This window comes from Mesorhizobium sp. WSM4308, assembly GCF_002294905.1.
In the GTDB taxonomy this organism is placed as follows: Bacteria; Pseudomonadota; Alphaproteobacteria; order Rhizobiales; family Rhizobiaceae; genus Mesorhizobium.
Genome location: NZ_NSFW01000014.1, coordinates 1 through 210,512, shown reverse-complemented (window position 1 = coordinate 210,512; position 210,512 = coordinate 1). Strand labels below are relative to the sequence as shown.

The window sequence follows — 210,512 nt, the reverse complement described above, 5'->3', positions numbered from 1 at the left end:
CGCCCAGGAGCAGACCATGCTGGACCACTGGGCCAAGGTAGCGCCATCGCCCGCCTTCGACTATGCCTATGCCTGGGGCTCTCAACAGGGCGACACCGCGCTTGGCGACTCGCCGGCGCTGCAGGCCTTATTTCAGCAACATAATCTCAGCAGCGCCGCAAGCGCCCCCACCATCCCTCCCCCGAGCATCTCGGGGACCAGTACCTCTAGTACCTCTAGTACCTCTAGTACTCCAAGTACTCCTAGCATTCCCACCAATACGTCCGGTACCCACGGGAGCCCTGGCACCGCTAGTACACCGAGTACTCCAGTTGTCGCCAATCCCAGCGATGGTAGACATCATGATTCTGACGGTGCCGATTTGATCCACGGAACCGACGGCGTCCATCATGTCGCCAATGCCAGCCACTGGGTGACAGAGTCGGCCGGCGTCGGCAGGGGCAGAGGTCTCGCCTCACTGGCCGATGCCGGCGGCGATGCCTTCGCATTCGATACAGCTGCTCTTGCGGCCCGGAGTGCCGACCGCCCTGTGGACTTCAGCGTCTCCCAACAAAAGTTTCATCTCGACCACGCTTTGGGGCTTCACACCGGCGCTCCGCCGAATGGCGCCCTCGCCGCCGGCATGGGCACGCATGATGGTAGCGACCATATCATCTACAACAGTTCGACCGGCGCGCTCTCTTTCGACAACCACGGCAACGGAGGTGCGCATCACATAGAGTTCACCCATTTTCCCGGTGCCTTTATGACTTGAAAGGGCCTTTAGGATGGCCAACATCGACCCGAATAGAAAGGCCGACATCGACCGAAGCCTCGCAATTCACTCTTTGACCAAGTCTATGACCCTTGAAGAGCGTTCGAGAAGAGATATTGGCCGCCTCGGCATGGAAAGTTCGCTGGCGAACGTGTGGGGGCGATCTGGACGTAGGCGCAGGTTGCCCCTGAAGCATCATCTTGCCGCCACTACCGCCTGGCCCCAATGAATATCGCGAGAAGTGGGGGCTGAAGCCAGAGTGGCCCGAACTATTCGGCCCAAAGATCGGCATTGCCGAAGTCGAACGGGCTCGGGCGCAAAGCGGTCGCCCAACCTTCCAACAAGCGCGGGCGGAGAAATCCGCCTCGGGAGATCTCTTGGCTGCCGCATCGCAAGAGCGAAAATGCAAGAGAAGCAGAATTTTCGTGTGCAATAATGTGCACACGAACTCCGATAACTATTTGATCTTGTTTACCAATACTCCCCATCCATCAAACAAGCGCACCATCGAAGGTTCTATAGGCGCGTTATGTTGGTCGCCCTCACGACAATATCGTTCTGGCGGAATTCCTCGGCGAGCTTCCCCTTCACTGTTTGCCAATATGTGGCTTCCAGAGTCTCGGCCATGACCTCGAACAATACGACCTCATCTTGGTGACTGCTGCCGCGGCCTTCGCGCCACAAGCCATTGGCCGGCGAACGCATGTAAGCGGTCGCACCGCCAAATTTCTCGGCGAGTCGTTCTTGGACTTCACGGTAGAGCGTCGTTGGGAAAGGTGTCCCGGAATTGTCGCTCAAAGGGAGCAGTATTTCCACCAGTACCATATTCAAATCCTTAGCGCGTCAGCCTGATTAATGACATTCCAAAGGGGAAGTTCCGTTGACGCAGCCTCCGCCGTCGGTCCTGTTCGACGCTTGGCCCGGTGCTCTGCCGCCGCCGCGGCCTCCTTGGCCGCTTCAAGGCCCCGGGGGACATGACTTCGTCCTTTTCAGGGAGCTCGCGACCTGGTCTTGCCACGCGCTGGTGATCTCACGAGTGAACACCTCCAATCAATGACAGCGCACTTCATCGCCGCTACAAGGTTGGAGTGTGCCCGGCTGGCGGCGCCTCCTGAATGGACCACCAAATCGCCGAACGGGAGAACGCCAAAGTCAAGGCGCTGGAGGGCCTCCGATATGCTTGTGCTTTTGTCGCCGGGTTGGTGCTCTGGTGCCGGCAATGGCCGAGGATAGGCTGAACAATCAGAGATCGACTTTGACGTCGTCGCCAACGTCTGGCTTCGAGCCCGTGACAGCGGCGAATACCATTTTCGTCGTAGCAACGACCAAGCCGGGGCTATCCCACAACTCGCCTTCGTCAGGTTTGACAGTTATCAGTCGGATTTCGGGATCGTCAGCGTTGTCCCACCAAGCCGCGTCGGTTTTCTCCCAGAGATCGGTAATTTTCTTTCTGTCATTGGTCACCACCGCGGAGCCGGAGATGGTGACGTATTTGTAGTGGCTGCTGTCACTCCAGGCCAATGTCACTTTTGGGTAGGTCGCAAGCTGCTTGTTCTTCTCGCTGTCGTCGTTGACGAGGAAATGGATCGCGTTTTCTTCTCGGGAGGCGCGTGCGGAGAGCGGACGCGCACGATTGTATTGGCCGTCCCACGTGACAAACATACAAACGTCGATTTCCTCGGCGAGTTTCCAGATTCGGTCCGTCGCCTCGGCGGGTGTCAGCTTTGTCCCTTGCTCTCGACGCTTGAGCATAGGATGTCCTCCAGGGTGAATGTGCTCGCTTACAACTTGCGTAGCGCGGCGACGTTCCACCTCGGAAACTAAGCAGGGGCGGCTCGCGATCGCTTGCCGGGGGACCAGCCGTGAGTCTTCGCTTCGAACTGGTTAGGAATAGGATCGCGCCGGGAGGCATGATGCAGAGGTTCACCGTTGAGTTGATATGCGACGGCAAAGCGGTGAAACGTGCCGTAATACTGGCTGAAAACGTTGTTGAGGCTGCCAAGGTATGGGGGCCAGTGACAATCCCGTTCGGCGATGAGCCTGACATGGGCGAATGGATCAGGGTAACTCATCCCGGTGGCAGCACGACAACTTGGTTTGAGCAGGATCGTTAAGACAGCGCGACAGACCGGTTCGGGACCACCGAGTTGCCTCGGTCGCAACATGGCTGCCATTTCGTCGATCGACAGAGCAAGGACCGCAATTTGTTTATCTCGCGACCTCTTTCCGGCGTCTGCGCGTCGCTAAGGGTTGGTCGAGCGAAAAGCGGCGTCCACGTGGCGTGCGTGAACGCGCGATAAGTCCAGGGAACAGAAGCTCAAATCCGAACGTTCTAATGCGATAAGGAGCATAGAAATGTTACGCCAAATCGCAACTGCGGCAGCGCTGGTCATTCAGTTTTCAGGTTCGGCATTTGGAGACACGGCTCAATATTGGCTGGCCAAGGATGCCGTTTCGAAGCACTGCGAGGTGGTCCCGAAGAAGCCTGACGGAACCTTGGTCATAGCCCTTACCAAGGCCACGTATAAAACCGAGGCGGAAGCGAAGGCGGCCTTGAAGAAGCTTCCAGTTTGCAAGTAAAGCCCCCATCCGCGTGATCCCGGCGTACCTCCAGCTCGATTGCAAATGAGGTCGCAGAAAACGGTTTTGAAGAGTTCATGGTCAGAAAACTGCCCCTCCTGGAGTAGCCAGCGGTCTGAGAGCTTGGCATTCATCGAAATGCACAAGGTTTCAATTGGAATTGACCCGTGTCACGGTCACGAACCGCCAAGGCGAAACACAGCCTGTCCAATTACATGTCTGCCCTGAGCTTTAACACGAAATCCCTTAGTTCGTAGCCGCCCGCCATATCCGTAACAGCGATAAATTCATGTTGGAGCCGCTGGAAGATCGTGGCCTGCGGACTGCCATCGAGTTCATCAGCACTTCGACCCAAAACCAGCAAACCGCCATCGGCTACGGTCTTTGCCACGGCCCTGAGCGCCCGTTCGACTTGAAGACGAGGAAAGTTCCTCGCACCAAGGGCGTTCATCACGCGCACGACATCATACCGCCCTGGCGAGGGTGAAAAGAAATCATCCCTGATAGCCATGAAGCGGCCGTCATTTTTCGTCTTTGCGATGACCTCAGGATGGAAAAGTGACACGGACGTGGCCCTCGCAAGGCTCGGCGACAACAACCAGGCCAAAAACTCATTTGCTGGCTTGTTGGTCAGTGCGATCGCACCAAGCGCGACCTGAAGGAGGACGTGGTCGCTGTCATAGAAGACCCAAAAAATCCCTCTGGGGGCCGCACTGATCTCATTGTAATAGTCGCTTGCCGTTAACCTAACAGGCCGCTCACGGCTTAACCTGTTGAAGAGGTCCAGCGACGTAATACCGTCAGACGCCGCCATATCGTGAACGGTGATTTCCTTGTCCATCGGCAGGCGCCGGGCGGCCAATAAGATGGCAGCGTCCAGGTCCAAAAAACGGTCGGGCCGTGTCGTTTTCGACGTGAACGGCCCGCCGGACATGGAGGCAAGTATGCGTTTGCGCTCTTTGGCAGTCGGCGTCGAAAGCAATTTCACAAAAGACGGTGCCAGTATTCGCATAGGAAAGCGCAATGCCTGATTAAGCGTGATGCAGCGACAATGGTGGCGCGTCACTGCCATGGCGCAGCCGCTGGTTTTTTCGCTCATCGGTCTGAACTAACCCTGTCGCCGTTCGTTTAGCAATCGGTAAAGAGAGGGGTTCAGCTTGATCGTTAGCCGATATCGTAGGTTCATTTCAAACCATCAAAACCGGAAGTTGCAAAAAAGGCGCAAAATCTGTGGGGAAAGATTTCAGGCCTGATCGCGCTTCTGCGCGCCAAGGGTCCATGGCGAACCAGTCGGGATTGTAGCGATTGGTAGGAAGCGAGCAAGGCCGCTATGCTCAAACGAGTTAGAGCTAATGCGCTGCAAATGAAGTTTGATGACACCAAAGGTCGGTCGCCGATTGAGGGAACGCGCAACGAGATCCCGGGAATGACATTAATGGGCGCTGCGAAGAGACACCTAGTAGACGGCTTCAAAATCGTCAGCAAGCTAGGACAAGCCCGACTGCAGGGTATGTTCACATCCAGCCGACTGGCTCCTGGAAGCATAATTTCAGAGAGCGCCGGGGCGCCACGCGACCAATTTCATCTTTTGGAACTGCACCGTCGATATGGCAACATCTTCACGACTTGGTCGGGTGGAAAGCTCACGACCTGCATTGTCGGGCATGAACTAGGCTTGAGGTTTCTGACGGAGAACAAGGCCAAGCTGCGCGCCGCAACTATCGATATGACGCCAATCTTTCCTGAGGGCTTCTTAAGAGCAATGGAAGGGGAGACCCACGTTGATTATCGGCGCATGTTTCTAGCTGCTTTTCGAGCCGTCTCCCTTGAAGGTCGCAGCGCAGAGCTTCGGGCTATCCTTCACGGCCGCCTGACCCAACTGACCACCGGCGAAGGCCGGCTGCAGTCAGCTGCAGCAGCCCAAATTCTCAAGCAGGCGTCGACGGCAGCGATGTTGCAGATCGTCTTGGGCGCCAAAGACGGGTCCAGCATCGCTGGTGAACTAACAGACGCGTTCAATGATTACGCCCCAAATGGCATGCATATTGTCATCACCCCCACCGAGCGCGCAAAGTACGCGCGTATCAGAGAGTTGGTGCTTACATTGGCGAATGACCTGAAGGAGGCGGAAGGTCCGCCTTCGAGCCTGCTCGAATATATGGTACGATCGCAGATGCTCGATGACACGGTCGTCGGCAACTTAATACACATGACCGAATTTGCTCGTTATGATTTTCACGGACTGTGGCGTTGGATACTTCTCGAACTGGCGGGCGAGGAAAATTACCTGAATTCGATAGCAGTCGAACCCGACGCTGCGCGACGCGAGGTGATGGCGAAATCAGCCGTTTCCGAAACTCTTCGTATGCAGCAAAGCGAGTTTATCCTTCGAACTGCCACGACGTCGATCGTTTTCGAAGGCTTCCTTGTTCCCAGGCGCAGTCGGGTCAGAATCTGCATATGGGAAGCGCACAGGGACGCGACCCGGTTCGTCGACCCGGATGTCTTCAAGCCTGACCGTTTCGTCGACCAAAAATTCTCAAGTGCGTCCTATGCCCCGCTTGGACTGGATCACCACCGATGTCCGGGCGCCAATTGGACGCATCAGTTGGGCGGCATGCTTGTCGAGGAACTCGCAGAAAACTTCACCGTCAAGCTGTTGAATTATGGAACTGTCACCAGAGGTCATTTTCATTATGAGCCGGGTCCCGACTCGCAGATATCGTTGATGGCAAGGCGATGATCCGCGAACCGCGCGCTAAGGCCACGACCCGCGTTTATATCGGCATCGCCTCACGAGATCGACCGAGGATGGTTTCGGAATTACTCGACTCGATTGGTCGCCTCGAGATCGAGGCCGACCTTGAGTTGGCAATAATCCTTGTCGAGAATGGCAATGGCGAAGTCTTGCGGCAAGCAGTGGAGCGTTTTGCATCAACCTATGCCCACATCAAGATTCACCACCTTGTCGAACCGCGCCTGGGTATTGTTTATGCGCGCAACGCCGCTCTCGACTTTGCGACCGATTCGGATTTCGATGGCCTAGCGTTCGTTGATGATGATGAGCTCGTCACGCCCGGCTGGATTCTCGAACTCTTGGCGGAACAACAACGCGGCCAATACGACATTGTCGGGGGACCGATCAGGGCATTTCCTGACCCGCTCCCATTGACCTTCTGGAATCGGGTCGTTTGGAAGGGTCTGTCATCGCGCGTTCAGCAGGTGGAGCAAACATGCGCCGCTAGGAAAGCCAGCGGCCAAGAGGCACAGATTGTCCTGTCAACGAACAACTGGCTTGCCAGCCTGCCTTTTGTTCGAAAGGAAAACCTCCGATTCAATGAGCGCTATAATTTAACTGGAGGAGAAGATACGCGTTTTTTACGTGATGCATGGAGAGTTGGCGCCAAAACGGGGTGGGCGCCCGAGGCAGTCGTTTGTGAGCAGATTGTTCGCGCGCGGTTGTCCCCATGGTATCAGATAAAACGAGCGCGCGACCACGCCCTTGTTTCCTTATCCGACAAATCCGATCGTCGACGCGGGTCGAAATGGATCCGTGCGCCTATGTCCGCGCTTTTCAAACTACTTTCGGGGTTGGTTCTATTGTTGCTCGCGCCCTTTACCGGGGGAGCGACATTCTTCAATGCGCTAAGAGCCATAGGCGAAGCAGCTGGGCGGGTTCAGGGTCTCTTGGGCATCAAGAGCAAGCATTATAGGTTGACAATGGGCAAATGACAGGGCCGTCGGCGGCGAACGCCGTGGCACGCAATCATGCAAGCTCGTGGATGGCAACGCCGGGCGCGACAGCCCTGGCGATGTCGCACAGGTGTTGGTGATGGGTGAGGTAAATCATGGCCAGCTGACGCCATTTCCCCGAACAGTTTGAAGACCTCCTCGAACGGACATGGTCGAACGTTTCCATGATGTCATCGACAATGAACGGCACCGAGGGTCGAAGCTGAGCGAACTTATAGTAGCCGGCCAACCGCAGTGCCAGGTAGAGCTAGAAACGGGCGCCCTTCGACAACGCGTCGGCGACCTTGGATTTGCCGTCGCGTTGCAATGCGATCAGGACTTCGCCGCCTTTGACGGGCTGGGTTGCAAGCCCCGAATACTGGCCGCGCGTGATGAGCGCGAACGCGTCCGATGCTCTCGCCATCATGCCTGATCCATGGCGGTCACGATAGAGACGCAAAGCGTTTCCGGCCGACATAACCCCGAGCTTGAGCTCGATGAAACGGACCGCCTTCTCCTCGATTTCAAGCAGGACCGTCCGGCGTTGGGCATCTATGCGGGCGACAGTGCTGTCGCTGCCGATGGCGTCGAGCTTGTCGGACGCCCGCGTCTGTCGGACGAGCTGCTGCTTTACCGCCTCGTCCAGATCGCGAAGACGTTGCTCGATTTCGGCCTTTTCAACCAGGAGGCTGTCGTGGTCGACAGCGTCCAACACCGAACAGGCTTGCTCCAGCCGATCCACCGAGAGCTGCATCAATAGTTGCTGCTCAAGCTCGGCCACGGCAGTACGCAGGCGATCCCGGTCGCGCAGCACCTCGTCGCGCTCGACGACTTCTGAAAGTGTCGTTACCCCAAAGGCGTTCAGGACTTCGTTTTTGCGGCGTTCATGCGCCTGAAATTTCAACATTGAGGGTCTCCCGCGCTTCTTGTGGGCGCTTCAGCTTGCCGACCAGGTTCGCCTTCGTTTCGCGGTTTCGTTCGGCGAGTTCCAGCCGCGCGGCGAGCCGGGCCGCCAATTGCTCCGGCTCCTCCTCGTCGTCCGGCTCGCAAGCTGCAGTGGTGGCAGCGGCGACTTCGACCACGAAGTTGACCCTGTCGGTTTCCATTTTCTCGACACGATGCCGCATGGCATCGCGCTCCTGAAGGCTTCTGGCCAGATTAGCCAATTGATCGAGGACGGTGCCCACAACGGAGGCGCAGATTCCGCTTTCGAGCCAAGTGCCCTTTAGCGCGCCATTCTTCCTCGCGCCGTTCCGCGACCCCCACCGCACGCCGCCGTGCAGCCAGATCGCCTTCCCTGGCGGTCGCTGTCTTGATCGTCTGGGCATGTTCAGCATCCACCTGCCATTGGCGGTCAAGGAACAGTTCGGGGACCGCCGCGATGGTCGCCAGGCTTTCGCCAGGGTCTACCTCGATGCCGACGCTTTGCAATGCCCCGTTCAATGCGAGCCGGGCAGCCTTTTCTTCATCCCGCGCCCGGCCAGCCTTCTTGCGGGCGAGCTCGATCTCCCCAGAGGCAGCCAGCGCATCGGCCCGCGTGGCGATACGGTCGTCGATCTCTTCGATCGCACGCTCGAGCGATGGCAGGGGCCGTCTTCGATAAGCCAGTTTGCCGTTGCGCGCATCTGCGCGAATGTGGTCGCCACGGCCGCGTCGGTTTGACCAAGTTGTTCGCCTATGCGCACAATATCGGCCGCGGTTTGAGCCATGGCGCTCGCTATCGTTCGGATCTCGGCGAGCTCGCGCGCGCTGGTCAGCCTGCCGGCGTTCACACCGTCATCGTGCGCCAACATGGCAGCAAACTCATCGGCTGATTGCTCGGTGAGCTCACCGCGGTGCCGGGTCCAGGCCGCATCTCGTTCGCGCCTGATTATGACCTCAGTTTCATCGGCGGCAACGTCGGTTGCGGCCAGCAACGCGTCGAGCCGCCCAGCAAGCGTCGCATGACTGGCCTCACATTCGGCAAGGCGTTCGGGACGCAAGGCGCGGAGCTGGGCAAGGCAAAAGCTGTCCTTACCTTCCACGCGCCGATCTGGGAGGCGCTGGGCAGATAATGGCGAGTGCGCGCGCGTCTCCAGACCAGGGCAGCAGGCGTGCTGCCTCCCAGCGAACAGCGCGCCATCCTGCGCCTCGCCGCGCAAGGCTGCGAACGCGTTCGGAAACCTCAAGGATCGCCTCGTCCACATCGACCGCGGCAGACCTTGCCGTCAAACGCTTGATCTCGTCGATGATGCCCGCCTGGCGGGTTCTCAGACGCGCATCATCATCGATCAGACCGGTGCAGTGCGACGGACATGTTTCCGCCTGGCCGGTGCCTTTCCCCGCCCAACAAGGCGTCAGCCACCTTTCATCTTTGCTCGAAAGTCGTCGAGTCGCGGCTTCGCACCGGCTGCTGGCCTTCCGTAGTCAGGAAAAAGCGGGAAGAACACCGAGCGCTAATCGCGGCGCGCGGCCAGTGCGACCAGACGCTCACGGAGGCTCCGGCCGGTTCAGTTCCGCAAGTAACGTCTCAGTCGCTCTTTTGAGCCGCTGCTCCCTCAGCCGGGAGGTCTTTGCCTCCCTGGCTTGCCGCTCTGCATCAAGTACGAGCCTGCTTTCTCGATCGGCTCTCTCAATCCTTTCGCGATCAACCTTACGACGTTTCATCCGCAGCCTCCTTTGACCTGACGGGCCAAAAAAGGCTGACTTTCAAAATTGTTCCCGACGAAATTTTCGGCGTCTTACATCATTTGTTATTGAGCGCTGCCGCGCCGAGGCTCGAGCCCTGAAGGACCATGTCGACGCAGGCCCACTGAAACCACTTCATCGACTTTGGCATCCATCTCGCCTGCACTACGCTCTGCCTTGCCCCCACCTCCCGGACGGAGCTCTCGAACCTCCCTGCAGCCCCGCATTGGCGAACTTGCGCGAGAACTCCGGCACGGCGCGTTCCATCGTTTCTCTTTCAGTAGATCTGAACGCCCAGGCGCTCGTTCTTCCGCCACCGCACCACGGCCCGATATTAGCGTCATCGGCGGGGATATGCAGGACGAACGGCGCACGTTGCGGTCGATCGTAGCGGCTAGGAGAAACCGCGATGACAGACGCTTTGGCTATCAGGATCGCATCCGCGTGAGGGGCGACGAGGAATACGAGGTCGGCTGTTTGGCGAGCAAATTTGGACGGTCTACCTCTCCGCGACACGCTGGAACGAGGAGCCAAATCTTTAAAGGCCGCTAGCTAAGCAGACCCCGCATACCAAGTCGAAGAGTACTACGCATCTGAATCCGCGAAAGCCTTGCGACCCAATGAAGGCTTCAGAACGGGTTCTGGGCGGTGCGGTTTCGCCAAAGACCTTGTAGGAAACACTGGTTCCGGGTCTGCCAAGCGACTGATGCTACGAATCGCGGCGGACAATACGGCGCTAGCTAGCAATTGCTCGGGCCACGATGCGGGCGGAAAGTCCCTCTAGGAAGTTCCGGTTTGTGGCATCTCTATTTTGCGGTTTCCGCCTTCTAGGCACGATGCGCGATCAACCATAGAAGCAGGATGAGAGCCGCGCCGAAGGCAAACAGCGTATAGCCCGCAAGAAGTAAAAGGATGGGGAAATAGTCACTGCGGTAGGCTGTCAGGATCACGCGGACTACAGGGTTCGAAATTTCGTTGTGCAATAAGTCGTCTTTGTCTCCTGCAACTTCGATAAATGGAGCTTTGTTCGCCTCAGTCGCCTCTGCCGGCCCTGATTTCGTGGCCGCCTGGGAATTCTCAGCCGCCTTCAAAATCCTGTTTGATATATGGGTCGCCACCAAGGGATCATCGGATAGATCCGTTGAGACCGGTTTGGCGAAGATTTCAACGCCGTGTGTGCCCATCGGCTAGGAAGCATTTTTCCTGAATTAAGTTCCTCGTGAGCTTCGACTTCAGGGTCCGTGAGCCAGGATGGGCCTTCGGTCCGATCAGCATGCGACTGAAGTCCCTCGTCAGGAACCATGCCGCCGGCTGCAAGTTCGGAAGCACACCGGTTGGGAGAAATACGGAAATGGCTTTGTGCGATGAATTGAGCGACGTGACGATGGAGTTCCACTGTCCGGCCTGCTCACACCCTATGGCAAGGCCTGGTTCCTGGCTCCGCACAATCGGAAGCTTCAGATGCGATAGCTGCAAAGCTATGGTGCGCATAGGTTATGAAAAGAAGCTGTCGATCTTTGCGGGCTACCTGAAAAACCGGCACCAGCATGGCGCCGGCGTCGCGCCATCACGCCAGGCGGATCGACCAATTCCGTGCTTTCCTCTGCATGGAGCATAAAACCTGGCGGCCCGGCCGTGGATGATTGAGCAAAGGCTGCGTCTTCCCGGCGATCCTATTTGGTTGATAAAGGAATGCACGCGGGATCCACGCCACCTCACAGAACATTGGCCTTCTGCCGGGAAGAACGATCGTGACCCGTTTTCCACACAGAGGAAGAGCGCCTAAAGCCGCATGACCTCATCCAGCCGTAGCCGGATGCGCTGACCTTCCGCAAAGGACAGCGCATATTCTTCCACGTCAAATGATCGGGTAAGTTCTTGGTCGTTTTCGGTGACGCGAACGAGCCATTCGCGAGAGACTTCCGCCACTTCGACACGGGCCGACACTTTGCGGAACGGGACCACGTTATCCATCGCAAGCCTCCCGAGAGAGCAAGGGTAACGTCGCTTTTTATAGGGCTACCGAAATCGTTAGATCAAGTGGGATTTTTCGGGCCTATTGCTGGCTTGTCATCCGGCGCTTCGGTGACCTGGCTAACCGCCACCTCAGAAAGTTTGTGAACCGTAAGCTGTTGAATGAACCATTTGGGCATCATCGCCCCAATCGGCAGGCGAGACGTCATTTTGGTGGACAGATTTCTTGAAGGCCTCGCGCACAGCGTCGAGATCCAGAATGGAAATGCGCTTGCTGTCCTCCTCCTGCATCAACGGAAATATGCGGTCTTATGAGCAAACGCACCAATTTCACGCGCGACCTAAAGGCTGGGTTCCATGCGGGGATGCCAAAAGTGCGCCCATAGTCCGCTCGACCCGATACGAGCATGCAATCAACACGCTTGTCGCCAAGCGTTCCGAGATATCCGGCTTAATCCGCTTCACGAAGCGGAAGGCAGCGCGTCAAACCGGGAAACGGCTACGCGCATTGTGCCAGCTAGGGGATGGGCTGCCGCGCTATAAGCCGCTCATGAACAACATCAAGACGGCGAACGGCTGGCGGCAGCGGCGCTCGCCGCTCATCGAGAACGTGCGTATCGCCAGCCAAAGCGGCATCGATGTTGATGGCCGCGCGGTTCAGTTCCGTTTCGTCAAAATCGTACTCCGCGACCCAAGATCACCAGATCCAGCGCGAAGTGCGGACAATGCGTTGCCGGTCTATTTTCGCAAGTCGTCCGTCATTGACCTGAAAGGCCAGATCACCCGACAGGCAAATCCGATGACGAGCACGTTCGTTGTGGACGTTCTTGTCCAGTCTGTAGCTGGCGAGTTGAAAGGCATCGTCACGGAAGTTCATGACGCCATTCCGGGCGATAGCGGCGGTCAAGATCACAGGCGTCGGCCTGGAAGCGCTGGCTTCAGGTCTTCAATGAAGGTCATGCAAAGCGTCAAGCTAGCATATATTAGCAATCGCTTGCATTCGATCTAATTGAGGAACATGATCACTGCCGCCGGGAGGACTCTCCGGCATGGCCCGGTTGCGCTCCCCCAAACCTATACCCCGCGCAGCCGGGCCGCCCGGTCAAGTTGGTGCGTTTGCTACATAAGACCGGAAATATGCCTCCCCGAACAGCATTTTCAAGATAGCGGATTGCACCCGCGCCTCAAGGACGGCGAGCGGCACTACTACACCCCTAGCGACTATGTCCAAACGGGATGATGGCGCGGAAATCGAGGATGCCGTAATGGCCCGCTGGACCGGCACCGCCCGGGAGCATCGGAAAATGAAACCGGACGAGGCCGACCACTACCCCGACTTGATTGGGGCCGCTCCTGCATCTTGGTGGGAGTAATCTACAACCAGAGATGCACTCGGCGCGATAGAAGGCTTTCTCACTGTGCCGGCCAGCCGAGCAACCCATTTCGATTTGTAAATGGGACGTTCGATCAGACGGTAGCTTGCCACGCCCAAGGCAATCGCTATCGGAATTGATACGAGCCTTAAAGGCAGGCCACCAGCGATCCCCAACTTCACCCACACGGCAGCCATCACTGCGAACAGCATCTGGTGCCATAAGTACAGGGAATAAGAGGCGTCCCCCAGTTTGACCAACGCCTTGGGAAACGTCCACCTCTGCCGGATTTCTAAGGCAATAAGCCCATATGCGATGAAGGCGCTCGGCAGCCCGATGCACAGGGTGCGCCACATGGATGACGCGGCATACCCACCATTTTGGCTCAGAACATACGCACCGAAAAGAAGCCCGCACACCCCAGCGACCACCGATGAAAATGCGTAGCCAGCGATCTTCCGCTCAGCCATCAACGCAACCACGATGCCGAAAAAGAACTCCAAAACGACCGGGATAAAGAAGTAGATCGCCGGTACGACGTAGTACGAATGCCAGCTAATTCCGGCGGCCCATATAGCGAAAACAATCGCGAACCAAGCAGCCAGCACGATCAGAACTCGGCGCGGGAAAAGCAAGATTGCCAGCGCGCAAACGCTGTAGAAAATCATCTCGTATTGAAGCGTCCACGCTGCCAGGATTCGGTTGTTCGGTTGGGCGATGAGCAGGAACAGTTTCCACCAAGGCTTTTGCGCCAAATCCGCCGGGGCAAGCGAAACCGTGGTTGTCAAAAGCACTATCGAGGCGACGGCAAACGCCACCCAATAGACCGGGTAAATCCGGAATACCCGCTTCACCGCGAACTCCCTGAACGCGCGCCACCGTCCAACGACCGCGGCTTTCTTGCCGATTCTGGCGGCGGACAAGAAAACCACGAAGCCAGAGATCACAAAGAAAACGTCGACGCCGCCAGGTCCCACGGCGTTGATAACGGGCTGCACCCACGGCGAATAATAAAAATGGGCGCATACAACCATCAAAGCCGCGACGGCGCGGAGCCCCTGGATATTCTGATAGAGCATCGCGGCTGGATAGCAGCGAATGAGTTAGGCGGCAATGGCGCGCCGCCTAACTCGGATCGATCTCGACGGTGCACTGATGAGTTGCAACCGCGCCTGTCGCGGAGTTCACCACCCGCACGGACAGGCTTGCGCCAGCCGCCACGGCTACCATGTTCAGGGTATCAGCCCCGACAAGGACCGCCCCCCGGTTACGCATGTAAGGATCGTCGCTACGCCGTTCACCATCAGCGTATAGGTGTAGGACTGTCCAGCGCCAGGCACCACGCTAGCCAGACACCGCAGGTTCTTGGCAACGCCAGCGTAGGGGATCGTGATCGCCGACGAGAGCGCGGCCGCCGCAGCGTAGGAGCCGAGGTAGGCTGTCGCAGCCGCCGCCACCGTGCCGCCGACAGAGGTCAGCGCGAGCATGGTCTTGACGCCGCTGGTACGCTTGGGAGACGACAGGCCATATGCGGCCCTTGCGCATGCGTGCGCGATCTTGGTGCGCGCGCTTCGGGTTTCGTGAATGTTGTCCAGAACGTTGAGGTCGACGCGGTTTTGATCCGCGTTCCATGTCAAGTATCGGGCGATTGTCGGCCCAAGTATCTTTCCCGCGTCAACGATCGCCACAGCCTTGCCAGCGTCCCGGTATGTAGCGATCACGCGGCGGATGACCTCACGATAGACCGGCACGGCCGAGCTACCACCCGAGTTTTGCCCCAAGCCGCCGTAGGTCACCGCGTTGGCGCGATCGTAGAACGCCGGGGTAAGAAGGACCGTCACCCTTGCTCCGGCGATAAGCGCCTGATCGAGCATCAGGGCGAAGTTGGTGGCGAAGGTTGAAGACGCCGTGCCGACCTGTGTGTCGTTGGTACCGAGACCAATGAACACGTCCGTATAGCCGGTCATGACTTGCGCCAGGATGGCCGTAAGCTGATCGGCAAGGGTAGCGCCAGCCAGCGCAATATTCTTGCTGCTCTCCCATTGCGTGCCCATCGAGCCCTGCATGACGCGCGCGATGTCACGCGGCCAGCCGATCATTATGTCGTCCATCTTGCTATCGCCGACGAACAGCGCGCGGACAGGACGCGGAGCCAGCCGCGTCGGGTTGCGGGTCTTGATGATGTTCTGAAAGTTGGACACTTGCGCGCCGGCCGCAGGGCGGTAAACGCCGGGACCGATGTACAGCGCAGGCTTAGCCAGTTCGCCACTGGCGATGATCACGCCATTCATACCAATGGCGTACTTGGTCGGTGTCAGCATATCGACGGTCATCGACGCCTTGGTCAGCGTGTACCCGGCTTCCGTCTGCGCCGCGAGGCCATCGCCGAAAGAGAACACAGAGGTTTCCGTGAAGGTAGCGGTGGCGGTAAGCTTCTTGTGGACCATGTCGCCGCCGACAGCCGCATAGACAGCGTGATAGCCGCCCTCATAGGCCAGCACGACATACCCGGTATCCCCGGCATTGTTGCCGCAAACCCATGAGTATTGGCACCCCGGCTCGGGCACGATCCCGGCAAAGATCAGAGTGGTAAGGTCCGCCGTCGACCAGTCGATGTTAATGAGGTTGGTGGCCTTGGAGATGCCGGTTGCCGTCGCCGAGGTGGTGTTGCCGTTCGGCCAGGCAAATTTCAACATCGTGGCGGTGTTCATGTCCACCACGGTCGGTTCGTCATAAGCCACGTCGCCATCGGTGAGGAAGTCGAACTTGTCCACCGGCTCGGCGTGATGCTGGAAGGTGGTCAGAAGCGCTGTGCTGTTGAGCAGTAGTTCGCCTGTCCCGACTACGGTCACGGCGGGGTCGTTGGCAACTTTCTGGGCTTGCGTCCTGTCGTTGTAGACGTTCGGACCAGTGAACGTCGGGTTGGCTGTAGCATCGATCGGGACGCCGGTGAAGTCGCTGGTTGTCGCGAAGTAGAAAACACCAGTGACCTTCTTGACCATGACCAGGCGTTCACCATGGGTGAGCGCGGCCTTTGCCGCGACCCAAGCCGCATCGTTGTTCGTAGCCCCATCATCGACAAACCCGAATTCGGTGGAGAATCTTCCCGTTGCCGCCTTGTCGACAGATGCGGCGACCAGCTCGGCCCTCGTCGCCGCAGCTTCCGCCGCTGCCTGAATCGCCGCGCTGACCTGGTCCGTCAGCAGACGGAACGTCGCACCGGATTTGTATCCAGCGATAACCATGCCAGCGACGAGGCCGCCAGCGACGACGTTGGCGCCGGAGCTGGCCTGGCACCGGATTTGTGTTGAGGACTATAAGACCGCCTGATGGCGTGGCGCCCGGAAACTTCTGCGGCACCCAGGCGCCGGGAACGCCACCGCCGACATTCGATATCCTGTATTGAACGACCGGCGTGACGTCGATCCGGTTCGGATCGATCAACACGACGCGGATGTACACGGTGCCGCCCCCCGAGACAGCCACGGCTGTGTCGATGATCGGGGTCGGGATGCCGGCCGAGACCGGCTTTGGCGGTACAGGCGGCGCCGATCCCTCATCGAGCGCCGGGTCCCAAGCGTCGATATCGTCGGGCATCTTCACAAAGGTCATCTGGAAGCCGCCGCGCGACACCGACAGGACGGACCGCCTGTTGTTGATCAGTTTGCCGTTGAGCGACGGCAACCGCCGCGGCGTGTTCAGCCGGACCCACGGCGCGTAGATGGCATTGATGCCCGTGAACCTGATGTCGAGCGTGCCGCGCTTCTTGGCCCGCGCACGGGCAAATTCCCGCTTGCCCAGCCGGCGCGCCTGGCGCCATTGCTGGCACCAGATGTAATTCCCGTCCTGCGGCAGCACACGTCCAGCCGCGATTTGCGCTGCGGTATCCTCGAAATAGTCGGTATCCGTCGTCGTATAGTCGGTCGCCGGATAGGTGAATTTCGGGATGAACTGATTGACCTCTTCTTCCGGCAGGACGTCATGCTGCACCGTGTGGCCGACGATGTCGGCATCGGTCAGCGTGGCGACATACTTTTCGCGGAACTTGCCGGCGACGACAAGCAAGGCGCCATCGCCGCGCTCGCACATCCAGCCGTCGCATGTCGCCAGGATGGCATTGGTGCCGCTCTTCGGATCGCGCTCGGTGGTGTCGAAGCCGCCGCATTCGTAGCGTTTTTCCGTTCCGCCGGAAGCCCGCGGTACGTCCTCGTCGCAGACATCGGCTTCTTCCTGCCACATGCCTTGCGGAAGTCTCGCTTGGTGCCGAATGGGTTGAAGCACTCGTGCCAGGCGAGATGGAGGATCGGATTGCGGGAGAAGGCCCAGGTCGACGGGTCTTCAGGACTTTGCGACGGGTTGCGGAAATCCCAGACCAGCGCGAGCTGCGCGACAACGGAGAGGACCGGATTGCCATAAGGGAAGAACTGCTGGAAATATTCGACATTCGGGCTCGTGCAGAGCATGCCGACCGAGGCCTGCCCGTCTCCTTTGTGATTGCTGGTCCATATGCCCTGTCCCGACAACGGCGTGACAAATTCTGAAATCGCCGTCTCTGGCGTAAGGCCTAGGCGGCTGTAGATCATCACCCATTCACGGGTGTCATTGCCGTAGCGTTTTCCGTCCGGGCTGACGACGCGGTTGCCGCTAAGAGTGACCTTGTCGTCGTTCAGATAATAACCGGTGTAGGCATTGATGCGATGCCCGACGATCGCCTGCACCGAATACATCTTGTTATCGAGCGCTTCCCACAGCATCATTGCGCCCGCCAGCCGGGCTTCACCCACACCCCAGAACCGGTGTGGAATAGGCTGTGTCAGCGGCGCGCGGCCATCCTCCGGTTTCGGCGGCTTGGGCGTCAGAAGATATTGCACGCCGGCGACGATCGCCGTGGTGACGATCGCCGAGGCGATCGCCGCGTAGGAGATGGTCGCGCCGAAAAGCGTAAAGCCGCCGCTGCCCAGAATTGCGGTGAAGATCGGCGTGAAGATCGGGTCGCGGTGAACCGGCCAGCGATATTCGCCGCTCCATCCGCTGGCGACGATCTCCTGCGTCGTAGCCGTCTCAAAGGCGCCGATGCTGGGATTGTAAGTGCCCTTGCGCGACGCTTTCGCCAGCGCATGGCGCAGCGCATCATCGAACGGATTCACGCTATGCGCCATGCCACGCCAGTCCAATCGAGATGTTTGACCATGACGCCGCGCGCCGACATAACGGCCCAGAGCGGGCCGAAACGGATGGCCGGGATTTGCTTCACCCTGGCGCCGGCGGTGTCGAAGCCGGTCATGGCCAGGACAATGCCAATATCGCCGTCACACCGCGCCTGGATACGATGGAAGCCGAGCGCGGAGAGTTTCGCGCCGACAAGCCGTTCGGCGCCGCCAGAGACGCGCAGGATGGCAGCAGCAGTATCCGCGTCGAAATAGGTGCCCCGCAATTCGGCACCCGGGTCCTTGCCGGTCGCGGCGACAACCCAGTCGGCCGCGAAGAGCGTGCAGTCGGCGTAACCCCACTGCCGGTGCGGAAGCCGGATGTATTCTTCCAGCGTCATGCGTTATACTTTCAGTTGCCAAATAGGAGAAGCGAGATTGTCGACCAGGAAGGTCCAGCGGAATGCCGAAATCCTGTCGATGAAGGCAGCCGGCAATTCTGCCGCAGAGATTGCTAGAAGGATCGGATTGTCGGCCAATCGGGTCCGCATGATCTTGAAGTTTTACGATCGGTATCCAGCGACCAAAGCGTCTGACCTCCATCGCCCGTCAGAGCATCCATCTCAGTAATTCGGCCAGGCCGGTGCGACGCCGCGAGCCAGACGCGCGGTGCCGTCGCAGAATTTGTCTGTCGGATACATCGCCTTCTGGTGTGGCCCCGACCACAGCACCAACGACGCCCGCGACCTGGTGTTGTTGCCCGATACAGTGGCGAGCGTGATGGTGTTGGCCGGGTTTTCAGTGCCGGACACTGCCGGGCTCGATTCCGTCGGATGCGATGCCGTTCCCGTCCATAGCGCGATGATCGGGCTCGTGGGCTGGTAGTATTCGTCAAGCGTTGTGATGCCGATCTTTAGATCCTTGCCGCGAACATCGGGCATGGTGTCGAGGACTTTCGCCGCGGTGTCCGGGTCGATGCCGGAGATGCCGAATTCGACACTGGAGCTCTGCCCGTTGACCAGCACCTCGAGCGTCGGGATGTTGAGCAGCCGCCCGCCGCCGAGATAGACCGTGCCGTCCTCGTCGAGGCTGTCGAAGCCGGCCGGGATGTCGTTGACGCCGGCCCAGATATGCAGGCCGGGATCCGTGTCGAGCCGAAAGAAGATGCCGAGCGTATGGCTCGACGCCATGCGGTCGAGAACGGATTGCGGCACATATTGCAGGCTGTAGGAGCCGACAAGGTCCTGCCAGGCCATGGTTCAGAAGCCCTCGACGAATTGCAGTGTTGGCGACGACGGCCACCAGCCTTCGGCCTGCCATGCCAGCGAGAAACTGGCCGGGAATTTCATGACGCAGCGCGGCCGCGCGAATTCGACCCGGGTTCCCTGGCTCACCGCCTCTCGTAGCGGACGATCGAGCGACAGCGTGTAGCGCTGGCCGGCGCGCGCCACGCCATCGATGGTCTCAAAGGCCGGAACGGGGTCGGTGTGATCCCAATGTCGATAGGCGCGCCAACCCTTGTTTGGATGGGCGATGGTGGCGACACCTTTTCTGTTCCGGGTCCATGCCCGGCCGCACGACTACAACAGGTGGACGCCCGCCGGCCTCAAGCAGCTGATGGTCGAGGGCGGTTTTGCCGAAGCCAACGTCAAGGTCTATGGCTGGGGCAACAAGGCTTGCGCCCGGGCTCACATCGGAGGCCCGGTACGCGCCTACGGTCTTTGGCGGGACCTCAGCAACGACGAGGAATACCCGCTAATGGTCTGGGCCTTCGCAAAGAAGGAGCCAGCGGTGCCTCAATAATTGCCGTTGTAGTAGCGGTCGTCGCAGGGCGCGGTGTAGATGCGGCCGTAGCGGTCCTGGTAGCGGCACATTTCCTCGCCGCGGCGCTGCGGGGTGGTGGCCGAGCCGACGACGGCGCCGAGCAGCGCGCCGCTGGCCGCGCCGATGACCGTGCTCTTGGTGTTGCCACCGATCGCCTGGCCGACGAGAGCGCCGCCGGCGCCGCCGACCAGGGCACCGGTGGTGGCCCGCTGCTGGCCTTCGGTCTGCGACTGGCAGCCGGCAAGTGCCGCGGTCATCAGCACGGCGGCTATGGCTTTCTGAAAGGTCATGTGAAGTCTCCCTTAAACGTCTGAAATCCCTATCGATCGTCCCGTGCGGCCGCATTGCGGCGGAACAGGGGCGCACACGCTCACGAAGTGAGTCAGGGTTTCCCATGAGTTGAAAGCCATGGTTTCCAAAGCGCAAAGCTAGGAGCGAACGCTTCGATTTAATCTTGACTGGAATTGCCATTCGCTGCCCGCTAGAATTGACATTCGTCCGATGGTGCAAGGCGATGGGTAAGGTTGCTGCGGCGCGCGAACCTCCTAAGGAGCGGCGAAGGGTGCGCGCGGCTCAATACGTACGAATGTCCACCGAGCACCAGACTTATTCCCTTGAGAATCAGAAAGATGCTATCCGCGGTTATGCCGAGGTCATGGGGTACGACATCGTCGCCACCTATGAAGACCCCGGCCGTAGCGGGCTGCACATAGAAGGCCGGCCCGGCCTCAAGAAGCTGCTGTTCGACATTGAACACGGACTCGCCGATTACGAGACGGTCGTCGTCTACGACGTGAGCAGATGGGGCCGGTTCCAAAGCATCGATGAAAGCGCTTCCTACGAATATCGATGTCAGATAGCGGGTGTGCGGATCGAGTTTTGCGCCGAGCAATTCGCGAACGATGGCACCGTCGGATCCGATGTGCTGAAGGCCATAAAGCGTAGTATGGCTGCAGAGTACAGCAGGATGTTGTCACAGCGGGTCTTTTTGGGCCAGGTGAGGATGGCCCGCATGGGCTTCCACGTGGGCGGGATCCAGGGACTCGGACTAAGGCGCCTGATGGTGGACCAGTTCGGACAACCCAAACTCATCCTCGCCCGCTATGAACACAAGAACTTCCAGACAGACCGTGTGGTCATCGTACCGGGGCCACCGGAAGAGATTGCCACTGTTCGATTGATCTTTCGCCTATTCGTCAGGTCACGCAAAAACGAACCTCAAATCGCAAAATATCTGAATGACCGGGGGATCCTGAACGACTTCGGAAGGCCTTGGAAGAGCTATAGCGTGCGCCGTGTCCTGACCAATGAGAAATATATCGGCAACAACGTCTGGAATAGACGCTGCACCAAGCTGAAAACCAAAGTTGCGTACAATCCCCCGGACCAATGGGTCAGGGCGGACAACGCCTTTGAGCCTATCATCAGCCGCCAATTATTCGACAAAGCACAGCAAATCTTGAAATCGCTTTATCTTCACATGAGCGATGAAGAGATGCTTGCAGCCCTACGAAACCTCTACAAACAGCATGGGAAACTGTCGTGGGACATCATCAACGCAGAGCCCGGATGCCCTTCGGCCTATCGCTATAGCGCGCATTTCGGAGGTCTGCTCGGAGCATACAAGCTGATCGGTTGCCTGCCGCCCAGAAAGTCTCATTTCATCGAGATTGACAGGCGCCTCACGGCTATCCGCCATCGCGTTATGGAAGACCTGCTCGTCGCGGTCGAAAAGGCAGGCGGCCGCGCTTCCCAGGCCCCTGAAACGGAGATCATCTGCATCAATGGCGAGTTGACCGTAGCGCTCGCAATCGCAAGGTGTCGCGTTACGCATTGTGCCTATCCCCGCTGGTCTTCGAGGGCCGTGCGAGAGGCCATGGCGGATATCTTCGTCTTGATCCGCATGCAGCCGGGCAATCTGATCATACGCGATTACCTGATCGCTCCGATGCATGAAATCGTGGGGTTCAAAGGAGATTTCCATGTCAACAATGGAATGAAGCTGGATGCGTTTGTTTTCCGATCGCTTGATCCGCTCGTTGCGCTGGCCGAGCGAACATTCGTCGGGAATACCACATGACGGTGCGCCACACGGTTTTAGGCTTGGAAGCCGCCGACCGCCTTTTGCAGAATAACCGCACAAGGCACGCTGCGCTTTTGGAAAAGATGCACGAGCCCACCAGGTGGTTCACCGGTCCCTGGCTGTGCAAAACCTATCAAGCTGAATGCCAAAGAACGCGGGACATGATCGCAGAAGCTATTATCTCTCGGCATCTTCTGGAGACGATCACCGAGGTATTTCGATATCCGATCAAACAGGAATCGTTCCGTCGCCTGCTATCGGCCGAAAGCCTGGCCTCTGTGCCGAAGGCCCTGACCGAAGGGCCTACTTTGAACCTGCTCGCGGAGAGTTCCGTGCCAAGGCCCTTGGTCAATGGAGTTTCTCCCGAGGTGACCGAGCTTTTGCAGGATTGGAATGTGCCGCCACAGGTCTTCGCGTCCTTGCGCAAGATGGTTCCGGAAAGGCAGCTCAAAGCGGCAAAGCTCATGATCGCCCTGAAGAGAGTGAGCTTCCACTATGCGCAACTCCTCGCAACGCTTACTCCGGCGTCGCATTTGGTCGATCCTTCTAGGCCGAGGAAGAAGTTTGTCGGGGTGACAGCCGACGAACTGGCTATCATGGAAGCTGAATTTGATTTGCTGAACGATCAATTTCTCTTCTGCGCCAGCCTTCGTGGCACCTGGGCGCTGGAGTTGATCGCGGCGAGGCTCTATCTCGACCGGGTAATGGAAAACGCGAGGGTGGTCAGACACCTTGCGCGGGATTTCCCGGAGCAGCTCGCAAGATTCCAAACGATACTGGACATTCCAACGGGTCAGGAAGCTTTGCCGAGCCAACCAGTCAAAACCGGACCAAGGCGCACGCATTTTGTCTTCTGAGGTGGCGGCTTCGGGTCGCAAGCGCTCGGCCATAACCCTCAGTTTCGCGGTATGCTGTGTATCTCAATCCAAACCGGCGCCGCGGTCGTCCATGTAGCGGACCTCGTCTTCCTTGGTGTCAAAGGTGTCCACGATGGTGCTGCCATCGACGACCAGGCTCGCTGATAGGCGGATCGGACTGTGAGGCGTTCGCTAGCCACGGAACCGTTCCGTGTACCAGATGATCTTGCCGCCAACCTTCATCGGCTTGTGGATCATCAGCTTCTTGGGAAGGTGCTCGGGATGCACCTCGAGCAGCGTGATCCTTATGTCGGGCTTGCAGCGGTTGCAGTCGAACTTCAGCTTCAGCGGATCGACGCCGCCGCCATAGACCATCATCAGATCGGCCGAACGGCAGTAGCGGACGTTGCCGCAACTGCATTCCACCTTCACAAGCATATTGTGCCGGGTCGCCTTCCCCAGAGTGTCGATCGGATCGTGCGCCATAAGAACAGAAAAGGAACAAATTCCTTGCCCGTCAAGCGGTCTTATGGAATCTTTCCGCAGATGAGCGACGAACCAATCAGGCTTCCCGACGGCATGACGCCCGCGCCGCGCGAGCGCGCCAGAGTGCTAGGACACATGTGCGAGCACACGGGTTGCGCGAAGCACGGAGGGTTCGGCTTTGCTCGGCCTCGCCAGGAGCCGCATTGGTTCTGTTTCGGACACCGGGGCGACGGCGAAAGCTTTATCTAGACGTCAAAGAGGTCCGTCGGGCCTCGGCCGATCTCGTCGATGATGTCGGGCGTGTTGGTCCGCGGCGAACCGACCTTGCTGTCGATCGGCCACATCTTCATTAGATCCGACAAAAAGGGCTTCATCAGGTCGCGCGGATCCGGGTCTGGTCCAAGCCAGCGCATGTAGTCGGCCGGCGCCAGGATCACGGGCATGCGGTCGTGGATGGTCGCCATAAGCGAATTCGGTTCGCACGTGGCAATTGCGAAGGTCCGGACAAGTTCCCCGGTGACCTTGTCGGCATACTCTTCCCAGATGCCCGCCATAGCGAAGGGCTCGTCAGACTTCATCGCGATGGCGTAGGGCTGCTTTTTCTTCCCCGACGCGTCCAGCTTCTGCCATTCGAAATAGCCGTCGACGGGCACCAGGCAGCGGCGCCAATTGTAAGCCTTGCGGAACAAGCCATTGCTGGCGATGGTCTCACAGCGGGCGTTGACAGGTGGCGGGCGGCCTCCACCATCCCGGGCCCAACCGGGAACCAGGCCCCAGCGCGCCGAAACAAAGCCGGCCATGCTGGTCGAGAGCCCTTCGCGGATGATGATCGGATAGGTCAGGCTTGGCGCACCGTTCCAGAGAGGAAAGCTGTTGCCCAGCCGTTCGACCTCGCCAGGATGGGCGAATTCGAACCGACGAACCATGTCGGGGATTGTGGTTTTTACGAAAACGCGTCCGCACATGCACCAGAGATAGGGACCCGAAAAGCAAGAGTCTACTTCGGACGGCTATTCGACCGCGCCGCCCTCCTGATTGGCGATTGGATATTTGACAGACCGTGTTGTTGGTTGCCCACCGCTTCCTGATTTTGTAACCAAGTCGAATTCGATAAACTTGGGATACGATGATGGACGACTACGACAATCAGAAAGGGGCCAAGCCCGAAGACGTTCGCCACGCCTTGAAGGGCTGGGCATTCTTCCTCGTCATGATGACTGCCATCTTTGGCGTCGCTTACGCTCTGATCGAGATGTAGTCCGGATAGGCTCCCCTAAAGTAAAGAACCGCCACAAAGCCGATCCGTTGGCCCAGCCGTAGGGGAATGGACAGGCCACGATCTAGTCGCTAGGCCGAACCGCCTCCAAACCAGCGGATGAACTCGACTTCCTTTCCGGTCACCTCCCGGACGGTTTTCAACAGCACCTCATGCAGAACACGCGTGGCGCGGTAATGCTCGCAATGCGGCGAAATGAACGGCCTCACGATGCTTTTGTGCAGCGCTTCCGCTGCTATCAGAAAGCGCTCGATTTCCGCCTGCGATAAGTGCTTGGATGGTTTGGACCTGGCCATTGGCGATCTCCGTTTTGAGTGGGTCGCCGCAACGGTAGGATTATATTCCTCGCCTCCGTCTCGGTGGCAAGGGCTATTCATGCAGGCCGGGGTCGTAATGCACAATCGCGTCGAGGATCATTTGGGAGAGGCTGTCGTCGACCTCTTCGTCGATCTCGCTCCGCTTGATTCCGAGCACCTTGGCGTCGGCGATCATTTTGTGCGTGAGTTCGTCAACGAAGATGACGTCAGCCTTCGTCGTCTCAGGGACGTTGTTGGCCAGCCATTGGTCAAGGAAGTTGATTCCGCGCGTGCTCATAGCGCTACAAGCTCGGCCGACGAATTGAGTTCCGTAACACGGCGACTGATGCGGCAAGGTCGGTTGTTTGATCATGGACACAGTGCTTAAAGTCACCGATGTCGGATTTAACAACACCGCTGATCCGAAAGCTCGAAAGCCTAGGCCGACTTATCCCAGGTGAACGCGAGAGCGTCGAAGCTTTGGCGCTTTCAGGTAAGGAATTGACGCCCGGTCAGCAGGTTGCGGTAGAAGGGGATGAACCAAGCCACTGTTGTCTGGTGGTTGAGGGACTTCTGCGACGTTATAGCATTTTGAGCAATGGCAATCTGCAAACCCTCTCGATTCACGTCGCCGGCGATATACCTGATCTCCAAGCCCTGCATCTTAGAACCATGGATCACACACTCGCGTCGATCGGCAGAAGCAAAATTGCCCTGATTGCACACCGCGACATTCTCGAGGTTCTCCGTAAATCGCCTCGCCTGGCAAACCTATTTTGGCGTGAAAGTTTGGTTGATGCCGCCGTTGCGCGCGCGTGGGTTAAGGCGTTGGGAGGCCAAGATGCGCTACGAAGGTTCGCCCACCTCGCATGCGAGCTATATTCACGCATGGAGGTGATGGGGCTGGTTGATGACAATGGTTATTCCTTGCCTCTAACACAAGCCCAGATCGGCGAGACTATCGGGGCGAGCGTTGTTCACGTAAATCGGATTTTGAAGAAGCTGCGCGCTGACCGCCTCGTAGAGCACAAACACGGGCGGCTAATTGTTATAGACTGGGACGGCTTAAGCGAGTTGGCAGAGTTCGATCCCGGGTACCTAAATTTGCGAGATCCGCGCTATTTGGATCTAACGCCAGCCGGCGGTTAGTCGTCTCGTTCACTCCTCCCGGAAATCCTGCAGCGAAGCGTGCCGCAGATCCTCCTCGCCGCGCAAGTGCTTCACACGGCCAATGATGCCCGGCTTGACCCATTGCGTCGCCGTCCGCTTCATCCCCTTGGGAGGCGGCCCGGCGTGCTCCTGGAAGCTCTTCCATAGCCGCTCGCGAATGGCCAGTTGGAAATGATGAAGGCCGAGCCGGCAATCGCTCGGCCTTGCGTGATATCTCTATTTTAGGCTTTCCAGTTTCTAGGCAATCATCCACAGGAGCAGGATGAGAGCCGCACCGAACGCAAACAGCGTATAGCCCGCAAGGAGTAAAAGGATGGGGAAATAGTCGCTCCGGTAGGCCGTCAGGACGATGCGGACTACAGAGTTCGAAATTTCATCGTGCAATACCTCGCCTTTGTCTCCTACACCCCCGATGGATCGAGTTTTGTTTGCAGTCGCCTCTGCCCGGGCTGACTTCGTGGCCGCCTTGGGGTTGGGATTCTTAGCCGCCTTTAAAATGCTGTTTGATATAGGGGCCGCCACCGACGAAGCATCGGACAGATGGTCCGGTGAGACCGGTTTGGCGAAGATTTCAACGCCATGCTTTCCCATCGGCCAGTAAGCGTTTTTCCTCAAGTAAGTTCCCTCGAAAGCCGCCGCCGAGCAGCTTGAAGATCTTTCCGTTTCAGAATGGGCCTTTCGTCCGTTGAGTATCCGGCTGAAGTCCGTCGTCGGGAACGATGCCGCTGGCGGCAAGTTCGGAACAGGGGCGGGCAGAAGGTTCTGCTGTCGCCAGATTACAAGAGGAGAAAACTATGAGAATGCACCTAACCAGCGCCGCCGCGGCGCTCGTCCTACTTGCCGGCGTTGGCGCAGTGGCCGCCGAGGAGGTTGTTATCACACCTGAGCAGGACACCGTAGTGCGCGAATACGTGAAGAAGCAGCCGCTGGCTTCCGTCAAGATTCCGGGCGTGGAACTCAACATCGGCACGGCTGTGCCGGATACGGTCGAGCTCCACGAGGTTCCGAACGTCAAATACCGCTACGTTGTGATCGACAACCGGACGGTTCTTGTGGATCCGAGCACGCGCAAGATCATCAAGGTCTACAACTGACCTGATGTAAGAGCTCGTCGCCTTCATTTGCGGCGGGCTTTACCAGGCATAGCGATAGGTATCACCATGTCAAATCGTGAGGTTGGGCATTCCGAGGCTTTGGCGTCGCGGTTGAAACGCCTGTTCCCGGGGGCTCATTCTGCAATCCACAGAGGTTGGAGAAATACGGAAATGGCTTTGTGCGATGAATTGAGCGACGTGACGATGGAGTTCCACTGTCCGGCCTGCTCACACCCTATGGCAAGGCCTGGTTCCTGGCTCCGCACAATCGGAAGCTTCAGATGCGACAGCTGCAAAGCTATGGTGCGCATAGGTTATGAAAAGAAGCTGTCGATCTTTGCGGGCTACCTGAAAATCCGGCAACAGCATGGCGCCGGCGTCACGCCATCACACCAGGCGGATCGGTTTCCACACAGAGGTAGAGCGCCTAAAGCCGCATGACCTCATCCAGCCCTAGCCGGATGCGCTGACCTTCCGCAAAGGACAGCGCATATTCTTCCACGTCAAATGATCGGGTAAGTTCTTGGTCGTCTTCGGTGACGCGGACGAGCCATTCGCCAGAGACTTCCGCCACTTCGACACGGGCCGACACTTTGCGGAACGGGACCACGTTATCCATCGCAAGCCTCCCGAGAGAGCAAGGGTAACGTCGCTTTTTATAGGGCTACCGAAATCGTCAGATCAAGTGGGATTTTGCGGCCATATTGCTGGCTTGTCATCCGGCGCTTCTGTGACCTGGCTAACCGCCACCTCCGAAAGTTTGTGAACCGCAAGCTGTTGAACGAACCATTGGGCATGTTCGCCCCATTCGGCAGGCGAGACATTGTTTTCGTGGACAGACTTCTTGAAGGCCTCGCGCACAGCGTCGAGATCCAGAATGGAAATGCGCTTGCCGTGCTCATCCTGCATCAGCGGAAATATGCCGCCCCGAACAGCTGTTTCAAGCTCTAGCGGATTGCAATGGCCCGCGCGGAGCAACGAAATGCCTGGTTGCGGAAGTCTTTTAAGTCGCCGCCTGGTAGCGCCCTAAAAACCCGTCGGTCGCAATTGAGAGCTCTCTAATATTCCATTAGTTTGATAGCACGATTCGCTTGGTGTCATCCCCTGAAGGCTGCTCCATGAAGAGTTATCGTGTTGAAGAGATGGACGGGGAATCCATTGTTTCGACATTCGATGCACAAGCGCGAACGCCCTTTGAGGCAGCAGAGAAGGCGCTGGGGCAAAGGGTTACTCTGCGAGGCACTTGCAGCAAATGGATACGGGTCACCGACCTTGTTGTGACGCTGCCAACCCGCTCTCGCCCTCGCCATTTTGAATTCAGACTTAGGGAACGCTCGACAGATAGGGGCTAGCGTCTACAGCCTCGCTACCTTAAAACAAGGGCTAGCTTTTAATTGAGCTTCTGGATGCGCCCCTTTTCGAGTGGAACACTCCGCTGTTCGCACTTTGGCGCTCGAAATCAGACTGAATTTCGTCCATGCCAAGATCCCCGCAATCGGCGAAGCTGATCGGCGTTGAAGGATCGTGCCGAACCATCCGTACGTTCATATTGGGTCGCGCCCATGCACTAGGCGCGGGCCGACCAACAAAGATCATGGCAACGTTGGCCAGCGGCACACGGGCCGCCGCGACTTCAATTAGCAAGCGCTGAAAAAGGAGACCCGCCACCGGCTTAGGCGACAGGTGGCAAAGAACTGAGCGCAGTCATTCATTTGCACGGCGGAAGCTTCAGTGAGCGCTGATATAAAGCGCGATCCGGTGCCGTGTATCGAGTCCCTGCCCCCGCCGGTCAGGCCCGGCCGTGGACGCCCCACCTTCGCGCCGGGCCGCCGGGCATCAGCGCCGATTCATATCTTCGCCACGGTCAACAAGGCGAGGAGTGCGGTGATTGCTACGCATATCGGCACTGCCGTGAGCAGGCTTGCCTCAAGAACCCGGGTTCTTTTGTCGCGGAACATCACAGCCTCGCCTTGTAGATTGGTCGCAATAGAGGGTTCGCTCGCCACGTCTGCGGCGGAGCGAACCCTATCTGCGCAGGAAGGGACAGGACTGCGCGGATCTGAACGAAATTTATCCAATGATGCACCCCAAGATTAGAAACAGCAGGGCCGTAAAGAACGTTGGTACGAGCAACCACCGCGCTTGGCCGACACTCCTATCCATCTGTTTCGCCTCCATTTTTCGGAGGGACAACTTTGATCAATGGCATCCGTTCCGCGTATTGTTGTATTTGGGACCTTTGCTTTTTAGCGCGGGACTAAAGTCCCAACTTCATACCGACTGAAGCCTGCCTTCGGAACAATCCCACACCGGCTTCAAGTGGGTTGCCGGACGGCCGCTACAACCGGCGTCGTTCTCAAAGTTGAAAGGACCGCGCTTGCCTGATGTAGTTGCCAATAGGCGCTTTATTCCACAATGCATATATTTTTAATATTTCGGATCAGGGACCGGCAACTACATTGCCGAAGAGCACGTATATTAGGAAACCAGAAAGTCTCCTCGCGCGTACTGTATGTACGACCGGCAGGTGCCAGTTGTTCCAGGCAACTACAAGGAGAGTGTCATGGCTAGCATCTTCGAGAGAACCGCCAAAACATTGGCGAGTGGTGCAATTATCGCGGCCCTGTGCATGCCAGCTAACGCCGCCGGAATTGGCGTCGGCGCATCTGTAGGCGGCAGTGTTGGAGTTAACGGGGGGGCAGGCGCTTCCCTCGGCGGCTCGGGTGGGGCCAATGCGGGCCTTGGCGCATCGGTCGGCGGGACCAATGGCATCGATGCAGGTGCTGGCGCGACCGTCGGCGGCTCCAGCGGCGTTACGGCAGGCCTGGGCGCGACGGTTAGGGATACCGGTGGCGTCGGAGCAGATGTTGGGGTCGGCAACGAAATCGGAGCGGGCGTCGGCGTCCTCGGCATCGGTGGTGTTCCGGGCACTCCTGGCACTCCGGGTACTCTCTCAGCACCCCTGGAGTTACTCGCGTCTCGAGTGCTGTCTCCCACATGTCGCGTGCGCAGTTGTCGCGGATGAAGAAGCGTTGTGCCGACGTGGTTGGCAACCAAGACACATAGGATCGCGACCTGCGCCAACTTTGCCTGCTGATTGCGGGTCGCTAGCTCGAATGAGAGAAAGGCTCGTTTTGGCCGCGAGGCTATAGTTGTACAATCCGGAAACCCATGCCGCGTGTGCTCATTCGGCGATAAGTTCGATCGTTGCCTTAAGTTCCCGGCTTGCCGACGGCAGCTTCGTCGAGTTCCGCCTCAAGGTTATTGCTGACGGGGCGCTGCACGCCGGCTCCTTCCAAAAGCTGTCCGTCGAAGCCCTGCAGCCACGCGTCGGCGTGCTCGTGCCAATACTCAGGCACGGCGCGTTCCTTGCCATCCTTGCGAGCTTGCTGGCCATACATCCACGCGTAGGTGACGCGCTCCTGATCCTTTTTAGCCACGGCCATCTACTTCATTCTCCCAAGTCAGCAGGGTCCGAAGCCGTTCGGCCTAGTCAGCTTCGATAATCTTCCGCGACGGCTCTTTGGCGGGCGGCCGGCGCCTTTTAACCGGAGCTGCCGTCGGCTGTGCCGAAAGACGGAGCTCCCGCAACCGTGCCGTCTTTGCATTTCGTGCTTTCGTCTCCGCCTCGACTAATAGCTTAGCTTCTCGATCGGCGCGCTCGATGCGCTCTTTGTCGACCCGTCGTTCGGTCAAGACAGCCTCCCCTGGCTAACTGACCTATGAAATTATCGGTTGCTAAAATTGTTCCTTTCGTTGGTCTTCGGTGACCAATTTCGTGACTGCCGCGACGATGTCGAGCGCTCCAGCAGGCATCATTAGGAACGTACCCGATCGGAAGCCTCGTCGACCTCTGTCGTGCTAAAGTTGAATGCACAACGAAAGGGAACCTCGCGAGCGCGCCAATAAAAAGCCCGTCGCGGCTAGAGAGCGACGGGCTTTCTCATTAGAGCGGTTGCACCCAGGAGGATCGACCACTTGGTTGAAAATTCCCAAACGTGAAATCGTTCCACGATGGCACACGAATTCTCTTCGCATCAAAACCGGTTGTATGAGATAATGGTAATAAGGGTCGCTTTTAAGGCGCCTGCCATGTCGCTGCCGGGTTGCAGTGGTGTCTATTGCCCCGCTGATCTGGACATGCTCGAGCGCGTGTTTGACCGGCTCTGCGAAGAACGTCGCCTGGACAAAAAAGACTGCGAGCAACGCGAATACCTGGCTGCGGTAGTCCTTCAAGTTTTTGATGGCGGGACACAGGAAGAGGCGGGCTTGTGGCGAGCGCTTTCAGAGCGCCGCGCCGCCAAGGGCGAATAGTTCAATCTTTGAACTTCACGCGCACGCCGCCCAAACCACTGAGGCGTTGGGGACCACTTCGGATTTTGCCCAATATCGCGGACGCTGCGCCCACGCTTCCTAGAGGCCAGACGCGCCGCGAGGAACCTGCGCTGATCGATGGCGTTTAGGGCTCGTTCCCCGGCGAGGAGCCCATGACGACAAAGTACCATATCGATGAAATGCAGGGTGACGAAGTTGTAGCCCTGCACATTGCCCACGGCGCCACAGCTTTGGAGGCTGTCAGCAAAGTTACGACCGGACCGTTCGTCGTCAGAACTGTGCAGGCTCATTGGTTCCGGGTGGTGGACCAGGGACGGCGGGATGTTTTCAAGTTCGCGGTCGACAGAGATTAATTTAGCTTCCGCTAATCCTTGACGCTGTTGGATGTCGCACCAGAATCATTGCATGGCAATAAAGGTCGGCGACGAAGTGGCGGTAATGGCGACGGTGCTTAAGCGCGTCACCGAAGACCGCGTAAGCGTCTCGATCCCGAGCTACAATTTTCCCCATTCGATTGTCGATCCGGCCACTAAGGTGGTGAAGGGTCAGCAGATTGAGCTAACCGGTGAGGTTACGCGAATCGACGGTGACAAGGTTACGGTCACGCTGGGAACAATGGTCACTGTTGATCTGGACAAGGTGCGTCTGGTTCACAGCCACGTCCCGCCCAAGAGGAAAAAGGCGCTGATCGATGAGCCGGGTTGACGCATCATGATGCATAGGTGGCGCGCACCGGATCCTTGTTGGCGACCGCCAAGCTAACCCTCCCAAAAATCCCTCAATGTGGCGTGGCGTAGCTTTTCCTCGCCCTTGAGGAACCGAACGCGTCCGACCAACCCAGGCTTCAGCCATTCAGCCTTGGCCCTTTTTAGACCTATCGGTGTAGGGCCGCCAATCTTGCCTTGCACCCGATCCCAGAGGCGTTGCCGCTTGTCTGCTTTGAACGCCACGAACGCGCCGCCGGCATAACAGCCGTTGTCGGCCATCAGCACCATCGCAGGCTTACCGGCCTCCCGTTGCACGCCGATGATGTCCATTTCCTTTTCGGTATAGCACTTGATCTTGCGCCAGTTCATCGTCGGACCACTGCGATAGCTGCTGCCCTTGCGCTTTGAGACCATGCCTTCCAAGCCTGTTTGGTCGACAAGATGATAGACGGCATCGCCCGTTCCCGGCATTGCTTCGCTGAACTGGATGCGGCCACCGGTCGGGATCAACGCCTGGAGGATTTCGCGGCGGTCTTCCACCGGCATGTCGCGCAAATCGTGCCCGTTGAGGTACAGGAGATCGAACGCCACCAGATAAATGTCGCGCGATGGCGTTCGGCTGGTGACGGCCGATTGCAGTGCATGGAAATCGGACAGGCCGGCCTCATTGATGGTGATTGCCTCGCCGTCGATGATGAAGTCTTTCGCTTCGATCCCCTCTGCCTCGCCAGCAAGCTGGATATAGCGGCCTGTCCAGTCGTAGCCGTTTTTCGTGATCAGCCGGATCCCCTCGTCATCCTTGATGATCTGGGTCCTGTACCCGTCGTACTTGATCTCGTGGATCCAGTCCGCGCTTTGCGGCGGGGTATCGACCAGTTCAGGCTCCATCGGCTTGATGAATTTCAGACGCATTCGCAGGACTCGCAAAACACGCGATTCAATTAGCTTTAACTAAAATAGTTCCGGAATTGGAGATGCCCAGCGAAACAAATCGGAGTGACGCACGTTGCCGTCGATCGCATGCTGGGAGAACCACGATGACTGACGACAAGAACAAGCTTGGCTATCAAGATCGCAGCCGCGTTAGCGGCGATGAGGAATACGAGGTCGGCTATTTCGCGAGCAAATTTGGCCTGTCTATCCCGCAGGTACGGGAGTTGATCGCCAAGTACGGCAATGACCGCGACACGCTGGAACGGGAAGCTAAGGCCCTCAAAGGATGACCAAATTATCCGACCTTGGGCCGCCTATCCCCGGCAAACGACACGGAACCGGCGAGTGCGCAAGATCATTTCGACTAATGTCCCTGCTGCGGGTGGTCGATCAGTGCGCCCGGTCCTCTACCATGAAGGGCCTGGGCATGAACCGCTAGACCCCGAAGACGGCGCCACAATTATTATGCTCCCTGGCGTCCCCACATACGACCGTGCCCTGTCTTTGGTTGGTTCCAGCAAGCTGATGAGCAATAGCGGCGCCGCCGGAAGTGGCAAATGGTCTTCGGTTGGGCTATGATCTGGGAAAGCTCGGGGCTAGCCTTGATGTCAAACACCAATGAAAGCCAAATCAAGGCTGCGGTTGAGGCCTACGTCCTCGCTATGTCCGCTGCCGACGAGCAAAAGCTGCGAGCGGCGTTTCACCCATCGGCATCAATCATCGGTAACTACCAAGGCGCAGTCGAATGGCTGAGCGTCGATGCCTATGTGGGCGAGGTTATGGGCGCGAGCTTGGCCCCGAACAGCAGCCCAAACTGGAAAGCCTCCTTGCTCGACATCACGGTCGATGCAGCCACGGTGAAGGTTGAGGACGAGTTCGGGAGCATGAAGTTTACCGACTATCTTTCCCTGCTCAAGATCGCCGGAGAGTGGAAGATCGTCAGCAAGGTCTACCACCTTCATACGTAAGATGGTCGTACCGGCTTCGTTTGCAGGGGACCTGAAGCGGCAATGCTCTTGGCAACTTGGCTGCCGAAGATCAATACATGAAGAACTGACTCATCCTGAGTGGGGTGGAAGCGCCCGCAGCAGGGACAGGGCGCTGCAGACGTATTGGTTCCGAGTTGGGGGGACCAGGGACGGCGCGAAGTTTTCAAGGTCGCGGTCGAAAGGATTAATTTAGGTGTCACCAATCTTTGACGCCGGATGCCGCACCGTCCAACGCCGGTCGGGCCAGTCGTGAGCGCCTCACCTCCGCGCCGGGCCGCCGCATATCAGCCGCCTAAAGTGACAGACCGTCCTTACGTAACGGGGACGTCGGCCTGACTGGCTGCTATTGGGCGAAATCCTGATTTGCTTTTCTCTCTTCAGCGGTGCGACGCTGATAGATTAGCCTTGTCACCAGCACAAAATATCCGACCTGCAACACAATCGCGGCAATGATTGTCCAGATCAAGGCCTTCCAGATTGATCCGGTCGCCATGTAGGGCAAAGACCGCAACGATGCTCGACGTCGTGAACATCCCGAGCAGAAATTGCGGAAAATACATCGTTTCCCCACAGCCGCTGGCGAACTCACACAGTCACTCCCCAATGGGCCTAAGCCAAAATTCCAGTATTTTTGCAACAGAGCAAGTACCGACCCCGGGCTGCCAGCCCGCTCCCTGTATTGCCTGCCTTTGTCTTCGAAGAGGTGATGTCCCATCTGGCGCGTAGATCAGGCCGATAGCCTTTGATAGGGAAGGCCAGTCAGTCCGCCACGCCGGCATCGTGGTGCACTACGGCATCAAGGATCGCCTCGTACACACTACCTGTGTCTTCCTCGATCTCGGTACTGCTGAGTCCGACTGCCTTGGCGTCGGCGAATAGCTTCTGGGCAAGGTCAGCTACCGAGATGATATCGGCACTCAGCGTTTCGGGAACATTCGCTGAAATCCATTTGTACCAAAAATCTGCACCGCGCTTGCTCATCCGAACCATCCGTACGTTCATATCGGCTCGCGCCCATGCAGCAGACGCGGGCCGAACCACCAAGGTCATGGCGACGTTGGCCAGCGGCACGCACCGGGCCGCCGCGACTTCAATTAGCAAACGCTGAAAGGGTTCCAAAAAAGGAGCCCGCCATCGGCTTAGGGCGACATGGCAACGAACTTGAGCGCAGTCATTCATTTGCACGGCGGAAGCTTCAGTGAGCGCTGATATAAAGCGCGATCCGGTGCCGTGTATCGAGTCCGTGCCCCCGCCGGTCAGCCCGGCCGTGGGCGCTACACCTTCGCGCCGGGCCGCCGGGGTATCAGCGCCGATTCATATGTTCGCCACGGTCAGTAGTGCGGTGCTTGCTACGCAAATCGGCACTGTCGCGAGCTAGTTTGCCTCAAGAACCTGTGTTCTTTTGTCGCGGAACATCACAACCTCACACTGTCTCCGATTAGAGGGCTCGCTCGCCACGTCTGCGGCGGAGCGAACTTATCTGCATAGGAAGGACATGACTGCGCGGATATGAACGAAATCTATCCAATGATGCGCCCAAAGGATAGGAACAGCAGGGTGGTCACGAACATTGGTGCCAGCAACCACTGCACTTGGCCAACACTCCTATCCATCTGTCTATTTCACCTCCATTTTTCGGAGAGACAACTTTGACCAATGGCAACCGCTCCGCTTATTGGTCTATTTGCCCGTCGCTTTCCTGGCGACGGGCGTTTAGAGAGCAATGGTAGCGTCGATTTATATACGGCTACCGAAATCGGTAGTGGGCTCTAAAAGCCAGAAGCGCCCCGCCGATATAAGGCCGCGCTTTGCGGGGAGAGGAACCTGCGTTGATCGATGGCGTTTAGGGCTCGTTCCCCGGCGATGAGCCCATGACGACAAAGTACCATATCGATGAAATGAAGGGTGACGAAGTTGTAGCCCTGCACATTGCCCACGGCGCGACAGCTTTGGAGGCTGTCAGCAAAGTTACGACCGGGCCGTTCGTCGTCAGAACTGTGCAGGCTCATTGGTTCCGGGTGGTGGACCAGGGACGGCGGGATGTTTTCAAGTTCGCGGTCGACAGAGAATAATTAAGCTTTGGCTAATACGTGACGATGCCGCGGCCTAGGTGACGAGCCTCTTATCCCATCGTGGACCACTGCGATAGGCCGGCTTGGTCGACAAGATAGACGGCATCGCACCCCGGCATTGCTTCGCTGAGCGTGATGCCGCCGCCGGTCGGGATCAGCGCCTGGAGGATTTCGCGGCGGTCTTCCACCGGCATGTCGCGCAAATCGTGCCCGTTGAGGTACAGGGAGGTCGAGGGCCACCAGATACAGTTCGCTGGATGGCTTGCGGGTGGTGATGGCTGACTGAAGTGCATGGAAATCGGACAGGCTGGCCTCGTTGATGGTGATCGCCTGGCCGTCGATGATGAAGTCTTTCGCATCGATCGCCTCTGCCTCGCCGGCAAGCTGGATATAGCGGCCCGTCCAGTCGTAGCCGTTCTTGGTAATCAGCAGAATCCCGTCGTCCCTTGATCAACTCGGTCTGGTACCCGTCAAATTCGATCTCGTGGATCCACTCCGCGCTTTGCGGCGGGATATCGACCAGTTCGGGCTCCATCGGCTTGATGAATTTCAGACCCATACCCAGGACTCGCAGAACACGCGAGTCAATTAGCTTTAACTAAAATAGTTCCGGAACCTTTATCCCACCAGCGTGTTCGACGAGCATGAAAAACGATCCCGAGGCCCGCGACGCGTTACGGTTGATAAGAGCGACGATAGAGGAGCATTGTCCGCCCGGCGTCCTACCGAGCCAGGAAGCGGTGAACGGCCTCTACGGGCCGGAGTTGATCCATGAGGCGGAAGCGCTGGCGGCTGCCATCGTCGCAACTATTGATAAGATGCAGTTGCGCGTGATGATGAAACCGTCTGCCCCCAGCACCAAATAGTGGGAAAGGAGTCCCGCCCAGCGCGCGTTTGCGGCAGGCCGTCCGCCGCCCACTCTTGCCACACATCCCTCGGCCGCGCAGGTCGCGGCCGGAGCGGGAAAGCAAATGCCGCAAATCACCTATTATTAGCGCCGGCTAAAGTTCGGAAGGAACGAGAAGTCGCCGGCCTAAGCACGCTGTGCGCAAATTCGCTTGGACGCCTCATCTCCCGCCTGCCGACATCGGCCAATGGACCGAATTGTCGAACAGGGAGTTAGGCGCCTTAAAGAGGAGAGACACGATGGATCCCATGGCCACCTCGCAGAGCAACGGCTCCGTCCCGCCGACCACCCCGGCGCCGGAGGGCCTCGCCCCTGCCCTGGCCCGAAATATAGAAGCACTGGTCGAACGGCGAAAACGGGACGCCACGGCTGCATCCCTGGAGCAACGCGCGGCCGCAGCAGCTTTGCCGGCAGCATGATGTTCGTCTACATCCACCTTTTGTTCTTTGGGGCGTGGCTCAACCTCGGCGTCACAACCCTTATCAAGCCGTTTGATCCATCGCTGGTCATCCTCGCAATGTTTGCCTCGGTCGAGGCAATCTTTCTCTCAACCTTCGTGCTGATCAACCAGAATCGCATGGCGGCAGAGGACGATGCCAGGTCAGACCTCGATCTGCAGATGAGCCTGCTGAATGAACATGAGACGACCAAACTCATCAAGCTGGTGGAAGAGATTGCCAAGCGCCTGAACGTAAACACCGGAGCAGACGGCGAACTGAAGGAGCTCAAGCGCGACGTGGCGCCCGAAGCTGTTCTCGATAAGATCGAAGAGGTAAGCGAGCGGACGGCGCCGATTTGACTCCGCGCAGCTATATCGACCAGTTAGGGCTCCATAGGCCTGGCACTTCCCATGCGGCGCACTTACAGATCAGGCTGATCGCGACATCGTACTGACGCGCGCCATCCTTGATGGTCCAGACAAGGCCTTCCAGATTGATCCGGTCGCCATGTAGGCAAAGACCGCAACTATGCTCGACGTCGTTAACATCTCGACCAGAAATTGCGGAAATATATCGTTCCCTACCCCGTCGCAGAACTCTCACAGTCCATTCCCCCAAGCCAAATTCCATTATCTTAGCAGTACCGACCCGGCTGCCAGCCTTCCTCCTATCATCCGCGTACCTTTGTCGTTGCCCGACCGCCTTTTACTGCCGAGCGGCTTCAGATCCCACTCCAATGGCGCGCTTGTCCGGTCCAAAGCGGTCGCGTAGCTTTTCGAGCACCGTGATTGCCGCTCGTTCTGGCAAAACGCAGGGACGCACATTTCGGCGTCTATCAGCGATTGCAAAGTCCTGCGTGGAACGTTCATCACTGAGCGGGCGTGGGGATCGAGCGTAGAGGACATCGCCAAGATATCCGGCCACTCGATTTCAGAGATCACAATCGAAGTTCACGGGCAGCGAATTCGTCTCGACGGCATCGACGCTCCTCTTGTCCTCAACCCTAGGGAACACTGCTACTCCCGATGACACGAATTTTGGAACGGAACTGCGCTCTTTCTCATTTAGAGAAGCAGATTTGAAATGGAGGCATGCACATGCAAATCCAAGCAATTTACGCGGCGCTCGCGACAACCAGCATGAATGGTGCGGAGAAGTTTTATAGCCAGCTTTTTGAGCGGAGGCCTGATGATCGTCCCATGGATGGACTGATTCAATGGCGTGATGTTGCAGGCGCGAACATTCAAATCTTCCATGACAAGGAGAATGCTGGGTCAGGGAGACTGACTATTGTCGTGCCAGAGATGGAAAGAACCCGCAAATCGCTCGAAGAAATCGGCGTGAAGCTCACAGGTGAATCGAAAGGTGACTACGGGAGGATCGCGCAAATCGCAGATCCTGATGGAAATCAGATCACCCTGGCAGAGCCGCCCTCAAGGCCCTTCCATACATAAACCTTGGCTAAGTCTGCCTGACGGCGTCGGCAGGACACCGTTGTGGACGCCCAGAGGCGCGGTCGATCCGAGTCCCGATCTTAGGGAGGCGATGGAGGGCACCGCCAGCCGCCGGGACCAACTTTTAGGCCGAATGTTCCGTGCGCGCTGATTTTCGAGGCAAGTGCGCCCGACGCCCTCGATTTAGGCGACCTCTACAGCAGCTGCGCGCCGGTCCTTGAACTGCCCTCAGGCGCCGCCGCCATCTTGCCGGCCCTGACGGTCCCCCCCGGGTTGATCAGCTGATCGGACCTGTGAGGCGGTCGCTATCCACGAAAACGTTCCGTGTACCAGGTGATCCTGCCGCCTACTTTCATCGGTTGTGGATCATCAGCTTCTTGGGAAGGTGCTCGGGATGCACCTCGAGCAGCGTGATCTTGATATCGGGCTTACAGCGGTTGCAGTCGAACTTCAGCTTCATAGGATCGACGCCCCCGCCATAGACCATCATCAGATCGGCCGAACGGCAGTAGCGGACGTTGCCACAGCTGCATTCCACTTTTACAAAGCTCACAACTGCCGCGTAATGGACAACCGGCGCGGCCCGGCTAGTCATCCTGTGTCAACCTGAAGGCTGGCCCGGCCGCCTCGACAATCCTAGCGACGGAGCGGCCATCGTGAAAGCGAGACGAGTTCAGCCTCGTCTTTGATGCCGGCCATATAATTTGCGATAATTCGCGATGCGATCGTATCGAGGGTGTCCGGTGACCCTTGCTCAAGTTTCAGCTTATCGAAAACCCTGCCGAGGAGCGCCACTTCGGCCGGCATCAGTCGCCTTTCGCCGGATTGGCATGATTTTCCTCCCGAAAGTCCTGGAGGGAAGCATGCCGCAAATTCTCCTCGCCGCGCAAGTGTTTCACGCGGCAGATGATGCCAGGCTTTACCCATTGCGTCGCAGGCCGCTTTTGGGGCAGGCCACGGCAGGTGGGGGGTAGTAGCGTCCAGCCTGCCGCCCAATTGGCTTAACCCCTGTGGTTCGTGCTAAGGGTGCCAGATGGGCAAAAAACCGGCATTCATCGCGTATCCCCCGCCTGGGAAGGGTTTCCCGTTCCTAGCCGTCATGCTCAAGCCAGACGGTACAGCTACTGCCTACCCTTTCAATACCGAAGAAGAGGCCTCACTCTTTAACAAAGAAGCGGCTACGTCGCTTGGGTACGGGCATCAAACATTAGGCGGGACACAGTCTGGAGCTTGATAAGGTCGTGCGGCTCTAGGTCCCTAGGAATGGCTAGGCAGTTCGTCGACTGTTGCTCGTCCCTAGCGAACCGTTCTAAGATCGGCATGGGGGTAGACCGGATTGGCGCCAAAGTTCATAGCTAAGGGGATCGGCGGCTGGCTAGTTCGGGCAGGAATGAATCGCGGCAACGCCCGGCTGAACAGCTACGCTCTCGATCAACTCCAGTTAGTGCCGGAAGATCGAGTCCTGGAAGTCGGATTCGGGGGCGGCGCAGCACTGCCTCGACTTCTCCGTGGCACATCATTGGTCTGCGGTGTTGAACGCTCTCAGGACGTCGTAAAAACCGCCTGTCGTCAGTTTGCCGAGGCTGTGAGCGCCGGACGAGCTGAGTTCCACGTCGGGACAGTAGAAGACCTGCCCTTGCGGGACTCGACATTTGACAAGGCCCTAAGCGTCCACACGGTATACTTCTGGCAAAGCCTTGAAGCTGGATCAGCGGAGCTTGCGCGCGTTTTGGTACAGGCGGGCGCATCGTGTTGGGCTTCCTCCCGAAGGTGCATATGGACCGGCTGAACATGCCGGCGGATATCTTCACTCCGCGCGACCCAAATGACGTGATCGCTGCTCTGCGAGATGCAGGGTTCAAGGAGACCGAGATTCGAAGACCGAACTCGGGAAACGGCAAGGGTCGTTGCGACAGCCATGCGAAGTTGCTTGAGCGGCTGTTCGCTGGCAGCCGCCGGAGTATCGGGCGCGTCCTGGCGATCGGCTGTGGCCAGCGCCATGCACTGCAGAGCCGCCGGTCGGCCGCCCGCCTTGCCTCCCGCATAGAGGTTCCGCCGACATCTAGTTTTGGGTCTGGCGCGTAGATTAGCCCGACCTTTTCCGAGCCGCATCGCTCGCAGTGTAATTTCGGGCTCAAGTCATCCGCCATAGCGGGAGCGTCCGTACCAAGCCTAGCATTTTGCTATGGTTGCAACTGGAGACGTGGCAGAACATTGTCAGCTTCATCTTTCCGTCGATGAAAGTTTGAACCGTCCACCCATTTTATCGGCATAGCAAGGCCAGTCAGTTCGCCACGCCGGCATCGTGGTGCACTACGGCATCAAGGATCGCCTCGTACACACTACCTGTGTCTTCCTCGATCTCGGTACTGCTGAGTCCGACTGCCTTGGCGTCGGCGAACAGCTGCTGGGTAAGCTCAGCCACCGAGATGATATCGGCACCAATCGTTTCGGGCACGTTCGCCGAAATCCATTTGTACAAAAAATCTGCACCGCGCTGGCTCATCCGGACACTCCGTACGTTCACATATTGGCCCGCGCCCATTTGCAGCGGACGCGGGCCGACCAACTAAGGTCATGCCAACGTTGGCCAGCGGCACGCACCGGGCCGCCGCGACTTCAATTAGCAAACGATAAAAGGGTTCCAGAAAAAGGAGACCCGCCACCCGGTTAAAACGACCGGTGGCAGCAAACTGAGCGCAGTCATTCATTTGCACGGCGGAAGCTTTAGTGAGCGCTGATATAAAGCGCGATCCGGTGCCCTGTATCGAGTCCGTGCCCCCGCCGGTCAGGCCCGGCCGTGGGCGCCACACCTTCGCGCCGGGCCGCGCCGTATCAGGGGAGCCACATGTGTAGGTGACGCGCTGCTGATCCTTCTTGGCAACAGCCATCTACGTTGTTCTCGAGGCAGTCCAGCAGCTTTGGCCTTAGTCGACTTCGATAATCTTCGGCGACGGCTTTTTGGCGGGCGGCCGGCGCCTTTTAACCGGAGCTGACTTCTCCGTCGGCTGTGCCGAAAGACGGAGCTCCCGCAACCGTGCCGTCTTTGCCTTTCGCGCCTTCGCCTCTGCTTCGACCAATAGCTTAGCCTCACGATCAGCGCGCTCAAAGCGCTCTTTGTCCATCAGTCGTCGGGTCAAGATAGCCTCCCTTGGCTAACTGACCTATGAAATTATCGCTCGCTAAAATTGTTCCTTCGTCGGTCACCTAGAACAGAACGTCGCGGCTAATCCGTAAGCGATGGGCTTCTGCGATTGGAGCCGCTACACCCACGAGGGATGGACCACTTAGTTGTAAATCCCCAAACGAAAATCGTTCCACAACTGCACACGAATTCTCTTAGAATCAAAACCGGTGTGTGAGATAATAGGTGGCCATCCGGCCAAGGCGGCCCGGATTGGCTCTCCGGTCTAGCAAGCCATACGGCAACTCGATTATGCTGGTTAACAAGGCAACTGCCGCCATAATCGGAGACTGCCCTGATGCATGAACGGAACGAAAATGCGAAGCGCGCCCGCGAAATCCTGAAGGCGTGCGGGATCGATATATGCACAGCCTTCGAGGCGCTGGCCGAGCGGCAGATCGATGCGCTGCTCGCACATCTGGATCAGCATCGGTTCAACAAGTACGGCCCTATGAGCAAACTTCGCCAACCGCCGGGCGGCGTCAATTCGCGAGTGCGATCGTTTCACGGCCTGCTTCAGCACCGCGGTGCACTCCGGCAGCCTCAGGCCTCTGCATCGCGGCAGAGTTGAAGGCCGCGGCATAGGGCTCACCATAGCCATCATATGGCGTCGGCCTGCAGGTGCCTGGTAAGGAAGGACATCGCGCTGGGCACAATGGTTAATGTTGATCTGGACAAGGTGCGTCTGGTTCAGAGCCACGTCTCGCCTAGGGGGAAAAAGGCGCTTGTCGATGAACCGGGTCGGCGCTTTATGACCAAGCTTTCAGACTTGGGGCCGCCTATACCCGGCAAGCGTGCTTCCCAGACAACAGCAGCGGTGCCGGCGACGATAGCGGCAAGCCCCATACCGGATCCCAATCCTGCAAGGCCAGACGAGACGAGAACAGGTCCACGAGGCTGATGCAGCCCCAGCCCAAGTTGGCCGTTCCTCGCCCACGAGGACGGATAACGCGAAAAGCAGAACCGGGATCAGCGAGAGGTCGCAAGCCCGACGGGCCGGAAGGCACGGTCCTGCATTCCCAAGAACAGGAGGCCCTAGGTGCCGGCATTCGTCGAAGCGCCGAAACGATGTGCGGCCGGATCGGCTTCGGCCAAGGCAGATCGCATGTCCCGGAGGACGACGACAAGGATCGAATCGGTTAGGACATAGCACAGCCCAGCCAGCATGATCGGCGGCATATCCGCATCTAGCCCGAACTTGATCGCTGCCTAAGTGAGGCTCCAGATCAACGACATGATGCTGAACAGACGAGATTGCGCATGCCGCTGCTGATCAGCGTAAGTTCTGCTCATCGATCAGGATGTGGTGGACTTCGATGCGCTCGGGCAATTCGATCAGCAGTTCGGCATCACGATCAAGATGATGTACTTTGTCAGGCTTACCTTTAGTGAAGGCGGCCATCGCCTCGATGTTCGGCCAATAGGAGATGGTAGTGAACCAAGTCTCGTCGTCCTGATCCTCGCGGAAAAGTTGCACGCCGTGCGCCACTTTTTGAAGTGGCGGAATGCCTTCTGTCCGTATGTAGGGTTCGTAGATGTCTGCGACGTCACGACGGGTGCGGCCGCGCCAGATGCGCGCAATGGTCGGCTTCGTGGCCATGACGGTCTCCCTTATCGAAGTGTTGTTCATGTCCGCAATCAATTCAGCGTGCGCGAAAGGAAATCGCGAACGAGCGGCAGGGCTTCGTCGAAATGCGTTTCGAGCCTGACCAGTCGAAGGCGATAGTGTGCCAGCGATCTGCCAGCGCCGGGATTAGCCGCCGAAACTGGAAGGACGAGCAAGGATATCCGTGCGGCAGGAGTACCACAGGAGCATCCTCTGGGCCCGCCTTCGCGGATGAAGAGATTTCGATCGCCCACCCGGGCATGGCGATGTCGCGTCACGTCATTCTGCATCTTGGTTCAACTCCCGGCGGAACCACCTAAACACGCTTGGGCAGTTCGGGTTCCGAAGATACTATTGATCAGGCCACATCAGCATCAAATGAGCGACGGTCGTGTGGACCCCGCTCGCTTCAACGCGTTGCGCCAGGACCACGAGCATGCCCAACCGCGCAACCAATGGGTGGTGTTCGACCAATTCGTCGTGGAACAATCAGGCGCTAGCGCACGGCTTGATCTTCGATGCGGCCGTGCGTCGCTCATTTGAGGTATTGATTAAAATTTCCTAATTTAGCCGTAGATGCTGTGTGGATATCCCCGCCGAACCCATTGCCAATCGAACTGGTGCGGGCACCTTGGCCGGCATGGTCGCGGAACATGTTGAAATGGTGCTATTCGAGCAGTCGCTCGGCGACGGCGACGGCATGCATCGGCCATTCGGCGATCGCGTCGCTGACGCCGCGGCGAAAACATCGGGAACTGTCTTGTTCGACGTTCGTATCTATGGTGACAATCACGTCCAACGGATGGCCGCTATCGGGTATGACGACGCTGGCACCGCAATAGTTTTGATGGAGAAGACCGGAGATCTGAGGTGCGCGTCGGTAAACGGCGAGACCGCTGTGTTGGTAGCGGAGCTGGCTGCCTGGGAATCATCTCCTCTCAGCGAGCATGCGCGTGTTGATTTCCGAGGGGCGGCAGCGATGCTATTGGCAAAGCTTCGCAGTTCCGGTCACTTCGGCCGATCCAGTTGATCATCTACACAGCGCTGCGTTCGTGGGGGGACGTTTGGTGTGGGGCCCCCGTCTAGCCGGACCAAGTGTGAGGGATGCTTTGGGCGTCGTGCAGCAGACGTTCGAGCCTGACAGTCGCAATCCTCCAATGATTGGCAGCGATAATCGCCTTCGCAATGCGCAAAATATCGTCCCAGCAGTCGTATCGCTTGTGAGCAGACCTGCGGCCGGCGCCAATGAGAAGAACCGCCCTGATCGTCGCGTGCGTGAGATAGAACTGCCCTGACGCGGAAGGCGAGGCCCGTGCGGCGTCCCGAAGCGCGACCAGAAGAAAAGCCGTTTTCAACGTGTCTGTGTTCGAATGGCCCGTCGGGCTCGTCCCGCCTCCGCTCGCACCGAAATCCGCATGCCCCGAACAAGGCCTATGCGGGATGAGCGGGCGGCATCCGCTTCACCTTCATCGCCGCGCGGTCATCTTGGCGAGATCGGCATAAACTGCGGCACGTTGTCCGTCATGCTTTTCGATCAGAGCTAACATTTCCGCTCGCGTCATTTGCCCAAGCTTCATCAGAAATTCGAACTCGTGCTTTGGTACCGAGGCCGCCAGGCGTTCGAGCTTCATCTTTCTGCTTTCACTTCTGCCAATCATTGTCGCCGACCATCTGGTCGCGGCTGGACAACCCCCACATTAAAACTGGATGGCAAATTCAAGTGCGTGTTCTTGAACGCAGCTGTCTTAATCGCATCCACGGGCAAGACGATCACCATTCGCGCCGTCCGCTCGGGCAAGAGTTGTTTTCCGGAGACGAAGAACATGATTGCCAGAAGACCTAGCAGCAAAACGGTGGCGAACAGATTAGCGATAATCTCTCCAATTTGCACAGTGCTCTCCGGTACGGGTGGCTGGTGCCACCTCATTGGCATGGCGGACATATTACCGGGGCGGGTGTCGCAGTCCGCTGGCTTGTCCGCTCAAGTTGTTGCACGGCAGCGATGAAGGGCGAAGGTTCCTAGTGGATCCGGCCGGTGGGTTCCTCCATGGCGGAAGTCCCCTGTTATCCGAGCTTCGCGTACTCTTGCTTGAAGTTAAGCCTACAAAGCTCCACCGCCATCGATGGCGGTGGAGCGAGGGCAATCCAGGTTAGTCATAGACCTTCACAATTTTTCGGGTGCTCGGATCCACAAGAACCGTCCGGTTGTCGATCACAACGTAGCGGTATTTGACGTTCGGAACCTCGTGGAGCTCGACCGTATCCGGCACAGCCGTGCCGATGTTGAGTTCCACGCCCGGAATCTTGACGGAAGCCAGCGGCTGCTTCTTCACGTATTCGCGCACTACGGTGTCCTGCTCAGGTGTGATAACAACCTCCTCGGCGGCCACTGCGCCAACGCCGGCAAGTAGGACGAGCGCCGCGGCGGCGCTGGTTAGGTGCATTCTCATAGTTTTCTCCTCTTGTAATCTGGCGACAGCAGAACCTTCTGCCCGCCCCTGTTCCGAACTTGCCGCCAGCGGCATGGTTCCCGTGCTCAGACTTCAGTCGCATAATGAATCGGACTAAAGACCCACGGCAAAAGCATATGTCTTGGCCCTTCGAGCTGCGCGGAACTGGAAAGGGGCGGTCAATGTTGGTTCCCGGAAAGCCCGGAACATCAGGTTTATAGAACTGTTAGCCAAGCGCGATGGTTGCTGCGCCAAACTTTGCGGTGGCGCTCACTTTGCTAATGCCGGACTGGTTCTTGGCTGACATAGCGGATCGGCACAGCTACGTCCCTTCCTGTGCTGATGTGACCCGCGTTGCCCCCTCGCGGGCTAGCGGGTTCTACTTTTTACCCACCACGCATTCCTCTTATGCGGCCCACTTTGGCCACCGCCCAGAAGCCGAGGGCCACGAAAACTGGGAAGCCTCGCGGGGCAAGTATTTCGCGCTTTGGCTGTCAAGGCGGTATCCACAAATCCATCCCAGAAGAAGAACAGAGCCGCACGGAACGCAACCATATAGGTCGTAAGGGGTAAAAAGGCGGGAAAAAGTCGCTGTGGTAGGCTGGCTGCGAATTAGAGTGTGGGCAATTTCGTTGTGCAATAGGTCATCTTTGGCTCCTACTCCCCGATGACTGGAGTTTGTTCGCTTCAGTCGCCTCCGCTCGCTCTAAATAGCTGGCCGCCATTGGCAGCCGCTGCCGGGACAGCCGCGGCTGGAGCCGTCGGCCCTGATGTTACTCTCCAATTTCGATTAATAAAAGTCGCGCAACGGTCCACGCATTTGCGCGCCCCTGCAGGGCTAAGGTCCGGGGGCCACCCGACTGAAGTCCCTGCCCCGCAACCGAGGCCTGCCAAGCACGTTACGACCGCACCCGTTGGCGCCGCCCGTGGGCGGACCGCTTTGTTGTCCATTCGACTTGGAGGTGACGTTGTGAGATACCTAGAAGCGAGGCAGGCCGTGACCTTTGTCGAACGGCCAACAGTCCATGACGGTGCAAATCAAGCCGCCGCAAATGACAACAATACCCCTGCTCCTGATACCTCGTCAGCGCTTGACCTCCTCCTTTCTGCGGAGGACGACAATATTGAGGACCTCGTCAGACGAACGGAGAGACTGGGCCTTTTCGCTGTCGTAGTCATGGCAATTGGACTCTTCTTCGTGCCGGCACTGTTGGTTGCGTTGAGCATGGGGAAATAGCGCGGACAAGAACCGGAAGAATTACTTCCTTCATTAGCCTCAATAGGCGGTCACGAGCGAGCCAAGGCGGCAGGGACCATGCGGGTGGCGCCGAGGCCCAGGCCTTACCTCGGCACTCGCTTCTTGACGGTCATTGAGCAGCTTGCTGACCGCACTTCGGTGGGCTCACGCAGCCGATGTCTGCGTAAAGACATCATCGGCATTCTGGACCACATTGGAAAGGCCCGCCACTAAGGAAGCAGTGACGGGCTCTTTTTGATGGCAGCTCGGTTGATGGGACATTACCGAGCGACACCCAACCGAACTGCACGTTAACGCCGCGCGATCAGCGGGCAGAGCTGGTGCAGGTCCCGGTCATAAGCGCCCGCGTTGCTCAGAACGTCGACGCAACGCTTCTTCATTCGCGCCACCTGAGTGTCGGACATCCGGGCCACCTTGCCGGTCAGACTTGGTCCGCTCAGACTCGGATTGCTGGGGTTCGGCGCGTTGACGAGGTTCGAAGGACTGGGATGAATGCGCTGCTAGCCAGAACCCTGGCGAAAGTTGTCACGAATGACTTCATGATACTCTCCTGTTTGCGTTGCCTCACCCCCAATATTGCTGTGCCATTTCGTTGGCGAACTGGCTTCCGATTTGCCAAAACCAGTCAGAAGATTTTCCACAAATAAGGGTGCATGCTCACCGCAGCGGCCGCCTTTGGGCCCCAAGCGAAGGATCTTTCTTATGCGTCTCGGACTTGCCGATTTCGATCGGCTGTAGACAACGCCTCGCCCCGAGGGAAGCCGATCTGCGACTATCGCTTTCTGGCGACCACCAAGAAATTCTGAGCAAAGCGTGCTGGCACACCGGCTCTCCTGCATATCGTTTCAACGGGCCCGACCAACATTTCGCAAAGCCTTGGTAGCAGCCACCCCGGCCGCGGCAAAAACCCATAGCCGATGACCCGTTCGACAACAAAGCCGTTGGCAACGAGCATCTGGCGAAATGCGTGGATGCTCAACGTACTGCGCACGACGCGCCCCCGAATTCGGTTCAGAAAGCGGCAGACCAGCCCCATTGGCGAGGCTGCGTTCATGTGGATGTTCGACACCAGCAACCCGCCGTCGTTCAAATGCTCATGAATGGCCGACAGTGCATCCCGCTTAAGAGTGTCTTCGGCGTTCAGGAAGAATCGAAAAGCCGTAACCACGTCGAATCTTCTGGAAAGGGGGGCCACCGTCAGATCGGCTTTCACCAGCTTGACGTTGCCCGGAACCCGCGCGCAAGCAAGCATGGATTGAGAGACGTCGACGCCAACGACCTCACCAAACAACGGTCCTGCAACAGTTGTAACGCGGCCCGTGCCGCACGCGAAGTCGAGGCAGCTGCGGCCCGGCCCGCCAAGAGGCCTGAGAATGCTTTCGACCAGCGGGCGTTCGATCCGCGACCACAAGGCAGCATAGTAGCCCGAACGGAAGGTTTTGGCGTAATCGGCGCCGTAGCCTGGGGTCTTATGGCTCGATCGGTAATTGCTATAAGCGCTCCCCTCGAATGACCGCTCGGTCATTACATCACCATCAGAATCGCCCATCACAGCAACCTCCAATCTGGGCTTGCCAATAGATTTCACTCGTCCTGATCGATCCTCATGCGTTCACACGACGCAAACCTTACAAATAGTTATAGAAGGGGCCACAATTCCGATTATGCCGAGAGGCGGGGGTCAATTCAGGCCGCCCGCATCTCGCCTCCGCTAATCCTGTTTTTCTGTCTTTGCTGGGCCGGCGTCACAAGTGCGCATAGGAGCTGGCCGCTGTACCACGCCGACCACTTTTATGCCTTTGCGACTTGCGGGCAGAAAGTCGAAAGGTGCGATTTCCGCGGGGTGATGCATGAAGCCTTCCCCTGAGGGGCCGTGAGCCCCCGCTAAGGCAAAAATGCTCGACCCCCGATGGAGCTCGCATCATTGGAACGGCGAGGCGGAAGTAGGCAGCGAGCATCCCGACGCATAGTCGCGTCAAGATGCCAGGCTCCCGACTTAGGATCAAACTAGATATAGCTACCTTGCCGCCGCAATTTCCCGCTCTTGAATCAGGGCATTGTACGGGGCAGCATCAAGGTGGCGACGAGGTGGCAATCATGGCCACCATCATCAAGCGCGTCACCGACGGCATTTGGTCAGCGGCAGCTGCTGAAGAGCCGGCGGCCTTTAGTCATACAAGTGCTAGAGACCGAAGCCCGCCACCTTTCGATAGCGGGCAATTCACACGGAGTAGTCCGAAGTGGGCCCGCCTCAATGCCGAGAAGGGGCCCGGCCAAGGATGCGGGTTCTTGGCCAGCAGCGGAACGCTGCCGTCACAGGAACAAGCCGTTGAATATCGGGTTCCGCTTATACGCGAAAAAGGGCCCGCTGTCCGTTTGTATGCCGCCTCAACCTGCCGTGGATGGCTGCGCGCGCTTAAGGAAGCCGCCGAGGTTGTTGACATCTGCTCGATGAAAGGCGTAGGTGCGCAGCTCGCCCCCCGCGTCCAGGGTGCAGTTTTTTGCCGATAGAGGTACCAAATGGACGACAAATATACTAATGCTCGTGAACACTTCTTCGCCGCGATCCGCGCGCTAGCAGCCTCCTCGGAAAGCATTCAAACGAGAGTGATCGAAGCGAACGTAAACGTTCTGAATGTCACGATCGACGAATTCGACGGCGACCCCGAACTCAAAATCAAATTTGCAAAATTGCTTGACCTTCTGGCTATCGATCAAGACGATTTGGAGACGGTCGCTGTTGAGAACGCGGCGCACATGTCGGACTTCGAGGCCGTGAAAGTCGCTGATCTGATCTGCGATTTCTACTACGAGATCACCTGACCGAGGTGGCTGGTGGCCGCGCAGCACGCGGCCAAATCGCCGACTTCCCCATAGTTGCCAGTAATCGTTCTGCGAAGCCGCTGATCCAGAACGTACTGTGTGGCGGAACCCCGGCTGCGGGCCAGTTTGGCCAGCGCTGCCGGAGCGGGATAGTACGCGGTAAGAAATCTGAACAGGTGTTCCATTCCACGTGGCTTAGCGGGACGTTGAAAATCGACTAAAAAAGCCCGCTGTTCCGTGGCAGAGCAGCGGGCAGTTTCAGGAAGCGTGCTGGGATCAACCAGCAAAGGTCAACGAGCGACGCAAGGGTTGGTTGCTGTGCCCGCGACACAGTTAACAAAGCTCATGCTTCACGGCTTGGATGACATAGATCGTGCGGCAAGACATCGCCGAGGGCTGACAAATGGTGTTCGGGATTGTCGCTGTCATTGTCGTTGTAATGGTACCGGCGGCTATCGCCGCAGCTCTAGACTAGGTCAGCGCCAAAAAGGGTATCGGGGGAAAGGTCGTTGTATTGTGGATCCCGACAAGCCCCCGGTCAGCGCGAACGTTCCAATCCGTCGGCCGAACATATGACATCGCGACCAGCGGAGCGACGGCCAGGATAACCAAGCCAAGATCTACGCCACCCCAGAACCCATGCGGTTGCCATACGATCGCCACGCCCGAACCGCCGCATCTGTGTCGCTGTGCCGCGTCCCTGCGCTGGCTCCAGGGGTTTTGTTGACCGTTGGTCGCCCAGCCGGCCCGACTATTCCGAGCCTTTGACAATAGCCGGCTCTACAGTCGGCCCAGAACGCGGGGTGCGGGTTTCTTCGGCGATAACCAGAAGCGCCTCCAATGTGACGGCGATACCGGACATCAGCGCGGAAATGTCAGTGTTTCCACCGGGCAACGCAAGTTCTTCCGCCCTGGTCTGCATGCTGGCGCTCAGTTCCTTGAGTTTCAGGCGCAGGTCGTCGTCCATGGTCACTCTCCGGTTTCAGGCCCGCAGAGGAACGCGCCCATAGACAACCAGTTCCGCGTTTTCAGCTATTCGAACCCGGGTATCTCCAACGTTGACGCTTGAGCCTGAAAAAGGTCCAACCGGTGAGCAGAAGATGCCCAGAGGCATGCTCCGTAGGCCATCGCGAAGGAGATCAGAAGAGCGGTCGCGATAGGTAGACGGTGCATGGCCGGGCTTGTCCTCTTTGTTGCTGACCCGCCCACAACCTTCTGCAACCTGATCGGTTCGCCATAAAGTGTTTACCGTAATGAGATGGTTAAAGAACTGTTTCGAACGCGGTCGCCGTGGTGCTAGCTCACCCACTCGGCACGCCACGTTCCGTGGGTATCTGCAGGGTTACCTTCGTAGCCATGTGACGCGACTCCTCTTCGCAGCCTCAGAGCCCTATAGGTATCGGGGCGACGACATCATCTCGACAGCGCCTGGCGCCAGACTGTGGCCTCAGCGTTTGACTGAAGCGCTGGATTGAATCGCTGCGAGCTCCTGCTGTGAGCAGCAAACGGTCGGCCGTGTCGGGTCGGAAATGTCGAGTTTGTCCCAAGGAATTCGATAAATGCCCTTGCGGTGCCGCATCCGAACGAGGTCGAGGATGGCCGTGCCGATTGACGAGGCTGACAGGCGCTCGAACGCCGCGAAAATACCGACATGGTATTCGGTGACGACCAATTCGTCGCCATGTTCCTCGGCGACGATCTCTTCCAGATGACCGATACAATGACCCTCCCTTGAAAGTACGCGCCGGCCAGCCAGTTGGTCGAGATTTACGGTATGCATCGTCAAGCTCCCGGAATCTTGCCGATGATGTGGTCGCGAAGCCAGACCTGCCAGTCAAAGATGGCAGTCTTGCGCACATCAATATCGAACTCGATATGGAGGCCGATGTCGCGAGCCTTGCTCCATGCTACCCGATGAGGCTTGGCGTGCCGTTTGCCGCCCAGCTTGGCGGCCAGAATGGCCATCCAGCGTCCGGGAAGCAGTCCCAAGCGGCGCGCCAGCGCAATCGAGCCGATTTCGACGGCAATGACCCTTGGGGGCTTGCCTTGTCTCAGCTGGGCTACCATCCCGTCCACCTTGCCGATCTTGACCTGATTTCCATCGACAATCTGCTTGTCCAAAACATCTCGTATAAGATGCATCAACTGCCTCCCAATATCTGAAGCGGGATGGTGACAACCGCGAGGATGAAGCCAAGCGCAACAACAAACAGCACTGCCGCGTTGGAGATAACGCCGTTGCGATGCTGGCCCATGTAAGACTTGTCATTGAGCAAGAAGAGAAATGGCACGACCGTCAGCGGCAAACTGGCGGCCGTCAGGGCCATTGAAAAGATGGTGAGCTTGAGCGGATCAAGGCCGAGTGCGATCGGAATAGCGGCCGCTAAGATCGTCACGGTATAGACCATGGTGAAGCCTGGATCCTCACGAGGCTTCCGGTCCTCACCCCAATTCCACCCAAACCCCTGCGCGACGAGGTATGCCTGCTGAAGGGCGATTTCGGCGGTGGCGCCGAAGCAGGCGATGCCGAGCGAGGCCACGAACAGCACAAAGCCCCAGAAACCGAACACCGGAGTCAGCATCAACGGCAATTGATGGTAATCATCCACCTGGGTGATGCCGTTCGCTCCAAGCACCAACGCAGCGACGATAAGCACGCCCACGGAAATGGTCCCGCCGAAACTCATGCCGAGCCCGGCTATGGCGCGATTGGTGCCGAGATAGGTCTTGTCCCACTTATCCTCGATCGCTCCCGCGGAATAAAACATAAAGAGATATGGTGAGATCGAAGCACCAAGAATGCTTACCGCCATGAACCAGTAAGTGGCCGTGTCGTGATGCGGCAAGGAGGGCACCGAACTGACGGCGACCCGCGTCCAGTCAGGCTTGAGGATAACCGCCGCTGCCACGAAGCAGAGCGTCACAAGGCCCAAAAGCGAAACGCCTTTCTCAATCAGGCCGAAAGTGCCTTTCCACAGCAAGAGCCACGCAACGAAGGCTACCGGCAGGGCCCACAATTGGAATCCTATCCCGGTGGCGAGTTCGGCAGCAATGCAGACCCCGCCGATCTCAGCAGACAGCACCAGGAAATTGACCAGAAACGTGCTGACCAAAGGCCAAAGGAACGCATTGAAGCCGAAGCGCTCGCGAATGCCGTCCGCTATCGTGTGTTTGCTGACGGCTGCGAAACGGCCGGCCATCTCCACAAGGAAAATGATGCAGATAGTGCCGAGGAGAATGGCCCAGATCAGCTGAAATTGGAACAATGCACCGGCCTGGGCTGCTGTTGCCAACGATCCGACCTCAAGGAAGCCGCCAACGCTGGTGACGACGCCGAGTGAGATTTCCAGCATTTTTTTCATGGATTTGTCGCTTGATCTGCCGGATTTGCCACCACCAACTTAGCAACGGCATTCCGAAAATCCTGACGGGCTTGCTCCACTTGCCCTTGGTTGCCGCTCTTGATGGCGTCTTCGGCCCGCCCGGCAGCGGCCGTAAGCTGCCGGGCCAATTGCTTGGAGGAGTCCGAAACGTCCGTCCTTTGCAGTTGGCGATCGAGATCAGCTAGCGTCTGCGCCAAAGACCGCAACGTGGCTTCCGCATAGTGGGAAGGCACGGCGCCGGCGATCCAATTGTCGATCACCATGATTGCTGAATTCGCGGCGGACTTCGAGGTCTGCGCCTGCTGTCCTGCAGCGTTGGATGAAGAGCAGGCAGCCAGACAGGCGAGCATCACTGCGCCCGGCAGAAGGCACAGTGTGATGTTGACGAACGATGCTGCGATGCGTGCCATTGGACGCGTAAAGCATTGCGCTTGAAAAGGTTCCGCAAAGCGATTTGGCTCTTACTCGCGTGACGGCTACGAGGGTTGCCGGCAAATGCTGCTGCTTAAATTTGCTGTTCTACCGTGATACGTTTGACCTGCGGATCGCATTCCTTAGTCACGCAATGGGATCGTTCCTCCTCGAGATTTCCGGCTTCGTTGACCCATAGGTTTGAAAAGGTCCGACCCAAAACTCTGCACATACCCGATTGGCTTTTCCACCGCTACCACGCGCCCGCGCGCAGCTTCGTCACCGATGAAAGAGCAGCACCATTTAGCCGAGTGGATCTGGATCCCTGGCGTTTTGACCTTTTCGGCGTTAGGGATTTTTCAGCAGCGACGTCTAAGCCTGAAACTGCTAACTCGCCCACTCCCTCCGCCATTTCAGGTCGATGCCCTGGGTCAGGACCTCGGCTTCGTAACCGTGTGAGGCGGCGGCTTTCGCAGCCTTGATGGCGGCCAACACGGCATCGCCGTTGGAATGGTATGGGTATTCCTTCCCGTCGTAACGGATCTTCCAGCGGTCCCCTTCTTTGAAAACATAATACTTCGCAGCCGCCATAGGTACTCCCAGCGAAGAAGCTTGAAACCTTGCTCATGCAGCAAAGCATGACGGTAACCTCTCTACAAGCCGGCAGCCGCCCTGACCGGAGGAGAGCGTCGATGCCCGCGCCAAAAGAAATCAATTCTGGAAAGCGCGCAGCTGTCATGGACGCGGCCGAATATTCATCAATGAGGAAAGGCTCTGGGCTGCTTGCTGCGCATATCTCGAAAAAGTCGACGCCAAACGAAGTTGCACGCCCCGACCATTTCGGACTTTGCATCGTCCTCGACATTGAACGAATAATCTGGGCCGAGTACATCAAGCGCGAACATCATCGCGCGAAACACTCATACTCGCGGACCCATGCTTGCCCGTTGCGGTCGTTCACAGCCATTCAAGACATGTTTTCCCTGGTCCGAGACCTTAGCGCTTCCAACTCGTCATCAGGGAACCCTTGCTTCCGTATAGGGGGTCTTTACGAGGACGGCCAACGGTTGGGATGGTCGCGACCGCATCATCGTGCTGATCCTTGGTGGTACATTCGTCGTAAGCGCCGAACCGGGGATATGCGCCTACCACCAAAAAATCATCGGATGAAGCGAGACATTGGTGCCCGGTCCCTGCCGGGAGAATCGCCACGTCGCCGGCCTTCACCGTCAGCGTCCGCCCCTTCTTACCGCCAAACCGGACCTTGGCCGTCCCGCGCGCAACCCCTAGGACCTCGTGTATTTGCGAATGGTAGTGGACGTAGTCATAGATGCCATTTCGCCAGCTATGGTCCCAACCGTTTGTTTTGAAAATCACCTCCATGACGGCGGCCGGATCAAGCCTCTCCGGCAGCTTCACCGCACCGCGATAGATAACAAGCGGCCAGGACGGATGATTGGGCACCAGCCCGTCGTCAACAAACCGGAACTCGTTCGATTTTCGCTGCCTCACGAAGGCGGCGACTTCGTCTTTGCTCGGTGTCGCGAAACCGGTGATGGACTCGATCGCCTTTTTGGTGGTTTGCAGGATGCTCATCAATGCGGTCTCCACCGGATAGATGCAAAAGCCTTTCAGTTTAACATGCTTCAAGGTCCACCGGTTCCGCCTGCTTGGCAGGCCTGGCTCCAGTTGCCATGCAGGATAAGTGCGAAATCTGGTGGATTTCCCGACAAAAACTTTTTGCGGTCGGCATGTTCAGCTCAGACGTCGCGTGCCGCTTAACGTCCGATGACCTGGCGAATAATCTTGTCGTCGGGATCGAAGTCCCCCAAATCCTCGAACGTGACTTCGGAGCGCTGCCCAATGCACTTCAGGCAGGTTTAGAGCTCGAACCGATGTCCGATGGGTCCGGTAGGGTTCCATTGTACGTTTTTAACCAACGAGTTGCCTGCCATTCGGGGTGTTGTAGATTTCGACGGGCGGCAACCCCTCAAGAAGCCGCGGTGGCCGACGTGGGACTGTGGCAAGCTTCACCGGCATTCCTCTCCCGCGTCGTTCATTCGGGCTCGATTGCGAAGGCAACCTGCGCGGTGGTCTTGCGGTCCTGCCCGTCGTCAGGCGCGCAGGACCGCTTTTTTTTCGACAACGGGTGCGCCATTGCCACGCCCGATCAATGCGTTAAGCCGCCTCTGAGGACACCGCTGAGTTGCCGTCATAATGCCGGCATGGTTACGGACGTTCATGCCGCCCGCCGGTGAATTTCAACCCATGCCTTCCAGCTGCTTCCTCGATCGAAGCGCGCGCATCTGCGACAAAAGATCGAAGTTTAACCCAAACGGCGACCGTCATTGCTGGTTCCTTGAAGCTGGAAATCGAGCATCCAATATCTTGCGGATGGCGCCGCGAGCGAACCCGACCCATTCTGGGTGTTGGCTTTCTCGCCGCTGCCGCGATGGCAAAATTAAGTGGAGGAACGTATGGCAGACATTTTTGAACCGCCGCTGCTGGTCGACGACACATCTTTCGGCAAGAGGTCGATCCGTGATGCGATGGACGCGATCGAGTTCCTCGAAGAGTGGCCTTTTGAAAAGCGGAGCAAGTTGCATGCATGCGCTTGCGAGGCCTGCTGCGCCGCATATGATGGCCGCTGTGAGGCCAAAGCGGCTCGGGAAGCCTTCATTGCGTGGGCACGCTGGGCGGGCATAATCGCCAGTGGAGCGGCGATGTTCGAAGGTAAGGAACGGGCAGGCGTCGTCGAATTGCTCTGAGGAAGCCTTCGCCGTCGAAAAGCAATTCCTATTTTGGCGTCGGCTGGGTATCCGGCTGCTGCACATGGCCTTTAGCGGTGATCTCTTTCGATGCCGATAGGTGAGGCTCTGCTTCAAACATGGCGCCGCGGTCTCAAGCCTGTGGACGGATCTAGCACCGTCGATGCAACGCGCTAGTGCCGGCCCAGAATTTGCAACTCAATCTTCACGGCCTGAAGGGGGGAGTTGTTCAGCGGCGTCTACATGTCTCGCGATCGACTAGCCGCGTTGCGTGCGGGCACGCCTGATCCCATCCGGTGGATCGTCATAGACAATCATGGAATTCCGGACTGGGCGCGCGAGGGAGAAGTTCACACCACCGGAGCTCCGTTCAGGACTCGCCTGCCCCAAGAAGCCAGCGTGTACCGGCGATCCACGCAGGGTTGGCCGTTCAAGTCGCAAACGAGAGTCGCTACGAAGAAGGCTATCGGAAATGAAATCAGCATTGGGTGGATCGGATGGCTGCAATGCTTACCGTGCTACGCGGATTGCTGGTCATGCGACGTCTCCACAGCATGGCACACGCCATGCAAACCGGTTGCATGATCCAAAGTGCGTGCAGCCTAAACCGAACCTGGCGGCGGTGGTGCCCACTGGACTGCTGCTGTCGTTGATCGTGGTGCTCATCCTTCTGTTCACCGGTTGGATGGGTTGGGAAATGGTTACCCGAGCGTCGCGTAGGTGTCGCTGACGACGGCTCAGGTGAGGTGCACTGATCGGCCAGCGCCACCGCGATCTCGAGACACTCAATCGTGGCGGCGCAGAGTAGCGCCGAAGAGCCTTCGCCTTGGCGAAATACCAAGTTCTTCAAAGCCGGGTATCTGTTGCGATGACATGTTGTCGATCTGAATCAGTTCCACTTGATTCGGTGTGACGGATGAACTCGCAAGCATTTGCGCCGTCGATACCAATACGTGCCAAGCAGCAAATGGCACTGGAACGAGAATGGGTGTAAGGCCGGCTGGGTGTGCAACGGTTCTGAGAAGTTCCTTATAGAAGTAGACGCCAGGACCGCCGCATTGATCGCACGCGTTTCCGACTCTGCAACGCTCCTACGGTCGCCTCTGCCACATCGTCCACATAAGCCGGTCGCAATCTTGGGCCGTGACCGAACATCGGATAGCAGTGTGCGCGAAGGCAAGCAGCTTGTTTTCGAGAAGCTTCAGAAGAATGCTGCCGACGACCGCAGCTTTTCTGAACCTGCTCAAAGCTCCAGAAAATCGTGGGCAATTGTGTTCCGCTCCTCGTCACGGAAGCCGGCCCTGAGATGCTGCAGGTTGAATGGGCTCGCGCGCAGCAGGCTCTCGAGGCCGCCAACGTGCTGGAAGATGTCAACGAGAAGCGACGGCGCTTGGCGGCGCGACAGAACCTTCCGTAGGCCACTTGGGGGTCCGCTGCTTTGAGCTTGCGCAAATATCGGCTATTCATTGGACCTTGAAGGTAAATCCGTGTTCCGCCACCAGACAGATCATGGATGTGTTGGGTCATGATGAGATCGATCACGCGGGCGGAAAGCAGTCGACGCGCACATGCCTGATTGGCCTGCCACCGGAGATCGCCTCTGCCGCGCGCGCTATTCCCTGAGCATCGATGCCATAGTGCCGATAAAGATGGGCGATAGTGCCGGTCTGCCCGAAATGCTCAACGCCAAGCGGTCGAACGCGGTGACCCGCGACAGATCCCATCCAAGCAAGTGTCACCGGATGACCGTCAACGACTGTGATCAGCGTGCAGTTCGTAGGCACCTGGTCCAAGAGTCTCTCGACATGGCTTCTTGCGTGAATAACGCCACGTTCTCGCGCAAGTAGGGCCGCGGTCCAGCCGGCGTTGAGCCGGTCGGCCGAGGTGACAGCAAGCAGCCCGACATCTCGCCTGTCCTCGCCCATCAAGCCAACTGCCTCAATGGCTTCGGGAGCAACGGCCCCGGTGTAAATCACCACGACTTCCGAGTTCGGACCAGGCTCGCGCATCCAGTAGCCGCCGTTGACGATATGCCGGGAAAGCTCCGGCCCGATCTCGCGGCTCGGCTGTTCGATCGAGCGCGTAGACAGCCTGCAATAGACAGAGCCGCCAACGGCGTCCCGTAGCCAGGTGGTCTCATCGGGCTCGGCATCTCCCGAGCGCTGAACATAGTCAAACGAGAACCGCATGATCGTCGCCAGCTCGTCGACGAAGGCGGGCTCGAAAGTGGCCAGACCATCCTGCGCCATACCGATGAGCGGCGTTGCTATCGACTGGTGGGCGCCGCCTTCCGGCGCCAGCGTCACGCCTGAGGGTGTCGCGGCCACGATGAAGCGAGCGTCCTGGTAGCAGGCGTAGTTCAACGCATCGAGCCCGCGCTCGATGAATGGGTCATAGAGCGTTCCAACCGGCAACAGACGTTCGCCGAAGACCGAGTGTGAAAGGCCGAGCGCCGAAAGCAGGATGAAGAGATTCATTTCGGCAATGCCGAGTTCGATGTGTTGTCCCTTGGGTGAGAAATCCCAGTTGAAAGTCGATGGAATTCGTTCCTTGCGAAAGAGATCGGCCATCTCGTTGCGCGCAAACAGCCCACGGCGGTTTACCCAGGCGCCAAGATTGGTCGAGACGGTGACGTCCGGCGACGTCGTAACGATGCGCCTCGCGAATTCGTCCTCCCGCTTGCTGATCTCATGCATCAGCAAGCCGAAACCCTGCTGGGTCGACATTTGCGGTTGCAGAGGCACATTTAGGACGGCAGGCACATCGATATGGACCGATGTGTAGCGTCTTCTGCCTTTGGCATTGAAGGGGGCGTTGCGGACAAAATCAGAGATATCCGACACTTGCGAAAGACCTTCGTAAGGTTCCCACTCCCTGCCCGCCCTGACGCCGTGTGCAGCGCGCAACTCGTCAATCTGGGCCTTGGTCATCAGCCCGGCATGATTGTCCTTGTGGCCGGCCAGCGGCAAACCAAAGCCCTTGACGGTGTAGGCGATGAAGCAAACCGGTCGATCATGCGTGCGCGCGTTGGCGAAGGCCTCGACCAGTGTCGGCAAGTCGTGACCACCTAGATTGGTCATCAGCCGAGCCAACTCTTCGTCGCTGCGGCTCTCTATGAGCTTGGATACCGCACCCTGGTCGCCGATATCGTCAAGCAGGCGTTTTCGCCACGCCGCGCCGCCTTGATACGTCAGCGCGGAATAGAGCTGGTTAGGACAATGATCCAGCCATTGTTTGAGCGTCGCGCCGCCCGCCTCTGAGAAAGCCGCTTCCAGCAAGTGGCCGTATTTGACCAGGACCACGTCCCAGCCGAAGTTCCTGAACAGCGACTCGAACCGTTCCCACAGGCCTTCGCGCACGACCGCGTCGAGGCTTTGCCGGTTGTAGTCCACGATCCACCATGTGTTGCGAAGGCCATGCTTCCACCCCTCCAGAAGCGCCTCGAAGATATTGCCCTCGTCCATCTCGGCGTCGCCGATCAGGGCGACCATCTTTCCAACCGGCAGTTGCGCGCCCAATCCCTTGGCGTGAAGATAATCCTGCACAATCGACGCAAACAGCGTCTGGGCAACGCCCAGGCCAACGGAACCGGTCGAGAAGTCGACGTCGTCGGCATCCTTTGTCCGCGAGGGATAGGATTGGGCCCCTTTGTAGCCGCGAAAATTCTCCAGCTTTTCGCGGCTCTGATTGCCGAAAAGATACTGGATGGCGTGAAACACCGGACTGGCGTGCGGCTTGACCGCAACCCTGTCCCGCGGCCGAAGAACCGCGAAGTAGAGAACCGTCATAATCGTCGCCAGCGAAGCGGACGATGACTGGTGGCCGCCGACCTTCAGCCCGTCTTCGTTGGGCCGGATGTGATTGGCGTTGTGGATCATCCAGGTGGAGAGCCACAGCACCTTTTTCTCCAGCGCCGCCAGCAATTTGAGCTGTTGTGTGTCCATCTTCGCCGCCCTCATTTGACGGACCCGACCATAGACCACCACCAAAAGCGATTTTGGCCAATTTGCGCTGTAAAATGCCACACGATTGGCTATATCAGCGAACCTTGCCGGCTCTGGAGACCAAAAATGTCAAGCATGGCTCTCGATGATATTGACCGCAAGATCCTGACAGTCTTGCAATCCAACGCGCATGCGACAAGCGAGCAACTGAGCGAGGCGGTGGGATTGTCACCGTCCCCCTGTGCCCGCAGGGTCCGCAATCTGGAAGCGGCCGGTGTCATTACAAGCTATGTCGCGATCGTCGATCAGTTGAAAGTCGGATTGCCCATCAGCGTATTCGCCTCGATCAAGCTCGAGCGGCAGCGCGAAGAGGAACTCGACCGTTTCGCGAAGGCCGTCCAACGCTGGCCGGAAATCGTCGAGTGCTACCTGATGACAGGACAGCGTGACTATCTGTTGCGCATTGTCGTAAAGGACCTGCAGGCCTATGAGGCCTTTCTGAAGCGCACCCTCACCCGGCTCGAAGGGGTCGCTTCGATAGAATCGAGCTTTGCCTTGGGGCAAGTGAAGCACGCGCAACCGCTGCCTATCGAGTAGACCCTTGACGTGCGCTTTGGCGGCGTCCCTGGATCAGGGCTTCTCTTTCTTGGCTTTCGCAAAGCCGCGATCGGTCGCGATGAACCGCTCAAGCATCGGCGCGATCAGACGCAAAGGATCAGCAGAGGGTTGCCCCACCTCGCGCCCGAGAATCTCTGCATATCTCACCAGGTCGCGATGCAGCGGAGCCGGCAACTCCACCGTGATCTTGACCGGCCTGTCGTCGGTGATCGCAGCCAGTTTCAACTTGGCCATTCTTCAGCCTCCGTAAGGTTCAAGCACAAGGTCGCGGGTGACGAGGACGCGAACCGGGAATCCCGGTCTGATCGCAAGCGTTGGCGCGATGTCGAGCTGGCGCTGGACGATCTGCTGGCCGACCCGACTGACGCTGTCGGAGGCGCCGTCTCGCAGCGCGCGCGCAATTTCGCTTTCCTGGCCGGACGAGCCCGCCTGCGCGCCGACGCTCAGGAGCGTCGACAGCGTCGCTGCCTTGAACAGCTCTCCCCAATGGTAGTCGACACCATCCTCTAGACCGGCATAGCCCTGCGGATCCGTGCCGGGCTGCCGTTCCAGAACGATGGAGTGTCCATCGGGAAAAATCAGCCGGTTCCAGACAAGCAGCACGCGGCTTTGCCCGAACCCAACCCCGTTGTCGTACTGGCCTACAATGCGTGTTCCCTGTGGAATGAGCAGCGCCCGGCCGGTCGGGCTGTCACAGACATTCTCCGTTACCTGGGCGCTGATTTGGCCGGGCAGATCCGAGCGGATGCCTGTGACGAGCGCAGCCGGGATTACAGCGCCGGCCTGGAGCACATAAGGTGACGCCGGGGGCATGACGCGATCGGGAGCCACGGTCTGGCGATCCGCCGCGGTGTTGAGGAAAGCGGATTGGCGGTCCTGCGCATTCGGCTGGCCGGCCTGCCCGGCGAGCTCGCCGAGGTTTGGCATGGCAAGCGATCCAGATGTATCGGCGATCGTTGCGCTTCCTTGTCCTTCCTGGAAGAAGACATGCGACGTTCTGGCCGCCTCCTCTTCTGCCACCCGGCGCTGCTCTGCCTCGTCCACCGCGGGGGTCGCGATCATCGGTGACTGTCCCTTGTTTTGCGCATCGAGGATCGGCCTGCCGAGATCGCCAGGCAGCGGCGGCCCGAGGATCGGGCCGGAATAGTCGCGCGGCAAGCTTGCCAACCCATCGGCGGGCTGACGATTTGACGTCGAAATCAGCTCGTCGCCTTGTTTGCTCGTGTCGCCGTCCCGCAGAGCGTACACCAGCGCAACGCCAATGCTGAGCGAGGTGGCCAAGCCTATACTGGCGAGCACCTTGCGCGACAGGCGGGTCACGCGCGGCGGGTCGGCGCGAAGCCGCATCGGTTCGGCGGCAACATCGCTATCGGTCATGGCTGCTCCCCTCCGCCTGTTTTTGCGCCGGCCGTTCCAACGCGGCCGACGCTCGGCATTTGCCGCAGCCGGCCCTGTGCTCGTCCGTCGAGTCGGACAATCCTTACCGTCTGCTGCCGCTTGCCGCTGCCAAGACGCAGTTCGGCCGCGCCGAAGAGGCGGTCGACGATCAGGATGTTCTGGTAGACGCGGCTGTTGGCGATCTCGGCTTCGCCGTCCGGGCCGATGACGAAGATCGGCGGCATCTCGCCTTGCACGATTCCACGCGGAAACGCGACATAAACCTTGCGGCCATCGTCAAAGACGCTGACGGGCTTCCAGGGTGGCGCATCGCCTGTCAGGCCGTAGCGGTAATTGCGCGCGGCCATGTCGGGTATCACCGGCGTCGTCGGGATGGCTTGTCGCGAACCGGCCCGCGGCGCCGGGTAGGACCATGCGACGGCGGGCATGTAGGTCTTGGCCCCCGCGCGCAGTTCGAGCATATAGCTGCGCCGATCCGTGGCGATGACGAGATTGGTCTTGATGTCGGCCCGCGAGGGTTTCACCAGGACATGCACGCGCCGGGTAATGCCCGATCCGCTTTCGGTGTCACCGATGATCCAACGCGCCGTATCCCCTGCCGCGATCGGACCCTCGCCTGCAAGGCTCTCGCCGGGCTCGAGAGCTATGTCGGTTATCTGACCGGGTGAGGCATAGACCTGATAGAGCGCGCCCTCGCTCCAGGGATAGATCTGGATGGCGTTGTAGTAGCCCTTCCGGCGCGGCTCTACACGCGCTACGGCATTGGCGTTCTCCACCCGCGCGGTCGGTGTGTTGCCGGCGCCACCGCCACGCGCGGGAGCCCAGGCCGGGGGCATGAGCAGCGGCCTTGGTCGTTCTTCGCGTGCGATCTTCGGCAGAGCGGCCAAGGGCGGCACATAGGGATCGTAGCGGATGTTCGGCGGCTTTGTTGGCGTCGCGGCGCACCCTGCGAGGAATGCTGCTGCCGACACCAGCGCGGTCGACAGCAGGTATCCTCTGAGTGAAGGGACAGCGACAACACGCAATCTGAGGCTCATTGGCTCATCTCCCGCGACCAGTTGATGGCGTTGACGTAGATTCCGAGCGGATTGGCGCGAAGCCGTTCCGCGTCGCTCGGCGGCTGCATGACGATTGTCAGGATTCCGGTCCAGCGCTCCGTTCCCGAGAGCTGCCCATGGTCGTAGTGCCGCTCGATCCAGGCGACACGAAACGAATCCGGCGAGGCGCGGATGACCGACGACACCTCTACCGAAACCTGCTGCTTGCCGACCTTGGAGAACGGATCGTTGGCGCGAGCGTAGTTGTTGAGCGCGGCGGCACCCTGGTCGGTGGTCCATTCGTAGGCACGCAGCCAGTCCTGGCGCACGATGATCGCATCAGAAGGGATGGAGCGCACCTGTTCGACGAAACGGGCGAGATGCCACGCAATCTGAGGATCGGTCGGCTTGTAGCCGGCGATCGCGGGCGCGGTCGCCTGCGCCTGTCCCAGCGCATCGACCTGCACCACCCAGGGCACGACAGTGCCACGCGCCGACAGCCAGACAAGGGCGGCGGCGAGGCTGGTCGACAGGATCAGCGACCCGAAAGCCATGGCACGCCAGTTCCTTGCCTGAACGCGCGCGGAACCGATGCGCTCATCCCAGATTTGCGCTGCCTTCTGATAAGGCGTTTCCGGTCGAGGGATCTTGCCGTAGTGAACGGCTGGGCGCCGAAAGACATTCATTGGTTATTCGCCTTCAGAAAGAGAAATCGAAGCGCCGCCGCCGTGGCTGTCGCCGCCCCGCACGGCATGGGCGGCAGTCTGGGCGCCGTGTGACAGACGCTGGGATCGCTGCAGGCGTTTGGCCCATTCGGGCTGGGTGCCGGATGGATTGCCGACCCAGGAAGAAGGAACCGTAGGCGGCGAAGCGGCATTGCCAACCGTACCCATGGTTGAAGATCCACCAGTGATCCCGGCCGCCGAACTGGCGCCGGCGGTGAAGCTCGCCTTGAATGACTGGCCGGCGCGTGCCGCGGCGCGCTTGAGTGGTGAAACGGCAGCGGAGGCGCCGGCGCTTGCGATGCCGCCCGCGCCGGAGGCGAGGCCGGCGGCGCCGGCCTGTCCGGCCGCCGCGAGCATGAAAGCCGCCGAGCCGCCACCGGCGAGCGCGGTCGCGCCGCGCGCTGCCGACGCCGCTCCCGAAAACGCTGACGCCCCGCCCCGCGCCGCCAGACCGGCTGCGCCGAACCCGGCAAGCGTCATGCCACCCGCTGCAAGACCGGTGGCGACGGCCGCGCCGGCGCCGAGCTGCGGTCCGCCTGAGACAATGCCGTTCGCGATCCCGGGGCCGAATATGCCGAGGCCAAGCAACGACAGCGCCGCCAGAACAATCGCCATGGCTTGATCGATGGTCGGGCTCTCGCCGCCAAAGCCTTGGGTAAATTCCCCAAACAGCGTCGAGCCGATACCGATGACGACGGCCAGCACCAGCACCTTGATACCGGACGAGATGACGTTGCCAAGCACCCGCTCGGCCATGAAGGCCGTCTTGCCGAAGAGACCAAACGGGATGAGGACGAAGCCAGCCAGCGTCGACAGCTTGAATTCGATCAGCGTGACGAAAAGCTGCACGGACAGGATGAAGAAGGCGAGCAGCACCAGCGCCCAGGCGAAGAGCAGGCAGGCGATCTGGATGAAATTCTCGAAGAAGGAGACATAGCCCATCAGGCCCGAGATGGCTTCGAGCAACGGCCGCCCGGCATCGAGGCCGGTTTGCGCCACCTTGCCGGGCCGCAGCAGGTCCTCGACCGTGAAGGAGGTGCCGCTGGCTTTCAGGCCAAGACCTGAGAAACTTTCAAAAACGATGCGCGCCAGGCTGTTCCAGTTGGAAATCAGATAGGCGAAGACACCGACGAAAAGCGTCTTCTTGATGAGCCGGGCCAGAATGTCGTCATCGGCGCCCCAGCTCCAGAAAAGCGCGGCAAGCGTCACGTCGATGACGATGAGCGTGGTAGCGACGAAGGCGACTTCGCCGCCGAGCAGGCCGAAGCCGCTGTCGATATAGCGCGTGAACGTAGCGAGGAACTGGTCAATGACGCCGGTGTTGCCCATGTCTATCGTTTCCCTTGGCCACTCGAACCTGGGGCGCCCAATGCCTGGCCCGCCGACGGTGATCTGAAGCCGAGGAAGCGATCACGTTGCGCGGCCCACAGGCGCGAACAATCCTTGTCAAGGAGCGCGGCCTCGCCAAGGCTCTGGCAGTGGCGAAGGCCTTCACGCAGCGCACTTGGCGCCAGCGTGACCGGGGCCGGCGAACCAGAACCGTCCGGCGTTTGCCTGTCGCGGGTCATTTCGAGCGGGGCAGCCGCGATCGCCGCCGCGACGAAGACGACGGCGCCCAGGCGAAGGAGTATCTTGCCATCCACGTCGCGCAACCTCAGCGGTTGAACATCGCGCCATTGCCGGCCTGGTAGCCGGATCCGGCGCGCAAAAAGCGACGACGCTGCTCGCGTCCCTGTTCGGCGGCCGCGGAGCGTTCCGCTTCGCTCAACGCCGCGGCGCGGCCGTTGGCGGCGACAACAGCCGTCAGGTCAGCGAGCTGCTGGGCCTGCAGCGCCAGAAGCTGATTGCCGGCTTGCGTCGCCTGCAGCGCGCCCGTCGCCGATTGGCTGGCTCCGACCAGCGACGACATCTGCACGCGGTTGGTGTCGATGTTTGCGACGGCTCCCGCCTGCACACGCATGGCGTCCTGAAGACCACCGACTGTATTTTGCCATCGCGAGCGCGCGTCCGCGACAAGCTGCTGCTCCGGCGCGGACAGGGAAACCTTCCCGTATTTCTCCTGGAACATCCTGTCGACCTGCTCGACATTGAAGGCGATGTTCTGCGCCTGGTTGAGCAGCTGTTGCGTGCGTTGTACCGATTGCTGCAGCGCCTGCAGTGAAGAGAAGGGCAAGCTCGCGAGATTGCGGCCCTGGTTGATCAGCATCTGCGCCTGGTTCTGCAGCGAGGTGATCTGGTTCGTCACCTGCTGAAGCGACCGCGCGGCCGTCAGAACGTTCTGGGCGTAGTTGGAAGGATCGAAAACGATGAACGCCTGGGCTGGCGTTGTCAGCAGCACCGGTGCGATCGCGAGCGGCGCGCAGAGCATGGCGCCAAGGGCAAGAGAGCGCGCGCGCAAACGATAAGTATTCATGACTGAGACTCCTTTTGCGTTTGTAGGTTCAGGTTAGAAAGCCCGGCAATGAGGTCAGCGGCCCAGCCAACGTCTCGGGCGCGCAGCCAGGCCGGCAGGAAGTCGTCGCGACCATGTTCGGCCACGATGCTGGCGATCAGGGCCTGATCCGCCTTGGAGGATGCAGCGCAAAGCGCGAGGCCGATTTCGGAGAGGCCCAGTTCGAACAGCCGATTGCCGCGCCGCGACTGGCAGTAATAGTCGCGCTTGGGCGTCGCGCGCGCCAGGATTTCTATCTGGCGATCGTTGAGACCGAAGCGGCGATAGATATCCGTGATCTGCGGCTCGATCGCGCGCTCGTTCGGCAGCAACAGCCTGGTCGGACAACTTTCGATGATCGCCGGCGCGATGTTCGAACTGTCGATGTCGGACAGCGACTGGGTGGCGAAGACGACGCTGGCGTTCTTCTTGCGCAACGTCTTCAGCCATTCGCGCAATTGACCGGCGAACCCCGCATCGTCGAGGGCAAGCCAGCCTTCGTCGATGATGAGCAGCGTCGGACGGCCGTCGAGCCGGTCGCCTATGCGATGGAACAGGTAGGAGAGCACGGCTGGTGCGGCTTGCGTGCCGATGAGGCCCTCGATTTCGAACGCCTGCACGGATGCGTGTCCGAGATGTTCGGTCTCGGCGTCAAGCAGCCGGCCGTAAGGGCCGCCAACACAATAGGGGCGCAGCGCCTGCTTCAGCTCATTGGCCTGCAACAGCACGCTAACGCCAGTGAGGGTGCGTTCCTCGACCGGCGCCGACGCAAGCGATGTCAGCGCGGCCCAGATATGCTCCTTGGCATCTGGATTAATCTGGAGGCCCTGGCGTGTGAGCATCGCGACGATCCAGTCGGCGGCCCAGGCGCGCTCATATGTGTCGTGAATGCGGGCCAGCGGCTGCAGCGAAACGGATGCCTCCACGCTCTCGGCAAGCCCGCCACCCAGATCGTGCCAGTCACCGCGCATAGCGAGCGCGGCGGCGCGGATCGAACCGCCGAAGTCGAAGGCGAAAACCTGGGCCTTGTCGTAGCGGCGGAACTGCAGGGCCATCAGCGCGAGCAGCACCGACTTGCCGGCGCCTGTAGGGCCAACGACCAGGGTATGGCCGACATCGCCGACATGCAGGACCAACCGGAATGGGGTCGAGCCTTCTGTCTTGCCGTAAAGCAAGGGAGGACTGACCAGATGCTCGTCCCGTTCCGGCCCCGCCCACACGGCAGAGAGTGGGACCATGTGAGCAAGATTGAGCGTTGAGACGGGAGGCTGGCGGACGTTGGCATAGGCGTGCCCGGGCAAGGAGCCGAGCCAGGCCTCGACGGCGTTGACAGTCTCGATGATTGTCGTGAAGTCGCGACCCTGGATGACTTTCTCGACAAGCCGCAATTTCTCGTCAGCCACGCGCGGGTCGGCATCCCATACAGCGACGGTCGCGGTGACATAGGCCATGCCCGACATGTCGGCGCCGAGTTCCTGCAGCGCCTCGTCGGCGTCCGCCGCCTTGTTGGCGGCGTCGGTGTCGACGAGCACGGACGTCTCGTTGGTCATCACCTCCTTGAGGATCGAGGCAATGCTCTTGCGCTTGGCAAACCACTGGCGCCGGATCCTGGTCAGGAGCCTGGCGGCATCGGTCTTGTCGAGCAGGATCGCCCGCGTCGCCCAGCGGTACGGGAAGGCGAGCCGATTGAGATCGTCAAGCAGGCCGGGCGTTGTCGCGGTCGGGAAGCCGACGATGGTCAGCACGCGAAGATGCTGGTGGCCAAGGCGTGGCTCGAGGCCGCCCGTCAGCACCTCATCGGCCACGAGCGCATCGAGGTAGATCGGCGTCTCGGGAACCCGCAACCGGTGGCGTTTGGTCGAGACCGTCGAATGCAGATAGGTCAGCGTTTGTCCGTCATCGAGCCACTGGCATTCAGGCATGAATCCGTCGAGCAGGGACAGCACGCGCTCTGTCCGGTCGACAAAGGCGCGCAGGATCGCGCGAGGATCCACGCTTGATTGCTCGCGACCTTCGTAAAGCCATCCTTCGGCACGCGCCGCGTCTTCAGGCGGCGGCAGGAAAAGCAAGGTTAGAAAGTAGCTCGAGACGAAATGAACCCCCGCTTCTTCGAAATTGGCTTTGCGCTCGGCGTCGAGCAGGCCGGAGGCGGCGTCGGGAAACTGGGTCTCGGGATACGTCGCGGCTTCATGGCGCTGCGCCTCGACGAAGATGCTCCAGCCCGACCCGAGGCGACGAAAGGCATTGTTGATGCGCGAGGCCACCGCAACCAGTTCGGCTGCAACGGCGGAATCGAGATCGGGGCCACGAAACGTCGCGGTGCGCTGGAAGCTGCCGTCCTTGTTGAGTACGACACCGGGCGCGACAAGGGCGACCCAGGGCAGATAATCGGCCAGGCCGCTGGCGGTCCGACGATATTCGGCAAGGTTCATCATGCCGAGACCCTCAAACCGAAAGATGTGCGGGCAGCCGCAGGTGCCGGCGCCCGACTTCGAAAAACAGCGGATCGCGCCTGGCGGCCCAGACCGCCGTGAAATGGCCGAGCGCCCAGATGATGAGACCGACCAGCCAGAGCCTCAGCCCAAGGCCGACCGCACCGGCAAGCGTGCCGTTCAGGATCGCGATGGCGCGTGGCGCGCCGCCAAGCAGGATGTGCTCGGTCAGCGCGCGGTGAACGGGGACCGTCCAGCCCGGCACGGCATCGAGTTGTTCGAAAGCCGGTGCCATCAGATCAACGCCCCGCCGCCGAAAGAAAAGAACGACAGAAAGAAGCTCGATGCGGCAAAGGCGATCGAGAGGCCAAAGACGATCTGGATCAGCCGCCTAAAACCGCCAGAGGAGTCGCCAAACGCCAGCGTCAGGCCCGTGACGATGATGATGATGACGGCGATGATCTTGGAGACCGGCCCTTCGATCGATTGCAGGATCTTCTCGAGCGGCTGTTCCCACGGCATCGACGAGCCTGACGCATGGGCTACCGGCGCGAGCATGAAGCTGACGGCAAGGGTGATCCCGGCCGTGGTCGCGAGGTTGCGGGATGCGCGCGCAAGTGTGCGGATCATGAGTTCTCTCCTGTGTTGTTCAAGGTGGCTTCAACGGTGCAGTAGTCGCCATCAGGACCGAGCCCCTTGACGCGCGTGAGTTCGGCCAGCCGCCGTGCGGAACCGCGTCCGGCAAGGACCGCAACAAGGTCGATCGTGTCGGCAATCAGCGCGCGTGGGACGGTGACGACGGCTTCCTGGATAAGCTGTTCCAGCCGGCGGAGCGCGCCGATCCCGGAACCGGCATGCAAGGTGCCGATACCGCCGGGGTGCCCGGTGCCCCAGGCCTTGAGCAGGTCGAGCGCCTCGGCGCCGCGCACCTCGCCGATGGGGATGCGGTCGGGCCGCAGGCGCAACGAGGAGCGAACCAGATCGGAGAGCGTGGCGACGCCATCCTTGGTGCGCATGGCGACAAGGTTGGGAGCGGCACATTGCAGTTCGCGCGTGTCCTCGATGATGACGACCCGGTCCGTTCCCTTCGCCACCTCGGCGAGCAGCGCGTTGGTCAGCGTCGTCTTGCCGGTCGAGGTGCCGCCGGCAACGAGGATGTTTGCGCGGCCAGCAACGGCGGCATGCAGGATTGCGGCCTGGGCGCGGGTCATGACGCCTGTCGCGACATAGTCATCGAGCGTGAATACGGCGACCGCGGGTTTGCGGATCGCGAAGGCAGGTGCTGCGACGACCGGCGGCAACAAGCCTTCGAAACGCTCGCCGGTTTCCGGCAACTCCGCCGAGACCCGGGGGGAACGGGGATGCACTTCGGCGCCGACATGATGCGCGACGAGCCGCACGATCCGCTCACCATCGGCAGGAGTCAGCGTTTCCCCCGTATCGGAGAGGCCTTGCGAAAGCCTGTCCACCCAGATGCGGCCATCTGGGTTCAGCATCACTTCCACGATACCGGCGTCGTCAAGGAACCGGGCGATGGCCGGCCCGAGCGCGGTGCGCAGCATGCGCGAACTGCGTGTGTGTCCTTCGGTGTTGTTGTACGAGATGACCATCTTGTTCCCGTCCGAGCCGGGAACACGTCAAAAAGCCCCGGTCGCGGGATGATCAAAAGAGCTGTGGATCAGTCCGATTCAACAGGTTTCGGCCGGCGTCGAGGCGCAGCGTGCAAAGAGAGGCGAACGGCGGCCCCATCGATCCAAGACCGCCAGGCCGGATCGGGCGTCGGAAAAGGTTCCGTCTAATGTGAACATATGCAATAATAAGTTCATATTTATTGACAGATGACAGTTTCCGCGCCTATGAGAGGCTGGCGATGGCCCTGGTCATACAGGATCGTCCCCATCACCAGACGGAGGATTGCCATGTGGCCAGGTTCGGGAGCGTCAGCCTCTGCGCGTGCAGCCATCCTCGTCAGGTGCACCCGAAGAAAGCCGGCATCGCCGGCGCTACCATTACCATATGCCGTGGAGGGTTGAGACGCCTCGTGAGCACGTTCGAGATCTGGTTGGGCATTTTGCAAGGGGTTCGCACCACGGCGACGGTTACGGCCTATGGCCTGGTCTTTGCGGTTCCGTTCGCGCTGGTCTTCGGCATCGCGCAGTTTCTAACCACCGGTTTAACGCGCTTTCTGGTGACCGCGTTGATCGAGTTCTGGCGCAGTTCCGCCGTCGTCGTCCTGCTCTTTGTCTTTTACTATGTGCTGCCAGTGGTCGGGGTCACTTTATCAGCGCTGACCGTCAGTGCGCTGGTGCTCGGTCTCAACGCCGGCGGCTATGCCAGCCAGGCTGTGCGCGCTGGCCTTCAGTCCCTGCCTGCCGGCCAGCGAGAAGCTGGCATGGCGCTCGGCCTCTCGCGCGCGCAGATCCTGCTCCTGGTCGAACTGCCGCAGGCGCTGGTTGCCATGAGCCCGACCTTCGTCAACACCCTCATGCAGCTCGTCAAGGCGACGGCGCTGGTGTCGCTGGTAACGCTGACGGACATGACGTTCCGCGCCAAGGAGATCGCGCAGACCCAGAACAATCCGGTCGCGATCTATTCGGCGCTGCTGCTTGCGTTCTTTGTCGTCTGCTATCCGATCACGCTTGCCGGCCGCTGGCTCGAGGCTCGTGTCAACGTCGAAAAAGGACCGTCGCGTGGGATTTGACGTGGGCTTTGCGTTGTCGACGATCCCGATCATTGTCGGCGCGATTGGTGCCACCCTGTTTGCCACCGTTTTGAGTTGTGTTGGCGCTTCGGCTGTCGGCTTCACCTTCGAAATAATCCGTCGCAGCGGTGGCGCGCCCGGCTTTGCGGTGCGCTTCCTGATTGACTTCATCCGCTCCACGCCGGTTCTGGCCTGGCTCTATTTCATATACTTCGTCCTGCCTTTCTATGGGATCCGTCTTGGTGCCATGACAGTCGGCGTCCTGGCCCTCAGCCTCTACTACAGCGGGTACCTGGCCGAGGTCTTCAAGGCTGGCATTGATGCTATCCCCAAGGGCCAGCAGGAAGCAGCGCGAGCATTATCGCTCAGCCGGCGCGATACGGTGGTTTTCGTCATCGCGCCGCAGATGCTGCGCAACATCGCCGCGCCGCTCGGCAACTACCTGGTATCGATTCTCAAGGCGACGCCTTATCTGGCGGTCCTGGCCGTGCCGGAAATGCTGGGACGTGCCTTTGATATCGCTTCCGAAACCTATCGATACGCCGAGCCACTGACCGTCGCCGGTGTCCTGTTCCTGACGCTGGCGGTTGTCGTTTCCTACGGGGTCAAGCGCGTCGAACAGCGCCTGCTTGCAACCGGACGCCGCTAATGCTCGCTCACGTCATGTCTCCCGTTTCGGCCGTTCGGGCAAAACCCCTGGTCCACATCGAAGGACTGAACAAGTGGTTCGGCGCATTGCATGTCTTGAACAGTATCGATCTGACCATCCGCACGGGCGCACGCATCGTCATTTGCGGTCCCTCCGGCTCGGGCAAATCGACCCTGATCCGTTGCATCAACGGTCTTGAGGGCTTTCAGAAAGGAACCATTCAGCTGGAAGGGGTGACGCTCGGACAAAGCGCTCGCGACACCGCGGTTGCGCGGCGGCAAACAGGCATGGTGTTCCAGAGCTTCAACCTCTTTCCCCACCTGAGCGTACTCGCCAACTGCACCCTGGCTTTGCGGCGAGTCCTTGGCAAATCGGTGCGCGAGGCGGAGGAGATCGCTATGCATCAGCTGAAAGCGGTGCGCATCCCTGAAAAGGCGAACGCCTATCCCGGCCAGTTGTCTGGCGGTCAGCAACAGCGGGTGGCGATCGCGCGCGCTCTTTGCCTTAATCCCAGCATCATGCTTTTCGATGAACCCACATCGGCTCTCGACCCCGAAATGATCAAGGAGGTGCTCGACGTCATGACCGCTCTGGCGCGAGATGGTATGACCATGGTCTGCGTCACCCACGAGATGGCCTTCGCGCGTGAAGTCGCCGACGAGGTTGTTTTCATGGACGCAGGCCGCATTGTCGAGCAGGCTTCCTGCGAAGACTTTTTCTCAACCGCCGTTCATCCGCGCGCCCGGCTGTTCCTGGACACGATCCTGAGACATTGAGCAGGCCGTTTCGGACGAGCGGAGCGGCAACTGGTCGAGTAACGGCGATTGGTCGCTTGTCGCGGGCAATGCCGGCGGGTTACCAGTCCGGCGCGAACGCGTAGCCCGCCGACCGGACGGTTCTGATCACATCGCTTCCGACGGCCGCGCGAAGCCTTTTGCGCAACCGTGCGATATGCACGTCAACGCCCCGCACGTCGGTCGCGGCAGCATGTTCCGGCCATGCCGTCGCCACGAGTTCTTCCCGGCCGATAACCTTGCCGGGGTTCGCCAAAAGGCTGCGCAACAGCTTGAACTCGATCGGCGGCATCGTGATTTCCTTCTGCTTGAAGAAGGTTCGGTGGGTCGCTCGCTCCAGACGAAAATCACCCTGCACCAGATCGCCGGTCCCTGTCTCACGCGATAACCGTGCAAGGCCGGCCTTGCCATGCAGCCAGGTCAGAAGTTGGTCGGGCGGGAATGGCCGCGAAAATATCTCGTCGACGCCGGCCTTGATCAGATCCAGATGCAGCTTGCCGGAACGTGGCGCGACCAAACCTGCGACCGGGGTGGCATTTGTTGCCGCAGTCGACTTCAGCCGAACACACTGTTTTGCGATGGCACGGTCCCCCGGATGGCAGTCCAGGATCACCGCGAGCGGCTTTGCCACCTCGATGAGGCGGGTGACTTCCTTGTCCTCGGTCATTAGCTGCGTGTCGAAGCCCGCGACCGAGAGTATGTGTCCGAAGACCAGAAAGAAATCCGGATCCTGTGAGGAAATCAGGACAAGGGGCCTCATAAGGGGAAAAACCGGGTTTGCCGCGCCATAGGGCTGACTACCGCGCTCGTGGGCCCGACACAATACGCCACACTATCGGCTGTCCGAGAACTCCTTCGCAAACAATCGCGTATCGGCCTGGTCAAGCCTCATCCGCGAGTATGGCGCCGCTGATAGAATAGGCACGGCGCGTCGCTTGGATGGCCTGAAGCGTGACGTCGATCAGAAGTGCGACAATGTCACCGTCGGGATGTTCAAGAACCTCGCCCAGCTCTGTCAGGGTCCAGCCAAGGGCGCGCAGACGTTTCGGCCAGAACGCTTCGCAGACAACGCTGATCTGTCGGATTCCGAGTCTTAGAGCCGCTTCGAGAAGACCGCACAGGACCACGCCCGCGACAGGGGAGGAGGCACCTTGGGTACGAAGCGAAGGGATGACGAAGAAACGCGTCCATTCGAATATTTCCGCGGCTCGCGGAGGCGTTCCCCTGGCGAGACTTGGAAATACCTCGCTCATCAAATGCGGCTCCAGCGTTGGGACAAGGCGCGAACCACCAACGATCTTGCCGTTGGTATCAAGCGCGAGAAGATAGAGCGCATGCTCGTTATCGAAGGCATCGATCTCGATGTTGATGGGGCGCGCGACGGCGCGCCACCGCCTCTGCCTGACGTAGATGTCGTACCTGATGCGAAAATAGCGCTCCAGAAGTTTCCTGTAGTGCTTCCTGTTTGCCCAGGTAACCAGATGGATAAGAACCATGACGCCTCCAGGCGGAGGTCGTAGGAAACCGCGCTTGGCGCACGTATGACGGTATTCAGGTATTGCTAAATCTGGATTTCCTGCCGTCGCAGAGCTTTGACGATGGCATGCGAGACATTGATCGCATCGAGCTTGCCGCGAATGTTTCGTTGGTGACTCTCGACCGTGTTCCTGGTGACCCCGAGGATGCAGGCAATGTCTTCGTTCGATTTGCCTTGTGCGCTCCACTGCAGGAGTTCGCGCTCACGCCCTGTCAAAGGCGTGGCATCACTGCCTTGGCCGCTCGCCTCCAGCCCCGAGAGACGCCGGAACGTGTGGACGCAGAGCGTTTCGATAAAAGGCATTGCGCTTGGTGGCACGTCGATCCGTTCGCTCGCCGCCGTGACGACGCCTGGACCCGCCAGCGGTACGTGGATGGGGACACAGAGGCCCTCTCGCATTCCAAACTCCGCCGCCTCGTCCATCACCAGTTTCGCGCGCGCACTCATCCTTCCTGCCGCAAGGTCGTTCCACAGGAACGGTTGCGGCGAATGCCGGCACTGCGCGACACAGGGATCATGCAGAAAATGATCTTCCTCGAGGTAGCGGAAAAACCATTCGGGCGGCCAGCCATCGCCCAAAATCTCGCGCTGCCAGGCCGTATCATGCGGCACGGGCAAACCGGTAATGAGGAAATGACGCAATCCGTAGCGCGCCATTGCGGAGCGAAACTCTTGCAGGATTGCAACCGCCGACCGCCCCGTGTCGATCCTTGAGATCGCCGCAAAGAGCTGAGCAATACTATCGTTTTCCATTGGCAGACCTCGACGAAAGTCAGGCCCAACCCCGGCAACAACTTAAGCGAGTAGAGACACGATCTTCAATGGGACTTGCTGCGAATGTATACTGAAGGAGTCAATTAGCCGGCGCAAATACAAAGAAATCTTAGTCGGTTCAATAACCTATCGAATCCGATCGCGTCACTCGGCTGACTTTGAAGCAACCTGCTTCATCACGCGAGCGGGTCGCCGATGTCCTGGGCCTGCCGAGATCAGCGCCGCCGGTTCGACGCCCAAGGCCTTTGCCAGGATTTCGACCGTATCCAGAGTGGCGTTGCGGCGTCCAGCCTCGACGCTGCTGATATAAGCCCGCGTGCGCCCCGAAATGAAAGACAACTGCTCCTGCGAGAGTTTTCTTTCCCTGCGCAGCCGCTGCACGTTCAGACCAAAAACGCCGCGAAGATTCATCAAGCAACGGATGCTACGGCGCACACTCTGGTGCGACACACTATAGTGCACATTCTGCATTGACAGCCGTGCTGCTGGCTGTTTGAAACGACAGGCGAATTCATCGTTCCCTGAAAAAGGAATTGCCATGGCGAGCCTGCCGTTTCGCGAGCTCTTGGGCGACGTGTCGGAGCATTCCCCGGACGACGGGAGCGGACCCGAAGTGGACAAAAGCCGAGTCCAGAAATTCGTCTGCATCCGATGTGGCGTTTCCTACCCCGGCGATCTCGCCATAGACTCCCGGGGGTGCGAAAAGTGTCGTGAGACCGCGCCGGCAAATCTTCGGCCGGTCTATCCGGCCCACCAGCCACATCCCTTCGATGGAGCTACCGCCCAAGGCTCGCTATGGCGTTTCGCGCATATGCTGCCTTGCGCGGCCGAGGAGGCCGTGACGCTTGGCGAAGGTCAAACACCGTTGCTGGCGGCGCCGCGCATCGGCGCCTTTGTCGGCGTGCCAAACCTCGTGATCAAGGACGAAGGACGAAACCCGACCTGGTCGCACAAGGACCGCTTCTCAACAGTGGCCGTCAGCATTGCGCGTGCGCGGGGCGCAAAAATTGTCGCAACCGCCTCTTCGGGAAACGCCGGCGCTTCGCTGGCGGCTTACGCTGCCCGAGCTGGACTGAAATGCATCGTCACCACGTTCGCGGGATCAGCCGGCGCGATGCTCTCGCAAATCCGCAAATACGGCGCGACGGTTGTGCCGCTGGTCAGCAAAATGGACCGATGGTCGCTGCTTGCGCAGGCGGCTGACCGCTATGACTGGTTCATAGCCTCGCCCTATCACGGACCGGTCGTTGGAAGCCATCCACTCGGCATAGAGGGCTATAAAACGATTGCCTACGAGATCGTCGAGCAATCGGGAGGCACCGCGCCGGACTGGTGCGTGCTGCCGGTCTGCTATGGCGATGCCTTGTCCGGCGTCTGGGCAGGATTTTGCGAGCTGTTCGCGCAAGGCGCGATCGCCCGTCTGCCGCGACTCGTTGCGGCGGAAGTGCACGGGTCACTGGCGGCGGCGCTTGCCAGCGGCGCCGATGCACTGCCGGAGCGCCCGATGGCCTTCGAGAGCCTTGCCGTTTCGATCGGCACGCCGCGCAGCACCTTCCAGGCACTGAAGGCACTTCGGGACTCGTGCGGCCATGCCGTACCCGTTGGCAACCAGGGGCTTGTCGCAATGCAGGAGCAGCTTGCCCGCGACGAAGGCATCTTTGCCGAGCTCGCATCGGTCACGCCGCTTATTGCGATCTCTACATTGAGGCGCCAACGCATCATCGCGCCGACAGACCGCGTGGTTGCGGTTGTGACTGCCAGCGGACTGAAGGATCTCGACCGGTCCGTCACGCCGGACAGGAATGATCGGATTTTCCAGACAACCCAGGATGCCTGGCGCTGGCTGGATGCCAATGAGCCCCGGCTCGCCTCCTAGAACGCCGGGCAAGTTAGTCGCTCGTCTGGGCCTTCACGGCTGCCTGTGTTTCCAGCACCTCGGCCAGGCTGCGGCGGTTCCAGACAAAGCGCGTCCATTGTGTTTCTGCCCTTGGCGCGATGATTGAAAGTGTGTTCGGTTCGCTGACTTGCGCGCATGGCCAGCCAGGCAAGCTCGAGAGCCAGTCGTCATTGTAGACAGTCTCGATATGTCGGTGACCTTCGTCCGGCATGATGGCGGCGACCTGGGCATCCGGGTGTTTGGTTGCAACCCATTGTGCCACCAGCGCGGCGGCGCCACTGGTCGGCCCCATGAAGATGCCGTGATCGCGCAGCAAACGATGAGCCGCCATATAGGCTGGGTAGGCACCGACCCAATGGATCTCGTCGACCAGTTCGTGGCGAACATTCTTCGGCAACACGCTGTTGCCCAGCCCGCGCAGCATGCGTTTGCCAACGGGTTGACCAAACAGGATGCTGTGGTGGGTATCGACGGCGAAAACAGTGAGATGGGGAAAGATGGTTCGCAAAAACCAGGCAGTGCCACAAAGCGAGCCGCCTGTGCCGATACAACCGACAAGGCAGTCAATCCGACCCATCGCGCGGATCAGAAGCTCGGCCAGCCGCGCATAGGCGAGCCAATTTCCCGGACTATCGTATTGACGCGTCCAGAAGCCGTCCGGCTCCCTGGCCAGGATGTCATGAAGACACTCAAGCCTGCCGGGCTGGTTGCCATCACCACGGGGATCGTCCAACGCGATGACCGAGGCGCCGATGCGCTCGAGGCGCGCCTTGTATCTGGCGTCGATCAGCGTCGAGGCGGTGACGAGCGTAAGCCGATAGCCGCGCGCCGCGGCGAGCAGCGCCACCGCCATTCCGAACGTGCCCGACGTCGTCTCGACAATATGCGCGCCTGCCTTCAACTCGCCGTCCGCAGCGGCGCGATCCAGAATGTAACGGGCCGGCATCAGTTTCATTAGCGGAAAGGCGGCAGCGACAACATTTCGCGACAGGTGAGCCAGACGGGGCGTCTCCAGGTCCCTGAAATAGTCGGCATCGACGGCTACCATTGCCACCCCTCCCCATTGACCAGATGAAACTCGACATCCGTGAAACCAGCCGACTCCGCCCTCTGCGCAACCAAGCCTGCCTTTCGTCTCAGGTCGGTTTCGGAGAGGTCAAAAATGACACCGAACAGAGAGCCGCTATGGGCGACCTGCACACCGCACGCTCCGGCTTCCTCGGCGATCTGGACGACCTCGTTGAAACCCTGTTTCGGCAGATGCCGTTGACTGATCAGGGCACTGGCCGAGGCGGCACGTCCCAGGAGATAGGGGTCCTGGAAACGAACGGCCCTTGCCACCAGTGCCCGAAGCACGCCGAATTGCTGAATTTCGGAACTGTCATAGCGCGCGGGCGACAGCTGCAACGTGTCGACCGGGGCGCCGCCGTTGGCCTTGAACCCCACCAGCAGCAACGGCGGCAAGGAGCCGCCGAAGTTCTCGATCACGGCGCCTTCACGCTGCGCAAACAGGACTGCGTGATCATCATAGGCGATAGCATCGCTTGCACGCTCGGCTGCCACGGCGAGACGGCCGACGCTCGATGGCCGCAGCAGAGCCTTGAGAGCAGCAGCCACAGCGCGGATCGAGGCGACAACGTCGGCTGTCGATGAGCCATAGCCGTGCCCGACCGGGATCGAACTGTGAAGTGTCAGATCACCGCCGCCGCTGACACTCAAAAGATCAAGCGTCAGCCGCGCGGCCGCCGCCGCTTTGACCTTGTGATCGGGATGGACAATGATCCCCTTGTCCACGCCCAAGACGAAGGTCGCCACTGATTTCAACCCGGCAATCGGCAGTGTCACCAGGCCGCGTTGAAGATGCCCGTCGTCCCCTTGGAAGACGCCCTGGATAAGTTCTCCGTGATGCGCGATTGCGGTTGCCGTTCCGGCCAGGGGCTGCGATCCGTCACGGATCGCCAAATCGCCATCGATCGCCATAGCCATCTCCACCGCATTCACGGGCCATGGAGAGAAATGGCGGAAGTGAATGACAGCCGCCCTCAATGGATTCCGGTATTGACTGCGCTTAAATCGCGCATGCGCTTAGCGGATGGAGGCTTGTCAGCATTATCGTCGCGCAAGTCTGCGCAACGGGCTCAGTTGCATCCATGGACATCAAAGCCGGAGCTCGCAGCCTGGCTATGATCTGCCCTCTCCCAAGATCGACTTCCGCCAGGTCGCTCATCCCCATCGACGACAAGCGAGAGCCTTGTTCCTGGTCTCTCCGAGGCTGGCTGAGCCGGCTCGATCCAGCTGTTTCGCAAACATCGGCCAACAGACCGGCCAATAATCTCGGCGACACGGGTTTTATTCATGGATTTCAGAGCATTGAGGTACTCTAACATCGGCCAGCATGACGATCATCGTCGGCGCCGTGGGCCTCCAATCGGACATTGTAGATGCCTGCGCTGATGATCGGCCAACAGATCGGCCAATTAGGCTGGAAAAACAAAAATAAATCTTTATAATTATATATTTAACTGAAACAAAGATCGGCCAACCATGGAAGAAACCGTCCAGCGCATCGAACCGGCACGACTGGAAGACATATCCGAGCCGATATCGGATGCGCTGGCTGAGCTGGCGGCGGCATCGGCCGTTCTGGGCAAAAACCTGCATTCGCGCACCGCAGCCAATCTCGCCGATCTCGTGCGCATCATGAACACCTACTATAGCAACCTCATCGAGGGCCACAACACACGCCCCCGCGACATCGAACGCGCCCTGGCCGGTGAGTTCGACAAGGACAAGGAGCGGCGCAATCTGCAGATCGAAGCCGCGGCGCATGTGCGGCTGCAGGCTGAGATTGACAAGATGGCAGCACAGGAACGGGTACCCGAGCCGGCCTCGCCCGAATTCCTACGCTGGCTGCATGCCGAATTTTACCGCGATGCCGATGAAGCGATGTTGCGCATCGGGGGTGCAGGCCGCGAGTTCGTCATGCCCCCCGGCATGTGGAGATCGGCGCCGGAGCATGACGTCGCGGTCGGACGACACCAGCCGCCATCGAGTGACCGCGTCGAGGCGTTCATGGAGTATTTCGCGACGCGCTACCGTTTCGCCCGCATGGGCAAAGCCGCGCGCATTCTGGCCATCCCGGCAGCCCACCACCGGTTCAACTACATCCATCCCTTTCCCGATGGCAACGGCCGCGTCAGCCGCTTGATGAGCCATGCCATGGCCCATGAGGCCGGTGTCGCTGCGCATGGGCTGTGGTCGATTTCGCGTGGCTTGGCCCGGGGCTTGAACAGCCGGGGCGACTACAAGCGCATGATGGATCACGCCGACATGCCGCGCCAGGGCGATCGCGACGGCCGCGGCAATCTCTCGGAACGCGCGCTTGGCGATTTCATCTTGTGGTTCTTGCGCGTGTGCGTCGACCAGGTCGGCTTCATGTCCAGCCTGTTCGATCTCAATCAGCTCGCACAGCGGCTGCAGCGCTTTGTGCAGCGCCACGACGTCAAGCCGGAGGCGTTCCGGCTGCTCGAGGAGGCGCTGTTGCGTGGCGAGTTCGATCGCGGCGAAGCCTCGCGCATCACCGGCCTGCCGGAACGTACCGCGCGGCGCGTGTTTGCCGATATACTGGGCCTTGGCCTGCTTGCATCGGACACGCCGAAAGGCCCGGTGTCGCTGCGCTTCCCGGCCGATACGCTGGATGAGCTGTTCCCCAAGCTGTTTCCCGAAACCTAGAACGACAGGGCGCGCCCTGGCCAGAGAGCGCCTGGCGCTGGGGCTCGCATGCAGGCGCATTGCAATAATTTGTACATACTTTGTCAATCTATATTGACGAAATAGTGGCCTCGACCATACTTTGAGTGGCTGCGGCTGAACCGGATCGGGGAGGCGCACGCAATCAATCTCATGGGAGGACTGCACGATGAATTTCCGAGCCCGATCGGCCGCCCTTGGCCTGGCCTGCATCGCCTACGCCGCGATCATTGGAAGCCTGCTGCCAGCCGCGGCAGAAACCACGAAAGAACGCGTCCTGAAGGAGGGGCGCATCGTCATCGGAATTCATAACCGCGCGCCATGGGGCTACAAGAAGGAGGGAACAGGCGAGCTGGTCGGATGGCATCCAGACCTGCTGAGAGCCGCATTCGCCGACCTCGGCGTCAAGCAAATCGACTTCGAGGTAACCGAGTTCGGAGCCTTGATTCCAGGCCTCATGGCCGGGCGTTTCGACGCCGTGGCGTCGGGCCTGTCGATAACTCCGGAGCGATGCAAGCAGGTCGCCTTCGGCGGTCCCGACCTGAAGTCGGACGACGCGGCCGTCGTGCTCGCCGGCAACCCCAAAGCGATCCACAGTTATACGGACCTGGCAGGCAAATCCGACCTTATCATGGGGGGCGGCCGGGGCAGCAATGTCATCAAGAATGCAATCACGCAAGGCGTCCCGGACGATCGGATCCTGCAGTTTCCCGACATTGAAACCAACATCGCCGCATTGCGCGCCGGGCGCATCGATGCGGCGGTGTTCTCGTCGCCGACCGTCATCGGGCTGCTTGCCGGGAGCAAAAGCCCCGACCTCGAGCGCGCCAATCCATTCACCACAGGCGACAGTTCAATCAGTTACATCGCCATCGCGTTCAGGAAGGACGATGGCGATCTGCGCGACCTCTATGACAAGGGCTTGGCCAAAGTCATGTCCAGCGGCGCGATCGCCACCATCATGGCGAAATACGGGTTTGGCCCGGCCGAAGCCGTGCCGACAGGACTGACAACGGCGCAGCTGTGCGGTTCAGCCAACTGATCTGCATTGCGGATCGTACCCGGGCAGCACCGCTGCCAGCCATCGGATCGCGTGGCGCCGCACGAACAGGCGGCGCCACTGTCCATCGGCTGTCTTGGCTGACTGTCAGTCCGGATCACCGGATGAAGCGACGTCTTCAGGGATTTCCTGGCGCAAGTTCGGCCCCTTGGCCAAGCGCCTGCCAAGCGCGGACACGAAGGCGTTGTAGCGCTCGCTCGCCTTGGCGCGTGCCGCCTGCGCCATCGGTTCAGGCAAGGCAGGTGTCGTCGCCAACCAGAAGCGAATGAACACCGCCAGGGTCTCAATTGAAATACCGACATCCCGCTCCAGCCGCATGATCCGGCGGTCGATCTGATCGAGACGCTTGGCCACCGCCGCCTCGCGCTGTGCGTCGGCATCGGGGGAGAGGAAGGAAGCGATCGCCGCTTCGGCGATCAGCGACTGCGACCGGTCGCGCCTGACGGCATAGTCGACAAGCAACGCCATCACCGCAGGGTCGAGATAGACGGAGATCTGCACCTTCTTCTTCATCGCCTTCATGGCCGTCATAGCTCCATGCCATCGTCTGGATCGAGCGCGATTTGCCGCGCGACGGTCCGCGCGGCGCGGGCCATCCGGCTGCTGCTTGCGGCGAGATCATCAGCCTCGTCAGCCGTATCGATCTCGAATTCGTTTGCGGGCGCCGCAGGCGCTGAAGTCGCGACAACGTTGTCGAGTTCGGGCTGACGCCGCCAGCCGGAGTCGGTCGCATCGTCCTGGCCTTTCGCGCCAGCGGCCTGGGCAGCTGGACTCTGCGACGGCAGCGGCGACGGAAGGCTTGTCCAGTCGTCAGGCTTGACCTCGCTTCGCACCGTGAGCGCTGGCGGTGGCAGGACGCGGTCCTTCAACCGCGGGTCTTCGAAGTAGCGCGCCTTCTTCGCCCGGATCGGCGGCGTACCGGCCAGCATGACGATTTCGTCGCCAGCCGGCAGTTGCATGATCTCGCCGGGTGTCAGCAACGGCCGCGCCGTCTCGGAGCGCGAAACCATGAGATGACCGAGCCATGGCGAAAGCCGGTGACCGGCATAGTTCTTCATCGCCTTCATCTCGGTTGCCGTGCCCAGCGCATCCGACACGCGTTTGGCGGTGCGCTCGTCATTCGTCGCGAAGCTGACGCGCACGTGGCAGTTGTCGAGGATCGAGTTGTTCGGTCCGTAGGCCTTCTCGATCTGATTGAGAGACTGCGCGATCAGGAAGCTCTTCAGGCCATAGCCGGCCATGAAAGCAAGCGCGGACTCGAAGAAGTCGAGCCGTCCGAGCGCCGGGAATTCGTCCAGCATGAGCAACAACCGATGACGATCCATTCTCTCGTGCAAGTCCTCGGTCAGACGCCGGCCGATCTGGTTGAGAATGAGACGGATCAGCGGTTTGGTGCGACTGATGTCGGAGGGCGGAACGACGAGGTAGAGCGTCGCCGGAGCGGCATCCGCGACGAGGTCAGCGATGCGCCAGTCACAGGAGCGGGTGACCGCGGCGACGACCGGATCGCGGTAGAGGCCGAGGAAGGACATCGCGGTCGAAAGCACGCCTGAACGTTCGTTGTCGGACTTGTTCAGCAACTCTCGTGCAGCACTTGCAATGACCGGGTGCGGACCGCCCTCCCCCAGATGCGCCGTCGTCATCATGGCGGCCAGTGTCGATTCGATCGGTCGCTTGGGATCGGACAGAAATGCCGCAACGCCGGCCAGTGTCTTGTCGGGTCCGGCGTAGAGCACATGCAGGATCGCGCCGACCAGAAGCGCGTGACTGGTCTTTTCCCAGTGGTTGCGTCGTTCAAGCGAGCCTTCGGGATCCACCAGAATATCGGCGATGTTTTGAACGTCGCGCACCTCCCATTCACCCCGCCGGACCTCCAGCAAGGGGTTGTAGGCGTTCGACCTGGCATTGGTCGGATCAAACAGCAGTACCCGGCCGTGCCGAGCGCGGAAACCGGCGGTAAGGCGCCAGTTCTCGCCCTTGATGTCATGGACGATCGCCGAGCCGGGCCAGGTCAGCAGCGACGGCACGACCAGGCCAACACCCTTGCCCGAACGCGTCGGCGCAAAGCAGAGCACATGCTCTGGCCCGTCATGGCGCAGATAATTCGGCCCATATCGCCCGAGCACCACACCGTCCGGAACAAGCAGGCCGGCGGCCTTGACCTCGCTCCTTTCGGCCCAGCGGGCGGAGCCGTAGGTCTCGACCTTCGTCGCTTCGCGGGCACGCCACAGGGACATGCCGATCGCCACGGCGATTGCGATGAAGCCGCCCGAGGCAGCGATGAGGCCGCCGCGCATGAAGATGCCGGGCGCATAGGCGTCGTAGAAATACCACCACCAGAAGATGGCTGGCGGATAGTAGATGGGCATGCCGGCGATGACGACCCAAGGCGGGCCCAGCTGTGTCTGGTACCCCAACTGCCACGCCGACCACTGCGTCGCCCCCCAGGTGGTGAGCAGCACGATCAGGAAGACAACGACAATCTGGCCCCAGAGGACTTTTGTTCCCGACATGCGTTTCTCCTCGCTGCGAAGAGGTCCGGCAAAGTGCATTTGAATTCAACGGCCCATCCGACCCGATCGCGCGGTGTCGAGCTGTCGGCAAGGAAGACAGGCGATCGGCAGCCATGGACCCGCGCTCGAGCAGCCCGCAAAAGACGGGATCCGGCGTAGGTCATGCGATCGCAGGCGTTGGCAATCTCACGTTCCCTACGAAACTCTGGATGCGTGCCGATCGCCACCGGCCGAAGCTTTGCCGATGAGATCACAACCCCAGTCCTTGCTTGCGCCCGAAACTCCAGTCAATGCCGCCGTCGCCGCGGGCGATGCCGGCGATATGGTTGCCGAGATGCCGCTCCAACGACGGCGTCCACGGCACCAGTTGAAAGCCGAGCCCGTCATCGATCATCGCAAAACGGCCGGAGGCAAGCGCAAAGCGCTGGCGGTAAATACCGGACACGAATTCGCCACTGCCGGCACGGTTGAAGGGCTGGCCGGACGTCGCCGCGAGCTTGCTGCCCAGTGCGTCGATCTCCCTTCGGCGCAAAGTGTCGATCAAGCCGTTGGCAAAGACGATGCCGCGTGCCTGCCGCTCAGCCAGATCCAGGCCGACCAGATGTTTGGCACGCCGATTCATCGCATGCCGCACCTCAGCACCGAATCCGCCATCGGACAGCGGTGCCGGCTTGCGCGCGAGCGCCTGCCTGTCGAGCCAGGTCGCGCCATCGGCGACGACCTGGCGTTCGATGTCGAGGTCGCTGCGAACGGCGAGCGCGAGGCGCCGGCGTCCTTGGGCGTCGTCGAACTTGCGCAGCTCGACGATCGAGCCCGGTGCGCCATCACCCGCTGCGTCGAGATCGGGAAGTCGGACATGATGGCAACGGCCGTCGACGCCGTCGATGACCGCATAGGCCGTGCCCTTGAGCTCGTCATCCAGCCCGCGCTCGACCAGGCGGCCCAGGATGGTTTCGTCAAGCGTCTCCGCCGCCAGCACATAGCTGGCACTGGCGCGCTCGATGTCGCGCCCGCAAAGCGCCCGATGCAGGCGTTTGATGATATCGCCGCGTTCGCCGAGCTCACGCAGCGTGGCCTCGGCTTTGTCGCTGACGACCCATTGGCCAGGACCGATCTCATCGGCAAGGCCGAGCCCCTCGAGTCTGCGCAGGCGCCCGACCTTGAAGGTGCTGAATTCGTCAGGCCGGCGATCGGCGTGAGGCGCAAGGTCGATGATGCCGTCTGGACCAGCATCGCGCATCAGCTGGCGGTCGAGTCCAGTCCAGCCATCCGCATCGACCTGCCGCTCGACGTCCCGGCGGACTTCGAGATCGGAGCGGAGGCCGAGCTCCCGCGTGATGAGGGCGCTGGCGCGATCGCGCATGCCGCGGCTGATGTAATCGCGAGAGATCACGAGGTCCCGGCCATCATCGCCCCGGCCGCGCAAGATGACGTGGAGATGCGGGTTGTCGGTGTTCCAGTGATCGACCGCAACCCAATCGAGCGACGTGCCGAGATCCTTTTCCATCCGGCCCATCAAGTCGCGCGTAAAGGATTTCAGATCCGCCATTTCGGCGGCGTCCTGCGGCGAGACGATGAAGCGGAAATGATGCCGGTCATCCCTGCAGCGCTCGACGAAATCCGTGACCGAAGCATCCTCGACCTCGGGGCCAAACATGCGGGCTTTGGCGCCGTCGCGCGTCACACCTTCGCGCTGCAGATAGGTGAGGTGGGTCGCCAGCGGCGCGGCGCGTTTCGAATGGCGAACCACGCGGGTCTTGATGACGGCGACGCGGGAACGGCTGGTCAGGAAGCGATTGGCCTGAATGCTGGCCACCCTGCCCCGGCCAAACTGCGAATGACTGGAGAGCCAGATCCGGCCGGAGCGCGACACGCTGCCGCCGGCCTTTTGCGTTGCGGCAAGCGCCTGGGCGATGAAGGGCCGGGAGGACTGGGAACGCGTCGAGCGAACGCGGCCCGGACGGATGAGGAATTCGCGCTCATCGGCCATGACGCCGGCCCGCAACGTGCGATGAACGCAGCAGATACGACATGTTGTCTGCCTCCGGGCACATTGCGCCGAAGCGCGGCAATGTGCCGGAGGCGGCGAAAAACCCAACAAAGACAGCCGACCGGCCGGCGCACAATGTGCGCCCTTTTATCTCGCCATCCCTCGGTCGTTGCCTCGCGACCTATCCATCGCGCACGCCATAACGCCCAACAAGACGCCAGGGCGCGAATTGAGAACAAATCCTTCATGGCTCCGACGTCCAGACATCGGGGCTGCTGAACAGCTCGCGCGACCGCGGACCGGCTGAAAAAAGATCGCCCGCCCGAGACGATGCTTGCATGTCGGCCGATGCGCCCTCGCCCAACGAGCGATCGGCGGTGGCGGTCGAGCCGGATCGGTTTGTGAACAGCGGCGCGACGGTCCATGCAACGGCGTTGCGCTGAGCGGCGGTCAGCGCGCCGGGACCATCACCGCCGTCCCAGAAAGGGCGCAGTCTTGCAACGTAGGACCGGGTCTCGGCCGGTAGGAGACGGCCCTTCAAAGAGGCTTCGTAACGGGCCGGCCCCGCATTGTAGGCCGCCAGGAAACCAGGCGAGCCGTATCGATCATACAGCTCGCGCAGATAGGCCGTTCCGGCGAGAATGTTGTCGCGCGGATCAAAAGGATTGTGGCCCAAATGATGGCGAAGGCGCAGCTCAGCCCAGGTCGCGGGCATGACCTGCATCAACCCTACCGCGCCTTTGCGCGAGACGGCGACCGGGTCTCGAGCGCTTTCCAGGCGCATGATCGCCCGTATCCAGCGTTCCGGGATGCGGAAGCGATGTGACGCCTCGGCAATGTGCGCTGCATAGGGATCGTCCGTGGACTGGCGTGAGACCGGTGCTGGTTGTGCGTCGGCGCCCGTCAATCCGTGACAGAAGATCGCCATGCCGGCAGCAAACAAAAGAGTTCCAGGCCTCACCCGCATGCGACCAAGGAAACGCCGTCCGGCGGCACGCATCTTTGCCGCTCGCAAGGTCATCGTGAGCGATCGTGACGCGATTTCGGCCGGCTCCAGCGCAGCGACCAGGAGCTCCCATCCGCGCTGGGACGGAAAAGGTTGGCGCGGAAACGCCGGCCAAACATCGGATCCTCCAACCGGCAGGACAAATAGTCGCCCGCGGCCGGCCCGGTCTCCCTCCAGGCCGCGCCGATTTCCGGGCCGCTGTCGTCGCCGATATGGATGCGAAAATCCGGTGCATTGCCCTCGGATGTCCTTGTCGGGACGAGCACCAATTCGGCATCCAGAAGCAGCGTTCGAATGCGACCGCTGAAACCAGATTGGGTTTGCTCGAAAACACCGATCTCGGGCATGGAAATGTCTCCTTCCTATTTTGGTTTGGCTGGGTTTCAGTTCTCCGGAGCGAGCCAGACGTAGCGTCCGTCGCCCCTCTCGTCGGTCCAGAGCGGCAGCGCGCGTCCGACGATCGAGGTCGCCGGGAAAGGCCCGAAATAACGGCCGTCGAGGCTGTCCCCGACCTTCCGGTTCATGACGAAGATTTCGTCGGCGGCGATGATGCGGCAGCCCTGCCAGTCAGGCAGAGAACGCCCCTTGTGGTCGCGCGCAAGTGCTGCGCCCAACGCGACGCCGTCGGCAGTGACAATGCGCCCGATACGGCAGACCTTTTGCCCGGGGAGTGCCACGATGGTCTTCAACATCGGTACGCCAATCGGAAGATAGCCGCGCTGCGCTGCGAACCGGGCGATCGGTTCGGGCGGTTCAACGACTGCGAGCTCGCCGGCCGCAGCGTGCGTGCCTCGGCTCACCGCGTAGAGGCCGATGGGCGCGCTGGCCGATGCGTTCCACATCAACAGCGGCGGCATCTTCACGACAGCCGGCGTAACGATCGCGGCGACCGCGGCAAGCGCCGTGATTGAGCAGGCAAGGCGGCTCATGATGTGGCTCGCTTGCGCAACAGGAAGCCCTGGTGCTGTTCGAGCGAATAGGCGCGCGGGGTTCCGCCGGCGACCAGGCGGTTGTGGGTTTGGCGCCAATAGTCGGGCGCGGCATCGGCGGGATGAATGCCGATCGCCTCAATCGCGTCGATCAGCTGGAGGACGCGCTCGACCTTGTTCCAGCCCGTGATCGTGAGCAGGATCTCACCGCCAGGCCGGATGTGAGGCAGCGTCTGATAAGCTTGCGAGGGTCGGACGGCACGCACGATATCGATGCGCGACATGACGGTGCCGAAGTCGTTGGCCGCCCAGCGCACAAAGGCAAAAACAACGTCCGGCGCAAATGCGAGAACGCGGCGGCGCCTGTCGATGATTGTCTCATGGACGGTTCGCCCGAAGCGGATCCGATGTTCAATCCGCTTCTCGACCCAGATCAACTCGACGGTCGTGAGCGCGCTACGCGGCATGGCTTGTGGAAACGACGTCATGTGTCATCGCCCGTGCGGCGACCGGCGCGTTGGCCATCGCGTGTCGGTCGGCCAGCAGCCAGCCGCGACTGTTCCTCGCGCTGGTTCGCCGGGTGCCGCGCAAGACTGTTAGATTGACTGTTAGACTCCAAGTTAGGAGCGCGATTTTCCTCGCCGGTGCCACGGCTTAGGGCCGCTGGCGGTTCCCGATAGCCCGATAGTGCGGTTCCCGATGGCACGACGGTTCGGGTTCCCGATAGCACGAGCCTGTCAACAAGGGCTGGCGCCGGTTCGAACGCCAAAAGAACGCGGCCGCTGGCTTCGACTTCCGTGAACAGAAGGTACCCGGGCAGCGGTTGGCGGCGCACGATGTCGCGCAGCTCGAAGGCGAAGCGCTTGAGCGGGGAGAGGCTGCCGGACTTCTGATGCAAATGCCGGATGTCGAAACGCCAGCCGGCACGCTGGCGCCCGCCATGCTTGCGCACCAGCCGGTAGAGCCAGCGATCGAGGCCACCCGTCAGCCCGAAATAGGCACGATCAATCGTCAGAATAAGCGCTGAGTCCACAACCGCGCGGTAAAACCAGTCCGGCAAAATTAACTCGAGGCCGAGCGGGCGGCCGTTTCGGCCGGTGCATTCCTGCCACTCATTGATCCACGAGAAGCGATGGCGCCTGCCTTCGGCGGGTTGGCGGATCGAGGTGACGACGCTCGTCGATTGCAGGCGATCGAGCGCTGCCTTGAGGCGCTGGTAGTCTCGCTTCGAGACGCCGCGGCCGATGAAGGTCAGCATTTCGTATGGCGTCGCAGCCATCAGGCGCGACGTGCGCAGCCCGGCGTCGCGTGCGTTGACGATCTGGCTTGCGGCCCAGATCAGGATATCGGCATCCCAGATTGTCGCCATCCCGTGGTCAGGCACGGCCTCCACCCTGATGGTCACATCGCCAGCGCGAAAGTCGATCGGCGCGATGCGTCTGGATTTGGCGAGGGAAAAGAAAGGATAGGCCATGAGGTCCTGCGCATCGCGTGGTGCGAAATCACCGGGCAGCGCGTGGAACAGGTCGAGCTGTCCGCGCTCGGAGGGTTGGCGTGTTCGTCCCGACATCGGGTTGGCGGCGGCTTAGCGGGTTTCGCGCCCGGCATAGGGGATCAACCGGGCTGCATGAGGCTTGGCGGGCAGCACCGAGCCATGCGGATCGGACGTCGAGGTCATTGCCCCGCGCTGCACCCAGGCTTGAAGATCGTCGACGGCGTACACGACGCGGCCGCCAAGCTTGCGATAGGCAGGCCCGGTCCCGTAGGTGCGGTGCTTCTCCAGGGTGCGCGCAGAGAGGCTGAGGAAATGCGCGGCCTCCGCGGTGCGCAGGTAGCGCGGCGGCATTGCGGCGGTGTTGGCGTTCATGGGGCGTCTCCTTCCGGCCGTCGCGGTTGAACGGCGTTCCATGGCCAGGATGGAGGAGCAAGGGGCCGGTGATCAGGTGCGCAATTGACAGGCGCTTTTTTGCACCGTGAGCCACCAGGTTTCAGGAGAGCCGCCGCCGCGCGCGCAGCAGTTGCCGATAGCCGCGCTCGACCATCTTCAGACCGTCGCGCACCAGGCGGTGCGTCTGGTAGCGGAAGGCGGAGTCGTGCCAATCAGCCGCGCTGACCAGCCGCCTACCGAACAAGGCGGCCGCGACTTCAAAATGGGATGCGTGCTCCTCCCGGCCGTCCAGGCATCGCAGCATATGACCAAGGCGGCGGCGCTGCGCCGTGGTCAATCGGGCGTCGGGAAAATGGCGATTGGCGATCGAGCGAATGAAGCGCTCGATCGCCAGGAGGCGGTCGGGTGCCATATCGTCGAGCGGGATGATGGCCGCCAAAGGCTTGCCTGGCCGCGGGTCACTGAGAAGCGCCACATGCGTGCCGCTGTGCTCAGCACGCATGTGAAGGCCGATCTCGTCGCGCTGGCCCTCGGCAAGCGCAACGACGGAAGGGATGTTCTGCGCGGCGTGCAGGCTCGGCGGAACCTCGATCAGATTGATGACGCCAGGGTCAATTTGAGGCGCCCAGTAGACGGATTGTTCGACTGCGGACTGGTCAGGCCTGGCGGCGAAACTGCAAACCCCAGCGCTTGCGCAATGCGCGCAGAGCCTTGGCTGACCGGGAGGCTGCGAAGTCTTGCTGATACTGCGGATTGCGCCGCAGGAACTCCCAGGCAATCACATCGGCGGCAGCGCCTTTGACGAATGCGTATGCCTGTGGATCACGCCACTGCGATGTATCCGGTTTCATCCGCGTCTTTCCCTTGTCAAAGATTTGATAGGGTGTCGCGGAGTTGAGCGAAATCCTTGGATTCCGTCATTGACGAAGCCGACGGGGGAGCGCGGCGGGGCTGCGTGATCAGGCGATGATTGTCGAGAGGCCTATTGGTTTGCGCCGTGCAGTGTCTTGAATGTCTGAGTCCAGCCCCGGTAGGTTTCGTCATCGCCCTGGCACCACGCACCGAAAGCGCGCCAGGCGGCAAAAGATGATGCGGACTGCTCGAACAGAGAGCCGATCGGCTCACCACCGGGCCAGCCGGCCGGCGGGTCGCCCGCCGCATCATTCGTAAGCCGTCGCAGGTCGGCCAATGCCGAGCGGATGTGCGGAAGCGGAAATTCGCAAAGGTCGCTGTTGTCGTTTGCTTCACGAACGACGACCGCAAGCTTGGCGATCACACCCGCCAATGATTGGGCAGCCGTCGCCGCAATCTCAGCCAGCAAGGCGTCCGCCTTTTCAGCATCGTCCTGCTCCACCTGCCGGGTGTCGAGATAGACGCGTTCGGCGTCGGTCCTCTCCGCGCACTCGACGACTTCGCCTGCGGTCGAAAACACCCCTCTTTCCCAGAGCCCGCCCTCTGCACGCTGCTGGCGGACGCAGGACGCCAGCGTCGCAGTGTGTGCATCCAACCAAGCAAGGGACAGGGTGAGCGCAGGATCGGCTAGAGGCTGACCAACGACCAGGCAGTCCGCCAAAACCTTGTGTGTCGACGGCAGTCAACGAACTGACTAACTCCCGTCCCTGCATGACGGAAGACAAAGTCGTGGTATTGTCGGAATCAGCCATGATCCGAGCTCCACACAGCTTGGCGCTGGTCAGGTCGGGCAAGGGTGTTCCACCACCCTGCTCGACCGTTAGCCCCTGCGTCGTGTGCTTTAGAGGTATCCCTCCTCGGGCGCACGCACCGGTAGCAGTGACGATTTAGATGAACTCGAGCGAAAAATCAAGCCCCATGGCATCAAATGATACTTTTGGTATAGAGGTAATTACAAGTGGCCAAGTGCGAGCTGCGCGTGCTTTGCTTCAATGGGATCAGAAAACGCTTGCAGAACGGTCGAAGGTTTCACTCGCTACAATTAAACGATTAGAGCCGTTGACCGGACCAATAAGGGCAAACAAAGTTACTGTTGAGGCATTGCGCCGCGCATTCGAATTGGCGGGTATCCAGTTTATCCCAGAGAACGGCGGGGGTGCCGGCGTTCGCCTGACCAACCGGTCCGATTAGCTTTGGAGGAAACGTTTCAGTTTGCGGGATCTGAAGACGCCCCGCCCGCAAGCGAGCGAGGCGTCTACCAATTTACTCGCCGATGCGGCGGTTCGGGCGGGACCAGATGAGGCTGTGATCGTCGCCTTCCTCGTCGGCGAAGATCGGAGCGGTGAAGCTCGGATCGTCAAGCTTGAGGCCGAGATAGTCGCGACCTTCGTTGGAGCGCAAGCCGCCGCCAATCATGGCGGCCGCCCTCACGAGACCAATCACGGCTTCGCGCAGTGACGAGGTTTTCCATGGATTGGAGGCGACACGCTCTTTGCCATAAAAGGCGGTGGCGATTTCACGGTAGCTGGCGCCGTTCGTGTCGCTGCGGGATTGTCATTCGCGTATCCGGCGGCACCGGCCTCTTGTCATAGCCACGCCAGAAACAGACGAGCGCTTCGACGCGCCCGAGCGTTTGCGAATCCAGCGGGATCAGGGCTGCAAGCGACCGGTTTGCCTCGCTGCCAGGAAGGAGGAGAAGCTGTGTGGCGATCCGATTGTCATGGACGGCATGGGATCCTTGCGGGCTAGGACGATGCGTGCCGAGTTCGACGAGCACCGCAGAAGGTTCGACTGGCAGGAAATCTGGCGAAGGCGTGAGGGTCAGCACGGCTGGATCCACCAGGGGGGACCCCGCGAAGGAGGGTCAGCAAGCATCACGCGATGCTGTATCGGCATCGCCAACAGAACAGGTTGGGCGCTGCCTTTTCCGTCACAACGCAGCCGTGACGGGCGGGCAGACGCCGTGATCACAAAGTTGCCCAGGAAGACTGGAAAGCTGCTCTTACCGGGGTATTGGACTTTGGCGTTGTTGACGATCGAGTGGATTGCACGTTTTCTCTGAGGTTGATGTGACCGCAGTCGCGTCGCGAGCCGGGCGGAGCCCGGCGAGCGGCGGCCGCCAACCACGTGCGGCCGCCGCCGTCGAACAAGACGGCGGATGGGCTGAAAATTCCGGCATGAAGCCTGCGCGGCCGAATTTCGGCCGCGCAATGTCGGACGGTCAGATCGCCTTTTCCAGCAACGCCTTCGCCTTTCCTTCAAGCTCGAGCCGGCTGTCCTGATGGGATTTGGTGCGAGCGTGCGCGGTCATCCCTTGCACGAAATCAAAGATGCTTTCCGGTGGCCTGCCTTCCTCCTGCAAAACTGCTTCGATGATCTTGCCCGTTTCCACCTTGGAGAAACCACGCTTGCGCAGAAACGTTTCGCGGTCGTCATCGCTACGGGCGACGATCTTCTCGCGTGCGGCCTTGATGCCGGCGATGAACGGCTCGGGCGAAGAGTTCGCGAAACTGGTCAAGGCCGGCGCTGCCTCGTGGGCAAAACGCTGCGCAGCAAATTTCGAATGCCGGATGCTGATTTCTTCGAAACCTTCGACACCCCAAAGGTTGCGGTTCATGCAGACCGCGCGGAGATAGAATGACGCTATGCCGAGCGTCTTTGATCCCACTTCGCTATTCCAGCAATAGAAGCCACGGAAATATAAATCTGGTTCTCCGTTCGGCAGGCGTCCCGCCTCGATGGGATGGGTGTCATCCACCAGAAACAGGAACACGTCGCGGTCGCTGGCGTAAAGCGTGGTGGTGTCCTTGGTGATGTCGACCAAGGGGTTATGCGTCATGGTCGCCCAGTCCAGCACGCCTGGCACCTTCCACATGGTGTCGCCTGTGCCGTTCCCCGCGATCTTCATGACCGCTGCGACAAGTTCATGGTCCCAGATGCGGCCATAGTCCGGGCCGGTGACGGCGCGAAGCTCGATACGTCCGTCTTCCGCCTCCAAGGTTTTCACAAGCTCGGCTCGATGGGAAAGCAGGCCGTGCTGCAGGTTGATGCCAGCGAGCGGCGCCGGTAGCTGGCGCATGTAGGTTGCGGGTGCACCGATAAGGCTGCACAACTGGCCGAAGCTCCAATGCGTGGGTGCGATCGGCTGGTCCTGTCCGGGAACAATCAGCGAAAGTCTTTCCGCATTTTCGCGGCTTGCCTCAACCCTTACTGCCCGGCTCTCGACGGTCCGGGCGGTGGCGCGGTCCGCACGGGCGCGCACGGCGTCGTAAAGCTCGGTCAGCGACAGATACCGCTCATCGTCGGGGCGCGAAAACCATTCCGACGAAACGCGTCCAACGCGCTCGCCGCGCGAGATGTCCACGCGAAAGCCGCTGGTAACAGACTGCTGCTGGCCGTTGTTGGTGCCGCTGGTGTTCGTGATGATGTTCATTTTGCTCACTCCTTTTTCGTCAAAGCCTAAGGCATGTCCCCGGCATGCCTTCCGGGGGCGCGTGAGCGCGCGGGAGTGATGGGGGCCAATGCGGTCGCGCGGAGCCGGGCTGCGCGGTCGAGCGAGGCGGATGCAACTCATTTGGATGGTTGGATCGGTTTGATCAGTCAGCCGCTTTGCGAGCCGGCGGCCCTGCTCTGCAACAGACGGCAATGGCGGGGAAGCGAGGGAAAGTCCCCTCGCTTCCCTGAAGGCTATGGGCAAGATTTCTCCACTGCCGATCAGCACGAAGGAAGCTAAGCTTGGTGTCTTGAAATTTCACAATGCGGCGAGCAGTGTTAGGAGACTAACGATTTGTTTTCTTGTTTGCTGAAAAAGACTTTTCGCCAACACGTTTGCCGATCCGATGACCAGAGGAAAAATATCCATGACCATTTCAAACGAGCAGCAGGACAAAGCTGATTTCGTAGCGATCGCTGCTGATATCGTCGCCGCGTACGTGGCGAACAACCCGCTGCCGGTTGCTGAACTGCCAAAGCTGATCGGCGACATTCATGCTGCATTGCAGGGGATCGGTGCGCCTGCGGCCGAGCCCGTGGTGAAACTGGAGCCTGCCGTATCGATCAGGAAGTCGGTGACGCCGGACTACATCATCTGCCTGGAGGACGGGAAAAAATTCAAATCCCTCAAGCGACACATCAGCACGCACTACAATCTCAGCCCTGACGAATACCGGGCGAAGTGGAGCCTGCCCGTCGATTATCCGATGGTGGCGCCGAACTACGCTGCCGCCCGCTCGGCGCTGGCAAAGGCTGCCGGGCTCGGGCGCAAGCCGGCGGAGCCCACACCGGCCGGGACCCCCAAGCTGAAACGGGCTGCGCGCGCGGTGACTGCGGCGACCAAGCCGGCGATCGCGAAGTCGCCCGTCAAGAAACCGCGCAAAAGTCCTGCCAAGACCTAGTCGGCCCCGTTGCACCGCCTATCTCTTGGGCGGTGGCGGATCTGAGCATGGAGAAGCCCCGTCCGCCGGACGGGGCTTCTCTTTTGCTTGGTGCCGATTTCACTCGGCGGCGCGGCGGGACCAGATGAGGGAGAATTCGCCCTCGGTTTCGGTCTCGACCAGGCTCGCGTAAATCGGAGCGGGGAAGCTCGGATCGTCGAGCTTGACGGAGTGGTAGTCGCGGCCCTCTCGCGAGGTCTTCTTCCAAGCCGCACCGAATTCGGTGGCGCCGGCGAAGATGCGGTAGTCCGGACCCTTTTCATTGTCCCCTTCGGCGGGGACGAAATCGACTGCCTTGACGTTGAGGTTGAGGGTCTTGACCGAGCCCTTGAAGCCCTTGGCGGTGCTGGTGAACGTGCCGATGGTAGCCATTGTGGTGGTTCCTTCCGTTTGATCGGGCCGCGCCCATCGCGTCCTCGATGGAGGTCTTGAGACCGGAGACGATCGGTCTGCACCCACCGGGGCCCCGTTGCGCCTGCGCAATGGGGTGGTCCTTCGGGCTGGAACGGAGTGGAAGGCGGCCAGCGCTGGCTTTTTTGTTTCGCGATGCAAAGCCGGCCTTTTGGGCCGGCGGCGGAAAAAAGCCAACGTTGGACGTTGCAGGAAGACGATCGAGGCGAAGCCGGGTCTTCGGTCAGACCCAATCCATTCGAGGACGCAGTGGGTGTGGCCCGCCGCCATATGAGGAGGAACCGCCGCAATGGTCATGGGGTCGTGCTTCTCATCTGGACCGCGCACGCTCCTGGGCCGATCTGAAACCCCGCTCATTCTTGGCGGCAAGGCGGCGATTGCCGCCGCCGTTCAATGGAAATCAAGTCAGGACGCTCGCGCTGGCGGTTACGTCGTCAGTGCGGCATGGATGCAGACACGGCATCCCTGAGGGTCAGAGGATCACACCCCGAGCCTCTCAACGACCCAGGGGACTTATCCGCATGATGCAATGCGGGCATGGTCGAGATCAAACAGGGCGAATACGCGTCAAGCTGAACCGATGGACCGTCGTGCCATTCCTCAAGCAGAAACAGAAACGTGGTGGACGAGGCATCGCCATGAGAGGAGCCGCCACCGCCTTGCCTTGTCCTCGATGTTGTGCGCTCGAGGTCCCCGGCCACGCTGAACAGCGTGGCCGGAGAATTCTAACGGGTGACCGGAGCCGCTTTTGCGGCTCCGGATTCTGTCATTCATTCGGCAGCGACGTCGAAGCCCTCACCTGCCTCGCTCGCGTCGTCGCGCTCGGAATAAGCCGCATGTGCATCGTCCAAGGATACTTGGTCGGCTGCGGAAGCCTCGCCCGCGATAGTGTCCCCTGCTTCGATATCTAGCGGGTCAGCAACCGTCGCGGGCTCCACGGTCCGCAGCAGCACGGGCAGCCAGCCGGTCCCGGCCAGCAACTGCTCGCCCGCTTCGGCCATCGGCTGCTTCTTCAACGCCGCAAGCCTTTCCGCCGCTTCACTGCCCGCAGCCTCCTCGACTGCCGTGAGGATGTTCGCCTTGGTGATCCGCCCGAGATAGGTGCGCACCGTCGGCGTCCAATGTGCCGTCATGTCGAGCCCAAGCGCTGCCGCCAGCCTATCCGCTGTCTCGTGGGCGCGCGGCCGGCGATCCCAGGGCTGCTTGACGGCATTGACGGTGAGCGAGGCGCAGTACGCAAACAGGGCCATGACGCTGGCAGGATCAAGCGCGCCGATGAAGCCCCACAGGTCTGCCACATTGGCCGGGATATCCGTTGCCCAGCCGGCATGACGATCCGCCAGCGCCTTGGCCGCTGCGGTGTCTTCGATGCCATCGGCATGGCCGCCGAGATACGTGCTCGTCGGCCGGATTTCCAGACAATGGGCTTCCATGCCCTGATAGAAGGCCTGCGCGGCAAGCGTATGCGTTACAGCGATGAGGGCAATGTCCGGCTGCTCGCCGAGCGCAAGGCGAAGGCCGAGCGTGCGGTGGGCAGTCAGGTCGCGGACGAGAAGATCGGAAAGCGGCTTGCCGTCCTCCTCCGCGTCTTCATCATTTCCATGATTGGGGTCCGAAGTGGCATCCGCCTCGATGATCTCGCCATCACCATTGATGGTGTAGCCTTCGCCGCCTGCTTCCGGTGCGGGCAATTCGTCTTCGGCACGAATGAAGCCGCGTTCGATGCGCGCCGTTCCGTCATGGGAGAGCACAACGAACACACCGCCGCGCTCGACGACCTCCGGGTCGTAGGCGTGGCGCAGTGCATCGACGCGCTCCATCTCGGTTTCAAGCTCGCCGAAACGCTGATCGACATCGTCGGGCAATTCCTCCGCGCTCCTCCATTCTTCCGTCAGTTGGGTGAACATATCGAATGCCGTTCGATAGGCGGCTTCATCTTCTTCCGACAAAACCACGGGCTGCGGGTAATGACGACGCAGACCATGTTCATGCGGAAAGTCGATATGGACGTCAGCCCATTTCCAGCCCTCGGCTTGCCTGACCGTTTCGGCGATGCCTTGCAGCTTCTCGATGACCATGCGGTCGAGCAACGCCGGATCGTCGTAGAAACCGCCTCGATCATCGGTGAACAGATCGCGGATGATCATGCCGCCCGCGTCAATGTAGGCCGGCCCGCCGATGAAGACAGCGCGACGGTCGCCAGCCGCGACATGGGTTCGCGTCAGTTCGCGGCGGATGAGGTAGGGCTCGCGATTGTAGGTGAGGTTTTCGAAAACCTGCTCCTGCCGGGCGGCATCGTCGGTGATGGCGAACGCCATCAGCTGGTCGAGCGTCAGACCGCCGTCGCGATAGACCTGCATCAGCCTGGGGCTGACGGCACCAAGCCTCAGGCGCTGGCGCACGACATGGGCGGTGATGCCAAAGCGGGCGGCGATTTCTTCGGCACCCCAGCCACGTTCCTCGCTGAGCCGCCGGAACGCTTCGAACTGATCGGCAGGCGACATGTTCTCGCGCGTGACATTCTCGTCCAGGCTAATCTCATGCGGATCGTTCTCGGTGTCGATGACGCAGCGGATCGGTTCGTTCTTCTTGATCTGCTTGCGCTTCACGCGCAAAAGCTGCGCCAGCCTGCGGCCTTCGCCGATGGTGACGAGATAGAAGCCCGTTTCTGCGCCCTCGCCGTCAAGCTCAGGCTCGACCACAAGGTTTTGCAGTATGCCTTTGGCGGCGATGCTTGCCGCATAGGCTTCGATGGTGGCCTCGCTATGCGGCGTCTTGCGCGCATTGCGAGGCGACTTCTTCAACCTGTTTAGCGGAATGAAAACCTCCGAGCCGCTTACGCCGGCAATCGTGGTTTCCGCACTCCTTGCATGGATGGTCATGGTTCTGGTCCTTTCCCGTAAAATGCCGAAGGCATGCCCCTCGGCATGCCTTCCGGGGGCGCGTGAGCGCGCGGCAGAGAGGGGGGCGAATGCCGGCGAGCGGAGCTGGGCTGCGCGGCGAGCGGGACGGATCGGGTCAATTCGGCGGATGACTGGTCAGCGCCGCCTTGCGAGCGGGCGGCCTCGCTCTGTCGCAGGCGACAATCGCGGGGGAGAGATGGCCAAGACCATCTCTCCCTCCTTTGAGGTTGTCGCCCTCAGTTGCCAATGGCCCCTGCCATATGGAATTTCGATTGTGTAGAGACGGCGGAATGTCCGGCCAAGGCCAGGCAGAGCATCAAACTCACCAAGAAAACCGAGAAAGGTCCGCCATGCGTTTTCGCGCGTCATCGGTAGCTACCTTCGTCGGCGATCGCGCCCCACGCGGCCTTCGTAGGCGCGCCATGAAAGTATCCGAGCGGATGAATGACTTCGGGTGTGATAATCATCGGCCCGCTAGCCACACGGCTGGAACGCGATCGTAGCCAGATCGTTTTCGTGTCATGGCAAGGCTCGATACCCAGTCCGTAGCCCGTTTGCTCCGGGAGTATGCTCAGCGTTCCTCCCTGCGGGGTGGAAATCCTTACCGGGCGAAGGCGTATCTGCGTGCGGCCGACAGCCTCCGCGCGTTGTCGGAACCCCTGGAGCGAATCATCGCGGAAGGCGGGCTGACGGAGCTCCGAGGGATCGGCGATGCGATCGCCGATATTATTACGACGCTTCACCAGACCGGTTCGCATCCAAGCCTCGAAAAGCTCCGCAAGGATGTGCCTGAAGGTGTGCTCGAACTGTTCTCGATTCCGGGACTGCGTCCTGACAAGATCCTCAAGCTTCACCAGTCGCTCGGCGTTTCATCGCTTGAGGACTTGGAGGCCGCGGCCAAGGACGGCCTGATCGCCAAGACAAAGGGTCTCGGCGCCTCGCTGCAGACAAAGGTGCTGCAAAATCTTGCGATTGCACGATCCGCCGAAACGCAGCTGCATCTGCACAAGGCAGCTGCCCTGCTTGAGCATGCCGTGGAGATCCTCAGGCGGCGGCATCCTGAATTTGTAAAGCTTCAGGTCGCCGGCGATTTCCGCCGCGGCAGCGAACTTGTCTCCGATCTGGCGGTTGTCGCGGAAGCCAAGCAACCAGCCGAGAACAAGCCAAGCGGCGGCTTGAACCTCGTCATTACCGACAAAAGGCATTTTGGCGCACAGTTGCTCAATGCGACGGGCTCGGCTGAGCATGTCAGGTTGCTGCACGAACGCGCAAAAGAGCTGGGAATGGAGCTGCGGCCGGACGGTCTCTATCATGGAAAGAAGCTGATCGCGTCGGCAACCGAAGCGGACATCTACGAGTCGCTGCGCTTGCAATTCATCGAGCCGGAACTGCGCGAGGGCCGCAATGAGATTGAGAAAGCAGAGAGGAACAAGCTTCCGAAGCTTGTCAGCGATGCTGATCTGCACGGAATCGTTCACTGCCACACGGATGCCTCGGATGGCACCGCGACTTTGGCGGCCATGGCGAACGCTACGCGGGAACGTGGCTTCGAGTATTTCGGGGTGGCCGACCACTCGCGGTCCGCGCACTACGCCGGCGGCCTGTCCATCGAGGAGATCGAAGAGCAGCACCGCGAGGCGGACCGGTTGAACAGGTCCTACGGGAAAGAATTTCGGATTCTCAAAGGCATTGAGGCCGACATCTTGGCGGACGGTTCTCTCGATTATCCCGATGAGATTCTTGCGACCTTTGATTTCGTTGTCGCCAGTGTCCACAGCCGCTTCAGGATGACGAAGAAGGACCAGACCGATCGAATCATACGGGCGGTTCAGAACCCTTACACGACCATTCTAGGCCACATGACGGGCCGGCAACTCACTCGTCGGCCAGGTTACGAGATCGACATCGACAAATTACTGAGGGCTTGCGCAAAATTCGGCGTCGCTGTTGAAATCAACGCTCATCCCTGGCGGCTGGATCTCGATTGGCGCTGGCATGAGAAAGCCCTCGCCCATGGCTGCATCTTCAGCATCAATCCCGACGCCCATTCAATCGGCGAACTCGATCATATGCATTGGGGCGTGGAGACGGCCCGGAAGGGCGGCGTGCCGGCAAAGAGTGTTTTGAATGCCATGAAGCTGCCAGCACTGCTCCGCTATCTGTCGAGCAGGCGGCACCTCTCAAATCGCGCTGCATAGTCGGGAGAGACTTGGGCCGTTCCAGTTGTGTCTGGCACCGATCCTTTGTGCGATCGACTGGGGCTTTCGGGTCATCCTCCTGACAGATGCTCTCTGCAGCTCCGCCGACGAAACTCATGATGCCATGATGGGCGCCTACCTCAACAGGTTCTGCGAGCAGGTGGAGTGGACGCCTTGCTGGAAGCATGGCCCGGCACAAAGCTGGAGCGCAGGGCGTCCTGAGCGTTCGCGGCGGCGGATTGCCAGATGGGTGGCCGGCTACATCGGGAAATTCCTCACGAAGGAACTCACCGCCTGCCTGCTAGTTTGGTGTCAAAGACACCTCGGAGGACATCTTGGGCTTTTTCACTAAAGACATCAAAACGCTGAACGACCTCTTCGTACACACCCTGCAGGATATCTGCTACGCAGAACGGCAGATCGCGAAGAAACTGCCGGACATGATCGAGAAGGCAACCGAGCCGTCCCTGAAAAACGGTTTCGAAACTCACCTTGCCGAGACAAAGAACCAGGTCGTGCGCCTGGAGAAGATCTTCAAGATGAATGGCGTCCAGGCCAAGGCCGTCGATTGTCGTGCGATCGACGGCATTCGCAAGGAAGCAAGCGAGGTCGCCGGCGACGTCGACGACAACCAGATCCTTGACGCAGCGCCCACCGCCGCCGCACAGGCCGTCGAGCACAATGAGATCACACGCTACGGCATGCTGATTGCATGGGCGAAGAAGCTAGGCCGCAACGATTGCGCTTCCGTGATCGAGCAGAACCTCGACGAGGAAAAGGCGACGGACCAGAAGCTGAACAAGATGGCGCTGGACAGCGTGAACCAGAAGGCGGCCTGAGGCCGCGACGAAAGAATGGGCCGCCCGCTCTAGCGGGCGGTCTTTCGGCAGAAGGGATAGCGATGGACCCGATGATGGTGCTGAGAGCATTTGCAGCCGCGACGACGATCCTGGCTGCGGCGCTCGTCGCCGTGAATTGGAACGCGCGCATCACTTTCGCGGGGTTTGTGATATTCATCGTCGCTGCTATTGCCTGGTCAGCGGACGGATGGCTGGAAAGCAAGGCCTCGCTGATTGTCCAGAATGTTATCCTCCTGGTTGTCAACGTGGTTGGAGTCTGGCGCTGGCTGCCAAAGGCGGAAAAGGAAATGGACTAACCGGCGCTTCAGCTTGAACGAAGGAGGCACCGAAGCTGCATGCCGCGCAAGCTCAAAGTCTTTCAGACCTCTCAGGGCTTCTACGATCTCGCCATCGCGGCGCCTTCCATGAAGGCGGCGCTCGAAGCCTGGGGGTCTGGCATCAACCTATTCCACCTGGGATTCGCGACCGTGTCCGACGATCCCAAAGTCATCGCGGCGGCGATGAAGAAGCCCGGCGTCGTCTTGCGGCGGACGCTGGGGACGAACGGGCCGTTCAATGAACACGCTGACCTGCCAGCCACCCTAGACGATGCGCCGGAGCAAAGCAGAAAGCCACACGCGAAAAAACCCAGTACTGGCAAGACCAAGGCCGCGGACGAGAAGGCCGAGCGCCGCGCGGCAGCCAAATACGAAAAGGAGCGGCAGCGGCGTGACAGCGAGCGCCAAAAGGAGGAGGCGTCCGCGGCGAAGGCTAAGGAGCGGCGCAGGGCGGCAGTGGAAAAGGCGGAGATAGCGCTGGCCGACGCGGAGCGCGAGCACGCGGAAATAATCACCGAAATCGACAACGATCAGGCGGCCGTCCAGCGCCGCGCGGACGACGAGGAGAAGCGCTGGAGCACGTTGAAAGCGCGTCTCGACGTCAATTTGCGAAAGGCACGTGGCCGGGGAGAACGGAAGCCATTTTCGTAAACCCGTTGTTGCGAACAGCCCTCCAACGCGATCCAGTTGGGGGGTCGTTCACCATGCCTTCCTGATTGAGCCGCCGGGCGATCGTCGAGGCCGGGTTGTCTGGCCGCGCTCGCACTGGAGCGTGAAAGCGCCTTCTGCTTCCCATGTCCTCGTTGCTTGTTTGGTGCAACGGTAATCGGGGAGAGAGAAACCATCCTCTCTCCTCAAGAGTCCTCACGGACGGACGCGGATAACCGTCTTTCCAACGCGGCGCTCGGTCGAGTTGAAGGTCGCAACAGCGTCGTCGAGAGTCGAGACCTTGCCGACATTCGTCCGCAGTCTCCCGTTCCGGACCCGCTGAACTATCTCGGATAGCTGGGCGCGATCAGCCTCGACGACGAAGTCAACCGTCAGGCCATCTGCAGGTCGAACATTCGTCGGTCCGACGACCGTCACAAGCGTTCCTCCGGCCCGGATCAGCGCAGCGGACCGCTTCTGAACATCGCCGCCGATGACGTCGAACACCAGATCAACGCCGCCGACGTCTTCCAGGGTGTCGTTCCCGAGGTCGACGAATTCATTTGCGCCGAAGTCGAGCGCCTTCTGACGGTCGGCGGCGCGTCCGGTGCCGATGACGTAGGCGCCGGCTTCTCGCGCACGCTGCGTCACGACCGAGCCGACGGCACCGGCCGCGCCATGCGCGAGAACGCTCTGCCCCGCCCGAAGGCGGCCATGCTGGAACAGCCCCTGCCACGCGGTCAGGCCCGAGATCGGCAGGCTCGCGCCCACCGTAAAGTCGACGTCGCCCGGCAGCGGCGCGAGGTTGCGTGCCTCCATGGCTACATACTGCGCCAGCGTGCCGTCGCGATGCCAATCCGCAAGGCCGAACACCCGCTGCCCGACCGACAGCCCCGTTGTGCCATAACCCAGTGCAGTGACCACACCGGCCAGCTCATGGCCGAGGATCGACGGCGTCCGGTCACGGAAGGCTCGATCGGCCCAGGTCGAAGGCCATTCCAGTTCGGTGTTGACGAATCCCGCTGCATGAACCTGTACGACGACGTCGTTTATTGCCGCCTTTGGCTCGGGCCGCTCCACCAGCTTCATTCCGGCCGTTCCTGCAGCCTGGTCCGTCACTACGATCGCTTTCATGGGAATTGTCTCCTCGGTGATTTGATCTCATCATAGAGGTTCGAACGCTCGGCGACAGCATGGCCCCGATTGCTTTGGAAAGTCGTCATGGTTCTCCGCGACCGGCGCCGATGGCCTCTCCTTCCGCTTTCAACCCGTCGCCGAAAACTCGACCCGCCACTCCGCCGGGAGAGCTTCCTGCTCTCTGGCGCTTACCCCTCCCCTGCCCCTTCCAGCATACAGACGCAACGAAACCCTCCGCCGCTCGTTGGCGTCGTGCTGGGTTGATCCCTAGCCACTCCAGACCCTGCCCGCTGCCGATCGGTGGCGGGCCTTTTTCAGGTGGGTGGCGGAACCTGATTTTCCACAACCAGTTACATATGGCGGCAGCGTCCCCTCGCGCTGCTGGCCATGGGCGGGAAGCCTTGGCCAGGCCCGCATCGCTTCGCCAGTGGTGCGGGCCTACAAAGCCTAAAGGGCAGCCCATCGGCAGCGCCGGATAGCTGCAGTTCCTTGGCGAGGTGACCAGATTTGGGCCTTGCATGCCAATCTTCAATCTCCCGCTTGGGGGCGCTCGGCCTCCCGCTGGCGCTCGATCTCCTCTGGTTCCTTCTTGTCGATCTGTGTCAGTTCGTCTCTAGCCGCGCTGTTGGCGCGCAGCAGTTCGTCCAATTTTGACTGTATGGCCTGGGTGTCTCGATGCTCGGCTCTTTGTATAAAAAGGGTCATCGCCCAGGTGGCCAATGTCGCGGCGCCGTGCCAATCAAAGCTGCTGCGTTCGAAAACGATCCACAGCACAGCGTAGACCACCAGGACCAGAAATGCCCATGGCCTCGCTGTCAGCGTACCGGCTTGCGTGATGATGCTGGAGGCATTCATTTCCTGATCCCAACCTGGCTTTCCAACCAGTTTGGGGAAAGTTTGTTCCGTCGTCCGTGGCGAACTTCCGGGGTCATTCGTTGAGATCGAAGGAGGCCCGTGAGGTCCGCCAGTGTCTGGTCTGGCCCCGCAGAGCGGTCGAACGTTTCAAGTGTTTGGCCATTCGCACGTTGCTGGATCGATCCGGCTAGCGCGTCAACGCGAGGTTCGCCTTCGGATTTTATCCGCACGGGTCGGTCGAAAAGATCCGTGGAATGATCCTCTCGAAGTCCCCTCGTCTTCCATCAGGCGGCAGCAGCGATCGCTGAGGCGAAGTCGCGATATGGGCGCAGCGCGCGGCCCTTAGGCGCAGTACGGTGCCAGACGTCGCCGGCCTCAGGCATCATCCCTTCGGTGAAGAAGCGCTCGCCCATCAGGCTCATGTCATAGGCCATCCAGGCGGGCATGAACTGCTTCAGACGATCTTATCCAACGAAAACGCTGAAAGCCGGGAACGCTCCTCGCCTTGGCGTTTCACAGTCCGCAGCCAGGTCCGCCCGCTAATGCAAGGCCAGCTGTGGTCAGCGTTTGCTCCCGTGACCGGCAGAATTGAGCCGGGTACTGGTGTAGCGCTCAATCGAAGAGATAGAACAAATTGCGTGGAACAATCGCATGGGCGGACCGTTCTCAGGCGATCTTCAGGCTTAGGATTTCTCGTATTGCAGGCACCGAACGAAACCCAGACCGAAGCTTCGCAGACGGTTAGCGATTTCGCCGAGCGTGAGGCCGCGTTGGGCGATCGACAGACCACCAATAATGCCATATCGCGACGTCTGGTTGTCGTCTCGAATCGGCTGGGGAATGTACGCGATCTGGCACAAGCCGGGGGGCTTGCAGTGGGCGTCGTCGATGCCTTGGCCGAGCGTGGAGGGCTGTGGCTAGGGGCAAGCGTCGGGCACCATGATTCAGCCGCGAGCGACGAACCGCTGATCCACCTCGAACGCGTGGGCAAGATCGAGACGGCCGCACTGACGCTGCCGCAGCAGGAGTATTCGCTCTACTATAACGGCTATGCCAACAGTACGCTGTGGCCGCTTTTCCATTACCGGCTCGACCTTGTACAACACCGCAGCGAGTTTCGGCATGCGTACAGGCAGATCAATGCGCGCTTTGCCAAGGCGCTCTCACGACTGCTATCAGGCAATGACGACCTGATCTGGGTTCACGACTACCATCTTATCCCGTTGGCTACGGAGTTGCGCCGGCTCGGATTCGTAAATCGGATCGGTTTTTTCCTCCATATACCGTTCCCGCCGCCGGACCTGTTTGTCGCCACGCCTGACCACGGAGAACTCATCGCTGATCTGCTCCAATACGACGTGCTGGGTTTCCAGACCGCGACGGACGTGACAAATTTTCGGCGCTCCGTTCGGGCGACAAGTTCGACAACCTTCGACATCGGCGGCGTGGCCAAAAGCAATGGCCGAACCGTGCTGTCGAGCAGTTTTCCGATAGGCATCGATGTCGACGCCTTCGCACGTATGGCTAACGAGGCGGCCGCGGATGTCCAGATCGATTCCATGCGCCGCCAGATTCTTGGTCTCAAGCAGATTATCGGCGTCGACCGGCTGGACTACTCCAAGGGACTGCCCGGCCGCATGCAGGCCTTTGCGCGCCTTCTCGAAAGGCACCCCGAACACGAGCGGGCGGTAACCTATCTGCAGATAGCGTCACCCACGCGAGAAGAGGTGGGAGCGTATGCGGAAATACGCGCTCAGCTCGAGGCAACCGCTGGCTCCGTAAACGGAAAATATGCGGATCTGACCTGGACGCCGATCCGCTACATCCACCGCACCGTTCCGCGCTCGCGGCTGGCCGGTCTGTTGCGGGCCAGTCAGGTCGGACTGGTCACACCCCTTCGAGATGGAATGAACCTCGTCGCAAAAGAATATATAGCCGCCCAGGATCCAGCCGATCCCGGGGTCCTCGTATTGTCGCGTTTTGCAGGCGCGCTGAAGAGCTTGCGCAATCCTTGATCGTTAACCCCTATGTTGTCGACGAGGTAGCCGATGCGATAGCAAGAGCGCTGGCCATGCCGCTCGAGGAAAGACTTGCAAGGCACGGTGCCCTGATTGAGAGCATCCGGCGCAATGACGCGGCACAATGGAGGAAGTCATTTCTCGAGGCGCTGGCGAACAGGAGCTAGCGTGGCCTGGCAGTGACCGACCGGATATCCTCATCGCGCACGGGTCCTGGCGAGATTTTCTTCGGCGGCATGAAACGAGCGCCAACTTGCGACGTTGCCGCTACAGGGAAGATATACGGGAATAGCGCCATGAAGATATCGCTGTTGCAGTTTCATGAGCTTGCAGCGCCACGGGGAGAGGGGTTGCATCCGGTTTTCTTGCAGCCACGGTTGACCAGTCCGCCCGACTTTGTCGCACTGCCGATTGTTGAGGTGGGCGAGGAACAGACCCCTCGCCCTGTGCTCCAACTGGTCAGGCCTGGGTCGGAAGACAGCTGACGGCCTGTCTCGTCTTCATACCGGTCAGACCGGCGGCGGGAGTACGCCGTTCTGCGGCTGTTCAAGCCGACAGCTTGCCCTTGGCACCATGCATGAGCGGTGATTGGCAGATCAGGATTCGCGCGGAGCAACCGGCGTCTTTTCATCAGCTCCAGCCGATGCGGAATGATCGGATTGTGCCAGCACCCCTGCCATTCTGGCAAAGCTGACAAATGCTTGCCGGGCCTCTTCGGGTGGCATTTGCCCGGCAATCGAGGAATTGCAGCTTCTCACCGCGCCAGCATATACTGGGGCAAGCTTGATTCAGCATCCCATGATCGCTCTTTCACTGTTGGGCGTCATTTCACCATCCTCGCTATCTGCGAGTGTCGGGGCTAAGCACTGGCGATCCTTGTCCTCGGTCTCTGCCTTCTTCTCGCCACGAAGCGTCAGGACACCATCATCCAGCATGACCTCGATGCCATTCTCATCGAGGCCCGGGATTTCGGCCGTCACCCGGATTTCCTTATCGGTTTCCGAGAACTCCACGCTTGGCCAAGTCCCGTTGAGGGGGCACGCGGCCCAGAACCGAAGGTGTGTCAAAACCGCGGAACACCTCGTCGAATAGCCGGTTGACATTGCGGTGCAACGACAGGAACGGATCCATGTCGTCACCGCGATAAATGCTCGGTGCCTGGCTGCCGCCACGGCTCCAGGGAATCAAGTTCCGTACGCTCATTTGTCCTTCTCCTTTTCGTTTTATGGGTCGCACCCGGATCCCACCCACGACAGGACGAGGTGTCTTCTGCAGGCCGACCGCCAAAGATCAGGCCGCCGCGCTTTCAATGCGCTTGGAGGCCGCCTTTTTGTCGGTCTCGACATTAATCGCGATGCGGCGCGGCTTCATCTCCTCGGGAATTTCCTTCTTGAGGTCGATGATCAGCAGACCGTTTTCGAGTTTCGCCCCGACTATGGTTACATGGTGGGCCAGTTCGAATTGGCGCGCGAACGGCCTCAGCGCCAGGATCATAAGCTCGTTTTCACCGAAACCGGCCACCGCTTAGGACAATTCGGTAGGTGTCTTCGCCGAGCTTGGCGATATCGTAAGGCGGCCAGTTGTCCGCATTCTGTGGCGAACTGGCGTTTTCGAGCAGGTTGAAGATGCGGTCAAAGCCGATGCTCGACCGATAGAAGGGGGAAAAGTCCACGTTCGTTCTCATAGCTACATCCTCCTTGGAGCAACATAGATACGAGGGAACGCCAAGAAGCCTGGCGCTTCCTGACACGTCGGCCCCTTGCACGGCGACCGACAAAGATGAGTTGGGAATCGATTTCCGCCGCGTCAAAGTCGTCTTTAACACCCATTTTGGCGACCGTTTCGAAGAGCTGCTGGCAAGCGCCCCGACCACTACCCATTTGCTCTGTTGGGATTTCAAGTGGAGGTAAGTATGACCATGACACGCCAAGACGTCGTCTCGGTCCTTGGACCGATCGACGACTCAACGATTGCGGAAATCATCGCGTCCGGTGCCTCGCTCGAAGAGTTGAGAGAGGCATTGGCATGGACGGTCGGGGATGAGGCGTTGATAAGCCAGGGACGCGCATTGCCAGGAACACGGGTCGCAGGGTTGATCGATCTGATCGAGCACGATGATGAAGACGATATCGCACATCGGGCCCAGCTGAAGCCGGGCGCCGACAACTGATTAAAGACCGCGTGGAGCGCTAAGGTTCGACCGCGCCGTCTCCGGGTACCTGCAAGGACGTGAATTGTCTGCCACCGTTCTCGATAACTTTGCAGCGCGCTGCTGGCCCCCCAACGAGCAACGGGCTGTAGATTGGTCGCGGCCCACCGACACCAGGTCCCCGACGGAAAATTCTTTCTGCCCGATACGAACCTCTGCCAGCATCGACCTTTCGGCATCAGAAAGACCATTGTGCTGGCCGGGCTGCAAGTACAGCGGTTCAAGCATTCTCAATGTCTGTAGCCTGATTTTATTCCCCGACGGCAGATAGTCTAAATCCTGCCTGCATTTCACCTAACATGCCAGCATGAAGAGGAACCAGATCGAAGGAGGGGTATTGAGGTAGGTGCTTTGCAGATGAGCGTTGAATGATCCGGTATTTCTTTGACGTCTACAACAGCGAGGGGCAGGTGGTGGACGAGGAGGGCCAGTTATTTGCCTCCAAGGAAAGGGCCAGGGACGAGGCCTTACGCGTCCTCCAGGATGTCGCGCGCGACGAGATGCCCGACCGCGATCTTTTCAAGCTGACGGTCAAAGTGCGGGGCGAAAATGGGGCAAAGGTGTTTGAAGCATCTCTCATTTTGACCTCTGGCTGGTCGCCAAGGAGTCGCAGGCGCGCTAATCGATAATTAGCTGCCTCAGTAAAGCAGGTGGTCTCGAAATCTCGCTTCGGTGGCCGGCAGTCCTTCATACTTTAAGTCTGCCATCTGGCTCGCGTCACCTCGACGATGGCGCGGCTCGAACGAGTGTCACTGACTTCACACAGCAGCGCAACCCAGGAAAAGGACGCTGCACGCTCCAAACGTCGTGCTAATCTTCGTGGTCAGTTTGAGCAGTCTCCAACACAGCGGTCATAAGAGCGAACGAATTCGCGTCCCGAACGGCTGTCTGCGGCTCCTGCCAGCCTGATAGAGCGCGCATTGCCTCGCGTCTTGGACGTGGCCAAGCTTTTGCTCGCGCACGTGCCGGCAGTACCTGGTTCGTCAGCGTCCTGCTTCAACTGCCGGGCCGGTGTCAGAAGAAAAAGCCCGCTCCCGAGGACAGCGGGCAGTCTCATAGGGAAGCGCTTTTTCGCGGCGGACTGCAACTGTATGCGGATCACATCACATTAGGTCCTGATGTGGGTACTCGATGGATTCCCAGCTATGCCGACCGTAATGACCGCAACGACGATGTATCTCCAACCCCAAGCGGTACCATCGACCTTAGCATCCACCTGACTATCGAAAGGCTTTAGTGCCACAGTTTCTCGCTCAGCCATTCAAGGAACTTATTGCCACCGATCGTTTTGCGAACCCGCGCGGCGGCCCACTGAGCCTTAAATGTTGTGCCGACGTGGCAACTGCAGACGATGCTATGCAATTGCCAGTCGGTCAGTTCGAAGAACCGCTTGGCTTCTCCATAAGAATCATCCCGCAGGCCCAGCTCCCGCAACACCGGATCATCAAAGGCCACAGTGATAGGCGAGCCCTGACAGCGTGAAGAATCACGGGCCTCCCGCTTCAGATGCTCGGTGCCGGTAAGGGCACCCAGGCACCGATCTGGGTCTTTTTCCAGCAGCGCTGCCCAACGTTCTATGCGCTGTTGGCGAGTCATGAACGGATACGTCGACAAAGGCTGAACCTTCGCGATTGTCTGCAGTTGGTCTAGCGTTTGATGTTTCATGGTAGGCTCCCGTCGATTGACGCCCCCCACCTGCAAAAACTATCGCGCACCTACGTCCTGACAAGAGCCGGCCCCGGTGCGTATCAGCGATAAAATTGGCCAGCTGCAGGTGAATGGCAGGGCTCGTTGATCCGGCCGCTTTCATTGGCGGGCGCTGTGAACGCTCGTCCTTGACTATCCGTGCGCCGCGCCAAGTCGATGGCGAGCAATTTGTTCAGTCCCACGCATGCCGGTCCTCTCGAATTTTCTTAGGCCCGTTGCGGTGTAAGGTGACGGGAAATCCAACGCCCAAATCGACCGTGTCTAGGCCTTGGCGCCATCCTTTGGCCTCCACGCCCGTTGCCCGACATTCTTGATCTCCGCGAATAGGATGACGTCAGGCGCCCTTCCAGTGGCGCTAGAGATCGACGCGGCACGGCCTAACTGCAGATCGAGCAAAACTTGCGCGTTCGGTTCAACGAGCCATGTTTGGAAACCTATTTTTCAACGGACGAAACGAACCGCGCAAATCGCAGTTCGGCGTTGGCATGGCCGCAATGACGCCGACGTGGGGCCTGTTACGAAGAACCGGTTCTGCGTTGGGCTGGTGCTGGGAACTCTGATGATTCCGCCCGGCTTTGCTCACGTCTCAGCTCAGGAGATCCCGAGCGATATCAGTGCAATCTGCAGCAGAAGCTTTAGGCTGTCTCGCGATCACGGCAAAGCCAGATTATCGACGACCAGGCGACGCTCGATTGCCTTGACCCTCTCGACAGTCGCGGCTCTAGGGCTCAGTTCGAATGTCGGGGTACAAAAGAATTTCAGCGACCGGCAAGCTAGGAGCGCACCTCCAGCGGCACGAGCCCTTCATGCCGCTCATCGAGATAACAAACAATGTGGTCACCGACGCGCTCGAAAGTGAGGTCGACTTTCTCCTCCCCTACGGCCAGGTGACGAATGACGATATTGTCGATGCCTATTGGCAACCGTGGACGGTCGACCTCGATGGTACGGTTCCACCCGTCGATCCGAATTCCCAGACAGGCTTGCAGCATCATGAAGGCCGACCCCGCCGACCAAGCCTGCGGCAGACAAGCGACAGGGTAGGCAACCGGTGCATCGCCAATTGCCCGGGTGAACCCGCAGAATAGTTCGGGAAGCCGCATATTAAACCGAACCGCGGCCTCGAACATGCTGCTCATGAGCTTCACGACACCGGCACGCTCTTGGTAGCGGGCGAGCCCAGCGGCACAGATGGCAGTGTCATGCGGCCAGATCGAGCCGTTATGATAGGACATCGGATTGAATGGCACCTCGTCGTCGGCCAAGGTGCGCACGCCCCAACCGCTGTTGAGATGACCCGAAAAGAGCTGTTCGGCTATTGATGACGCCCGCTCCGCCGATGCCAGCCCGACATAAAGCAGATGACCAGCGTTAGAGGCGCGCACCGCGCATTGCTTGCCTTCCCCGTCTATGGCCAAGGCGTAGAAATTGTGGTCCGGCATCCAGAAATGCCTCTCCACTGCGCTGCGGATACTTTCTGCCAGCGCGCTCCAGCGCGCTGCTTTGACCGTGTCGCCGCGTCTGGCTGCCAGTGTAGCCATGCCCTGGTAGGCTGCAAAGACATAGCCTTGTACCTCAACCAGGGCGATCGGTCCCCTCGGAATCGTGCCGTCGGCATGGAATATGGCGTCGGCACTATCCTTCCAGCCTTGGTTGAAAAGCCCAGTGTCCGCCGCCCTGCTGTAGGTCACGAAGCCCTCGCCGTTACGCTTTCCAACGTCCTCTATCCATCCTACGGCCGCACACAGCGAATCCCACATGCGATTGACAAACACCTCATCGGCAGTGCGATCGGCGTAGGAACAGGCCAGGTAAACATAGAGCGGGGTCGTATCGACACCGCCATAGTAGCGGCCGAACGGCAGCTCGCGCAGCACCGCCATTTCCCCCTTGCGCGTTTCATGCATGATCTTGCCGGGTTCGGAATCATCGAATATCGAAGTCTCGGTGGACTGATATCGGGCAAGGAATGCCAGGACCCCGCGGGCAAGTTCTGGGTTGAGCCACAGCATCTGAAGGGCCGAAATGACGCCGTCGCGACCGAAAGCGGTCGAGAACCATGGAATGCCGGCGTAAGGATACGGTCCGGTCTCAAGATCGGTGGTCAGCAGTGCTATGTCGGCGCGCGTGCGCGTAAGCCAGTCATTGAACACGCGGCCCGAACTGAAGACGGTGGCTCCCTGACGCCGCTTCGAGCGCATGGCAAAACGTGCTCGGGCCGCCGCGGCGCGAAAGCGGTCGCTGGAGGGGACTTCTTCGTCGTGACCGACCTCTACAAACAGCGCTCTTGCGTCACGCCTGCCCACTACAATGAAGAACACGGCGTGGTTGGATTGGATCTGGTCAGGCGGCGTCGAGAACGAGATAATCGACTGGCGCGCCAAATTGTCGAGGCCTTCGTAGCGAAACATGACGCTTGCTTCGCCGATCAGCGCGTCATGAGCGTGACCGCGGCGGCTGCGCGTAGTGCCACGGACCTCGAACATATCACGAAAATCAGCGTCGAAGTCGAATCTCACGGGCAGGAGCACTTCGCGCCCAGAGTAGTTCGTGAAGGTGACCCGCTCGAACATGCGATTTTGCCAGATGAACCGTGTTCGATCGACGTGCACGACACCCGGTAGCGTTTCACGACCGTCGGGCCCCGTGGTGGCCAAGTTCGTGAGATTGGCGGTAAACAGTATGTTGTCCTGGGAAAGCGAGGCGCCAAGCAGGGATGGAATGCGGCCGCCGATGAACAGACGGAAGCGCGATAGTACGCGCGTGTCGTCGCGGAAAAGGCCATCGCCGGTGCCACGTATGTCGCCGTAGCTGTCCGCGACGATGAAGCAGTCCTCATGCTTGAGCGCAAATTGTCTATGAGGCTCGCGTGGTGCCGATTCATCTATCGCCGGCAGCGCCACAGCTGGGTCTAGCTTGCGATCTTCGATTTCAGCGCTCATGTCAGCTCTCCCGTTCGAAAGAGACTTAGCCCACATGCTTGTCGATCGTCGCCGACGTCGAATTCGTCACCAGCGCCCTGCCTCGGCGAGCACATGCTTTGACCGCAAAGAGGCTCTTTCGACTCCGTGTCGTATGATTGGCCAATTTTGGATTTTGAGCAATCAAACTTGATATCAAGCCGATCGCTTTATGCCGGTTCGGCCGCCTGGGCAGCTATGTTTCCAGCATAGCTATTTTTTCGGAGGGACGTTGCTTGTCGCCCGTGAGCGAGCGATAGATCGTCATATAGTCGGCGCACATGCGCTGGGCAGTGAATCGCTTTTCAAAAGTTCTCCTCACCCGAGAGCGGTCGAGGTCACCTATCCGATGCACGGCCTTCACAGCCTCTGCGATATTTTCCACGATAAATCCCGACACCCCATCATCGATGACTTCAGGAACGGCTCCGCGGTTGAACGCCACCACAGGAGTTCCGCAGGCCATCGCCTCAATAGTCACGAGGCCGAACGGTTCCGGCCAGTCAATCGGGAACAGCAACGCTGCCGCATTGCCCAAGAACTCCGCCTTCTGCCTTTCATTGATCTCGCCAATGAACTCAACGTTTGAATTTCGCAGCACCTGTGGTTCGACGCGTTCTCTCCAAAACGCCCGATCAACCGAGTCGATTTTGGCCGCGATTTTCAGCGGCATTCTTGCGCGGGCGGCGATTTCTATCGCGGCCAGCGGGCCCTTTTCCGGTGAGATGCGGCCCAGGAACGCCAGATAGCTCGAGGCCTTCTGACGCAAGGGTAGAATACCAGCCGGCAAGCCGTGATAAACCGTTCCGAGCCAATTAACCGGCGGCATCGGTCGGCGCTGATCATCGGAGATCGAGATCAGTGGAACGTCGTCGAACATCGCATAAAGCCGTGAGAGATCCGGGAGGTCAAGGCGGCCATGAAGCGTCGTAACGGTTCGGCTGCTAAACTCTCTAATGACCGGAAAGTGGAGAACGTCGACATGAAAATGCAGTACATCGAAGGCTTCCGCCCATCTGCGCACCTGCTCAAGCATCGAAACGTGACAGGGGACAGGGTCCCTTGCCTCTGGGCTCAGGCGTAGCGCAACGTCGCAACACGCCACAAGTTCGGCCGACGTCCTTGAGTCGCCGCTGGCGAACAGCGTCACCTCGTGGCCCTGTCGAACCAACTCCTCGGTCAGATACGAAACGATGCGCTCTGTACCACCATAGAGCTTGGGAGGAACGGACTCCATTAGAGGAGCAATCTGGGCGATCTTCATTTTGTTAGTGCGTCCGCAACTTAAGAATCGACGAGGGGCCGACGCGCATGCGAGCGCTGCTCCCCCACGCCGCAAACTTTCGAGTTACTAATATGTTCCCGTACTGCGATAACGACTGACGGTCGGACACGGGGTAATCGCACACAAGGCCTCGGTCGGGTTCAAGCCCCACCGTGGCCGGCCGCTCCGGAAGCGAGCCTCGTAGGCTAAGCCCGTTAGGGGCGCTTCGAATCCTCGAATTCTATTAGAGCACACAACAGGAAAGTGTTCGCCGGCTTCTCAAGCGGCCGGCGCGGCCCAGGTAGGATGGTCAACCTGAAGGCTGGTCTGGCCTCTTGCGAGGCCTGATCGCCTCGAAAAATCACTTCACACACGCTTCGGCCGCGAGCTTTCAAACGCCCTTGCCGAGCGCGAGTTTCTATTGATTTGGGCTATCCTTTGCCATGACGTTGACGAGTACGAGGCATGCCAGCAGGGACACGACACCGCCTAGCAGGTCGTGGCTTGTCAGACCGGCAAAATAGACCAATTCGAACGCCAACACGGACATAATGCCACCAGGAAAATCGGATATCTCCAACCAAACTAGAACTGCCAGGCAGTGCGAATGTTCCGCCTGTGTGCTGGGATTCACATTTCCGGGAGATGCGCCCACTCCCCGCTTCTTCGGGGTCAGCATTATCCCCTCGATCCGAGCCTTATCGCCGATCTCCTGCCTACGCACCGACACACATTTGATATTGAGCCCGGCTGCGAGCGACCCTTATAAATCGATGTTTCCCCATTGCTTTCTAAGGATCTTGCGATGGATAACGTGACCATAAGCCCCAATGACCAGGTCGGCCCTTGCGTTGAAATGATCCAAGTCTGCGGAGAATGGTTCGTCCGCGTGGTCAACGGCGACGAAGAGATAATCCGATCATTCGAATTGGAGGCATTCGCCCTGGCGTACGCAGAGGGCCAGCGAATACGTCTCGGGCTTGCTTATTTCGATCAGCTATAGCGTTGAACGCCCGCTTTTCTTGCGTGTGATCATCGGGAATTCCACGGGATCATTGCCGCCCATAACGCCGGCATCGGCACGACATGGCTAGGAGTTCGATGAGGTTGGCTCGCCTACGCCAGCCACGTCCGCGTCTGATGTGCGAAAATCCTCATAATCGACCGTCGCGACGACCGCACCGCTTGCATCCTTAGCCCAGCCGACCGGCGCTTCACCACGCGAGCGCGCGTCCTGCCACCGGTCGGCCGCAGAACGCCGGCATTCGGCCAAGACCGCTTGCAGCGTGGGAAACGAAAGGCCGGCGAGCTCCTGCACGTGACCCTTGTCCTGATACTCGAGGGTATAAGACGCGTCGCGGCCCGATTCCGGCTGACTTCGCATCCTCGCGTCGTCGGCGGGGCTGGTTTCATCGAACGTGGCCGCGTGTAATAGCAGCACCTTTGCCTTCGCAATCAGTTGCACGTCATCGAGGGCGTTGTCATAGGCGAGTGAAACGGAAATCGCCTCGCCGCCTTCGCCCAGGAACCGGACTGTGGGGAAGGGTCCGTTTTCGACGACCGTTTCAAGAATCTGCATGGGATGACTCCAAGGCTATTGGTCTTTCGGCTCAGTCCTTGACGTATGCCCCCGGCTGTCGCCCGCTCTTCGGAGCCTTGGCGTCCTTGGAATGCTCGGAAAGAGCGGGCCCGGCGCCGGAGACCTTCTGGGTGGACGGTGATGGCGTGGCAGGCCGTGATGGAGACTTGGATTGTGGGGCTTGGGGGTTCTCGTCCGAGGTTGTCATGTCGTTTTCTCCCATGTCATGAGTCAGGGATGAACTAGCCATCGACATGGAGGTTCCAGCGTCGTGGCATTTCCAGAAAACCGCTTAGTTTGCGAGAGCGAACCTTCGGCAATGGTCGAGATCCGCAAGCTCAGGAGTTGCGAGCAGATCTACGACGCTCGTCCATAACCACGACAGTGCCTTAGCGTTCGCGCTGGAGGCTTGCGACGGTTCGCGGGTCACAACTGCGCCAATCGGCGAGGTCAATCTGGCGGCCGTGCGCTTCGGCCAGGTCGAACCGGGGCGGTATCGGAGCCGTCGCTGCCGTTGTTCATGAACCGCTCGGCGCACTATGTTCTGAAATCGCCCCCAGCGGCTATCATCATAGACAACGATGGTCTCTGCAGTGGCCTTATTTTGGGCGGCCATTGGCCGACCGTCGTCCTCGTAAGTGGCGCCGATCTCGTAGCCCATTACATCGCATAGTCGCGGATGGCATCTTCCTGGTTGCCGATCCAGTAGGTCTGGTGCTCTTTCGACATGCCCAGATATTGGGCCGCACGCACCACTCGCGTACCTGAAGGAGCTTTTGGCATCGCTACAACCATCTGGCCGAAGTCGGCTTCTATCGAGAGGCTCGGGTTAAAGGTTCCAGCATGCCATTCCGCACGCTCATCGGTGCGCGGCGCTAGCTTCTCAAGATGTGTTTGCACATATCCAATCAGATTCGCGGGTTGATGAAGCGTTCGGCCTTGTTGTGCCTAAAGGTATGGAGTGATATCCGATACCAAACAGCGGAATTGAGCAAACAGCTGGCCGCGATGGCGCGTGAGGAACAGCACTGCCGTCTTCTCATGTCAGTGCCCAGTATAGGCGCCACAGCCACCGCCTTTGCCGCAGCCGTGGAGGATCCGGGGAACTTCAGGAAGATGATTCCACCTTCCGCAATCCATAAGTTCGATCCCAGCGGTTCCAGCATGGTCGCTCAGTCTAGTCCGCCAGATGAGCGCCTTCCACCCAACAAGGGCCGTAGCAGCGCGGTTCGCCGGCTGGGTATCCGCACGAGCCACCATGCGTTTGCGAGGAGTTAGGCCTGAATCGCAACAAGCGCTTTCCAACTGAGGTACACGCCAATTTGCTAATCGCGCCCATGAGGTCTACTCTGCTTGTATCGGCCGCCCATTTGCAGGGCTATCGTCACACCAGGGCGCCGGGCGCCAAGCATGGTGGCCAGAAACTCGTGCGTCAGGTAGATCCTGTTACCCTCCATACTGCTTGAATATCGGGGGCTGATCCACGCCAAACGCGGTGAGATCACCATTGTCGACCGGCCCGGAATGATAAAGCTCACGCACGGCGACGAAGAGCAACGTCATTTCGGCAGTGCTTCCAGCTGATTGTCCGGAATCGGACACACCCTTACGGGTTGACGAATTGGTGCAATAAGTCGTGTTGGTTTGGGTTCAGGAGGAACTCACATGACCAACAGTTTTCACACCGTCACGGATGAAAGGGCGGCCGACGCCTATGTCCGTTCCAGAGGCAAGGCCCGCTTCCTTTCCATCGCACAGGCAATTCGTGCCATTCGAACACTGCTTCCGGCGTGTAAGGCCACGGACCATGAGTTGGAAGAGATACTGGCTGCGGCATGCATCCTCCACAGCATTCCTGTCGCTTTCGACGCAATGACTGCCGATCGCTCTGAAACACGGCTTCATTCATAGGCCGTGCAATGGCAGACGTCGCTCCGACGCTTACTTCATCGGACGTTCGCGAAACGGTTGTCCGTTACCTGCTTGATAATGTCAAAAATCCGAGCGTTCGATAAACGTGGTCATCCACGCCGTCAGAGAAAGGAGCTCTGCGAGCTAACGGATTGGGAACGTGGTGACAACATAGCTCGAAGCGCGATCGACGCGGGTCTTGCTGTGGAGTTCGATGCGGGGTTCCCTGATCGCTCCTCTAAAGCAAAGAGCTTGCTACTGGCCCTACGGCAAGGCGAACATTGCGAACCAAATTTCCGCCCCACATTCCCGGTTCGCAGGCATTGGGGAGGCGCGGCGAGCGGCTAGGAACTACGTGCGGAATGAACCCTAGGCAACCGGCCGCATCAATTCGATTACAAACGTCCGCCACTGATTGCTCAAAAGGCTGACTTCTCGGTCGTTCGAGCAAGCATTCTGATCTGCTTGAACCGGCCTTTCTCAACCACGTGTAAAGCCGTCACCGCGGCGATGTCGTCCTGCTTGGCATCCCAGTTGACGACGTCTGGGTATGCAATGCCGCGATATTGGCTTTTCCGGAGCGCCGATATCACGCCCTGTCGGCTAAGCTGATTTGCGCGCTTGGCCAGCCTTATGGCCTTAAGCAACTGTGCCGCAGCGTCATAGCAGTTTACGGCATAGTTCTTGAGGGGACCGAAGCGATCCGTATAGCGTTGAGCAAATTCCCGCGACCCTTGGACGACACCAATTTCCGGACAGGCTGAGAGGACGAGGACGCCCTCATCCTGCTCGGCCGCCTGGCCGGCGGGCTCCAGGAAATTCCAACCATCCCAGCAACCGTCCCCGGTCGCGAGCAAATGCCGTACCCTCGCCGCCCGCATTGCCTTTAGCAACGGCGCGCCCTCGAATGTGCCGCCGTAGAACACCAGGTCGATATTTTTGGGAAAGCTGCCGACCAACGCGCCGAACTCGGTGGTTCCTTCCTCTACAGCGATGTCCTGCACAACACCGCCTCCGCGGCGCCGAAAGGCGCGGACAAATTCGTCGGTCATACTTTGTCCGTAGACGGTGTTGGTTCTTACCACGATAGCGCGCCGTTTCCCCATTTCGGCGGTCAGATGGTTGGATATGGCGGACGCGGTAACGTCGTCGCGGTTTGTGAACCGAAACACATTGTTCCAGCCCGAATCCGTTAGCTTCGGGTTGGAAACGATGGGTGAAATCAGCGCCATCGACGCATCGCAATAGCGCTGCGCCACGGCGAGCGTGACGTTGCTGTTGTAGTGCCCGACAATGCCCAGCACACCCTGATCGGCAATCAAGCTTGACGCCACCTTGGCGCCCTCGGCCTCGTCGCCTTTGTCGTCGCGCCGGATCGCCTCCAACAAGATACCCTCAGCCGTTTCGTTGGCATCCTCGACCGCCAGTTCAACTGCTTGCGCCATCTCGATCCCGAGACAGGCAGGACGTCCCGTAAGCGGGGCGACGACCCCGATCCTTACCCTTTTGCGATCGCGGTTGCTGTTTTTCGTGGCGTCGACCATGAGTCACCTCCTTGTGAGTGGAATTGCGGTTGGCAATCAGCAGGCAGGCCACGGAGGCGACAACCAGAAAGCCTCCGATCAGGGTGGTTGCGGTGATCTCCTCGCCAAGAAATGCCCAGCCGAGGAACATCGCAATCACGGGATTGACGAACGTGTAGGTCGCGACAAGGGCGGGCGAGATCTTCTTGAGCAGCCAGATGTACGAACCGAACGCCACCACCGTGCCGGCGAGCGTGAGGTAGCTCCAGCCAAGGAAGGATGACAGGGAAATCTGCGCCACGGCTCCAATGGGTTCGCCTCGCGCCGCGCTCAACAGCATCAGTGCTGCGCCGCCAGTGACCAATTCCCGGCCGGCAAGTGCCACCGAGGAACCCTTGTTGTTGTGGCCTTCGGCAATGAGCGTGCCAAGCGCCCAAGAAGCGGACGCCATCAGCAAAAGCAGGATGTCGGACAGTTGGAGCCCTGCGGGACCGGCAACGCTGCGCCATGCAACAAGGACGACTCCGAGCAAGCCGGGAAGCAGCAGTAAAATGGTCCTGACAAGAGGCTGGTCCGATCTGCCGAGAATGCTTCTTCCGACGATGATCCAGAATGGGATCGTCGCCAGGAGCAAGGCTGCAAGGCCGGACGGCATGCGCTGCTCGGCATAGGCCAAAACACCGTGACAGCCGACGAAGAAGAGCACGCCACAGAGGGCTGCGCGGAGCCAGGACCGGATCGAACCGCCGTCATCGGCTTTGGCCCTCGAATACGCCAGCAAGATCACTCCGCCGACAATCGAGCGCGTGCCCATCAACGCAAAGGGTGGGATGGTTTGGACAGCGACCGCAAGGGCGAGATATGTCGAACCCCATATGAGATATATGGCGGCAAAACCGCATACGATCGTAAGCTTTTCTCTTGAAGAAGCGGTCATCGAACTTATAACCATCTAACAGGTTATGTAAGGTTAAGCGGCATGAGCCCGATTGGTTCCACGACCTCTCTAAAACCACGTGCCACGCGCGTTGCGGAGCGCCATCTGGCGAACGAGGATCTTGCGATCCGCTTCGTGAACACGGCGGCCTGGAGGTTGCGTTCGGACGTTGAAGAACGGCTCCCCAGCCCGGAAGCTCTGCTGGACTGGTTTCAAGCCAACGACCTGGTTTCCCGTGGCGAACGAACGGCGTTGCAGCGGGCCTGGAAATCCGATGTCGAGGCTGCCAACTCCCTTTATGAGAGCGCGATCGCTTTGCGCGAACTGATCTACAATCTGCTGATTGCGCGGATCGATGGCCAGACGCCTCGCACCAAGGACCTTGAGGCCTTCAATGATTTCCTGACCGCTGGTGGGGTGGGCGCAACCCTCGCTTGGCGCGCAGGCGACTACGCTTGGCGCGCGACGAAGGGAATGGCGAGCTTTCTAACTCCGATAACCCTGTCGGCTGCTGAGCTCCTGACCGGGATCCGCTCTGGCAAAATCAGGCAGTGTCAGGATGACAGAGGGTGCGGCTGGCTTTTTGTCGACGAGAGCAGAGCGCAGAATCGCCGATGGTGCTCGATGGGAGATTGTGGAAATCGTGCGAAGGCGCATCGCCACTATCAGCGAGCAAAGGGGCATGCCCTGAAGTCGGATTAGCCGACCTGCTCGACGGAATGCGTTCCCTGCCGGTAAAGGCTTGACAAGAGATTTGGCGGAGACCGATGGATCGAGCCAGGCAGCCTAGTCTTTCCGGCCGAGGATGACGATCTGCCGATCCTGATTGGAGACAATGTCTGGGCCGAGTTCCATGCGTAAGCATCGTGAATGCTTCGCCCTCATACGTCGTCTCGCGCCAGATGCCGGCAATGCGCGTCGCGCTTGGTGGACAGCCATTTGTCCTTGCGCTTTTTTAAGGATAAGCGCGCCGGCGGTTTCAGACACAGCGACACACGGCCATGTCGAATTGTTTGCATTCAAACGAATTTGCGACGCGATCTTCGCATCCTCACCCTCGTGATCGTGATGGCCCGACCATGCGGTCGAAAGCATTTGAGAGAAGAAATGGACCGTTCGCGTAACGGCATCCGGCAATACACTGACATTCCATTCGAGGCTGAAAGTTACGCCCGCTCCTAGGCAGGCGGCCAGGCGTTCCGGATCGGCGTCGAGGTCGCGGAAGGTAAGAAGTGCGCATGACACCGTCTGACAATTACTTCTCGGAAGGGTCCCGGATGTCTTCGTTGCTGACGAAATAGTCGCTTGCCGCCGCAAGCACGGCCAGGAAGGTGGCGCCATATCGCGCGAAGCCGAAGGCCTCAGCCGCGGCAATCTTTGCGCCGCGCTTATGCTCACTGACAAATTGGGCCGCCGCGTCCTGAATTTCGTCGGCAGCCTCGCCGAACAGCGCGTGCTCTTTGGCAGTCGGCGGAAAGGCCCGGCCAATGATATGGCCAACCAACACCCCTACCGCCGAGCCGGCGATCATCTTGGCTCGATCGAGATTGGCAACGGCGCGACGCTTGCCAGCATGATAACCGCTTGACCTTGCATCGGCATCTCCGCCGCTTGTCACCGTCGCCGTGGTTACTTCGACACGCCCAGCAGGGACTTTGCCGTCAGCACTCCTTCGTCCCGCATCAAAAACGGCGACTGCGCCCAATGCAACGGCGGCCGCTATTCCGCCATTCTCCTTGACCGCTTCCGAGATGCCCCCGAGCGCCGTGGCAACTTTCTGTTTGGCGTAGTGTGTGGAAACGTCCGCCAAATGTCTGGGTTGCAGCCGGCGGCTCACCTCGCTCACAGGGCCGAACAGTGCTTGCCGTTCAGTTCGGCTCTGCACCAGGATGTCCCTAATCTCATTGCTGGGTTGAGCCATAGCGTATTCCCTGCTTCAAGGCCGCGAGGTCAGTCCGCACCTGATTGACTGTCTCGACGGGCGTAATGGTCCATCCGGTCAGCGCGCGCTTGGCCAGATAAAGGGAGATCAAACCTCCCACAGTCAAAACAAGGCCGACGATCAGACAGGCGAGCATCGGACCTACGCCGAAGGAGATCATCGCAAGGATGAGACACTGAACCAGAGCGAACGCCGCCAGCGCAAAAAACACGGCCGCCGCCATTCCACATGCGCCCGAAGAAACCAGCGTGGTGGACTTCGCTCGCATTTCCGCCTCGAGGAGGCGCAAGTCTAGGCGCATCAACGAGCCAAATTGGCTTACCGCTTGGCCGAACACGCTTCCAAAGGGCCGGTGGTCCGTTCCATCATCCATGCCGATGATCCTCTCAGGACCGATCGGAACTTCGCATGATCCGCGTCAGGACCACGCCGGCTAGAATGCCGACCCCGAAAAAGGCGGCCGGCTGACGCTGCGCGAATTTCGTGACGGAATCGAGCAACTCGCCGACGTTGCGGTCCCTGATATCGGTAGAGATACGCTCGACACCTTCGGCCGCCGTGCGCACCATGCTTGCGACCTGGGGCGATTGCTTTTCGATGCCGTCAGCCGCGTCCTTCACGGAATGGGCGATATTGGCAATAGCATCGGCGCCCGCCGTCTTGTTGGACTCGACTGCTTCCTTGAAGGCGCCCGCGGCATCAGCGGCGACAGATCCTGCATAATCTTTGGCATCGCTCGAAACGGAGGCGGCGGCATTCTTCAGATGCGACGCGGTCTCCGCCGCACTTGTCTTGAGCTTGCCGAGAGCTTCTTTGCTGGTCTCGGCACGCTCGGCGTCCTCATTGCCCCAGCCGTTCTCGTTGGCATTACCAGGTCCTGGAAAGTCGTCTGTGGTTGGCGTGTCCATGATATTCACTCCTGTTCCTAGGAATTGAACTTCGCCACCATGAAGCGGTTCCTGCCCCCGACAAAAAAGCCTATCGAGCATTCGCCGCTGACCGGATTAGCGCAGTCGCTGGACGCGATCACCGGCGCTCGTCCGCCCTTTTCGGCCAGTCGCATCGCTCGTCCTCACTAGCGTCAGCGCGCAGTGCGCTAGGCAGAACGTTTGAACGTCCACCTCCGCTAGTTGACGGCCAGTTGTAGAAACGTTTGGAACTGGGTTGCCACCGCGCACACCACCGTGCCAGCAGCTATCGAGAAACGTGATCGACTGGATCCGCTCGGGCAACTCGGGGATTAAGAAGTGGGGGTGTCGCCGTTTGCCGGATCAGCACGTTCGCGATGGGTGCGAAACTTTCTTACGTCTCCCATCACCTGGCAGGGCGAGGACGGTGACTGACCCGGACTTAGGCACTAAGCGGTGGGTCGGCGTCGCCGTGACAGCGGCCCGGTCGAGCGCAACCTCTAGGGTGGTCGTCAGGTCGCCGCCGACCGTTTGAAAACGATGGTAACCCTGGTCCCTTCGTTGGCGCTGGATTTGACTTCGAAGTGCGCTTTGGCGTTCTCGGTCAAGGAGCGCGCGATGAGTGCGCCGAGCTTGCCGGGCTTCGGCCAAGTCTCGCCCTGCGGCAAGCCAACTCCGTCATCGGCGATAGTGATGCGGCATCCTTCGCCATCGACCACGCTGTGAAGCGTTATCGTGCCGCCTTCTCGTCCCTTGAAACCGTGTTTGAGCGAATTCGTCAGCAGTTCGTTCACCACCAGGCCAGTCGGCATCGCAACGTTGATCGAGACGGGATAGGTATCCACCTTCATGTCCAGGCGTATGCCTTCGCCGGCATGCGAAGCCATTACCGCAGATGCTATCTGGCTGAGGTAGATGCCGAGATCGACCTCATCTTTCTGCTCGTCGTTCGACAGCGCCTGGTAGAGTATCGCAAGAGCGTCGACGCGCCCGGCCAACCTTTCGAACCGTTTCTGATCGGGCTCCGCCGCATTGCGGGTCTCCAGCCGGATGAGTGCGGTGATCATCTGGAGATTGTTCTTTACCCTGTGCTGCAGTTCCCGCAGCAATGTATCCTTCTCGCGGACACGCTCCTCGACCGAGGGCGCGTCCTCGCCGTGAGAGGATACGTCCACCAAGGCGACCAGCCGAAAACAGGTCTTGCCGTCGTCGTCCACTATCAAATTTGAATAGGCGTCAACGACTGCCGGTCCGTCGGCGCCGCGTTCAAGGCGGAAAGTACCGACAAAATCCGTTTCGTTGACAACGCATTCGGCCAGCGCCTTGTCTTTCTGCTCACGGATACCAGTCCCCGACAGCGCTGCCCAGTTTTTTCGCGCCAGACTGGCGGCCTTCAGGCCGGAGAGCTTTTCGAATTCCGGATTGGCATAGACGACGCGTTCCGTTTCGATCAGGTCTGAAACCGCGATCGCAATAGGCACCTGGTCGAGGAACTTCTTGAACTGTTCGCTCTCCAGCGCCGTGGCCAGTTCGGGCGTATCGAGCAGCTGCTCGACCGCCTCGGGCTTCCCTGTATCCGATGTCATTTTAACGCCTACGCCGTAAGGATAGGTCATCAGTATCAGCGATGGAGCAGATAGGCCACCGCCGAAGCGCGGCCACCTAGCAGAGGTCAATATGCCGGGACCAGCCTCGTATCGCGGAGCGGCAAGGCCATCGTGAACCGCAGACCGTCAGGGCGATAGCTCAACTCGACCTTGGCTTGGCACTGCACAGTCACGACTTTCTCCAGCAGTGTCGTCCCGAAGCCGCGCCGTCTTGGGGGCTCGACCTTCGGCCCGCCCATTTCAAGCCACTCCAGATTGAGGATTCGCTCGTCTTGCGAATTGCTCAACGACCACCGGACTTCGAGACGTCCGGTGGGGCGGGACAACGCACCATATTTCGATGAGTTGGACGCAAGTTCATGAAAGGCCATCCCGATCGGGATGGCGATATCGGCGACCAGGGCGACGTTTGGCCCTTCAAGCACAACACGCGACCTGTCGCTCGTATCGTAGTGGCGCAGTTCCGACTCCAGCAGCTTGTGCAAGGAGGCCATCTGCCAATAGTCATCGGTGAGCATCGAGTGCGTGTCGGCGAGAGAGACGATCCTGGCGGAGAAATCGCGCACGAAATCATCGACGCTTCCGCTCGACTTGGCGGTCGCACCCATCATCGCTCGGACATTTGCCAGCGTGTTCTTGACGCGATGATGGAGCTCCCTGATCAGCAGTTTCTGCCGGTCAGCGACCTCTTGCTTCTGTTCAATATACGATTTGACCTCGAGCTGACGGGCGCGGGCGCGCAGAGCCGAGCGTACCGAATTTGCCAGGCTCGACGCCAGAAAAGGCCTCTCGAGAACGATCAGATAGCGGTCCAGAAAGGCCAGGCGCTTGTCGATCTCCGTTCCCCGCATCGTCAGCAGCACGATCGGAAAATCGGACCAAGCCGGTTGAAGATTGAGCCAGGATGCGAACTGATTTCGATCAGAACTGATCAAGGCTTCTTCGGTAACCAAAAAGCACTGGGCTTGGTCCAACAGCGGTACTGCTTCGTCGAGGGTGGCGCAGATGTGAGACTTGATCCCGTTCTCCGCGAGGATTGCCGACGCGACCTTCGCGTCGCGCCCGACTGGTGCCAATACGAGCACACTGCAGTCTGAAGGCATCACGAGGCCTTGTCTTCCAGCAGGTTGCCTTGCTTTCCCTCGTAGGTGGGCACGCCAGTCAGGATCCCCCGAAACTCCTCCAATGGTTCACCGACGGCCAGCCCGGTCGCGCTTATCTTGAACTCGCGAATGGTGTCCTCATGCGGCCCGGCGCGTTTCTTGACCACGGAAATAGCCCGTCTCAGACGGCCGCCGCTTTCGAAGAAGCGCAGGAGCATTAAGGAATCGCAGAGATAGGTCATGTCTACGGGGGCTGACATTTGACCGATCACTCCATGATTGGCCAGCAGCAGGATCGTCACAACGCCTTTCTGATTGAGATATGTCAGGATCTCGTGCATCTGCAGCACAAGATGCTGTTCCTCCGACATCGCATTGAGGTACCCGGTCAAGCTGTCGATGACGACGATCCGCGCATTTGACCGCTCGACAGCCGACTGGATGCGCGACGACAATTCACCGGGCGACAATTCCGCCGGATCGATCTGTTCCAGCAGCAAACTGCCATTGTCGGCGAACGGGCCCAGATCCATGCCGAGGCCCGACGCGCGCGCCAGGAATATCCGCTTGGTTTCATCGAACAAAAGCACCAACACATGTTCGCCCCGCTTGAGAGCGGCATAGCAATAGCTGCACGCGATGGTTGACTTGCCGACACCAGAAGGTCCCATCAGAAGCGTGCTGGTGCCGCGGTCAAGCCCGCCACCCAAGAGCGTGTCGACAGAACTGTTGCCGATGGCGGGCGTTCCAGGCTCGGCCAGCTCATGTTCGGAGGCAACCAAGCGAGGAAATACCGTCACGCCGCCGGGTCGAATGACGAAGTCGTGGAAGCCGCCGCGAATTTGAACGCCGCGCATTTTGATGACGCGCAGCCGCCGCCGCTCTCCGCCATAGATTGGCGAAAGCTGTTCCATCCGGATGACGCCATGACTGATGGAATGCAGGTTGAGATCGTCATGTTCGGCAGTGAGATCGTCAAGGAGAAGCACCGTTGCATTGTTGAGCAGGAAAAAGCTTTTCAACGCCAGGACCTGCCGTCGATAGCGTAACGAACCCTGTGACAAAAGACGTATTTCCGACAAGGAATCGAACACCACGCGATCCGGCTTTATGCGCTCGATCTCGGCAAGCGCGGACTGCACAGTTTCACCGAGTTCCAGATCGGAGGAATGAACCAGAGTCTGTAACTGCGACGGATCGAGGCTCAGCTCCGGCGGGACCAGCTCGAGGATTTCGACACCTTCAAGAGAAAACCCATGCCGTTGCGCGACCGAGTGCAGTTCACGCTTGCTTTCGGACAGCGTTATGTAGAGGCATTTCTCGCCATCTGTCGCGCCTTTGATCAGAAACTGCAGACCAAGTGTGGTCTTTCCTGAACCAGGCCTGCCCTCTACAAGATGTGAACGGAATTTTGCATAGCCGCCTCGCAGGACGTAGTCGAGGCCTTCCACGCCAGATGATATTGGTGAAGCGTCCTCTTGATCCACGTTGTCCCCACAACCTTTGGTGACCTCCTTAACGGATAGCATTTTCAATAGTTCCCTCTTGAAAAGAGAGGGTGACGGCCCCTTTCCCACCCGTCATGTTGTCGGGGCTGTAGCGCAGTGCGGCTGCAAATTCTTACGTTCTCAGCGCGGTGATGGCTGGGGAACCTCGTTCTCGCGAGCCCGTTATGCCTCACCAATGAGGTCCCACGCTTGAGAGAACCAATTCCAGACATCGAGCGCGGGCCCCTCGGGAATCACTGCCCTCCCACGCCGCCTCGGATCGGCAGTGCTTCCGCACAAGGCAAGAACAGGCTTATTGCGGGCATGCTAGTCGCCTGCCTCGTTCTCGGCTTTGGGCTGCTCGCCGAGGAAGTCCTGGAAGGCGACACAACCAAATTTGATCTGGCCATTATGTCGGCCCTTCGCGCAGCCGATCCCGCCTATCCGATCGGTCCGCCCTGGCTTCAGGAAGCGGCCAGGGATGTGACCTCACTCGGCAGCGTGGTGTTTCTTGGCTTCGTGTTGCTGGGAGCGGCTGTTTATCTGCTTCTGGTCCACAAGCGAGCTCTGGCCATTTGGATGGCGGTGGCGGTGGGCGGCGGCGAACTGCTTGGCACGATCCTCAAGCTGAGCTTCAACCGGCCCAGGCCGGAGATCCCTCATGTCACGCGAGTATTCACGGCAAGCTTCCCGAGTGGACATGCAATGCTTTCGGCGATCACGTTCCTGACCGTAGGGGCTCTCCTTTCACATGCAAGTCAGGATCTGCGCCTCAAAGTGTATTTCATGGCGCTCGCCTTGTTTCTGACGGTGGCCGTTGGCATAAGCCGTGTCTACCTCGCAGTCCACTATCCAACGGATGTATTGGCAGGGTGGTGCGTTGGCTCTGGCTGGGCGATCCTGTGTTGGATAGTCGCTTTGTGGTTTCAGGAAAGACCAAAGCGGGGGCCAAAGACTTGAAGGTTATGGCGCTGATCAACAAGGGTGCCGGCGCTGCGGTGCGCAAGGGCGACATAGCGAGAGCCGTGCGGGATGCGTTCGCCGAACGTGGCGTCGAGGCGGATGTGCGATTGGTAGACGGGCGAGAGGTTGGAGAACTCGCTCGGCGCTTCGTTGCCGACAATAAGTCGACTTCCGATCATGGATCGAGATTGGTGGTGGGCGGTGGCGACGGCACTCTCGGCACCGCTGCCTCGGCGCTGGCGGGGACGAATCTGGTTCTCGGTGTTCTTCCGCTCGGCACATTGAACCACTTCGCCAAGGATTTGGGTGTGCCGCTCGATCTGACGGCGGCGATCGATACAATCGCGACAGGCACGCCTGTCGCAGTCGATGTCGCCGAGGTCAACGGCCGCGTGTTTCTCAACAATTCATCGATCGGGATCTATCCGTTCTTTGTGGCAAAGCGCTCAGCCGAGCAGCGGCACCGCGGATTTTGCAAGCTTGCCGCCATCGGCCCCGCCCTCATGAGAACGGTGAGATTCGCCACGTGGCAGGCTGTCCACGTTTCTGCCCAGGGCGCTCGCGAAAGACTGCGGACTCCTTGCGTGTTTGTTGGCAACAATTTCTACGACGTCGCCAATCTTGGCCACCGCCGCAGCCTCTCGTCAAAAGAACTATGCATTTATGTCGTCAAGCAACAGTCCTCGTTTGGGCTGGCATTGCTACCGTTCAAAATCGCATTCGGCATGATAGATTCGACCCGAGATCTGGAAACCTATCGGGCTACTTCACTTCAAATCACATCGCATCGCCGCGCCATGCTGGTTTCTCTGGACGGCGAAGCCGTCCGTATGGACATGCCCCTGAATTTTCGGATTCGACCGGCGGCCTTGCAGGTCCTTGCGCCTGACCAAAACGACAAAGACGAGTGGACATAGCTGAAAGCGGAGAAATTCAGTGAAGACCCTCGTCCACCTTTCGGATTTGCACTTCGGAAAAACAGAGAGCCAGCTTGTGGAAGCGATGGCGGCTGAGGTTCGTGCCGTCGATTTTGATTTGCTCGTCGTCTCGGGAGATCTGACGCAACGCGCCCGGAAAGACGAATTCCTGGAGGCCCGGGCTTTCCTTGATTCTCTTCCCGGCCCCCGCATCGTGGTGCCCGGCAATCACGACGTGCCGCTCTGGAATGTCTTTGCGCGTGCCGTGACACCCCTTTCACGTTACAGGCGTTACATCGAGCCGGACACGGACCCATTCTACGCCGATAGCGAAATCGCTGTCGTCGGGATCAACACGGCACGATCCCTGACAATCAAGGGCGGCAGGATCAACGTCCGCCAGCTCGAGGCGGCGACGGACAAGTTCGCAAATATGTCCGATAACGTTACCCGGATAGTGGTGACGCACCATCCTTTCGAAGGACTGGACCTGGAAAACGACGACGGAATCGTTGGCCGCGCGCATCTGGCAATGGATGCCTTCTCGCGTAGCGGCGTAGACGTCATATTGTCTGGCCACCAGCATCTTCACCGCGCCGTGCGCTCGAACCGGCGCTACCTTATCGACGGCTATGCGGCACTGCTTATTCAAGCGGGAACGGCGGTTTCGTCCCGGGTACGCCATGCTGCAAATTCGTTTAACATCATTCGCGTCGAGCATCCGAGGATCTCCGTCGAATGCCGGGCATGGCAGTCTTCGCGTTCCGGGTTCGAAACCTCGGCCAGCTATTCCTTTCGGCAAGGTCCGGGCGGGTGGGAACCTGCTTGAATGGGCGCCGGGAGAGCGCCAACATTTCCAGAATCCGCCGACATACGCTAAAGCTGAGATTCGATGGGGAGGTACCTGACCAGGGTGGCCAGGATACGGCGGGACCATGCTGCCTCGGGTTCGCGAGTATAGGTTTGAGGTCTGCCTTCATCGCTGCCATGCCAGCGCAGAACGTCGTTCTTCAGTTCGAGCCGGTAGCTTGCTTCGGGCGCTATCTCGGATTTGAACCGGTGCCGGAGTTCCGCGACCAACTTCTCGTCTTCAAAAAGCACTCCCATTTCCGAATTCAACGATACGGACCGCGGATCGAAGTTGAAGGATCCGACGAAACCGATCCTGTTATCGACGCTGAACGCCTTTGTGTGCAGGCTGGCGCCCTTTGATCCAAATACAGAAATTTTGGGCTGCCTTCTAAAGGGCTGAAGCTCGAAGAGCTGCACGCCCTTTCTGAGCAAGCGCTTGCGATAGTTGGCGTAGGCTCCGTGAGCGGCAGCGACATCGGTCGCGGCCAAGGAGTTGGTCAAAACAGCGACCTGCACCCCGTCGTCCACGAGGTCGCCCAGGATTTTTGAACCCTTCTTGCCGGGGATGAAATATGGGGACACGATTTCCACACCCTTGCGCGCCGACCGAATGATTGGGAGCAACTCCTTCATCAGCCAACCGCGCGGTCTCCAGCCTCGCACCTTTTCCGGAGGGTCAGAGATCACGCGCGCGCGCTCGACCCAATGAATGTCGCTGCTCGCCGCTATGAACTCGGCGATGGAGCCCTTGTCTCCGATACCGCTCAGAAGCGTCGACTCGGTTTCCTCCTCGCTTCCTTCGAAATAAGGGGGATACGAACCCGGCGCGGTTGCACCGAGTTCACCTATTGGCTTGGCGTCCTGGCATGCCCAGAAAGTCTGGAAGATCTGTGTGGTTTGCTGGACGGCAGGACCGAGGAGCAGCATGTCGAGGTCACGAAAATTCGTCTCCCCCGCGTCAAAATAGGCGTCGCCGATATTACGTCCACCGACGATGGCGATGTTGTCGTCGGCGATCCACGCCTTGTTGTGCATCCGCCTGGTCAAAGCAAAAATCCGCAAGAGGACTTCCGCGCCTCGCATGACGCCGCGTGCTCTGATGCCGCTCGGGTTGAACAATTTGAGTTCGATGTTGGGATGGCTGCTCAGCGCCAAATAAGCTGCATCGCTCTTGCGCGGATTGACGTCGTCGAGCAGCATTCTGACGCGTACACCCCGCTGGGCGGCGCGGACAACTTCCTGTAGAAGCAAGCGCCCAGTAAGGTCGTCATGCCAGAGATAATACATGAGATCGAGAGTGCGAGCCGCACTCCTTGCCGCCAAGACACGCGCGGCGAACGCATCATAATTGTCAGAGACCATAAGCAGGCCACTCTTACCCGCTTTAATTTTGTCGGCCGTTGCTGGCGTAACCGAGACGTTCATGCATTGACCAGATTCGGAGGAGCACGAGGCGCTGTTTAATTAAAATAGAACCCGCGAGCCCTGATCTGGTTGCAGAAGGCCCTTTGACGCTGCACGAAAGTTCGATGGCAGCTCCGCATCAGGTGAACACCGTCGCGCACCGGCATGCGCCACGGCTGCTCCTTCGTTCGTATCAGCGTATAGCCAGCCGGCATCTCACAATACAGCCCGTCGGTTGGGCCCGCGTCCTATTCAGACCACAATCTGTAGGTGCCCGCCGCATTGCCGGTGAAAGCGTTACTCATTCGCTGCCCGTGCGGTGGCCTCGGGCTTGTGTTGGCCTGCCCAAGTCGCCCATTCCGTCGGATGAACGGAGCATCATTGCCGGTGGTATCGCCGGTTGGCGACATAAGCTTCTATGCTCTTGTGTAGGGCACCTGCAGCCACCAGAAAACGCTCGATTTCTGGCCATTGGGCATCTCCGTTTCGCCGGGTTCGCCGCAACAGTGGAGGATCATGTTCCTGTCCTTGGCTTGCCTGCCATCAGGCCAAGGCCTCGGCGCTCCACACTTCGCCGGGGCCTTTTGCGCGCTTATCCCATGCTGCTAGGCGCCCTGACCTGGCACCTTGCTTAGGCCCTTGTCCTCCTGGACTGGCCCGGGGTGAGGAAGCCATCCCTTATCAGGTCCAACGCGTCGAGCGCGTCTTCATCCAACAAGTTTGTCAAAGGCACTCCCCCCACGCGCGCAACCTTGTCGTTGTCTATGTCGTAGACCTCCCAGAGCCCATCACTGACCCTTCGGATTGCGTGCCGTCGCTCCATAAGGAGTCTCTAATAAACGAGTCGTCAAGCGCCAGCAAGAAAACTCGATCCAAAGAGTTAACGGTGGAAAACCATGCTCGCTTCAGGCCTAACCGAAGCCCGCCCCGGACAGTTTTGCCCCCATCCGAGGCGGGCTGGTTGGAAGCTGATGGAGACAGCCTCCTCGCCTTGGCCCACGGGGATCAAAACCAAGGCAAGTTCAGAACTTCAGTTGGCGAAGAATGTTCCGTTGGAGGCATGCGCTGCCGCCACACAGTTCGATAGCGGGATTTGCGCCACAGCGGTGCGGCAATAACCTGTCAGAAAGCGGCTGTTTGGAGCCCGGAAAGCGCACTGATCGAAGATGCAACCCTGAGACTGCACAAGGCGTTGAGACATTTCCTTGAAGGAATGCACGCCCGCGCCTCTCAGAAAATCGGCCCCAGCCCGCTTGGGGTCCCGGCGATCTCAATTCGGTGCTAGGTTACCGACGGCATCAGCGCGGTGAACAACACTATTGCAACCTAATGAACGTGGAAGCCTGTCTGAACAAGCCCGCCGTCGAAATCACATTCCGGCCAAGGCGAAAACCGCTATCAGTGAGGTGATGGCGACAGAAATGGGCACGGCCAGGAGCAATCCAGCTTCAATGACCGATTTTCTTTCTCGTTGAACATCCAATCTTCCCAAGCTGAAGTCCACGGGTTCGCTCGCCCCCGGGGAGACGAGCGAACCCTTATCAGCGCAGGAAGGGACATAACTGCGCGGATTCGGAAAGTCGCGATGGTTGACTTCAGCCAAGAGATATTCCGATCACGAGGGAGATAATGGCCAACAGAACGCGCTTGACCAACGCTCCTATCAATAGATTTTTCCTTCGGTTCCGGCTCACAACTTCCGCAAAAGGGGACCGTTCCAAGCCGCACCGTCTGCAAGACCATTGCCGAACGTGGCCAGACATATGTCCAACCGGACCCCAGACCGAAGTCCACCAAGGGGAACGATTGCGTCAGCGCCAAGTTGGCTATTGAGCTTCGACACCACCAGTCGGAGCCACTCTCACGAGGAGCCCAATATGAAATTGCATCTGTCTGCCGCAGCCGCGGCATTTCTTCTGCTCACAGGCGTCGGCGTCGCGGCGGCCGAGGATATCATCATTCAGCCCGAGCAGGACACGGTGATCCGCGAATATGTGAAGAAGCAGCCGCTCGCGTCGGTAAAGGTCCCCGGAGTGGAACTCAATATCGGCACGGCTCTACCCGATACAGTCGAGCTTCGCGAAGTCCCCAACGTCAAATACCGTTATGTCGTGATCGACAACCGGACTGTTCTGGTCGATCCAGGCACCCACAAGATCGTCAAGGTCTACGACTGACCTTCCTGGCTCAAGCCCGTCGTCTCGTGGCGGCGGGCTTCAAAATGCAAGATCTCGCAAAATCCCAGGCTCTGAAAGCGCGCGTTGCGAACCGTAGGCAGAGCACGACGATGTTCACCAGCTTGCCGCTAGCTCATTCCTGCCACTGTCATAAAGCGGTCCAGCCGCCCGCTTTTATAGCTTCGCTTGCAACGAGGAAACACCATGGCTTCGACAGCAGCGTTAATCTGGTACCTGGTAATAGCCGGTCCGCAGGGTGGCATGGCAATCTTGCCTGGCAGTTTCGACAAGCGTGAACAATGCATGGCGGCCATCGCCGAATACCAGAGGCAGCCGACGCCGTCGGGCTGGACCTTGCAGTGCATCCCCAGCGCTTCACCATTTACCAACAACGGATCCGCGGAATAGCGCCAGGTGGTCAAGGTCGGGCAGTGCTTTCTCAGACTGAGGCAGCGATCGATGATCCGGGTAACGGCTCGAACCACATTGCGGAGATGAATTGGTGACGGAATCGCCAGCGGAACCAATGGCCAGCGACCAAGTTTTTGCTGCCAAGGAGACTATTCATGCTCAAATTGTTGATCCAGATCGGCATCGTATATGCAGCGTTCAGGATTGGTGAAAGCGTCGGGCGTCTCGATAGCGGTCCTCGCCGTTGGCCGCGCGATCAAATCACCGCTGGGGGAACTAGACGCAGGGCTGGGGCACGCTGATTTCGCAACACGTTCTCCGCGTTCGAGTGGGTGGAGGTCCAGGAATGGCTTTGATTACTGGTATCGCGTTGCTTTGGAGGTTCTGTTCTCCGTGTATTTCGTTACTCACGCCGCGCCTGAGGCTACGCCGGTGCCTGCACGATCAAGGGTCCCGATAGGTCTGCTTGGCGCCTTCGTGAGGCCGCCGATTTTGGGTGAATGTCGGCGATGTGTCGCATCGCCAAATAGGCTGGCAGTTTCGAGCGGTTTTTGCGCCAGTCGAAACCATGGACAGGTTTTCGGCTGGCTTGCCAGCTCGCAGGTGCAACGGAACAGCTACGCCGTTCAAGGCGTTGAGAGGTTCAAGCCCGGGCATGAGGAAGCGCATTACGGAAGCGTTCGACGGCAACCCACAGCGGTCAAGGGAAGCATTGGCCGCACATTGGAGCGTAGTCGAATGTGGTGGACAGCGATGGGGTTAGCCCTGTGACTTCGAAAGCGAGACGGAGTCAGAAGCTGCCCGCCACAGAGGCGTCTTTAATCGATGAAGAAGCGGCCAGTCGCGCGGCCTTAACAACGGAAGAGAGTAAGGCAGCTCTGAGATCGGAGGAGGGAGACCGTGGACGCGACGCGGCTTGGCCATCCCAGATACCTGCGCTTGGTTGGAAAGATATCTTCTGGCGCTTATGGGAAGAATTCAACAAGGACCGGGTTTTGCTCGTTGCGGCCGGCGCCACGTTCTACCTGCTTCTGGCACTGTTTCCGGCCTTGGCCGCTTTCATTTCAATTTACGGCTTTGTCGCGGACCCGGTTTCGGTTGCCGACCATATCGCCTATCTCGGCGGATTGCTTCCGTCGGGCGGGCTAGACCTCATTCGCGAACAGCTTCAAGCCTTGGCCAGGCAAAAACCCGGCGCTCTCGGCATCGGTTTCTTCATCGGCCTTGGTATCGCGCTTTGGAGTTCCAACAGCGGCATGAAGGCACTCTTTGATGCCATGAATATCGCCTACGAGGAACGGGAAAAACGCAGCTTCATCACGCTCAACCTAATGTCGATCCTGTTTACTGTCGGCGCGTTGTTGATCGGCATCGTGCTGTTGCTCACGGTGGGCGTCGTTCCCGCGCTTTTGCGCTATTTCTATCTGGATGCGTGGACGGAGACGTTAATAGCAGCAGCCCGGTGGCCGGTCTTGGTCTGCGCGATGCTGACCGGAATTTCTCTGCTTTATCGCTTCGGACCAAGCCGCGAACGTGCCAAATGGCGTTGGCTGAGTTGGGGCTCTTTGATTGCGACCGTTGCGTGGATCGCGGCGTCGTGGCTGTTTTCATTCTATTTGCAGCATTTCGCCAACTACAACGCCACATACGGATCGCTCGGCGCCGTAGTCGGTTTAATGATGTGGACGTGGATTTCCGTCATCATCCTTATCGCCGGCGCTGCGATCAATGCCGAGATGGAGCATCAGACAGCGATTGATTCCACTACCGGCCTGCCCCTGCCCATGGGCAAACGTGGCGCGGTCGTAGCGGACACTTTGGGCAAGACCGCAAAATGACTGGCATCACTTTTCTGCCTTGCCACGAATTCTCTGCGAAGGGTTGACGCGCCCACCGGATGGCGAGGATCAGGGCCTGGAATCGGTTTCCTCTTCTGATGGTTGCCGCCCGTCTGATTGGTGAGTCTTGTCTTCCACCTCATTCACGGGGCGCGTCAGGCCACCGCCAGGCTTTGGCTTCTTGTTTGCGGCCGCGTCCTGAGAGGACGCGTTCGAAGAGTCGACGCCGGTCTTTGCCGGATATTTTGTGGCCCCGGTTTCGCGATGGTTTTCGTTGTCACGCATGCCTTTGGTCCTCCGTGATCAACGATAACCGCCCCCGTCAGTGCCAGTTCCGCTGCAGATGGAACATTCTCTACGGCTGGTCGGTTGGCCAGGAAGACCATTCCCTGCCAGACAAACTGGTGCGCGGCCCGGGTCGGCAAACCCCTCTGCTGACCGGCAGACGTGCCGCCCAAACCAGAGCCCAATAAAGAATCGCTGCTAGATGCGCCGGCCTGGACATCCGACGTGCGAGAGCCTGACCCGGATCCCGCACGAACTTCCATTCTCCAATCCCGACAAGAACCGAATCCCGCGAAGGGAGCATTGCAATGAGCGGTGATTAGGTGCTGGCTGTCTTCGCGGTGCGGCTCGCTTTTGGTAAGAAGGCGCGACGTCTCGGCGATAAAATTGCCGCGCCTGGATGGAGGCGTCGAGTGAGTTGCGCCAATAGTCGGTCACCGCGTCGTTGAAGCGTCCACCACTCATCTGGGACGGGATCTAAGCTGAGCCAGCTTCCAGGCCGGGCGGCGTCCGTTACAGCACAATCGTTTGCCCGTAGTATTTGCCGGCATTCCGGATGGGCGCCGCTGCTAGTTTCGATGTGGTCGGCAGGAACACGCAATGTGGAAAGACGGGGTCCGATGCGATGGCCCGATGCGCGCGGGCTTGCAAACATACCGACCATCAACCTTGGCCCAGCGTTCCTCAGCTCATCGCTGCGGCCACGCGCGGCCATCATCAGTTCCGGCATTGATGGCTTGGCTAGCCCGGGCAACCAACGTCATGCCTCCCCACTTGCCGTGCCTATCTCCTCAGGCCAAAAAAGCTCAGCACCGCAAGAACAACGACGACTAGCCCTACAATGTAGATTATGCTGTGCATCGATCGGACTCCAAAATAATAGGCAGGCCACGCTCTTTTGCCTACCGTACGGTTATTGCGTCGAAATCAACATTTCGGACCGCCTAATGTTCCATATGTGGGCCGTATTTTTAGGACGTCGCCGTTGGGCCGGCTTTAGCGGGTTGGCAACTTGTGCCGCAGCGTCAGTGCCGGCCTTAGGAATGGCCGATAGACGCCCGAGATCCTTTTGAGGGCGTGGCAAAAGAAATCCGTTTTACCTTCGAAATTGCATCTATCACTACGCCGCACTCGCCCTGCTAATGCTGGGCCGATGACGAGTGCCGGAGTATTGGCCGTCGGCCGACAATTGGTCACCTCTCAATGTCCCTGACGGGTCCTGCGGTAACGGAACCAAAGCGATCGCACGATGTTAAGCAGGCGAAGGGCCATCTTAAATCGTTGAGGATCTCAAATGAAAGTCGCCATTGTTACTGCTTTGGCCCTGTGCCTACTCGTACCCTGCGTCGCCTCGGCCGACGCGATCGTAGTTCAGACCCATAGACACCACCGACACCACCGCTGGAACAATGATCGTGTCGTTATCTATCGTGAAGGACATCGCCTCCATCACCGCCATCATGGTGATATCACTTTCTTCGATCACGGTCGTCGCCACCATCGCTCCGATGCGGTTGTTGTCCGAAGCCCGATGGATCAATCGCACCACCATCGTCACCGCCACGTTGTTATTCAGCAGGAGAATAGCGGTTATTGACCGCCTCCTTTTTGCCCGGCTCTCACTTGGAGAGCCGGGCACGCATTACGATGTATGATCGGCGAAAGCTAAACCGAATTGGCGGTTGGTTGGAGCTCGGGCACACCAGCGCAGCCGAGCCTGCTACGGTAGTCGGCGAAAGCAAATTCGCGTGCTGGATTGTGCGCTACGCGGGGCCAAAAGGCGCGCCAACTCCTTTAATCACGCCGCTCGAACCTGGAAAGTAAATGGAAAAGATCAGAAGACTGCTGGCTTTCTGGTTTGTGGTTGTCAGCGCTACCGCGATCAATTCCGAACTTACTCCTGCCGTCGCGGCCGCGCCGGCAGATGCAGCGACGATTGCCGATCATTTCTCAGCCATAAAGTCCATGTCAGGGGACTTCGTCCAGTCTGGTCCTAGGGCGGAAAAGACCAGCGGGAGATTTTTTCTGCAACGCCCGGGCAAGCTCCGATTCGACTATGCAGGCCAATCCGGGATCAGCTTGATTGCAGATGGAAGATCCGTCGTAATCTACAACAAGAAGCTCAAGACCTCACGCCTCTATGCTCTCTCCAAAACGCCGCTTAAACTCGTCCTGGACGACGAGGTCGAATTTTCCGGTAACCGCGTCAAAGGCATCAGAGACGATGGTGCTCAGGTTATCATTAAGCTGGCTGACAAGTCGGCTTTCGGAAACTCGAACATCACGATGGTCTTTGACAAGAAATCGTTGGATCTACGCAGATGGAGCCTCACCGACGAAAGAGGGCAGATCACGACAGTGACTATCTCTAATGTGAAGGAGGGCGTTCGCGCTCCTCCAGGCACCTTCACCATCGATTATGCTGCAAACCGTCAATTCAACACCAAAGCGAAATAACGGCCCACCGGCGGTAAGCTGGCCGAGAAGCAGTTGAAGTGACGGACGAACTCGCAAGAGGGCCGGCGCGTTCCCCAATAAGCGCAACTCCGAGCCAGGCGGTCCCTTTCAGAGAGTTCCTGGTCTCGGACGTGCACGCCGGCTTTGTCGGCATGCATGTGATCCCGTCAACAGCTAAATCTAAATTAGAGAGATATGGATCAAAAAGCGGGAACTGCGCATTTAGTATCCGGCCCGCTTTCGGGCTGCTGGAGGACGACTGATGAAAAAGACAATGCTCGTATTAAGCCTTCTCATTCCGCTTGTTGCATGTTCCCGCACTGAACAGGGTGCTGCCGTCGGCGGACTGGGTGGGGCGGCAATCGGCGCGGCCGTGGCTGGTAACCCAGTGCAAGGCGCGGTCGTTGGCGGAGCTGCTGGTGCCATCGCAGGGGCGGTGATCGGACACGCCAGCGAGGCCGGCCAGTGCCGTTATAGGGATCGCCAAGGGCGCGTCTATGTTGCCAGGTGTCCCGAGGGGTATTGAGTGTGTCGGGCCCGCGCGACCCTGCGATGGCACTGCGGCCCGCTGTCCGCTACGGAGGCTTAACGATCGATAGACTGAGGCGCAATGCAGTCTTCGAGTAAAAGTTTACGCCTGGCTCGTTCCATTCTTGGTCAGGCGTTTATGCGCATGCCCCGCCCTTCGCTTTTTATCGGATCAAACGGACTTAGCCGCCCTATCCTGTCTTTGTTGCTTTAGGGGCTGGTGCGATTGCTCGAAAGATAGCCTCTACGAGATCCTTTTCTCGGAAGGGCTTGCTCAACAGAGGGACATCCGACGGGCGATCCGAAATCGTAGCCGCTTCGGCGTAGCCCGTCACTATCACCGCCGGCCAATCGCTGCGGAGGTTGCGTGCGAATCGAATAACGTCGATCCCGGTAACCAGCGGCATGGCAAAGTCAGTGACGATTACATCAAAATCATGCGGGGCCCGTTCAATGGCAGCCAGCGCCTCAGCGCCGCCAGACGCGCAGGTCACCGAAAAACCTCGCTGACGAAGCGACTCGGCAGTCAGTTGCCGCAACACGCTGCTGTCGTCGATCAGAAGGACAGACGGGTTTTCTTTGCCGCTATAAGTTACTGGTTCCTCTTTGGCCGCCGTGTCATCGTTAAATGAATCATCAAAAGAACGTGGCAGCCACAGTTCCATTGCCGTTCCGCGACCAGGGGCGCTTTCTATGCGAAGAGAACCCCCGGACTGCTTCATGAAGCCATAAACCGTGCTGAGCCCGAGCCCTGTTCCCTTTCCAACCGGCTTTGTCGTGAAGAAAGGTTCAATGACCTTCGCCAGTATGTCGGAAGGGATTCCCGAACCCGTATCCTTGACCGTTATGACCACATATTCGCCAGGCGCCAGATCTTGCGACGTCGTCTTGAGGGAGCGATTTTGCGCAAGCACGCTGATAGTCCCACCCGACGGCATGGCGTCGCGTGCGTTGAAAACAAGGTTCATCAGCGCAAGTTCAAGCTGCCCGGCATCCACATGGACCGGCCATACCGTGTCGTCGATCTGCCAGTCGAAGCGTATCAAGCCCCCTAAGACTGGTGCTACCAACCCGTTCATGGTGTCGCCGAACCCTGCAAGACGCACCGCTTCCGGCTTCAGCGTCTGACGACGCGAAAAGGCGAGCATGCGAGTGACGAGATCGGCGCCTTGTTTGGCCGAGCGCCGCATCAGTTCAAGGACCTGCCGGGCCTGGTCATCCAAGGTTGCACCGCGTTCGAGCAGTCCCAACCCACTCAAGATTGCGGCGAGCAGATTGTTGAAATCATGAGCCAGGCCACCGGTCAGCTTGCCAATAGCATCAAGTCGCTGCGACTGAAGCAGCTGGTCCTCAAGAGCCCGCCGCTCTGTGACGTCAAGCAGCGTCCCAAAGATTTCCGGTTCGCGGCCATCTGCGCCATTCGACATCACACCTTGGTCGAGAAAGATCCGATACTCGCCATTGGCGCACAGCCAGCGGAATTCACAGGTGTAGGAGCCGGTCGTTTTTGCCACCAAAAGCGCTTGCTCCAACCTGGCGCGATCGTCCGGGTGGACCCGGCTAAGGCCAAAGGACGGATCGGAGGTCAATGTCTTGGATGTAAAGCCAGCTAGACGTTCGACCCCGTCGGTGACAAAGCGCGTCGCGAAGGGCGGCGCGGCTGCCCGCGCATGGAAACAGACAGGCAGGGAACCCAAAATCGCATCCTGCCGTTCCTCCGCGTTGCGCAGGGCCTGCTCGGCCTGAAGCTTGTCCTTCTGCGCCTGGAGTGCCTGTGCCAGCAGTCTCTTCTCGGTCGCTGCCTTTCGCTGAATTTCCAGGGTCTTTTCGTGGAGTTCGACGAAGACCGCGACTTTCGAGCGCAGCATGATCGGATCGAATGGCTTAAACACATAGTCGACCGCGCCGGCATCATAGCCGCGCAGCATGTGAGCCTGCTCCTTGTTGATGGCTGTAAGGAAGATGATGGGAGTATGCTTGGATTGTTCGCGCTGGCGTATAAGCGCAGCCGTTTCATAGCCGTCTATTCCCGGCATGAGGACGTCCAGGAGGATGATGGCGAAGTCCTCCTTCAGCAGAAAGCGCAATGCCTCTTCGCCCGATTGGGCGCAGATGACGTCTCCCGTCGAAGCAAGGACTTCGCTGATCGCCAGAAGGTTGCGTTCATCGTCGTCCACGGCGAGGATCCGTGCCCTTGCCGGTCCCTCGGCCAATTGCCCGGCCTCAAGTTTTCTTACCCTGTTTCTCGAAGGCTTTTGCATGGACCGGCCGTCAGTTCACTGCCAAGAGCATTTGTTCCGGGTTCTCCGTGCGTCCCCGGGAACGGCCTATCCAGACACGAAGCAATGCCAGCAGCAGATCAAGATCGACCGGCTTGGCGATATAATCCGAAGCACCGGCGTCGAGACATTTCTGCCGATCGCCCTTCATCGCTTTGGCCGTGACGGAAATCAGCGGGATGTGAGCGATCGCCGGCGTCGCGCGAATACGCCGCATCGTCTCGTAGCCGTCCATCTCCGGCATCATGATATCGATCAAAGCGGCGTCGACATCGGGCACCTGCTCCAGCAGTGCGATGCCGTCGCGGCCCCGCTCGGCATGGAGAACCTGAATATCGTACGTCTCCAGGACACTGGTGAGCGAGTAGATGTTGCGGATATCGTCGTCGACGATGAGAACTTTCGCCCCAGCCAGGTCGGACTTGCCCGCATGCTCGGTTTCCGTTGCGCGCTCCTCACGGTCCTCTCCTGGCAGCGTCGCCGACATATGAAGCGCCAGCTGAGCGAAATTCTCGGCCCGCGGCGTATTCGCAAGCGCCGGATTCAAGGCCAACACCTGTTCAAGCGCATCAGGATGAGGGGCAAAGAACAACAGCTGCGGAAGGGTTCCGTCGAACTGGTCGGCGAGCTCGTCCAGCGACTGTGCATTGTCCTTGGCCGAGCGCCCGAAACCGAGCACGATGGCATCATATGAAGCCGTGCCGATATCGTCGGCATTTGCCGCGAAACGGCCGACCGCAGTGACCGAGGTCACGCCGTCGCGGATCGCTTCGACTAACGATAGCCGGCGCTCCGGGTCGGGGTCCGCGACCAGCACGCGCCGCTGAATGCGCAGCTTCCTGGAATGGATATCCTGAAACACCTGCATGAGGTCGTCGGATGAAACAGGCTTGGTGGAAATACTGGATGCCCCCTTGCGGGCGAGACTGTCTATGGCTTCGGCACCCGAGATGACGTGAATGGGAATTCCCTTCGTCTTCTGATCATGGCGCAACAGATCGAAAAGCACCCATCCATCGATGTCCGAAAGCCCTAGATCAAGCGTAATGGCATCGGGAACCAGTTTGCGAGCCAGGGCCAGGGTGCCGGACCCCGCATTCGACAAGACGCCTTTGAGGCCCGCCGAACGAGCGAGACCAAGCAGGAGCCCGCCAAAGGTCGGGTCGTCCTCGACAATGAGCACGACCCGATCGGTCGGCGCGATGGAATCGCGATCGTCGACCAGCTCCGCCGAGGGCGAGCTGCCGAGCGATGCCGGCTCGGCCGCAACCTCGGTCGGCGCAGGCAAGGCCGACTGGGCGGCCGCCACACGGGGACCGGCGAACGGTATGACCAGCGTAAAGGTTGAGCCCTTGCCCGGGGTGCTTTCAACCCGTAGCTCACCGCCAAGCAGGCGAGCGATCTCGCGGCTGATCGACAGCCCGAGCCCGGTGCCGCCATATTTGCGGCTGGTGGTTCCATCTGCCTGCTGGAAAGCTTCGAAGATAAGTTTCTGCTTATCTTGCGGGATGCCGATGCCGGTGTCGGTCACTGCGATCGCCAAGGCGTTCGTCGCGTGCCCGGAACGGTTGCGGCCGCCCGCCTTCTCGACCCGGAAATTCAAGCTGACCTCGCCCTGCGATGTGAACTTGAATGCATTCGAAAGCAGATTGAGGACAATCTGCTGCAGGCGCTTCTCGTCCGTTCGGACCGTCTCGGGCAGTGCGGGATCGACCTTAATAGTGAAGCCGAGGCCCTTGTCGGCGGCCAACTGGCGGAACGTGCGTTCCATATGCTGGCGCAGATGGGTCACCGGCATATCGTTGATATCTATCGAGACGGTACCGGACTCGATCTTCGACAGATCGAGGATGTCGTTGATGAGGCTGAGAAGGTCGGTTCCGGCAGAATTGATGGTGCGCGCGAACTCGACCTGTTTTTCATTCAGATTGCCCTGCTGGTTGGTCGCAAGGAGGTTGGAGAGAATGAGCAATGAGTTGAGCGGTGTACGCAGTTCGTGGCTCATATTGGCCAGGAACTCGGACTTGTACTTGGAAGTAAGCGCCAGCTGTTCGGCTTTCTCCTCCAGGGCGCGCCGTGCCATCTCGATTTCGAGATTCTTGTTTTCCACCTGCTTTTTTTCGTTCTCGAGCAGCTGCGCCTTTTCTTGCAGCTCCTCGTTCGTGGCATGCAACTCTTCCTGCTTCTTGGTCAGCTCGGTCTGCCGCGCCTGCAATTCCGAGGTCAGCAGCTGGGACTGCTTGAGCAGCCCCTCGGTGCGCATCGTTGCGGCAATGGTGTTGAGAACGATGCCGACGGATTCCATCAGCTGGTTGAGAAAGGACTGATGGGTGTCACGGAATTCGCCGAACGAGGCGAGTTCGATGACGGCTTTGACCTCATCCTCGAACAAGGCCGGAAGGATGATGACGTTGGCCGGCGAGGCGCTGCCGAGACCCGACGTTACGCGCAGAAATTCCGGCGGCACATTGTTCAGCATGATGGCGCGCTTGTCGGCGGCACTTTGCCCGACGAGGCCTTCGCGCAGATCGAGACGCTGTTTTATGGCGGCCCTGCTTTCGGCGCCATACGACGCCGCCAACTCAAGATAGGATTCCTCTTCGTCGCGGTTGGTGACGTAGAAGACGCCATATTGCGCGTTCACCAGCGGAGCGAGCTCGGACATGATAAGCCGCGAGACCGTGGCAAGGTCGCGTTCGCCCTGCAGCATGCGCGAAAACCGCGCGAGATTGGTCTTCAACCAATCCTGCTCCGCATTCTTCAGCGTCTGATCCTTCAGATTGCGGATCATTTCGTTGATATTGTCCTTGAGCGCGGCGACTTCACCTGAGGCCTCGACGCTGATCGAACGGGTCAGATCGCCCTTGGTTACCGCCGTCGAAACCTCGGCAATGGCGCGCACCTGAGTCGTCAGGTTGGCGGCGAGCTGATTGACATTATCGGTGAGGTCGCGCCACAGGCCTGCGGCGCCCGGCACGCGGGCCTGCCCGCCGAGCTTGCCCTCGATGCCCACTTCACGCGCGACATTGGTCACCTGGTCGGCGAAGGTGGCCAGCGTCTCAATCATGCCGTTGATGGTGTCAGCGAGAGAAGCGATTTCGCCCTTGGCGTCCACCGTCAGTTTGCGCTTGAGGTTACCTTGCGCAACCGCTGTCACGACGTCGGCGATGCCACGCACCTGATTGGTCAGGTTCGTCGCCATGAGGTTGACGTTGTCGGTCAGGTCCTTCCAGGTCCCGGCGACGCCCTCAACGCGGGCCTGGCCGCCGAGCTTGCCCTCGGTGCCAACCTCACGCGCCACGCGGGTCACCTCGCCGGCGAAGGAGTTGAGCTGGTCCACCATGGTGTTGATGGTCGACTTGAGCTCAAGGATTTCGCCTTTGACGTCGACCGTGATCTTTTTGGAGAGGTCACCGCGCGCCACAGCGGTTGTCACCTCGGCGATGTTGCGCACCTGGCCGGTCAGGTTCTCAGCCATTGAATTGACATTGTCGGTCAGGTCTTTCCAAGTGCCAGCTACGCCGCGCACCTGAGCCTGGCCGCCCAGCTTGCCTTCGGTACCGACCTCGCGCGCCACACGCGTGACCTCCGAGGCGAAGGAATTGAGCTGGTCGACCATCGTGTTGATCGTGTCCTTCAACTCCAGAATCTCGCCGCGGACGTCGACGGTGATCTTCTTCGACAGATCGCCAAGCGCCACGGCCGTGGTCACTTCGGCGATGTTGCGCACCTGGCCGGTAAGATTGGCGGCCATGGCATTGACGTTGTCGGTCAAATCCTTCCAGGTGCCGGCGACGCCACGCACCTGCGCCTGGCCGCCCAGCTTGCCGTCCGAGCCGACCTCGCGCGCCACGCGCGTCACCTCCGATGCGAACGAATTGAGCTGGTCCACCATCGTGTTGATGACGTCCTTGATCTGCAAGATCTCGCCCAGTGCATCGACCGTGATCTTCTGCGTCAGGTCGCCGGTGGCAATCGCCGTCGCCACCTTGGACACATCGCGCAACTGCACGGTTAGATTGCCAGCCATGGCATTGACGTTGTCGGTCAGGTCCTTCCAGGTGCCGCCGACGCCTTCGACATGGGCCTGTCCACCAAGCTTGCCTTCCGAACCGACTTCGCGCGCCACACGCGTCACTTCCGAAGCGAAGGAATTCAACTGATCGACCATCGTGTTGACAGTATCCTTAAGCTCCAGGATTTCGCCCTTGACGTCGACGGTGATTTTCTTCGACAGGTCGCCGCGTGCCACGGCCGTAGTCACCTCGGCGATGTTGCGCACCTGTCCGGTCAGATTGGCAGCCATCAGATTGACATTGTCGGTCAGATCCTTCCACGTGCCGCCAACCCCCCTCACCTCGGCCTGACCGCCGAGCTTGCCTTCGGTGCCGACTTCGCGCGCCACGCGCGTCACCTCCGAGGCAAAAGAGTTCAGCTGGTCCACCATCGTGTTGATGGTGTCTTTCAACTCCAGGATTTCACCTTGAACCGCAACGGTGATCTTCTTTGAAAGGTCTCCAGAAGCAACCGCCGTCGTGACCTCGGCGATGTTGCGCACCTGTCCAGTGAGATTTTCAGCCATCGAGTTGACGTTGTCAGTGAGGTCCTTCCAAGTGCCCGCAACGCCGCGCACCTGAGCCTGGCCGCCGAGCTTGCCTTCGGTGCCAACCTCGCGCGCGACGCGGGTCACCTCGCCAGCGAAAGAATTGAGCTGGTCGACCATCGTGTTGATGGTCGATTTCAGCTCAAGGATTTCGCCTTTCACATCGACCGTGATCTTCTTCGACAGGTCGCCCAAGGCGACGGCCGTCGTCACCTCGGCGATATTGCGCACTTGGCCGGTCAGGTTCTCGGCCATGGAATTGACATTGTCGGTCAGATCCTTCCATGTCCCACCGACGCCTTCGACGCGCGCCTGGCCGCCGAGCTTGCCTTCGGTGCCGACTTCGCGCGCCACGCGGGTCACTTCCGAAGCGAAGGAATTGAGCTGGTCGACCATCGTGTTGATCGTGTTCTTCAGCTCCAGGATCTCGCCCTTCACGTCGACGGTGATCTTTTTCGACAGGTCTCCGGATGCAACCGCCGTCGTCACCTCCGCGATGTTGCGCACCTGGCCGGTCAGGTTCGTTGCCATGGCGTTGACGTTATCGGTCAAATCTTTCCACGTCCCGGCGACACCTTTCACGCGCGCCTGACCGCCGAGTTTGCCTTCGGTGCCGACTTCGCGCGCCACGCGCGTCACCTCGGAGGCAAAGGAAGCAAGCTGACCAACCATGGTGTTGACGATCTTGCCTATGCGCAGAAATTCGCCGCGCAGCGGTCGGCCGTCGATCTCGACCATCATCGTCTGCGACAGATCACCCTTGGCTACGGCGCCGATAACGCGAGCGACCTCGGCGGTGGGTTGGACCATGTCTTCTATGAGATCGTTGACGGACCGGACGCTGGATTCCCAACTGCCTGTAGCGTTGCGGACGCGGCCACGCTCGCCTATCCGCCCATCCTTGCCAACGACCCTGCTGAGACGCTCGAATTCTCGGGACACCTGATCGTTCAGATCCACGATCTCGTTGAAGGTTTCTGCGATCTCGGAATCGAGGCCTTCGTAGACGTTGTCGATGCGGACTGAAAAGTCACCACGTCGGAAGGCCTTCAAAGAATTCAGTATGCTACGACGGTCCAATTGCTTCTTGGATGCCTGCACAGTCACCACTCCCACTCGATCCATGTAGGATAAATCCCCCTCGCGCGGACGTCACACTACCCCGCAAGTCTCCAAACGCCGCAATTTCAATTTTGTTCCGCGCCGCATTTATCAACTGTCCCAGGTCGAAAATTACACGAACGTGTGGGTTACCGGATGGCGAACTGCACTGGCGTCGCCGAGCGCCCGCCCTGGTTATCTAACAACGACGTCTCTTCTCTTCACACGCGGTTCAGCCGGCCCGTGGGTGTCGCAGAAAGGCTCGCAATTTCCTGAGGCTCCTGCGCGGGATCAGATCGATCTCGCCGACAAGTTTTGCCCCGTCCTTGTGCCGCTCCAAAGGCAATATGAACATTCGCTTGTCGGGATGGAAATTACCGCTGCCGCGCCCAAGGCCACAGGCCACCGATCGCCCGAACGTGCGTGCTTTCCTCGACCCGACTCGCCAGCGGCCAGAACGCGCTTGCCAGCGGTGATGGGACTTCGGTCTCCTCGACGACCGCGGTACCAATCATCGAGCGAGACCGAGAGCTCCTTTAGGCTGAGCGTTGCGTCGCCTTCGGTTTCTCCACGGCGCAATTTGCCAAGATGTATCTTCAAAAGCGTCCGGCGCGGAACGATCGGGGATCTCTCGCATTTGGTGTGAGAAATATTAGCGTCAACTGAAATGAAAATTGTCCCCAGCGTGACGGCGAGACCAAGCAGCGCGACCACCGCCGCTCACCGAACTTCAAGAGATCCGCCACCAGAGCGAATAGCGAGAGGAATATGACTGAGATCGTGCACAAGACTGCCGCTGCATCGGTAAATCAGCCGGATAGCTCGAAGATTTTGCAGATCATTGGCCCGGGATTGATCACGGGCGCTTCGGACGATGATCCCAGCGGCATCGCAACATACTCTCAGGTCGGTGCCCAGTTCGGCTATGGCCTGGGGTGGGTAATGCTGTTCAGCTGGCCTCTTATGTGCGCCATCCAGGAAATTAGCGCCAGGATTGGCCGCGTTACCGGCCGTGGCATAGCGGGCAATCTGCGAAAGCACTATCCATCTGCAGTCGGCATCTCGATCGTTTTCCTTTTGATGGTCGCCAATATAATCAATATCGGTGCCGACCTTGGCGCAATGGGAGCTGCGCTGAAACTGATCGCGGGCGGTCCCCAGCTACTGTACGTCGCTACGTTCGGGATCCTCACGGCCCTGCTTGAGATCTTCTCGCAATACGCTCGCTATGTTTCGGTGCTGAAGTGGCTTACGCTGTCGCTGCTCGCCTATGTCGCGGTGGCCTTCGTTGCGAAAGTGCCCTGGTCGACGGTCGGCTACAATCTGATTGTTCCACACATCAGCTTTCAAAACCAATACATCACCTCCGTCGTGGCCATCCTTGGGACTACGATTAGCCCCTACCTTTTCTTCTGGCAGGCCGGACAGGAAGTAGAGGAAGTCAAGGAGCGCGATGAAGCATCGCCGTTGAGGGTAGCGCCCGAGCAGGCACCGGAAGAACTCAAACGTATTCGCATCGATACCTATTTTGGAATGGCGATCTCGAACGCTGTCGCACTCTTCGTTATCGTGACGACGGCTGCAACGCTGCACGCCAGCGGCGTCACCGACATCGAGACTTCATCGCAGGCGGCGGAAGCTCTTCGCCCGATTGCAGGCAAGTTCGCTTTCCTCGTCTTTGCGATTGGAATTATCGGAACGGGACTGCTGGCCCTGCCGGTGCTCGCCGGCTCGTCCGCCTATGCGTTGGGCGAGACGCTTGGTTGGAATGTCGGATTGGCCAAAAAGCCGCATCGGGCCAAAGCCTTTTATACCACGATTGCAGCAGCGACGCTGATCGGCGCCGGCCTCAATTTCACTTCGATCGATCCCATAAAGGCGCTGTTCTGGAGCGCCGTCATCAACGGCGTGGTGGCTGTCCCGGTAATGGGCATGATGATGCATCTTTCGGGCAAGCGGGCGGCGATGGGCGATTTTCAGCTGCCAATAGGGCTCAAGATTATGGGCTGGGTGGCCACCGCGGTGATGGCGGCTGCTGCCGTGGCGCTGTTCGTAACATGGTAGAGACCCCAGGCTGTTGGAAGGCGTCGCCGAGGCCTGGTGGGCCGACGCCTGATCAGCGCGGAACCCACCTTAAGCATTGGGTTGGAGGTCTTGGAGCTTCGACGCTGGATCAGCCGCCCATCTTCTTTGCCATCGCACAGAAATTCTGCGTGCGACAACGCGAGAATCCCGCGCTGCCTCCTGCAGAGGAGGACGGACAAGTTGATTGTTCAACCTTTCCTGGCCAATGGCGTTCATGCTCGTATACCGAGCAAGGAACAATAGCATGTGGTTGTTTACAGCTGTCATTCTCGGGTTTGTCTTAGCCCTGTCGCTAGGTTGGGCGGTTGGCGGCTTTTCAAGGTAACATTGTTGACTCCCAACTGCGTAACCAACGGCGTGTTTCGTGCGGGTGTGCCGTGCTGTCCATGCGCGCCATCACGCGTCTGGCGACGGGGAAGGCTGTCCGAGCAGATCGGCGTGCCGAGAATGAAAAGGTCGGCCGCCAGGATTTACGTAGCGCCGGCCAGTCGTCGCCATTCCCATGTCGGAAAGCACTCCCGGCTTGACGTCGTGATCCAAGGCCTGCACATCGCGCCTGTCACCCAGGGCCCTTGAGTGCGGAGAGCAGATCGGCGGCGAGGACCTCTCCTGTCGTCGAAGGCTTTCAGCAATCGAGGAGAGGCGGTGGCACTTTTGAGCCCTCGAGGGTCCTCAACCCGAGCGCATTACACCAGGCTCTTCGGCGGGTGGATCGCTGGGATCCGATGGACCGTTCTCAAGCAGGTCGGAGAAATTCACAGCCGCGACCAGATAGCCGGCCTCATCGTAGACGTTGACGTGAGAGCCAGAGTGGTCGGCATCTGCTGGAGCGCTGCTCGCCGCCGCTCTTGCCAATTCCAAAGCTTTGGGACTGGCCAAGTCGACGCTCGCGAGATTCTGCACAGTAATGTGGGAGCGACCTGCAACAACAGTTTCAAAACGAAAATTGGGCATTGCAGCTTCTCTTAAAGGGCATCGGAAACGTTCCTTCGTTCCGAATACGCGTGGATTAGGGCTTGCAACGCCGTCGTCTGCTGCCCTTGGGACGTTCGGCTTCGACGTCATTCTTGGAAGCAACCTCTGATCAATCTGCCGGCATTGCGTTCCTCGTCTATTTCTGCGGCGCGGCTGGCTGAGTTGGCTGGACGCCTTGCTGATCGCCGCCCGTGCTCGATTTCGCCGTTGGATCCCTGTCGACTTGCGGATTCTGATCTGGCGGCTGGTTGCTCACCGAGTTCGTCTTCGAGCCGTCGACGCCATTGTCACTGCATCCGGCGATGAGGCCTGCGACCACTATCAAAGCCAATCGTCTCATCTGTGCGCTCCTTTAGCGCTGAACTAGCGACGCTGGTGAATGTTCCAAAAGGCTTGCGTTAAAGGTCCGGACGGCACCGGCTGCGCCAAGGGCTCCCTCACTATCGTTGTAAGGTCCGAACGGGGAAGGATGCCCCCAGTCGCCACGGCGATCAGCAGAACCGCCAAAGCGCGCAATGCCATTGGCGTCTTTCGAGAGGATTTGCGCCATGATCGCGCCGACCTGCATCGCCTTGAAGCCATCCTCGACCTTCGCCGAGGCGCCGCCCTTTGCGATGATCTTGCCGGCAAGGTCGAGATCCCTCATTGTGCGAGCCCGCAAGCGGACCGCCCTCCCCGGTCGCAGCCGGTGGCTATCTGGTGAAAGGGTCAGCGCAGCCGACGCTGGAGGTCGTGTCCGGAGTTGACATCACAATGCCAGGCGGCCTTACCCCCACTTCACGAAGGTCAAGTAGGACAACATATGTTTGGGGCGAGCCGAAGCGGTTGTTGAGATTCAATAGTTGATCCTCGCAATGTCGGAAAATGCCCCGCCCGGGTACCCGTCCCCTCGGAAACCAGTTGCCGCGCCGAGCGTTCAAGTTGGATGAACACAGGAGAGAATTTCATCCGGGCCATTGCTATCGAACGTACAGGGGGATGCCTCTGCCGAAAGATCCGCTATTGGGTCGCAGGCGACCCGCGCGTGCATTACTGCCATTGCGACATATGCCGAGGTGCGACCGGCAGCGCCTTTGCGGTGCTCGCGTGGCTGCCTCCTACCGGAGGTTCTTGGCAAAGCGAGGAACCTACCTGCCGCCGGTCATCACCCCTCGCCCAGCGCGGCTTCTGCCAAGCGTGCGGGACGCAGCTTACTCTTGCCTATGATGCCGCCGTCCAGGAAATCGCCCTGCCTGTCGGAACCTTCGACAATCCGGCGGAACTCGAGCTACAACACAATCACGGATCCGCGCAGCCGCTCAGCTGGGTTTGCTGCGGCATCGACCTGCCCCATCGCGATAGGGCAGAGCGATGGTAACGGCATCCGGCGTTGAGTTTCCCTTGCCCTTGAACACGCAGCCCATGGAAGCGCGCCAGGCGATGGCATTGCCGCGAGACGACGGTCCCTGGCAGTACGAACCGAAATGGGATGGCTTCCGCTGCCTCGCCTTCAAGGGCGGCAAGGCCGTCGACCTCAGGGCAAAATCCGGCAAACCGCTTGGCCGCTATTTTCCCGAACTGCTGGCGGCCTTGAGTGCGCACGAGGCGACAGATTTCGTCATCGACGGTGAAATCATAATCGAGATCGAGGGCCGTGCCTCTTTCGAGGCGCTGCAGATGCGGCTTCATCCAGCAGAGAGCCGCATCCGCAAGCTCAGTCGGGAAACTCCCGCACGCCTGGTCGTCTTCGATATGCTTGTGGCTCCGGGAGGTCGGCCGCTAATGGAACTGCCATTGCATGATCGGCGCACGGAAGCCGAGGACTTGGTGGCCAAGGCAACAACCAAGGCTTTGCGGCTTTCGCCGGCCGCCACCAGCCTGGCGACAGCCGACAAGTGGTTGAAGGGCGCCGGTAGCGGTTCCACCGACGGCGTCGTGGCCAAGCTGCTCAACGGTCCCTACAAGCCGGGCGAACGCGCGATGGTGAAGGTAAAGCGCCTGCGCACGGCCGACTGTGTGGTGGGCGGGTTCCGCTATCTGAACGGCAAACGACAGGTTGGATCGCTGCTGCTCGGTCTCTACAACAAAGATGGTCTGCTCGATCATGTCGGATTCACATCGACCATTGCCAATGACCGGCGTGCGGTGCTGACGGAAAAGCTCGAACGCCTGCGTGGCGGATCCGGCTTCACCGGCAAGGCGCCGGGCGGCCCGAGCCGCTGGAGCACCGAGCGTAGCGGCGAATGGGAGCCGATAATACCGGAACTGGTCGTCGAGGTTCGCTTTGACCATGTCACCGGCGACCGCTTCCGGCATGGAACAAAGCTCGTGCGCTGGCGTCCAGACAAGGCGCCGCGCCAATGTACTTTCGAGCAACTAGGCTAGTCCAAGACCTGCACCAATCGCCGCAATCAATGCTCTGAAAGCGAACAGTCCTATCCTTGACGTCGGCAGTCGTCGCCCTCGGCGAGCATAGCTTACCGGCCAATCTTGCAAACGTTGCTCAGCTTGAGGGCGAAAATGCCTCATGATCCTGGCGCCGCCGCCGTTACACGCCACACAGTGTTTCCTACATCATCCGCGATCAAGAGCGCCCCGGATTTGTCGACGGCCACGCCAACCGGCCGACCTCGCGCCTCGCCTTTGTCATTGAGGAAGCCGGTGACGACGTCCTGGGCTTTGCCGTTGGGACGTCCGCCGCTGAAGGGCACGAAGACCACCTTGTAACCGTTGAATCGGTCACGATCCCAGCTCCCGTGCTCGCCGACAAAGGCGCCGCCACGATATGAAGGCGGGAGGTTTCCAGCCGTATAGAAGGCGAGCCCGAGCGGCGCGACGTGCGAGCTCAGCGCATAGTCGGGCGGAATAGCTTTGGCTACCATATCCGGCCGCTGCGGCATGACACGCGGATCGACATGTTGGCCGTAATAGCTGTATGGCCAGCCATAGAAGGCCCCGTCCTTCACTGACGTCATGTAGTCGGGCACCAGGTTTGGCCCAAGCTCGTCGCGCTCGTTTACGACCGTCCACAGCGCCTTGCTTTGCGGTTCGAACGACAGGCCATTGGGATTGCGCAGCCCGCTGGCGAAGATGCGCGACCGGCCGGTGGCCCGGTCGACCTCCCAGATGGCGGCACGGTCTTTCTCGGCCTGAATGCCATTCTCGGTGATGTTACTGTTGGAACCGACCCCGACGTAGAGCAGGGAACCGTCCGGACTCGCCACCAGGCTCTTCGTCCAGTGGTGGTCGATTGGCCCGCCCGGCAACTCCGTGAGCACCTTGCCGGGTGCAGTGATCTTGGTGTCGCCTTGATTATAGGGATAGCGAACGATCGCGTCGGTGTTGGCCACATATAGATCGTTACCGACCAGTGCCACACCGAAGGGCGAATTCAGCTGATCAAGGAATACGCCCTGGTAATCCGGCTTGCCGTCGCCATTGGTGTCGCGCAGGAGGGTAATGCGGTTGCTCGGCCCGGTGTCGCCGCCGGACGTGACCCAGCCTTCGATCAACCCCATGACGACATCCTTTGGCCGCTTGGCTGACGCCTCAGGAGGCGCCTTGGATTCCACCACCAATATGTCGCCGTTGGGCAGCACGTAGAGCGAGCGCGGATGCTGCAGGCCCTTGGCAAGCGCTTGGATGCGAAGGCCCTGTGCGACAGTCGGAGTTTCATCATTCTTCCAGCCGACAACGGATGCCAGGTGCATCGGCGGGAAAAGATACTGGTTGATTTCTGGCAGTTTCGGATTTGGTCCAATCTGCTCGTTCGGATCAGTATTGTCATTGCTGCAGCCAGCAATGCCCAGCGCAGTCGAGCCGAGCAAAACCAAGGCTACCCATTTGCTGTCAAGTCGTTTCATCTGCCACTCCCACGTGATGGCGATAAACCAACGCCCAGCCCAGCCAACCGGTAAAGATCAGTATGACCACAACGAGCGCCGAGAGGATTAATCCTGTCGGCATCACCGACGTCCATGCGTCCCGAGTGTGCACCAGCATGTTGAAGAAGGCGAGAATGATCGCAAGGAGATTGCCAGCCATATGCACCCAAGCGATCGGTTGTTCGCGTATCCGGCGCCCCCAAAGGAAATCGATGAACCCGGCGATGGCAGCCAGGATTCCGACAATGACGCCAACAGTCAGCAGCCAAGCCGAGAAGTTTGCCCACATCATTTCTGCGGTCCGCCAATAGGCGATATCGGTCAATAATGCGCCAACGAAGCAGGCAATCGGGACGGTGACCAGCATTGGATGGATTGGATGGCCGGCGATTTGAGCCGTCGATTTCGGATTTTCCATGCTTTGCCCCCTGGGAGCGAAGTGAGCGCGCGTCTGAGATCAGACTAAAAATAACAGGAGGCAAAGCTGAAGGTTCCAAGCGATTTCGTGCAGGTCACTAGAAGGTGAAGGAGGCCATGGCCGCCGATCCCGCTCAAAAGCGACTCGGTTTCGGCTCGCCTCCCTCGAAATAAAAGGGCATGCCAGCCTGGGGCGGCTGCACCGAGTGCACCTTTGGTGTCCTAGCATACCCAGAAAGTCTGGAAGATTTGTGCGGTTGTTGGGCGGCTAGACCACAGTTCGGCGAAGAGGTACCGCTCCACGGCTGCGTCCGCAGATGGGCGTGACCGAGCCGCTGCCGTATTGGACGCGCAACAAGGGACCATGGCGCCTATTCGCGTTAGGGCGAGCGGGGCAATATCGTCCTCGGCGGCAGGGCCGAAAGGGTGCCGGTCGACCTCGATCCAGCCCATGCGGTCGCCGATCGCACGCGCCTTCCGTTGCAATTGCGCGCCATCGCGCGATTGCTGCCGGCAATTGCACCGGTCGCGGTTATCCGCACGTGGTCGGGCTGCGATGGCTATGTCCGGGACATGCTGCCTGTCATCGAATCCAGCTTGGGTCATAGGGTGTCGAACTGTTGGCGCCACGGGTACCTCCACCGGATGACGGACAAGGCGCGTTGTCCGATACCTCTAGAATTCCCCGGGGCTTTTCTGGACTGCAGAAGACGACCGATCCCAATAAATCTGTGAGTTAGCCACGCCGTAGATGAGGGGGTGCCGACAGCGCCCCTGGCCGACGCTGGTCAGGCCATTTTCCCAACAGCGGGGTGGTCCGGTTTTCACCAATTGCCGAAGTGCCGACGATTGGGATGAAGGATAGCTCGGCCGGTCTTCCCTTGGGTGTTTTCAGCGCCTCGATTTCATCATCTCGCCGCGCAATACGGCTTTCTAGATTGGCGATACGTTCGGTGAGGAAATAGCGACCCACGATGAACCCCCCGGTTCCAAAAAGGATAGCGAAAGTAAGGAAGGCCATGGGGTTGGCGATCACCAAAGCGGCATTGGTCTGGAAGAATTCGATTAAGTCGTGCATTCTCAAAATCCCTTTAGTTCCTTGGAAGTTTGTGGACTTCCAACCTCACCGGTCCGCCCCGTTCGCAACTCGTGCACAAGAGCGCCTGCTCCACCGAGCTGAACAGGGCTTCCTTGCCGTACCTTTTGATCAAGCTGGCGGGCTTCACTTCCGCATGATGCGAGCAGCTCTTGCACCACGCTCTTAGCGTGTGCCAGCTGCGGAGGTCGCCGAGAGCCACGTCCAGTCCGGCGTGAATGCTGCCATCGATGATCGTCTGGGGCGAGACCTTCACCTCGCCCGGCGTGATGATCTTCTCCATGACGTGGCGGCTGTTGTAGTGGATCAGAATCATGCCCGGCCGCCGCCGGATGGCGGCGTGCCAGGCCGCTTGGCTCACCACCGCGTCCGGCGATCGACAGATGGTTTCGAGATGCGTCTTCTCCTCTCGGTCCCATACTTCGATCCGGAAATTGTCTTCGGCGGTGTCGACCATCTAGGGGCGCGCCTTGTGCCAGCCGCGGGAAAAGCCATTCGAGACCGCCGCGCGAAACAAGGCGAGTTCCCGTTCCAGTTCGGAGTTCCTGGCCAGAGCGGTCAGCAAGGCGACCACAGCGTCGCTCCCAGCTGCAGCAATGGCTTGCAGGCCCGCCAATTCCAGTTCCGACATAGCTTCGCCGATCGGCGCGTTCTGACGCTTTCCCATGGCCTTTCCTGCTCAGATAGATCAGGAATAAGGAACATATTCCTGTCTGGTCAAGGGGCGCTTGACTCTTTTGTTCTCATTTCGTTCACTCAGCACAATAGCGGTGCAAGGTCTCGAACAAGCTCTCACCCCAGGCTACCCGGCCGGGCAGTCCTTATCGACATCGCCTGCGCCGCAGCTAAGACCGGCTCTACGCACTCGATATCTTCTGAAATCTCCTGCCGCAGCTTGGAACCTCGCGTTTCGAATGAAGTTGGAAACTCACCCACATGGGTTCATCAATACGGAGAAAACAGCAATGGCAGCTACGAAGAAGGCCACCGCCACCAATAAAGGCCTTGAGGACATGTTTCTCGGAGGCCTGAAGGATATCTACTATGCCGAGAAAAAGATCTTGAAGGCGTTGCCGAAGATGGCAAGGGGCGCGGACGACCAGCAGGTCACCGCCGCCTTTGAGAAGCATCGTGCCGAGACCGAAGGCCAAGTCGAGCGACTGGAAGAAGTATTTGAGATTCTCGGCATGCCGGCCCGAGGCAAAACCTGTCCGGCCATCGACGGCATTCTCGAGGAAGGTTCCGAGATCCTCGAGGAGTACAAAGGCTCGGTCTCGCTGGACGCCGGGCTGGTAGGCGCTGCGCAGGCGGTCGAACACTACGAAATCGCGCGCTATGGCACGTTGATTGCGTGGGCGACATCCCTTGGTAGAGATGATGTCGCGGAATTGCTCAACGCCAACCTGGAAGAAGAAAAAGCCACCGACGAAGCATTGACGTCGCTTGGCGAGGCGGGCGTGAACGACCGGGCTGCCGAACAGCAAGCCGCCTGACCGGCCGTTCGGGGGGGTCCCTTTGCCGGACCCCTCACCGCCGTTTGGTGCAAGCTCTTCCGCGTCGACGGATATCCGCGCCAGCCTGACAGACGATCCGGCGCGAGACGAAGCAGTTAGGCCAACGAGCATCTAAGTCGTCTGGCGATCGAACGCGACGCCCATTGCCACGGCGTTAGCCGTAATCCTCTCGTCGAGCGCCGGTAACAGCACACGCTCGCAGTGCGTCTCGATCGACTATTCACCCCGAAGCGCATGAACCCGCTACCGGGCCAGAAGGTCTGCGCACCTCGTTTTGGCGCCGTGAAAAGACCGGTAGAGAAAAGCCTGCGATATTCTCCGAGAGCCGGCAACGAGGATTGGTACGGACGCCTAAAGAAACTTACCCGCGGACACTACGTCCAAAGCCATGCGGCGTCTTGGTGGCGCCGCTGGCGCGCGGGGCTGTACGGCCGGCCTGCACTTGTACTGGGAGCGCGGGCCGCTCCCCGGCGCTGAACGCATGACTCGATTTGCGATTTCCTCGCGCTGACCGACGCGGGCTAGGCTACTCCCTCCCCTAAAACGCAGCACCCCCGTATGCCCAAAACCTTCCCCATCGAGACCATCTGACTGCGCGACCGGAACCTTTCATGAAGAGCGGGGTTCGTCGGTGGTGCCAACGGATATAGCGCCTTGAAGCTCGACAACGAAGTTCGCCATACCTCCGAGGAGCTGGATGATCGCGTACTGGCTGACGTCGTGACGGCATTCTGCAGGCGCGTCAACGTTAGCCATGACTTCGACATTCCATATATTGCCGGCTACAGCGACGACGCAAAGACCATTTACATCGACCGGCACCTGCCCCGGACACTAGCTTGGAAGGGACGGGACTTCAGGCTAGCGCCGTTCTTGGTCACCCATGAAATCGTCGAAAAGGCCCTGCTCGATGAGCTGCGGCTTCACTACCTGCACGCCCACCAGGTTGCCTTGCGCGCCGAGCGCGATGCCGTGCGAGGGGCGGGGTTGACATGGCGAGCCTACCAACGGGTGATGAAAGCCCATGAAAAGCCGATCGATGAGGAAAAGCTGAAACGCGTCCCGGTGGACTTGGATCTGACGCCATACGAGGATTTGGATGACTTCCAGATACTTGAACGGCTTGTCAGAGCTGCGCGGTAATGGATGCAAGCAGGTGTGCACCTAATCAGTATCGTTAGGGCCACGCACAGGGTGTTCCGCCAAGCGCAAGTACCCATTGGTTTGAACTCAACCTGCCCCTATATTTCGTTCTCTAGCTGCCCGCTGGCCAACAAATCGCCCGCGACCCGGTTGGTAGGAACCGGGTCGCGGAGCGCGCGTCCGTTCACAGGCCAAGCACCTCTAGTTCGCGATCATGCGTTGTTTGTCACGCGCGTTCGCGTAGGTGCCTTTTTCATAGGCCGGCTGCGCATTGAACTGCTCTTTTGTAAAGTTTGTATATAGATACCTATTTCCGGACTTGTCCGTCATGAACTTGAGGTTGTCCATACCAACGGCCACCTCCTTGGTCCCCATGCCAAGGAACCCGCCGACATCGATCAAGACTGCGTCGATTTTCTTGTCACCCGTCAGCACAACGTCGCCGATCTTTCCAACCTTGGCGTCGTTGGCGCCATAGACGGTGGTGCCGACCAGATCCTCGGCCCGAATCTTGTCGATCGGGACGGCGGTCAAAGCCGTCTTGTCAACGGCCCCCGTGGTGGTTGAGTCGGGCACCGCTGTCGTGGACGCGGGGGGTGTGTTGGAAGCCGTGGTTGGATCATAGGCCTTGGTGTCGAAGTTCGGCTGAGCCTGGAGATCTTCCTTGGTGGTCTTGATCACAAGCCAGCGCTTGCCGTCCTTTTCGGCCCACTGGGCCTTGTTGAAGTCGAAAGCGACATTCTTTTCGCCGATGCCGAGAAAGCCCCCTACGCCGATAATGAGAGATTGTGCCTTGCCGTCCTTCGCAAGCAGGACGTCATTGACCTTGCCGATCGTCTGGGCATTAGCGTCCGTTCCGTTGTAAACGGTAGCGCCGATAATTTTGGAAACAAGGCTACCATTTGGCGCGACCGCAGCAGTGGTCGCAGCATTGTTGTCCGCCGGCGCCGTTGTCACGACGTTCGCGGCAAAGGCTCCCGAGGCAATAAGGGTTGCAAGCGCGGTGGCGGCAGCCAGACTTTTGTAGCTCATCGTGGTTATCCTTTGTGTTGTCGTCGCTCGCCCTGCCCTTTTGGCAGACAGGACAGCAACTTGATGCATCACAACGGAATGCGTTGATCGAGGTTCCCACGGCACCAGCCCGCTGCGGCCAGCGGCCCACAGCCCAGCCCGCTCATACTTACCTTGCGGGCGGCCTGGCCGAGTTCGAGCGAGAAGGTGATCACCGTGCGTACCATTAGAAGGCCGCTAGAAGGCCGCAAACGGACTGTAGCGAGGTAGCGCATGGGCCGCCCCAGGGTGTCGGCAAGTCCCTCAGGACTCGAGCCAGTTGCTAGGCGCATATCGGGAACGTTCCTCGCCGGTTGTTTTTCACGACGTGAAGGGGCACTTGCCGCATGATATCTCACGTCGTGCTTGGTCTCCGGACTCAGTTCGACCGCGCGAACGCGCGCAATCATCAAAGATGGGTCCGTGCATCGGCCGACAGCAGGTCGACCACGCCTGGCGTCGTTCTTGCTGTCGCCCGAACCATCTGTCGCCCATGGGCCTCGCCGACATTGCCGCCGAGGCGCGGGCGATTGCCTCGGCCAAGCCCGCCGACGGCCGGTCAATCTCCAGGTCGAGGTTCTGAGGCGGGTAACTCGCCGCGCTAAAGCTCCGTCATGCGTAAATAGTTCAGGCTGTTTCTGGGCCAGTTCGTCAGCGTACGCACTAGGAGCTCGGATCCCATTACCTCGGCCAATGGACGCTTCACTTCCGATATGTAGGCAGCGACTTGGAACGATTGTTTAGGCGGCGCGTTGTGGCCCGTTTACATCGGGGACCCTCGAATGACTGAACTACCGCAGGCCGACGTTGTCGCCGTCAAGAAACCGGCAATGGTCCTAGGCGGCAACTTCGACTATCAGGACTTTTTCGAAAACGGTGCCATGGCGCTCCATCTGGTGAGCGCGGATGGCCTTATCTTGCATGCCAACAAGGCCGAGCTCGATCTCCTCGGCTATCCAGCAGAGGACTATGTCGGTCACCACATTGATGAGTTTTATCCCGACCGGGACGTGATAACCGACATTTTGAGCAGGCTCTCCCGTGGTGAGAAGATTGCAAGATATCCGGCGCGTTTGCGCGCCCGTGACGGGTCCATCAAGCACGTCGAACTCACGTCGAGCAGCCATTTCCGCGACGGTAAGCTAGTCCACACCAGATGCTTTACTGTCGATGTAACTGACCTTGAGCGAAAGCGGACAGAACTCAGGCAGCAGGACCACGCCTATCACCAGATTCTCGATGGCCTTCCGGTCGCCATCTACACGACTGACCAGTATGGCATCATTACCTATTACAATCGGGCCGCTGCCGATCTGGCAGGGCGGGAGCCTCAGGTCGGCAAGGATAAATGGTGCGTCACGTTCAAGCTGTTCACCACCGACGGCAAGGAACTGCCGCACGACGAATGCCCGATGGCAGTCGCCCTCAAGGAAAACCGGCCGGTCCGCAACCAGCAGGCCATAGCGCAGCGTCCGGACGGGTCTTTTTTCCCATTCATGCCCTACCCCACACCGCTGCGCGATGAGCAGGGCGACCTCGTTGGCGCGGTGAATATGCTGCTCGACCTGACGGACCGCCAGCGTGCCGAAGAAACCAGACAGCACCTGTCGGCGATCGTGGAATCCTCATTTGACGCTATTGTCAGCAAGGATCTCAACACGATCATCAAGAGCTGGAATCGAGGCGCCGAAAAGCTCTTTGGCTACACCGCCAGCGAGGCGATCGGCAGGTCGGTAACCATGCTGATCCCCGATGACCACCCGGACGAGGAACCTCGCATCCTTGAGCGAATCCGTCGTGGGGAGCGCGTCGATACCTATGAAACGATACGTCGACGCAAGGATGGCAGTCTAGTTCCGGTTTCGCTGACGATATCGCCAGTGCGTAACGCAACAGGGCAGATCGTCGGCGCTTCGAAGATTGCGCGGGATATCACATCGGCCAGGGAAAACGAACAGCGTATCCGCATGTTGATGCGCGAGGTCAATCACCGGGTGAAAAACCAGTATTCGGTTATCCTGTCGATGATCCGGGAGACCAACAAACGATCGGAGACGCCCATGCAGTTTGAGTCCCAGGTGCGCGAGCGCATCATGGCATTGTCGCGCTCCCAGGACCTGCTTGTTTCGGCCGACTGGCAGGGAGCTACCATCAGTGAACTTTTGGCCGCGCAGGCTCAGCCATTTCCACGCGGTGAGATGATCGAGATGTCAGGGCCGTCGTTCGTGCTTGGCCCCAATGCAGTCCAATATCTCGGGATTGCCTTCCACGAACTCGCGACCAACTCTGCGAAGTATGGCGTGCTCTCCGGCGATGACGGCCAAATTTCTGTCACATGGAACATCAGCGGTTCCGGAGCATCGCGGCTCTTCCGCCTGACCTGGGCCGAAACCGATGGGCCGCAAGTCACGACTATCGGACAGGGCGGCTTTGGAACCGTGGTCCTGAAACGGGTTGCACCTGAAGCCGTGGGCGGGCGGGGAAATCTTGAATATGGTTCGCATGGCATCAGATGGAATCTGGAGGCGCCGTTGGCCGGAGTGGACCGTTCTGCTGCCAATCAGGATTAGAAGCATAAAGTAGCCTTGCCGTTGCGAGGTCGGCGCATCGCCAAAGCCGATATTTAGCTGGTCAAGCAGAAACCGAGTCTCCGCCGCAATTTCTGTGTTTGGAACGACCCTAGCTCCGCAAGGTGTCGGCCGGGCGCCCAACGGCAATGCGCATCGATGATGCACATCCTCATAGGTCAGGCACTGAAAAAACAGTAGACGTACTCGGCTCCCGTACAAAGCCAGTTGGAATGGCATTCTTGCTGGTCTTTACTGGCCCCCGTCCCTACTCGGAGGTGCCCGATCGACGAACGCTTGGCTCTGCAGCGCCCGCCCCTGTCACGGTCGGCCTCTTGCGACAAACGTTGACACGCAAGTCCCCTCCTTCCCGGTTTCAAACCGAGACCACGTCGATGCCTGTCACTGTCCCGCGTCAACATCGCGGTTTTTCCGACACTATCGCGACCGGCGATCTAAAAGTTGGCTTCGCCGGTTCGTTGTCTTGCGGCGCAACTCCTTGTTTTCAATATCGATCCGGGATCTTTTTACTGCGGTAAACTCCGCAGGCCGCCCGTGCGATCGGCCGCGGTCTGGCATGCGTTAACCTTTTGTTAACCCAAAACTTCTTGCCGGTAAGTCCGAATCGGAGCTTAATGGCGCTTGTTGTGGGTATTGCTTACAAAAAGCGCCAATTCAGGTTTCGACGAGAATGAATATCTCCATGCGGCTGCCTCGTTTCGAGTTCGATGACAAAATCCTCGAACAGGGCGCCGAGATTTCCCGGCGGTTGAACCAGCTTCGGATGGAGAAATTTCCGCCCAATGCAACTAAGACGCTGCGCACATTCTCCATGGCGGAGGTCGCTCACTACCTTGGGGTCTCGCAGAACAATCTGAAGCGTCTCCATCTCGAAGGCAAGGGGCCGTTGCCTGACCAAAGTCCTTCCGGCCGTCGCACCTATACGGCTACCCAGATGCTCGAGCTCAGACATTTCCTGGACCAGCACGGCAGGACCGAAGTCAAGAAGTACGTTCCGCACCGCAAGCTTGGCGATAAACTCCAGGTGGTTGCGGTGGTCAATTTCAAAGGCGGCAGCGGCAAGACGACCACGGCTGCCCACCTCGCCCAGCACCTGGCGCTGACCGGTCATCGGGTTCTTGCGATCGATCTTGATCCGCAAGCTTCGCTGTCGGCACTGCACGGCTTCCAGCCCGAACTCGATCGCAACCTCTCGCTCTATGAAGCGATCAGGTATGACGACGAACGTAGATCGATTGCGGATGTGATCATACCGACAAATTTCCCGGGCCTTGATATCATTCCCGCCAATCTCGAGCTGCAGGAATACGAGTACGACACGCCGCTTGCCATGCAGGACAAAACCTCCAATGCCGGCCGCCAGTTCTTCACGCGCATGGCCAAAGCGCTGTCGGAGGTTGACGACCGGTACGATGTCGTCGTTGTCGATTGCCCTCCCCAGCTTGGCTATCTGACTTTGACGGCGATGTCGGCGGCGACATCGGTCCTCATTACGGTCCATCCGCAGATGCTCGACCTGATGTCGATGAGCCAGTTCCTGCTGATGCTTGGCGGCATCTTGAAGACCATCAAGGCCGCCGGCGCCGCGATCGAACTCGACTGGTTTCGCTACCTGATCACGCGCTACGAACCGACCGATATTCCGCAGGCGCAAATGGTGGGCTTCATGCAGTCCATGCTTGCCGGCCAGATCCTGGAGAATCCGATGTTGAAGTCGACGGCGATTTCCGATGCAGGCCTCACCAAGCAAACGCTTTACGAGGTGGAGAAATCGGCTTTCACCCGCTCGACATATGACCGCGCTTTGGAATCGCTCGACGCGGTGAACGCCGAGATCGTCACCCTCGTCCATCGCGCCTGGGGTCGGTCATGACGACGAACTTTACGGCAGTAAAAACCGGCTATTTTGCTCGTGGAATCAGATCGCTAGCCGCGCACGGAGGCGGTTGAATGGCCCGTAAGGATATTTTCGGCAGTGTGATGGGGCCCGTCGCTGCGGTGGCCGATAACAAGGATGTATCGGGGTATGCCGTTCGTGGTGCCTCCCGTTCGATCATGCAATCCTTCGAGGAGCTCTCCAAGAGTTCGGTCGTCGATCTCGATCCTGCCATGGTTGACACCTCTTTCGTCTCGGACCGCCTGGACGAAGACGATCAGGCGTATCAGGAGTTGCTGTCGGCAATTCGCGACAGAGGCCAAGATTCGCCGGTCCTGGTCAGACCGCATCCGGAGGTTTCGGGACGCTTCCAGACTGTATTCGGCCATCGCCGCGTCAAGGTTGCCCGCCAACTGGGAAGGCCGGTCCGCGCCGTCGTCAAGAAGATGGGCGACGAGGACCATGTTATCGCCCAGGGCCAGGAGAATGCCGCCAGGGCCAATCTGTCCTTCATCGAAAGGACCCTGTTTGCCGATCGCATTCTCAAGCGCGGCCACACGTCGGACACGGTGAAGTCCGCTTTGGCACTCGATGACACGACCTTCTCGAAGATGCGCTCCGTGACCGGCAATATTCCCGAGCCAGTCATTGTGGCGGTTGGCGCGGCCAAGGCCGTCGGGCGGGACAGATGGTGGCAACTGGCCAAGCTCATGGAGCATCCGGGGAACGCGGGCAGGGCGGGTGAGTATGTGAAGAGCGCCGATTTCGCGGCGCCAAGCAGTGACGCACGTTTTGCGCTTCTTTTCGACTTCCTGAGCGCGCCGGCGAAACGTTCGCCGGCTGCGACGAAGACACGAGACACGGCCTGGGCGCCGCGGGACAAGTCGGTGCGGGCCAAGATCACCGACACTGGAAAAGTGTTCACGCTTGCCCTGAAAGCGAGGGAAGCCTCGCCATTCGGTGCTTTCATCACCGAACGGCTTGACGAGCTTTTCGAAGCTTTCCGGCAATCGGAAATGTCAAAGAAAACGGGAGACTGAAACCGCAAAAGAAAAAGGCCCCCGAACGTCGCCGTCGCGGAAGCCCTTCTCGTCTGTAGCAAGCTGAGAATCGCACTTCCCCGAATCACTGTCAAGAGTCGTGGCGCCGTTTCGGTGAGCAGGTTTCTTTTGCCTTCGTGAAAGGTGAGGGAAATGGAGAGTGGGTTTGCGACGACGCCCTTTGGGCGGCGGCCGATGACGCTTGCCTTGGTGAAGGCCAACGCCGCGTCACGGCAGATTCCGGAGGGGGCCGCCGTTGAGAAATGGCAGGTCTACCGGTGGCTATGCGAGGGCAAGTCTATCGTTGGCGTTGGTGATCGTGCGCTGGCGGTGCTGAGCGGGCTCTTGACGTTCTATCCTGACGACCAGATCAGCGAGGAAAACGGTTTGATGGTCTTTCCGTCGAACGCACAGCTATCTTTGCGGGCGCACGGCATGGCCGATTCAACGCTGAGAAGGAACCTGGCCGAGCTCGTGAGTTGCGGCCTGATCATACGCCGCGATAGTCCGAACGGCAAAAGATTCGCTCGCAAGGGGCAGGGCGGTGCTGTCCTGGAGGTCTTCGGGTTCTCGTTGGCGCCTTTGCTGACACGGGCCTCGGAGTTTCAGCGCGCCGCCGAGCAGGTCCGCGCCGAATGTCTGGCGCTGAAATTGATGCGGGAGCGGATCACGCTGCATCGCAGGGACATCCAGAAGCTGGTCGAGGCGGCGGTCGAGGAAGGGGTTTCTGGCGACTGGGGCGGCGTCTGGAGGCGGTTTCGGTCCATCGTGGATGCAATTCCGCGCCGGGCAGGGCTGCCACAGCTGGAAGCGATCGTCGGCGAGATGACCGTGCTCCATGATGAAGTGGATAGGATGCTGGAAAGCTTCGCAAATTCCACGAATCCCGGCGGCAATGAGTCCCAAAGTGAGCGGCAGCAATCTGATTCAAACACAGACTCCATTTTTGTATTTGAACCGGCTTTCGAAAAAAGCAGGGCGGGCGTCGAGCCAAGACCGGCACCGGACGAGCGGTTGAAAAGCTATCCGATTGGACTGGTGCTGAAGGCCTGCCCGGAGATTGCGGAGTATGCGGCCAACGGCATCGCCAGCTGGCGTGATTTGATGCTCACCGCGGCCCAGGTGCGCGGCTACCTTGGTGTTTCACCGTCGGCCTATGAGGAGGCTTGCCATGTGATGGGTCAGGAAGTCGCCGCGATTGTGATTGCGTGTATTCTGCAACGGGCACAGCACATCAATTCGGCCGGTGGCTATCTGCGTGTGCTGACGGAAAAGGCTCGGGCAGGGCAGTTCTCGGTCGGACCGATGCTGATGGCCGCGCTCAAGGCCAATGGTCCGGCAACCAGGATGACGGGATGAGTGAGGTACAGGGTTCGGGGGCTCAGGGTTGATCGGCGCTGCTCAAGGGCACCTGAGTAGGTGACGGCATGCAGCCACCTACGGTCGGCGGGCTCCCGGGCTTGAAAGCTGTCCATAAATGCCATATCTTTTGCACAAGAAATATGACTCCTGATATGGTGGATGAACACTATGGGGCATGCACTCAAGACAGCCGAGCAGAATAGGCCGCTCGTCTTGTCCTATATGGATCGGAACGGGAAGATCGCGATCGAGCAGGTCGCGGATGGTTTTGGCATGTCCAAGGGTCAGTTGGCCCAGACCGCCGGTCTTGCGCGTGAGACACTCTATCGTTCAGAGCGCAGCGCTGCGACAAAGACCCAGGGGCGTCTGCGCGAAATGCTCGAGATCATCAGCCGCGTGACGGATTGGGCGGGCGGCAAGGAACAGGCAATGGCCTGGTATCGGGCTCAGCCGCTTGCGGCATTTGGCGGACGCACCGCCGAAGCGCTGGTGAAGGATGGCAAGGCCGCCGCGGTCCGTGATTATCTCGATCACATGGCCGTTGGCGGTTTTGCGTGAGGTTCGTCAGAACCTGTTACAGGGCGCACGATCCACGCTGGGCATTCAAGCCGACTTCCGGTGATGGAGCGGCGATCAGAGGCGCCCGGTTCAACCCTAAAGGCGTGCCGGCGCTTTATCTGGGGCTGACAATCATGACTGCGGTCAAGGAAGCCAACCAGGGCTTTGCGCACCGGATCGATCCCTGTGTCCTTTGCTCCTATGAGGTCGACTGCGACGACATCGTGGATCTGACAACCGAACAGGCCAGGGGAGAATTCGCCATCGCGCTCGAGGACATGGCCTGCGCCTGGGCGACGGCTCTAGGCGACGCAGAGCGCCCGGCGTCCTGGTCCATCTACGACCGGCTGCGGTCTCGCGATATTGCCGGAATTGTGGTCCCGAGCTTCGCGCCAAGTGCCCAGGACGAGGATCGTAACCTGGTCCTGTGGGAGTGGGGTCCGGACCTCCCGCATAAAGTAACTGTCTTCGATCCGAGCGGCCGGTTGCCGAAGGACCAGTTGTCTGGGTCATAGTAGGCTCATGGAAGGGCAGGGGAGGGGGCTTATACCGGCCTACAATCCGCTTGCCTTGGTGAGGTTGACACGAAAACGGTCACGCCGGCGCTGATAGCGGCGGGTCATCTCGGCGGATGCATGGCCAAGCTGCTTTTGCACGTATCTCTCGTCGACCTCGGCCGAGGAGGCCAGACCGGCGCGCAGCGAATGGCCTGAAAACTTCATTTCTCGCTCGCTTTCGGACAGATCGCCCCGCACGCCTGCGGCCATTGCCGCGCGCTTGACCAAGCGCGCCACTTCCTGGGCGTTCAGCCGTTCGGCGCCGACGGCCTTGCCTTGGCCGGTGACGCGCCGAAAAACAGGCCCGTGCGCGATACGCCCCATTTTCAGCCAGGTCTTCAAAGCAACCGCGGGGCAGGTGCTGTCGGCCGACCCAAAGCCGATCTCAACTTCGCGCCAACCAGTCTTGCCACGCAAGGTCACCAGAATGCCGTTGTCCAAAATCTCGATCCAACCGGACGAATCCTCAGTTTGGTCCCTGGCCACGTCGAGGCCGACGATTTCGGAGCGGCGCAGTCCGCCGGCAAAGCCGAGTAGCAGCATCGCCCTATCGCGCAGTCCGCGCAGGGTCCCGCGATCCAGTGTCTCCAGCATGGCGATCAGATCCTCCGGCAAAACCGCTTCCTTCTGCCGGGGTGGGGAAGCGTGTGTGTTGCGGATACCGGCCATGACGGTGGTGATATGGCGGTCTTTTCTGTCCAACGGCTGGCCGCGCTGCGCATAGTTCCACGTTAGGGAGGCGAGGCGCCGTTCAATCGTGGACACGGAGTTCGGCTTCTTGTCGCCCGTGACGGCACCCGACGCGCAGGCGGTGATATAAAGCCCGATGACCTGCGGATCAGGCGGAAACACCTCAATGCCTTGGCGGCGGCACCAGCTCGCAAAATGCTTCCAGTCGGTCGCATAGGCGCGCCGGGTGTTGGCCGAGCTTGCTGCCTCGACATAGTTCCGGGCGCGGTCGGCCAGGCGCTCCAGATGCGCCGAAACGCGCGGCTCCGGTCGGACGGCCGGAAGGGGAGGGGAGGGGGTGTCGGCTGCGGGATCCTCCGGCGCGCGGCCCATCTCCATGACGACGTCGACGATGTCGGGCATGTCGTCGTCGCCGAAAGCCGGTGATCCGTGACCGTTATCAGCCATCCTCATGCCGCCTTGATGTCCGTTCGGGAGAAATCATCGCCCTTGAAAAGCAGCGGTTCGCCGGTGAGTTTGGCCAGGGCATAAGAGAAGCAGTCGCCGTAATTGAGCGCCGCTGGATGCCGTCCCTTGCCAAAGCGGCGCCAGGCACGGCGAGCCTGGTCCGCGTGCTCCGCGGTCACGGCCACGATGCCGACCTCGGCTTTGTGAAGCCAAAGGTCAAAATCCGCTCCGCCTGCTTCCCCGAGGCGCGCCTCGATGACCATGGCTGCCTCAAGCACCGTCGCAGCCGAAATCAGGCGAACAGGATCGTCGGCGATTTTCTCATGGAGACCGCTGGCTTCCGGCTCATTGAACGCGATTGCGGCAATCACGGAAGTATCGATGACCATCAGGACGGAATTCCGTTCTCGTCATAGCCCATGATCTCATCGGGCGTTCGCTCGTCGAGAATCGGCAGCGCGTTCAAGCGCTTGCGAATTGCCTCCAGATCTTCCAGCAGCGCTGCCTTGCGCGCATCAGAGCCCGTTCTGCGCAGTCGCTCCTCAAGGGCGCGCTTGGTGGCAATGGTGATGGTCTCACCCGTGCGTTGGGCGAGCTTGCGGGCAAGAAGTTCCGTTTCCCGATCCTTGATGCTGAGGGCCATTTGAGGGTACCTTGGTTCCTAATTGTCTACCTTCATCCTATATACTCTACCCGACGCCGGAATGCACGACACCTGCGGCCCTTCTCTCTGATCGAGCGGAACGATACCCCAGCAGGGTTTTCGGGGCTTTGCGCGCTGAACGGCCATTTCTCACATAGAGACGAAAACGAACGATAATGCAAGATTATCGTTCGTTTTATCTCCAGGACATGCTGTGCGTTTTGGTGCAAAATTCATGGCACAAAGCGCACAAGCGCTTTACCCTCCACAATCATGATTCGCCTTGATCCCGCGACCGCCAGCTCCTCTGCGCCGCCCTCCGTTCCGGCCTGGGCGATTGCAGGCGCCGGCGCGCCGCGCGACGGCGAGGCCGCCTTTCGGGCTGGCGCCGCGCTGGGTGTCCTCGATACGCTGGCCCGCGCGCAGCCTGCCTGGGCCGGCGCGTGGCGGCAGCGGCTGGCGCTCGATTGCGCCGCCTCCGGCATGCGGCTCGCCGGCCGCGCCGAGGACGCGGCCGCCTTGCGCGACGCCTGGTATCTGCGCCAGGCCGGGGCTGACCCTGGACCCGCCGGCACCATCTTTGGCGCCTGGCGGCAGTTGGCCGGGCAGCCGCCGGTCGCTACGCCTGACCGGCTCGGGAAGATAGTCGACCAGCTTGGCCTCCATTGGGATGTCGAGGCGCTGGCCGCGCTTTGTGAACACATCGACGACCTGGCGCGCTCGCGGCGGCTGGCGCCGTTCGCCGCCGCGGCGATCGCCGTCCGCGTCGTCACCATGCGCCCCGATGCCGAGCTTTTGGCTTGGTGGCTCGCCGACCTGGTGCTGGCGCAATGCCTGCGCTGGCCGCGGCCGCTGCCGCTCCTGATGGCGCAGGCCTTTGGCCCGTCTTTCCGCGCAGAGGCCGTCGGCGCCAAGCGCATCCGACCCGCGGAGAAAGATTTTGAGCGCGCGGTCTGCGCGGCGCTCGTTCAAGCGGCGGCGCAGGCCTGCCGGCTGGCTGACGAGTTGTCGCGCCGCGCCGCAAAACTCCTGGCGGTGACGCCGAAACTGCGCGCCAAGGGTGCCGGCGAGGTGATCTTCCTGCTGCTCAACGAAGACGCCGTCTCTGGATCGCTGACGACGAAGGATCTGTCGCGCTTTGCATCGCGGCGGCTGTTCGAACGGCTGCAGCAACTGGAGGCCGTGCGCGAGCTTTCCGGCCGTCCCACCTTCCGGCTGTTTGGACTCTAGCGATGAGCGAAGCCTCTGCCCGCCACAAGCCGAACGATCAGCCGGCGCTGCTTGATACCGAGCTCGATCACCTGCCGCCAGAACTGCGCTGGCGTGAATGGATGGGCCGGGTGGAGGCGGTGATTTTTTCCGCCAGCGAACCGGTGACGCGAAGTGTCCTAGCGCGCGTGGTGGGGAAGAACTGCAAACTCGAGCTGATCATCGACGACATCCGCGCCGAGCTCGAAGGCCGCCCCTACGAGCTGGTGTCAGTCGCCGGCGGCTGGCAGCACCGGACGAAAAAGGTCTTTGGCGACATCATCCACGCCGCCTTTGGCACGGCCGGGAAGGGGACAAAAGAACTGTCGCAGTCGGAGGCGCTCGTGCTAATGTGCATTGCCTATTTCCAGCCGATCACGCGTGGCGAGCTGTCTTCCTTCTTCGGCAAGGAGGTCTCGCGCGATCTGATCGGCGTGCTACGGGGACAGGAGCTGATCGCCTCGGGGCCGCGCAGCCCGCAGCCGGGGGCGCCCTACACCTATGTGACGACGAAGACTTTTCTGTCGCAGTTCGGGCTCGACACGCTGCGCCAGCTGCCGGATTTCGAAGCGCTCGAGGACGCAGGGCTGCTGTCGAAAGAAAAGCTGCTGGCTGGCGACGTCATGTCGGAACTGATCGGCGACCAAGAGGGGCCTGATTAAACAATGGGGCGAATAGTTTTCGATCGAGGTTTCGCTTAGCGAACCGGACTTCCCGCGCCTATTTGGGCGACCTCGCGTGATCTTGTAGGCAGCAATGGTGCTGGCGGGGTAATGCTCACCCTCGCTTGTATTCTTCCAACGCGCCGTCCGACAGTATGTCTTGGGTGGATTAGCAACTGCCGCCTTTAGCCAGGAAAGCGACAATGGTCGATACGGTTCCTGCTCCGCGGCTGCCCGGGGAGGCGTTTTTCCGGGCCAAGAGTGACCGCCGAGATCGTCGGCTGAGCCACGGTGGCCGCGCGCGGGCTGGCCAGCTTCTCAGACAGGCCGAGGAGGCTGCTTGAACCCTGGATCATGCGACGGCGTTAAGCCACCGATCAGGCCGGATCCCTCGCATCGCAGATATCTGACCCGGACTTGCTGACATTCGTAGATACATATGTACCAATCTTGTGGGTTTGCGACCAAACCATCGATTGGAAATCCTTCTGTCTTCCCAGCACTAGTGGGTCCAGCTCAACATCAGTTTCCGAAGCATTGAGATAATTCGGCAACTTTCTGACTTGGTACGCTACTAGCACGGCCATCTTGGTCTTCAGCGAGAATTCGTCTCGCTTGTTCATAGGTCGCCCTGGAAATACAATCCATACGCTATTCAAAAGTATCAAGGCGCTCGCGGACAATCTCGCGCATCTGCGCTGCCCGTTCAGCGCCGACTGAACCATCTGTCAGCGGCAGCGGCAGCACAAGGTCGTCCAGCCCGCGTGCGAGTGATGCAATCAGTTCATCGATGGCCGTGTCCGCCGCCGCCGCCGCAATACCCGCGGTCGCCGAGAAACGCCGGAAGTCCGCTCTCTTCAGCCGTTCGTCCTTGCCGGTGATTTTAAGCGCCATGTGGTCATGCTGCAGGTTTGGAAACATCCGCGTCGACACCGCGTCGTAGAGCGGCGCCAGGCGAACCGAACTGAAATCTCCTCTGCCAGGTTCAGCAATTTTCAGCACTGCCATGTTCTTCAGATGCATGTCGCCATCTGCGATCAGCCACGCAAACAGCGCCCGCCTCAAAAGCAGCAGAAGGTCCGCGTCTGCGTCGGTCGAGAGGAGGCGAAGTGCGCCAGCGATCCGTTCCATGGTGCCAGTGTATTTATCTTCCGTACGCACGCCCAGGACCGACGCCATGTCCTCGAGCGCCAGGCGGCGTACGTCATCAAGGCTGGTGCGGATATCGAACCTTTCAACCGCCAGGGCGTGCGGCATGCCATCGGGCATAGCAACGAGTGCAATCGCCGGAACGGTGAAGCCAGCCGCGCGGCCGAGTACCATGGATTGCCATTCGATTGCGGGCAACGCCTCGAATCCCGACGTGCCGGACGGCTTCAAAATATGCGTGAACGGCTTGTTCGTACTCGGCATCAGCGTGCCGTCAGCATCGAGGAACATTGGCGCCTTGATCTGCACGCCCGAGAGGCGCGGTGTCGCGCCTGTTGCGAACATCCTCGCCAGGTTCTGCTCAAACGTATCGTGGATGTCGCCGCGACCGGGACCGGCATAGATCCCTGTGAACATATGCTTCGTCGTGAAGGTGTTCAGCCGCGTCAGCAAAACCTCTGCCGGCAGGACCGTCAGCTCGCTTACCCGCTCCACGATCGCGATATTCGACATATAGCGCTTGCCGGTGCGCAGCTCTGCCCGTTTGTCCGGGTAATTCAGCACACGGCCTAACCAGCCTTCCGGCAGCAGCGATTCAATGAAGGGTGGCAGTCTGCCGGGTGTAGTCTGCCGCACGAGCGGCGGCCCGTCCGGATCGGCTCCATGCCATCGCCATTCGAAGCCATCGTGGACCAGCTTGCCGATCGGCGCCCCGTGCCAGGCCACAATCAGGTCGAGCACGGCCAGGTTGGCGACGGCGACCGCCGCGACCGGCTTGCGTTTGAGGAAGCGTTCGGCAGCACTCCCTTCATCAATCCAGTCGTTGTCACGGGCGAGCTTGAACACGGCGTCGGCGGCGCTGTCTGGACTGCCGTATTCTTCGATTAGACGCGCGGCGATTCCTTCTTTGATCGGTTCGTCGAACGAGGCCGCATGTTCGCTACGGATGCGGAAGGCTTCCAGAAAACGCTGCCGTAGCGAAGACACGTCCACGCGCAGTTCGCCCATCTCGTCGCCCACAATCGCCTGCGCGACAGACGGATGGGCTGGCGCTTTGTTTTGGATGATTTCGAGCGTGCGGATACGCTGCCTGTGCACGCGGCGGCCGGTCAGGAACAGGCGGCCATCGCGCGTCGGGCCGAGCAGTACGGCGCTGGCGGCCGACAGGTAGCTGTTCGGATGGAGGTATTTGGCGAGGCGTACCGCGTAGGTCCGCACCATCTGGTCTATGTCGTCGTCGGCATCGACGTAGATACCGCGCATTAGCTGGACGAGTTTGCCAGCCACCGCCTGACGGTGACCACGCATTTTATCGATGTTTTCGCCGACGAGATGGAGAGGCATCGATGTAACTTTCCCGTATCTCAGATACGGGAAAGTTACTCGTTTTCTCTCAAATTTCAAGCTCCATGAAACTATCCCGCATTTCAGATACGCGATAGTTTCAGCAGCGGCATTGCCAAGCATCCCCACTTAATTCGTAAGTCACTGATTCTTAGACGAATTCCATCTTCGATTCCCATAATTCCAAGCAGAAGGGAGAAACACGCGCTCCAGCAAATGCCCGGACTAACCAGCTAACCTTGTCGCCGCCAACAATATGCCGCCACGCGCTGGTTGACATGACGGCAGTGCTGCCCAAGCGCGGAAAGAAGAGGCGCACCGCCGCAAAACCTTGCCGAAAGGCGAGGATTCGCCGCGGTCAGACCCGCAATAGGCTGGCACCTCGACTAGATGCAGCCCGTCAGGCTTTGGCAGGTGCCTTGCGGACTTTCTCCGGGGTGACTTGAATGAGCAGTCGTCGTCGCGGCCACCGCACGGGCAGCCCGTTTTGGTTTTTCTGCCGCAGCGGGTGTAGGCGCAGCCGCCTTGCGCCCGAGCCCTATTGATTTCGCCAGGGCCGATGCAAGGCGCGCGATGTGTTCATCATCGCGGCCAAGGGCAAAGATCTTGCTGAGCCAAGTTGTGATAACCCAGGCAAAAGTCCGGACGGACTGGAAGAGACGATCGTTCATTGTGGGCCTCCTAATCGAGATAGTTGGTCCCACCCATGATCCGGCAGAAAGCGTATGGCGCTTGAGCAGATCCACCGCGTCAGGCGATGTCGTGCAGCGAACGTCTCGAGAGTTGGGCGGATCTCCCTCGAACAGGATCCGAACCGGCGCCTCCCGACGGTGCTCCAAACCGAGTATCCGCTGTTAGAGCACGCGCGGTTAACCGCCGCGACAGCTCGCCGATCACAGTCGCTTTCGAGGATCTCTGTCCTCCGTGCCGCCGGTCCGGGACACCGGCAATGGATTATTCCGGTGGCTGATCGGACGCTCCATGGAAGAAAGTTTGAATTTCTTCCATGTCGATATTGCCATCGCCGTTGTTGTCGACAGCGTTAAATATCCGCCCAACCAAATCTTGAACCTCGTTCTGCGACAGCGCGCCATCGCCGTTGGCGTCCATTATCGCAAACATCATGCGCATCGCTGCGCCATGCATCATCCGGGCTCCCATACCATGGCGGCCCTCCCTCATGCTGCGTCCTTCAGGCGGACCCTCTCGGAAGTCGCGGTGCCATCGGCCGCCGCCGCCCCGTTCTGCTTGGGGGTTGCGGTCCTCTTGCATTCTTTCCTGCATCATTTCACGCATCATCTGACGCATCATTTCACGCATGGAGCCCTGGGTCTGGGCGTTTCCCGGAGATTGTTCGGCTCCCTGCTGCTGTGCCGGTGATGCTGGTGTGGGTGTCCCGCCCATCTGCGCCAGCGCTGGCGAGGCCAACAGTGTCATCATCACGGTAGCCGCCATAGTTGCGGTTGCTGGTCTCATTATGTCCTCCTTTGGACGATGGACGCCGAACGTGTCGGCATCAAACCAAAACCCGCTGCTCTTCTCATGGTTCCTCTCAGGTCAGCCGATGACTGTTGCGAAAGCGCGCCGCCGCGAAGCCGGGCGCGGAACGGACCATTTCCAGTGAGCGACCTCTTGAATCGTCGCTTATCTGTTTCGGCTGGCCCGCCATTGGGCGGGAAGCCGCGACACGCTGATGATGCGGAGCCGCCGCTGATATCGAGTAGCGTAGCCGTGCTGTTGCGAATATTGAAGCTGGAGTGCGATCTTTGCTTTTGGCGGAACGAGGGCTCTCAGGAGAGAGTCACTGTCTTGGGCTATCGGATGACGGGATCAAGCCCGCGCTAGCCAAAAACGTGCGAACCGCCGTGCGAACCTCCTGCGTCTGTCCAACCAAAAGATGTCCGCCAGTGTTGTAGATGATCAGCTTGGCACCGGGAATCTTGCCTGCTGCGAACTCAGCTGCCGGCAGCGTGTTAACCGCTGATCTTACACAATAGGAGACGGTCGTTTTCCGGCCCCATTGACGGCCTTTCCGCCTCGATGATCGCGCGCCGTTTAATCAGCCATATGTCAGCATGGATCGCCCGCCGGCAATGGGTCGCCGTTTGACGCGGATCCGTTCAGTTTCGCGCGCGGAAGGAACGGCGGCTTTGCTGCCAAAAGCTATCACTGCCGCGGCAACCATGCCGGGCTCGAAGCCCCCCAAATTCTTCCAGCGGGAGCTCCAGTTCCGATAGAAATCGGGGTCTACAGCATTTCCTTGTCATCTGAGTTAGTATTGCAGCTGAGGAACCGGAATTCAGCCTTGGGAGAGGTGGTGTGGACGTTGCCGCTTGGTTGCGAGGCCTCGGACTCCAGCAATACGAGCAGGCCTTTCGCGACAACGCGATCGACGCGGAAGTCCTGCCGGAACTGACCGATGCCGACCTCGAGAAGCTCGGTATGCTCCTCGGTCATCGCAAGCGATTCCGCAAGGCGGTAGTGAGGCTGCCGTCGTCAAGCCATCCCGACGCGAGCATCGATGACATCGCGGCTCAGAGCCGCACCCGGGAGCTAAGCGTGGAGCGTCGACAGCTGACCGTCATGTTTATGGATCTCGTCGGCTCGACGGCGCTGGCGACGCGTCTGGATCCCGAGGACCTGCGTGAGATCATCGGAGCGTATCACCGGTGTGTTGCCGATACGGTCGCCCACTTCGGCGGCTTTGTCGCCAAATATATGGGCGACGGAGTTTTGGTGTATTTCGGCTACCCGCAGGCGCACGAGAACGCCGCCGAGCAGGCGGTGCGCGCTGGTCTTGCTCTCGTCGATGCCGTCAGGCGAATTGCAGAGCCCGAGCCGTTGCGGGCTCGCATAGGTATCGGCACCGGGCAGGTCGTCGTTGGCGATCTGATCACCGCCGGCGAAGGGCAAGAGCGCGGCGTCGTGGGCGAGACGCCGAACCTCGCCGCCCGCCTACAAGCTCTCGCAGAACCCGGAGCGGTCGTGATCGGGCCGCAAACGCGGCAGCTGGTCGGCGATCTTTTCGAATATCGCGATCTTGGCGCCCTCGAGGTGAAAGGCTTTCCGGAGCCGATTCATCCCTATCAAGTGGTTCGTGAGAGCGCTGTCGAAAGCCGGTTCGAGGCAATGCATGGGACGACGCCGACGCCGCTGGTCGGGCGTGAGGAGGAGGTCGACCTGCTTCAGCGCCACTGGCAGCGCGCGAAAAGTGGTGAAGGTCGTGTGGTGCTGCTCTCAGGCGAGCCCGGCATCGGAAAGTCGCGCCTCTCCCTCACCTTGCAGGAGCGGATCCAGAATGAGCCACACACTCGCTTGCGCTATTTCTGTTCGCCGCACCGTCAAGACAGCGCGCTCCACCCGACCATTGCGCAGCTAGAACGCGCCGCCGGGTTGGAGCGCGACGACCCGCCTGAGAGAAAGCTGGATAAGCTTGGCGCCCTGCTTGCCCCGGCCTCGTCGGAGGACGGTGCGCTGCTGGCTGAGCTGCTGTCGTTGCCGACCGACGGCCGTTTCCCGCCTCTCCAACTGGCGCCGCAGCGTAAGAAAGAGAAAACCTTCGATGCGCTGCTCAGGCAGCTCGAAGATCTGGCGCGACAAGGTCCGGTGCTGATGCTCTTCGAGGATGTGCACTGGATCGACCCCAGCTCGCGCGAGCTGCTCGACCTAGTCATCGAGCGGGTGCCGCGCCTGCCGGTTCTGCTTCTCCTCACCTTCCGCCCCGAGTTTCAACCACCGTGGATCGGGCAGTCGCACGTCACGGTTATGGTCCTCAATCGGCTCGATCGTCGTGAAGGTGCCGCGTTGGTCCAGCGGGTCGTCGGCACCGGAGAGCTGCCGAGCGACGTGGTCGCGGAGATCATCGCGCGCACGGATGGGGTGCCACTGTTCGTCGAGGAGCTGACCAAGGCGGTGTTGGAGGGCGGGAACGCCACGGCAGTGCTCTCAAGAGCTGGTGCGACGGCGTTGAACGTTCCCGCCACGCTGCATGCCTCGTTGATGGCGCGGCTCGATCGCCTCGGCTCAGCCGTTAAGGAGGTCGCGCAGGTCGGCGCGGTTCTCGGTCGGGAGTTCTCCTACGAATTGCTGGCAGCAGTCGCACAGCGAAATGCCGCTGAGCTAAACGGCACACTGGATCAACTCGTCGGCGCCGGTCTGGTGTTCTGCCGGGGGACGCGGCCACTGGCCACTTACCTCTTCAAGCATGCGCTCGTTCAGGACGCAGCCTATGGGACGCTGCTGCGTGCTAAACGCCAGGAGCTGCATAAGCGGGTCGCAGATGTGTTGGAGGAGAAGTGGACCGAAATCACTGAAGCGCAACCCGAGCTCCTCGCGCACCACCTTCAGCAAGCTGGGGATTGGGCGGGCGCGCTCGATCACTGGCAAAGCGCGGCAGGGGCAGCCGTAGCCCGAGCTGCCACTCGGGAAGCCGTGTCGCACTTTGCCAGTGCTATCGATTGCAGCAAAAGACTTGGCGATGTGTCCGGCGGCGCCGAACGGATGACACGTCTCCACCTTGCGATGGCCAACGCCTTGATGCAGGCCGAGGGGTATCGGTCTGAACGCCTTGAGAAGACGCTTGAAGATGCTCGTCTTGCTGCCGCGAAAACTGCCTCGGTCGAATTGCAATGTGACGTTGCGCTTTCACTCGCTCCATTATTTTATGCCACTGGGCGCAATCAAGCTTACCTGACCCTGGCCGATGAGCAGCTCGCAAACTGTGCCGATCTCCTTCCAGCGGCCCATCTGGGTAGTCTTTGGGCTACCAAGGGGATGGCTCATTCCAATCGGGGAGAGCAGCCGCAGGCAGCGGAAGCTTTGCGCAAGGCCTTGGATTTGCTTGATCATGTTGACCCAAGTCCTGGTATCTTGTTCGCCGGTGCGGATCAACCCCGTGTCTCTTCCCAGGAATATTTCAGCGAAACGCTGATCACATTGGGTTTATTTGATGCTGCAGTCGAAGAGAAAGAGCGCCTAATTCGAAATTTTAACCAGGTCGATAAGCCTTTCGACCTCGCGTGGTGTCTTCTCGCCCAGTGCGAATTGTGCGCGCTACTTGGGCAATACAAGGAACTCCTTGAGAACGCTACGAAGATCGTCGAGATTTGCGAACTGCATGGCTATACGGCGCGTCGAAGCAGCGGCGTCAGGTGGCGTGGCCATGCCCGCTCGCATTTAGGTGAACTGGATGCCGGCATCAATGACGTCTGGGAGAGTTTGGTTATCTGGCGTGCGCAGGGCGTCGTATTTCATACCCCTGAGAAAGCATGCGAACTTTGTGATCTTCTCCTGCGGGCCGGTCGCATAGAAGACGCATCGCAAATGCTTGATGATGTCGATACCCTCATTTTCCACACGGACGAGGCGAGCTATCTAGCAGAATGTATACGCCTTCGTGGCCAGATTGCCGCGGATAGAAGTGACCTGACGGGTGCCGCGCACCTATTCGAAACAGCAATTGCCACTGCCCGTCGTCAGCAAGCGAGGCTTTTCGAGCTTCGCGCCGCAACGCAACTGGCACCAGTTCTGGCACGGCAAGGTCGTGTGCATGAGGCGGCGACGCGTCTGCAAGCGGTGGTCCACAGATTTAACACTAGGTATCCGATCGTCGACCTCATCGCGGCACAAAGGGCGCTGGACGCCCTGAGCCGTTGAGGTCGGCGTCGGTTCCGACAACTAGTTTGCATTGATGCAAGCTTGGCTCATGCGCAACCGAGACGCGCGTTCGTTCGTTTGGACTGGAATGTAGCGGAAGTTGAGATGAGACGTTCACGCTTGTCCCCGCGTAAGCGCGAACATGGCGCGAGCGCGACTTCAGCATGGTCGGCTGCGATATCTGCTTTCGGGCGGAGGCAAAATCGGCCTCTGCGGCCGAAATAGGACGCGTTGCCGTCGTTCGCGAGAGGCGGCGGAGGGGGCTTCATTAAATCCTTGGGCCATGAACATGTGACCATAGAGAAACGTTAGACGGATGTGGATTCCGGCGCTAGTGGCATCCAAGGACCTTATCCAAGTTGCGGGCTGTGGCCAGCCAGTCCACCGCGGTCGACTTGCCGTTTGCTAAATTTGGGCTTCCTGAGAGCAGACGTCGTCGGCAGCTTCACTGAAGTTCAAGCAGGCAACTATTGGCAATAATGCGGGGAGAGCGCAGGATTGTCCAAAGGGCCTCCGCCTGCGACAGGACATTGGCGCGATGGGTCAATTTGGTAGCGAACCAGTTCGTGATCCTGCGAACCTCGGCTTCGACAAGGCGCGGCTGGCGCGACTGAAACGGTGGATGCAGCGCTACGCCGACACCGGGCGCTGGCCTGGTGGTGCGGTGCTCATCGCGCGCCATGGAAAGCTCGCCTTCTTCGACTGCGCCGGGCATGCCGACGTCGGAGCCAAGCGGCCTTGGCAGCGCGACCTCATCGCCCGCATCTACTCGATGACCAAGCCTGTCACGGCCGTCGCACTATTGATGCTGTACGAGGAGGCGCGCGTGCATCTCGACGATCCGGTCGAGGCATACCTGCCGGAATTCAAAGACGTGCAGCTTCTGATACCGGGCGCAACGTCGCTCGACCAAACCGTGCCCGTCAAGGCGAAGATGACGATCCACCATCTGCTCACCCACACATCTGGCCTGAGCCTTTTTACGAACCCCCGCCTGCTCGGCGAGGCTTATGCCAAAGAAACACTTGGCCTCGCCTTGGCCTACGGTGGGCTCGACAAGATGGTCCGCAGGATCGCCGAGCTGCCATTGGAATGGGAGCCGGGCACGAGGTGGCAATATAGCGTCGGGTCCGATGTCATCGGCCGCATCGTGGAAGTCGTCTCCGGAATGACGCTCGACAAGTACTTTACGACGCGAATCTTCGAGCCCCTCGGAATGACCGACACGGGCTTCTCTGTGCCGGACTCCGGGATCAGCCGTTTTCCCCCGCTCTATGAGGCTACGGCTGGTGGGATGGCGTTGCACGAGGCGCCGGAGGTTTCGGCATGGCGGCAAGGCAAGGTTGATACGTTCTGCGGTGGAGGCGGGCTCGTCGGAACCATCGACGATTATTGGCGGTTCGCCGAAATGCTGCGCGCTGGGGGTGAAGTCAGCGGCGAACGCATCCTCAGTCCCCGCACCTTGAGATTGGCGGCGTGCAATCACCTATCGGGAGATCTTGCCTCGATGGCAACCGAAGTTTGGGCCGAAACCCAGTTTGACGGCGTCGGGTTCGGCCTGCTGGGCTCCGTCGTCCTCGCTCCGGCGAAGGCACAAATTTCGGCGCAGGTGGGCGACTATGGCTGGGGCGGGGCGGCAGGCACCTTCTTCTGGGTAAGCCCGGTCGACGACATGGTTGTCATTTTCTTCACGCAACTGCTGCCTTCAAGCGCCATTCCGGTGCGCAAAGAGCTGCGCGCGCTCGTCCATGGTGCGCTGACAGGGGCCTGAGACTCGTCAACAGAAACTGCGCGGAGCAACTTGCGCACACATTACGACGTCATTGCCATTGCATGAACATTTCGTAAGGTTGGTGAATAATCTATCCAGGCGTTCCCTTGAGATGATCGCAAACTGACGACTGCCACGAAGGTCGGAATCTTCCATTGCTGAGTTGCTTCCAGTGCTCGAATCTGAATAGCAACGGAAGTGCTGCGATCATGCCGTGGCCGCGTTTGCCGCATGGCTGCGTTGGAATCCAGCCCGGTGTGTTGTCGACGAGCACTACATCCTTGCAGCGACCCTCGTGTTGAAACCAGCCAGGATCTGCTCGGCCAAACGGGCATAGTTGCCATCAAAGTAATAGTCGCCGCTTGTCTTGATCACCTCGACACCTCTCGAGGAGAGCCCGTGGCAGAATGTGTCTGTCTCCTCATCCCGTAGAAACATTGCACCAACTTTGAAGGCACCTGCTCGATCGCTGTTGCGATCGGAACGGCTTCCGAACTGGGCGCAGCGCCAAGCCACCCTTTGACCTGAGTCGCCCAGTCGGCTGCATTCGCGAACTCAAGCAGCGAAATCTGCGCGACATGGGATTTCACCCCAGTGGCGAGGTCGTTGTAAACGGAGGGGAGGACGTCAGCGCCAAAGGAGTAGCCGACCAGTGCGACGTCTTTGGCGTGCCATTTTTCACCGTATGTCTGAATCACCGCAGTCAGGCCGCCGCCGTCTGTTCGGGCTCGATCAGGGAAGCGCCGAGATACCGCTAACGTCGCCGAGATTGAAATGCGGTTGGACAATTGAGGTCACTGCATCACTAGCGATACTGCCGACAGACTGAACACTCATCGGCATGCCTGCACGTTGGAGCGAGGCAAAATAGGTGCGCGCTTCTTTCGACTTGGCGGGCGTAAAACCAAGATCCCAAAAGCCCTGCAGGACCTCGGATGGTCCGTACGCGAAGCCGCCAAGCTGAGGACACGAGGGCGCCTCCGCGCAAAGCAGACGCTCGCTGGGAAGAACCGCGCTCGGATCCACAGAAACAGCCACGACCACCGTGTGGACGGGAGCTTGCGCCAGAATGGCCCCTGACAGCGTTCCACCGGCATTGACACCAACCAGAATGGGAAAATGGTACTGGCGGTTCGGCGATTCCGTGAGTTTCCGTGAGACGCCGAACCGCTCTTAGGCCCTGGCCACACGCTTTCTCTTTGCTTCGGCGCAGCGGGCCCGGAACTCGTCGACCTCGGCCTCCGTGAGGTGCTCGATACCGATGAAGTCGTTCTTGGCTCTACCCGAACGGATCAGCTCGTCGAGCTTGGCCTGAATGGCCGCCCCGTCGCGGTTCTGGGTGTTCTGGATCAGGAACACCATCAGGAACGTGATGATCGTGGTGCCGGTGTTGATGACGAGCTGCCAGGTTTCGGAATAATGAAAGACCGGTCCGGTTCCTGCCCAGACCAGAATCGAGACCAGGCAAAGGGCGAAAGCCCAGGGCCTGCCGGTGGCGTGCGCGACGGCCTGCGCCATACGGTTGAATGCTTTTTCCATGCCATGATCTCGATTGCAGGCGTAAGCTCCAAGGATGGGCTCGGGGAAGACAGTGTTGAGGGAGGAAGACTCAGCCTCCGCCCTAGGCCGCTTCGGCGGCGACGTTGACGGCGGATTCGGCAAGCTCGGTGAGCGCGGCGTCCGTCTCTTTCTCCTCGCCCAGCGTCTTGTCGAGAAGATTGACTGCCTCGGTAAGACCGAGCTCCGAAGCCCAGGTTCTGAGCGTGCCATAGCGCGAGATTTCATAGTGCTCCACCGCTTGCGCCGCCGCCAGCAAGCCGGCATCGAGCGACGGCGAGCTCTTGTACTCTTCCATGATCTCGGCGCCTTCCTCTGTAATGCCCACGATGGCGGCGCACGTCTTGCCGACCGGCTTCTTCTCGATCACCTCGAACACCTCCTCGAGGCGCGCGACATGCTCCTCGGTCTGGCCGCGATGCTTTTCAAAGGCAGCCTTTAGGTCATTGCTCTGCGCCGCCTTGACCATCTTGGGAAGCGTCGCCAGTATCTTCTTCTCAGCGAAATAGATGTCCTTCAACGTGTCATGAAAAAGTTCATTCAGGCCTTTCTGCGAGGCTGTTTTCGTGGTCGCCATGTCTCGGATCTCCTGGTGGTGGGGTTGGTCCGCCTCAACTCGATGCGAGACGACTTGTTCCTAAAAGAATTCAGCCACGGCAAGGCCGAAAACTATCATTTGTTATTGACTACCATCGACCGTTATTTCGGCTGAGGTCTGGCACGTCCGGGGAGGGAATACTGCTGGCGTTCGTCGAAGTGTTCATCCAGTTCCGAAAGCCGATTCATCGGAAGTGCGACGCCATTTTCCGACGGGGGACGCTCTCGGTCAGGGGCGGCGTTTGGTCGGATGCTTTTTCGTCCCCACGGTCTCGATATCTGGCAGCGCCACAAGGCTTCCGACGCCTTCGCACTGACCACACGCGGCCAGTACACAGGCTTGACGTCCCAGCCGGCAAAGGGTGGCGAGGTCCTCATCGCGACAAAGCGGGAGGCCAATCGAAGGTCGCGGATGCTTTTCGAAGGGCGCGCGTTTTCAGCTCTACCTGGCACTACTCCTCGCCGGATATTAGGAGTTTGCCAAGCTCAGGCCGGATTTTCCGTTCGTCGCCGACGACCTCATGGGGCCGTTCGACCATCTCCGGTTGGAGGAAGTTTTCCGCCTCTTCGGCGAAATGGCTAGCGTGGGCCAAGTCTTGGCGCGTATCTATCGGCCCACCCGTTAGATCATGACTTCGGCGCGGGTTGCGTGCTGGCGCTGGCGCAGACGCGATGGTCTCGCCAAGCTGACAGGTGCTGGACCCACCGGAGCATTTTTCGAGACAGTCGGGCGTCTCACGAGGTGGTGCCGGATTGCATGCACTCTCCTTCCCGGGAAGGGAACCACAATGCATTCCGGTAGTTAAATAGGTGGATGAGCCGATTGGCAGCCTGTCGAGGCAAGGCATCATGCGCGAGCATCAATCAGACGTCTTCGATCTGTTTTCGGAGATTTATTCCAACGCGGCCCAGGAAGAGATCAGCCTCCAGCAATACCTGTTAGCCTGCCGAGAGGACAAGTCCATGTACGCCTCGGCCCCGGAACGCATGGTCGAGGCAATCGGCGAGCCAAACCTGGTCGATACCAGCAAGGACGAGCGACTCGGCCGCATTTTCTCCAACCGCACCGTCAAAGTGTATCCCTCCTTTTCCGACTTCTACGGAATGGAAGACACGATCGAGCGCATTGCCGGATATTTCCGCTACGCCTCGCAAGGCCTCGAGGAGCGCAAGCAGATCCTCTATCTCCTGGGTCCGGTCGGCGGCGGCAAATCCTCGCTCGCCGAACGGCTGAAGAAGCTAATGGAGCAGCGCCCGATCTACACGCTCAAGGTCGGCAACCAGATCAGCCCGGTCTTCGAATCGCCGCTCGGCCTTTTCCATCCCGACCGCATGAGCGATCTGCTGGAAGACAAATACGGCATAGCTCGCCGCCGCCTGAACGGACTGATCTCGCCCTGGGCGGCCAAGCGCCTGGACGAACTGTCCGGCGACATCTCCAAATTCAGCGTCGTCAAGCTGTTGCCGTCACGGCTGCGCCAGATTTCCATAGCCAAGACGGAGCCCGGCGACGAAAACAATCAGGACGTCTCGGCCCTGGTCGGCAAGGTCGACATCAGGCAGTTGGAGAACTTCAGCCAGTCCGATCCGGATGCCTATTCCTACAGCGGCGGCCTGAACCGGACGACGCAGGGCCTGCTCGAATTCGTCGAGATGTTCAAGGCGCCCATCAAGGTGCTGCACCCGCTGCTGACGGCGACGCAGGAAGGCAGCTACAACGGCACCGAGAATTTCGGCGCCTTCCCCTACCAGGGCATCGTCGTTGCCCATTCCAACGAATCGGAATGGCAGCAATTCAAGAACAACAAGAACAATGAGGCCTTCCTCGACCGCATTCTCGTGGTCAAGGTTCCCTATTGCCTTCGCGTCACCGAAGAAAGGCAGATTTACGAGAAGCTGCTGCGCGAAAGCGAACTGGCGAACAGCCCCTGCGCGCCCGAGGTGCTGGACATTCTCAGCCGCTTCACCGTCTCGACCCGGCTTGCCGAGCACGACAATTCGCCGCTCTACACCAAGATGCGCGCCTATGATGGCGAGAACCTCAAGGAGATCGACCCGAAGGCGAAGTCGGTCCAGGAATATCGCGACGCCGCCGGCGTCGACGAGGGCATGACCGGCGTCAGCACGCGCTTCGCCTTCAAGATCCTGTCACAGACCTTCAACTACGACACCAAGGAGGTCGCCGCCGACCCCGTGCACCTGATGTACATCCTCGAGGAGGCGATCAAGCGAGAGCAATTCCCGAAGGAGACGGAAGCCGCCTATCTCGAGTTCATCAAGTCGGAACTCGCAACGCGCTATGCCGAGTTCATCGGTCATGAGATCCAGAAAGCCTATCTGGAGTCCTATAGCGAATACGGTCAGAACCTTTTTGACCGCTACATCGCCTACGCCGATGCCTGGATCGAGGATCAGGACTACAAGGATCCCGACACGGGGCAGATCCTCAATCGCGAGGTCCTAGACAAGGAATTGTCGCAGGTCGAGAAACCCGCCGGCATCGCCAATCCCAAGGACTTCCGCAACGAAGTGGTCAAATTCGCCTTGCGCGCCCGCGCGCGCAACCATGACCGCAACCCGTCCTGGACGAGTTATGAAAAGCTTCGCGAGGTCATCGAGAAGCGCATGTTCGGCCAAGTCCAGGACCTTCTGCCGGTGATAAGCTTCGGCTCCAAGCAGGACAGTGTCACGGAGAAGCGGCACAACGAATTCGTGCAGCGGATGGTGGAGCGCGGATATACCCAGCGGCAGGTCCGCCGGCTGGTCGACTGGTACATGCGCGTGAACAAGGCGGGTTGAGAGACGCCCGAACGGTGCCATGCCGATCCTCATCGACCGCCGCCTGAATCCGAAGGACAAGAGCCTTGGCAATCGCCAGCGCTTTCTCAGACGCGCGCGCGAAGAGCTCAAGCGCAGCATCCGCGACAAACTCCGCACCGGCGGCATCGCCGAACTCGACCGCGAGCATGCGGTGCCGATCCCTCGCAAAGGCACCGGCGAACCGACCTTCGGCGACGACAAGGAAAGCGGCCGGCGTCAGCACATCCTGCCCGGCAACCGGACATTCAGCTCTGGTGATCTTATCGCCAGGCCGGGCGGCGGCGGCGGAGGCTACGGATCGGCGCCCGGTACCGTCGAATCCGAAGACGACTTTCGTTTCGTGCTGTCGCGCGAGGAAGTGCTCGACCTTTTCTTCGAGGATCTCGAGCTTCCGGATCTGGTCAAGCTCAACCTCAAGCAGGTACTGAGCTTCAGGCCGAGACGGGCAGGTTTCACGGCAAGCGGGGCGCCGACCAACATAAATGTCGGGCGCACAATGCGAAACAGCCACGGGCGGCGCATCGCGCTCAGACGCCCCAAACAGGCGGAGCTCGACGCGATCGTCCACCACATTGCCGAGCTGGAAGCCAAGCCGGCAAGCGCCCTGGTGCGCGAACGCATCGCCGCCCTGCGCGAGGCGCTAGACCGGCTCGAGCGCCGGCGCAAGCGAATTGCCTATGTCGATCCGGTCGACATCCGTTTCAATCGCTTCGATCCCCAGCCTGTGCCCAATGCGAACGCCGTCATGTTCTGCCTGATGGACGTGTCGGGATCGATGGGAGAGCGCGAGAAGGATCTGGCCAAACGCTTCTTTGTGCTACTGCACCTTTTCCTGACACGGCGCTATGAACGCACCGACATTGTCTTCATTCGCCACACCCACGAGGCTCAGGAGGTGGACGAACATACCTTCTTCTACCACACTGAAAGCGGCGGGACCGTCGTCTCCACCGCCCTTGAGGAAATGCACCGCATCATCGAGCAGCGATATCCGGTCGCCGAATGGAACATCTATGCCGCCCAGGCCTCCGACGGAGACAACTTCGCCGCCGACTCCGAGCGCTGCATAGAGCTGCTCGACCGCAAGCTCATGCGGCTTTGCCAATATTTCGCCTATGTGGAAATCATCGACGAGCGGGAAAGCCACATTTTCGGCGCGACCGAGAACGGGACATCGCTCTGGCGCGCCTATAACGCCGTCGACGGCAAATGGCCGAACTTCCAGATGAGGCGCATTGCCTCCCCGGCCGACATTTATCCGGTTTTCCGCCAACTCTTCGCCAGGCAGCCTGATCTACGCAAGAGCGCGTGAGGGACTTGGGCAATGGTCAGTCAGGCGCGTAAGTCCGAACTACTGTTTTCCGGGTCGGACTGGAATTTTGCGAAACTGGCGCGAGTCTACGATGAGATCGAGGCGCTCGGCCTTGAAGAGCTTGGTCTCGATATCTATCCGGTGCAGATGGAGGTCATCTCTTCCGAGCAGATGCTCGACGCCTATTCATCGGTGGGCATGCCGCTGATGTATCGGCATTGGTCGTTCGGCAAACGTTTCCTCTACGACGAACTTCTCTACCGCAAGGGCGCTCGCGGCTTGGCCTACGAACTGGTCATCAATTCCAATCCCTGCATCGTCTACCTGATGGAAGAGAACACCATGGCCCTGCAGGCCCTGGTGACCGCGCACGCGGCGCTGGGCCACAACCATTTCTTCAAGAACAATCATCTCTTCCGTCAATGGACAGATGCCGGCGGCATCCTGAGCTATCTCGATTTTGCCAAGAGCTACATAGCCCGATGTGAGGAACGGCATGGCCTGACCGCAGTGGAGGCGATCCTGGATTCCGCCCACGCGCTGATGGAGCAAGGCGTCTTCCGTTACCGGCGGCCACCGAAGCTGTCATCGGAACAGCAGCGCGAAGGGCTGCGCGAGCGCCTCGAATACGAGGAGCGTTCCTTCAACGATCTCTGGCGAACGCTGCCGCCCTCGCCGGGTAAGAGCAAGCCGGAAGCCGACGAAATTCTTGCAGAGCGGAAGAAATCGCTCAAACTTCCGGAGGAAAACCTGCTCTATTTCCTCGAGAAGAACAGCCTCGTCCTTGAGCCCTGGCAGCGCGAGATCATCCGGATCGTGCGCATCATCGCGCAATATTTTTATCCGCAGCGGCAAACCCAGGTGATGAACGAAGGCTGCGCCACTTTCGTGCACTACACGCTCATGAACACGCTTTTCGACCGTTGCCGCATCAGCGAAGGAGCCATGCTCGAGATCTTGCGCAACCACTCGAACGTCGTCTTCCAGCCGGCCTATGACGATCCGCGCTATTCGGGCATCAATCCCTATGCGCTGGGTCTGGACATGATGCAGGATATTCAGCGCATCTCCACCTCGCCGACTGCAGAGGACCGCGACTGGTTCCCAGACATCGCCGGCCGCGGCGACTGGCGCGATACCTTGCTCGATGCCTGGGCCACCCACCGCGACGAATCCTTCGTCCGCCAATATCTGAGCCCGACGCTAATCCGGAAGTGGCGGCTATTCATGCTGGCCGACAGCGCCGACGAGCCGCACTACGAAGTCGCCTCGATCCACAACGAGCGTGGCTATGCCAAGATACGGTCAGCGCTCGCTCAAAGCTACGACGTGGGGGCGAGCCGGCCCGACATCCAGGTGATTGACGTCGATCTCCTAGGGGACAGGCGTCTGAGGCTTCAACACACGGTGAAGAATGGCATCATGCTCGAGGGCGGAAGCCGCGACGCGACCTTGCGCCATATCCGAAACCTTTGGGGCTACGAGGTCAGCATGGTGGCACTGGATGCTGAAACCGGTGCGATGCTCAGCGAACGCTCGACAAAGGAAATGTGAGATCGGAGGCCATCCCCTGAATATCCGAACATATTAGAATAGAATATGTGACGACGAAGACTTTTCTGTTGAAGTTAGGCACAACACGCTACGCCAGCTGCCGGATTTCGAAGTCCTCGAGAACGCCGGACTGCTTTCGAAGGAGAAGCTGCTGGCCGGGGACATTCCGGCTGGGCTGGCCAACAGTAGGGCGAGGTTGATGTCGTTGAGGAGCAGGTGTCCTGAGCGGGCGTTGGCGCGTTGCGACCACGGATGGTCGATACCTGAGGGTCAGGACGAATAGGGGAGCCGGTCAGTCTCGGCTTCCGGCTCCAGCGGCTCATGCAGGTCCTCTATACTCCCGACTTCCGTCGATTCAGCGTGTCGCGGTCGATAACCCAGATGCCACGCGCTCGCTTGCGCTTGAGAAAACAACGAAGGCGAATATCAGCACGGCGGCAGCCACGATCAGTGAACCAACGGCGACGACGGGCTCAATTACCGTATAGCCTTGGTGCAGCATAAGATACAGAGCTGGCAGCATTACCACCAATCCGACGTTGTAGAGGCCGTAGTGGACCATTGCGGTTCTCCGCGCCGCCTTTGCCGGATTAAGAGCGTAGTAGCCGCCAAAGATTGCGCTTGTGACCCACCCGAGCAGATTGATGTGTGCATGGGCAGGAAATGCACCGTGGTCGCCCGAGATTGCCATCTGCAAGCCGGCGCCGATCCCCAGAATGAGCCATACGACAGCTGTTTTAAAGAAAAGATCTGAAACCCTAGGCATGACACTTTCCTCCCGAGAATGCCGATTTCAACAGGCTGATATTAGGTGTTACTGAAAAAGCAATGCAATCCAAATCAAGGACCCTTCCACAAAAGCGCCATGTGTCCTTCTTCTGCTTCAGCAGCGGCAGCAAGGCCTCGAGTGTTTCGGCTGCATAGCCCACGAGACTGACGTCCATCGGATAGCGCAGTGACATCATGCCTGGTGCGAGATCGATCTGGACGCCTTTGGCCTGGCCTTCCTTTGGCAGAAACTCGGCGCAGGCAAAGCCCGAGCCGATCACCAGCAACGTGGCGCAGTCGCGCATGAGGTTCCAGGAAGGCTCGGTGCCCAGCAGTCCAATCGATCCGGTTACCCATGGCAGGGAATCGGGCAAGACCGCCTTGCCCAGCAATGCCTTGGCGGCACCGGCGCCCAGCCGGTCTGCAAACTCGATCACCTGCTGCCTTGCGCCGAGAGCGCCAGCGCCAACCAACATAGCTATCCGCTTCCCGGCGTTGAGAACATCCGCTGCTGTCTTCAGGTCATGGGCCTGCGCTCTACCGTTGGGGGTCGATAGCCTACTCCGGAATGTACGGTGCCGTGGGCCCGCGGTGGCTCTTCATAGCCCATCTCCTGGAGATCATTCGGCAAGATAAGCGCGGCGACGGCGCCATGCAGATGAATGACATGGCGGAGCTGATTACTGTCGCGAAATATTGGAAGAACTGGGAGGACAGCCGGTTGGTCATCTGCGTTTTCAACAACCAGGATCTCAACCAGGTGACATGGGAACAGCGTGTCATGGAAGGCGACCCTAAATTCGAGGCCTCGCAGCAAATTCCCACGTGCCCTATCATCGCTTCGCGGACCTGATCGGGCTGAAGGGGCTGTTCGTGGATCGCCTCGAAGCACCTGGCGGAGCCTGGGACGAAGCCCTCGCGTCCGATCGCCCGGTCATCCTCGAGGTCAAACCGATCCAGGAGTGCCGCCGCTCCCCCCGTACTTTCACTTTCGACCAGATCAGGAACCTGCCTCGTCCCTCGCCAAGGGCGACCCCGAAGAGATGGGCGTCATCCGTGGAACCGTCCGACAGGTGCTAAGTTCTATATTGCCGGGGCAAGACTGAATGGTCGGCGATTGAACGTTCGGCACGTCAACGAATGAGGTCGTGACGCGCCAGTGAAGCGAGACCGAAAGCGGCGTCGGCTACGCGAGCGAGGCGGAAATGACATCAAAGACACGGTCCCCAACCATCCAACCATATAAGGGACCCGCTGGTGGCTGGGGGTCGGCGAAATCCGTCGCAATGATTAACGCGAGAGAACGTGTCCTCTTACGGGACCCAAAGCTCCTTTCGAGCCAAAACAAGCCTGAAGGATATATGTGCGTCAGCTGCGCCTGGGCAAAGCCGGCTCAGCCACATCCGCTTGAGTTCTGTGAAAATGGCGCCAAGGCTACTGCGTGGGAGACGACGTCGCGTCGAGCGGGTCCGGCATTTTTTGCCAACCACACGTTGGGCGAGCTGGAGACCTGGTCGGATCACGACCTGGAAGAACAAGGTCGCTTGACGCATCCCATGCGCTGGGATGCAGCGAGCGACAAATACGTTCCGGTCGCCTGGTCCGATGCCTTTGATGAGATTGGGAGAGAGTTGCGTTCTCTCGATCCTCATCAGGTTGATCTCTACACGTCCGGGCGTGCCTCGCTTGAAACCAGTTACATGTACCAGCTGTTCGCACGCATGTATGGCAGCAACAATTTGCCTGACAGCTCCAACATGTGTCACGAGAGTTCCTCTGTGGCGCTCCCGGAAAGCATCGGTTCATCCGTCGGGACGGCGATCCTGTCCGATTTCGAGAACACCGACTGCATTTTCTACATCGCGCAGAACGTTGGAACATCGTCGCCTCGGATGCTTCATGATCTCCAGGACGCCGTCAACCGGGGCGTCAAGATCGTCACCTTCAACCTGCTGCGCGAACGGGGGCTGGAGCGCTTTGTCAATCCGCAATCGGCACAGATGCTGACCGGGAAAGAGACAAAGATCTCGTCGGAATATTATCAGGTCAGGAATGGCGGCGATATCGCGGCACTGTTCGGGGTATGCAAGGCGCTGATTGAAGCTGACGACGCCCTCAAGGCATCAGGCGCAAGCCGCGTGGCGGGGCAGGACGGGAAGCCGAAGGACCAGGAGAATGCCGCGATGGTCGCCTTTGCGGCCTCGATGGCCTCGGCAGACAAGAAGCACGTGCTCGATCACGATTTTATCCAGGAACACACCAGCGGTTTTGAGGAATTTGCTCAGGCTGCGCGAGCCCATCAGTGGGAGGAACTCGAACGCGTGTCGGGTCTCAGCCGCTCAGAGATGATGCAGGCTGCTAAAACTTACGCGAACGCCAGCGCCGTCATGATGATTTATGGCATGGGCCTGACGCAGCACCTCATGGGTGTCGAGAACGTTCACATGGTCTGCAACCTGGCGCTGCTGCGCGGCAATATCGGCAAGCCCGGAGCAAATATCTGCGCCGTGCGGGGCCATTCCAACGTGCAGGGCCAGCGCACCGTCGGGATCACCGAGAAACCTGGGCTGGCGCCGCTGGACAAGCTTTCCGAGCTCTACGGCTTTGAGCCACCGACATGGACGGGCCGCTCGACGGTCGAGACCTGCGAAGCGATCATCAACGGCCAGTGCCGCGCGTTCGTCAGCCTGGGCGGAAACTTCCTGAAAGCGATACCCGACACGGCCGCCATGGAAGAGGGATGGCGCAAGCTGCGTTTGAGCGTGCAGATCGCGACAAAGCTCAACCGCAGCCATGTGCTGCATGGAGAGGTCGCTTATCTGCTGCCGTGCCTGGGGCGCATTGAAGTCGACCAGCAGGCAAGCGGTCCGCAGGCGGTGTCAATTGAAAGTTCCATAGCTCATTTTCATGGCTCTCGCGGCAAGGCGAAACCGGCCAGCTCCGAGCTTCTCTCCGAACCTGCCATCGTTGCGGGCATCGCGAAGGCTACCCTCGGACAAACGAAGGTTCCGTGGGACGCCTGGGTCGGGAACTATGCGCAGATACGAGACGCCATCGAGCGCACTTACCCGGAGACGTTCAAGGATTTCAACAAGCGGCTTTTTCAACCTGGCGGATTTGCCAGGCCGTTGCCCGCGCGAGAACGCAAGTGGGTGACGAAAACGGGAAAGGCCAACTTCATCACGCCGCACAGATTGTTTCCGGAGTTCTCCACATCGGGGAGGGCCGACGTCCTGCATCTTTCGACACTGCGATCCAACGACCAATTCAACACCACGATCTACGGCTACAGCGATCGATTCCGTGGCGTTGAAGGCACTCGCCGGGTCGTGTTCATGAACGGCGAGGATATTAGCCGGCTGGGCTTCGTCGATGGCGAGCACATCGATGTGACGACGGCGATCGACGATAATAACATTCGTAAGATCACTGGCCTGAGGATCGTTCAGTACAACATTCCGAAGGGATGCTGTGCGGCGTATTACCCCGAGGCAAACCCGCTTTTCCCTTTGGCTCATCATGATCCGAAGGCAAAAACACCTTCCTATAAACTTCTACCTGTGCGCCTTACCAGATCGAGCCTTAATCCGGACGGCTAATTCTTTTATGGGCTGAGGGCCCCTTGATAGACACAAGAAACCCAAACTGGGCATTCATGGCGGCAGCGTTTCTGCTGATCGGTGTCGGTGCCTGGTTGGGCTGGTTTCGCCAGGCCAGGGAGCTTCGTGTGGATCCCCCCGTTGCGGCCGATCTCGATCAATTCCGGCTCATGCCCAATGCGATCAGCGGAACACCGCCAGAGAGTTATTTTGCGCAGGGCAAGCTTTATGAAACGGATGCCTACAATCTGAGCCAAGGCAAGCGCCTTTACGCCTGGTTCGGGTGCTCGACATGCCATGGAGACGGACGCGGCGGTGTCGGCCCCTCCTTCCTTGACGGCTGGTGGCTGTATGGTCCTGAAGTGGTCTCCATCGTCGCCTCGATCCGTGATGGCCGCCCGCACGGCATGCCCGCCTTTCACGACCGCATGACTATCGAGCAGATCTGGCAGCTCGCGGGTTATGTCCAGACGATCGGCTCGTATACGCCGAAGACAGCGGCGCCTAGCCGCAACGATGACAAGCAGACCCGCCCGGCCGAGAACCGAGGCCCCGCGAAGATTCTCTTCGATGAGGGCCCGGTGGGTGTCCATCCAGATCAGGGACCTTCGCCGTGAGAGCCCCTTGCATGGGCCTGTTGTCGACGGGTGCTCTGGTGTCAGGCTGCAATGGCAGCCAGTCTGCGCTTAACCCCTACGGGGCTCCCGCCATTCATCTCGAGTATCTGATCATCGGGATAGTTGCCCTGTCCGCGATGATCTGGTTGCTGGTGATGGTCATGCTCGTCCTGGCGCTCAGGCGGGGGCGTCGGGCCGAGACGGAAGGCCGGACATCGGAAGGTCGGCTCACAATGACGGTCTCGGCCGCGGTCGCGGTGACGGTGGCCATTATCGCCGGCATGACAATCGCCAGCTTCTTCACCACCCGCAGCATCGGGGTCCCGCAAAGTGCTGCCGTGACCATCACCGTGAGAGCACAGCAATGGTGGTGGCAGGTCATCTACGCCGGGTCCGATGGCACTCCCACCTTCCAGACCGCCAACGAAATCCATATCCCTGTCGGTCAAGATGTCCGGCTTCAGCTTGAAAGCGCCGACGTCGTCCATTCGTTCTGGGTTCCCAGCCTGGCCGGGAAGCAGGATCTCGTTCCGGGTCGCTCAAACGATTTGCTGCTTCGGGCGGAAAAGCCTGGCATCTATCGCGGGCAATGCGCCGAATTCTGCGGCCTGCAGCATAGCCATATGGCGGTTATCGTCGTCGCAGAGGCTCCGTCCGATTATGCGCGCTGGATCACAGCACAGCACGCCGATGCGATGATGCCGGCCGATCCCGATGCCGCCTCGGGGCAGGTGGCCTTTCTGGCAAAGCCCTGTGCGGCCTGCCATACCATCCGCGGAACGCATGCTACCGGTACGACAGGACCCGACCTGACGCACATCGGCAGTCGCCAGACAATCGCCGCCGGATTGCTGGAGACCACGCGCGGTTCGCTGGCGGCCTGGATTGCCGATCCGCAGACGCTGAAGCCGGGGAACAATATGCCGATGGTTCCGCTGACTAGCATCGAGCTCCAGAATATCTCCGCCTATATGGAAAGTCTCAAATGAGCGCAGCAGCGGATCGCGAAGGCGTTCGGGACACCGGGATGGAAGCCGGCGAACTCGATCGTCGACTTGCCGCGACCTGGTCAACGCTCCCTGGCCTATGGGGTGCCCTATCGACTGTCGATCATAAGATTATCGGCCGCCGCTATATCGTCACGGCATTTGTCTTTCTGGCACTCGGCGGAGTGCTGGCTTTGCTGATGCGGCTTCAGCTGGCGCAACCCGAAGCCCGGTTCCTCGGGCCCGATCGCTACAACCAGATTTTCACCACGCATGGCTCGAATATGATGTTCCTGTTCGCCGTGCCCGTCATGCAGGCGATGGCCATCTACCTGGTGCCCTTGATGGTGGGAACGCGAAACATCTCATTCCCCCGCCTCAACGCGTTTTCCTACTGGATGTACCTTGCCGGCGGTCTGCTGTTGTGGATTGCGTTCGCCGTCGATACCGGTCCGGACGTTGGATGGTTCGCCTACGTACCGCTGTCGGGGCCTCAATATGCCGCCGGGAAGCGGGCCGACATCTGGGCCCAGATGATCACCTTTACCGAGGTTTCCGCTCTCGCCATCGCCGTCGAAATCGTCGTCACCGTATTCAAGCAACGCGCGCCGGGAATGTCACTGGACAGGATTCCGCTGTTCGTCTGGTCGATGCTGGTCACGTCCTTCCTGGTCATCCTCGCCATGCCGGCGATCATGATCGCCAGCACCAGCCTGATCCTCGATCGGCTCGTCGGGACGCATTTCTTCAACCCGGCCGAAGGCGGTGACGTGCTGCTGTGGCAGCATCTGTTCTGGTTCTTCGGCCACCCTGAGGTCTATATCATCTTCCTGCCCGCGGTGGGCATGGTCTCCAGCATCGTCGCTACATTCACACAGCGGCCGGTGTTTGGATATCTGGCCATGGTGATGGCCTTGATCGCGACGGGCGTTCTGGCCTTCGGGCTGTGGGTGCATCATATGTTCGTGGCCGGCCTTCCGCGGCTGGGCGAAAGTTTCTTCACCGCCTCAAGCATGGCGATCGCCGTTCCGGCAGGCCTGCAGATCTTTTGCTGGCTGGCGACGATTTGGGCGGGACGGCCAATCTTCAAGACGCCGTTTTTGTTCGTCATCGGGTTCATTGTCGTGTTTGTCATTGGTGGGCTGACCGGCGTGATGGTGGCATCGGTTCCGTTCGATACACAGGTTCACGACACCTATTTCGTCGTCGCGCATTTCCATTACGTCTTGGTGGGTGGCGCCGTGTTTCCCTTGCTGGGCGCCGTCTATTACTGGTTTCCGAAACTGACAGGCCGAATGATGAGCGAGACGCTTGGCCGCTGGTCGTTTGGCCTCATCTTCTCGGGTTTCAATCTGACTTTCTTCCCCATGCACATTCTCGGCCTGCAAGGCATGCCCCGGCGCATCTATACCTATCAGCCGGAGATGCCGTGGTCCGGCCTGAACATGTTCATCAGTCTCAGCGGGATCGTGCTGGCCGCCGGTTTCCTGCTGTTCTTCATTGACGCCATACGCAGCGCCAGATCAGGTCCCGTCGCACCAGCCAATCCGTGGGGCGCCTCAACGCTGGAGTGGGCGACGTCTTCGCCACCGCCGTCCTATAATTTCGCGCGGCTGCCTGTCGTCGAAAGCCTAGAGCCCTTGTCGGACAGATCGGACCCACTTGGTATCGTCGAGGGTCTGTACACGGACAGGCGCGAACTGCTTATCACCAGTGTCGTGGAAGCGCGTGCGCAAGCGCGTGAATCTTCGGTCGGGAATTCGATTTGGCCGCTCCTTGCGGCGCTCGCTACGTCAGCAATGCTGATTTGGTCGATCTTTACCCCTTGGGCCGTGGTCTGGGGCTCCATACCGATTGCAATCGCACTCATTGGCTGGTTCTGGCCAAAGGGCGACCCGGAGGACGAGACATGAAGCACGATGTCGTCCTTGACGTGACGGAGCTTCCCGCGCATGGCCTTGGCACTGCCAGCCTGTCCTGGTGGGGAACGCTCGCCTTCATGCTCATCGAAGGCACCGGTTTTGTCCTTTCGATCGTGATTTATCTCTATCTGATGAGCGTGGCACCACGGTGGCCGCTGGATACCGCGCCGCCTGATCTGCTTGCAGGCACGACCCTGACGGTCGTGCTGCTTGTAAGCCTCATACCCAATGTCTTTGTTACACGCTGGGCGCGTAGCCAAGACCTACGAAAGGTCCGAATTGGCCTCATTGTCATGTCGCTGGTCGGCGTCTTGCCGCTTATCTTGCGTGTTTTCGAGTTTCCCGCCATGCACATCAAGTGGGACCAAAACGCCTATGGATCGATTGTATGGGTGATGCTCGGCCTCCATACGACACACATCTTGACCGATCTGGGTGAGACTGTCGTGCTGACCAGCCTGATGTTCACGCGCCATGGCGACAATGCACGACGGTTTGGCGATGTGGCCGACAATGCGATGTACTGGAACTTTGTGGTGCTGACGTGGTTGCCGATGTACGTGTGCCTCTATTGGGTTCCACGACTTTGAGCAGACGCTGGTTGCGATACACGGGATTGGTCGTGCCGCCTGCCGCTTGGGCGGTCACCACCCAGCTTGGACAAATCACGCCCTACGTGGATTGCCGACGGAATTTTCCCTGGACGGCCGCCCTTTGTGCCGCGCTCCTAGCGGCGTCGATCGCTGGTGTCGTGGCATCACGTACGGGCTCCGCCGGATTGGCCAGATCCGAGCGATTTATCACCGATGCGGGTTTCCTGATCGCACTGGCATTTGTGTTGGCGCTGTCATTGCAGGGGGCGGCTACGATGCTGCTGGATCCATGCCAACGCTGATCCGCACACTGGTCGCCTTGATCATCGCCAGCCCGGCTATGGCGCATGGGAACGAGACACACGGTTCGGCATACCCTTGGACGTTTGACCCGTGGATCGTCGTGCCGCTAGCTGTACTTACCATACTGTACGGCGTTGGCGTCATAAGGTTGACTTGGCGGATCAGGAGACCGGGCATCATGTTGATCCGGGTCTTGCCTTACTGCGGCGGCACGCTGGCGTTGGCAGGTGCACTGCTTTCGCCGCTTCATTGGCTTGGCGAACACCTCTTTACCTTCCATATGATCGAGCACGAGATTGTCATGGCCGTATCGGCGCCCTTGATCGTGCTGGCTCGGCCAGTGGGTCTCCTGCTTTGGGGATTGCCCCGAACAACGCGCCACGCCGCTGGCTCGGCGATGCGTATGGCCGTTGTCCGCAGAGCATGGGACTGGTGTATTGGCGCCACCAACGCGACCATCATTCACGGCGTTGCCATCTGGGCCTGGCACGTGCCCGTCCTGTTCGACGCCGCCGTGACCGACACGCTCCTTCACCGCCTCCAGCATCTGAGCTTCTTCGCGACGGCGATACTGTTCTGGTGGGCAATTGTCTGGCGAAGTGATTATGGCGCCTCGGCATGGCATTTGTTCCTGACCATGATCCACACCAGCATCCTGGGCGTCTTGATGGCGCTTGCCCCGCGCGTGCTCTATGTCGCGCAGACCCAAACCGCGATGGACTGGGGACTAACGCCGCTGGAGGACCAGCAATTGGCGGGCATGATCATGTGGGTGCCGGCAGGAACGGTCTATGCGGCCGCGGCAATGACCATGTTGGCGCTCTGGATCCGGCACTCGAGCGGAAGAAAGGCGCAAAATGCCTAGCTTGCTGTTGTCTGTTCCCGGTCGAGCAGCCTTAATGGCCGGCGGCCTTATCGTGGCTTCAGCTGCGTTCGTCACGGCCAACATTGCGCGTGACAATCATACCCGAGCCGCCACCGCGAAAACGATGACCGGTGGCGATCCCGATCGCGCTCCGGCAATCTTTCGGCGGTATGGTTGCTCCGGATGTCACACGATTCGCGGGATCCCGGGGGCGGACGGTCAGACGGCCGCTCCGCTTACGGGACTATCGAGGCGCGTCTACATCGCTGGCGTTCTGGAAAACCGCTCCGACAATCTCGTTGCCTGGATCGTTTCGCCGCGCAGTTTTTCCCCGCGGACGGCGATGCCGATGACGGGTATTTCCGAACAGGAAGCCCAGGATCTCGCCGCCTACCTCTATGCCGAATGAGCCTATGGACCAGGCGTTGCAATCGCAGGAAGCGCCTTGACGTAGCGCGCGATCGCCTGGCGGTCGCTATCAGGCAGCATCGCAGAGTTCGTTACCACATCGGCCATGGATGATCCCACGCGTCCATGATTGGGCGTCTCGCCAGTCTTGAGCATCGTTGCGATATCCGCCTCGCCCCAGCTGCGCAATCTCTGTTGAGTTATGTTGGGCACAAAACCCGTCCCTTGCGGATCGATGCCACCGGCAAAAAGGGTGCCGGACTTGATTGCTCCGAATGCGTTGCGGCTCGAGTGGCACTCCGCGCAGTGCGATACGGTTTCAACGAGATAAGCCCCGCGATCACGTGTCGATATCCCGCTCGTGTCTGCGGCCGATCGACCTTCGCGAAAGAAGAGAAGTTTCCAGAACCCGATTGACCGGCGGACCATAAACAGAATTTTGGGATCGTGGGGCGGCGCACGACCCGAAACCTTCGGAAGCGTCCGCAGGTAAGCATACAAATCCTTGATGTCCGCAACCGTCATTGCCGTAAAGCTCGTGTAGGGAAAGGAGGGATAGTAGTGCTCGCGGCTTGGCGAGACGCCTCCGACAAGGGCATTCGCCAGGTCGGCCGCGGTCCACGTGCCTATACCGTCGACCGGATCGGGAGAAATGTTTGGTGGCCGGAAAGTCCCAAATGGCGAGCCAAGTGCCATCCCGCCGCCGAGCTTAAGCCGGTCCGATTGCCCTGGCGTCGCATGACAGGACGCGCAATCGCCGGCCGCGAAGACGAGTTTGCCTCGCGGGGCATCGCCGCCGTCAAATTGCGCATCGTTTTGAGAGAATGGCGGGCGCGCTGCCGTCACGTACCACGCTATCGCCGCGGCGGCGCATGCAATCAGTAGCGCAACAAGGGCAACACGGACAGCGCGCCGTGTCGCGTTGCCATGCGAAGGATGTGTGCCGCCATGCATCACTGTTGATCGTTATCGGGCTCCTTACTCCGGCCGATCATGCGAGCCAACTCGGAGAAGGAGGGATCTCGGTTTCGCCTTGCGCGTGGTTGGCCATCTGCCGAACCCTGATTGGGAAGCAGGCCACATCACGGTTGGCGCGCGACATGTCTTCGAACAGGCGCTCATCGCCAGCCAAATTAAGCTCGGCAGTTCGCAGCGTCAGATCGATGTCGTCGATGTTGAGAATGCCTTTAGGTGCGACGGCATTGTTAATCGAGGCAACCGCCAGAAGTGGGCCCTGGAGCTGGAGGTTTGCGACGTTCATTGGAAGGTTACGTCCTGGCGTAGACTACGGTCTCACGGTGCTGGTCGATGTGCATGGCATGCTCCTGCGCCCTATCTTTGAGTCAACATCCAAGATGACGTCGAGTTCCACAGTACGGCCCTTTCCTCGCGGCCGGCTCGTTAAGCCGTGCCCTTCACGACTGGAGGCGATCGTCTCGACGGGCTTTCCCCTTTTTCGTTGATCGGGATCAGCCGATGAGCCTGCACCGCATCGACGGGCCCAGGAAGGTCGGCTTAAGTCCAAGGAAAGGGCCAAACAAAGGGAAGAATGTCCTTTGCCGAGAGCTTTGGCTCGGACGAGGCCGGGCTCAAGGGCTTCCGTTGAAATGTGACGCCTCGGGTCCGCCGGCGGCGTTTGGCGATCCGAGCGCGCATGTGACGAGGCCAGGGGAACAGGCAGGGACGTTGATCAAAAAAATAGGATCTGCCCTCTTGAACCGGATTTCGGGTTTTCCCAAATCGTTCTGCGTCGGGGCTTCGGCCCGACGGATTGGGCGTCGCAGAGACGCTGCGGCGCTGCTTGTAACCCATGTTGCTTTACGGAGGATATGGCTATGAGAAGCTTCGATTATACCCCTCTCTACCGCTCGACGGTCGGCTTCGACCGTCTCTTCGACATGCTCGACAATGGCGTGCGTTCGGAGTGGCCGCCCTACAACATCGAAAAGCTCGGCCCGGACGACTACCGCATTACGATGGCGATCGCCGGGTTCAGTGCGGAGGAAGTCGAGCTCACCCAGCACGGCCCCGAGCTGATCGTCACCGGCCAGAAAAAGCCGGAGGAGGCCAACCGACAGATTCTCCACCAGGGATTGGCCATCGGCAATTTCAGGCAGGCTTTTAAGCTGGCCGACCACGTCAAGGTAGCACGTGCGGCGCTCGAAAATGGCCTGCTTTCGGTTGATTTGGTGCGCGAGATTCCTGAGGAGCTGAAGCCTCGCCGCATTGCCATCGGCTCGACCGGCAGCGCCGCGTCAGGGGATGAGACAGCGACTAAGAAGCAGATTAGCCAGGATACGGATCGGCAGCGCGACGCCGCCTGAGTTCCGCGCGAACATCAAATGCTGCGATTTGCCTCGCGGCAGCGTCCGGGAGGCACGAATTGCGGAGAAACGGAGATGACAGGTTTTACTCCAGACACAAACAATCGGGATGCCGATCGACGCCCGATATTCCAGCGTCCCGATGAAATCCTCAACGATCCGGCAATGAGCCGCGAGGAGAAGCGGGCGCTGCTGGCTTCCTGGGCATCCGACGCCCGCGCGGTTCCAGGCCGGCCCTCGATACGTCAGCTGGACGACGGCTCCTGCATCGAAGTGGATGAGATTCTCCAAGCGCTCAAGGCGCTGGATGCAGACATTTGCGCGAGCACCAGCCAGCAAACACCAGGACTGTCGCGAAGACCGGCGCAGCGTCGCGGACGATTGTCCTTCTCACATTGGGCGCGCATTGTGCGCCATCGTCGGCGCGACGACGATGACGTCCCACCGCCTTGTCCTGTATTTGCGGCCGTTCCGCCCAGCACTGGCGGTGGCGGTGCCTTTGCTTATCCCAAGCCCGCGCTGGCATAACGCCAGCGCGGGCGCGACGCCCGGGGGGGAACATGTTTGCCACTCTGAACATTCCTGCTTGTAGGCCGATTGGTCCGTGGTCCGAGGGCATCGAATGGCGAGCGACAAGCTAACAACATACAAGGCCAAGCGCGATTTCAAGAAGACGCAGGAGCCGAGCGGTCAAGGGTCGGTCAAGCCTTCGAGCCGCCGCCGTTTCGTCATTCAGAAACATGACGCGACGCGACTGCATTACGATCTGCGACTTGAGCTCGGCGGCGTTTTCAAATCCTGGGCCGTGACGCGCGGTCCCTCTCTCGATCCTCATGACAAGAGGCTCGCCGTCGAGGTGGAAGATCATCCGCTCGACTACGGGGATTTCGAAGGGACGATTCCAAAAGGCCAGTATGGCGGCGGCACGGTCATGCTGTGGGACCGCGGCTATTGGGAGCCCGAGGGAAAGAAGAGCCCCGAGCAGGCGCTGGCCAAGGGCGATTTCAAGTTCACGCTCGAAGGAGAGCGGCTGCATGGCAGTTTCGTGCTGGTGCGGATGGCCAACGACCGCGAAGGCGGCAAGCGCACCAACTGGCTGCTGATCAAACATCGCGATGAATATTCCGTAGAGACAAACGGCGCCGCCATCCTCGACAAGAATGACACCTCTGTCGCGTCCGGACGCAAGATGGAGGCAATTGCTGCCGGCAAGGGCCGCAGCCCGAAACCCTTCATGCTGCAAGGCGGCAAGGCCGAGGCCGATGCTGTGTGGGACAGTCGTACAGGCTTGGCGGCGCAGGAACGGAAAACAAACGTTCGCGGAAAAAGGAACAAGCACGGGACAGTCATTCACGCCGATCTTCCCGACTTCATTGCCCCACAGCTCTGCCAGACGCTGGCACGGCCGCCCTCCGAGAGCGGATGGCTGCACGAGATCAAGTTCGACGGCTATCGCATCCAGATGCGCGTTCTGGGCGGCGAAGCGATCTTGAAGACCCGCAAGGGTCTCGACTGGACGGTCAAATATCCCGCCATCGCCCGAGCCGCCGGCAATCTGCCCGATGCGATCATCGATGGCGAGATCTGCGCGCTCGACGAAAACGGCGCCCCGGACTTTGCCGCCCTTCAGGCAGCGCTGGCCGAGGGCAAGACCGATGCGCTTGTCTACTTCGCCTTCGACCTGCTGTTCGAAGGCGCTGAGGATTTGCGTGTCTTGCCGCTGAGTGAGCGCAAGGCGCGATTGCGTCAGTTTCTGACCGACACGGGTGAGGATGATCGAATCCGCTTCGTTGAGCATTTCGAAACTGGCGGCGAGGCAGTGCTTCGCTCGGCCTGCCGGCTGTCCCTGGAAGGCATCGTGTCGAAGCGCGCGGATGCGCCCTACGTTTCCGGCCGCACCGAGACGTGGGCGAAGTCAAAGTGTCGTGCGGGCCATGAGGTCGTCATCGGCGCCTATGCCACAACCAATGGCAAGTTCCGGTCGCTTCTGGTCGGCGTCAACCGCGGCGATCACTTCGTCTATGTCGGCCGCGTGGGCACCGGCTATGGCGCAGCCAAGGTCAGGGACCTGCTGCCGAAGCTGAAAGCTGCCGCGACTGGGAAATCACCCTTCACCGGCATCGGCGCGCCGAAGAACGAACCCGGCGTCGTCTGGCTGAAGCCGGAGCTGGTGGCCGAGATCGAATTCGCCGGCTGGACGTCCGACGGGCTCGTGCGCCAAGCCGCCTTCAAAGGTTTGCGTGAGGACAAACCGGCCGAGGAGATCGAAGCCGATAGACCTGCCTCGCCGGAGAAGACCAAGGTGCCCCAGCCGCGGAAGCCGACCTCAGCGAAGCCTTCCCGCAGTAGCGGCAAGGTCGATGTCATGGGTGTGCTGATCTCGAACCCGGACAAGCCGCTGTGGCCGGATGCCAATGATGGCACCCCGGTAACCAAGGAAGATCTCGCCCGCTATTACGAAGCGGTGGGTCCCTGGCTGATAGAGCACATCCGCGGGCGGCCCTGCTCAATCATCCGCGCGCCGGATGGAATCGGCGGCGAGCAGTTCTTCCAGCGTCATGCGATGCCGGGAACCTCAAATCTTCTTGAACTGGTGAAAGTGTTCGGCGACAAGAAGCCCTACCTGCAGATCGACCGTATGGAGGGCCTCGCCGCCGTCGGCCAGATCGGTGCGCTGGAACTGCATCCCTGGAATTGCGAGCCACAGCAGCCGGAGGTGCCGGGCCGGCTCGTCTTCGATCTTGATCCAGGTCCCGACGTTCCGTTCAAAACGGTTGTCGAAGCGGCCAAGGAAATGCGCGCCCGCCTCGACGATCTTGGGCTCGTCAGCTTCTGCAAGACGACTGGCGGTAAAGGGCTGCACGTCGTCACGCCCTTAGCGGTCACCAAGCGCAGCAAGCTCACCTGGCCGGAGGCCAAAAGTTTTGCTCATGATGTCTGCCTGCAGATGGCGCGGGACAATCCAGCCCTCTACCTGACCAAGATGGCGAAGAACCAGCGCATCGGCCGCATCTTCCTCGACTATCTGCGCAACGATCGCATGGCGACCGCCGTGGCTCCGCTGTCGCCGCGGGCCAGACCCGGCGCGACAGTCTCCATGCCGCTCACCTGGGCACAGGTCAAAATCGATCTCGATCCGAAGCGCTTCACCCTGCGCACGGTGCCCGGGCTCCTGGCAAAGAGCACGGCCTGGAAAGACTATGGCGATGGCCATCGCCCCCTGGAAGCATCCCTCAAGCGACTGGCAAGATCGATGCGGCGGGCGGCCTGACGCGCGACGGGAGTTTCCTACCATACGAAGTCACCGAGAATGTGAGCTTGCAGGGCATGATCGCCTGCCCCCGGACATGGCCCACGAGGTGGCCTGGGAGACCGGGGCAGCCCGACCCTTGAAACGGCTCTATCTCGACGTCTAGCGCTTGCCGGGACGATTCTGAGCTTCGACGGACTTGCGCAGGGCATCCATGATATTGATGACGTTGTTTGGCGTCGCCTTCGGCTCGGAGGCCTTCGCCTTGGCCGGACGCTTTGTCTTCTTGCGCTTAGCCTCGATGATGTCCAGGAGCTTGTCCTGCACGGGATCGGAGACCAGCTTGCTGTCCCAATGGCGGGTCTGCTTCTTGATAAATTGCTGGATGAGGGGCATCATCTCGGGATCGGACTTGTTCGCGTCGATCCCCTCGAAATAGGCGTCCTCGTCCCTGACCTCGTCGCCATAGCGCAGGGTCCACAGTACGATGCCCTTGCCGCGGGGTTCTAGCATCACCGCGCGCTCGCGCCGCGAGATCACCAGCCTGGAGATACCGACCATGTCTTCTGCTGCCATTGCGTCGCGGATGACCGCGAAGGCCTCCTGGCCGACCGGGTCGTTTGGCGACAGGTAATAGGGGGTGTCGAGCCAGATCCATTCGATGGAATCGCGCGGCGAGAACACATCGATATCGATAGTCCTGGTGCTGTCCAGGGCGACGTCCTCCAGTTCCTCGTCTTCGAGAATGATGTAATCGTTCTCCCCACGCTGATACCCCTTGACCTCGTCCTCCTCCTTGACTTCCTTGCCCGTGACGGCATCGACGTAGTGGCTGACCACGCGGTTGTTCGTCTCGCGGTTGAGCGTATGGAAACGGACCTTTTCGCTCTCCGACGTTGCCGGCATCATCTGCACCGGGCAAGTGACCAACGAGAGCTTCAGATATCCTTTCCAATAGGGTCGAACGGCCATGATGGTCTCCGATCAGGCCGCGCGTCTGGAGCCGGCGGCCCGCTTGGGCTGCTTTCGGTTGCGGTCGGTCTTGGCGACAGCAGCGCGTTTCGGCTTCTGGGTAGGTACCAGCCCCGCGCTCCGGCGCAAGGTCTCCAGAAGATCGCTAGGCTTCGACGGTGGCGGCGTCTTCTTCTTCGGCAGTGGCTTACCTTCGATCTTTGCCTTGACGAGCTCGGCGACCGCTGCGTCGTAGCGGTCGTTGAAGGTCTTGGCGTCAAACGAGCCTTTCTTCGTATTGATGATGTGTTTGGCGAGATCGAGCATTTCACCCTCGATCTTGATCTCGGGAATATCCGTGAACGCTTCCTTAGCCGAGCGCACCTCATAGTCGAAGTTCAGCGTGGTGCCGATCAGGCCGCTGCCATGCGGGCGGATCAGCACCGTGCGCAGCCGCCGGAATAGGACCGTACGCGCCAGGGCGGCGACTTTCGCCTGTCGCATGCCGTCGCGCAGCAGCTTGAACGCGTCGGCGCCCATCCGGTCCGGTGCGAGATAATACGGCTTGTCGAAATAGACGTCGTCAATCTCGTCGCAGGGCACGAACGCCTCGATCTTAAGCGTCTTGTCGCTCTCCGGGACGGCGGCAGCGACTTCCTCGGGTTCGAGCACGACGTAGTCGCCGTTCTCCATCTCGTACCCCTTTACTTGATCGTCGCGCTCGACCGAATCGCCAGTCTCGCTATCGATAAACTCGCGGCGGACGCGGTTACCAGTGGCGCGGTTGAGCGTGTTGAAGGCGATGCGCTCGGACGACGACGCGGCGCTATAGAGCGCCACCGCGCAGGAAACCTCGCCGAATTTGATGTAACCCTTCCAATTCGCTCGCGCTGCAACCATGACACTCCACTCCGGCACAACCTTTGCGAGTCAATAAGCCGCAGGCCGCCGATATGGTTCCAGAGTCAAAAAGAATCGGAATTCAACGAGTTGGCGGCGTCGGTCGATAGGATCGAGACGCGTCATCCGGCAGGCGATCGACAAGCGCATGTCGACGGCGTCCGCTCGGTCGCGGAGGCGTTTCGGTCCGGCTGATTTGGCGGGAAGCGGAATGAACTAGAGGCGAGGCCGCTGACTTGAGCAATGTCTCGATTGCTTGAGCTGAGACCGGTTTGCTGTAGTGGTAGCCTTGCATTTCATCACAGTTGTTTTTGAGCGGAAGGCCACCTGGCCGTCGGTTTCGACGCTCTCGGCGATAACCCTCATATTCAGCTTTTGAGCTAAGGAACAACATAGCCTCGCCGTCGCTTTGCGCGCTCAAGCCGAACCAACGCGCAAGCGACATCTTGTGGCTCATCAAAGGTCTCGATTTTGATACGGCCCTTCGTCCCGATCCGCCCCCAGTTGCGGATGAGTGATGCGCCACCGAACAGGGTCGGCTGAATAGTCAGCGAATAGAACCTGGCCATGTTGCGGGCGTCGTCAATGCGGTGCAGATGAGCTGGTCGTATCTCTGGGGTACACATGCTGCGGAGTCTCGCTCCAGAGCGCCGAAACGTCCAACGAGTTCGATGAATCGATCACACCCAATCGATTCACAATGCTGATGTATTGAACCGGAGCCGCTTCCCAAAGGCCGCCGCCGAGCATGCCGACTGGGAAGCGGAGGGGCTGAGCGCGCAATCCAAACTGCGCCGAAGAGAAGCCCCGGAGCTTCAATTGAAAGAAAAGTCCTGAGCGATGGGCCATGTCATTCTTCTTCTTCGGTTCGAACCTGTTAGCGCCCGCGATTGTGATCATCTCCATGCGCCGGAAATAGATCGCGCACCCACAACGCGGAGGCGGATTGCCAGCGGTGAAGACGATCTGTTCGTCGGGGCGCATTTGCACGCCAAAAGCGCGGCCCGGAAGCTGATAGGCGGCCGGCGACGTTCCTTTTGAGGCCAGTCAGATGCTCAATCCCAGCGCACCATGAGCAACACTTACTTTTCGTCTTTGTAGGACTTGGCGGCTTCTTCTATCCTGCGCCAATCGTCGCCATATCGGCGCAGAAGTTCCCGCGCCTGGTCGGGCGAGAGGGTATGGGTCTCCACAATATGCCTCACCTCCGAGTCCTCGCCTTTTAGCGGGCGTGAACGGGGCTTCTTTGGCCGTAGGTCTGCTGTAGCCATTTCCTGTCGTCTCGGCATGGATTCGCCTTTCAGATCAGAGTTAATCACCGGGGGACGAGAAGGTTTCACGGCCACAGGGATGCGTAGATGGGCTTGTCGCGCTCCCTTACGTCAAGTTGACCTGTGCATTGTGGATCAATGCTCGTGAACCTAAAGGCTGGGGAGGCGTTCATGGCAAGGAAACGCCCACAATCAGCACGATGGAACACTCGGACGCTCATCACGTGCCAGGGAAGGGCAATGCTCCCGGCGCCGAAGCTCGCTTTGCGTTCGATAGAATGGCTGTCGAGCGATTTCGGCGCGCCTTTCCCCGAGCAAGCTGGAATGACGAGTGCAAGAGTTGGTTCGTCCCCCGAAAGACGGCCACGCGCCGGATCGACCGCTGGTTGACACAAGAGGCAGAGATGTTCGCTCTCCACGGCGACAGCAAGGGTCGTGATGCCTTCGTCTTCGATTCGATATCCAGCTCATATCTGGAGGTTTCCGACGACCTACGTGTTCGCACGCCTTATTCGAAGACCGTCCTCGAGGAACTGCGGGCAATTCCGTGGGCAAGTTGGGACGACGAGCTGCGAGCCTGGCGGGTGCCGTTCCGTTCGTTTGAGGAGCTTCGGCGCCGATGGCCGAACATAGAAATGGCTGCCCGACATGCCGAGCCGGCAGAAAGGAGGCGACGACGAGAGGCCGCCAGAGACACTGAAGCTTACAAGGCCTCGAAAATGCGGAATGCCGAACGTCGGCGTCATCGCTATCCACTGCCAGCCGAAGGTTTACCGCCTCTTGGCCGGCCGGTTGCGACAGCGCAATACGGTATCGTCGTTTTCAACCAAGCATCGGGTGAACCTGTTGAGCCGTCGGCCTTGATGGCTTCATATCCAAACGCAACACGTAAAGATGTCGACTGCGTTTGGGGTAGGTGGCGTTCGGCTACGCTCGCCGAGTTGGTCAGGACATGGCCCGCACGCAATCCGCCAGGAGCGGACGAACTTTTGCGCGGCTGGTGGCAACCGACGCTTGCCGAACTGAGAGTCGCCCGTCGAGATGCCCGGAGCCTAGAACGGAAAGAATTAAGTCGTAAGCTAAGACGGCTAGCTGACTTGCAGTCTGAATGAGACGGATCAACATGACAGCAAACATACTGGGCTCTTCGGTAAGCGGCGGGTTACCTGCCGGGGTCACATATGGCGAGGTAGGAACACCAGGTCTTGGAGCCAGAGATTGCGCACAGCGGTGGGCCACACATGAACTTGTTCGCGTGCTTATGAGAGTGCTCGCCGTTCGCCTAGCATGCTTGTGCCACTGAGGCTACCCGCCGCCTGCGTTCGCCATCTCGTCCTTGAAGCTGACTTTCGTGCCTTTTTGCACCATGGAGGCGAGGTCCTCGGCATCCCAGTTGGTCAGCCTGATGCAGCCATGCGAGAAGGTCGCGCCG

Annotated in this window: 204 protein-coding genes and 16 pseudogenes; 89 read left to right on the top strand and 131 right to left on the bottom strand. The window is 59.7% G+C overall.

Features of this window, described 5'->3' with window-relative positions; genetic code table 11:
- Positions 1-454: 454 nt before the first annotated feature.
- The 3 genes from CK227_RS36875 to CK227_RS25150 form a co-directional block, all read right to left on the bottom strand.
- Positions 455-730, bottom strand: a complete 276-nt coding sequence (locus tag CK227_RS36875) for a hypothetical protein (RefSeq protein WP_179296505.1) — start codon at positions 728-730, stop codon at positions 455-457.
- Positions 731-1,270: 540 nt separating this feature from the next.
- Complete coding sequence (locus CK227_RS25155) at positions 1,271-1,579, bottom strand: hypothetical protein (RefSeq protein WP_095774488.1); 309 nt, start codon at positions 1,577-1,579, stop codon at positions 1,271-1,273.
- A 417-nt stretch (positions 1,580-1,996) separates the two neighbouring features.
- Positions 1,997-2,506: a pyridoxamine 5'-phosphate oxidase family protein gene (locus tag CK227_RS25150; protein WP_095774489.1), complete on the bottom strand. Its 510-nt coding sequence runs from the start codon at positions 2,504-2,506 to the stop codon at positions 1,997-1,999.
- 161 nt (positions 2,507-2,667) lie between these two features.
- Here CK227_RS25150 and CK227_RS25145 point away from each other — a divergent pair, with 161 nt between their 5' ends.
- Together CK227_RS25145 and CK227_RS25140 are read left to right on the top strand one after the other, a co-directional pair.
- Entirely contained in the window at positions 2,668-2,868 is a 201-nt protein-coding gene (locus tag CK227_RS25145) for a hypothetical protein (RefSeq protein WP_095774675.1), read from the top strand.
- A gap of 241 nt (positions 2,869-3,109) precedes the next feature.
- Positions 3,110-3,334 (top strand): hypothetical protein, encoded by a 225-nt coding sequence (locus CK227_RS25140; protein WP_095774490.1) that lies wholly within the window; start codon positions 3,110-3,112, stop codon positions 3,332-3,334.
- Positions 3,335-3,545: 211 nt separating this feature from the next.
- On the opposite strand, the gene CK227_RS25135 is transcribed toward CK227_RS25140, so the two are convergent.
- The gene (locus CK227_RS25135; RefSeq protein ID WP_143750531.1) at positions 3,546-4,433 is read right to left on the bottom strand and encodes a hypothetical protein; all 888 of its coding nucleotides are present in this window, start codon (positions 4,431-4,433) and stop codon (positions 3,546-3,548) included.
- A 264-nt stretch (positions 4,434-4,697) separates the two neighbouring features.
- On the opposite strand from CK227_RS25135, the gene CK227_RS25130 reads away from it, so the two are divergent.
- Entirely contained in the window at positions 4,698-6,077 is a 1,380-nt protein-coding gene (locus CK227_RS25130; RefSeq protein WP_179296506.1) for a cytochrome P450, read from the top strand.
- Positions 6,074-7,066, top strand: a complete 993-nt coding sequence (locus CK227_RS25125; RefSeq protein ID WP_095774493.1) for a glycosyltransferase family A protein — start codon at positions 6,074-6,076, stop codon at positions 7,064-7,066. The genes CK227_RS25130 and CK227_RS25125 overlap by 4 nt, the downstream gene beginning before the upstream one ends.
- A gap of 268 nt (positions 7,067-7,334) precedes the next feature.
- Here the strand turns inward: CK227_RS25125 and CK227_RS25115 are convergent, their stop codons facing one another.
- Positions 7,335-7,973: a hypothetical protein gene (locus tag CK227_RS25115; RefSeq protein WP_095774495.1), complete on the bottom strand. Its 639-nt coding sequence runs from the start codon at positions 7,971-7,973 to the stop codon at positions 7,335-7,337.
- Entirely contained in the window at positions 7,951-8,403 is a 453-nt protein-coding gene (locus tag CK227_RS36335; RefSeq protein WP_144289765.1) for a hypothetical protein, read from the bottom strand. Before CK227_RS36335 ends, CK227_RS25115 begins: the two co-directional genes overlap by 23 nt.
- Here CK227_RS36335 and CK227_RS25105 point away from each other — a divergent pair.
- The gene (locus CK227_RS25105) at positions 8,393-8,728 is read left to right on the top strand and encodes a hypothetical protein (protein WP_095774497.1); all 336 of its coding nucleotides are present in this window, start codon (positions 8,393-8,395) and stop codon (positions 8,726-8,728) included. The genes CK227_RS36335 and CK227_RS25105 overlap by 11 nt on opposite strands.
- The gene (locus CK227_RS36870) at positions 8,725-8,880 is read left to right on the top strand and encodes a hypothetical protein (RefSeq protein ID WP_179296508.1); all 156 of its coding nucleotides are present in this window, start codon (positions 8,725-8,727) and stop codon (positions 8,878-8,880) included. Before CK227_RS25105 ends, CK227_RS36870 begins: the two co-directional genes overlap by 4 nt.
- Positions 8,881-10,560: 1,680 nt before the next feature.
- Here the strand turns inward: CK227_RS36870 and CK227_RS25090 are convergent.
- Together CK227_RS25090 and CK227_RS25080 are read right to left on the bottom strand one after the other, a co-directional pair.
- Positions 10,561-10,917, bottom strand: a complete 357-nt coding sequence (locus tag CK227_RS25090; protein ID WP_095774500.1) for a hypothetical protein — start codon at positions 10,915-10,917, stop codon at positions 10,561-10,563.
- Between the two features lie 598 nt (positions 10,918-11,515).
- Positions 11,516-11,707 (bottom strand): hypothetical protein, encoded by a 192-nt coding sequence (locus CK227_RS25080; protein ID WP_095774501.1) that lies wholly within the window; start codon positions 11,705-11,707, stop codon positions 11,516-11,518.
- A 550-nt stretch (positions 11,708-12,257) separates the two neighbouring features.
- On the opposite strand from CK227_RS25080, the gene CK227_RS25075 reads away from it, so the two are divergent.
- Entirely contained in the window at positions 12,258-12,716 is a 459-nt protein-coding gene (locus CK227_RS25075) for a hypothetical protein (protein WP_095774502.1), read from the top strand.
- Positions 12,717-13,034: 318 nt separating this feature from the next.
- Here the strand turns inward: CK227_RS25075 and CK227_RS25070 are convergent, their stop codons facing one another.
- The 6 genes from CK227_RS25070 to CK227_RS25045 form a co-directional block, all read right to left on the bottom strand.
- Positions 13,035-14,159 (bottom strand): acyltransferase, encoded by a 1,125-nt coding sequence (locus tag CK227_RS25070; RefSeq protein WP_095774503.1) that lies wholly within the window; start codon positions 14,157-14,159, stop codon positions 13,035-13,037.
- A gap of 153 nt (positions 14,160-14,312) precedes the next feature.
- Positions 14,313-16,325, bottom strand: coding sequence for an SGNH/GDSL hydrolase family protein (locus tag CK227_RS25065; protein ID WP_144289766.1), 2,013 nt, complete (start codon positions 16,323-16,325; stop codon positions 14,313-14,315).
- A 771-nt stretch (positions 16,326-17,096) separates the two neighbouring features.
- Positions 17,097-18,239: a hypothetical protein gene (locus tag CK227_RS37435; RefSeq protein WP_245318218.1), complete on the bottom strand. Its 1,143-nt coding sequence runs from the start codon at positions 18,237-18,239 to the stop codon at positions 17,097-17,099.
- The gene (locus CK227_RS25055) at positions 18,224-18,628 is read right to left on the bottom strand and encodes a hypothetical protein (protein WP_095774505.1); all 405 of its coding nucleotides are present in this window, start codon (positions 18,626-18,628) and stop codon (positions 18,224-18,226) included. Before CK227_RS25055 ends, CK227_RS37435 begins: the two co-directional genes overlap by 16 nt.
- 222 nt (positions 18,629-18,850) lie before the next feature.
- The gene (locus CK227_RS25050; RefSeq protein ID WP_095774506.1) at positions 18,851-19,483 is read right to left on the bottom strand and encodes a hypothetical protein; all 633 of its coding nucleotides are present in this window, start codon (positions 19,481-19,483) and stop codon (positions 18,851-18,853) included.
- A 3-nt stretch (positions 19,484-19,486) separates the two neighbouring features.
- Positions 19,487-19,678, bottom strand: coding sequence for a hypothetical protein (locus CK227_RS25045; protein ID WP_179296509.1), 192 nt, complete (start codon positions 19,676-19,678; stop codon positions 19,487-19,489).
- Positions 19,679-19,751: 73 nt separating this feature from the next.
- Between CK227_RS25045 and CK227_RS25040 the strand changes: the two are divergent.
- Positions 19,752-20,030, top strand: a pseudogene (locus CK227_RS25040) (SAM-dependent methyltransferase); the annotation flags it as partial.
- Here CK227_RS25040 and CK227_RS25035 read toward each other — a convergent pair.
- Complete coding sequence (locus CK227_RS25035; RefSeq protein WP_095774507.1) at positions 20,024-20,341, bottom strand: YMGG-like glycine zipper-containing protein; 318 nt, start codon at positions 20,339-20,341, stop codon at positions 20,024-20,026. The pseudogene CK227_RS25040 and the gene CK227_RS25035 sit on opposite strands and share 7 nt — an antisense overlap.
- A gap of 224 nt (positions 20,342-20,565) precedes the next feature.
- On the opposite strand from CK227_RS25035, the gene CK227_RS25030 reads away from it, so the two are divergent.
- Positions 20,566-22,131, top strand: a complete 1,566-nt coding sequence (locus CK227_RS25030; protein WP_095774508.1) for a recombinase family protein — start codon at positions 20,566-20,568, stop codon at positions 22,129-22,131.
- Positions 22,128-22,991 (top strand): plasmid partitioning protein RepB C-terminal domain-containing protein, encoded by an 864-nt coding sequence (locus CK227_RS25025; protein ID WP_095774509.1) that lies wholly within the window; start codon positions 22,128-22,130, stop codon positions 22,989-22,991. Before CK227_RS25030 ends, CK227_RS25025 begins: the two co-directional genes overlap by 4 nt.
- Positions 22,992-23,183: 192 nt before the next feature.
- On the opposite strand, the gene CK227_RS25020 is transcribed toward CK227_RS25025, so the two are convergent.
- Positions 23,184-23,429 carry a hypothetical protein gene (locus tag CK227_RS25020; RefSeq protein ID WP_245318220.1) on the bottom strand — a complete coding sequence of 82 codons (246 nt, stop codon included), beginning with the start codon at positions 23,427-23,429 and terminating at the stop codon, positions 23,184-23,186.
- A gap of 293 nt (positions 23,430-23,722) precedes the next feature.
- Positions 23,723-24,442, bottom strand: coding sequence for an SOS response-associated peptidase (locus tag CK227_RS25010; protein WP_095774511.1), 720 nt, complete (start codon positions 24,440-24,442; stop codon positions 23,723-23,725).
- A 164-nt stretch (positions 24,443-24,606) separates the two neighbouring features.
- On the opposite strand from CK227_RS25010, the gene CK227_RS37845 reads away from it, so the two are divergent.
- Complete coding sequence (locus CK227_RS37845) at positions 24,607-24,735, top strand: hypothetical protein (RefSeq protein WP_280951244.1); 129 nt, start codon at positions 24,607-24,609, stop codon at positions 24,733-24,735.
- An 89-nt stretch (positions 24,736-24,824) separates the two neighbouring features.
- On the opposite strand, the gene CK227_RS25005 is transcribed toward CK227_RS37845, so the two are convergent.
- Both CK227_RS25005 and CK227_RS25000 read right to left on the bottom strand, forming a co-directional pair.
- Positions 24,825-25,049, bottom strand: a complete 225-nt coding sequence (locus CK227_RS25005; protein WP_095774512.1) for a hypothetical protein — start codon at positions 25,047-25,049, stop codon at positions 24,825-24,827.
- Between the two features lie 73 nt (positions 25,050-25,122).
- Complete coding sequence (locus CK227_RS25000) at positions 25,123-25,347, bottom strand: DUF768 domain-containing protein (RefSeq protein WP_095774513.1); 225 nt, start codon at positions 25,345-25,347, stop codon at positions 25,123-25,125.
- A 98-nt stretch (positions 25,348-25,445) separates the two neighbouring features.
- Between CK227_RS25000 and CK227_RS24995 the strand changes: the two genes are divergently transcribed.
- On the top strand, positions 25,446-26,198 hold the full coding sequence (locus CK227_RS24995) for a Crp/Fnr family transcriptional regulator (RefSeq protein ID WP_095774514.1): 753 nt from the start codon (positions 25,446-25,448) through the stop codon (positions 26,196-26,198).
- A 258-nt stretch (positions 26,199-26,456) separates the two neighbouring features.
- Here CK227_RS24995 and CK227_RS24985 read toward each other — a convergent pair whose 3' ends face one another.
- On the bottom strand, positions 26,457-26,834 hold the full coding sequence (locus tag CK227_RS24985) for a hypothetical protein (protein ID WP_245318221.1): 378 nt from the start codon (positions 26,832-26,834) through the stop codon (positions 26,457-26,459).
- Between the two features lie 179 nt (positions 26,835-27,013).
- Here CK227_RS24985 and CK227_RS24980 point away from each other — a divergent pair, with 179 nt between their 5' ends.
- Entirely contained in the window at positions 27,014-27,313 is a 300-nt protein-coding gene (locus CK227_RS24980) for a DUF1236 domain-containing protein (protein ID WP_095774516.1), read from the top strand.
- Positions 27,314-27,740: 427 nt separating this feature from the next.
- On the opposite strand, the gene CK227_RS24970 is transcribed toward CK227_RS24980, so the two are convergent.
- The 3 genes from CK227_RS24970 to CK227_RS24950 all read right to left on the bottom strand — a co-directional run bounded on the left by CK227_RS24970 (position 27,741) and on the right by CK227_RS24950 (position 30,759).
- Positions 27,741-27,932: a hypothetical protein gene (locus tag CK227_RS24970; RefSeq protein ID WP_095774517.1), complete on the bottom strand. Its 192-nt coding sequence runs from the start codon at positions 27,930-27,932 to the stop codon at positions 27,741-27,743.
- A 62-nt stretch (positions 27,933-27,994) separates the two neighbouring features.
- The gene (locus CK227_RS36325) at positions 27,995-28,291 is read right to left on the bottom strand and encodes a hypothetical protein (RefSeq protein WP_143750527.1); all 297 of its coding nucleotides are present in this window, start codon (positions 28,289-28,291) and stop codon (positions 27,995-27,997) included.
- Between the two features lie 2,234 nt (positions 28,292-30,525).
- Positions 30,526-30,759 (bottom strand): hypothetical protein, encoded by a 234-nt coding sequence (locus tag CK227_RS24950; RefSeq protein ID WP_095774519.1) that lies wholly within the window; start codon positions 30,757-30,759, stop codon positions 30,526-30,528.
- A gap of 646 nt (positions 30,760-31,405) precedes the next feature.
- Between CK227_RS24950 and CK227_RS36865 the strand changes: the two genes are divergently transcribed.
- The 3 genes from CK227_RS36865 (at position 31,406) to CK227_RS24930 (ending at position 32,353) form a co-directional block, all read left to right on the top strand.
- Entirely contained in the window at positions 31,406-31,627 is a 222-nt protein-coding gene (locus CK227_RS36865; protein WP_179296510.1) for an RNA-binding protein, read from the top strand.
- Positions 31,628-31,800: 173 nt separating this feature from the next.
- Positions 31,801-32,001, top strand: coding sequence for a hypothetical protein (locus CK227_RS24935; protein WP_095774521.1), 201 nt, complete (start codon positions 31,801-31,803; stop codon positions 31,999-32,001).
- Positions 32,002-32,053: 52 nt separating this feature from the next.
- Positions 32,054-32,353, top strand: coding sequence for a hypothetical protein (locus CK227_RS24930; RefSeq protein WP_095774522.1), 300 nt, complete (start codon positions 32,054-32,056; stop codon positions 32,351-32,353).
- A gap of 53 nt (positions 32,354-32,406) precedes the next feature.
- Here CK227_RS24930 and CK227_RS24925 read toward each other — a convergent pair whose 3' ends face one another.
- A complete protein-coding gene (locus CK227_RS24925) occupies positions 32,407-33,267 on the bottom strand; it encodes an ATP-dependent DNA ligase (RefSeq protein ID WP_095774523.1) in 861 nt (286 codons plus the stop codon).
- A 125-nt stretch (positions 33,268-33,392) separates the two neighbouring features.
- Between CK227_RS24925 and CK227_RS24920 the strand changes: the two genes are divergently transcribed.
- Positions 33,393-33,578: a DUF3606 domain-containing protein gene (locus tag CK227_RS24920; protein WP_095774524.1), complete on the top strand. Its 186-nt coding sequence runs from the start codon at positions 33,393-33,395 to the stop codon at positions 33,576-33,578.
- A 315-nt stretch (positions 33,579-33,893) separates the two neighbouring features.
- The gene (locus tag CK227_RS24910) at positions 33,894-34,256 is read left to right on the top strand and encodes a nuclear transport factor 2 family protein (protein WP_095774678.1); all 363 of its coding nucleotides are present in this window, start codon (positions 33,894-33,896) and stop codon (positions 34,254-34,256) included.
- Positions 34,257-34,620: 364 nt separating this feature from the next.
- Here CK227_RS24910 and CK227_RS24905 read toward each other — a convergent pair whose 3' ends face one another.
- Both CK227_RS24905 and CK227_RS24900 read right to left on the bottom strand, forming a co-directional pair.
- Positions 34,621-34,770 (bottom strand): exopolysaccharide production repressor protein, encoded by a 150-nt coding sequence (locus CK227_RS24905; RefSeq protein WP_245318222.1) that lies wholly within the window; start codon positions 34,768-34,770, stop codon positions 34,621-34,623.
- Between the two features lie 266 nt (positions 34,771-35,036).
- Entirely contained in the window at positions 35,037-35,258 is a 222-nt protein-coding gene (locus CK227_RS24900) for a DUF768 domain-containing protein (RefSeq protein WP_095774679.1), read from the bottom strand.
- 890 nt (positions 35,259-36,148) lie between these two features.
- On the opposite strand from CK227_RS24900, the gene CK227_RS24895 reads away from it, so the two are divergent.
- Positions 36,149-36,349 (top strand): hypothetical protein, encoded by a 201-nt coding sequence (locus CK227_RS24895; protein WP_095774525.1) that lies wholly within the window; start codon positions 36,149-36,151, stop codon positions 36,347-36,349.
- Positions 36,350-36,399: 50 nt separating this feature from the next.
- Here CK227_RS24895 and CK227_RS37425 read toward each other — a convergent pair whose 3' ends face one another.
- A complete protein-coding gene (locus CK227_RS37425) occupies positions 36,400-36,543 on the bottom strand; it encodes a hypothetical protein (protein ID WP_245318223.1) in 144 nt (47 codons plus the stop codon).
- 97 nt (positions 36,544-36,640) lie between these two features.
- Between CK227_RS37425 and CK227_RS37420 the strand changes: the two genes are divergently transcribed.
- From CK227_RS37420 to CK227_RS24875, 4 genes and pseudogenes are all read left to right on the top strand, one after another.
- Positions 36,641-36,799, top strand: coding sequence for a hypothetical protein (locus CK227_RS37420; protein WP_245318224.1), 159 nt, complete (start codon positions 36,641-36,643; stop codon positions 36,797-36,799).
- 194 nt (positions 36,800-36,993) lie between these two features.
- Positions 36,994-37,215, top strand: coding sequence for a hypothetical protein (locus CK227_RS24885; RefSeq protein ID WP_095774526.1), 222 nt, complete (start codon positions 36,994-36,996; stop codon positions 37,213-37,215).
- A 289-nt stretch (positions 37,216-37,504) separates the two neighbouring features.
- Positions 37,505-38,055, top strand: a pseudogene (locus tag CK227_RS24880) (DUF1003 domain-containing protein).
- A gap of 738 nt (positions 38,056-38,793) precedes the next feature.
- Entirely contained in the window at positions 38,794-39,150 is a 357-nt protein-coding gene (locus CK227_RS24875; protein ID WP_095774680.1) for a lactoylglutathione lyase, read from the top strand.
- A gap of 352 nt (positions 39,151-39,502) precedes the next feature.
- On the opposite strand, the gene CK227_RS24870 is transcribed toward CK227_RS24875, so the two are convergent.
- Entirely contained in the window at positions 39,503-39,745 is a 243-nt protein-coding gene (locus CK227_RS24870; protein ID WP_245318225.1) for a hypothetical protein, read from the bottom strand.
- A gap of 211 nt (positions 39,746-39,956) precedes the next feature.
- A pseudogene (locus CK227_RS38010) lies at positions 39,957-40,094 on the bottom strand (ATP-dependent DNA ligase); the annotation flags it as partial.
- An 832-nt stretch (positions 40,095-40,926) separates the two neighbouring features.
- On the opposite strand from CK227_RS38010, the gene CK227_RS24855 reads away from it, so the two are divergent.
- Positions 40,927-41,235: a hypothetical protein gene (locus CK227_RS24855; protein ID WP_095774528.1), complete on the top strand. Its 309-nt coding sequence runs from the start codon at positions 40,927-40,929 to the stop codon at positions 41,233-41,235.
- A 199-nt stretch (positions 41,236-41,434) separates the two neighbouring features.
- Here the strand turns inward: CK227_RS24855 and CK227_RS24850 are convergent, their stop codons facing one another.
- Positions 41,435-41,656 (bottom strand): DUF768 domain-containing protein, encoded by a 222-nt coding sequence (locus tag CK227_RS24850; RefSeq protein ID WP_095774681.1) that lies wholly within the window; start codon positions 41,654-41,656, stop codon positions 41,435-41,437.
- Positions 41,657-42,632: 976 nt separating this feature from the next.
- Here CK227_RS24850 and CK227_RS24840 point away from each other — a divergent pair.
- Complete coding sequence (locus CK227_RS24840) at positions 42,633-42,905, top strand: hypothetical protein (RefSeq protein ID WP_095774530.1); 273 nt, start codon at positions 42,633-42,635, stop codon at positions 42,903-42,905.
- Positions 42,906-43,607: 702 nt separating this feature from the next.
- On the opposite strand, the gene CK227_RS24830 is transcribed toward CK227_RS24840, so the two are convergent.
- Positions 43,608-43,934 (bottom strand): hypothetical protein, encoded by a 327-nt coding sequence (locus CK227_RS24830; protein ID WP_095774682.1) that lies wholly within the window; start codon positions 43,932-43,934, stop codon positions 43,608-43,610.
- Between the two features lie 100 nt (positions 43,935-44,034).
- Positions 44,035-44,230, bottom strand: a pseudogene (locus CK227_RS24825) (alpha/beta fold hydrolase); the annotation flags it as partial.
- A 293-nt stretch (positions 44,231-44,523) separates the two neighbouring features.
- On the opposite strand from CK227_RS24825, the gene CK227_RS24820 reads away from it, so the two are divergent.
- Positions 44,524-44,970 (top strand): hypothetical protein, encoded by a 447-nt coding sequence (locus tag CK227_RS24820; RefSeq protein ID WP_245318228.1) that lies wholly within the window; start codon positions 44,524-44,526, stop codon positions 44,968-44,970.
- Positions 44,971-45,406: 436 nt separating this feature from the next.
- Here the strand turns inward: CK227_RS24820 and CK227_RS36860 are convergent, their stop codons facing one another.
- The 4 genes from CK227_RS36860 to CK227_RS24785 all read right to left on the bottom strand — a co-directional run bounded on the left by CK227_RS36860 (position 45,407) and on the right by CK227_RS24785 (position 49,197).
- Positions 45,407-45,571, bottom strand: coding sequence for a hypothetical protein (locus tag CK227_RS36860; protein ID WP_179296511.1), 165 nt, complete (start codon positions 45,569-45,571; stop codon positions 45,407-45,409).
- A gap of 23 nt (positions 45,572-45,594) precedes the next feature.
- The gene (locus tag CK227_RS24805) at positions 45,595-45,831 is read right to left on the bottom strand and encodes a polymerase (protein WP_095774683.1); all 237 of its coding nucleotides are present in this window, start codon (positions 45,829-45,831) and stop codon (positions 45,595-45,597) included.
- 259 nt (positions 45,832-46,090) lie between these two features.
- Positions 46,091-46,390, bottom strand: coding sequence for a DUF1236 domain-containing protein (locus CK227_RS24800; RefSeq protein WP_095774684.1), 300 nt, complete (start codon positions 46,388-46,390; stop codon positions 46,091-46,093).
- 2,030 nt (positions 46,391-48,420) lie between these two features.
- Complete coding sequence (locus CK227_RS24785) at positions 48,421-49,197, bottom strand: class I SAM-dependent methyltransferase (protein WP_095774534.1); 777 nt, start codon at positions 49,195-49,197, stop codon at positions 48,421-48,423.
- A gap of 971 nt (positions 49,198-50,168) precedes the next feature.
- On the opposite strand from CK227_RS24785, the gene CK227_RS24780 reads away from it, so the two are divergent.
- The gene (locus tag CK227_RS24780; RefSeq protein WP_095774535.1) at positions 50,169-50,471 is read left to right on the top strand and encodes a hypothetical protein; all 303 of its coding nucleotides are present in this window, start codon (positions 50,169-50,171) and stop codon (positions 50,469-50,471) included.
- 751 nt (positions 50,472-51,222) lie between these two features.
- Here the strand turns inward: CK227_RS24780 and CK227_RS24770 are convergent.
- The 7 genes from CK227_RS24770 to CK227_RS24735 all read right to left on the bottom strand — a co-directional run bounded on the left by CK227_RS24770 (position 51,223) and on the right by CK227_RS24735 (position 55,861).
- Positions 51,223-51,438: a hypothetical protein gene (locus CK227_RS24770; protein ID WP_095774537.1), complete on the bottom strand. Its 216-nt coding sequence runs from the start codon at positions 51,436-51,438 to the stop codon at positions 51,223-51,225.
- A 480-nt stretch (positions 51,439-51,918) separates the two neighbouring features.
- Positions 51,919-52,251: a hypothetical protein gene (locus CK227_RS24760; RefSeq protein ID WP_095774539.1), complete on the bottom strand. Its 333-nt coding sequence runs from the start codon at positions 52,249-52,251 to the stop codon at positions 51,919-51,921.
- Positions 52,252-52,253: 2 nt separating this feature from the next.
- Positions 52,254-52,613 carry a hypothetical protein gene (locus tag CK227_RS24755; protein WP_095774540.1) on the bottom strand — a complete coding sequence of 120 codons (360 nt, stop codon included), beginning with the start codon at positions 52,611-52,613 and terminating at the stop codon, positions 52,254-52,256.
- A complete protein-coding gene (locus tag CK227_RS24750) occupies positions 52,613-53,833 on the bottom strand; it encodes a divalent metal cation transporter (RefSeq protein ID WP_095774541.1) in 1,221 nt (406 codons plus the stop codon). The genes CK227_RS24755 and CK227_RS24750 overlap by 1 nt, the downstream gene beginning before the upstream one ends.
- Complete coding sequence (locus tag CK227_RS24745) at positions 53,830-54,264, bottom strand: hypothetical protein (RefSeq protein ID WP_095774542.1); 435 nt, start codon at positions 54,262-54,264, stop codon at positions 53,830-53,832. Before CK227_RS24745 ends, CK227_RS24750 begins: the two co-directional genes overlap by 4 nt.
- A gap of 388 nt (positions 54,265-54,652) precedes the next feature.
- Positions 54,653-54,856, bottom strand: coding sequence for a hypothetical protein (locus tag CK227_RS24740; protein WP_095774543.1), 204 nt, complete (start codon positions 54,854-54,856; stop codon positions 54,653-54,655).
- A 405-nt stretch (positions 54,857-55,261) separates the two neighbouring features.
- Positions 55,262-55,861, bottom strand: a complete 600-nt coding sequence (locus tag CK227_RS24735; RefSeq protein WP_095774544.1) for a cupin domain-containing protein — start codon at positions 55,859-55,861, stop codon at positions 55,262-55,264.
- An 881-nt stretch (positions 55,862-56,742) separates the two neighbouring features.
- On the opposite strand from CK227_RS24735, the gene CK227_RS24730 reads away from it, so the two are divergent.
- On the top strand, positions 56,743-57,033 hold the full coding sequence (locus CK227_RS24730; protein ID WP_095774545.1) for a DUF982 domain-containing protein: 291 nt from the start codon (positions 56,743-56,745) through the stop codon (positions 57,031-57,033).
- A gap of 197 nt (positions 57,034-57,230) precedes the next feature.
- Positions 57,231-57,411: pseudogene (locus CK227_RS24725) on the top strand (LysR family transcriptional regulator); the annotation flags it as partial.
- Here the strand turns inward: CK227_RS24725 and CK227_RS38005 are convergent.
- On the bottom strand, positions 57,384-57,518 hold the full coding sequence (locus CK227_RS38005; protein ID WP_348628973.1) for a hypothetical protein: 135 nt from the start codon (positions 57,516-57,518) through the stop codon (positions 57,384-57,386). The pseudogene CK227_RS24725 and the gene CK227_RS38005 overlap by 28 nt on opposite strands.
- Positions 57,519-57,652: 134 nt before the next feature.
- Between CK227_RS38005 and CK227_RS38000 the strand changes: the two are divergent.
- Positions 57,653-57,788: pseudogene (locus tag CK227_RS38000) on the top strand (DUF2231 domain-containing protein); the annotation flags it as partial.
- A gap of 783 nt (positions 57,789-58,571) precedes the next feature.
- Here the strand turns inward: CK227_RS38000 and CK227_RS24705 are convergent.
- A complete protein-coding gene (locus CK227_RS24705) occupies positions 58,572-60,977 on the bottom strand; it encodes a transketolase (protein ID WP_095774685.1) in 2,406 nt (801 codons plus the stop codon).
- Between the two features lie 126 nt (positions 60,978-61,103).
- Between CK227_RS24705 and CK227_RS24700 the strand changes: the two genes are divergently transcribed.
- Complete coding sequence (locus CK227_RS24700; protein WP_095774546.1) at positions 61,104-61,574, top strand: Lrp/AsnC family transcriptional regulator; 471 nt, start codon at positions 61,104-61,106, stop codon at positions 61,572-61,574.
- 33 nt (positions 61,575-61,607) lie between these two features.
- Here the strand turns inward: CK227_RS24700 and CK227_RS24695 are convergent, their stop codons facing one another.
- From CK227_RS24695 to trbB, 11 genes are read right to left on the bottom strand one after another with little or no spacing between them, the layout of a single operon-like run.
- Positions 61,608-61,829 carry a DUF2274 domain-containing protein gene (locus CK227_RS24695; RefSeq protein WP_095774547.1) on the bottom strand — a complete coding sequence of 74 codons (222 nt, stop codon included), beginning with the start codon at positions 61,827-61,829 and terminating at the stop codon, positions 61,608-61,610.
- Between the two features lie 3 nt (positions 61,830-61,832).
- Positions 61,833-62,972, bottom strand: a complete 1,140-nt coding sequence (locus CK227_RS24690; protein ID WP_095774548.1) for a TrbI/VirB10 family protein — start codon at positions 62,970-62,972, stop codon at positions 61,833-61,835.
- Complete coding sequence (gene trbG / locus CK227_RS24685; protein WP_095774549.1) at positions 62,969-64,030, bottom strand: P-type conjugative transfer protein TrbG; 1,062 nt, start codon at positions 64,028-64,030, stop codon at positions 62,969-62,971. Before trbG ends, CK227_RS24690 begins: the two co-directional genes overlap by 4 nt.
- Complete coding sequence (gene trbF / locus CK227_RS24680; RefSeq protein WP_095774550.1) at positions 64,027-64,716, bottom strand: conjugal transfer protein TrbF; 690 nt, start codon at positions 64,714-64,716, stop codon at positions 64,027-64,029. The genes trbG and trbF overlap by 4 nt, the downstream gene beginning before the upstream one ends.
- Positions 64,717-64,719: 3 nt before the next feature.
- Positions 64,720-66,084 (bottom strand): P-type conjugative transfer protein TrbL, encoded by a 1,365-nt coding sequence (gene trbL / locus CK227_RS24675; protein WP_095774551.1) that lies wholly within the window; start codon positions 66,082-66,084, stop codon positions 64,720-64,722.
- 2 nt (positions 66,085-66,086) lie between these two features.
- Positions 66,087-66,398 carry a putative entry exclusion protein TrbK-alt gene (gene trbK-alt / locus CK227_RS24670; RefSeq protein ID WP_095774686.1) on the bottom strand — a complete coding sequence of 104 codons (312 nt, stop codon included), beginning with the start codon at positions 66,396-66,398 and terminating at the stop codon, positions 66,087-66,089.
- Positions 66,399-66,409: 11 nt separating this feature from the next.
- Entirely contained in the window at positions 66,410-67,168 is a 759-nt protein-coding gene (gene trbJ, locus CK227_RS24665; protein WP_095774552.1) for a P-type conjugative transfer protein TrbJ, read from the bottom strand.
- Complete coding sequence (gene trbE / locus CK227_RS24660) at positions 67,165-69,621, bottom strand: conjugal transfer protein TrbE (protein WP_095774553.1); 2,457 nt, start codon at positions 69,619-69,621, stop codon at positions 67,165-67,167. The genes trbJ and trbE overlap by 4 nt, the downstream gene beginning before the upstream one ends.
- A gap of 10 nt (positions 69,622-69,631) precedes the next feature.
- Entirely contained in the window at positions 69,632-69,913 is a 282-nt protein-coding gene (locus CK227_RS24655; RefSeq protein ID WP_095774554.1) for a VirB3 family type IV secretion system protein, read from the bottom strand.
- A complete protein-coding gene (locus CK227_RS24650) occupies positions 69,913-70,248 on the bottom strand; it encodes a TrbC/VirB2 family protein (protein WP_095774555.1) in 336 nt (111 codons plus the stop codon). The genes CK227_RS24655 and CK227_RS24650 overlap by 1 nt, the downstream gene beginning before the upstream one ends.
- Positions 70,245-71,228, bottom strand: coding sequence for a P-type conjugative transfer ATPase TrbB (gene trbB / locus CK227_RS24645; protein ID WP_095774556.1), 984 nt, complete (start codon positions 71,226-71,228; stop codon positions 70,245-70,247). The genes CK227_RS24650 and trbB overlap by 4 nt, the downstream gene beginning before the upstream one ends.
- A 260-nt stretch (positions 71,229-71,488) precedes the next feature.
- On the opposite strand from trbB, the gene CK227_RS24640 reads away from it, so the two are divergent.
- The 3 genes from CK227_RS24640 to CK227_RS24630 are packed head-to-tail and all read left to right on the top strand — an operon-like array spanning position 71,489 to position 73,744.
- Complete coding sequence (locus CK227_RS24640) at positions 71,489-72,319, top strand: amino acid ABC transporter permease (protein ID WP_245318229.1); 831 nt, start codon at positions 71,489-71,491, stop codon at positions 72,317-72,319.
- On the top strand, positions 72,309-72,968 hold the full coding sequence (ehuD, locus tag CK227_RS24635) for an ectoine/hydroxyectoine ABC transporter permease subunit EhuD (protein ID WP_095774558.1): 660 nt from the start codon (positions 72,309-72,311) through the stop codon (positions 72,966-72,968). The genes CK227_RS24640 and ehuD overlap by 11 nt, the downstream gene beginning before the upstream one ends.
- Positions 72,968-73,744 (top strand): amino acid ABC transporter ATP-binding protein, encoded by a 777-nt coding sequence (locus tag CK227_RS24630; RefSeq protein ID WP_095774559.1) that lies wholly within the window; start codon positions 72,968-72,970, stop codon positions 73,742-73,744. The genes ehuD and CK227_RS24630 overlap by 1 nt, the downstream gene beginning before the upstream one ends.
- Before the next feature lie 79 nt (positions 73,745-73,823).
- Here the strand turns inward: CK227_RS24630 and CK227_RS24625 are convergent, their stop codons facing one another.
- The 4 genes from CK227_RS24625 to CK227_RS24610 form a co-directional block, all read right to left on the bottom strand.
- Positions 73,824-74,429, bottom strand: coding sequence for a response regulator transcription factor (locus CK227_RS24625; protein ID WP_245318230.1), 606 nt, complete (start codon positions 74,427-74,429; stop codon positions 73,824-73,826).
- Between the two features lie 214 nt (positions 74,430-74,643).
- Entirely contained in the window at positions 74,644-75,258 is a 615-nt protein-coding gene (locus CK227_RS24620) for an acyl-homoserine-lactone synthase (protein WP_095774561.1), read from the bottom strand.
- A 65-nt stretch (positions 75,259-75,323) separates the two neighbouring features.
- Positions 75,324-76,052 (bottom strand): LuxR family transcriptional regulator, encoded by a 729-nt coding sequence (locus CK227_RS24615; protein ID WP_095774562.1) that lies wholly within the window; start codon positions 76,050-76,052, stop codon positions 75,324-75,326.
- Positions 76,053-76,217: 165 nt separating this feature from the next.
- Positions 76,218-76,613, bottom strand: a complete 396-nt coding sequence (locus tag CK227_RS24610; RefSeq protein WP_348628974.1) for a helix-turn-helix transcriptional regulator — start codon at positions 76,611-76,613, stop codon at positions 76,218-76,220.
- Positions 76,614-76,686: 73 nt separating this feature from the next.
- Between CK227_RS24610 and CK227_RS24600 the strand changes: the two genes are divergently transcribed.
- The gene (locus tag CK227_RS24600) at positions 76,687-77,949 is read left to right on the top strand and encodes a threonine synthase (RefSeq protein WP_245318244.1); all 1,263 of its coding nucleotides are present in this window, start codon (positions 76,687-76,689) and stop codon (positions 77,947-77,949) included.
- Positions 77,950-77,962: 13 nt separating this feature from the next.
- Here the strand turns inward: CK227_RS24600 and CK227_RS24595 are convergent, their stop codons facing one another.
- Both CK227_RS24595 and CK227_RS24590 read right to left on the bottom strand, forming a co-directional pair.
- Positions 77,963-79,018, bottom strand: coding sequence for a PLP-dependent cysteine synthase family protein (locus CK227_RS24595; protein ID WP_095774565.1), 1,056 nt, complete (start codon positions 79,016-79,018; stop codon positions 77,963-77,965).
- Complete coding sequence (locus CK227_RS24590) at positions 79,012-79,950, bottom strand: kinase (RefSeq protein WP_095774566.1); 939 nt, start codon at positions 79,948-79,950, stop codon at positions 79,012-79,014. Before CK227_RS24590 ends, CK227_RS24595 begins: the two co-directional genes overlap by 7 nt.
- A 564-nt stretch (positions 79,951-80,514) precedes the next feature.
- On the opposite strand from CK227_RS24590, the gene CK227_RS24580 reads away from it, so the two are divergent.
- Together CK227_RS24580 and ehuB are read left to right on the top strand one after the other, a co-directional pair.
- Entirely contained in the window at positions 80,515-81,702 is a 1,188-nt protein-coding gene (locus CK227_RS24580) for a Fic family protein (RefSeq protein WP_095774567.1), read from the top strand.
- 187 nt (positions 81,703-81,889) lie between these two features.
- Entirely contained in the window at positions 81,890-82,762 is an 873-nt protein-coding gene (ehuB, locus tag CK227_RS24575; RefSeq protein WP_095774568.1) for an ectoine/hydroxyectoine ABC transporter substrate-binding protein EhuB, read from the top strand.
- A gap of 105 nt (positions 82,763-82,867) precedes the next feature.
- On the opposite strand, the gene CK227_RS24570 is transcribed toward ehuB, so the two are convergent.
- The 12 genes from CK227_RS24570 to CK227_RS24515 form a co-directional block, all read right to left on the bottom strand.
- On the bottom strand, positions 82,868-83,302 hold the full coding sequence (locus CK227_RS24570; protein ID WP_095774687.1) for a CopG family transcriptional regulator: 435 nt from the start codon (positions 83,300-83,302) through the stop codon (positions 82,868-82,870).
- Between the two features lie 5 nt (positions 83,303-83,307).
- Positions 83,308-85,293 (bottom strand): conjugal transfer protein TraG, encoded by a 1,986-nt coding sequence (locus CK227_RS24565; protein WP_095774569.1) that lies wholly within the window; start codon positions 85,291-85,293, stop codon positions 83,308-83,310.
- Between the two features lie 250 nt (positions 85,294-85,543).
- Positions 85,544-87,283 (bottom strand): VirD2 family relaxase/mobilization nuclease, encoded by a 1,740-nt coding sequence (locus CK227_RS24560; protein ID WP_095774570.1) that lies wholly within the window; start codon positions 87,281-87,283, stop codon positions 85,544-85,546.
- Positions 87,284-87,527: 244 nt separating this feature from the next.
- Positions 87,528-88,250, bottom strand: a complete 723-nt coding sequence (locus CK227_RS24555; protein ID WP_245318246.1) for a lytic transglycosylase domain-containing protein — start codon at positions 88,248-88,250, stop codon at positions 87,528-87,530.
- 50 nt (positions 88,251-88,300) lie between these two features.
- Positions 88,301-88,636 (bottom strand): DUF736 domain-containing protein, encoded by a 336-nt coding sequence (locus CK227_RS24550; RefSeq protein ID WP_095774572.1) that lies wholly within the window; start codon positions 88,634-88,636, stop codon positions 88,301-88,303.
- A 36-nt stretch (positions 88,637-88,672) separates the two neighbouring features.
- On the bottom strand, positions 88,673-89,218 hold the full coding sequence (locus tag CK227_RS24545) for a S26 family signal peptidase (protein WP_095774573.1): 546 nt from the start codon (positions 89,216-89,218) through the stop codon (positions 88,673-88,675).
- A complete protein-coding gene (locus CK227_RS24540) occupies positions 89,215-89,706 on the bottom strand; it encodes a DUF2840 domain-containing protein (RefSeq protein ID WP_095774574.1) in 492 nt (163 codons plus the stop codon). The genes CK227_RS24545 and CK227_RS24540 overlap by 4 nt, the downstream gene beginning before the upstream one ends.
- Positions 89,703-90,788 carry a replication initiator protein A gene (locus CK227_RS24535; RefSeq protein WP_095774575.1) on the bottom strand — a complete coding sequence of 362 codons (1,086 nt, stop codon included), beginning with the start codon at positions 90,786-90,788 and terminating at the stop codon, positions 89,703-89,705. The genes CK227_RS24540 and CK227_RS24535 overlap by 4 nt, the downstream gene beginning before the upstream one ends.
- A 15-nt stretch (positions 90,789-90,803) precedes the next feature.
- Positions 90,804-91,085, bottom strand: coding sequence for a helix-turn-helix domain-containing protein (locus tag CK227_RS24530; RefSeq protein WP_095774576.1), 282 nt, complete (start codon positions 91,083-91,085; stop codon positions 90,804-90,806).
- Between the two features lie 121 nt (positions 91,086-91,206).
- The gene (locus CK227_RS24525) at positions 91,207-91,608 is read right to left on the bottom strand and encodes a DUF2285 domain-containing protein (RefSeq protein WP_245318231.1); all 402 of its coding nucleotides are present in this window, start codon (positions 91,606-91,608) and stop codon (positions 91,207-91,209) included.
- A 154-nt stretch (positions 91,609-91,762) separates the two neighbouring features.
- Positions 91,763-91,957, bottom strand: a complete 195-nt coding sequence (locus tag CK227_RS24520; protein WP_095774577.1) for a DUF6499 domain-containing protein — start codon at positions 91,955-91,957, stop codon at positions 91,763-91,765.
- Between the two features lie 131 nt (positions 91,958-92,088).
- Entirely contained in the window at positions 92,089-92,538 is a 450-nt protein-coding gene (locus CK227_RS24515) for a hypothetical protein (RefSeq protein ID WP_245318232.1), read from the bottom strand.
- Between the two features lie 371 nt (positions 92,539-92,909).
- Between CK227_RS24515 and CK227_RS37045 the strand changes: the two genes are divergently transcribed.
- On the top strand, positions 92,910-93,209 hold the full coding sequence (locus tag CK227_RS37045; protein ID WP_348629131.1) for a transcriptional regulator: 300 nt from the start codon (positions 92,910-92,912) through the stop codon (positions 93,207-93,209).
- Positions 93,210-93,281: 72 nt separating this feature from the next.
- On the opposite strand, the pseudogene CK227_RS36855 reads toward CK227_RS37045, so the two are convergent.
- The 4 genes and pseudogenes from CK227_RS36855 to CK227_RS24495 all read right to left on the bottom strand — a co-directional run.
- Positions 93,282-93,416, bottom strand: a pseudogene (locus CK227_RS36855) (DUF736 family protein); the annotation flags it as partial.
- 57 nt (positions 93,417-93,473) lie between these two features.
- Positions 93,474-93,533, bottom strand: a pseudogene (locus CK227_RS37415) (hypothetical protein); the annotation flags it as partial.
- A 1-nt stretch (position 93,534) separates the two neighbouring features.
- Positions 93,535-93,846 (bottom strand): hypothetical protein, encoded by a 312-nt coding sequence (locus CK227_RS36310; protein ID WP_143750525.1) that lies wholly within the window; start codon positions 93,844-93,846, stop codon positions 93,535-93,537.
- A gap of 393 nt (positions 93,847-94,239) precedes the next feature.
- Complete coding sequence (locus CK227_RS24495) at positions 94,240-95,451, bottom strand: DUF932 domain-containing protein (RefSeq protein ID WP_095774581.1); 1,212 nt, start codon at positions 95,449-95,451, stop codon at positions 94,240-94,242.
- Between the two features lie 427 nt (positions 95,452-95,878).
- On the opposite strand from CK227_RS24495, the gene CK227_RS24490 reads away from it, so the two are divergent.
- Entirely contained in the window at positions 95,879-96,412 is a 534-nt protein-coding gene (locus tag CK227_RS24490; protein WP_095774582.1) for a MucR family transcriptional regulator, read from the top strand.
- 99 nt (positions 96,413-96,511) lie between these two features.
- On the opposite strand, the gene CK227_RS24485 is transcribed toward CK227_RS24490, so the two are convergent.
- Both CK227_RS24485 and CK227_RS24480 read right to left on the bottom strand, forming a co-directional pair.
- The gene (locus CK227_RS24485) at positions 96,512-96,823 is read right to left on the bottom strand and encodes a DUF736 domain-containing protein (protein WP_095774583.1); all 312 of its coding nucleotides are present in this window, start codon (positions 96,821-96,823) and stop codon (positions 96,512-96,514) included.
- An 809-nt stretch (positions 96,824-97,632) separates the two neighbouring features.
- Positions 97,633-99,744 carry a ParB/RepB/Spo0J family partition protein gene (locus tag CK227_RS24480; RefSeq protein ID WP_095774584.1) on the bottom strand — a complete coding sequence of 704 codons (2,112 nt, stop codon included), beginning with the start codon at positions 99,742-99,744 and terminating at the stop codon, positions 97,633-97,635.
- Positions 99,745-100,286: 542 nt separating this feature from the next.
- Between CK227_RS24480 and CK227_RS24475 the strand changes: the two genes are divergently transcribed.
- The 5 genes and pseudogenes from CK227_RS24475 to CK227_RS24455 all read left to right on the top strand — a co-directional run bounded on the left by CK227_RS24475 (position 100,287) and on the right by CK227_RS24455 (position 103,791).
- A complete protein-coding gene (locus CK227_RS24475) occupies positions 100,287-101,963 on the top strand; it encodes a DNA polymerase/3'-5' exonuclease PolX (RefSeq protein ID WP_095774585.1) in 1,677 nt (558 codons plus the stop codon).
- A 31-nt stretch (positions 101,964-101,994) separates the two neighbouring features.
- Positions 101,995-102,129: pseudogene (locus tag CK227_RS37410) on the top strand (cysteine hydrolase); the annotation flags it as partial.
- A 169-nt stretch (positions 102,130-102,298) separates the two neighbouring features.
- Entirely contained in the window at positions 102,299-102,802 is a 504-nt protein-coding gene (locus CK227_RS24465) for a DUF892 family protein (RefSeq protein WP_095774586.1), read from the top strand.
- Between the two features lie 62 nt (positions 102,803-102,864).
- Complete coding sequence (locus tag CK227_RS24460; protein ID WP_095774587.1) at positions 102,865-103,119, top strand: hypothetical protein; 255 nt, start codon at positions 102,865-102,867, stop codon at positions 103,117-103,119.
- Between the two features lie 39 nt (positions 103,120-103,158).
- A complete protein-coding gene (locus tag CK227_RS24455) occupies positions 103,159-103,791 on the top strand; it encodes a cell envelope biogenesis protein TolA (RefSeq protein WP_095774588.1) in 633 nt (210 codons plus the stop codon).
- Positions 103,792-104,004: 213 nt separating this feature from the next.
- On the opposite strand, the gene CK227_RS24450 is transcribed toward CK227_RS24455, so the two are convergent.
- From CK227_RS24450 to CK227_RS24440, 3 genes and pseudogenes are all read right to left on the bottom strand, one after another.
- Positions 104,005-104,922, bottom strand: a complete 918-nt coding sequence (locus CK227_RS24450; RefSeq protein WP_095774589.1) for an NADP-dependent oxidoreductase — start codon at positions 104,920-104,922, stop codon at positions 104,005-104,007.
- Between the two features lie 531 nt (positions 104,923-105,453).
- Positions 105,454-105,780, bottom strand: a complete 327-nt coding sequence (locus CK227_RS24445; RefSeq protein WP_095774590.1) for a low affinity iron permease family protein — start codon at positions 105,778-105,780, stop codon at positions 105,454-105,456.
- Positions 105,781-106,064: 284 nt separating this feature from the next.
- Positions 106,065-106,238, bottom strand: a pseudogene (locus CK227_RS24440) (NmrA/HSCARG family protein); the annotation flags it as partial.
- Between the two features lie 240 nt (positions 106,239-106,478).
- Between CK227_RS24440 and CK227_RS37405 the strand changes: the two are divergent.
- Both CK227_RS37405 and CK227_RS37400 read left to right on the top strand, forming a co-directional pair.
- Positions 106,479-107,795 (top strand): trehalose-6-phosphate synthase, encoded by a 1,317-nt coding sequence (locus CK227_RS37405; protein ID WP_245433493.1) that lies wholly within the window; start codon positions 106,479-106,481, stop codon positions 107,793-107,795.
- Positions 107,792-107,965: a trehalose-6-phosphate synthase gene (locus CK227_RS37400; RefSeq protein ID WP_245433492.1), complete on the top strand. Its 174-nt coding sequence runs from the start codon at positions 107,792-107,794 to the stop codon at positions 107,963-107,965. Before CK227_RS37405 ends, CK227_RS37400 begins: the two co-directional genes overlap by 4 nt.
- A 429-nt stretch (positions 107,966-108,394) precedes the next feature.
- Here CK227_RS37400 and CK227_RS24425 read toward each other — a convergent pair whose 3' ends face one another.
- The 3 genes and pseudogenes from CK227_RS24425 to CK227_RS24415 form a co-directional block, all read right to left on the bottom strand.
- Complete coding sequence (locus CK227_RS24425) at positions 108,395-108,586, bottom strand: DUF982 domain-containing protein (RefSeq protein ID WP_095774592.1); 192 nt, start codon at positions 108,584-108,586, stop codon at positions 108,395-108,397.
- Positions 108,587-109,001 (bottom strand): annotated as a pseudogene (locus tag CK227_RS24420) (Hsp20/alpha crystallin family protein).
- An 87-nt stretch (positions 109,002-109,088) separates the two neighbouring features.
- A pseudogene (locus tag CK227_RS24415) lies at positions 109,089-109,482 on the bottom strand (Hsp20 family protein).
- 228 nt (positions 109,483-109,710) lie between these two features.
- Between CK227_RS24415 and CK227_RS24405 the strand changes: the two are divergent.
- Both CK227_RS24405 and CK227_RS24395 read left to right on the top strand, forming a co-directional pair.
- Entirely contained in the window at positions 109,711-109,968 is a 258-nt protein-coding gene (locus CK227_RS24405) for a hypothetical protein (protein ID WP_095774594.1), read from the top strand.
- 407 nt (positions 109,969-110,375) lie between these two features.
- Positions 110,376-110,636: a hypothetical protein gene (locus CK227_RS24395; protein ID WP_095774595.1), complete on the top strand. Its 261-nt coding sequence runs from the start codon at positions 110,376-110,378 to the stop codon at positions 110,634-110,636.
- 604 nt (positions 110,637-111,240) lie between these two features.
- Here CK227_RS24395 and CK227_RS24390 read toward each other — a convergent pair.
- The 3 genes from CK227_RS24390 to CK227_RS24380 form a co-directional block, all read right to left on the bottom strand.
- On the bottom strand, positions 111,241-111,672 hold the full coding sequence (locus CK227_RS24390; RefSeq protein ID WP_095774596.1) for a hypothetical protein: 432 nt from the start codon (positions 111,670-111,672) through the stop codon (positions 111,241-111,243).
- An 815-nt stretch (positions 111,673-112,487) separates the two neighbouring features.
- A complete protein-coding gene (locus CK227_RS24385; RefSeq protein ID WP_095774597.1) occupies positions 112,488-114,656 on the bottom strand; it encodes an amylo-alpha-1,6-glucosidase in 2,169 nt (722 codons plus the stop codon).
- Between the two features lie 214 nt (positions 114,657-114,870).
- A complete protein-coding gene (locus CK227_RS24380; protein ID WP_095774598.1) occupies positions 114,871-115,938 on the bottom strand; it encodes a glycosyltransferase family 4 protein in 1,068 nt (355 codons plus the stop codon).
- An 805-nt stretch (positions 115,939-116,743) separates the two neighbouring features.
- On the opposite strand from CK227_RS24380, the gene CK227_RS24370 reads away from it, so the two are divergent.
- The gene (locus CK227_RS24370; protein WP_095774600.1) at positions 116,744-116,941 is read left to right on the top strand and encodes a hypothetical protein; all 198 of its coding nucleotides are present in this window, start codon (positions 116,744-116,746) and stop codon (positions 116,939-116,941) included.
- A gap of 87 nt (positions 116,942-117,028) precedes the next feature.
- Here the strand turns inward: CK227_RS24370 and CK227_RS24365 are convergent, their stop codons facing one another.
- A complete protein-coding gene (locus CK227_RS24365; protein WP_095774601.1) occupies positions 117,029-117,517 on the bottom strand; it encodes a hypothetical protein in 489 nt (162 codons plus the stop codon).
- Positions 117,518-118,177: 660 nt separating this feature from the next.
- Positions 118,178-118,417 (bottom strand): hypothetical protein, encoded by a 240-nt coding sequence (locus CK227_RS36850; RefSeq protein WP_179296512.1) that lies wholly within the window; start codon positions 118,415-118,417, stop codon positions 118,178-118,180.
- A 765-nt stretch (positions 118,418-119,182) separates the two neighbouring features.
- Between CK227_RS36850 and CK227_RS24330 the strand changes: the two genes are divergently transcribed.
- Positions 119,183-119,428, top strand: a complete 246-nt coding sequence (locus CK227_RS24330; RefSeq protein ID WP_095774604.1) for a hypothetical protein — start codon at positions 119,183-119,185, stop codon at positions 119,426-119,428.
- Positions 119,429-119,847: 419 nt separating this feature from the next.
- Here the strand turns inward: CK227_RS24330 and CK227_RS24320 are convergent, their stop codons facing one another.
- Positions 119,848-120,972: a branched-chain amino acid ABC transporter substrate-binding protein gene (locus CK227_RS24320; RefSeq protein ID WP_245318233.1), complete on the bottom strand. Its 1,125-nt coding sequence runs from the start codon at positions 120,970-120,972 to the stop codon at positions 119,848-119,850.
- On the bottom strand, positions 120,857-121,888 hold the full coding sequence (locus CK227_RS24315) for an EamA family transporter (protein ID WP_143750523.1): 1,032 nt from the start codon (positions 121,886-121,888) through the stop codon (positions 120,857-120,859). The genes CK227_RS24320 and CK227_RS24315 overlap by 116 nt, the downstream gene beginning before the upstream one ends.
- A 42-nt stretch (positions 121,889-121,930) precedes the next feature.
- Between CK227_RS24315 and CK227_RS24310 the strand changes: the two genes are divergently transcribed.
- Complete coding sequence (locus CK227_RS24310; RefSeq protein WP_245318234.1) at positions 121,931-122,590, top strand: ABATE domain-containing protein; 660 nt, start codon at positions 121,931-121,933, stop codon at positions 122,588-122,590.
- Between the two features lie 553 nt (positions 122,591-123,143).
- Here CK227_RS24310 and CK227_RS24305 read toward each other — a convergent pair.
- The 6 genes from CK227_RS24305 to CK227_RS24280 form a co-directional block, all read right to left on the bottom strand.
- A complete protein-coding gene (locus CK227_RS24305) occupies positions 123,144-123,809 on the bottom strand; it encodes a hypothetical protein (RefSeq protein WP_095774605.1) in 666 nt (221 codons plus the stop codon).
- Positions 123,790-124,203: a phage holin family protein gene (locus CK227_RS24300; protein WP_095774606.1), complete on the bottom strand. Its 414-nt coding sequence runs from the start codon at positions 124,201-124,203 to the stop codon at positions 123,790-123,792. The genes CK227_RS24305 and CK227_RS24300 overlap by 20 nt, the downstream gene beginning before the upstream one ends.
- A gap of 13 nt (positions 124,204-124,216) precedes the next feature.
- Entirely contained in the window at positions 124,217-124,819 is a 603-nt protein-coding gene (locus CK227_RS24295) for a hypothetical protein (protein WP_245318235.1), read from the bottom strand.
- A gap of 431 nt (positions 124,820-125,250) precedes the next feature.
- On the bottom strand, positions 125,251-126,324 hold the full coding sequence (locus CK227_RS24290; RefSeq protein WP_095774608.1) for a histidine kinase dimerization/phosphoacceptor domain -containing protein: 1,074 nt from the start codon (positions 126,322-126,324) through the stop codon (positions 125,251-125,253).
- 86 nt (positions 126,325-126,410) lie between these two features.
- Positions 126,411-127,451: a sensor histidine kinase gene (locus CK227_RS24285; RefSeq protein ID WP_095774609.1), complete on the bottom strand. Its 1,041-nt coding sequence runs from the start codon at positions 127,449-127,451 to the stop codon at positions 126,411-126,413.
- Entirely contained in the window at positions 127,448-128,977 is a 1,530-nt protein-coding gene (locus CK227_RS24280) for an ATPase domain-containing protein (RefSeq protein ID WP_095774610.1), read from the bottom strand. The genes CK227_RS24285 and CK227_RS24280 overlap by 4 nt, the downstream gene beginning before the upstream one ends.
- Before the next feature lie 282 nt (positions 128,978-129,259).
- Here CK227_RS24280 and CK227_RS24275 point away from each other — a divergent pair, with 282 nt between their 5' ends.
- The 3 genes from CK227_RS24275 to CK227_RS24265 are packed head-to-tail and all read left to right on the top strand — an operon-like array spanning position 129,260 to position 131,644.
- Positions 129,260-129,895, top strand: coding sequence for a phosphatase PAP2 family protein (locus CK227_RS24275; RefSeq protein ID WP_245318236.1), 636 nt, complete (start codon positions 129,260-129,262; stop codon positions 129,893-129,895).
- Positions 129,896-129,900: 5 nt separating this feature from the next.
- Positions 129,901-130,815 (top strand): diacylglycerol kinase family protein, encoded by a 915-nt coding sequence (locus tag CK227_RS24270; protein ID WP_245318237.1) that lies wholly within the window; start codon positions 129,901-129,903, stop codon positions 130,813-130,815.
- 19 nt (positions 130,816-130,834) lie between these two features.
- Positions 130,835-131,644, top strand: a complete 810-nt coding sequence (locus CK227_RS24265; protein ID WP_095774613.1) for a metallophosphoesterase — start codon at positions 130,835-130,837, stop codon at positions 131,642-131,644.
- A gap of 47 nt (positions 131,645-131,691) precedes the next feature.
- Here CK227_RS24265 and CK227_RS24260 read toward each other — a convergent pair whose 3' ends face one another.
- Together CK227_RS24260 and CK227_RS36295 are read right to left on the bottom strand one after the other, a co-directional pair.
- On the bottom strand, positions 131,692-133,092 hold the full coding sequence (locus CK227_RS24260; RefSeq protein WP_095774614.1) for a phospholipase D family protein: 1,401 nt from the start codon (positions 133,090-133,092) through the stop codon (positions 131,692-131,694).
- A gap of 1,348 nt (positions 133,093-134,440) precedes the next feature.
- Entirely contained in the window at positions 134,441-134,674 is a 234-nt protein-coding gene (locus tag CK227_RS36295) for a hypothetical protein (RefSeq protein ID WP_143750522.1), read from the bottom strand.
- A gap of 274 nt (positions 134,675-134,948) precedes the next feature.
- Here CK227_RS36295 and CK227_RS24250 point away from each other — a divergent pair, with 274 nt between their 5' ends.
- From CK227_RS24250 to CK227_RS24240, 3 genes are all read left to right on the top strand, one after another.
- Positions 134,949-135,248 carry a DUF1236 domain-containing protein gene (locus CK227_RS24250; RefSeq protein WP_095774616.1) on the top strand — a complete coding sequence of 100 codons (300 nt, stop codon included), beginning with the start codon at positions 134,949-134,951 and terminating at the stop codon, positions 135,246-135,248.
- Positions 135,249-135,452: 204 nt separating this feature from the next.
- Positions 135,453-135,656, top strand: a complete 204-nt coding sequence (locus CK227_RS24245) for a hypothetical protein (protein WP_095774617.1) — start codon at positions 135,453-135,455, stop codon at positions 135,654-135,656.
- Positions 135,657-136,426: 770 nt separating this feature from the next.
- Positions 136,427-137,497 (top strand): YihY/virulence factor BrkB family protein, encoded by a 1,071-nt coding sequence (locus CK227_RS24240; RefSeq protein ID WP_095774691.1) that lies wholly within the window; start codon positions 136,427-136,429, stop codon positions 137,495-137,497.
- A 69-nt stretch (positions 137,498-137,566) separates the two neighbouring features.
- Here CK227_RS24240 and CK227_RS36290 read toward each other — a convergent pair whose 3' ends face one another.
- Both CK227_RS36290 and CK227_RS37995 read right to left on the bottom strand, forming a co-directional pair.
- The gene (locus CK227_RS36290; protein ID WP_095790014.1) at positions 137,567-137,782 is read right to left on the bottom strand and encodes a hypothetical protein; all 216 of its coding nucleotides are present in this window, start codon (positions 137,780-137,782) and stop codon (positions 137,567-137,569) included.
- A gap of 1,330 nt (positions 137,783-139,112) precedes the next feature.
- Positions 139,113-139,346, bottom strand: a complete 234-nt coding sequence (locus tag CK227_RS37995; protein ID WP_179296513.1) for a hypothetical protein — start codon at positions 139,344-139,346, stop codon at positions 139,113-139,115.
- A 260-nt stretch (positions 139,347-139,606) separates the two neighbouring features.
- Between CK227_RS37995 and CK227_RS24230 the strand changes: the two genes are divergently transcribed.
- Both CK227_RS24230 and CK227_RS24225 read left to right on the top strand, forming a co-directional pair.
- Positions 139,607-140,239: an outer membrane lipoprotein carrier protein LolA gene (locus CK227_RS24230; RefSeq protein WP_095774619.1), complete on the top strand. Its 633-nt coding sequence runs from the start codon at positions 139,607-139,609 to the stop codon at positions 140,237-140,239.
- A 262-nt stretch (positions 140,240-140,501) separates the two neighbouring features.
- On the top strand, positions 140,502-140,765 hold the full coding sequence (locus CK227_RS24225) for a YMGG-like glycine zipper-containing protein (RefSeq protein WP_095774620.1): 264 nt from the start codon (positions 140,502-140,504) through the stop codon (positions 140,763-140,765).
- A 193-nt stretch (positions 140,766-140,958) separates the two neighbouring features.
- Here CK227_RS24225 and CK227_RS24220 read toward each other — a convergent pair whose 3' ends face one another.
- Complete coding sequence (locus tag CK227_RS24220) at positions 140,959-142,944, bottom strand: response regulator (protein ID WP_245318238.1); 1,986 nt, start codon at positions 142,942-142,944, stop codon at positions 140,959-140,961.
- Between the two features lie 94 nt (positions 142,945-143,038).
- Complete coding sequence (locus tag CK227_RS24215) at positions 143,039-148,774, bottom strand: HAMP domain-containing protein (protein WP_095774622.1); 5,736 nt, start codon at positions 148,772-148,774, stop codon at positions 143,039-143,041.
- A 744-nt stretch (positions 148,775-149,518) separates the two neighbouring features.
- Here CK227_RS24215 and CK227_RS24210 point away from each other — a divergent pair.
- On the top strand, positions 149,519-150,814 hold the full coding sequence (locus CK227_RS24210) for a divalent metal cation transporter (RefSeq protein ID WP_095774623.1): 1,296 nt from the start codon (positions 149,519-149,521) through the stop codon (positions 150,812-150,814).
- Between the two features lie 693 nt (positions 150,815-151,507).
- Here CK227_RS24210 and CK227_RS36285 read toward each other — a convergent pair.
- Entirely contained in the window at positions 151,508-151,789 is a 282-nt protein-coding gene (locus tag CK227_RS36285; RefSeq protein ID WP_143750521.1) for a hypothetical protein, read from the bottom strand.
- A gap of 373 nt (positions 151,790-152,162) precedes the next feature.
- Positions 152,163-152,456: a hypothetical protein gene (locus CK227_RS24195; protein WP_095774625.1), complete on the bottom strand. Its 294-nt coding sequence runs from the start codon at positions 152,454-152,456 to the stop codon at positions 152,163-152,165.
- A 704-nt stretch (positions 152,457-153,160) separates the two neighbouring features.
- On the opposite strand from CK227_RS24195, the gene CK227_RS24185 reads away from it, so the two are divergent.
- Positions 153,161-154,174 carry an ATP-dependent DNA ligase gene (locus CK227_RS24185; RefSeq protein WP_095774627.1) on the top strand — a complete coding sequence of 338 codons (1,014 nt, stop codon included), beginning with the start codon at positions 153,161-153,163 and terminating at the stop codon, positions 154,172-154,174.
- Positions 154,175-154,314: 140 nt separating this feature from the next.
- Here CK227_RS24185 and CK227_RS24180 read toward each other — a convergent pair whose 3' ends face one another.
- From CK227_RS24180 to CK227_RS24155, 5 genes are all read right to left on the bottom strand, one after another.
- Positions 154,315-155,652, bottom strand: a complete 1,338-nt coding sequence (locus CK227_RS24180) for a sorbosone dehydrogenase family protein (protein WP_095774628.1) — start codon at positions 155,650-155,652, stop codon at positions 154,315-154,317.
- Positions 155,639-156,091 (bottom strand): DUF2231 domain-containing protein, encoded by a 453-nt coding sequence (locus CK227_RS24175; protein WP_245318241.1) that lies wholly within the window; start codon positions 156,089-156,091, stop codon positions 155,639-155,641. The genes CK227_RS24180 and CK227_RS24175 overlap by 14 nt, the downstream gene beginning before the upstream one ends.
- Positions 156,092-156,826: 735 nt before the next feature.
- Complete coding sequence (locus CK227_RS24165; RefSeq protein WP_095774630.1) at positions 156,827-157,168, bottom strand: hypothetical protein; 342 nt, start codon at positions 157,166-157,168, stop codon at positions 156,827-156,829.
- A 13-nt stretch (positions 157,169-157,181) separates the two neighbouring features.
- Positions 157,182-157,643 carry a hypothetical protein gene (locus tag CK227_RS24160; RefSeq protein WP_095774631.1) on the bottom strand — a complete coding sequence of 154 codons (462 nt, stop codon included), beginning with the start codon at positions 157,641-157,643 and terminating at the stop codon, positions 157,182-157,184.
- Positions 157,644-157,853 carry a hypothetical protein gene (locus tag CK227_RS24155; RefSeq protein ID WP_095774632.1) on the bottom strand — a complete coding sequence of 70 codons (210 nt, stop codon included), beginning with the start codon at positions 157,851-157,853 and terminating at the stop codon, positions 157,644-157,646.
- A gap of 298 nt (positions 157,854-158,151) precedes the next feature.
- Between CK227_RS24155 and CK227_RS24150 the strand changes: the two genes are divergently transcribed.
- A complete protein-coding gene (locus tag CK227_RS24150) occupies positions 158,152-158,679 on the top strand; it encodes a ferritin-like domain-containing protein (protein ID WP_095774633.1) in 528 nt (175 codons plus the stop codon).
- A 675-nt stretch (positions 158,680-159,354) separates the two neighbouring features.
- Complete coding sequence (locus CK227_RS24145) at positions 159,355-159,843, top strand: hypothetical protein (RefSeq protein ID WP_095774634.1); 489 nt, start codon at positions 159,355-159,357, stop codon at positions 159,841-159,843.
- A 201-nt stretch (positions 159,844-160,044) separates the two neighbouring features.
- Here the strand turns inward: CK227_RS24145 and CK227_RS24140 are convergent, their stop codons facing one another.
- Both CK227_RS24140 and CK227_RS36840 read right to left on the bottom strand, forming a co-directional pair.
- The gene (locus CK227_RS24140; protein WP_245318242.1) at positions 160,045-160,875 is read right to left on the bottom strand and encodes a PRC-barrel domain-containing protein; all 831 of its coding nucleotides are present in this window, start codon (positions 160,873-160,875) and stop codon (positions 160,045-160,047) included.
- 68 nt (positions 160,876-160,943) lie between these two features.
- Positions 160,944-161,081: a hypothetical protein gene (locus tag CK227_RS36840; RefSeq protein ID WP_179296514.1), complete on the bottom strand. Its 138-nt coding sequence runs from the start codon at positions 161,079-161,081 to the stop codon at positions 160,944-160,946.
- Between the two features lie 594 nt (positions 161,082-161,675).
- On the opposite strand from CK227_RS36840, the gene CK227_RS24135 reads away from it, so the two are divergent.
- From CK227_RS24135 to CK227_RS24110, 6 genes are all read left to right on the top strand, one after another.
- Complete coding sequence (locus CK227_RS24135) at positions 161,676-163,463, top strand: PAS domain S-box protein (protein ID WP_095774635.1); 1,788 nt, start codon at positions 161,676-161,678, stop codon at positions 163,461-163,463.
- A gap of 688 nt (positions 163,464-164,151) precedes the next feature.
- Positions 164,152-165,354, top strand: coding sequence for a plasmid partitioning protein RepA (gene repA, locus CK227_RS24130; RefSeq protein ID WP_095774636.1), 1,203 nt, complete (start codon positions 164,152-164,154; stop codon positions 165,352-165,354).
- A 77-nt stretch (positions 165,355-165,431) separates the two neighbouring features.
- A complete protein-coding gene (gene repB, locus CK227_RS24125; protein ID WP_095774637.1) occupies positions 165,432-166,397 on the top strand; it encodes a plasmid partitioning protein RepB in 966 nt (321 codons plus the stop codon).
- Positions 166,398-166,550: 153 nt separating this feature from the next.
- Positions 166,551-167,756, top strand: a complete 1,206-nt coding sequence (repC, locus tag CK227_RS24120) for a plasmid replication protein RepC (RefSeq protein ID WP_095774638.1) — start codon at positions 166,551-166,553, stop codon at positions 167,754-167,756.
- Between the two features lie 171 nt (positions 167,757-167,927).
- Positions 167,928-168,317, top strand: a complete 390-nt coding sequence (locus tag CK227_RS24115; protein ID WP_095774639.1) for an MbcA/ParS/Xre antitoxin family protein — start codon at positions 167,928-167,930, stop codon at positions 168,315-168,317.
- Positions 168,314-168,832 (top strand): RES family NAD+ phosphorylase, encoded by a 519-nt coding sequence (locus CK227_RS24110; protein ID WP_095774640.1) that lies wholly within the window; start codon positions 168,314-168,316, stop codon positions 168,830-168,832. The genes CK227_RS24115 and CK227_RS24110 overlap by 4 nt, the downstream gene beginning before the upstream one ends.
- A 39-nt stretch (positions 168,833-168,871) precedes the next feature.
- Here the strand turns inward: CK227_RS24110 and CK227_RS24105 are convergent, their stop codons facing one another.
- From CK227_RS24105 to CK227_RS24095, 3 genes are read right to left on the bottom strand one after another with little or no spacing between them, the layout of a single operon-like run.
- On the bottom strand, positions 168,872-170,017 hold the full coding sequence (locus CK227_RS24105) for a tyrosine-type recombinase/integrase (RefSeq protein ID WP_095774641.1): 1,146 nt from the start codon (positions 170,015-170,017) through the stop codon (positions 168,872-168,874).
- The gene (locus CK227_RS24100) at positions 170,014-170,400 is read right to left on the bottom strand and encodes a type II toxin-antitoxin system VapC family toxin (RefSeq protein WP_095774642.1); all 387 of its coding nucleotides are present in this window, start codon (positions 170,398-170,400) and stop codon (positions 170,014-170,016) included. Before CK227_RS24100 ends, CK227_RS24105 begins: the two co-directional genes overlap by 4 nt.
- Entirely contained in the window at positions 170,400-170,654 is a 255-nt protein-coding gene (locus CK227_RS24095; protein ID WP_095774643.1) for a type II toxin-antitoxin system VapB family antitoxin, read from the bottom strand. The genes CK227_RS24100 and CK227_RS24095 overlap by 1 nt, the downstream gene beginning before the upstream one ends.
- A 273-nt stretch (positions 170,655-170,927) precedes the next feature.
- Here CK227_RS24095 and CK227_RS24090 point away from each other — a divergent pair, with 273 nt between their 5' ends.
- Both CK227_RS24090 and CK227_RS24085 read left to right on the top strand, forming a co-directional pair.
- Complete coding sequence (locus CK227_RS24090) at positions 170,928-171,884, top strand: DUF1403 family protein (RefSeq protein WP_095774644.1); 957 nt, start codon at positions 170,928-170,930, stop codon at positions 171,882-171,884.
- A 2-nt stretch (positions 171,885-171,886) separates the two neighbouring features.
- The gene (locus CK227_RS24085) at positions 171,887-172,564 is read left to right on the top strand and encodes an SMC-Scp complex subunit ScpB (protein WP_095774645.1); all 678 of its coding nucleotides are present in this window, start codon (positions 171,887-171,889) and stop codon (positions 172,562-172,564) included.
- Between the two features lie 651 nt (positions 172,565-173,215).
- Here the strand turns inward: CK227_RS24085 and CK227_RS24075 are convergent.
- The 3 genes from CK227_RS24075 to CK227_RS24070 all read right to left on the bottom strand — a co-directional run bounded on the left by CK227_RS24075 (position 173,216) and on the right by CK227_RS24070 (position 176,533).
- Positions 173,216-175,057 carry a type II toxin-antitoxin system HipA family toxin gene (locus CK227_RS24075; protein ID WP_095774647.1) on the bottom strand — a complete coding sequence of 614 codons (1,842 nt, stop codon included), beginning with the start codon at positions 175,055-175,057 and terminating at the stop codon, positions 173,216-173,218.
- Between the two features lie 386 nt (positions 175,058-175,443).
- Entirely contained in the window at positions 175,444-175,728 is a 285-nt protein-coding gene (locus tag CK227_RS36280) for a hypothetical protein (protein WP_143750520.1), read from the bottom strand.
- 283 nt (positions 175,729-176,011) lie between these two features.
- Positions 176,012-176,533 (bottom strand): EF-hand domain-containing protein, encoded by a 522-nt coding sequence (locus CK227_RS24070; RefSeq protein ID WP_095774648.1) that lies wholly within the window; start codon positions 176,531-176,533, stop codon positions 176,012-176,014.
- Positions 176,534-177,376: 843 nt separating this feature from the next.
- Between CK227_RS24070 and CK227_RS24060 the strand changes: the two genes are divergently transcribed.
- Together CK227_RS24060 and CK227_RS24055 are read left to right on the top strand one after the other, a co-directional pair.
- Positions 177,377-180,712, top strand: coding sequence for an AAA family ATPase (locus CK227_RS24060; RefSeq protein ID WP_095774649.1), 3,336 nt, complete (start codon positions 177,377-177,379; stop codon positions 180,710-180,712).
- 538 nt (positions 180,713-181,250) lie between these two features.
- A complete protein-coding gene (locus CK227_RS24055) occupies positions 181,251-182,483 on the top strand; it encodes a serine hydrolase domain-containing protein (RefSeq protein ID WP_095774650.1) in 1,233 nt (410 codons plus the stop codon).
- Between the two features lie 1,173 nt (positions 182,484-183,656).
- On the opposite strand, the gene CK227_RS24040 is transcribed toward CK227_RS24055, so the two are convergent.
- Together CK227_RS24040 and CK227_RS24035 are read right to left on the bottom strand one after the other, a co-directional pair.
- Positions 183,657-184,022 (bottom strand): low affinity iron permease family protein, encoded by a 366-nt coding sequence (locus CK227_RS24040; protein WP_095774653.1) that lies wholly within the window; start codon positions 184,020-184,022, stop codon positions 183,657-183,659.
- Positions 184,023-184,104: 82 nt separating this feature from the next.
- Positions 184,105-184,617 carry a ferritin-like domain-containing protein gene (locus CK227_RS24035; protein WP_095774654.1) on the bottom strand — a complete coding sequence of 171 codons (513 nt, stop codon included), beginning with the start codon at positions 184,615-184,617 and terminating at the stop codon, positions 184,105-184,107.
- An 869-nt stretch (positions 184,618-185,486) separates the two neighbouring features.
- Here CK227_RS24035 and CK227_RS24025 point away from each other — a divergent pair.
- The 4 genes and pseudogenes from CK227_RS24025 to CK227_RS37380 all read left to right on the top strand — a co-directional run.
- The gene (locus CK227_RS24025; RefSeq protein ID WP_095774693.1) at positions 185,487-187,436 is read left to right on the top strand and encodes a PrkA family serine protein kinase; all 1,950 of its coding nucleotides are present in this window, start codon (positions 185,487-185,489) and stop codon (positions 187,434-187,436) included.
- A 19-nt stretch (positions 187,437-187,455) separates the two neighbouring features.
- Complete coding sequence (locus tag CK227_RS24020) at positions 187,456-188,769, top strand: YeaH/YhbH family protein (RefSeq protein ID WP_095774655.1); 1,314 nt, start codon at positions 187,456-187,458, stop codon at positions 188,767-188,769.
- A gap of 12 nt (positions 188,770-188,781) precedes the next feature.
- Entirely contained in the window at positions 188,782-190,323 is a 1,542-nt protein-coding gene (locus tag CK227_RS24015; RefSeq protein ID WP_095774656.1) for a SpoVR family protein, read from the top strand.
- Positions 190,324-190,367: 44 nt separating this feature from the next.
- Positions 190,368-190,606 (top strand): annotated as a pseudogene (locus CK227_RS37380) (hypothetical protein); the annotation flags it as partial.
- A 72-nt stretch (positions 190,607-190,678) separates the two neighbouring features.
- On the opposite strand, the gene CK227_RS24010 reads toward CK227_RS37380, so the two are convergent.
- Positions 190,679-191,089, bottom strand: coding sequence for a hypothetical protein (locus CK227_RS24010; protein ID WP_095774657.1), 411 nt, complete (start codon positions 191,087-191,089; stop codon positions 190,679-190,681).
- Positions 191,090-191,183: 94 nt separating this feature from the next.
- Positions 191,184-191,737, bottom strand: a pseudogene (locus CK227_RS24005) (thiamine pyrophosphate-requiring protein); the annotation flags it as partial.
- Between CK227_RS24005 and CK227_RS24000 the strand changes: the two are divergent.
- From CK227_RS24000 to CK227_RS23960, 8 genes and pseudogenes are all read left to right on the top strand, one after another.
- Positions 191,732-192,197, top strand: a pseudogene (locus tag CK227_RS24000) (thiamine pyrophosphate-dependent enzyme); the annotation flags it as partial. The pseudogenes CK227_RS24005 and CK227_RS24000 overlap by 6 nt on opposite strands.
- Before the next feature lie 99 nt (positions 192,198-192,296).
- Complete coding sequence (locus CK227_RS23995) at positions 192,297-194,690, top strand: FdhF/YdeP family oxidoreductase (RefSeq protein ID WP_095774658.1); 2,394 nt, start codon at positions 192,297-192,299, stop codon at positions 194,688-194,690.
- 56 nt (positions 194,691-194,746) lie between these two features.
- Positions 194,747-195,307, top strand: a complete 561-nt coding sequence (locus CK227_RS23990; protein ID WP_095774659.1) for a cytochrome c — start codon at positions 194,747-194,749, stop codon at positions 195,305-195,307.
- A gap of 11 nt (positions 195,308-195,318) precedes the next feature.
- Positions 195,319-196,296, top strand: coding sequence for a cytochrome c oxidase subunit II (gene coxB / locus CK227_RS23985; RefSeq protein ID WP_095774660.1), 978 nt, complete (start codon positions 195,319-195,321; stop codon positions 196,294-196,296).
- Between the two features lie 38 nt (positions 196,297-196,334).
- On the top strand, positions 196,335-198,206 hold the full coding sequence (gene ctaD, locus CK227_RS23980) for a cytochrome c oxidase subunit I (protein ID WP_245318247.1): 1,872 nt from the start codon (positions 196,335-196,337) through the stop codon (positions 198,204-198,206).
- Positions 198,203-198,805: a cytochrome c oxidase subunit 3 gene (locus CK227_RS23975; protein WP_095774662.1), complete on the top strand. Its 603-nt coding sequence runs from the start codon at positions 198,203-198,205 to the stop codon at positions 198,803-198,805. Before ctaD ends, CK227_RS23975 begins: the two co-directional genes overlap by 4 nt.
- A gap of 292 nt (positions 198,806-199,097) precedes the next feature.
- Entirely contained in the window at positions 199,098-199,976 is an 879-nt protein-coding gene (locus tag CK227_RS23965; protein WP_095774664.1) for a cytochrome c oxidase assembly protein, read from the top strand.
- Positions 199,969-200,385, top strand: coding sequence for a c-type cytochrome (locus tag CK227_RS23960; protein WP_245433490.1), 417 nt, complete (start codon positions 199,969-199,971; stop codon positions 200,383-200,385). Before CK227_RS23965 ends, CK227_RS23960 begins: the two co-directional genes overlap by 8 nt.
- Before the next feature lie 2 nt (positions 200,386-200,387).
- Here CK227_RS23960 and CK227_RS23955 read toward each other — a convergent pair whose 3' ends face one another.
- Both CK227_RS23955 and CK227_RS23950 read right to left on the bottom strand, forming a co-directional pair.
- A complete protein-coding gene (locus tag CK227_RS23955) occupies positions 200,388-201,338 on the bottom strand; it encodes a cytochrome c (protein WP_095774666.1) in 951 nt (316 codons plus the stop codon).
- A pseudogene (locus CK227_RS23950) lies at positions 201,338-201,645 on the bottom strand (hypothetical protein). Before CK227_RS23950 ends, CK227_RS23955 begins: the two are co-directional and overlap by 1 nt.
- Before the next feature lie 574 nt (positions 201,646-202,219).
- On the opposite strand from CK227_RS23950, the gene CK227_RS23945 reads away from it, so the two are divergent.
- From CK227_RS23945 to ligD, 3 genes are all read left to right on the top strand, one after another.
- On the top strand, positions 202,220-202,708 hold the full coding sequence (locus CK227_RS23945) for an Hsp20 family protein (protein WP_095774667.1): 489 nt from the start codon (positions 202,220-202,222) through the stop codon (positions 202,706-202,708).
- Positions 202,709-202,783: 75 nt separating this feature from the next.
- A complete protein-coding gene (locus CK227_RS36270; protein WP_143750519.1) occupies positions 202,784-203,236 on the top strand; it encodes a hypothetical protein in 453 nt (150 codons plus the stop codon).
- A gap of 94 nt (positions 203,237-203,330) precedes the next feature.
- Positions 203,331-205,979 (top strand): DNA ligase D, encoded by a 2,649-nt coding sequence (gene ligD, locus CK227_RS23940; RefSeq protein ID WP_095774668.1) that lies wholly within the window; start codon positions 203,331-203,333, stop codon positions 205,977-205,979.
- 141 nt (positions 205,980-206,120) lie between these two features.
- Here the strand turns inward: ligD and CK227_RS23935 are convergent, their stop codons facing one another.
- The 4 genes from CK227_RS23935 to CK227_RS37990 all read right to left on the bottom strand — a co-directional run bounded on the left by CK227_RS23935 (position 206,121) and on the right by CK227_RS37990 (position 208,793).
- Positions 206,121-206,930 (bottom strand): Ku protein, encoded by an 810-nt coding sequence (locus CK227_RS23935; protein ID WP_095774669.1) that lies wholly within the window; start codon positions 206,928-206,930, stop codon positions 206,121-206,123.
- A 12-nt stretch (positions 206,931-206,942) separates the two neighbouring features.
- Entirely contained in the window at positions 206,943-207,809 is an 867-nt protein-coding gene (locus CK227_RS23930; protein WP_095774670.1) for a Ku protein, read from the bottom strand.
- A 380-nt stretch (positions 207,810-208,189) separates the two neighbouring features.
- Positions 208,190-208,435 carry a WGR domain-containing protein gene (locus CK227_RS23925; RefSeq protein WP_095774671.1) on the bottom strand — a complete coding sequence of 82 codons (246 nt, stop codon included), beginning with the start codon at positions 208,433-208,435 and terminating at the stop codon, positions 208,190-208,192.
- The gene (locus CK227_RS37990) at positions 208,392-208,793 is read right to left on the bottom strand and encodes a hypothetical protein (protein ID WP_348628975.1); all 402 of its coding nucleotides are present in this window, start codon (positions 208,791-208,793) and stop codon (positions 208,392-208,394) included. Before CK227_RS37990 ends, CK227_RS23925 begins: the two co-directional genes overlap by 44 nt.
- A 487-nt stretch (positions 208,794-209,280) precedes the next feature.
- Between CK227_RS37990 and CK227_RS37375 the strand changes: the two genes are divergently transcribed.
- The gene (locus CK227_RS37375) at positions 209,281-210,192 is read left to right on the top strand and encodes a hypothetical protein (protein WP_095774674.1); all 912 of its coding nucleotides are present in this window, start codon (positions 209,281-209,283) and stop codon (positions 210,190-210,192) included.
- Between the two features lie 193 nt (positions 210,193-210,385).
- On the opposite strand, the gene CK227_RS23905 is transcribed toward CK227_RS37375, so the two are convergent.
- Positions 210,386-210,512 (bottom strand): L,D-transpeptidase family protein (locus tag CK227_RS23905; RefSeq protein WP_143750518.1); only part of this gene is annotated, 127 nt, incomplete at its 5' end.

Coding starts and splice junctions, on each gene's coding strand:
- CK227_RS24950 (WP_095774519.1), bottom strand. CDS start 30,759: ATGGCCGTGGCTAAAAAGGATCAGGAGCGCGTCACCTACGCGTGGATG.
- CK227_RS24150 (WP_095774633.1), top strand. CDS start 158,152: ATGGCAGCTACGAAGAAGGCCACCGCCACCAATAAAGGCCTTGAGGAC.
- CK227_RS23925 (WP_095774671.1), bottom strand. CDS start 208,435: ATGTGTACCCCAGAGATACGACCAGCTCATCTGCACCGCATTGACGAC.
- ctaD (WP_245318247.1), top strand. CDS start 196,335: ATGGAAGCCGGCGAACTCGATCGTCGACTTGCCGCGACCTGGTCAACG.
- CK227_RS24885 (WP_095774526.1), top strand. CDS start 36,994: ATGAAAAACGATCCCGAGGCCCGCGACGCGTTACGGTTGATAAGAGCG.
- CK227_RS24840 (WP_095774530.1), top strand. CDS start 42,633: ATGCATGAACGGAACGAAAATGCGAAGCGCGCCCGCGAAATCCTGAAG.
- CK227_RS24650 (WP_095774555.1), bottom strand. CDS start 70,248: ATGATCCGCACACTTGCGCGCGCATCCCGCAACCTCGCGACCACGGCC.
- CK227_RS24705 (WP_095774685.1), bottom strand. CDS start 60,977: ATGGACACACAACAGCTCAAATTGCTGGCGGCGCTGGAGAAAAAGGTG.
- repC (WP_095774638.1), top strand. CDS start 166,551: ATGGAGAGTGGGTTTGCGACGACGCCCTTTGGGCGGCGGCCGATGACG.
- repA (WP_095774636.1), top strand. CDS start 164,152: ATGAATATCTCCATGCGGCTGCCTCGTTTCGAGTTCGATGACAAAATC.
- CK227_RS24100 (WP_095774642.1), bottom strand. CDS start 170,400: ATGGTCATCGATACTTCCGTGATTGCCGCAATCGCGTTCAATGAGCCG.
- CK227_RS36865 (WP_179296510.1), top strand. CDS start 31,406: ATGTCGCTGCCGGGTTGCAGTGGTGTCTATTGCCCCGCTGATCTGGAC.
- CK227_RS24480 (WP_095774584.1), bottom strand. CDS start 99,744: ATGACCATCCATGCAAGGAGTGCGGAAACCACGATTGCCGGCGTAAGC.
- CK227_RS24320 (WP_245318233.1), bottom strand. CDS start 120,972: ATGGTCGACGCCACGAAAAACAGCAACCGCGATCGCAAAAGGGTAAGG.
- CK227_RS36860 (WP_179296511.1), bottom strand. CDS start 45,571: ATGAAGCTCGAACGCCTGGCGGCCTCGGTACCAAAGCACGAGTTCGAA.
- CK227_RS24305 (WP_095774605.1), bottom strand. CDS start 123,809: ATGGCTCAACCCAGCAATGAGATTAGGGACATCCTGGTGCAGAGCCGA.
- CK227_RS36285 (WP_143750521.1), bottom strand. CDS start 151,789: ATGCCCAATTTTCGTTTTGAAACTGTTGTTGCAGGTCGCTCCCACATT.
- CK227_RS24025 (WP_095774693.1), top strand. CDS start 185,487: ATGCGCGAGCATCAATCAGACGTCTTCGATCTGTTTTCGGAGATTTAT.
- CK227_RS24490 (WP_095774582.1), top strand. CDS start 95,879: ATGACCATTTCAAACGAGCAGCAGGACAAAGCTGATTTCGTAGCGATC.
- ligD (WP_095774668.1), top strand. CDS start 203,331: ATGGCGAGCGACAAGCTAACAACATACAAGGCCAAGCGCGATTTCAAG.
- CK227_RS24740 (WP_095774543.1), bottom strand. CDS start 54,856: ATGGCGGCTGCGAAGTATTATGTTTTCAAAGAAGGGGACCGCTGGAAG.
- CK227_RS24210 (WP_095774623.1), top strand. CDS start 149,519: ATGACTGAGATCGTGCACAAGACTGCCGCTGCATCGGTAAATCAGCCG.
- CK227_RS24195 (WP_095774625.1), bottom strand. CDS start 152,456: ATGAGGGATCTCGACCTTGCCGGCAAGATCATCGCAAAGGGCGGCGCC.
- CK227_RS24115 (WP_095774639.1), top strand. CDS start 167,928: ATGGGGCATGCACTCAAGACAGCCGAGCAGAATAGGCCGCTCGTCTTG.
- CK227_RS24930 (WP_095774522.1), top strand. CDS start 32,054: ATGGCAATAAAGGTCGGCGACGAAGTGGCGGTAATGGCGACGGTGCTT.
- CK227_RS24445 (WP_095774590.1), bottom strand. CDS start 105,780: ATGAATGCCTCCAGCATCATCACGCAAGCCGGTACGCTGACAGCGAGG.
- CK227_RS23960 (WP_245433490.1), top strand. CDS start 199,969: ATGCCTAGCTTGCTGTTGTCTGTTCCCGGTCGAGCAGCCTTAATGGCC.
- CK227_RS25025 (WP_095774509.1), top strand. CDS start 22,128: ATGACGGTGCGCCACACGGTTTTAGGCTTGGAAGCCGCCGACCGCCTT.
- CK227_RS24010 (WP_095774657.1), bottom strand. CDS start 191,089: ATGCCTAGGGTTTCAGATCTTTTCTTTAAAACAGCTGTCGTATGGCTC.
- CK227_RS36290 (WP_095790014.1), bottom strand. CDS start 137,782: ATGCGTGACAACGAAAACCATCGCGAAACCGGGGCCACAAAATATCCG.
- CK227_RS24245 (WP_095774617.1), top strand. CDS start 135,453: ATGGCTTCGACAGCAGCGTTAATCTGGTACCTGGTAATAGCCGGTCCG.
- CK227_RS25135 (WP_143750531.1), bottom strand. CDS start 4,433: ATGAGCGAAAAAACCAGCGGCTGCGCCATGGCAGTGACGCGCCACCAT.
- CK227_RS24495 (WP_095774581.1), bottom strand. CDS start 95,451: ATGAACATCATCACGAACACCAGCGGCACCAACAACGGCCAGCAGCAG.
- CK227_RS37845 (WP_280951244.1), top strand. CDS start 24,607: ATGGACGACTACGACAATCAGAAAGGGGCCAAGCCCGAAGACGTTCGC.
- CK227_RS37420 (WP_245318224.1), top strand. CDS start 36,641: ATGGAAATCGGACAGGCTGGCCTCGTTGATGGTGATCGCCTGGCCGTC.
- CK227_RS24260 (WP_095774614.1), bottom strand. CDS start 133,092: ATGAACGTCTCGGTTACGCCAGCAACGGCCGACAAAATTAAAGCGGGT.
- CK227_RS37435 (WP_245318218.1), bottom strand. CDS start 18,239: ATGGCGCATAGCGTGAATCCGTTCGATGATGCGCTGCGCCATGCGCTG.
- CK227_RS24580 (WP_095774567.1), top strand. CDS start 80,515: ATGGAAGAAACCGTCCAGCGCATCGAACCGGCACGACTGGAAGACATA.
- CK227_RS24875 (WP_095774680.1), top strand. CDS start 38,794: ATGCAAATCCAAGCAATTTACGCGGCGCTCGCGACAACCAGCATGAAT.
- CK227_RS24695 (WP_095774547.1), bottom strand. CDS start 61,829: ATGGCCAAGTTGAAACTGGCTGCGATCACCGACGACAGGCCGGTCAAG.
- CK227_RS23975 (WP_095774662.1), top strand. CDS start 198,203: ATGAAGCACGATGTCGTCCTTGACGTGACGGAGCTTCCCGCGCATGGC.
- CK227_RS25140 (WP_095774490.1), top strand. CDS start 3,110: ATGTTACGCCAAATCGCAACTGCGGCAGCGCTGGTCATTCAGTTTTCA.
- coxB (WP_095774660.1), top strand. CDS start 195,319: ATGGGCCTGTTGTCGACGGGTGCTCTGGTGTCAGGCTGCAATGGCAGC.
- CK227_RS23955 (WP_095774666.1), bottom strand. CDS start 201,338: ATGCATGGCGGCACACATCCTTCGCATGGCAACGCGACACGGCGCGCT.
- CK227_RS24855 (WP_095774528.1), top strand. CDS start 40,927: ATGGACCGGCTGAACATGCCGGCGGATATCTTCACTCCGCGCGACCCA.
- CK227_RS24870 (WP_245318225.1), bottom strand. CDS start 39,745: ATGACTAGCCGGGCCGCGCCGGTTGTCCATTACGCGGCAGTTGTGAGC.
- CK227_RS25020 (WP_245318220.1), bottom strand. CDS start 23,429: ATGCTTGTGAAGGTGGAATGCAGTTGCGGCAACGTCCGCTACTGCCGT.
- CK227_RS24155 (WP_095774632.1), bottom strand. CDS start 157,853: ATGGGAAAGCGTCAGAACGCGCCGATCGGCGAAGCTATGTCGGAACTG.
- CK227_RS24140 (WP_245318242.1), bottom strand. CDS start 160,875: ATGAGCTACAAAAGTCTGGCTGCCGCCACCGCGCTTGCAACCCTTATT.
- CK227_RS24460 (WP_095774587.1), top strand. CDS start 102,865: ATGGACCCGATGATGGTGCTGAGAGCATTTGCAGCCGCGACGACGATC.
- CK227_RS24900 (WP_095774679.1), bottom strand. CDS start 35,258: ATGAGCAAGCGCGGTGCAGATTTTTGGTACAAATGGATTTCAGCGAAT.
- CK227_RS24770 (WP_095774537.1), bottom strand. CDS start 51,438: ATGGACGACGACCTGCGCCTGAAACTCAAGGAACTGAGCGCCAGCATG.
- CK227_RS25030 (WP_095774508.1), top strand. CDS start 20,566: ATGGGTAAGGTTGCTGCGGCGCGCGAACCTCCTAAGGAGCGGCGAAGG.
- CK227_RS23965 (WP_095774664.1), top strand. CDS start 199,098: ATGCCAACGCTGATCCGCACACTGGTCGCCTTGATCATCGCCAGCCCG.
- CK227_RS24095 (WP_095774643.1), bottom strand. CDS start 170,654: ATGGCCCTCAGCATCAAGGATCGGGAAACGGAACTTCTTGCCCGCAAG.
- CK227_RS24295 (WP_245318235.1), bottom strand. CDS start 124,819: ATGCTCGATAGGCTTTTTTGTCGGGGGCAGGAACCGCTTCATGGTGGC.
- CK227_RS24250 (WP_095774616.1), top strand. CDS start 134,949: ATGAAATTGCATCTGTCTGCCGCAGCCGCGGCATTTCTTCTGCTCACA.
- CK227_RS24290 (WP_095774608.1), bottom strand. CDS start 126,324: ATGACATCGGATACAGGGAAGCCCGAGGCGGTCGAGCAGCTGCTCGAT.
- CK227_RS24905 (WP_245318222.1), bottom strand. CDS start 34,770: ATGGCGACCGGATCAATCTGGAAGGCCTTGATCTGGACAATCATTGCC.
- CK227_RS23935 (WP_095774669.1), bottom strand. CDS start 206,930: ATGGCCGTTCGACCCTATTGGAAAGGATATCTGAAGCTCTCGTTGGTC.
- CK227_RS25155 (WP_095774488.1), bottom strand. CDS start 1,579: ATGGTACTGGTGGAAATACTGCTCCCTTTGAGCGACAATTCCGGGACA.
- CK227_RS24565 (WP_095774569.1), bottom strand. CDS start 85,293: ATGTCGGGAACAAAAGTCCTCTGGGGCCAGATTGTCGTTGTCTTCCTG.
- CK227_RS24745 (WP_095774542.1), bottom strand. CDS start 54,264: ATGGCACGCATCGCAGCATCGTTCGTCAACATCACACTGTGCCTTCTG.
- CK227_RS24160 (WP_095774631.1), bottom strand. CDS start 157,643: ATGGTCGACACCGCCGAAGACAATTTCCGGATCGAAGTATGGGACCGA.
- CK227_RS24230 (WP_095774619.1), top strand. CDS start 139,607: ATGGAAAAGATCAGAAGACTGCTGGCTTTCTGGTTTGTGGTTGTCAGC.
- CK227_RS24555 (WP_245318246.1), bottom strand. CDS start 88,250: ATGCGGGTGAGGCCTGGAACTCTTTTGTTTGCTGCCGGCATGGCGATC.
- CK227_RS24395 (WP_095774595.1), top strand. CDS start 110,376: ATGATCCGGTATTTCTTTGACGTCTACAACAGCGAGGGGCAGGTGGTG.
- CK227_RS24735 (WP_095774544.1), bottom strand. CDS start 55,861: ATGAGCATCCTGCAAACCACCAAAAAGGCGATCGAGTCCATCACCGGT.
- CK227_RS24920 (WP_095774524.1), top strand. CDS start 33,393: ATGACTGACGACAAGAACAAGCTTGGCTATCAAGATCGCAGCCGCGTT.
- CK227_RS24630 (WP_095774559.1), top strand. CDS start 72,968: ATGCTCGCTCACGTCATGTCTCCCGTTTCGGCCGTTCGGGCAAAACCC.
- CK227_RS25035 (WP_095774507.1), bottom strand. CDS start 20,341: ATGACCTTTCAGAAAGCCATAGCCGCCGTGCTGATGACCGCGGCACTT.
- CK227_RS24995 (WP_095774514.1), top strand. CDS start 25,446: ATGTCGGATTTAACAACACCGCTGATCCGAAAGCTCGAAAGCCTAGGC.
- CK227_RS24450 (WP_095774589.1), bottom strand. CDS start 104,922: ATGAAAGCGATCGTAGTGACGGACCAGGCTGCAGGAACGGCCGGAATG.
- CK227_RS24165 (WP_095774630.1), bottom strand. CDS start 157,168: ATGCACGACTTAATCGAATTCTTCCAGACCAATGCCGCTTTGGTGATC.
- CK227_RS24330 (WP_095774604.1), top strand. CDS start 119,183: ATGACCAACAGTTTTCACACCGTCACGGATGAAAGGGCGGCCGACGCC.
- CK227_RS36280 (WP_143750520.1), bottom strand. CDS start 175,728: ATGAACGATCGTCTCTTCCAGTCCGTCCGGACTTTTGCCTGGGTTATC.
- repB (WP_095774637.1), top strand. CDS start 165,432: ATGGCCCGTAAGGATATTTTCGGCAGTGTGATGGGGCCCGTCGCTGCG.
- CK227_RS24040 (WP_095774653.1), bottom strand. CDS start 184,022: ATGGAAAAAGCATTCAACCGTATGGCGCAGGCCGTCGCGCACGCCACC.
- CK227_RS24175 (WP_245318241.1), bottom strand. CDS start 156,091: ATGGAAAATCCGAAATCGACGGCTCAAATCGCCGGCCATCCAATCCAT.
- CK227_RS25115 (WP_095774495.1), bottom strand. CDS start 7,973: ATGTTGAAATTTCAGGCGCATGAACGCCGCAAAAACGAAGTCCTGAAC.
- CK227_RS23990 (WP_095774659.1), top strand. CDS start 194,747: ATGGCGGCAGCGTTTCTGCTGATCGGTGTCGGTGCCTGGTTGGGCTGG.
- CK227_RS24475 (WP_095774585.1), top strand. CDS start 100,287: ATGGCAAGGCTCGATACCCAGTCCGTAGCCCGTTTGCTCCGGGAGTAT.
- CK227_RS24730 (WP_095774545.1), top strand. CDS start 56,743: ATGGCAGACATTTTTGAACCGCCGCTGCTGGTCGACGACACATCTTTC.
- CK227_RS36840 (WP_179296514.1), bottom strand. CDS start 161,081: ATGGTACGCACGGTGATCACCTTCTCGCTCGAACTCGGCCAGGCCGCC.
- CK227_RS38005 (WP_348628973.1), bottom strand. CDS start 57,518: ATGCTGATTTCATTTCCGATAGCCTTCTTCGTAGCGACTCTCGTTTGC.
- CK227_RS24700 (WP_095774546.1), top strand. CDS start 61,104: ATGTCAAGCATGGCTCTCGATGATATTGACCGCAAGATCCTGACAGTC.
- CK227_RS24525 (WP_245318231.1), bottom strand. CDS start 91,608: ATGCGTGCTGAGCACAGCGGCACGCATGTGGCGCTTCTCAGTGACCCG.
- CK227_RS36270 (WP_143750519.1), top strand. CDS start 202,784: ATGACAGGTTTTACTCCAGACACAAACAATCGGGATGCCGATCGACGC.
- CK227_RS24390 (WP_095774596.1), bottom strand. CDS start 111,672: ATGAAACATCAAACGCTAGACCAACTGCAGACAATCGCGAAGGTTCAG.
- CK227_RS25075 (WP_095774502.1), top strand. CDS start 12,258: ATGAACAACATCAAGACGGCGAACGGCTGGCGGCAGCGGCGCTCGCCG.
- CK227_RS24275 (WP_245318236.1), top strand. CDS start 129,260: ATGCTAGTCGCCTGCCTCGTTCTCGGCTTTGGGCTGCTCGCCGAGGAA.
- trbE (WP_095774553.1), bottom strand. CDS start 69,621: ATGATGAACCTTGCCGAATATCGTCGGACCGCCAGCGGCCTGGCCGAT.
- CK227_RS25125 (WP_095774493.1), top strand. CDS start 6,074: ATGATCCGCGAACCGCGCGCTAAGGCCACGACCCGCGTTTATATCGGC.
- CK227_RS24370 (WP_095774600.1), top strand. CDS start 116,744: ATGGATAACGTGACCATAAGCCCCAATGACCAGGTCGGCCCTTGCGTT.
- CK227_RS37425 (WP_245318223.1), bottom strand. CDS start 36,543: ATGCCGGTGGAAGACCGCCGCGAAATCCTCCAGGCGCTGATCCCGACC.
- CK227_RS24455 (WP_095774588.1), top strand. CDS start 103,159: ATGCCGCGCAAGCTCAAAGTCTTTCAGACCTCTCAGGGCTTCTACGAT.
- CK227_RS24085 (WP_095774645.1), top strand. CDS start 171,887: ATGAGCGAAGCCTCTGCCCGCCACAAGCCGAACGATCAGCCGGCGCTG.
- CK227_RS25090 (WP_095774500.1), bottom strand. CDS start 10,917: ATGGGCACACACGGCGTTGAAATCTTCGCCAAACCGGTCTCAACGGAT.
- CK227_RS25150 (WP_095774489.1), bottom strand. CDS start 2,506: ATGCTCAAGCGTCGAGAGCAAGGGACAAAGCTGACACCCGCCGAGGCG.
- CK227_RS25010 (WP_095774511.1), bottom strand. CDS start 24,442: ATGTGCGGACGCGTTTTCGTAAAAACCACAATCCCCGACATGGTTCGT.
- CK227_RS24365 (WP_095774601.1), bottom strand. CDS start 117,517: ATGCAGATTCTTGAAACGGTCGTCGAAAACGGACCCTTCCCCACAGTC.
- CK227_RS24225 (WP_095774620.1), top strand. CDS start 140,502: ATGAAAAAGACAATGCTCGTATTAAGCCTTCTCATTCCGCTTGTTGCA.
- CK227_RS36875 (WP_179296505.1), bottom strand. CDS start 730: ATGGGTGAACTCTATGTGATGCGCACCTCCGTTGCCGTGGTTGTCGAA.
- trbJ (WP_095774552.1), bottom strand. CDS start 67,168: ATGAATACTTATCGTTTGCGCGCGCGCTCTCTTGCCCTTGGCGCCATG.
- CK227_RS25000 (WP_095774513.1), bottom strand. CDS start 25,347: ATGAGCACGCGCGGAATCAACTTCCTTGACCAATGGCTGGCCAACAAC.
- CK227_RS25005 (WP_095774512.1), bottom strand. CDS start 25,049: ATGGCCAGGTCCAAACCATCCAAGCACTTATCGCAGGCGGAAATCGAG.
- CK227_RS24535 (WP_095774575.1), bottom strand. CDS start 90,788: ATGTCGGGACGAACACGCCAACCCTCCGAGCGCGGACAGCTCGACCTG.
- CK227_RS24300 (WP_095774606.1), bottom strand. CDS start 124,203: ATGGATGATGGAACGGACCACCGGCCCTTTGGAAGCGTGTTCGGCCAA.
- trbL (WP_095774551.1), bottom strand. CDS start 66,084: ATGGGCAACACCGGCGTCATTGACCAGTTCCTCGCTACGTTCACGCGC.
- CK227_RS24055 (WP_095774650.1), top strand. CDS start 181,251: ATGGGTCAATTTGGTAGCGAACCAGTTCGTGATCCTGCGAACCTCGGC.
- CK227_RS24590 (WP_095774566.1), bottom strand. CDS start 79,950: ATGGCGATCGATGGCGATTTGGCGATCCGTGACGGATCGCAGCCCCTG.
- CK227_RS36335 (WP_144289765.1), bottom strand. CDS start 8,403: ATGCTGAACATGCCCAGACGATCAAGACAGCGACCGCCAGGGAAGGCG.
- CK227_RS24785 (WP_095774534.1), bottom strand. CDS start 49,197: ATGGGCGATTCTGATGGTGATGTAATGACCGAGCGGTCATTCGAGGGG.
- CK227_RS24380 (WP_095774598.1), bottom strand. CDS start 115,938: ATGAAGATCGCCCAGATTGCTCCTCTAATGGAGTCCGTTCCTCCCAAG.
- CK227_RS24750 (WP_095774541.1), bottom strand. CDS start 53,833: ATGAAAAAAATGCTGGAAATCTCACTCGGCGTCGTCACCAGCGTTGGC.
- CK227_RS24830 (WP_095774682.1), bottom strand. CDS start 43,934: ATGGCCACGAAGCCGACCATTGCGCGCATCTGGCGCGGCCGCACCCGT.
- CK227_RS24035 (WP_095774654.1), bottom strand. CDS start 184,617: ATGGCGACCACGAAAACAGCCTCGCAGAAAGGCCTGAATGAACTTTTT.
- CK227_RS24280 (WP_095774610.1), bottom strand. CDS start 128,977: ATGCTATCCGTTAAGGAGGTCACCAAAGGTTGTGGGGACAACGTGGAT.
- CK227_RS24405 (WP_095774594.1), top strand. CDS start 109,711: ATGACCATGACACGCCAAGACGTCGTCTCGGTCCTTGGACCGATCGAC.
- CK227_RS24610 (WP_348628974.1), bottom strand. CDS start 76,613: ATGGCAATTCCTTTTTCAGGGAACGATGAATTCGCCTGTCGTTTCAAA.
- CK227_RS24315 (WP_143750523.1), bottom strand. CDS start 121,888: ATGACCGCTTCTTCAAGAGAAAAGCTTACGATCGTATGCGGTTTTGCC.
- CK227_RS25145 (WP_095774675.1), top strand. CDS start 2,668: ATGCAGAGGTTCACCGTTGAGTTGATATGCGACGGCAAAGCGGTGAAA.
- CK227_RS24780 (WP_095774535.1), top strand. CDS start 50,169: ATGGACGACAAATATACTAATGCTCGTGAACACTTCTTCGCCGCGATC.
- CK227_RS24550 (WP_095774572.1), bottom strand. CDS start 88,636: ATGCCCGAGATCGGTGTTTTCGAGCAAACCCAATCTGGTTTCAGCGGT.
- CK227_RS24075 (WP_095774647.1), bottom strand. CDS start 175,057: ATGCCTCTCCATCTCGTCGGCGAAAACATCGATAAAATGCGTGGTCAC.
- CK227_RS25050 (WP_095774506.1), bottom strand. CDS start 19,483: ATGGCCTGGCAGGACCTTGTCGGCTCCTACAGCCTGCAATATGTGCCG.
- CK227_RS24215 (WP_095774622.1), bottom strand. CDS start 148,774: ATGGATCGAGTGGGAGTGGTGACTGTGCAGGCATCCAAGAAGCAATTG.
- CK227_RS24485 (WP_095774583.1), bottom strand. CDS start 96,823: ATGGCTACCATCGGCACGTTCACCAGCACCGCCAAGGGCTTCAAGGGC.
- CK227_RS24620 (WP_095774561.1), bottom strand. CDS start 75,258: ATGGTTCTTATCCATCTGGTTACCTGGGCAAACAGGAAGCACTACAGG.
- CK227_RS24545 (WP_095774573.1), bottom strand. CDS start 89,218: ATGAGCCGCCTTGCCTGCTCAATCACGGCGCTTGCCGCGGTCGCCGCG.
- CK227_RS24895 (WP_095774525.1), top strand. CDS start 36,149: ATGACGACAAAGTACCATATCGATGAAATGAAGGGTGACGAAGTTGTA.
- CK227_RS37990 (WP_348628975.1), bottom strand. CDS start 208,793: ATGCGCCCCGACGAACAGATCGTCTTCACCGCTGGCAATCCGCCTCCG.
- CK227_RS37375 (WP_095774674.1), top strand. CDS start 209,281: ATGGAACACTCGGACGCTCATCACGTGCCAGGGAAGGGCAATGCTCCC.
- CK227_RS24015 (WP_095774656.1), top strand. CDS start 188,782: ATGGTCAGTCAGGCGCGTAAGTCCGAACTACTGTTTTCCGGGTCGGAC.
- CK227_RS24105 (WP_095774641.1), bottom strand. CDS start 170,017: ATGAGGATGGCTGATAACGGTCACGGATCACCGGCTTTCGGCGACGAC.
- CK227_RS24070 (WP_095774648.1), bottom strand. CDS start 176,533: ATGAGACCAGCAACCGCAACTATGGCGGCTACCGTGATGATGACACTG.
- CK227_RS24595 (WP_095774565.1), bottom strand. CDS start 79,018: ATGGTAGCCGTCGATGCCGACTATTTCAGGGACCTGGAGACGCCCCGT.
- CK227_RS24385 (WP_095774597.1), bottom strand. CDS start 114,656: ATGAGCGCTGAAATCGAAGATCGCAAGCTAGACCCAGCTGTGGCGCTG.
- CK227_RS24800 (WP_095774684.1), bottom strand. CDS start 46,390: ATGAGAATGCACCTAACCAGCGCCGCCGCGGCGCTCGTCCTACTTGCC.
- CK227_RS24520 (WP_095774577.1), bottom strand. CDS start 91,957: ATGAAACCGGATACATCGCAGTGGCGTGATCCACAGGCATACGCATTC.
- CK227_RS24180 (WP_095774628.1), bottom strand. CDS start 155,652: ATGAAACGACTTGACAGCAAATGGGTAGCCTTGGTTTTGCTCGGCTCG.
- CK227_RS25130 (WP_179296506.1), top strand. CDS start 4,698: ATGAAGTTTGATGACACCAAAGGTCGGTCGCCGATTGAGGGAACGCGC.
- CK227_RS24690 (WP_095774548.1), bottom strand. CDS start 62,972: ATGACCGATAGCGATGTTGCCGCCGAACCGATGCGGCTTCGCGCCGAC.
- CK227_RS24530 (WP_095774576.1), bottom strand. CDS start 91,085: ATGAACGCCAACACCGCCGCAATGCCGCCGCGCTACCTGCGCACCGCG.
- CK227_RS25055 (WP_095774505.1), bottom strand. CDS start 18,628: ATGACGCTGGAAGAATACATCCGGCTTCCGCACCGGCAGTGGGGTTAC.
- CK227_RS25065 (WP_144289766.1), bottom strand. CDS start 16,325: ATGGTTATCGCTGGATACAAATCCGGTGCGACGTTCCGTCTGCTGACG.
- CK227_RS24135 (WP_095774635.1), top strand. CDS start 161,676: ATGACTGAACTACCGCAGGCCGACGTTGTCGCCGTCAAGAAACCGGCA.
- CK227_RS23930 (WP_095774670.1), bottom strand. CDS start 207,809: ATGGTTGCAGCGCGAGCGAATTGGAAGGGTTACATCAAATTCGGCGAG.
- CK227_RS23945 (WP_095774667.1), top strand. CDS start 202,220: ATGAGAAGCTTCGATTATACCCCTCTCTACCGCTCGACGGTCGGCTTC.
- CK227_RS24980 (WP_095774516.1), top strand. CDS start 27,014: ATGAGAATGCACCTAACCAGCGCCGCCGCGGCGCTCGTCCTACTTGCC.
- CK227_RS24270 (WP_245318237.1), top strand. CDS start 129,901: ATGGCGCTGATCAACAAGGGTGCCGGCGCTGCGGTGCGCAAGGGCGAC.
- CK227_RS37045 (WP_348629131.1), top strand. CDS start 92,910: ATGAACTCGAGCGAAAAATCAAGCCCCATGGCATCAAATGATACTTTT.
- CK227_RS24935 (WP_095774521.1), top strand. CDS start 31,801: ATGACGACAAAGTACCATATCGATGAAATGCAGGGTGACGAAGTTGTA.
- CK227_RS24020 (WP_095774655.1), top strand. CDS start 187,456: ATGCCGATCCTCATCGACCGCCGCCTGAATCCGAAGGACAAGAGCCTT.
- trbG (WP_095774549.1), bottom strand. CDS start 64,030: ATGAGCCTCAGATTGCGTGTTGTCGCTGTCCCTTCACTCAGAGGATAC.
- CK227_RS24755 (WP_095774540.1), bottom strand. CDS start 52,613: ATGCATCTTATACGAGATGTTTTGGACAAGCAGATTGTCGATGGAAAT.
- CK227_RS24560 (WP_095774570.1), bottom strand. CDS start 87,283: ATGGCCGATGAGCGCGAATTCCTCATCCGTCCGGGCCGCGTTCGCTCG.
- CK227_RS24615 (WP_095774562.1), bottom strand. CDS start 76,052: ATGGAAAACGATAGTATTGCTCAGCTCTTTGCGGCGATCTCAAGGATC.
- CK227_RS24910 (WP_095774678.1), top strand. CDS start 33,894: ATGTCAAACACCAATGAAAGCCAAATCAAGGCTGCGGTTGAGGCCTAC.
- CK227_RS25105 (WP_095774497.1), top strand. CDS start 8,393: ATGTTCAGCATCCACCTGCCATTGGCGGTCAAGGAACAGTTCGGGGAC.
- CK227_RS24185 (WP_095774627.1), top strand. CDS start 153,161: ATGGTAACGGCATCCGGCGTTGAGTTTCCCTTGCCCTTGAACACGCAG.
- ehuB (WP_095774568.1), top strand. CDS start 81,890: ATGAATTTCCGAGCCCGATCGGCCGCCCTTGGCCTGGCCTGCATCGCC.
- CK227_RS24655 (WP_095774554.1), bottom strand. CDS start 69,913: ATGGCACCGGCTTTCGAACAACTCGATGCCGTGCCGGGCTGGACGGTC.
- CK227_RS25080 (WP_095774501.1), bottom strand. CDS start 11,707: ATGGATAACGTGGTCCCGTTCCGCAAAGTGTCGGCCCGTGTCGAAGTG.
- CK227_RS24760 (WP_095774539.1), bottom strand. CDS start 52,251: ATGCATACCGTAAATCTCGACCAACTGGCTGGCCGGCGCGTACTTTCA.
- CK227_RS24850 (WP_095774681.1), bottom strand. CDS start 41,656: ATGAGCCAGCGCGGTGCAGATTTTTTGTACAAATGGATTTCGGCGAAC.
- CK227_RS24540 (WP_095774574.1), bottom strand. CDS start 89,706: ATGACGTCGTTTCCACAAGCCATGCCGCGTAGCGCGCTCACGACCGTC.
- CK227_RS24090 (WP_095774644.1), top strand. CDS start 170,928: ATGATTCGCCTTGATCCCGCGACCGCCAGCTCCTCTGCGCCGCCCTCC.
- trbF (WP_095774550.1), bottom strand. CDS start 64,716: ATGAATGTCTTTCGGCGCCCAGCCGTTCACTACGGCAAGATCCCTCGA.
- CK227_RS24640 (WP_245318229.1), top strand. CDS start 71,489: ATGGCCCTGGTCATACAGGATCGTCCCCATCACCAGACGGAGGATTGC.
- CK227_RS24625 (WP_245318230.1), bottom strand. CDS start 74,429: ATGACCGAGGACAAGGAAGTCACCCGCCTCATCGAGGTGGCAAAGCCG.
- CK227_RS24925 (WP_095774523.1), bottom strand. CDS start 33,267: ATGCGTCTGAAATTCATCAAGCCGATGGAGCCTGAACTGGTCGATACC.
- CK227_RS25070 (WP_095774503.1), bottom strand. CDS start 14,159: ATGCTCTATCAGAATATCCAGGGGCTCCGCGCCGTCGCGGCTTTGATG.
- CK227_RS24310 (WP_245318234.1), top strand. CDS start 121,931: ATGAGCCCGATTGGTTCCACGACCTCTCTAAAACCACGTGCCACGCGC.
- CK227_RS23995 (WP_095774658.1), top strand. CDS start 192,297: ATGACATCAAAGACACGGTCCCCAACCATCCAACCATATAAGGGACCC.
- CK227_RS24970 (WP_095774517.1), bottom strand. CDS start 27,932: ATGGATAACGTGGTCCCGTTCCGCAAAGTGTCGGCCCGTGTCGAAGTG.
- trbB (WP_095774556.1), bottom strand. CDS start 71,228: ATGGTCATCTCGTACAACAACACCGAAGGACACACACGCAGTTCGCGC.
- CK227_RS24570 (WP_095774687.1), bottom strand. CDS start 83,302: ATGAAGGCGATGAAGAAGAAGGTGCAGATCTCCGTCTATCTCGACCCT.